The sequence below is a fragment of the Mesorhizobium kamtschaticum genome, from assembly GCF_056174585.1.
The window spans coordinates 57,672-288,357 of the sequence record NZ_JBWBWI020000003.1; the positions used below are offsets into that span (position 1 = coordinate 57,672).

At 58.5% G+C, this 230,686-nt stretch carries 191 protein-coding genes and 32 pseudogenes (2 of these 223 only partly in view); 111 read left to right on the forward strand and 112 right to left on the reverse strand.

The window, feature by feature from the left end; translation table 11 throughout:
- From AC0V7N_RS39355 to AC0V7N_RS39370, 4 genes are all read left to right on the forward strand, one after another.
- Positions 1-344, forward strand: partial view of a hydantoinase B/oxoprolinase family protein gene (locus AC0V7N_RS39355; protein WP_496628622.1) — the 3' end only. 1,276 nt of this gene lie to the left of the window's left edge; only the last 344 of its 1,620 coding nucleotides appear in the window; the start codon falls outside the window, past its left edge; its stop codon occupies positions 342-344.
- Positions 341-1,543 (forward strand): aminotransferase class I/II-fold pyridoxal phosphate-dependent enzyme, encoded by a 1,203-nt coding sequence (locus AC0V7N_RS39360; RefSeq protein WP_496628623.1) that lies wholly within the window; start codon positions 341-343, stop codon positions 1,541-1,543. The genes AC0V7N_RS39355 and AC0V7N_RS39360 overlap by 4 nt, the downstream gene beginning before the upstream one ends.
- Positions 1,544-1,546: 3 nt before the next feature.
- Positions 1,547-2,368 carry an NAD-dependent epimerase/dehydratase family protein gene (locus AC0V7N_RS39365; protein WP_496628624.1) on the forward strand — a complete coding sequence of 274 codons (822 nt, stop codon included), beginning with the start codon at positions 1,547-1,549 and terminating at the stop codon, positions 2,366-2,368.
- Between the two features lie 1,247 nt (positions 2,369-3,615).
- A complete protein-coding gene (locus AC0V7N_RS39370) occupies positions 3,616-4,620 on the forward strand; it encodes a 2-oxoglutarate and iron-dependent oxygenase domain-containing protein (protein WP_496628625.1) in 1,005 nt (334 codons plus the stop codon).
- Positions 4,621-6,048: 1,428 nt separating this feature from the next.
- Here the strand turns inward: AC0V7N_RS39370 and AC0V7N_RS39375 are convergent.
- Together AC0V7N_RS39375 and AC0V7N_RS39380 are read right to left on the reverse strand one after the other, a co-directional pair.
- A complete protein-coding gene (locus tag AC0V7N_RS39375) occupies positions 6,049-6,588 on the reverse strand; it encodes an SET domain-containing protein-lysine N-methyltransferase (RefSeq protein ID WP_496628626.1) in 540 nt (179 codons plus the stop codon).
- Positions 6,589-7,625: 1,037 nt separating this feature from the next.
- On the reverse strand, positions 7,626-8,075 hold the full coding sequence (locus AC0V7N_RS39380; RefSeq protein WP_496628627.1) for a helix-turn-helix domain-containing protein: 450 nt from the start codon (positions 8,073-8,075) through the stop codon (positions 7,626-7,628).
- Positions 8,076-9,387: 1,312 nt separating this feature from the next.
- Here AC0V7N_RS39380 and AC0V7N_RS39385 point away from each other — a divergent pair.
- Positions 9,388-10,164 carry a hypothetical protein gene (locus tag AC0V7N_RS39385; protein ID WP_496628628.1) on the forward strand — a complete coding sequence of 259 codons (777 nt, stop codon included), beginning with the start codon at positions 9,388-9,390 and terminating at the stop codon, positions 10,162-10,164.
- Positions 10,121-10,723 carry a M24 family metallopeptidase gene (locus tag AC0V7N_RS39390; RefSeq protein WP_496628629.1) on the forward strand — a complete coding sequence of 201 codons (603 nt, stop codon included), beginning with the start codon at positions 10,121-10,123 and terminating at the stop codon, positions 10,721-10,723. Before AC0V7N_RS39385 ends, AC0V7N_RS39390 begins: the two co-directional genes overlap by 44 nt.
- A 23-nt stretch (positions 10,724-10,746) precedes the next feature.
- On the opposite strand, the pseudogene AC0V7N_RS39395 reads toward AC0V7N_RS39390, so the two are convergent.
- A pseudogene (locus AC0V7N_RS39395) lies at positions 10,747-12,138 on the reverse strand (ISKra4 family transposase); the annotation flags it as partial.
- A 144-nt stretch (positions 12,139-12,282) separates the two neighbouring features.
- On the opposite strand from AC0V7N_RS39395, the gene AC0V7N_RS39400 reads away from it, so the two are divergent.
- Both AC0V7N_RS39400 and AC0V7N_RS39405 read left to right on the forward strand, forming a co-directional pair.
- Positions 12,283-12,555: a hypothetical protein gene (locus tag AC0V7N_RS39400; RefSeq protein ID WP_496628630.1), complete on the forward strand. Its 273-nt coding sequence runs from the start codon at positions 12,283-12,285 to the stop codon at positions 12,553-12,555.
- Between the two features lie 8 nt (positions 12,556-12,563).
- Entirely contained in the window at positions 12,564-13,268 is a 705-nt protein-coding gene (locus AC0V7N_RS39405; RefSeq protein WP_496628631.1) for a tyrosine-type recombinase/integrase, read from the forward strand.
- Here the strand turns inward: AC0V7N_RS39405 and AC0V7N_RS39410 are convergent.
- Both AC0V7N_RS39410 and AC0V7N_RS39415 read right to left on the reverse strand, forming a co-directional pair.
- Positions 13,224-13,514 (reverse strand): annotated as a pseudogene (locus AC0V7N_RS39410) (plasmid pRiA4b ORF-3 family protein); the annotation flags it as partial. The gene AC0V7N_RS39405 and the pseudogene AC0V7N_RS39410 sit on opposite strands and share 45 nt — an antisense overlap.
- A gap of 462 nt (positions 13,515-13,976) precedes the next feature.
- Positions 13,977-15,146 (reverse strand): IS110 family RNA-guided transposase, encoded by a 1,170-nt coding sequence (locus tag AC0V7N_RS39415; protein ID WP_496628632.1) that lies wholly within the window; start codon positions 15,144-15,146, stop codon positions 13,977-13,979.
- Positions 15,147-15,242: 96 nt separating this feature from the next.
- Here AC0V7N_RS39415 and AC0V7N_RS39420 point away from each other — a divergent pair, with 96 nt between their 5' ends.
- The 8 genes and pseudogenes from AC0V7N_RS39420 to AC0V7N_RS39455 all read left to right on the forward strand — a co-directional run bounded on the left by AC0V7N_RS39420 (position 15,243) and on the right by AC0V7N_RS39455 (position 29,713).
- Entirely contained in the window at positions 15,243-16,952 is a 1,710-nt protein-coding gene (locus AC0V7N_RS39420; RefSeq protein WP_496628633.1) for a tellurite resistance TerB C-terminal domain-containing protein, read from the forward strand.
- The gene (locus AC0V7N_RS39425; protein ID WP_496628580.1) at positions 16,949-18,268 is read left to right on the forward strand and encodes a BREX system ATP-binding domain-containing protein; all 1,320 of its coding nucleotides are present in this window, start codon (positions 16,949-16,951) and stop codon (positions 18,266-18,268) included. Before AC0V7N_RS39420 ends, AC0V7N_RS39425 begins: the two co-directional genes overlap by 4 nt.
- Complete coding sequence (locus AC0V7N_RS39430) at positions 18,249-20,507, forward strand: DEAD/DEAH box helicase (protein ID WP_496628634.1); 2,259 nt, start codon at positions 18,249-18,251, stop codon at positions 20,505-20,507. The genes AC0V7N_RS39425 and AC0V7N_RS39430 overlap by 20 nt, the downstream gene beginning before the upstream one ends.
- Before the next feature lie 108 nt (positions 20,508-20,615).
- Positions 20,616-21,520, forward strand: a pseudogene (locus tag AC0V7N_RS39435) (nucleotidyltransferase and HEPN domain-containing protein).
- 443 nt (positions 21,521-21,963) lie between these two features.
- Positions 21,964-25,701 carry an AAA family ATPase gene (locus tag AC0V7N_RS39440; protein ID WP_496628635.1) on the forward strand — a complete coding sequence of 1,246 codons (3,738 nt, stop codon included), beginning with the start codon at positions 21,964-21,966 and terminating at the stop codon, positions 25,699-25,701.
- A 220-nt stretch (positions 25,702-25,921) separates the two neighbouring features.
- Positions 25,922-26,875, forward strand: a complete 954-nt coding sequence (locus tag AC0V7N_RS39445; RefSeq protein WP_496628636.1) for a hypothetical protein — start codon at positions 25,922-25,924, stop codon at positions 26,873-26,875.
- A 427-nt stretch (positions 26,876-27,302) separates the two neighbouring features.
- A complete protein-coding gene (locus AC0V7N_RS39450; RefSeq protein ID WP_496628637.1) occupies positions 27,303-28,955 on the forward strand; it encodes an AAA family ATPase in 1,653 nt (550 codons plus the stop codon).
- A 26-nt stretch (positions 28,956-28,981) separates the two neighbouring features.
- Entirely contained in the window at positions 28,982-29,713 is a 732-nt protein-coding gene (locus AC0V7N_RS39455; RefSeq protein ID WP_496628638.1) for a hypothetical protein, read from the forward strand.
- Between the two features lie 1,046 nt (positions 29,714-30,759).
- Here the strand turns inward: AC0V7N_RS39455 and AC0V7N_RS39460 are convergent.
- From AC0V7N_RS39460 to AC0V7N_RS39470, 3 genes and pseudogenes are all read right to left on the reverse strand, one after another.
- Positions 30,760-31,071, reverse strand: coding sequence for a hypothetical protein (locus AC0V7N_RS39460; protein WP_496628639.1), 312 nt, complete (start codon positions 31,069-31,071; stop codon positions 30,760-30,762).
- A 164-nt stretch (positions 31,072-31,235) separates the two neighbouring features.
- Positions 31,236-31,394, reverse strand: a pseudogene (locus tag AC0V7N_RS39465) (IS3 family transposase); the annotation flags it as partial.
- Complete coding sequence (locus tag AC0V7N_RS39470; protein WP_496628640.1) at positions 31,394-31,744, reverse strand: transposase; 351 nt, start codon at positions 31,742-31,744, stop codon at positions 31,394-31,396. The pseudogene AC0V7N_RS39465 and the gene AC0V7N_RS39470, both read right to left, overlap by 1 nt.
- Before the next feature lie 579 nt (positions 31,745-32,323).
- Here AC0V7N_RS39470 and AC0V7N_RS39475 point away from each other — a divergent pair.
- The 8 genes from AC0V7N_RS39475 (at position 32,324) to gfa (ending at position 41,484) form a co-directional block, all read left to right on the forward strand.
- Positions 32,324-33,391 (forward strand): extracellular solute-binding protein, encoded by a 1,068-nt coding sequence (locus AC0V7N_RS39475; protein ID WP_496628641.1) that lies wholly within the window; start codon positions 32,324-32,326, stop codon positions 33,389-33,391.
- Between the two features lie 33 nt (positions 33,392-33,424).
- A complete protein-coding gene (locus tag AC0V7N_RS39480) occupies positions 33,425-34,324 on the forward strand; it encodes an ABC transporter permease subunit (protein WP_496628642.1) in 900 nt (299 codons plus the stop codon).
- Between the two features lie 2 nt (positions 34,325-34,326).
- Positions 34,327-35,139: an ABC transporter permease subunit gene (locus AC0V7N_RS39485; RefSeq protein WP_496628643.1), complete on the forward strand. Its 813-nt coding sequence runs from the start codon at positions 34,327-34,329 to the stop codon at positions 35,137-35,139.
- 94 nt (positions 35,140-35,233) lie between these two features.
- Positions 35,234-36,319 carry an ATP-binding cassette domain-containing protein gene (locus AC0V7N_RS39490; RefSeq protein ID WP_496628644.1) on the forward strand — a complete coding sequence of 362 codons (1,086 nt, stop codon included), beginning with the start codon at positions 35,234-35,236 and terminating at the stop codon, positions 36,317-36,319.
- Positions 36,320-36,582: 263 nt separating this feature from the next.
- Entirely contained in the window at positions 36,583-37,371 is a 789-nt protein-coding gene (locus tag AC0V7N_RS39495) for an SDR family oxidoreductase (protein ID WP_496628645.1), read from the forward strand.
- 508 nt (positions 37,372-37,879) lie between these two features.
- A complete protein-coding gene (locus AC0V7N_RS39500) occupies positions 37,880-39,469 on the forward strand; it encodes an FAD-dependent oxidoreductase (RefSeq protein WP_496628646.1) in 1,590 nt (529 codons plus the stop codon).
- A gap of 250 nt (positions 39,470-39,719) precedes the next feature.
- Entirely contained in the window at positions 39,720-40,847 is a 1,128-nt protein-coding gene (locus AC0V7N_RS39505; RefSeq protein ID WP_496628647.1) for an S-(hydroxymethyl)glutathione dehydrogenase/class III alcohol dehydrogenase, read from the forward strand.
- Between the two features lie 67 nt (positions 40,848-40,914).
- Positions 40,915-41,484, forward strand: coding sequence for an S-(hydroxymethyl)glutathione synthase (gene gfa / locus AC0V7N_RS39510; RefSeq protein ID WP_496628648.1), 570 nt, complete (start codon positions 40,915-40,917; stop codon positions 41,482-41,484).
- A 151-nt stretch (positions 41,485-41,635) separates the two neighbouring features.
- On the opposite strand, the gene AC0V7N_RS39515 is transcribed toward gfa, so the two are convergent.
- Positions 41,636-42,396, reverse strand: a protein-coding gene (locus AC0V7N_RS39515) for an IS5 family transposase (protein WP_496628649.1) whose coding sequence is annotated in 2 segments (ribosomal slippage) — positions 41,636-42,063 and positions 42,063-42,396 — 762 coding nt in all. Because the reading frame shifts where the segments join, the coding sequence is not laid out codon by codon here.
- Positions 42,397-42,485: 89 nt separating this feature from the next.
- On the opposite strand from AC0V7N_RS39515, the gene AC0V7N_RS39520 reads away from it, so the two are divergent.
- Positions 42,486-42,857, forward strand: a complete 372-nt coding sequence (locus tag AC0V7N_RS39520) for a Rid family hydrolase (RefSeq protein ID WP_496628650.1) — start codon at positions 42,486-42,488, stop codon at positions 42,855-42,857.
- Positions 42,858-43,139: 282 nt separating this feature from the next.
- On the opposite strand, the gene AC0V7N_RS39525 is transcribed toward AC0V7N_RS39520, so the two are convergent.
- The 6 genes and pseudogenes from AC0V7N_RS39525 to AC0V7N_RS39550 form a co-directional block, all read right to left on the reverse strand.
- Complete coding sequence (locus AC0V7N_RS39525; protein WP_496628651.1) at positions 43,140-43,937, reverse strand: IclR family transcriptional regulator domain-containing protein; 798 nt, start codon at positions 43,935-43,937, stop codon at positions 43,140-43,142.
- Between the two features lie 223 nt (positions 43,938-44,160).
- Positions 44,161-45,506 (reverse strand): annotated as a pseudogene (locus AC0V7N_RS39530) (aspartate aminotransferase family protein).
- 54 nt (positions 45,507-45,560) lie between these two features.
- Complete coding sequence (locus AC0V7N_RS39535) at positions 45,561-46,568, reverse strand: Gfo/Idh/MocA family protein (RefSeq protein ID WP_496628652.1); 1,008 nt, start codon at positions 46,566-46,568, stop codon at positions 45,561-45,563.
- Positions 46,569-46,879: 311 nt separating this feature from the next.
- Positions 46,880-47,566: a LysE family translocator gene (locus AC0V7N_RS39540; protein WP_496628653.1), complete on the reverse strand. Its 687-nt coding sequence runs from the start codon at positions 47,564-47,566 to the stop codon at positions 46,880-46,882.
- 79 nt (positions 47,567-47,645) lie between these two features.
- Positions 47,646-48,530, reverse strand: coding sequence for a PfkB family carbohydrate kinase (locus AC0V7N_RS39545; RefSeq protein ID WP_496628654.1), 885 nt, complete (start codon positions 48,528-48,530; stop codon positions 47,646-47,648).
- Between the two features lie 108 nt (positions 48,531-48,638).
- A complete protein-coding gene (locus tag AC0V7N_RS39550) occupies positions 48,639-49,571 on the reverse strand; it encodes a dihydrodipicolinate synthase family protein (RefSeq protein ID WP_496628655.1) in 933 nt (310 codons plus the stop codon).
- Between the two features lie 80 nt (positions 49,572-49,651).
- Between AC0V7N_RS39550 and AC0V7N_RS39555 the strand changes: the two genes are divergently transcribed.
- Together AC0V7N_RS39555 and AC0V7N_RS39560 are read left to right on the forward strand one after the other, a co-directional pair.
- Entirely contained in the window at positions 49,652-51,625 is a 1,974-nt protein-coding gene (locus AC0V7N_RS39555) for an FG-GAP-like repeat-containing protein (RefSeq protein ID WP_496628656.1), read from the forward strand.
- Positions 51,619-52,281 carry a shikimate dehydrogenase family protein gene (locus AC0V7N_RS39560; protein ID WP_496628657.1) on the forward strand — a complete coding sequence of 221 codons (663 nt, stop codon included), beginning with the start codon at positions 51,619-51,621 and terminating at the stop codon, positions 52,279-52,281. The genes AC0V7N_RS39555 and AC0V7N_RS39560 overlap by 7 nt, the downstream gene beginning before the upstream one ends.
- Positions 52,282-52,674: 393 nt before the next feature.
- Here AC0V7N_RS39560 and AC0V7N_RS39565 read toward each other — a convergent pair whose 3' ends face one another.
- From AC0V7N_RS39565 to AC0V7N_RS39585, 5 genes and pseudogenes are all read right to left on the reverse strand, one after another.
- On the reverse strand, positions 52,675-53,526 hold the full coding sequence (locus tag AC0V7N_RS39565; protein ID WP_496628658.1) for a TIM barrel protein: 852 nt from the start codon (positions 53,524-53,526) through the stop codon (positions 52,675-52,677).
- Positions 53,527-53,593: 67 nt separating this feature from the next.
- The gene (locus AC0V7N_RS39570) at positions 53,594-54,439 is read right to left on the reverse strand and encodes an IclR family transcriptional regulator domain-containing protein (protein ID WP_496628659.1); all 846 of its coding nucleotides are present in this window, start codon (positions 54,437-54,439) and stop codon (positions 53,594-53,596) included.
- Positions 54,440-54,576: 137 nt separating this feature from the next.
- Positions 54,577-54,915 carry a hypothetical protein gene (locus AC0V7N_RS39575; RefSeq protein WP_496628660.1) on the reverse strand — a complete coding sequence of 113 codons (339 nt, stop codon included), beginning with the start codon at positions 54,913-54,915 and terminating at the stop codon, positions 54,577-54,579.
- Between the two features lie 60 nt (positions 54,916-54,975).
- Positions 54,976-55,922, reverse strand: a pseudogene (locus tag AC0V7N_RS39580) (IS630 family transposase).
- 76 nt (positions 55,923-55,998) lie between these two features.
- A complete protein-coding gene (locus AC0V7N_RS39585; protein ID WP_496628661.1) occupies positions 55,999-56,397 on the reverse strand; it encodes a hypothetical protein in 399 nt (132 codons plus the stop codon).
- A 351-nt stretch (positions 56,398-56,748) separates the two neighbouring features.
- Here AC0V7N_RS39585 and AC0V7N_RS39590 point away from each other — a divergent pair, with 351 nt between their 5' ends.
- A complete protein-coding gene (locus tag AC0V7N_RS39590; protein WP_496628662.1) occupies positions 56,749-57,774 on the forward strand; it encodes an IS110 family RNA-guided transposase in 1,026 nt (341 codons plus the stop codon).
- 242 nt (positions 57,775-58,016) lie between these two features.
- On the opposite strand, the gene AC0V7N_RS39595 is transcribed toward AC0V7N_RS39590, so the two are convergent.
- Positions 58,017-58,958, reverse strand: a complete 942-nt coding sequence (locus AC0V7N_RS39595; RefSeq protein WP_496628663.1) for an IS110 family RNA-guided transposase — start codon at positions 58,956-58,958, stop codon at positions 58,017-58,019.
- A gap of 245 nt (positions 58,959-59,203) precedes the next feature.
- Between AC0V7N_RS39595 and AC0V7N_RS39600 the strand changes: the two are divergent.
- Positions 59,204-59,437 (forward strand): annotated as a pseudogene (locus AC0V7N_RS39600) (transposase); the annotation flags it as partial.
- Positions 59,438-59,607: 170 nt separating this feature from the next.
- Here the strand turns inward: AC0V7N_RS39600 and AC0V7N_RS39605 are convergent.
- From AC0V7N_RS39605 to AC0V7N_RS39635, 7 genes and pseudogenes are all read right to left on the reverse strand, one after another.
- A pseudogene (locus tag AC0V7N_RS39605) lies at positions 59,608-61,045 on the reverse strand (IS701 family transposase).
- Between the two features lie 205 nt (positions 61,046-61,250).
- Entirely contained in the window at positions 61,251-62,099 is an 849-nt protein-coding gene (locus tag AC0V7N_RS39610) for a TIM barrel protein (RefSeq protein ID WP_496628664.1), read from the reverse strand.
- A complete protein-coding gene (locus tag AC0V7N_RS39615; protein ID WP_496628665.1) occupies positions 62,099-63,442 on the reverse strand; it encodes an aspartate aminotransferase family protein in 1,344 nt (447 codons plus the stop codon). The genes AC0V7N_RS39610 and AC0V7N_RS39615 overlap by 1 nt, the downstream gene beginning before the upstream one ends.
- A 148-nt stretch (positions 63,443-63,590) precedes the next feature.
- Entirely contained in the window at positions 63,591-64,289 is a 699-nt protein-coding gene (locus AC0V7N_RS39620) for a methyltransferase (protein WP_496628666.1), read from the reverse strand.
- A gap of 300 nt (positions 64,290-64,589) precedes the next feature.
- Positions 64,590-65,341, reverse strand: a pseudogene (locus AC0V7N_RS39625) (ISNCY family transposase); the annotation flags it as partial.
- Positions 65,342-65,530: 189 nt separating this feature from the next.
- On the reverse strand, positions 65,531-66,274 hold the full coding sequence (locus AC0V7N_RS39630; protein ID WP_496628667.1) for a 3-deoxy-manno-octulosonate cytidylyltransferase: 744 nt from the start codon (positions 66,272-66,274) through the stop codon (positions 65,531-65,533).
- Between the two features lie 539 nt (positions 66,275-66,813).
- On the reverse strand, positions 66,814-67,632 hold the full coding sequence (locus tag AC0V7N_RS39635) for an IclR family transcriptional regulator domain-containing protein (RefSeq protein ID WP_496628668.1): 819 nt from the start codon (positions 67,630-67,632) through the stop codon (positions 66,814-66,816).
- A 589-nt stretch (positions 67,633-68,221) separates the two neighbouring features.
- Here AC0V7N_RS39635 and tnpA point away from each other — a divergent pair.
- Positions 68,222-68,611 (forward strand): IS66-like element accessory protein TnpA, encoded by a 390-nt coding sequence (gene tnpA, locus AC0V7N_RS39640; protein WP_496628669.1) that lies wholly within the window; start codon positions 68,222-68,224, stop codon positions 68,609-68,611.
- Between the two features lie 177 nt (positions 68,612-68,788).
- On the opposite strand, the gene AC0V7N_RS39645 is transcribed toward tnpA, so the two are convergent.
- Both AC0V7N_RS39645 and kdsA read right to left on the reverse strand, forming a co-directional pair.
- Complete coding sequence (locus AC0V7N_RS39645) at positions 68,789-69,520, reverse strand: SDR family oxidoreductase (RefSeq protein WP_496628670.1); 732 nt, start codon at positions 69,518-69,520, stop codon at positions 68,789-68,791.
- A 566-nt stretch (positions 69,521-70,086) separates the two neighbouring features.
- Entirely contained in the window at positions 70,087-70,929 is an 843-nt protein-coding gene (gene kdsA, locus AC0V7N_RS39650) for a 3-deoxy-8-phosphooctulonate synthase (protein ID WP_496628719.1), read from the reverse strand.
- Between the two features lie 274 nt (positions 70,930-71,203).
- Here kdsA and AC0V7N_RS39655 point away from each other — a divergent pair, with 274 nt between their 5' ends.
- Positions 71,204-71,848, forward strand: coding sequence for a histidine phosphatase family protein (locus AC0V7N_RS39655; RefSeq protein ID WP_496628671.1), 645 nt, complete (start codon positions 71,204-71,206; stop codon positions 71,846-71,848).
- Between the two features lie 482 nt (positions 71,849-72,330).
- Here the strand turns inward: AC0V7N_RS39655 and AC0V7N_RS39660 are convergent, their stop codons facing one another.
- From AC0V7N_RS39660 to AC0V7N_RS39670, 3 genes and pseudogenes are all read right to left on the reverse strand, one after another.
- Positions 72,331-73,377, reverse strand: a complete 1,047-nt coding sequence (locus AC0V7N_RS39660; protein WP_496628672.1) for a KpsF/GutQ family sugar-phosphate isomerase — start codon at positions 73,375-73,377, stop codon at positions 72,331-72,333.
- Positions 73,378-73,384: 7 nt separating this feature from the next.
- Positions 73,385-74,293: a hypothetical protein gene (locus tag AC0V7N_RS39665; protein ID WP_496628673.1), complete on the reverse strand. Its 909-nt coding sequence runs from the start codon at positions 74,291-74,293 to the stop codon at positions 73,385-73,387.
- A gap of 20 nt (positions 74,294-74,313) precedes the next feature.
- Positions 74,314-74,587, reverse strand: a pseudogene (locus AC0V7N_RS39670) (type IV secretory system conjugative DNA transfer family protein); the annotation flags it as partial.
- A gap of 770 nt (positions 74,588-75,357) precedes the next feature.
- Between AC0V7N_RS39670 and AC0V7N_RS39675 the strand changes: the two are divergent.
- Complete coding sequence (locus AC0V7N_RS39675; protein WP_496628674.1) at positions 75,358-76,182, forward strand: EamA family transporter; 825 nt, start codon at positions 75,358-75,360, stop codon at positions 76,180-76,182.
- 73 nt (positions 76,183-76,255) lie between these two features.
- Here the strand turns inward: AC0V7N_RS39675 and AC0V7N_RS39680 are convergent, their stop codons facing one another.
- Positions 76,256-76,579, reverse strand: coding sequence for a hypothetical protein (locus AC0V7N_RS39680; protein ID WP_496628675.1), 324 nt, complete (start codon positions 76,577-76,579; stop codon positions 76,256-76,258).
- Positions 76,580-76,756: 177 nt separating this feature from the next.
- Here AC0V7N_RS39680 and AC0V7N_RS39685 point away from each other — a divergent pair, with 177 nt between their 5' ends.
- Positions 76,757-76,900, forward strand: coding sequence for a DUF1403 family protein (locus AC0V7N_RS39685; protein WP_496628720.1), 144 nt, complete (start codon positions 76,757-76,759; stop codon positions 76,898-76,900).
- Between the two features lie 5 nt (positions 76,901-76,905).
- A pseudogene (locus tag AC0V7N_RS39690) lies at positions 76,906-77,182 on the forward strand (SMC-Scp complex subunit ScpB); the annotation flags it as partial.
- Between the two features lie 160 nt (positions 77,183-77,342).
- On the opposite strand, the pseudogene AC0V7N_RS39695 reads toward AC0V7N_RS39690, so the two are convergent.
- The 3 genes and pseudogenes from AC0V7N_RS39695 to AC0V7N_RS39705 form a co-directional block, all read right to left on the reverse strand.
- A pseudogene (locus AC0V7N_RS39695) lies at positions 77,343-77,927 on the reverse strand (TCP-1/cpn60 chaperonin family protein); the annotation flags it as partial.
- Between the two features lie 100 nt (positions 77,928-78,027).
- Positions 78,028-78,835: pseudogene (locus tag AC0V7N_RS39700) on the reverse strand (transporter substrate-binding domain-containing protein).
- Between the two features lie 41 nt (positions 78,836-78,876).
- Positions 78,877-79,275 carry an alanine racemase C-terminal domain-containing protein gene (locus tag AC0V7N_RS39705; protein WP_496628676.1) on the reverse strand — a complete coding sequence of 133 codons (399 nt, stop codon included), beginning with the start codon at positions 79,273-79,275 and terminating at the stop codon, positions 78,877-78,879.
- 278 nt (positions 79,276-79,553) lie between these two features.
- Here AC0V7N_RS39705 and AC0V7N_RS39710 point away from each other — a divergent pair, with 278 nt between their 5' ends.
- Positions 79,554-80,723 (forward strand): IS110 family RNA-guided transposase, encoded by a 1,170-nt coding sequence (locus AC0V7N_RS39710; protein ID WP_496628632.1) that lies wholly within the window; start codon positions 79,554-79,556, stop codon positions 80,721-80,723.
- A gap of 304 nt (positions 80,724-81,027) precedes the next feature.
- On the opposite strand, the gene AC0V7N_RS39715 is transcribed toward AC0V7N_RS39710, so the two are convergent.
- Positions 81,028-82,428: an ISKra4 family transposase gene (locus AC0V7N_RS39715; RefSeq protein WP_496628677.1), complete on the reverse strand. Its 1,401-nt coding sequence runs from the start codon at positions 82,426-82,428 to the stop codon at positions 81,028-81,030.
- 363 nt (positions 82,429-82,791) lie between these two features.
- Here AC0V7N_RS39715 and AC0V7N_RS39720 point away from each other — a divergent pair.
- Together AC0V7N_RS39720 and AC0V7N_RS39725 are read left to right on the forward strand one after the other, a co-directional pair.
- Positions 82,792-82,842: pseudogene (locus AC0V7N_RS39720) on the forward strand (hypothetical protein); the annotation flags it as partial.
- 167 nt (positions 82,843-83,009) lie between these two features.
- Entirely contained in the window at positions 83,010-83,312 is a 303-nt protein-coding gene (locus tag AC0V7N_RS39725) for a tyrosine-type recombinase/integrase (RefSeq protein ID WP_496628721.1), read from the forward strand.
- Here AC0V7N_RS39725 and AC0V7N_RS39730 read toward each other — a convergent pair.
- Together AC0V7N_RS39730 and AC0V7N_RS39735 are read right to left on the reverse strand one after the other, a co-directional pair.
- Positions 83,293-83,943 (reverse strand): IS1096 element passenger TnpR family protein, encoded by a 651-nt coding sequence (locus tag AC0V7N_RS39730; protein ID WP_496628678.1) that lies wholly within the window; start codon positions 83,941-83,943, stop codon positions 83,293-83,295. The genes AC0V7N_RS39725 and AC0V7N_RS39730 overlap by 20 nt on opposite strands.
- A 414-nt stretch (positions 83,944-84,357) precedes the next feature.
- The gene (locus AC0V7N_RS39735; RefSeq protein WP_496628632.1) at positions 84,358-85,527 is read right to left on the reverse strand and encodes an IS110 family RNA-guided transposase; all 1,170 of its coding nucleotides are present in this window, start codon (positions 85,525-85,527) and stop codon (positions 84,358-84,360) included.
- A gap of 175 nt (positions 85,528-85,702) precedes the next feature.
- Between AC0V7N_RS39735 and AC0V7N_RS39740 the strand changes: the two genes are divergently transcribed.
- Together AC0V7N_RS39740 and AC0V7N_RS39745 are read left to right on the forward strand one after the other, a co-directional pair.
- Positions 85,703-86,050, forward strand: coding sequence for a hypothetical protein (locus AC0V7N_RS39740; protein WP_496628679.1), 348 nt, complete (start codon positions 85,703-85,705; stop codon positions 86,048-86,050).
- A gap of 733 nt (positions 86,051-86,783) precedes the next feature.
- Positions 86,784-87,155, forward strand: a complete 372-nt coding sequence (locus AC0V7N_RS39745) for an XRE family transcriptional regulator (RefSeq protein ID WP_496628680.1) — start codon at positions 86,784-86,786, stop codon at positions 87,153-87,155.
- 186 nt (positions 87,156-87,341) lie between these two features.
- Here the strand turns inward: AC0V7N_RS39745 and AC0V7N_RS39750 are convergent.
- A pseudogene (locus tag AC0V7N_RS39750) lies at positions 87,342-87,434 on the reverse strand (transcriptional regulator domain-containing protein); the annotation flags it as partial.
- Positions 87,435-87,651: 217 nt separating this feature from the next.
- On the opposite strand from AC0V7N_RS39750, the pseudogene AC0V7N_RS39755 reads away from it, so the two are divergent.
- A pseudogene (locus tag AC0V7N_RS39755) lies at positions 87,652-87,747 on the forward strand (IS6 family transposase); the annotation flags it as partial.
- A 15-nt stretch (positions 87,748-87,762) separates the two neighbouring features.
- A pseudogene (locus AC0V7N_RS39760) lies at positions 87,763-87,920 on the forward strand (integrase core domain-containing protein); the annotation flags it as partial.
- A gap of 98 nt (positions 87,921-88,018) precedes the next feature.
- On the opposite strand, the gene AC0V7N_RS39765 reads toward AC0V7N_RS39760, so the two are convergent.
- The gene (locus AC0V7N_RS39765) at positions 88,019-89,680 is read right to left on the reverse strand and encodes an MFS transporter (RefSeq protein WP_496628681.1); all 1,662 of its coding nucleotides are present in this window, start codon (positions 89,678-89,680) and stop codon (positions 88,019-88,021) included.
- 651 nt (positions 89,681-90,331) lie between these two features.
- On the opposite strand from AC0V7N_RS39765, the gene AC0V7N_RS39770 reads away from it, so the two are divergent.
- Positions 90,332-90,598 (forward strand): hypothetical protein, encoded by a 267-nt coding sequence (locus tag AC0V7N_RS39770; protein ID WP_496628682.1) that lies wholly within the window; start codon positions 90,332-90,334, stop codon positions 90,596-90,598.
- 534 nt (positions 90,599-91,132) lie between these two features.
- Positions 91,133-91,405: a hypothetical protein gene (locus AC0V7N_RS39775; RefSeq protein WP_496628683.1), complete on the forward strand. Its 273-nt coding sequence runs from the start codon at positions 91,133-91,135 to the stop codon at positions 91,403-91,405.
- Between the two features lie 726 nt (positions 91,406-92,131).
- Here AC0V7N_RS39775 and AC0V7N_RS39780 read toward each other — a convergent pair.
- Together AC0V7N_RS39780 and AC0V7N_RS39785 are read right to left on the reverse strand one after the other, a co-directional pair.
- Complete coding sequence (locus AC0V7N_RS39780) at positions 92,132-92,428, reverse strand: hypothetical protein (RefSeq protein ID WP_496628684.1); 297 nt, start codon at positions 92,426-92,428, stop codon at positions 92,132-92,134.
- 202 nt (positions 92,429-92,630) lie between these two features.
- The gene (locus AC0V7N_RS39785) at positions 92,631-92,885 is read right to left on the reverse strand and encodes a WGR domain-containing protein (RefSeq protein ID WP_258598203.1); all 255 of its coding nucleotides are present in this window, start codon (positions 92,883-92,885) and stop codon (positions 92,631-92,633) included.
- Positions 92,886-93,485: 600 nt separating this feature from the next.
- On the opposite strand from AC0V7N_RS39785, the gene pmtA reads away from it, so the two are divergent.
- The 4 genes from pmtA (at position 93,486) to AC0V7N_RS39805 (ending at position 96,292) form a co-directional block, all read left to right on the forward strand.
- Positions 93,486-94,067 (forward strand): phospholipid N-methyltransferase PmtA, encoded by a 582-nt coding sequence (pmtA, locus tag AC0V7N_RS39790; RefSeq protein WP_496628722.1) that lies wholly within the window; start codon positions 93,486-93,488, stop codon positions 94,065-94,067.
- Positions 94,068-94,546: 479 nt separating this feature from the next.
- A complete protein-coding gene (locus AC0V7N_RS39795; protein WP_496628685.1) occupies positions 94,547-94,903 on the forward strand; it encodes a hypothetical protein in 357 nt (118 codons plus the stop codon).
- Positions 94,904-95,077: 174 nt separating this feature from the next.
- On the forward strand, positions 95,078-95,443 hold the full coding sequence (locus AC0V7N_RS39800; protein ID WP_496628686.1) for a hypothetical protein: 366 nt from the start codon (positions 95,078-95,080) through the stop codon (positions 95,441-95,443).
- 636 nt (positions 95,444-96,079) lie between these two features.
- The gene (locus tag AC0V7N_RS39805) at positions 96,080-96,292 is read left to right on the forward strand and encodes a cold-shock protein (RefSeq protein WP_258598170.1); all 213 of its coding nucleotides are present in this window, start codon (positions 96,080-96,082) and stop codon (positions 96,290-96,292) included.
- Positions 96,293-96,541: 249 nt separating this feature from the next.
- Here AC0V7N_RS39805 and AC0V7N_RS39810 read toward each other — a convergent pair whose 3' ends face one another.
- Positions 96,542-97,000, reverse strand: a complete 459-nt coding sequence (locus tag AC0V7N_RS39810) for a MucR family transcriptional regulator (protein ID WP_496628687.1) — start codon at positions 96,998-97,000, stop codon at positions 96,542-96,544.
- 608 nt (positions 97,001-97,608) lie between these two features.
- Positions 97,609-98,724 carry an alanine dehydrogenase gene (gene ald / locus AC0V7N_RS39815; protein WP_496628688.1) on the reverse strand — a complete coding sequence of 372 codons (1,116 nt, stop codon included), beginning with the start codon at positions 98,722-98,724 and terminating at the stop codon, positions 97,609-97,611.
- 731 nt (positions 98,725-99,455) lie between these two features.
- Between ald and AC0V7N_RS39820 the strand changes: the two genes are divergently transcribed.
- Positions 99,456-99,641 carry a hypothetical protein gene (locus AC0V7N_RS39820; protein WP_496628689.1) on the forward strand — a complete coding sequence of 62 codons (186 nt, stop codon included), beginning with the start codon at positions 99,456-99,458 and terminating at the stop codon, positions 99,639-99,641.
- Positions 99,642-100,072: 431 nt separating this feature from the next.
- On the opposite strand, the gene panD is transcribed toward AC0V7N_RS39820, so the two are convergent.
- The 10 genes and pseudogenes from panD to AC0V7N_RS39870 all read right to left on the reverse strand — a co-directional run bounded on the left by panD (position 100,073) and on the right by AC0V7N_RS39870 (position 109,267).
- Entirely contained in the window at positions 100,073-100,525 is a 453-nt protein-coding gene (gene panD / locus AC0V7N_RS39825; RefSeq protein ID WP_258598164.1) for an aspartate 1-decarboxylase, read from the reverse strand.
- Positions 100,526-100,595: 70 nt separating this feature from the next.
- On the reverse strand, positions 100,596-101,579 hold the full coding sequence (gene bioZ, locus AC0V7N_RS39830; RefSeq protein WP_496628690.1) for a 3-oxopimeloyl-[acyl-carrier-protein] synthase BioZ: 984 nt from the start codon (positions 101,577-101,579) through the stop codon (positions 100,596-100,598).
- A pseudogene (locus tag AC0V7N_RS39835) lies at positions 101,576-102,842 on the reverse strand (adenosylmethionine--8-amino-7-oxononanoate transaminase). Before AC0V7N_RS39835 ends, bioZ begins: the two are co-directional and overlap by 4 nt.
- The gene (gene bioD / locus AC0V7N_RS39840) at positions 102,842-103,477 is read right to left on the reverse strand and encodes a dethiobiotin synthase (RefSeq protein WP_496628691.1); all 636 of its coding nucleotides are present in this window, start codon (positions 103,475-103,477) and stop codon (positions 102,842-102,844) included. The pseudogene AC0V7N_RS39835 and the gene bioD overlap by 1 nt, the downstream one beginning before the upstream one ends.
- 74 nt (positions 103,478-103,551) lie before the next feature.
- A pseudogene (locus AC0V7N_RS39845) lies at positions 103,552-103,779 on the reverse strand (8-amino-7-oxononanoate synthase); the annotation flags it as partial.
- Positions 103,776-104,717: a biotin synthase BioB gene (gene bioB / locus AC0V7N_RS39850; RefSeq protein ID WP_496628558.1), complete on the reverse strand. Its 942-nt coding sequence runs from the start codon at positions 104,715-104,717 to the stop codon at positions 103,776-103,778. The pseudogene AC0V7N_RS39845 and the gene bioB, both read right to left, overlap by 4 nt.
- A gap of 157 nt (positions 104,718-104,874) precedes the next feature.
- On the reverse strand, positions 104,875-105,729 hold the full coding sequence (nadC, locus tag AC0V7N_RS39855; protein ID WP_258598158.1) for a carboxylating nicotinate-nucleotide diphosphorylase: 855 nt from the start codon (positions 105,727-105,729) through the stop codon (positions 104,875-104,877).
- Positions 105,726-107,270, reverse strand: a complete 1,545-nt coding sequence (locus AC0V7N_RS39860) for an L-aspartate oxidase (RefSeq protein ID WP_496628692.1) — start codon at positions 107,268-107,270, stop codon at positions 105,726-105,728. Before AC0V7N_RS39860 ends, nadC begins: the two co-directional genes overlap by 4 nt.
- A complete protein-coding gene (nadA, locus tag AC0V7N_RS39865) occupies positions 107,267-108,241 on the reverse strand; it encodes a quinolinate synthase NadA (protein WP_496628693.1) in 975 nt (324 codons plus the stop codon). Before nadA ends, AC0V7N_RS39860 begins: the two co-directional genes overlap by 4 nt.
- Before the next feature lie 66 nt (positions 108,242-108,307).
- Positions 108,308-109,267, reverse strand: a complete 960-nt coding sequence (locus tag AC0V7N_RS39870; protein ID WP_496628694.1) for an NrtR DNA-binding winged helix domain-containing protein — start codon at positions 109,265-109,267, stop codon at positions 108,308-108,310.
- A 226-nt stretch (positions 109,268-109,493) separates the two neighbouring features.
- Here AC0V7N_RS39870 and AC0V7N_RS39875 point away from each other — a divergent pair, with 226 nt between their 5' ends.
- The 3 genes from AC0V7N_RS39875 to AC0V7N_RS39885 all read left to right on the forward strand — a co-directional run bounded on the left by AC0V7N_RS39875 (position 109,494) and on the right by AC0V7N_RS39885 (position 111,096).
- The gene (locus AC0V7N_RS39875) at positions 109,494-109,742 is read left to right on the forward strand and encodes a hypothetical protein (RefSeq protein ID WP_496628695.1); all 249 of its coding nucleotides are present in this window, start codon (positions 109,494-109,496) and stop codon (positions 109,740-109,742) included.
- Positions 109,743-109,814: 72 nt separating this feature from the next.
- Positions 109,815-110,414 carry a cold shock domain-containing protein gene (locus tag AC0V7N_RS39880; RefSeq protein WP_496628696.1) on the forward strand — a complete coding sequence of 200 codons (600 nt, stop codon included), beginning with the start codon at positions 109,815-109,817 and terminating at the stop codon, positions 110,412-110,414.
- A gap of 361 nt (positions 110,415-110,775) precedes the next feature.
- Positions 110,776-111,096: a hypothetical protein gene (locus AC0V7N_RS39885; protein ID WP_258598202.1), complete on the forward strand. Its 321-nt coding sequence runs from the start codon at positions 110,776-110,778 to the stop codon at positions 111,094-111,096.
- Positions 111,097-111,102: 6 nt separating this feature from the next.
- On the opposite strand, the gene AC0V7N_RS39890 is transcribed toward AC0V7N_RS39885, so the two are convergent.
- The 3 genes from AC0V7N_RS39890 to AC0V7N_RS39900 form a co-directional block, all read right to left on the reverse strand.
- Entirely contained in the window at positions 111,103-111,504 is a 402-nt protein-coding gene (locus AC0V7N_RS39890; RefSeq protein ID WP_258598147.1) for a hypothetical protein, read from the reverse strand.
- A 252-nt stretch (positions 111,505-111,756) separates the two neighbouring features.
- Positions 111,757-112,218 carry a hypothetical protein gene (locus AC0V7N_RS39895; RefSeq protein ID WP_496628697.1) on the reverse strand — a complete coding sequence of 154 codons (462 nt, stop codon included), beginning with the start codon at positions 112,216-112,218 and terminating at the stop codon, positions 111,757-111,759.
- A gap of 686 nt (positions 112,219-112,904) precedes the next feature.
- Positions 112,905-113,366 (reverse strand): phasin, encoded by a 462-nt coding sequence (locus tag AC0V7N_RS39900; RefSeq protein WP_496628698.1) that lies wholly within the window; start codon positions 113,364-113,366, stop codon positions 112,905-112,907.
- A gap of 131 nt (positions 113,367-113,497) precedes the next feature.
- On the opposite strand from AC0V7N_RS39900, the pseudogene AC0V7N_RS39905 reads away from it, so the two are divergent.
- From AC0V7N_RS39905 to AC0V7N_RS39915, 3 genes and pseudogenes are all read left to right on the forward strand, one after another.
- Positions 113,498-113,769, forward strand: a pseudogene (locus AC0V7N_RS39905) (IS5/IS1182 family transposase); the annotation flags it as partial.
- A 115-nt stretch (positions 113,770-113,884) separates the two neighbouring features.
- Entirely contained in the window at positions 113,885-114,547 is a 663-nt protein-coding gene (locus AC0V7N_RS39910; protein WP_496628699.1) for a DUF6946 family protein, read from the forward strand.
- 13 nt (positions 114,548-114,560) lie between these two features.
- Entirely contained in the window at positions 114,561-115,010 is a 450-nt protein-coding gene (locus AC0V7N_RS39915; RefSeq protein ID WP_496628700.1) for a hypothetical protein, read from the forward strand.
- Positions 115,011-115,210: 200 nt separating this feature from the next.
- Here AC0V7N_RS39915 and AC0V7N_RS39920 read toward each other — a convergent pair whose 3' ends face one another.
- Both AC0V7N_RS39920 and AC0V7N_RS39925 read right to left on the reverse strand, forming a co-directional pair.
- A complete protein-coding gene (locus AC0V7N_RS39920) occupies positions 115,211-115,450 on the reverse strand; it encodes a hypothetical protein (protein ID WP_496628701.1) in 240 nt (79 codons plus the stop codon).
- Positions 115,426-116,121, reverse strand: coding sequence for an EamA family transporter (locus AC0V7N_RS39925; RefSeq protein ID WP_496628702.1), 696 nt, complete (start codon positions 116,119-116,121; stop codon positions 115,426-115,428). The genes AC0V7N_RS39920 and AC0V7N_RS39925 overlap by 25 nt, the downstream gene beginning before the upstream one ends.
- A 132-nt stretch (positions 116,122-116,253) precedes the next feature.
- Between AC0V7N_RS39925 and AC0V7N_RS39930 the strand changes: the two genes are divergently transcribed.
- Positions 116,254-117,141, forward strand: a complete 888-nt coding sequence (locus tag AC0V7N_RS39930) for a LysR substrate-binding domain-containing protein (RefSeq protein ID WP_496628723.1) — start codon at positions 116,254-116,256, stop codon at positions 117,139-117,141.
- 877 nt (positions 117,142-118,018) lie between these two features.
- Here the strand turns inward: AC0V7N_RS39930 and AC0V7N_RS39935 are convergent.
- Complete coding sequence (locus tag AC0V7N_RS39935) at positions 118,019-118,240, reverse strand: hypothetical protein (protein WP_496628703.1); 222 nt, start codon at positions 118,238-118,240, stop codon at positions 118,019-118,021.
- Between AC0V7N_RS39935 and istA (AC0V7N_RS39940) the strand changes: the two genes are divergently transcribed.
- From istA (AC0V7N_RS39940) to AC0V7N_RS39965, 6 genes are all read left to right on the forward strand, one after another.
- On the forward strand, positions 118,233-119,735 hold the full coding sequence (gene istA / locus AC0V7N_RS39940) for an IS21 family transposase (RefSeq protein ID WP_496628508.1): 1,503 nt from the start codon (positions 118,233-118,235) through the stop codon (positions 119,733-119,735). The two genes, AC0V7N_RS39935 and istA (AC0V7N_RS39940), sit on opposite strands and share 8 nt — an antisense overlap.
- On the forward strand, positions 119,722-120,480 hold the full coding sequence (gene istB, locus AC0V7N_RS39945) for an IS21-like element helper ATPase IstB (protein ID WP_183465349.1): 759 nt from the start codon (positions 119,722-119,724) through the stop codon (positions 120,478-120,480). The genes istA (AC0V7N_RS39940) and istB (AC0V7N_RS39945) overlap by 14 nt, the downstream gene beginning before the upstream one ends.
- Positions 120,477-120,659, forward strand: a complete 183-nt coding sequence (locus AC0V7N_RS39950; RefSeq protein ID WP_183465348.1) for a hypothetical protein — start codon at positions 120,477-120,479, stop codon at positions 120,657-120,659. The genes istB (AC0V7N_RS39945) and AC0V7N_RS39950 overlap by 4 nt, the downstream gene beginning before the upstream one ends.
- Positions 120,660-120,810: 151 nt before the next feature.
- Positions 120,811-121,191 (forward strand): hypothetical protein, encoded by a 381-nt coding sequence (locus AC0V7N_RS39955; protein ID WP_496628704.1) that lies wholly within the window; start codon positions 120,811-120,813, stop codon positions 121,189-121,191.
- Positions 121,192-121,356: 165 nt separating this feature from the next.
- Positions 121,357-121,605, forward strand: a complete 249-nt coding sequence (locus AC0V7N_RS39960; protein ID WP_127421092.1) for a type II toxin-antitoxin system Phd/YefM family antitoxin — start codon at positions 121,357-121,359, stop codon at positions 121,603-121,605.
- 3 nt (positions 121,606-121,608) lie between these two features.
- Positions 121,609-122,043 carry a PIN domain-containing protein gene (locus AC0V7N_RS39965; protein ID WP_496628705.1) on the forward strand — a complete coding sequence of 145 codons (435 nt, stop codon included), beginning with the start codon at positions 121,609-121,611 and terminating at the stop codon, positions 122,041-122,043.
- 98 nt (positions 122,044-122,141) lie between these two features.
- Here the strand turns inward: AC0V7N_RS39965 and AC0V7N_RS39970 are convergent, their stop codons facing one another.
- The 3 genes from AC0V7N_RS39970 to AC0V7N_RS39980 form a co-directional block, all read right to left on the reverse strand.
- Positions 122,142-123,068 (reverse strand): LysR substrate-binding domain-containing protein, encoded by a 927-nt coding sequence (locus AC0V7N_RS39970; RefSeq protein WP_496628706.1) that lies wholly within the window; start codon positions 123,066-123,068, stop codon positions 122,142-122,144.
- Complete coding sequence (locus AC0V7N_RS39975) at positions 122,992-124,239, reverse strand: helix-turn-helix transcriptional regulator (RefSeq protein ID WP_496628707.1); 1,248 nt, start codon at positions 124,237-124,239, stop codon at positions 122,992-122,994. Before AC0V7N_RS39975 ends, AC0V7N_RS39970 begins: the two co-directional genes overlap by 77 nt.
- Positions 124,240-124,326: 87 nt before the next feature.
- Positions 124,327-125,424, reverse strand: coding sequence for a helix-turn-helix transcriptional regulator (locus AC0V7N_RS39980; protein ID WP_496628708.1), 1,098 nt, complete (start codon positions 125,422-125,424; stop codon positions 124,327-124,329).
- Positions 125,425-126,411: 987 nt separating this feature from the next.
- Here AC0V7N_RS39980 and AC0V7N_RS39985 point away from each other — a divergent pair.
- On the forward strand, positions 126,412-127,011 hold the full coding sequence (locus tag AC0V7N_RS39985) for a hypothetical protein (protein WP_496628709.1): 600 nt from the start codon (positions 126,412-126,414) through the stop codon (positions 127,009-127,011).
- A 154-nt stretch (positions 127,012-127,165) separates the two neighbouring features.
- Here the strand turns inward: AC0V7N_RS39985 and AC0V7N_RS39990 are convergent, their stop codons facing one another.
- The 14 genes and pseudogenes from AC0V7N_RS39990 to AC0V7N_RS40055 form a co-directional block, all read right to left on the reverse strand.
- Positions 127,166-127,450 (reverse strand): PAN domain-containing protein, encoded by a 285-nt coding sequence (locus AC0V7N_RS39990; RefSeq protein ID WP_475439512.1) that lies wholly within the window; start codon positions 127,448-127,450, stop codon positions 127,166-127,168.
- A gap of 51 nt (positions 127,451-127,501) precedes the next feature.
- Positions 127,502-128,041: pseudogene (locus AC0V7N_RS39995) on the reverse strand (PAN domain-containing protein); the annotation flags it as partial.
- A gap of 97 nt (positions 128,042-128,138) precedes the next feature.
- The gene (locus AC0V7N_RS40000; protein WP_496628710.1) at positions 128,139-128,789 is read right to left on the reverse strand and encodes a PAN domain-containing protein; all 651 of its coding nucleotides are present in this window, start codon (positions 128,787-128,789) and stop codon (positions 128,139-128,141) included.
- A 174-nt stretch (positions 128,790-128,963) separates the two neighbouring features.
- On the reverse strand, positions 128,964-129,158 hold the full coding sequence (locus tag AC0V7N_RS40005; protein ID WP_496628711.1) for a hypothetical protein: 195 nt from the start codon (positions 129,156-129,158) through the stop codon (positions 128,964-128,966).
- Positions 129,159-129,186: 28 nt separating this feature from the next.
- Positions 129,187-130,254 carry a PAN domain-containing protein gene (locus AC0V7N_RS40010; RefSeq protein ID WP_496628712.1) on the reverse strand — a complete coding sequence of 356 codons (1,068 nt, stop codon included), beginning with the start codon at positions 130,252-130,254 and terminating at the stop codon, positions 129,187-129,189.
- Between the two features lie 44 nt (positions 130,255-130,298).
- Positions 130,299-131,483 carry a glycoside hydrolase family 3 N-terminal domain-containing protein gene (locus tag AC0V7N_RS40015; protein WP_496628713.1) on the reverse strand — a complete coding sequence of 395 codons (1,185 nt, stop codon included), beginning with the start codon at positions 131,481-131,483 and terminating at the stop codon, positions 130,299-130,301.
- Positions 131,484-131,486: 3 nt separating this feature from the next.
- Positions 131,487-132,359, reverse strand: coding sequence for a PAN domain-containing protein (locus AC0V7N_RS40020; RefSeq protein WP_496628714.1), 873 nt, complete (start codon positions 132,357-132,359; stop codon positions 131,487-131,489).
- A gap of 52 nt (positions 132,360-132,411) precedes the next feature.
- A complete protein-coding gene (locus tag AC0V7N_RS40025) occupies positions 132,412-133,164 on the reverse strand; it encodes a PAN domain-containing protein (RefSeq protein ID WP_496628715.1) in 753 nt (250 codons plus the stop codon).
- A 60-nt stretch (positions 133,165-133,224) separates the two neighbouring features.
- Positions 133,225-134,172, reverse strand: coding sequence for a hypothetical protein (locus tag AC0V7N_RS40030; RefSeq protein WP_475439239.1), 948 nt, complete (start codon positions 134,170-134,172; stop codon positions 133,225-133,227).
- Entirely contained in the window at positions 134,169-135,989 is a 1,821-nt protein-coding gene (locus tag AC0V7N_RS40035) for a virulence factor SrfC family protein (protein ID WP_496628716.1), read from the reverse strand. Before AC0V7N_RS40035 ends, AC0V7N_RS40030 begins: the two co-directional genes overlap by 4 nt.
- A complete protein-coding gene (locus AC0V7N_RS40040; RefSeq protein WP_496628717.1) occupies positions 135,983-136,876 on the reverse strand; it encodes a virulence factor SrfC family protein in 894 nt (297 codons plus the stop codon). Before AC0V7N_RS40040 ends, AC0V7N_RS40035 begins: the two co-directional genes overlap by 7 nt.
- A 16-nt stretch (positions 136,877-136,892) precedes the next feature.
- Positions 136,893-140,017 (reverse strand): annotated as a pseudogene (locus tag AC0V7N_RS40045) (virulence factor SrfB).
- Positions 140,018-140,234: 217 nt separating this feature from the next.
- Entirely contained in the window at positions 140,235-141,551 is a 1,317-nt protein-coding gene (locus tag AC0V7N_RS40050; RefSeq protein ID WP_496628459.1) for a hypothetical protein, read from the reverse strand.
- On the reverse strand, positions 141,548-143,206 hold the full coding sequence (locus AC0V7N_RS40055; RefSeq protein WP_496628460.1) for a trypsin-like peptidase domain-containing protein: 1,659 nt from the start codon (positions 143,204-143,206) through the stop codon (positions 141,548-141,550). The genes AC0V7N_RS40050 and AC0V7N_RS40055 overlap by 4 nt, the downstream gene beginning before the upstream one ends.
- A gap of 583 nt (positions 143,207-143,789) precedes the next feature.
- Here AC0V7N_RS40055 and AC0V7N_RS40060 point away from each other — a divergent pair.
- Together AC0V7N_RS40060 and AC0V7N_RS40065 are read left to right on the forward strand one after the other, a co-directional pair.
- Positions 143,790-144,428, forward strand: coding sequence for a PAN domain-containing protein (locus AC0V7N_RS40060; protein ID WP_496628724.1), 639 nt, complete (start codon positions 143,790-143,792; stop codon positions 144,426-144,428).
- An 81-nt stretch (positions 144,429-144,509) separates the two neighbouring features.
- Positions 144,510-145,148 carry a hypothetical protein gene (locus AC0V7N_RS40065; RefSeq protein WP_496628461.1) on the forward strand — a complete coding sequence of 213 codons (639 nt, stop codon included), beginning with the start codon at positions 144,510-144,512 and terminating at the stop codon, positions 145,146-145,148.
- 250 nt (positions 145,149-145,398) lie between these two features.
- On the opposite strand, the gene AC0V7N_RS40070 is transcribed toward AC0V7N_RS40065, so the two are convergent.
- Together AC0V7N_RS40070 and AC0V7N_RS40075 are read right to left on the reverse strand one after the other, a co-directional pair.
- The gene (locus AC0V7N_RS40070; RefSeq protein ID WP_496628462.1) at positions 145,399-145,620 is read right to left on the reverse strand and encodes a hypothetical protein; all 222 of its coding nucleotides are present in this window, start codon (positions 145,618-145,620) and stop codon (positions 145,399-145,401) included.
- Between the two features lie 489 nt (positions 145,621-146,109).
- Positions 146,110-146,370, reverse strand: coding sequence for a hypothetical protein (locus tag AC0V7N_RS40075; protein WP_496628463.1), 261 nt, complete (start codon positions 146,368-146,370; stop codon positions 146,110-146,112).
- Between the two features lie 226 nt (positions 146,371-146,596).
- Here AC0V7N_RS40075 and AC0V7N_RS40080 point away from each other — a divergent pair, with 226 nt between their 5' ends.
- Together AC0V7N_RS40080 and AC0V7N_RS40085 are read left to right on the forward strand one after the other, a co-directional pair.
- Complete coding sequence (locus AC0V7N_RS40080; protein ID WP_496628464.1) at positions 146,597-146,878, forward strand: type II toxin-antitoxin system RelE/ParE family toxin; 282 nt, start codon at positions 146,597-146,599, stop codon at positions 146,876-146,878.
- A 12-nt stretch (positions 146,879-146,890) separates the two neighbouring features.
- The gene (locus AC0V7N_RS40085; protein WP_496628465.1) at positions 146,891-147,196 is read left to right on the forward strand and encodes a HigA family addiction module antitoxin; all 306 of its coding nucleotides are present in this window, start codon (positions 146,891-146,893) and stop codon (positions 147,194-147,196) included.
- A gap of 289 nt (positions 147,197-147,485) precedes the next feature.
- Here AC0V7N_RS40085 and AC0V7N_RS40090 read toward each other — a convergent pair whose 3' ends face one another.
- Both AC0V7N_RS40090 and AC0V7N_RS40095 read right to left on the reverse strand, forming a co-directional pair.
- A complete protein-coding gene (locus tag AC0V7N_RS40090) occupies positions 147,486-148,514 on the reverse strand; it encodes a sulfate ABC transporter substrate-binding protein (protein WP_496628466.1) in 1,029 nt (342 codons plus the stop codon).
- 167 nt (positions 148,515-148,681) lie between these two features.
- Positions 148,682-148,951 (reverse strand): annotated as a pseudogene (locus tag AC0V7N_RS40095) (penicillin-binding transpeptidase domain-containing protein); the annotation flags it as partial.
- 65 nt (positions 148,952-149,016) lie between these two features.
- Here AC0V7N_RS40095 and AC0V7N_RS40100 point away from each other — a divergent pair.
- From AC0V7N_RS40100 to AC0V7N_RS40115, 4 genes and pseudogenes are all read left to right on the forward strand, one after another.
- Positions 149,017-149,262, forward strand: a pseudogene (locus tag AC0V7N_RS40100) (isopenicillin N synthase family oxygenase); the annotation flags it as partial.
- Positions 149,263-149,725: 463 nt separating this feature from the next.
- Positions 149,726-150,760 (forward strand): transporter substrate-binding domain-containing protein, encoded by a 1,035-nt coding sequence (locus tag AC0V7N_RS40105; RefSeq protein WP_496628467.1) that lies wholly within the window; start codon positions 149,726-149,728, stop codon positions 150,758-150,760.
- Positions 150,761-150,988: 228 nt separating this feature from the next.
- Positions 150,989-151,965, forward strand: a pseudogene (locus AC0V7N_RS40110) (amino acid ABC transporter permease).
- A complete protein-coding gene (locus AC0V7N_RS40115) occupies positions 151,962-153,044 on the forward strand; it encodes an ABC transporter permease subunit (RefSeq protein WP_496628468.1) in 1,083 nt (360 codons plus the stop codon). The pseudogene AC0V7N_RS40110 and the gene AC0V7N_RS40115 overlap by 4 nt, the downstream one beginning before the upstream one ends.
- Before the next feature lie 150 nt (positions 153,045-153,194).
- Here AC0V7N_RS40115 and AC0V7N_RS40120 read toward each other — a convergent pair whose 3' ends face one another.
- The 14 genes and pseudogenes from AC0V7N_RS40120 to AC0V7N_RS40185 all read right to left on the reverse strand — a co-directional run bounded on the left by AC0V7N_RS40120 (position 153,195) and on the right by AC0V7N_RS40185 (position 168,114).
- On the reverse strand, positions 153,195-154,241 hold the full coding sequence (locus AC0V7N_RS40120; protein ID WP_496628469.1) for an LLM class flavin-dependent oxidoreductase: 1,047 nt from the start codon (positions 154,239-154,241) through the stop codon (positions 153,195-153,197).
- Between the two features lie 26 nt (positions 154,242-154,267).
- A complete protein-coding gene (locus AC0V7N_RS40125) occupies positions 154,268-155,206 on the reverse strand; it encodes a transporter substrate-binding domain-containing protein (RefSeq protein ID WP_496628470.1) in 939 nt (312 codons plus the stop codon).
- A 124-nt stretch (positions 155,207-155,330) separates the two neighbouring features.
- Positions 155,331-156,272 carry a transporter substrate-binding domain-containing protein gene (locus AC0V7N_RS40130; protein ID WP_496628471.1) on the reverse strand — a complete coding sequence of 314 codons (942 nt, stop codon included), beginning with the start codon at positions 156,270-156,272 and terminating at the stop codon, positions 155,331-155,333.
- A gap of 111 nt (positions 156,273-156,383) precedes the next feature.
- On the reverse strand, positions 156,384-158,189 hold the full coding sequence (locus tag AC0V7N_RS40135; protein WP_496628472.1) for an ATP-binding cassette domain-containing protein: 1,806 nt from the start codon (positions 158,187-158,189) through the stop codon (positions 156,384-156,386).
- 187 nt (positions 158,190-158,376) lie between these two features.
- Positions 158,377-158,901 carry a GNAT family N-acetyltransferase gene (locus tag AC0V7N_RS40140; RefSeq protein ID WP_496628473.1) on the reverse strand — a complete coding sequence of 175 codons (525 nt, stop codon included), beginning with the start codon at positions 158,899-158,901 and terminating at the stop codon, positions 158,377-158,379.
- 39 nt (positions 158,902-158,940) lie between these two features.
- On the reverse strand, positions 158,941-160,128 hold the full coding sequence (locus AC0V7N_RS40145) for an amidohydrolase (protein WP_496628474.1): 1,188 nt from the start codon (positions 160,126-160,128) through the stop codon (positions 158,941-158,943).
- A complete protein-coding gene (locus AC0V7N_RS40150; RefSeq protein ID WP_496628475.1) occupies positions 160,128-161,480 on the reverse strand; it encodes an NtaA/DmoA family FMN-dependent monooxygenase in 1,353 nt (450 codons plus the stop codon). Before AC0V7N_RS40150 ends, AC0V7N_RS40145 begins: the two co-directional genes overlap by 1 nt.
- 26 nt (positions 161,481-161,506) lie before the next feature.
- A pseudogene (locus AC0V7N_RS40155) lies at positions 161,507-162,492 on the reverse strand (MsnO8 family LLM class oxidoreductase).
- A 190-nt stretch (positions 162,493-162,682) separates the two neighbouring features.
- The gene (locus AC0V7N_RS40160; protein WP_496628476.1) at positions 162,683-163,045 is read right to left on the reverse strand and encodes a DUF3088 family protein; all 363 of its coding nucleotides are present in this window, start codon (positions 163,043-163,045) and stop codon (positions 162,683-162,685) included.
- A complete protein-coding gene (locus AC0V7N_RS40165) occupies positions 163,042-163,932 on the reverse strand; it encodes an antitoxin Xre/MbcA/ParS-like domain-containing protein (protein WP_496628477.1) in 891 nt (296 codons plus the stop codon). Before AC0V7N_RS40165 ends, AC0V7N_RS40160 begins: the two co-directional genes overlap by 4 nt.
- Positions 163,933-164,099: 167 nt before the next feature.
- Positions 164,100-165,446 (reverse strand): NtaA/DmoA family FMN-dependent monooxygenase, encoded by a 1,347-nt coding sequence (locus AC0V7N_RS40170; protein ID WP_496628725.1) that lies wholly within the window; start codon positions 165,444-165,446, stop codon positions 164,100-164,102.
- Positions 165,447-165,494: 48 nt separating this feature from the next.
- Entirely contained in the window at positions 165,495-166,244 is a 750-nt protein-coding gene (locus AC0V7N_RS40175; protein ID WP_496628478.1) for an ATP-binding cassette domain-containing protein, read from the reverse strand.
- Positions 166,220-167,099, reverse strand: a pseudogene (locus AC0V7N_RS40180) (ABC transporter permease). Before AC0V7N_RS40180 ends, AC0V7N_RS40175 begins: the two are co-directional and overlap by 25 nt.
- A gap of 31 nt (positions 167,100-167,130) precedes the next feature.
- Complete coding sequence (locus AC0V7N_RS40185) at positions 167,131-168,114, reverse strand: ABC transporter substrate-binding protein (protein ID WP_496628479.1); 984 nt, start codon at positions 168,112-168,114, stop codon at positions 167,131-167,133.
- Between the two features lie 257 nt (positions 168,115-168,371).
- Here AC0V7N_RS40185 and AC0V7N_RS40190 point away from each other — a divergent pair, with 257 nt between their 5' ends.
- On the forward strand, positions 168,372-168,665 hold the full coding sequence (locus AC0V7N_RS40190; protein WP_496628480.1) for a hypothetical protein: 294 nt from the start codon (positions 168,372-168,374) through the stop codon (positions 168,663-168,665).
- Between the two features lie 770 nt (positions 168,666-169,435).
- On the opposite strand, the gene AC0V7N_RS40195 is transcribed toward AC0V7N_RS40190, so the two are convergent.
- Positions 169,436-169,750 carry an exopolysaccharide production repressor protein gene (locus tag AC0V7N_RS40195; RefSeq protein ID WP_496628481.1) on the reverse strand — a complete coding sequence of 105 codons (315 nt, stop codon included), beginning with the start codon at positions 169,748-169,750 and terminating at the stop codon, positions 169,436-169,438.
- Positions 169,751-170,397: 647 nt separating this feature from the next.
- On the opposite strand from AC0V7N_RS40195, the pseudogene AC0V7N_RS40200 reads away from it, so the two are divergent.
- Positions 170,398-170,826 (forward strand): annotated as a pseudogene (locus tag AC0V7N_RS40200) (carbohydrate kinase family protein); the annotation flags it as partial.
- 401 nt (positions 170,827-171,227) lie between these two features.
- On the opposite strand, the pseudogene AC0V7N_RS40205 reads toward AC0V7N_RS40200, so the two are convergent.
- A pseudogene (locus AC0V7N_RS40205) lies at positions 171,228-172,370 on the reverse strand (IS701 family transposase); the annotation flags it as partial.
- Between the two features lie 720 nt (positions 172,371-173,090).
- Between AC0V7N_RS40205 and nusG the strand changes: the two are divergent.
- From nusG to AC0V7N_RS40315, 22 genes and pseudogenes are all read left to right on the forward strand, one after another.
- Positions 173,091-173,660 carry a transcription termination/antitermination NusG family protein gene (gene nusG, locus AC0V7N_RS40210; protein ID WP_496628483.1) on the forward strand — a complete coding sequence of 190 codons (570 nt, stop codon included), beginning with the start codon at positions 173,091-173,093 and terminating at the stop codon, positions 173,658-173,660.
- A gap of 140 nt (positions 173,661-173,800) precedes the next feature.
- A pseudogene (locus AC0V7N_RS40215) lies at positions 173,801-175,075 on the forward strand (nucleotide sugar dehydrogenase).
- Positions 175,075-176,109, forward strand: coding sequence for an SDR family NAD(P)-dependent oxidoreductase (locus AC0V7N_RS40220; RefSeq protein ID WP_496628484.1), 1,035 nt, complete (start codon positions 175,075-175,077; stop codon positions 176,107-176,109). The pseudogene AC0V7N_RS40215 and the gene AC0V7N_RS40220 overlap by 1 nt, the downstream one beginning before the upstream one ends.
- Before the next feature lie 312 nt (positions 176,110-176,421).
- On the forward strand, positions 176,422-177,684 hold the full coding sequence (locus AC0V7N_RS40225) for an ABC transporter permease (RefSeq protein WP_496628485.1): 1,263 nt from the start codon (positions 176,422-176,424) through the stop codon (positions 177,682-177,684).
- Positions 177,685-177,784: 100 nt separating this feature from the next.
- A complete protein-coding gene (locus AC0V7N_RS40230; RefSeq protein ID WP_496628486.1) occupies positions 177,785-178,600 on the forward strand; it encodes a P-loop NTPase family protein in 816 nt (271 codons plus the stop codon).
- A gap of 304 nt (positions 178,601-178,904) precedes the next feature.
- Positions 178,905-179,810 carry a KpsE/RkpR family capsule polysaccharide export protein gene (locus AC0V7N_RS40235; RefSeq protein WP_496628487.1) on the forward strand — a complete coding sequence of 302 codons (906 nt, stop codon included), beginning with the start codon at positions 178,905-178,907 and terminating at the stop codon, positions 179,808-179,810.
- 216 nt (positions 179,811-180,026) lie between these two features.
- A complete protein-coding gene (locus AC0V7N_RS40240) occupies positions 180,027-181,184 on the forward strand; it encodes a polysaccharide biosynthesis/export family protein (protein WP_496628488.1) in 1,158 nt (385 codons plus the stop codon).
- 295 nt (positions 181,185-181,479) lie between these two features.
- Entirely contained in the window at positions 181,480-182,967 is a 1,488-nt protein-coding gene (locus AC0V7N_RS40245) for an AMP-binding protein (RefSeq protein ID WP_496628489.1), read from the forward strand.
- Positions 182,964-183,215 (forward strand): phosphopantetheine-binding protein, encoded by a 252-nt coding sequence (locus tag AC0V7N_RS40250; RefSeq protein WP_496628490.1) that lies wholly within the window; start codon positions 182,964-182,966, stop codon positions 183,213-183,215. Before AC0V7N_RS40245 ends, AC0V7N_RS40250 begins: the two co-directional genes overlap by 4 nt.
- A 58-nt stretch (positions 183,216-183,273) precedes the next feature.
- Complete coding sequence (locus AC0V7N_RS40255; RefSeq protein ID WP_496628491.1) at positions 183,274-183,876, forward strand: GNAT family N-acetyltransferase; 603 nt, start codon at positions 183,274-183,276, stop codon at positions 183,874-183,876.
- Between the two features lie 133 nt (positions 183,877-184,009).
- Positions 184,010-186,361 (forward strand): hypothetical protein, encoded by a 2,352-nt coding sequence (locus tag AC0V7N_RS40260; protein WP_496628492.1) that lies wholly within the window; start codon positions 184,010-184,012, stop codon positions 186,359-186,361.
- Between the two features lie 30 nt (positions 186,362-186,391).
- Positions 186,392-187,762 carry a tetratricopeptide repeat protein gene (locus AC0V7N_RS40265; protein ID WP_496628493.1) on the forward strand — a complete coding sequence of 457 codons (1,371 nt, stop codon included), beginning with the start codon at positions 186,392-186,394 and terminating at the stop codon, positions 187,760-187,762.
- Positions 187,763-187,831: 69 nt separating this feature from the next.
- Positions 187,832-189,985 carry a glycosyltransferase gene (locus AC0V7N_RS40270; RefSeq protein WP_496628494.1) on the forward strand — a complete coding sequence of 718 codons (2,154 nt, stop codon included), beginning with the start codon at positions 187,832-187,834 and terminating at the stop codon, positions 189,983-189,985.
- 208 nt (positions 189,986-190,193) lie between these two features.
- Entirely contained in the window at positions 190,194-192,266 is a 2,073-nt protein-coding gene (locus AC0V7N_RS40275; protein ID WP_496628495.1) for a glycosyltransferase, read from the forward strand.
- Between the two features lie 96 nt (positions 192,267-192,362).
- Positions 192,363-193,210, forward strand: a pseudogene (locus AC0V7N_RS40280) (transposase domain-containing protein).
- A gap of 71 nt (positions 193,211-193,281) precedes the next feature.
- Positions 193,282-195,279, forward strand: coding sequence for a glycosyltransferase (locus tag AC0V7N_RS40285; RefSeq protein WP_496628496.1), 1,998 nt, complete (start codon positions 193,282-193,284; stop codon positions 195,277-195,279).
- Positions 195,276-196,847, forward strand: coding sequence for a tetratricopeptide repeat protein (locus AC0V7N_RS40290; protein WP_496628497.1), 1,572 nt, complete (start codon positions 195,276-195,278; stop codon positions 196,845-196,847). The genes AC0V7N_RS40285 and AC0V7N_RS40290 overlap by 4 nt, the downstream gene beginning before the upstream one ends.
- A gap of 289 nt (positions 196,848-197,136) precedes the next feature.
- The gene (locus tag AC0V7N_RS40295; protein WP_496628498.1) at positions 197,137-198,510 is read left to right on the forward strand and encodes a hypothetical protein; all 1,374 of its coding nucleotides are present in this window, start codon (positions 197,137-197,139) and stop codon (positions 198,508-198,510) included.
- Between the two features lie 486 nt (positions 198,511-198,996).
- Positions 198,997-200,823, forward strand: a complete 1,827-nt coding sequence (glmS, locus tag AC0V7N_RS40300; protein WP_496628499.1) for a glutamine--fructose-6-phosphate transaminase (isomerizing) — start codon at positions 198,997-198,999, stop codon at positions 200,821-200,823.
- Between the two features lie 113 nt (positions 200,824-200,936).
- The gene (locus AC0V7N_RS40305; RefSeq protein ID WP_496628500.1) at positions 200,937-201,353 is read left to right on the forward strand and encodes a hypothetical protein; all 417 of its coding nucleotides are present in this window, start codon (positions 200,937-200,939) and stop codon (positions 201,351-201,353) included.
- Between the two features lie 265 nt (positions 201,354-201,618).
- Positions 201,619-201,984: a hypothetical protein gene (locus AC0V7N_RS40310; RefSeq protein ID WP_496628501.1), complete on the forward strand. Its 366-nt coding sequence runs from the start codon at positions 201,619-201,621 to the stop codon at positions 201,982-201,984.
- Positions 201,985-202,385: 401 nt separating this feature from the next.
- Positions 202,386-202,736: a DUF2958 domain-containing protein gene (locus AC0V7N_RS40315; RefSeq protein WP_258581186.1), complete on the forward strand. Its 351-nt coding sequence runs from the start codon at positions 202,386-202,388 to the stop codon at positions 202,734-202,736.
- 914 nt (positions 202,737-203,650) lie between these two features.
- On the opposite strand, the gene AC0V7N_RS40320 is transcribed toward AC0V7N_RS40315, so the two are convergent.
- From AC0V7N_RS40320 to AC0V7N_RS40345, 6 genes are all read right to left on the reverse strand, one after another.
- A complete protein-coding gene (locus AC0V7N_RS40320) occupies positions 203,651-204,241 on the reverse strand; it encodes a hypothetical protein (protein ID WP_496628502.1) in 591 nt (196 codons plus the stop codon).
- A gap of 512 nt (positions 204,242-204,753) precedes the next feature.
- The gene (locus tag AC0V7N_RS40325) at positions 204,754-205,020 is read right to left on the reverse strand and encodes a helix-turn-helix domain-containing protein (RefSeq protein WP_496628503.1); all 267 of its coding nucleotides are present in this window, start codon (positions 205,018-205,020) and stop codon (positions 204,754-204,756) included.
- A gap of 291 nt (positions 205,021-205,311) precedes the next feature.
- The gene (locus tag AC0V7N_RS40330) at positions 205,312-206,688 is read right to left on the reverse strand and encodes an ISNCY family transposase (protein ID WP_496627316.1); all 1,377 of its coding nucleotides are present in this window, start codon (positions 206,686-206,688) and stop codon (positions 205,312-205,314) included.
- Positions 206,689-206,888: 200 nt separating this feature from the next.
- Entirely contained in the window at positions 206,889-207,746 is an 858-nt protein-coding gene (locus AC0V7N_RS40335; protein WP_258598080.1) for a lysozyme family protein, read from the reverse strand.
- On the reverse strand, positions 207,743-209,071 hold the full coding sequence (locus tag AC0V7N_RS40340) for a trypsin-like serine protease (RefSeq protein ID WP_258598079.1): 1,329 nt from the start codon (positions 209,069-209,071) through the stop codon (positions 207,743-207,745). Before AC0V7N_RS40340 ends, AC0V7N_RS40335 begins: the two co-directional genes overlap by 4 nt.
- A gap of 845 nt (positions 209,072-209,916) precedes the next feature.
- On the reverse strand, positions 209,917-210,420 hold the full coding sequence (locus AC0V7N_RS40345; RefSeq protein ID WP_496628504.1) for a hypothetical protein: 504 nt from the start codon (positions 210,418-210,420) through the stop codon (positions 209,917-209,919).
- 656 nt (positions 210,421-211,076) lie between these two features.
- Here AC0V7N_RS40345 and AC0V7N_RS40350 point away from each other — a divergent pair.
- The 7 genes from AC0V7N_RS40350 to AC0V7N_RS40380 all read left to right on the forward strand — a co-directional run bounded on the left by AC0V7N_RS40350 (position 211,077) and on the right by AC0V7N_RS40380 (position 217,895).
- Positions 211,077-211,517, forward strand: coding sequence for a MucR family transcriptional regulator (locus AC0V7N_RS40350; RefSeq protein ID WP_496628505.1), 441 nt, complete (start codon positions 211,077-211,079; stop codon positions 211,515-211,517).
- A gap of 104 nt (positions 211,518-211,621) precedes the next feature.
- The gene (locus tag AC0V7N_RS40355; RefSeq protein ID WP_496628726.1) at positions 211,622-211,840 is read left to right on the forward strand and encodes a Y4oE-related protein; all 219 of its coding nucleotides are present in this window, start codon (positions 211,622-211,624) and stop codon (positions 211,838-211,840) included.
- 413 nt (positions 211,841-212,253) lie between these two features.
- Entirely contained in the window at positions 212,254-212,895 is a 642-nt protein-coding gene (locus AC0V7N_RS40360; RefSeq protein ID WP_496628506.1) for a hypothetical protein, read from the forward strand.
- Positions 212,896-213,012: 117 nt separating this feature from the next.
- Positions 213,013-214,082, forward strand: a protein-coding gene (locus AC0V7N_RS40365) for an IS630 family transposase (protein WP_496628507.1) whose coding sequence is annotated in 2 segments (ribosomal slippage) — positions 213,013-213,499 and positions 213,499-214,082 — 1,071 coding nt in all. Because the reading frame shifts where the segments join, the coding sequence is not laid out codon by codon here.
- 1,386 nt (positions 214,083-215,468) lie between these two features.
- Positions 215,469-216,971, forward strand: coding sequence for an IS21 family transposase (istA, locus tag AC0V7N_RS40370; RefSeq protein WP_496628508.1), 1,503 nt, complete (start codon positions 215,469-215,471; stop codon positions 216,969-216,971).
- On the forward strand, positions 216,958-217,716 hold the full coding sequence (gene istB, locus AC0V7N_RS40375; RefSeq protein ID WP_183465349.1) for an IS21-like element helper ATPase IstB: 759 nt from the start codon (positions 216,958-216,960) through the stop codon (positions 217,714-217,716). The genes istA (AC0V7N_RS40370) and istB (AC0V7N_RS40375) overlap by 14 nt, the downstream gene beginning before the upstream one ends.
- A complete protein-coding gene (locus tag AC0V7N_RS40380) occupies positions 217,713-217,895 on the forward strand; it encodes a hypothetical protein (protein WP_183465348.1) in 183 nt (60 codons plus the stop codon). The genes istB (AC0V7N_RS40375) and AC0V7N_RS40380 overlap by 4 nt, the downstream gene beginning before the upstream one ends.
- 541 nt (positions 217,896-218,436) lie before the next feature.
- Here AC0V7N_RS40380 and AC0V7N_RS40385 read toward each other — a convergent pair.
- Positions 218,437-219,174, reverse strand: coding sequence for a helix-turn-helix transcriptional regulator (locus AC0V7N_RS40385; protein WP_258598068.1), 738 nt, complete (start codon positions 219,172-219,174; stop codon positions 218,437-218,439).
- Between the two features lie 1,360 nt (positions 219,175-220,534).
- Here AC0V7N_RS40385 and AC0V7N_RS40390 point away from each other — a divergent pair.
- Genes AC0V7N_RS40390 through AC0V7N_RS40400 form a run of 3 tightly spaced genes read left to right on the forward strand, consistent with a single transcriptional unit; the run spans position 220,535 to position 222,077 of the window.
- Positions 220,535-220,870, forward strand: coding sequence for a single-stranded DNA-binding protein (locus tag AC0V7N_RS40390; protein WP_258598062.1), 336 nt, complete (start codon positions 220,535-220,537; stop codon positions 220,868-220,870).
- Entirely contained in the window at positions 220,867-221,454 is a 588-nt protein-coding gene (locus AC0V7N_RS40395; protein ID WP_496628509.1) for a thermonuclease family protein, read from the forward strand. The genes AC0V7N_RS40390 and AC0V7N_RS40395 overlap by 4 nt, the downstream gene beginning before the upstream one ends.
- The gene (locus AC0V7N_RS40400) at positions 221,421-222,077 is read left to right on the forward strand and encodes a hypothetical protein (RefSeq protein WP_258598059.1); all 657 of its coding nucleotides are present in this window, start codon (positions 221,421-221,423) and stop codon (positions 222,075-222,077) included. The genes AC0V7N_RS40395 and AC0V7N_RS40400 overlap by 34 nt, the downstream gene beginning before the upstream one ends.
- 231 nt (positions 222,078-222,308) lie before the next feature.
- Here AC0V7N_RS40400 and AC0V7N_RS40405 read toward each other — a convergent pair whose 3' ends face one another.
- Entirely contained in the window at positions 222,309-222,584 is a 276-nt protein-coding gene (locus tag AC0V7N_RS40405; protein WP_258598058.1) for a hypothetical protein, read from the reverse strand.
- A complete protein-coding gene (locus AC0V7N_RS40410) occupies positions 222,581-223,651 on the reverse strand; it encodes an acyltransferase family protein (RefSeq protein WP_496628510.1) in 1,071 nt (356 codons plus the stop codon). Before AC0V7N_RS40410 ends, AC0V7N_RS40405 begins: the two co-directional genes overlap by 4 nt.
- 67 nt (positions 223,652-223,718) lie before the next feature.
- On the opposite strand from AC0V7N_RS40410, the gene AC0V7N_RS40415 reads away from it, so the two are divergent.
- The 3 genes from AC0V7N_RS40415 (at position 223,719) to AC0V7N_RS40425 (ending at position 225,781) form a co-directional block, all read left to right on the forward strand.
- Positions 223,719-224,309, forward strand: a complete 591-nt coding sequence (locus tag AC0V7N_RS40415) for a hypothetical protein (RefSeq protein WP_258598054.1) — start codon at positions 223,719-223,721, stop codon at positions 224,307-224,309.
- Positions 224,310-224,372: 63 nt separating this feature from the next.
- Positions 224,373-225,059, forward strand: a complete 687-nt coding sequence (locus AC0V7N_RS40420) for a hypothetical protein (protein WP_496628511.1) — start codon at positions 224,373-224,375, stop codon at positions 225,057-225,059.
- An 11-nt stretch (positions 225,060-225,070) separates the two neighbouring features.
- Positions 225,071-225,781, forward strand: a complete 711-nt coding sequence (locus AC0V7N_RS40425; RefSeq protein ID WP_496628512.1) for a hypothetical protein — start codon at positions 225,071-225,073, stop codon at positions 225,779-225,781.
- Positions 225,782-225,823: 42 nt separating this feature from the next.
- On the opposite strand, the gene AC0V7N_RS40430 is transcribed toward AC0V7N_RS40425, so the two are convergent.
- Positions 225,824-226,156, reverse strand: a complete 333-nt coding sequence (locus tag AC0V7N_RS40430; protein WP_496628513.1) for a hypothetical protein — start codon at positions 226,154-226,156, stop codon at positions 225,824-225,826.
- A 145-nt stretch (positions 226,157-226,301) separates the two neighbouring features.
- A complete protein-coding gene (locus tag AC0V7N_RS40435; RefSeq protein ID WP_258598050.1) occupies positions 226,302-226,754 on the reverse strand; it encodes a helix-turn-helix domain-containing protein in 453 nt (150 codons plus the stop codon).
- An 814-nt stretch (positions 226,755-227,568) separates the two neighbouring features.
- Between AC0V7N_RS40435 and AC0V7N_RS40440 the strand changes: the two genes are divergently transcribed.
- The 4 genes and pseudogenes from AC0V7N_RS40440 (at position 227,569) to AC0V7N_RS40455 (ending at position 230,005) form a co-directional block, all read left to right on the forward strand.
- Entirely contained in the window at positions 227,569-227,826 is a 258-nt protein-coding gene (locus tag AC0V7N_RS40440) for a hypothetical protein (RefSeq protein WP_496628514.1), read from the forward strand.
- Positions 227,827-227,944: 118 nt separating this feature from the next.
- A pseudogene (locus tag AC0V7N_RS40445) lies at positions 227,945-228,106 on the forward strand (thiamine phosphate synthase); the annotation flags it as partial.
- Between the two features lie 238 nt (positions 228,107-228,344).
- Entirely contained in the window at positions 228,345-229,571 is a 1,227-nt protein-coding gene (locus AC0V7N_RS40450; RefSeq protein ID WP_496628515.1) for a DUF1173 family protein, read from the forward strand.
- A 149-nt stretch (positions 229,572-229,720) separates the two neighbouring features.
- Positions 229,721-230,005, forward strand: a complete 285-nt coding sequence (locus AC0V7N_RS40455) for a hypothetical protein (RefSeq protein WP_496628516.1) — start codon at positions 229,721-229,723, stop codon at positions 230,003-230,005.
- Here the strand turns inward: AC0V7N_RS40455 and AC0V7N_RS40460 are convergent.
- Both AC0V7N_RS40460 and AC0V7N_RS40465 read right to left on the reverse strand, forming a co-directional pair.
- Positions 229,962-230,561, reverse strand: a complete 600-nt coding sequence (locus AC0V7N_RS40460; protein ID WP_496628517.1) for a thermonuclease family protein — start codon at positions 230,559-230,561, stop codon at positions 229,962-229,964. The two genes, AC0V7N_RS40455 and AC0V7N_RS40460, sit on opposite strands and share 44 nt — an antisense overlap.
- On the reverse strand, positions 230,561-230,686 hold the 3' portion of the coding sequence (locus tag AC0V7N_RS40465; protein ID WP_496628518.1) for a hypothetical protein. Its footprint extends 408 nt past the window's final position; 126 of the gene's 534 nt are visible here — the last part of the coding sequence; its start codon lies beyond the right edge, outside the window — the gene reads right to left on this strand; the stop codon is at positions 230,561-230,563. The genes AC0V7N_RS40460 and AC0V7N_RS40465 overlap by 1 nt, the downstream gene beginning before the upstream one ends.

Sequence of the window (230,686 nt, forward strand, 5' to 3'; positions counted from 1 at the left end):
AGTTGCGCCCTGACTCCGGCGGCGACGGCGAATTCCGCGGCGGCCTCGGACAGGTTATCGAGATCGCGGCGATCGAGGGCCACGAATTCGATTTCTCGGCAATGTTCGACCGCGTCAATCACCCTGCCCACGGACGCAATGGCGGTGGACCTGGCGTGGCCGGCGTGGTGAAGCTGGACGACGGCACGCAGATGCGGCCCAAGGGCTGGCAGCATGTTCCGGCCGGCCGGCGGCTGATCCTGGAATTGCCGGGCGGCGGCGGTTATGGCGATCCGGCCAAACGTTCCCAGTCGGCTGTCGCCGAAGACAAATCCAAGAGTTACGTTTCGGAGAACAAACGATGAGCTATATCGCGTCCCGCCTGTCAGTGGTGAAACCTTCTGCGTCCATGGCTGCATCCATGGCAGCAAAGGCACTCAAGGCGAAGGGAGTCGACGTTATTGATCTCGGGCTGGGTGAGCCGGACTTCCCGACCCCGCCGCACATCATCGAGGCGGCGTACCAGGCAGCGAAGTCCGGGCAGACGCTGTACACGGCGTCGACCGGCACACCTGAGGTGCGGGAAGCCGTTGCCGGCAAGTTCCGGCGCGAGAATGGCCTCGATTGCAAGGCAGAGGACATTATTGTCGCCAACGGCGCCAAGCAGATCATCTTTAATGCATTGATGGCAACCCTCGAGCCCGGTGACGAAGCGATCTTGCCCGCACCTTACTTCGTATCCTATCCGGAGATGGTGAAGCTTTTGGGTGGTGTGCCCGTAGCGGTCGAATGCACGGAAACCACCGGCTTCAAGCTGACGCCCGACCTCTTGAACAAGGCGATTACACCACGCACGAAGTGGCTGTTCCTGAATATGCCGGGCAATCCATCCGGCGCGGTCTATTCGGAAGCAGAATTGAAGGCGCTGGGCGTTGTCCTGGGGAAACACAGCCATGTGCTGGTGCTTTCGGACGAGATCTACGAACATATCCTATTCGACGGACGCGAATTCGTCTCTTTCGGAAAGGCTTGCCCTGAGCTGAAAGAGCGCACATTGATCGTCAACGGTGTTGCCAAAGCCTATGCAATGACCGGATGGCGCGTCGGCTACGCCGCCGGTCCGTCTCCGCTGATCAAGGCAATGGCGACGATACAGAGCCAGTCGGTGACCTCCGTATGCTCGATCGCCCAGGCGGCGACCGTCGCCGCGCTGAACGGTCCGCAAGAAGAGGTTGGCCGTTTCCGTGAGGCTTTTGAAAAACGCCGAAACCTGGTGGTAGACGGCATTCGCAAGATCAATGGGCTGACGCTCTCCCCTCCGGAAGGAGCCTTTTATGCCTATATCGGCTGTTCGAGCCTGATCGGCAGGAAGACGCCGAACGGCGACGTGCTGATGGACGACACGGCAGTGGCGAATTACCTGCTCAACGAGGGGCGTGTCGCCTCCGTTCCAGGCGTCGCCTATGGCCTTTCACCTTATTTTCGCATCTCAACCGCCACCAGTGACGAGGTGCTCACCCAAGCCGTGGCACGCATCAAAGCGGCCGTCGCACAAGTGGAATAGACGATGCCCAGATATGAACGGATTCTGATTACCGGAGCGGCCGGCCGCCTCGGCAGTGTATTGCGCCCCGGACTCGCGCATCTGGCAACAAAAATCCGATTGGCGGCGCGCGAGCCATTCCCGGACCTCATGCCTAATGAAGAACAGGCGATTTTCGACCTTTCGGACATGGAGGCAACGATCGCCGCTACCGAGGGGTGTGATGCGATCGTGCATTTCGGCGGCGCGTCCGTCGAAAGCCCTTGGCAGACGATCCTCAATTCCAGTATCCGCGGCTCCTATCACATCTATGAGGGAGCCCGGAAACATGGCGCGAAACGGGTGATCTACGCTTCATCGGTCCATGCCATTGGGTTTCATGAGGTTGAAGCTCAGATCGGCGTCGACGCTCCCGTCCGGCCCGACAGCCTCTATGGCGTATCGAAGAATTTCGTCGAGAGCCTGAGCTGCATGTATTGGGACAAATTCGGCATAGAATCTGTTTGCCTACGGATTTTCTCGTCGTTTTCTGAGCCGACCGACCGTCGCCATCTATGGTCCTATCTTTCATTCGATGACTGCGTCCGGCTGGTCGCCGCGTCACTGACAGCGCCGCGCGTCGCTCATACGATCTCGTACGGCCTGTCGCACAACAGGGTCAAAACGGTCAACAACAGCGGGGCAAACCATCTGGGTTACATCCCGCAGGATAGTTCGGAGCCATTTCGCGCTGCAGTTGAGGCCAAGACCCCGGCTCCAGATCCGAATGCGCTGGCGACGAAATATCTTGGCGGCTTCTTCTGCGAACTTGGCCACCCGGATGACAAGAATGACCGCGGGCGTTGAGATGCCGCCGGCGGACCGCTTGAATTGTACATGGTGATATTGTGGACGCCAAAGTGGGGTCGGAACAAGGCCAGAGTGGCGTGCCAAGGCTGGTCCGCATCGGGAAGGAGCCGATGCCCCTGACTCTGACGCCGAAGCGTCTGGGCCCAGAGACGGATGATGTGGTCCCGAAAGGCGCCGAGCGACCAAAATTTGGTCGGTACGGCATGATACGCATTATAGCCGGTGAGCACCTGCTTCAGCCATCGTCCTTGCTGGGGGATGGGCCAATGCATACGCCGTCGCAGTTCGTTCTTGATCTCCTTCAGCTTCGCCGCCCTGCGGTCCCTCCGGCTTTTCCGGAGGATCTGGAACCGACCCTGCCGGGTCAATGTGGGTGAAGCCAAGGAAGTTGACGTCTCCGGTTTGCCAAGCCCCTTCCTGCGGCGGGCCTGAGCCGCATAGCGGCCAAACTCGATTAGTCGGGTCTTTTCCGGATTGAGCTGCAACGAAGCCGAATGGCTACTGACCCCGACCCTAGCGTTTATGAAAGTCGACTGATATTTCAATTTTCCTGAATAAATTACGAACATTGGAAATGACATCAACTTGAAAAGCCAATCGCTAAAACGCGCGTCGCATAGCAACGTAAAATTCATGTTTTTCAAGAATGTTTAACTTGCCAGTTTAAATCATACTAGTTAATTCTTGCCACGCCAAATGATCGCTGTCTGAGCTTTGCCGGGCAGCCGGGATTATTGTACCACTTTGCGAACGCGCGGGGTTGGGAATAGCCCAGCAGTCAGCTACTGGGCCACGAATTCTGGTCCTGAAAAAGCCAAATTACTTTGGGAGAGCCTGACGATGTTGTGTCTTCGAAGCAATCAGAACGCGATTCACGGCTTCCTTACTCTCCCGACCCTCTTCAGGCGACGACAACTAGCCAAAGGTGTCCGATGCGGTGAGAAGAGACGCCTACGAGTTGCTCTCATAGAGATTGCAGCGACGCCTCTGCGCTGATTCGCCGTTTATCGCCAATCCGTACGAAGCGCCGCCTCTAAGGACCTCTCGTGTAGCTTCGGCACAAATCAAACCTCGTCATGAACTATTGATGAATGAGGCTGGGGGTCTGGGGCGGTCTTGGCTCCCTTCTGTCGAAGCGCGTGGCCAGCACCTTCGAAGGCACCATCCTCCTGGCCGCGCGCAGCCCAGCGCGCGCGAACCTACCGTGCAATGATACACCGACCAAAGAATAAGGATAAAGTTCAATGACGAAATCGAAACTGGTCCAGCTCGACGATAGGCTTCGCGCCCAGCGCCAGTCTTTCGACAAACTCCCGATCATCGATGTGGGCCCGCTGCTGGATGGAAGTGACGCACGAAGCGTGGCGAAGGAAATTCGATGGGCGCTGACCAATGCCGGTTTCATGTACATCAAGAACCACGGTTTGCCGGGGGAGTTGGTGACGGAGACCTTTGCGCAGGCTCGGGGGTTCTTTGACCTGCCGACCAACGAAAAGATGAAGTTGCACATCAGCAATTCTGGCGTCGCGTTACGCGGTTATATTGAATTCTTCGGCGAGAACACCGATCCGTCGAGAACCAGGGATTTAAAAGAGTGCTTCGACGTCGGCCCCGAGCGGCCGAGTGTCGAAGGGCCGTTCTTTGGGCCCAACCAGTGGCCGGTCACGCTGCCCGGCTTCCGAGAGACCGTGCTGGCCTATTACGAGGCGATGAAGGAGCTTTCGATGAGGATTTTGAGCGGAATAGCGCTCAGCCTTGATCTTCCATCAGATTTCTTCGAGCCGCGAATGAAGGATCCAATCATGATCCAGCGCTTGCAACACTATCCACCGCAGACAGGGGTTGTGGACGAGAAGATCATCGGTATCGGCGCGCATACCGACTTTGGCAGCCTAGCCATTCTCGCGCAGGATAGCGTCGGGGGGCTTCAGGTGATGAATCGGAACGGTGTCTGGGTCGAGGGCACCCCGATCCCTGGCACCTTCGTCATCAACATCGGCGACCTCGTGCAGAAACTGACCAACGACCTCTATCTTGCCAACCTGCATCGGGTGGTGAACACCTCCGGACGGGAACGCTATTCGATACCGTTCTTCATTGATGCAGATTATGACGCTGTTTTCGCGCCCTTGGAGAGCTGCGTCTCCGAGGCGAACCTGGGGCGATACCAGCCGATCACTTGCGGAGCGTATAAGTTCGGAAAATTTGTCAACACATTCCCATATTTGGGAAGAAATCGCCACAACTGACCCGGAACCAGTTGGAGCGCGAAAATGAAGCACTCCGCTGACGGCGCAATCGCACGGCCCGCCGCATCCAGAGCATCTGCCTTGGCCAATACTCGTTTGGACGACGCCCGACGCAGTGCGACGACGACCAGCCGGGGATGCGCTGGCCTGTTGACTGCGAGGTCACCGCAAAGTGAATGTTAAGAACGGTCAGGAGGCTACGACGATCTCGTACGCACTTAGTCTGCAGCCGGTGAGGTGTTGCGCCTCCATAGTCTGAAATATTTGCTGGTTCGACATCCCCAAGACGGTGCTCCGATTGATCCGGCGGGCAGAAGCTTCCACTTCCACCGTTTCCAATGATTTCCGAAGGGTTTTGATTCGCGCCGCACAAACTGCGGGTTTCATTTGGCAAATGCTGGCGTGGCGATCCGCCCAGCGACGATTCTGACCAGCCATAGATAAGCCCTGCTTGGAAAAAATTGACCGCATCCCACACGAAACACGTAGCGCATCCAAGCTTCGGAGCGTCACGCGGCGAACGTGGCGAAAGCATACAGAATAGGAATCCGAATTCCGAACTCAGCACGTCTCTGCAGGCAATGCGGTCCTCTTGCCTCTATTATCTTGTCACCCGCCAAGGCGAAAGCGCCTTCATGAAGGAGTTCGTCTGCTGGTGCCCCCTCTCGTGTTGCCTTCTGTGGTTGCCGTCCGATGGGCGAGGAGCTTCTGACTTTCTAAACGTGTGATCGAGTGCGGTCTTCTGTCAGGCCTTTGAGTGCGGCATTTGTCGAAGCCGCTGGCAGGCATGGTGATCTGCGGCTCGGGTCCAAATCTCAAGTGCGTGCCTGAAAGCACCGAGGCGACGGCTGGTCTATCGACAAGACCTTCGGAACCTGCAGAATCGAACCGGTGGAGCCAGTCGCGTAGTGTCTGATTGGCGCCCACTCGGCTTACGGCAATCTGACAATCCTTGCGCAGGACTGCCGCGCTTCATTGCGGAGAGCTTTATGGCGAACCAGTCCGCAAACGGGCGTGCTTTCGAAACCGCCCGCGGGCGGATTTCAGCTCCGTGGAACTGTGTTGCGGTTCGGCCAGACTTTTAGACCTTTATCCAGACTTCTCGTCCGACGGCCCCACCGTTTCGTGGATGACCTCACGCACGGACCATCTCGGAGGGAAACGGTTGCGGATACAACCCGAGTACCGGGCTTCTTGCTACTCCTCATACAGTGACCGGCTCGTACCTCGTCACCATGACGATGCCGCGCATGTCCATCCACAAACCCTTTGTCCGAGCTGGGCAAGAAATGTCGCAACCCGACGAAAGGGTCGCCGGGCCAGCCTGTCGTGATGGGTGAGTGGTGCAACATGCAAGACGGTAGACATGGTCGGCTCGCGCTTTGGAAAATTCCAAACACTATGAACCGACAAACTTTGAAAACAACCCTATCTTTCTCGGAAGCTGCCCGGGTTTTTGTTAAGGTACGGCGCGTAGAATCCCGACACGAGCATCGGATGATCGTGAGGCAATTTGGAGAAACCTCCCGCTGAACCTCGGCAGTTTTCCGATGAACAAAGACATACTGATATCCCGATGCACTCGAACTCCGAGGTAGCGTAGTCCCAGGTTACTTCGACGCCAGAAGAAATCTGCTTGATAGCGAAAAAATCGTAGGCTCCGAAGCGATTAGGTACAATCGCTAAATTTGGATCACAAGAATGATTCACAATGACAGCCGGTTTTTGAAAAAGAGCATGGACATTCCAGTCCAATTGAAACGAGTTCGTTGTCCGAGTCCTTTCCATGCGGTCGATTAGCCCAATGATAGCAATCTCCCCCGGCAGGAAATCTCGAGCAGCGAATACGCCGTGCCCCCTATCGCCATCCGTGTTGAGCACTCTAACGTTGCGGGCATTGAGTTGCTTTGCGCAGCCGACATCGTCCGTCAAAATAGATAGACTTTTGTTTATGTTCTGAGTCAACATGGTCAGTTACGTCCCTTCGAAGACTATTACTGCGGAGCGATGCTCTACTTAACGTAGAGATATGCTGAGAATTCTTCATCGATTTTTCCGGAGTTTCATTCGCTCAAATCCCAACAGCGCCGAGGCTGTGTACGAGGCGGTGGATTTGTCCTTGGCGATCTGACACAGACCTGACAAGTAGCTTTCCTTCCTTCGTTCCATCCATCGTGGCTGCTCATGACATGATTGCCGGTCGGCAGCTCTCGCCGACCAAACGGCTTCAAAACTCGTGCCAATCTGGCGGATCGAGCCGAAAAAATTTGTGGTCGATTTTTTCAGCCGTTTAGCCTGATGCAAAACAAGAGGTTGGCTAACAAGCGTGGGTACGGAAACCGACAAAGGCGATACGAGATGTCGAATGGCGCTGGTTGAGACCGCTTTGCGTCGACGTCGGAGGCCGGAAGAAGGAAGACATGGGGGCAACTTTGATCGGGAAACCACTGCAAGGACTTCGGTCTACGTTCGTTCCAGCCTGCCATTGATCTGGGCGTTTCGCAGATTAAGCAGGAGATGGCGCCCAACCGTGACCAACGCACCAGCCGTTCTTGCAGATTCATTAATCGACGTTCATGGTCTACGGATATGCGCGGTCGACGCCACTCGCCTTCGCGTCAGTGGGTCGGGTAGTAGGCTGGCCACAAATTCGAACTGCGATCGGTGGAAATCTGTTTCTCCAGGTGCCTAACTTTTTGAAGTCCGAAGATGCAGGCGAGCAGTTCATTCTGCTGCCGGATGGGGGGCCGGTGGCAGTCCCGACCGGGCTCCGCGCGACCAATAGCCGCGCTGGCTCGCCCTAATGAGACCTGTGCGCGGGTGTCTGGACCGGCGGGCCAAATTATGGTTCCCTCAATGCGAACAATTGGATTGATGGAATCGTATGGGACGTCGGCGCATTGGTCAGGAAAAGTTCGGTTTTGCCGTTGATCGCGGTCAGCATTCGTCTTTGGACGCGCTTGCCAGACTGATTGACTGGGTGCCGATCGAGCGCCATCTGGCCGTTATTTCCTGCGCGGCCAGGCCGGCCGCCATCTTTTCGATGACCTTGAAGATCCTGTTTCGCCAGAAGAGTTGCTCCGACGATGATCTCCCTCGAAGGGCCGCAAGGCTTCTCGAAAAAAATCGAGATCGAGTTGCTGTTGCCCGACTTTCTGCTCCAATTCCCTGATCCGGCGCCTGGCCTTGGTCAGTGCCTTTTCCTGAACCGCCGGCACATCAACTGAGCTCTTCAACTGCGCGATCCCGTCAGCTCCTGCTGACGATCTGGCCGGCCGGCCGCGCCGCCGTGACTTCAGACTACCACGGAGTCTGAGTTGATCACGCCACTCGTAAAGTCGTTGGCGACTGATTCCAACCTCATCCGCCAACTTGCTGACAGTTTCGCCCGCCTCAATGCGCTGGAGAAGCTCCAGTTTTTGATCTTCATCAATGACCCTTTGCCGTCTGGCCATGCCCCAGTTTCCTCTCCTTGTCCGCGATTTTCCGTGTCTCAGTCCAGGGGTGCACTCCACTTGGCTAATGTTTCGGAATTTCGGTGTGGTCTCCTCGTCGGCAACACTCGGGAAGGGCTCGGGCAGCTGTCTCCGTCGGGACGAGACGAGACTTACTGCGTGTTTCAGTAATTCCTAAATATTATTTTCTAATCCCAACATCTCAAAAGCTGTGAGGATAGTCTAGGCGAAATGAGGAATACCGGACAATACTGCACAATCTTAGAGACCACGCTAGCCTCTCCCTTTTGACGCGCCGATGCGTCGACTTCAGCAGAAGCCGCATTTCCTTCGGGTTCTTATTGTATCGATATAAGCCATTGCGTCTTCGATCTGGTGCTGGATTGTCGGCACGTGAGCCCCTGCGACAAAAATGAAATTCCTCGACGTCAGTCGTGACTGGGGACGAGTGGGCAATCATCCCAGATTTGTCGTCATATTCGCTCGAACAAACAACGCGATCTGCGAACTTTTTTCGAGGTATCCTGATGCTTGTATGCGGCGTCCTGGCAATCTGCGGTGTCCGCTTCCCTTCCTCGACTCCGTTAGCCTCGCCTTCATCGTTGCGCTCGGCCTTCTAATCGCCGCCGCGTTAGACCTTGCGCTGGCGGGAGCAGCGGTCATCGTTGGGCTCTTCCGCGGCCACTCACACGGCATCAGCGACCGCGGGCGGTCTCGAATATGTCGCCGGCTTCGTCCGCTCGCTGCACCACTAGAATGGCTGCCCCTGGCACGTGCGGAGATTCCCCATGGAACTCCTAAATGGCCGCAGAAATTTTCCATGACGTTGCAGGCCGCTCTGGCCAACTAGGCGTCGCCGTGGGTCGGCACCGGTTGGTGCGACCCCTCATAGGGGAAGGATCGCGAGAATGGGTGAGGCAGATCGCGGCCGAACAGCGGGACACCTCATCCGGACGCCGAGACGAACTGTCGGGTTTGTCGAGTGCGCGACATTGGGCGGTCGGCTTCGAGTCGATGTACTCTGATTTAAGCTTTGAACAATATGCAGAAACACTTTTCTGATGCTCCTTCTGCTCAGTTGGCACGACTTTTGAGCCTTATAGCGAGGCAGCAGGAGCTGCGAGCGGCGGGGCAGAAAGCCCCGCGCCTTGGTAGCACTTATGGAAGAGAGGATGCCTTCAAATGGCGAAACTCAGATGCACGACGCGCCGCTGAGATCACATTTCGGCTTCAGCAGGTCGGAGCCCCCAGCCAAAATCCAGCAATTCGGAGGGTACCCCGACACATCTTCAGCAACAGGGAACCATCAAAAATGTCCTCGTTTTCGATCATGAACAACAAAATTGATCCGACGCGCCGGGCGATGGCGCAGAAGCCGGATGGGACCATAGACGACAATGATCGGATGGAGATCGGACCGACAGATGTCGCCTTCGCCGAGTGGGCAGCGTTAGGCCTCACTCCTCCCAACCTGGAACGGATGAGAAAAACTCGTCTAGAACGCATCGTGCAACAGCTGCGCCAACGAGATTACGCCGGCGTACTGTGCTTTGATCCACTGAACATCCGATATGCAACTGATTCCTCGAACATGCATGTCTGGATCATGCACAATCCGTCGCGGGCCGTATTCGTGTCAGCGGACGGTTATGTCGTTCTCTGGGACTTTCATCGTTGCAGTCATCTGTCGACTTACTTGCCGCTCATCAACGAAATTCGGGACGGTGGGGCGGGCTTCTACTATTTCGTCGCCGGCGACCAGGAAGAGGCAATTGCCAAGGATTTTGCGGAACAAATCGACGAACTCCTGCGCCGTTTTGGTGGTAAAAATCGACGTCTTGCCATCGACAAAATCGAGATTGCTGGCCTGCGAGCTCTCGATGCACTCGGCGTCGAGGTTTGCAACGGCATGCAGCTTATGGAACATGCTAGGGCCATCAAGAGTATCGACGAGATCAATGCGATGCGCTGTTCGCTAGCCACATGCGAAACTGCGGTTGCCAAGATGCGCGAACGTTTGCAGCCGGGCATAGCCGAAAACAGAATTGTGGTCGGTTCTTCATGCCGAAAACATCGCCCGCGGTGGTGAGTGGATCGAAACTCGCATTTTGACTTCCGGCCCGCGCACGAACCCGTGGATGCAGGAAGCCGGCCCACGCCGCATACTGCCAGGAGATCTGGTCGCCTTCGACACCGACATGATCGGACCTTACGGGATGTGCGCAGATTTCTCCCGAACCTGGTACTGTGGCGACGGTCGCCCCACCGACGAACAGCGAAGACTACACGAAATCGCTCACGAACACGTGATGAAGAATATAGCCCTTTTGAAGCCTGGAGTGTCTTTCACCGAGCTTACGGAACGTGGTCACAAGCTTCCCGTAGAATTCGTCGAGCAGCGTTATGGCATGATGATGCACGGCATCGGACTATGCGACGAATATCCAGCAATCCTTTACCCCGAAGACTTCATACCTGGAGCATTCGACTACGTGCTCGAGCCCGGTATGACGTTTTGTGTCGAGGCTTACATCGGCGCGGTTGGTGGCCGCGAAGGCGTGAAGCTGGAAGAGCAGGTGCTGGTCACCGAGAGCGGCGTTGAAAATCTTACGAAATGCCCGTTTGACGCGGCGTTGATGGGAGCATAAGGATTTGTGGGGCGGTCAAGCGGCGCGGACGTTTCGCCGTTCTCGTGATTGTCGTTCGCCATGCCGCGATACCATTGCCGGAAGGTCGAGCGCAGGGAGCCGTCGAGGGTCTGCGTGCGGGTTTGCAGCAAAAGATGTGCGCCGATCCTGCTCCACTGCATCTGCTGTTTCTTGGCGAACCGCTTGGAGATGACGGCGTTAACGGTGGCCTCGACGAAGGCCGAGGAGATGCGTTCTCCGGACCGGTAGCGTTCGCCGTAATTGATCAGGCTGGCCCTGTTGGAGGCGATGTAGGTCTGGAACTCGCCGATAGCGGTCAGGAACTTGCGCATGTTCGGATAGCCTGTTTCGAGACCTTCCGCGTCGAATCGCAGGCCGGCGATTTCGTCACGGGCACGATAGACGTTACCATGCCAGAGATGCCATTTGATCCCGCGCAGGGTTTCAAGCAGGTTCTGTCCGGCCTGCTCGTCGTGGTTTTCGAACCCTTGAGCAAACTGGCGAAGGACCGTGATGCGCATGGTGATATGGAACCAGTCGAGGACATGCTCGCTCGCCGGGGCGATCATCTCGGCGAGCGAGCGGACTTCTTCCCCACCGTCGGTGATGAAGGTGATATCCTGATTGGCTTGGACGCCCTGCTTCTTGAGATGGTCGAGAATGCGCCGTTGCGGCCTGCGATCATAGCCGTGGACGAAACCTATGTAGCGCGGAGCGCCGACTTCAGGCAGCGAGCGGCCGACGATCAGTTCGAAATTCTTCTTCCGGTCGTCACGGTCGCGGATGTAGCCGCCATCCAGGCCGATGACGATGCGGCCATCGGGAACAGGCAGGTTCATCCAGTCGCGCGGGCAGGCATCCTGCATGAAGGATACCTGCTCTTCCGTCAACTCCCGCTCGATGCGGCGAGCGGTGCGCAGCGCATGCTGCCGGACTGTTGTCGCGTTGGCGCCGCAATCGATCGGCAGCACGTCGGCCAGCAACTCGGCCGCGGCGGCATAGGGCACGAGCGAGGCCCACCGGGTTTCCAGATAGAGGCGTTCGGGCGCGATGTGGTCTGGGATCAGTGTCCGCAACGGCGAGACCGTTGCAGGGCTGCTCGCGCCGTCCGTTCGCGGCAGGAAATAGCGCGGGCTTTTCAGGCGCACGTCGCCGAATAGCGTATGAAAGGTGACGGGATAGCTTCCCTTGCTGCGCAGGCGACGCCCATCAAGCTCGCGGTTTTCGCTCAGCCAAAGTTCCACCTGCGTCTCCACCATCGCCTGCTGCAATTTCGCAAGAAGGCTTTTCGCCTCCGACAACGAGAGACCGAGATCCTCGGCCCCTCTCGTCACCTTCACCAGATCGGCGACCGTCTCGGTCGCGATTCTTTCGCCATCGTCATCTATCATCTGCAATACCAGCCGCGCCCGCATGTCGTCTTCCCGCATCGAGTTTTCCAGAATGACCGGAGTGGAAAAACTGATTGCGCCCGTGACGCCCGTTTCTCCTCTGCGGCCTGCCGGAAACGCTGATAAAGACCATCAGTTAGCAATCCGAAAATCGTCCGGTAACCCGACATGACCTCGATAAAGCGGACCGCAAACGCCATCGCAACAATCCTGATCCAGGAAGGGATCGACTACCTGCAAAGCACGGCGGTCATCAAACGCACCTGCACAGGCCTGGCCGGTGATCGCCGCCGGAACGGCGGAGGGTCGAGGAGGAACTTGACCGTCATCAACCATGCTTATGACGCCGGCGGAACGACAGGTCTGTTGCTCCAGACCCTGCTCGAAACCGGGCTGCATACCGATCCGCCGGGAACTGGCGCAGACGCTCCGGCTTCATAGCGTCCGGCATGCCCTACACCTACAGCCGCCAGTGCATCGGCCCGATCGTTCGCCAGATTTCAGGGAAGGCCGGGATCACCAAGCGGGTCTATCCGCACCTTCTGCACTACACCATGGCGACGAAACTGTGGTGGCTCGTCATGGACATCACCGATGTGCAGCGTTTCCTTGGCCACGAGAATATCGAGACGACGCGCCCCTACGCCGAAACCACGGCCGCGACCCTGCGCCGGAAATTCGATCAGATCACGGACCCGGCTGCGCAGGCGTTGTTTCGGGCGTCCGGCACACTCGCGGTGATGATGCCACCCTTCTGGGGGCCAACCTGCTTTCGAAAGATCAGGTCGCCAGGTCCGTCACATCTGCTGGTGCATGAGGATCAGATGTTCGCTCTGCCGCAGGCGATCATTCACTTTCCGCCCCTCGAACGACTGGCCCAGCAGAGTAGCTCGGCCTTTGATCCGAAAGAGCAACTCATGCAATTCCCCAGCGCGGTCCGGATCATCGAGCACCCCAAGGGACCGGGTGTCGCCGATTTCCGTGATGAATTCCAATGCTGTGGCGAGATCCTCATGGAGGTCAGGCCCGAGCGCCTCGTCCCTCTGCCACATCCAGGCTCTCGGTCCACCACAATCCTCAGGCGGACAGTTGCTGTCGCCGCCCGTACACGCCGGATAGTGAGCGCCGTGTTTGACAGGCCGGCGCTCCTCTAGCCGGACCTCGTGCTCCCAGGGGGTGTTGAGGTCGTACTCATACAGGAACCGGCTGCCCTTACGCAGTTGCAGATTGCCAAGTGTGACAACCGGAGAGCGGGCACCCGCCTCCCACGAGCCATACCGCACCGTGTGAATGACGAACTGGTAAAGGTGTATGCCTTCCCATCCCATCGCGACCTGAAGGACGCCATGAAACTCGCGTAGCGTCATCGTCGAGGGAACCTGAACCCTACGCCACACCATCGGGCTCACGTCGTGCAGCCAGATGCGGAATTGCAGGATGGAAATCACATCCTCCGAGGCTGCCGCCTCTCCGGCAGTTTTCGTCGCTGCCCGTTTTGCCCTTCTCAAATCCGCCGGTCCCGTCGAAATTCAATGGTGACGACATACTCCGGTCCAGCCCGCCCCACAAATCCTCACATGGGGAACTTTGTGTCAAATTGAATCCTAGACCTCTATTTCGTCCGGTATCCAGGGTCTGAGCCCGATTGCGTGACGCGGTCCGCCATCCGAACCTGGTCCACCTCACATGCGGTCGCCGCTCGCAACGGCTGCACCAATATCCCGCTTACGGCGGGTGCGGGGCTCAGATGAACGAAACCATTCTCATGCACGGTTGTTGGAAGCCATGGAATTGTTCGGTTCGTTCACCTGGATCCGTCGGGCTGATTAGGCCCCAGGGATAGGAAATCAGGTTCGATGCCGTCAGGCTGACTTCATGGCCGCTCCTTCTATGACGATGCCTGCGGTCGCGTATTTCCAGAGCGCGACGAGCAGCTTGCGGGCGAGCGCCACGATTGCGGACTTCTTGAGACGACCGCCATTGCGTGTCACCCGTTCCCGAAACCAGCGGGCCGGCGCTGAGTCCGGCTGATGGCGCAGCCACAGCCAGGCGAGTTGGACCATCGTCACCCGTAATCGTGAATTACCCGCCTTCGAGACGCCCTGCTCGCGGTCGATCGATCCGCTCTGCCATGGCGATGGCGCGAGCCCGGCATAGGAGGCAACCTGCCTGCGGTTGTCGAAGTGCCGGAACAGCCCTTCGGAATGGAGGACCTCCGCGAACTCTGGTCCTATGCCCTTGAGTTTCAGCAGCATGGCGCCCGGCATAGACGTATCTGCAATCTGCGCACTCAAAAGCGCGTCCCGCTCGGCCTCCACGGCCTTGATCTGTGCAAGCAGGAGTTCAAGACGATCTAGTTCTCGGTTGATCTGGGCCTTGATGCGGACAGGCAGCGCCCGGCCATCCCCAGTGCGAAGCTCATCCAGACGCTTGCGCCGATCGCGGCGTAGTGGTTCATAATCCCTAATTCCCTGGCTGAAGAGCAGGCCCTTGATCCGGTTGGAGTGCTCGATCCGCTCGGCGATCAACGTCTTGCGCTCCCGGCTGATCCGGCGACGGTCCTCGTCCTCGGGCGTTGGTACCCGCACCATCGAGCAGACACGCGGCTCTCCGCGCCTGTAGGCCATCAGTGTGCGGACCAGCGTCTCGCCGTCGATCCGGTCGGTCTTCGCACGGCGACGCCGACGCGACACGGCAATCGAAGCGGCATCGACGACATGGCTTTCGATCCAGTCTTGCTGGCGCAGCACCCGATCGATCCAGAACCCGTCGAGACCAGCTTCCTGAATCACCACGAGCGGATAGCACTTGCCCGTGCGCGCCTGCGCCTTCTTGCGCAGGTCATCAAAGCGCGCAAACAGTCCGGTGATATCGCCGCCGGTAACGGCGTGTCTCGACATTTTCTCTCCACCGCCCGGCGAGAGAGATGTGATTAGCCAAGTCGATTTCCCGAGTTCCATCGAAACAAAAATCGCGCCAAGATTGACGCGGATTGCGACAGACGCCTCTGGATGATCAGCTGCAGAATGCATGGTTCTCCTCCAGTGAGTTTTTGAGCAACCTCACTTTGCCACAACGTAGGTCGCTATCCACTCCCCATAGGATCTCATGCTCCCCATGCTGGTGAGTTGCTTTCCGCTTACCAGCTAAAATCGGCTCAGTTGCCGGAAAAGTTTGATCTGGAGGTCGAGGAAAATAGCTACGAGATCCCGATAATGCTGAAGGTCGCCCTCGGGATGCGGGTGCGCAGCGGAGACGCGATCGAGCCGGACCTTTTGTTGGCCTACGTCCTTGCCGACCCCGAAACGAGGGTGCGAACGCCGGCGCGACGGGCACAGACTCTCTTGCGAGAGCTGTTCGCCGAAGCGGTGGAGAAGCAATATCCAAATGGCGTGCGCGTTGCGCCCGCCGGAGTGCGAAAACTGAAGGTCAACTACCGTGCCTGCAGCGGGACGTTCGATCTTGCAATCCGCCCCTTTGGCGGTGACCTGCCGGACATCACAAACCGCAGCGAACCGATAGGCGGTGCTCGCCGCATCTTCGACGACTGCACGGATCGGCTCGACAACTACAGCCGCATGCTCGGCCGTTCGGAGGGACTGAAGCCTAGCCTTGCGGCTGTGGCTCAGCTGCCCTTGGGTTTGCGTGTGAAGAATTGTGAAACACTCGCTGGCAGCCCGTTGAGGCGGCTCCAGGAACTGGCGAGTAATGACGCCCTAATATCCATTCAGAAACTGGCTGAATTGGCTGGGATGGATCCCGACAAAATTGCCGCGCGAGCGAAGCAGAAAGAACTTTCCGGAATTCTGGCCGCCCTTGGCTATGGCCATACCGCCGATCCTTCCTTTTCCCTGAAGTCGGCAAAACCAAACGAGCCGGCGATGGTCTTTGCCCTGGAGCGCGAAGCTGAAGCCGATCCCGAACTGGGCCAGCACTACCGCCCCATGCAACTGTCAATCATGCTCGGCATGGTGATTGCGTTCGCCGACGGTCTCCTCCACCCCCTGGAGGAACGCAGGCTTTTCGAGAAGATAGACAAGGCGCCCGGTCTGTCTAGGGACGAACGTGTCCGCCTCAAAGCCGAGCTCAAGGTCTGCGCGGCCGATGCCGGCCGGTTTGTGGACTGGACTAAACGCATAGGGGACGTGCCAGCGGACCGCCGCGAAGATCTCGCCGATGAATTGGTGGCTGTAGCAGCCGCAGACGGAACCCTTCACGCGCGAGAAGTGTCGCAGCTCGAGAAGCTGTTCCGGCAGATGGGTCTGGACGAAAACTCGCTGTATTCGCGACTGCATGGCAGTGTCGCGCCGCAGAACAGGCCGCGCGACGGAAATGACGATCTTCCCCTGGTTATCCCTGCCGGGATTCAGCCGCCCGGCATTCCGGTGTCGCCGGCGTCTGCCAGCGCGCCTGCGACGCGCGTCGACATCTCGCGTCTCGAAGCGATCCGACGCGAAACCCGCAGCACCTCCAGCGTCCTTGCCGATATCTTCGTGGACGAAGCAGAGCCGCCGATCGAGCTTCAGCCCGCGATCGAAGAAATCGAGACGTCCAATGGGGATGCGCGCTTCGACGGACTGGAGCGACGCTATGCGTGGCTTCTGTCGCAACTGATCGAGCAGGAAACCTGGACGGCTTCGGATTTTGAGCGTTTGGTGCGCAATGCCGACCTGATGCCGGGCGCGGCGAAGCAAGCACTAAACAATTGGTCGCTCGACCGCTTTGACGAACTCGTCCTGGATGGCGAGGACCCTGTCCTCGTTAACCCCAGCCTGTTTTCCGAAGCTACTCCCCAATCTCCGTCGCTTACCGTATCCGTCGAAGGAATGTCAGCATGACGACAAAACCCCCGCCTATCAAACCGAGAGATCGAGACACCATTATCAGCGCCTTGCGCGCCGGTGTCGTGCCGCGCATCGGTCTCCAGCATATTCAGGTGGGGCGCCAGCGCGAGATCGAAGCGCTGATCCAGGACATCGAGCGGATCAGCAACGGCGGGTCGAGTATCCGTCTCGTCATCGGCGCCTATGGTGCGGGCAAGACCTTTTTCCTGTTTCTCATCAGGCAAATTGCACTTCAGCGCAAGCTTGCCGTCTGCCAGGCCGACCTCTCTCCGGATCGCCGCATCCACGCCACCGGCGGGCAGGCGCGCACGCTCTATGCTGAGCTCGTCACCAGCCTTGCGACCCGCACGGCACCAGACGGAGGCGCGCTCAGAAACATTCTGGAAAGCTACATACAAAAGGCATCCGAACGCGCTTCCTCAAACGGGACGACTATTGAAATCGCCATCAAGGAAGGCCTTGGCGATCTTCGCGAGATGGTCGGTGGCTATGATTTCGCAACTGTCATCGTTGCCTATGCGCGGGGTTACGAGGAAGGAAACAGCAATTTGCAGGACGCCGCGCTGCGTTGGTTGCGCGGCGAATATACGACCAAGACAGAGGCGCGAGGCGATCTGGGCGTGCGTACCATCATCGACGACGCGTCCTTCTACGATGGCCTGAGATTGCTCGCTCGCTTCACAAGACTGGCTGGCTTCGGCGGCCTGTTGGTCTGCCTCGACGAACTCGTCAATCTCTACAAGCTGCAGAGTGCCCAGGCCCGCAAACAGAACTACGAGCAGATCCTGCGCGTCTTCAACGATGTCCTGCAGGGCACGACGCAGGGCATCGGCTTCATTCTGGGCGGCACACCAGAATTTCTGCTCGACACGCGGCGCGGCCTTTACTCCTACGAGGCCTTGCAATCCCGCCTTGCAGGGAACAGTTTTGCCGGCAATGGCCTGGCCGACTATTCCGGTCCGGTGGTCAACCTGCCGAACCTGACGCCGGAGGAACTCTACCATCTCCTGGAGCGACTGCGCGACGTCTTCGCGGCCGGCGATCAGGAAAAATGGCTGGTTCCGGACGAGGCACTCCACGCCTTCATGGACCATTGCGCCAACCGGATCGGCGAGGCTTATTTTCGGACCCCGCGCAACACGGTGAAAGCCTTCGTCGATCTGCTCGCGATCCTCCAGCAAAACCCCGGCACAGATTGGAAAGACATGCTCGGCGCAGTGGACGTCGCGGACGATCGAGGCGGTGCAGGCGACCAGCTTATCGACGACGTAGGGGGAGCGGACGACGAGCTTGCAACCCTCCGCATTTGACACGCTTTCCGAGCCGGTCAGGCGCTGGATATGGCAGCGGAAATGGCCGTCGCTACGGGATGTCCAGGAAAAAGCCATCCCGGCCATCCTCGCGGGCGGCGATGTCGTGATCTCCGCGCGCACTGCCGCCGGCAAGACTGAAGCCGCCTTCCTGCCGTTGTTGACCCGGTATGGCGAGCACGCAGGCAGCGCCGATGGGTTCGCCATCCTCTATGTCAGCCCGTTGAAGGCGCTGATCAACGATCAGCACCGGCGGCTGGAAAGCCTGTGCGAAGGGAGTGGCGTCCTCCTGCACAAATGGCATGGCGACGTGTCGGCGGACGCCAAAACCCGTGCACGAAAGCGACCGTCGGGTGTCGTGCTGATCACTCCGGAATCGCTTGAGGCGTTGCTCGTCCGCAGGGGCGGGGAGGTTGCGCAGATGTTTTCGCGTTTGGATGCGGTGGTCATCGATGAGTTGCATGCCTTCATCGGCACCGAGCGTGGCATGCAGCTGCAGTCGATCCTGAACAGGATCGAGGTGGCGACCGCGCGGGACCGCATCGATCGAATTGGTCTTTCGGCAACGCTGGGCGACATGAGCCTGGCTGCCGAGGCACTGCGGCCCGGCAAGGCCGCCGGCGTTACGATCGTGGAAGGCAAGGACGAGGGAAACGGGGTTCGTTTGCAGATCCGGGGTTATCTGCTGGACGGCACCGCCCCAGGAGATCTCGCGGCTATCACAGACGATAGCGATCCGCCGGGAAAGCGGGCCAAACCTTTTGAACAATCGACGGTCCCAGCGGCGCTTGCGTCCGACTTGTTTCGGCTGCTGCGCGGCCAGAGCAATCTGCTGTTTGCTGGATCTCGCGCCAATGTCGAGGTCTATGCCGACATGCTGCGTTCGATGTGCGACGAAGCGAGCTTACCAAATGAGTTTTTCCCGCATCATGGCAATCTCGCAAGGGCCATGCGCGAGGAGGTCGAAGCGCTTCTTCGAGACGATCCGCGCCCGACTACGGCTGTCGCGACCACCACCCTGGAACTCGGAATCGACATTGGCGAGGTGGAGACAATCGCACAGATCGGGCCGGGTTTTTCGGTCGCGTCACTTCGCCAACGCCTCGGCCGATCCGGCCGCAGGGCCGGAAAGCCCGCAACGCTGCGCATGTTCGTCATCGAGCCTCCCGTCGGCAAGGGACGACACCCAATCGACCGGCTTCGCCTGGATCTCGTTCAGTCGATTGCGATGGTCGAGTGCCTGCGGGCAGGATGGTGTGAGCCGCCCTTGCCAGCTGGGCTGCATCTTTCAACGCTCCTCCATCAAGTAATGGCGCTGATCGTGCAGACCGGGGGCGTAAGCCCGACGGTCGCCTGGAAACTGTTGTGCGAGCGCGGCCCCTTCCGAGCCGTGGACAGGACGCTGTTCGCCGAATTGCTTCGGTGCATGGCCACGCCTGAAAACCGCTTAATAGAGCAGTCCCCGGAAGGCTTGCTCATGATTGGGGAGATTGGGGAAACCATAACGGAATCGCATGAATTCTATGCAGTGTTCGCTACCGAACGAGAATACCGGATCATCAACGATGCACGTACGCTCGGCACCTACCCGCTGAGCTCTCCGATTGCACGTGGCGAAACAATCATCTTTGCCGGGCGCCGCTGGCAAGTCATCGAAATCGACGATCGCGCTCGGGTTATCATGGTCAAGCCGACACGGGCTGGAAAGCCACCGCATTTCAATGGCAAGGGGGCGGCCATCCACGATCACGTGGTGGCAACAATGCGCACGGTTCTCGCATCCGATGAGGCATACCCCTATCTCGATCCTGCCGCCAACCGGCTGCTGGATGAGGCGCGCAGTTCTTTCCTGGACATGCACTTGGATCGCCGTTCCATCATATCGCATGGGGAGGGGGTCCTGATTTTCCCCTGGGTCGGGACCAGGAAGCTGCAGACCCTTACCCTGGCTTTGCTGGCCCGCGAGTTCAAAGCATCGCATTTCGGCCATGCTATCGAACTTCAGGAATGCGAGGCCGAGAAAGCCATCGAAACTCTAGAGGATATAGCTGGTTCGCCGGCGCCAGACGGAGAAGAACTTGCTGCACGACTGGCGCAACCCGCATTGGCAAAGTTCGACACGTTCCTGAGCGATCACCTAATGACATTGGTCACGATGGTGGAGAGAATCAGCGCCAAGGACTTGCCCGTGATCGCCGCCAACGCACTGGAAAATCATACGCCGCATGAAGTCACATAACCGCCGGGATCGGTTGCTCGCACTCTGCTCTCGCAGCCTTTCGCATATGTCCGAGCCTCCTATAACGGGCACGTTGACTCGCGCCTCTGCTCACCAGACTTGACCAGGATGAAAACCAGCATCGATCATTTGCCCGAGCACAAGCAGGAGAAGCTGCCCGTGTGGTCGAAATCCTGCATGCCGAATTCGAGGACGCACTGGCAGAAAGCAGCGCGGACTGGAAGAAGAGCGGCCGCATTCTGAAGATCATCCTGTTCGGGTCCTATGCCCGCGGCGACTGGGTCGACGAGCCACTGACGATGAAGGGCTATCGCAGCGATTTCGATCTGCTGGTGGTCGTCAACAACAACAAGCTCGCCGACTTCGCCTACTGGTACAAGGCGAAGGATCGGCTCGACCGCGATCGCGCCATCAAGACGCCAAGCAGCTTCATCGTCCACAGCCGCCGCTTCGTGAACACGGCGCTGCGGCAGGGGCAATACTTTTTCACCGACATCCGCCGCGATGGCGTTGTCCTCTATGAACTCGACGAAGAGCCGCTGGCCGAGCCCAAGCTACAGAGTCCGGTGGATGCCCTCAAATTCGCTCTGGAGCATTTTGACAGTCGGATGCCCATATCGACAAACTTTCATCGCCTGTCCGCCATGGCGCTGTCAAACGGGCATGGTAAAGGAAAGCGCCTTCCTGCTTCACCAATCCATTGAACACGTCTATTCGACACTTCTGTTGGTGCTTACCAACTACAGCCCTCCGTCCCACAAGCTGACTTTTCTGCGGGGGCTCGCGGAGGATCAGGATTGGCGATTGTTCGAGGCTTGGCCCCGCGAGCAGCAGCGCCATCGCGCTTGGTTCAACACATTGAACGAGGCCTATGTGAAAGCACGGTACTCAAAGCACTACCTGATCAGCGAAGAGGCCCTTGTCTGGGCGCGCGCACCGAAGAACTTCACGCGTACGCCGAACAGATTTGCGTGGAGCATCTGGACCGGATGAGGGAAGCTGCTGGCGCATAGAGGACGCATCGGCGATTCCCAAGCTCTGCGTGGCCATCAGCCGACGCTCAGCGCCACACGAGAGCGTCTCGTTTTGGGTCGGAATTGGACTGAATGGTTTTGCCTTGGATTCGTAGAAGCGGACGTTTGGTGCGCGTAATTGACAGCTCGGCGCCACGATAGCTTCGCCTCTGAAGGATCGAGAACTTTACACCCTTGGGCATTATATATGTTGTCACGCCCGTGATAGTTAGATTACTAATCCATTCGAGCCTATTACTTCGGAGGCATTCATCCCAAGGCCGTTACATCTTCAGACCATTGAGAGCCTCTTCGCCGAGTTGATTCGCGGCGAGCGTATCGATGTAGGCTCAGCTGGTGAAACCTTCGGGCTCGAATCGGCAAGGAGCAAAGCTGTTCTCGATTGGTATCGGCGTAACCGACCGAAGTGGGCCGGTAACGTGATGACCGCGGATGTCGAAGCGATCTGCGATTATATGGGAACAGCGCTGCCCGTCCTCCCAGTGCCTGAAATCATCGCACCAAATTCGGCAAGGCGTCTGAAGCTGGTGAAGATTGTCGCCCACCGGTTCGCTGGGATTCATGCCTATGGCAAACCGGAAAACCCGCCTGAGGATTTTGTCTTCGAGCCACGAGAGCCAGCGACGCTTTTCGAGGGCTGGAACGGTGCGGGCAAGACATCACTGCTCAATGCGATTGTCTGGTGTCTAACAGGCGAAATCTTACGCCCACAGCGCGCGCCGGAAAGCGGGCTTCAAGAGTTCGACGCGATTTTTGGTAGTTCCGTCGACGGCGATGACCGAGCGCCGCATGGTATCCCACCGGTCACGCCTTTGCCTGACGGGAAGCGATACAAGCCGGGGCCAAACGAACATGTGATCATCGACACTTGGGTCGAACTGACCTTTGAGGATGAAACCGGCGCTCGTCTCCCACCGATCCGCCGAGAATATGGCCGTAATCGCCGAGGGAAGCTGGAGGAGACGCCACCTGATGTCTCGCCGCTCAACGTCGATCCCGCCGCGCTGCGGGTCGGCACCGTGATGCCCGCAATATTACAATATTTGCAGGTCGGAGATGCGTCCGATCTCGGGCGGGCCGTCGCGCGCTTGACCGGTCTCGCCGAGCTTTCGGATCTGGCGAAGCACGCTGGCAAGGCGCGTGACAAACTCAAAGGCGACATGCGCAAGGCCCGCGAAGCCGATATCGTTGATGCGGATAAACGCTTTTCCGAAGCGCGATCCGATCTCGGCGATCGCATCGCTGAATTTGCGGATATGGCTCCGGCCGACCCAGTGCCGGAACCTTCTGATTCATCGGAACTCGAGCAACGGCTCGCCGGATTGGAAGAGCATTTCACCGCGAAAAAAATGGCGGGGCTCAAGGCGGCCCAAAGTGTGCTCGGGGAAGCGTTCGACCCCTATGACAAGGCGTCGCGCGATGATTTGGAAAAGAGCATTGGGCCTGCGTTGGGACAGCTCCAGAATTGCGGCGAGCTCCCCAGCGCGCGCCGCCTGAAAGCGCTGGCGACGATCGATGCGACGGAATGGCGAAAGGTAGATGCGCTTATTGCCCAGCTTCGGCAGGAAGCAGCCGTACTCGCTGAGCTGAATCAAGATCCGGACATCGCACGGAGAAAGCAGCTCTATGCGCGGGTGGCCTCTTGGTCTGCAGCGTTCGACGGCCACGACTTTTCGACCTGCGACGTATGCAGCCGATCCCTCGACGGGATCATCGACCCGCTCACCAAGCGTGCTGTGACCGAGCATCTGGACGAGATCGCCCGCGAAGATCACGAGCTCCTTTCGATGACCGAACTCGCTTGGGTGACCAAGTGGGTTGGCGTGATCGCGGAAAAAACCCCTGTCGCCCTACGGTCAGAAATCGCCGAAGACCTTCCGGCTATGCCTATCGATTTGATGCGAGCGACGTTCGTCGACGAGCTTTTCGCGATGCCTGCTTTTAAGAAAACGCTTGCCGCGCTCAAGCCTGGCGTTGCTGCGTTATGCGACAACGAATTGACGCGGCTCCCGCGTTTCGAAGAGCCTGAAGCTTTGTCGCTTCCGCTCAACACTGTTGCAGAGCCGCTGGTGGAGCAACTTCGCCGATTGGCACGCGCCCACGCCTTCGCGGCGTGGCGTACCACCCACGACAACGCGGTTAAGCTAGCTGCGAAGGCCATTCTCGGGCTTGGTGGTGCAACCGGCGCGGAGATTTCTGATGCGTCGCCGATCGGCGCACGGCTAAATTCGCTAAGCGAAACGGTGAAAGGGATCACGCCCATCAATGCCGCTCTGTCGCTATGCGAGCGTATGAAAGAGGCATTGAAAGTTCGGCGCACGAAGGAAGAGCGTATCACGTTGTATTCGGAGGCATCCGCAGCGCTGGAGCCTATCGTTGCCCTTGGAGGACTTGCCGAAGCCCAAGTTGCCACGCTTCAGAGCCGGCTTCACGCTCGCGCACTCTATTGGCGGAAGCAATGTTATCAGAACGCATATAACACTGCCGGGCATGGCATGCGCGAAACGGCCATGACCGTCAAGGGTGTGATCGAAATTCAGGTCGGATCGGAACATGCGACGGCCCCGGCCCAGCATGTGTCGAACGCGTCCGCACTTCGCGCGAGCCTTGTTGGTTTCTATCTTGCGTTCTGGGAACACGTTCTACAAAGCCGGGGTGGCTTGCAGCTCCTCATCTTTGATGATCCGCAGGAATTGCTCGACCAAGATAACCGTCGCCTGCTTGCGGGAATGTTGCACAAACTCATTGCGGCGGGCGCGCAATTGTTTATCGCCACCTACGATCGTGGCTTTGCCGACGATGTGGTGTCCGCGCTCCGCCAACAGGCTACCGTCGAGCACCGGAGCGTTCACCCGGTGAACGTTGATCGCGACCGGATCAACATACCTGTCGCGGTCGATGAGCTAGAGCGGAAGCATCAGGACTTCGAGCGCGACAAAGACAACGCCAGCTTTGCCCAAGAGTATGCGGGCGCAGCTCGCGAGTTTATCGAAGCCCGCTTGAGGGATATGTTCGATGATCCCGTATACCCCGCATATTCCTCAGCTGTTCATAGGCCGACGCTGCTAGATTTGGTGAACCGCCTTCGGGGGCTGGTCGCCACGCCGCCCGTGGCGCTGTTCAAGAACGCCTCCATCAAGGGTTTTTGTAACCATTCCGGCATAGCGCAAGGCGCGGATTGCCTCGGTGTGTTGAACACCGCCCATCACAACAAGGCCTCCCTAAGCGCGGGAGCAGTTGGTCGGGTGTCGCAAGAGATTCAGCAATTGACAAGACTCGCCGAACAAATGCACGGCGCATTTCGTCAATGGCGCTGGCGGGAGCCGCTCCAAGACGCCACGCCCCGAAACGTTGTGGCGCTTGCAAGCGTGCGGCCCCCGGCCATCCGTGCGCTGATTCATCCCGACCTCGCGGCGTTCACGGCTTCGTCTGGCCATGACGCCACGCAAGACATCGCAACCGATGTACTCAGCGGTGAGTGGTTCGCCGACAAGAGCCTGTTCCATATTAAAGCCGAGAATTTCGGCTTTGCCATTCCCTCCGGCCGAATTGCCATCGTTGAAAGTGTTCCCTATGGCGGTGAAGATCATCATCTCGTCGTTGCAAAAGACAAGGGGAACACCCTTGCACGCCGCCTGCTGCGGCCGCCGGGAAGTATTGAGATAGCTCTATCTGCCGAAGCGCCCGATCCGCGTAATGCCAAGCCCACACTGATATTCTCGCAGGGAAGCGTTACACTTTATAAAGTGGTCGGAATGCTCGTCGAACAAGCGCCTCCGCCTTTTGGAAAAGGCGAAGCCGCGGAGCTGGCTTCCGCGCAAAGCCTCGATCGGATCGTCACTGCTTATCGTGTGCGGGAAGACAGCGCGATCCCACTCGCCCTTCCGGGGCAGGTTGTGCTGGGCGGTGAAGATATCCCCGCCGATCGTATCGGCTCGATGGAAGGCCAATTGGTCGCGTTGACGTTGGCCAGCGGTGCCGGTGTCTTCAAGCGTGTTGGTCCTGCGCTTCCGCCGCCGTTTTCACATCTACGCCAGTTCGAGACCATCGGCGGCCTCGGCGATTCGCTCATCGTGTCCATGGTGCTGGATGACGGCAGCCGCAACATCCCGGCGTTCTCCAATGCAAGAGTTGTGTTGGGCGTTCTATACACGGCCTGAAGTTTGGCTCGAATGGCCGGTAGCGTCTGTACTATTTCAGGATCGCAGCCAAGTGCGTATTTCAATGAACTCACTTGGCGATTTCCACTAGAATGAGACTCTCAGGTAATCTTAACTACCTCCATCCCATTGACACGTCTCTTCATGAAGATGACACGTCTTGGCAACTCTCGTGTAGCCGTCGTCTTGTTCGATCTGTCCACCAGCATAAAGGCATACCATGTCGCAAAGCGCGTTTCGATTTCTACTGCAAAAGGACGCGCAGCCGTTTTGTCCGTCGACATGCTTTATCGTCGCAGATCCGAAGATCAACGATCGCAAGGTTTGGACGCTAGAATTGGAGCGCCCCAAAGACGCTGAGTGGGTCTTGCAGATAGATGACATGAAAGATTGGATGCTGCACGGCAAAAAGGCCGTGCGGCAGATGTTCTACGACACGCAGAATCCGCGCACCCCCTTCCGGGAACTGGACCGCGACGAGGTTTTCCGCGAATATCTTCGGAAAATCCTCGAGAAGCTGCCGCCGGAGTATCAACAACGTCGAAAGTACGCGTTGATGCCGTCGATCGCGGAAGACAAGACGCGCATTCGGTATAAAGAAGCAGTCGAAGCAGCAATACCGGGTGTCACAATCATCCCGGAACCCGAGATGGTGGCCGAGTATTTCCGCCTGTTGAAGCGCACTCTGAAGCTCGAGACTGGAGCGAACAACGTCATCCTCGTCATCGATGTGGGCGCCTCGACAGCGAACATGACGTTGGTCCTCAGTCGACGCGACGGAACCATCGTCGATATCGATTTAAAAGGCGATCAGCGTGACCTGCGCATCCGAGCGCTCCGCGGAGACAGCGTCGCAAACGCCGGTAGGTGGGTCGATTCGCATCTCGCCGAGGTGCTGGGTGTTTCTGAGTCGCTAATGGACAAAGACCGCGAAAATCGTGACCGGGTCCTTAGAGCAATAGAGCATGCGAAGGTGAAAGCGAGCCAGACAGGAGGAGACGTCCTTGTCGAGATACCGTCGGCCGGGGCACCTATCTCCATTGGCCAAGCGACGTTGAAGTCAGCGTCAAAGACCTTGGCGGAATCGCTACGACCGCTTTTCGAGAATTTGTGCGAGCGTCTATACGATAATCAGACTTCGAGCGAAGACGCGAAGCGAAAAAGCCTCGTCTAAGCGAACGCCACGTGACCTCTGCCGGCGAAGCATACCGTCTCATCGACGGCGTCTTACTGGCTGGAGGAACGAGTCTCCTCCCAGGGTTCGAGGAAGCAATGCTCGCCTCGTTCTTCCCCGGGGAACACCGGCCGTCGGTGCTTCGTGTAGGCAGTTCCTTCGCGGTCGCGGCCGCCGCCGGAGGCCTTGCACACATTCTCCACAACTACGACCCGCCCCGGCTCCGTGAGCCGGATGGTCAAGGTGGCAGTGTCTTGAGGCCTGCATTGGAATCGACGCTCTCGTACCCCTTGATCTTGGGAATTAAGCAACCGGCGGAGCTTGAGCAGCAGGTAACTGTGCTGGATCCCAACGACCCGTTCTTCGATGATGGAGGTATACGGCCATTGAGAACCTGCCTTCGCTCGCGACAGGGGCGCGTCCGAAGATGCGGTTGGTTCCTGGTGGAGCGGCGGGTGTAGCGGCGCGCCGGGGGCGCAAGTTCAAAGCGATGGAGGTCCGCCAGTCCCCAGGAAAGATGCAAATCGAGTGGGATGCCGTAAAGCAGCGGGCGACCGTTCATTCCGATCAGGTGAACCATACCCGGTCAACGCTGTGGATCGATGCTAACATCCTCCGGAAGCGTCAAGAAGAGGCGCTGAACCCCTTCGATGGTCCCGTGCCTCCCGGTGCGTTGGCGGTCGACGCAGCGGACGACGTCATTCTCGATCTAGGCATGTCCAAAATCGTCGCATTGACAGCGGATCGTGGCTGGGTGTCCGCAGAGGAATTGGAACGCCGTGTGGAAGATGGACTCGATGACGCGCAATTAATTCCGCATTCCGGAAGGCCAGATGAAACAGTAGAAGACAAGGTTGTCAGGGATGGCGCAGGCCCGACGATATTGGACTTGCCCACCGACCAGGCATCTCAAGCAGAAAGTTTGGATCAGACATCCGTACCGGCGGCCACAGTCGGCGTGGAGCACGTTACCTATGAATCCAACGGGAAAGGTGCTGAAAGACTCGGGGACGGCGATAGGTCGGTCGAACCCCTTCCGCAAGCTGCCTTCGAAATCCTTGTGCCGACGGATTTCGCACGAGACGAGGGTTTCACTTGGGGCACGCGGATATCGGACGCGCAATTCTCCAACGCCCTTGAATCTCTCAGAGACGTTTTGAAGGGCACCGCACCGCACCTGAACTTCGATGACATCGTCGTCACGCTACTCGCGCTCGCAGTGCGCCCGGTTGTGCTTCTTGCAGGCCCACCCGGCTGCGGCAAGACCACGTTAGTTCGCACAATGGCTCGCCTCCTCGGCGTGGAGACTGGCAAGACCTTCCATGAAATCGCCGTCCAAGCGCATTGGGATAGCGATAGCGTCCTTTTCGATAAGAACGGCCTGCTGTTTAGTCTGTTAGGAGATGAAGCTCTTTCCCATATCGTCCTGTTCGACGAATTCAACCTCACCCGCCCAGAATACTATCTGTCGCGCTTGTTCCATGCGTTAGACGGCGGCAAAGGTGTGATCGCGCCTAATATGAAGATTGGGCCGTGTCGGGTGCTCGGCACGATGAACATCGATGATTCTTCGCGCCCACCGTCGCCGAAAGTGATCGATCGTTGCTTCCTTGTCGAATTGGCGCAGGTCCCATGGGACGTCGAGCGACCTATCTGCCTACCCGACTTCAGTACGATCCAGTCTCTCCCGGGTCTTCCGCACGTGCCCATCGATGATGCAAGTACTGATGAGCGTGTCGACTCGGTACTGAAGGCTCTTCACGTCGCGGTCGCCGAAAATGACCTTCGGCACGACCTTCTTCCTTCCAGACGAGCGCTTGCGGACATCAAGGCGCTGCTTGGCCTCTACCACAGACTGGATCTGCAGGGCAGGGACCTTCTTAGCCGAGATGATTTGGTGGATCGCATTCTGGCAAGCCGTATACTGATAAAGTTATCCGGAGCCTTCGATCAGATTCAGCCGGCTCTCGACGCCTTGGACAAGGCTGTCGATGGCATGGAAGAACTGCAGCGGACACGCCGACGTCTGAAGTTAGCACGGCAGCAATCCCGCCTCGGATTCGTTTCTCCGTGGCATTAAGGTCCGAGATAGAAGTCGCACGCGTCATGGGTGAAGACGGCGTCGCCGTCGAATATCGATGGGACCCTTCTACCTGGTACATCATACGCGACGACTGCCCGTATCTAGATCTGCTTGTCAGAGGTCTTCCCGCCCACGCCAAAGAGGGTCCAAAGCTCGAAGCCCTTGCCGAGGCGGCACCGGAAGGAAAGTCGTGGCAGCGTTGGAATCTGGGAGCAGAGCTAGCCCGCAATCGCCGCTTTGGTGAAGCCATTTTGCATTTGACAGTCCCCAAGGGCTGCGCACTGCGTTGCTACATCATCCCAACTTTGTTGCTCGGCTACCGCGATGTAATAGCCATGATTGAGGACATTGAGTCGGAGCTGGGCGTCTCTGCTACCTGGGATGTGATCACAGAGCGCCCGGACCGATCCTGGAGTCGGCAACGCAACAGCAGTGGACATACGAGCCCCACTGAACTGGTTCAGTTGGTCAACGACGAGTTGCGATCTGCACGCTCGATACGACGCGATCCGTTTGAAGAATTGGGCCCCCGCTCCAAGCGCGAGGTACCGCTACCCGAGAACGCTATCGTCTCTCACTGGGCCATGCTCAGACACCGTCATCTCCAGCAGTCCGCCGATCTGGTCGCAAAGGAACTTCGATCGTTGAGGGAGAGAGCCGCAAGGAAGAACCCGGGCGGACGGCAAAAAAGATCAATGATGAAATTAGTCGGCTTGAAAATATTAGCTTCAGTATTACAGAACTTCGAAGCATGATTTCCCGTATTGGCAATGATATTGAATTGTTGACCAGCATAGGTTTAAACCCAACATTCCAACGGGATTATCGTCTGCGCCATCTTCTTAGAGCATTCGCCCCCCGCCTTTCCGAGGCCCTTTCCACGGTGGAGTCCTCAAGGTCTTCATATCCCCCGGTCTATATGAACATCCTATGGGAACTCTGGGGAGCAGTGTGGCTTGCCAAAGAATTTCGAAGCTGGGGTTTTACCGGTACGTGCTTCGTTGATCCCGTCGACATGCTGAAGTCTTGTTCATGGCAGTTTCAGAGGGGCGATGTCGTTTTGGAGCTGGACTATGAAGCGGAGGCTGCTTTGATTGACTATCAGCGAATTCCGCCGGTCCATGATCGGGGAATGCCCGCTTTGGAGTGGGCTGCCCTCAACCAGAAAGCCGACGAGGATCGTCCCTACTTCGGTTCTGGCCTTCGATGTTCGCCAGACTATTTGATCAGGATCACCTCGCCCGCGGGGCGATCCCTCATGGTCGGAGACGCTTGCTTAGCGAGCCCGAAGCACCATGGAACGCCGCCGGACAGACGCGACGCCAAACCCTACACAGTGGAGCATTACAGGCGCACCATAGCGTGGGCTACAACGGACCAAGTTGTCAGATGCCATCCACTCGGCGGCTTTGTGCTGTTTCCGCCGCCGGCGGCAAAGTGGGCCTACCTTCAGCAACTCCCGGAAGTCTGCGACTGCAGCCTCCTTTGTCCGCACCCCCAAGAGCAGAATGAGGCAGGCGCACGGCTGGCTAGTCTCATGTCTATGATATCGCCCGGGATCCGCCAATCATGAGGGAGTGTGGCGGGGGCTGGCCGTGCTGACTGGCGGATGGCCATAAATTTCAGCGCGTGCTCGTCCATGTTTCCAGAATGCAGGCGCGCTTCGTTCAGGCCAAGTCCACTTTCGGTGTGAGTGACATCGATCTAAATGGCCGACACGAGGCGCGAACTGGCCTTCGGCCGCGTCGCTAGTTGTGTCTGCTTTTTTGGACGGGCCTGATCGTTGGAATGATTGACATTCCTACGGGTGATCTGGTTCGCAACGTGGGGCCAGAACAAGATTATTGCGAAATCGTACGCTAACCGAAATTGTGCATGTTTTCTGTAATTTGCCGCCTGTGCCGAATATCAAGTATTTAGGGGGAATACTATTCGGAGCCCAGTTTCGGGGACGAATACCGATCTCGATCATCGTTTTCTCAGCTAAACGTACGATTTCGCACTGATCTTGTTCTGACCCCTCGATGGACCGACCAATGGCGTAGCCGACGACGAGACGCGACCAGGCATCAAGAATGATGGCGACATAGACGAAGCGCGTCGGCAGCGCCACATAGGTGATGTCGCCAACCCAGAGCTGGTTCGGACCGTTCGGGAGAACATCTCGGCCAGATTCGGATGGATCGGCCAGCCGTGACTGCTGTCCGTCGTTGCTATGAAGCGGCGCCGCATCTTCGGCCGCAGATCGTGCTCGCGCATCAGGCGCCGGATCTTCTTATGATTGACGACAAGGCCCTGTTGCCGCAACGCGGCGCCGAGACGACGGTAGCCGTAGCTTTCGAATTCGTCGCTGACTTCAAACATGGCTTCGACAATTGCAGTGTTGTCAGCCGGACGCTCAGGGTCATCATAATAGGTCGAACGCGCGATGCCCATCAGCCGGCATCCTTGCGCGACAGAGACGCCACGGGACCGGTTATAGCGGACGTAATCCCGCTTCTCGACGGCGGTGCGCTTTTCAGAGCCCCCTTTAGAAACTCCAGTTCAAGAGCCTGCTTGCCCACGAGCCGTTCGAGTGCTGCGATGCGGGCCTCATATTCCTGGATCAGGTCGGCTGCCTGCGCGTCCTCATCGAGCGCGCCTTCCTCATATTTGCGGACCCAGACACGGATCAGCTGTCGCTGAATGTCCTGACGCTTGGACAGTCCGTGCAGCGTCTCGCCGGCAAGGTATTCCTGCGCGACCTGCCGCTTAAACTCGATGCTGTGGGTACGATATCTTGCCATGGTCTTCCTTCCGAAAACCCGGCTGACTGGGTCAATCCCAAAATCCTAATCTGTCCGCCCCAAGGGGCGCACTCCAATGCCGGGTCACTTCTCAGTGGCAATCAACACACCGTCGTCACGCTGGACAGTTCTGCGGCCTGCTGTGAGGGGCGAATGCCGGGCGGCCGAGCTACTCGACTATCAATAGATTTCGCACTTGACATTATTTGAGATTGAGTTCTAAATTGGAAATCAATTCCATAACGAAAAGGTTGGCAAAAAGCCAACGGGGAACAGGTAGCGCAATGCGGAAGCCAAAACCGGCTGAAGGAAGACCCGTCTTCTATTTCCAGGAGTCTATCGGCTGGATAGTCAACCACGCACGAAAGGCGGCGCTGGAAATCTGCACTCGGACGGTATTCGAAACATCAAGTGCGCGCTTACGGTTTATGAAATCCCGGAGCGAACACATTAGCTTTGCGGTTTCGCGGCCAATCCAACTTGTTCCGTCTACTCCAGCGAGCTGTTCCTAAGCACCTGAAGGCCAAAAGACGGCGGCTGCACCACCCATCATCAGCGCAAACGGCGAAGGAGAGATCAATGAAATCGGCCTTGAAATTATTCGGGATGACCGCCGCGTTCAGTATATTGTGCTCGGTGGCTCATGCCGTCGATCTAAAAGGGAAGGAGGCGGTTATCTGGAGTCCCGGCGGTAAATACACCACTGCTCTAGAAGAGGCTTATATCAAGCCATTCGAAGCGGAAACCGGAGCGAAGATTCGCCTCGTTGAAGCCGGTGAAGACGAGATGATCGCCGCAGTTTCGGCGCAGGTCAAGGCTGGGAACGTCGAGTGGGACGGACTGTCGGGCATCGATGCCCCGTATATGCCGAAGCTCATTAAGGACGGAGTCATTGAAAAAATTGACGTTTCAAAAATTCCTGGTCTCGAAAAGCTGCCGAAGGCGGTGAGGAATGATTACGGTGTGCCTGTGCTCAACTCGGTCGTGACCGTTTCCTATCGCAATGCCGATAACGTCGCGCCGCTCAAGAGCGTCAAGGATTTCTTTGACCCGAACATCAAAGGACCCAGAGCCGTAAGTTCCCTGGCTAGTGAAGCGCAGTTTGTCTGCGCTTTGGCACTTCTGAGCGACGGGGCCAGTGTTAATGAACTGACCAAGGGAATCGATATCAAACGCTGCCTGAAAGTTGTTGACCCCATAAAGGACCAAATCACGGCGTATTGGGCCAATGGCAGCCAGATGGCTCAATTGATGATCGATAACAGTGTGGATTATTGCCTGTGCTGGGACGGCAGAATCATTCAGGCAGCGCAGGCCAACCCGCAATGGAAGATCCAGCATAATGGCGGCATCCAGTTCCCCGGTTATCTCACCTACACGACGGGTACGAAAAACGCGAATGTACTCGATGCCTTCGCCGTGTATATGCTGGATCCGAAGCGGCAGGCGGAGTTCACTAAGTTGGTCGGCTACAGTTCACCTAATCCTGAATCTGTGGCCTATCTGCCAGACAACTTGAAGCCGTTTATCAGCGTCACGCCTGAAGCCCAAGCTGTGTTGACCACCCTGCCTGACGCGCTCTTTGAGACAATGTCGAAGCAGCAGGTAGAGCTGGGAAGGGCTTGGCAGGCCTACGTCAGCAAATAGTGGCCGAAACCATCCACCAAATGATCGAGTGACATGCAATTGAATAATAATACGAAAGCAGGGCGGGGAAGCGCCGTCGCGGAAGTTGACAGGGGGGTCGTCCTCTCTCAAACGGTTGGCTTTGCCAGCGTTTCCCCGCTTTTGATCTTGCTCGGCATATTCTTCTTCGGGCCAATCGTTGCCCTTACGCTGGCCATACTTGACGGCGGCCTCAAGGAGGCCGTCGGGCTTTTCTCGCAGGTCCTCACTGATGAGGTTTTCCAAACGGTCGCGCTCAGAACTATTCGCATTTCACTGATCGTCACGATTATCAGCGTGGTAGTTGGGTACGCGATGGCTTACGCGATCTGGAGGAGTTCTTCGAGCGTGCGGTCTATTGCTCTCGCACTCATTATGTTCCCACTGTTCACGAGCATTGTTGTTAGGACTTATGCCTGGACCGCGCTGTTCAGCCGGAACGGAGTGATAAATACGGCCCTGCTTGAGGCGGGGTTAGTCGATAAACCCTTGACCATGCTCTATACCGAGCCGGTTGTTCTGGTCGGCATGGTTCAAGCCATGCTGCCATTTGCGATATTGCCAATATACACGATACTACTTGGTCTTGATTTAGATTTGTTACGCGCCTCGGCAATCTGCGGTGCGCGAGGACGGCAAACATTTCTGAAGGTCGTTCTGCCGCTGACCAAACAGGGAGCAGGTGTGGCAAGTGTTCTGGTTTTCGTTATCTCGCTGGGCTTCTTCATCACTCCTGCAATTCTTGGTGGGCCGAGGAGCGCCATGATTGCGAACATGATCAGCACCGAAGTCACCACGTTCTATGACCTGAAAGGGGGCGCGGTGATGTCATTTCTTCTTCTAGTTGTCACGCTGTGCTTGCTTTTCATTGCCAGCATGATCGGCAGCGTTGCTGCACACTACCGGAGGTCATGAGCATGGGTGAAGCCGTAGTCGTCAAACGAATTCGGTTGGCGCTGATTGCGCTCGTGGCTCTCTACCTCATAGGGCCGACACTCGTTGTGATCTGGCTATCTTTTAGCAAGGATGAGGTTCTTAGATTTCCACCTCACCTGTTCTCCTGGCGCTGGTACCAGGAGTTCCTTTTTGACGAGCGGTGGAACGCAGCTGTGTTGCGCTCGCTCTTGGTGGGTTCTCTCGCGACCCTGTTCGCGACACTCATTGGCAGTGTGGCTGCATTTGGAATAGCGCGTACCAGATTGCCTGGAAAACAGATCGTTGAGGTCTTTGCCATCGCCCCGTTGGTTGTTCCTCCGATCATTCTAGCGACCGGGGGCTATTCTTTGTACTCGAATTTAAACATGATCGGCTCGAACATTGGGCTCGCCGTTATGCATACTGTATTGGGTGTCCCCTATGTCTACCTCATTGTGTCTTCGGCTCTAACTCGCAACGATCCCAGTATCGAGCTTGCAGCGTTAAGCTTGGGGGCAAGCCGTTGGCGCACCATCCGAGACGTCACCATTCCAGCTAATCTACCGGCTATCATAACAGGGGCGCTGTTCGCATTTTTGATTTCCTTTGACGAAGTGGTGGTGACGGTGTTCTTGTCTGGTTCGATGACACCGACGCTGCCTGTTCGGGTGTTCTCCAGTCTTTCGCTTGCTGTTTCGCCAGTCGTTGCGGCGGTCTCTACGGTGCAAATCATCATTGCGCTGATACTGATGTCCCTACTCGGTCAGCTGCAGCGATGGCAACGACGATGGGCAGAGGTCGCCCCGGCTTTTTAGTAAATCACGGTCTTTGGATACACCTCAGAAGGAGGGTTTCGTGGGCATACATTCAACACTTTCGCAGTCGCACGATCGCTTAGGAGGAGTTCCGGTGTCAGCAAATTTTGGTTCGGTAACCGGGTCTCGGGTGCAGATGAGAAATCTCACCAAGGAGTATGGAACATTTAAAGCCGTTGATAACGTTAGTATCGATATCGAACCAGGAGAATTTCTTTCGTTGCTAGGTCCGTCTGGATCGGGCAAAACAACAGCACTGATGATGCTAGCCGGTTTCGAGAGGACGACATCAGGTACAATTCATATCGGCGACCAAGATGTCACCTCAGTTCCGCCCTTTGCTCGTGGCATCGGGATGGTATTTCAAAGCTACGCCTTGTTCCCACACATGAGCGTATACGACAATATCGCCTATCCGCTCCAACTTCGACGCATGTCAAAATCAGAGGTTGGTGAGCGTGTGCGTCGCGCAATGGACATGGTTAAGCTCCCAGCGGACAAGTTCGCCAATAGATTGCCGCAACAGCTCTCGGGAGGACAACGCCAGCGAGTCGCCCTAGTGCGCGCGTTGGTATACGAGCCGCACGTGCTTCTAATGGATGAGCCGATGGGAGCACTGGACAAGAATCTCCGAGATGAGCTCAAACTCGAGCTCCTCAGCCTTCAGGAGCGGCTTCGCCTGACTATCGTTTATGTGACGCACGATCAGGGAGAGGCTTTGATGCTTTCCGACCGCGCGGCCGTGATGCGGGATGGACGGATCGAGCAAGTTGCACATCCCGAAACGTTGTATCGACGACCGCGAACGGAGTTCGTTGCGAACTTTCTTGGTGAGGCGAACCTGGTCGCCGTCAATCAAACTTCCGAACGGGAATTCACCCTCTTGGATGGTCGGGTGGTGCGGATCAGCCCCGATATAACCGTAGATCCGTCACAACCTTATCTCCTGATGCTGCGGCCCGAGGAAATCGAGGTCTGCTCGGACGGTGAGGCAATGCTGCAAGGTCGAATACAAAGTATCGTCTACCTTGGGAGTTCAGTTCGCCTCGGCGTTGAGACGCCCATGGGTGCCCTTACTGTCCTAGCAAAGCCAAACCAATCGCGCCGTTTCGAGCGCAACCAAATCCTAGGTTTGCGTTTCGCGACTGGGGATGCAGTCCTCGTCCCCCGAAACAGCTAGAGTTAACGATCGGCGCTGTCCCAGGCAGCAGCCAAACGGACGCTTCCCCCTCTTTGTTGTCCGGGTTTCGCATCGAGACTCGGCGGCGGGGCTACATATCGGACTCCGGCTGCTGCTCCGACTAACACTTGCATCGAGAAAGATTTTGGCATGCCCATAGTCGACCGTCTGTCGCAGTCATTGTCTCCAGCCACTTCGCCTTGCCGAGCCTTGCAACGCATGAAGGGCGAATGTGCCTCTCGCGACCTGCGTTGGGTTACGCGGTGACCCCCTTGAAGGTACTTGTGACAGGTGTTAGCGCCGGGATCGGCGGAGCGATCTGCGAGCAACTCGCCGATACGCACGGCACGGCTCTCTCTCTGGTGATGTGTGTGCGGCGGTCGACAGAGCTGGTCGAAGAGTTGGCGAGCGCTTGTCGGCTTCGGGACTCCACAGTCGTGATCGTGACAGCCGATCTTAGCCAACCTCAAGCACCTGCAGAATTGGTGGCCCGGGCAGTGGAAGAATTTGGCGGTCTCGATGCCATTGTTTCCAATGCCGGCATTGCCGACCCGGCTCCGCTGGAGTCACTGGAGTTGGAGGCATGGGACCGCATGTTTGCTACTACATGTCGAGCGAGCTGGTTACTTGCGAAGGCTGCATTCCACCATTTGTGCGACAGCCGCGGGAGCTTCGTGGCGATATCATCGCAGTCCGGCAGCCACCCCCATCGCGGCACCGGCGCTTACAGCTCTGCGAAAGCCGCGCTAACAATGCTTTGTCGCCAGCTTGCGATCGAGTGGGGACAATACGGTATTCGCGTCAATTGCGTGTCGCCCGGTATGATCAGAACCCCGATGACTGAAGCAGTGTATCAGGACGAACGGATGTTGAGGGCGCGCGAGGCCATTGTGCCTTTGGGTACTATCGGACAGCCCTCGGACGTTGCGCGCTTGGTAGAGTTTTTGATTGACCCCACGAACCGCTATGTGACGGGACAGAATATTGGAGTTGATGGTGGCCTCTCTCAAACACTCTTGGATCGTATCCCTGGACTAGCAAGAAGGCAGTAATCCGGAGACGTGCTCACGCTGCCTAAAGAATCCGTCACTACGCTGATCGAGAAGCCAAAAGGAGCCATTTCGCTCTTCCGGTGACATCGGCGGCACATGTGCACACAGGCGAACGAGAGGAGACCGAACACACGCCGACGGCTTTGAAGACGGCCGGCGGGAGCAATGGTCATCTTGCCTAACTATGTCCGCCACAAGGAGAAGCGTGCCTCTACGTTCTCAATTGTAGTAGGCCGTTGGTGACGCGCCGGCAGTCGAAGAGCGCGCATGTACGATCCTTTACGCTTCACTGAAAGAGTTGAGCGAAAAGCGAAACATTGTTCTTCCAATAACGCACCTGAATATTGACAGTCACAGCCTTCGCCCTTAAAACCAGAACGGTGTTTCACCAATCGGCCGAACCGGACGGCGAAGCGTCCGTGTTCCTGGGGGCGTTCTGTGGGAACTGCTGGGGCCGCTCCGGTGCTATGGGCGCGCCAGTCTTATGCGCAAAGGCAGGAGGTGACTCATGACAAACCACTATGACGCAGTCGTATTAGGCGGTGGACACAACGGCCTGGTGTGTGCGGCCTATTTGGCACGAGCAGGAATGCGAACAGCTGTTCTGGAACGGCGGCATGCAGTCGGCGGTGCTGCATTTTCTGACGAGGTGTTTCCCGGGTTCACATTCTCGGTCTTTTCATACGGGTTGCAGCACCTTTACCCGCAAATCATCAAAGATCTGGACCTTCGGAAATTTGGTCTGAAAGCCGTCCCCTATGGCGACCTCTTCAGTCCGACAGAAGACGGACGTTGCTTGATAACAAATGATGACGTCGCAGCAACTGCGAAGAACATCGCGCAGCTCTCTGTGCGAGACGCTGAAGCGTATCCCAAGTTCGTCGACTTTCACAATGGACTAGCGGCCTACATGCGCCATCTCAGCACGGAGGTTCCGCCAGATCCAACTGCTTCAACGTTCCGTGATGTCACCAGAACGCTCGCATTCTCTTGGCGGAATTTTGGGTTGAGAACCAAGATGTTTGATTTTGTTGAACTTATGACCCAAAGCGCCGAGGAATATCTGAGCCATTGGTTTGAGAACGACGCCGTACGTGCGATGTTCGCTTATCAGGCGGGCATTGGGAATTTCGTAGGTCCGCATTCGCGAGGATCCGCGCTTGCGTGCCTCTACAATATGCTGACTGATCATTCCCACGAAATAGTACGCGGGCACGTTATCGGAGGCATGGGAACCGTATCGAAAGCCTTGGCAGCATCCGCTCAGCGCTTAGGCGTAGATATCCACACTAACGCTGAAGTCGAACGCGTTATCGTCGACGGTGGTAAGCTCAAAGGCGTAGCAACCAAAGACGGTCGGGAGTATCGCACTGGACTTGTAGCCAGCAGCATGCATTCGAAAATTCTCTTTGGTAAGGTTGTTGAGCCAAAACATCTTCCAGATGAGCTTGTTCAATCGCTGGAAAAATTCAACACTGTCGGCACGAACTGGAAAATCAACGTCGCTTGCAATCGGCCGCCTCAGCTCAAATGCCTTGGGTCAGACACTGGCAGGCCAGTATCAGCATTCGTGCATATCGGGCCCACTATAGATTACCTAGAAAGGGCATACGATGATGCGAAGTACGGAAAATTCGCCCAGGTCCCGTGGATGACCGTGGCGACACCAACCTACCTAGATAAGAGCATGGCGCCCGAGGGTAAGCATGTCGTAAACCTCTACGGTGGTCATGTTCCATATAAACTACGCGAGGGAGACTGGTCGTCACGCCGATCTGAGTTCGTCCAAACTGTTTGGAAAGTGCTGGATGAATTTGTTCCAGGATTTACGAATGAAATCATCGATTATCAGGTCCTGCTTCCCACCGATATCGAAAACATCCTCAACATACCAGGGGGCAACATCCTGCATGGGCAGATGACTCCCGATCAATTGTTCTCGCGCAGGCCGTACCCGCACTACGCGGACTATAGGACACCCATCCAAGGCCTATATCAATGTGGCTCCTCCTGCCACCCTGGCGGGGGCGTCACCGGATTGCCAGGCTTTAACGCGGTGCGGGAGATCCTGCGAGATCGCGGGAAGAAACGATCTTGAAGCTGACTCTCTCGGTGACCGACATGACGTCACGCCTCAGTTTGAGAGTGCCTGTCACGTGGACGATACATGGGAACGAACTCTTAGCTCCCTGGTGGTAGTCGCCCCGCGAGGTGGATGCACGAAACGAGCATGCGCCTGTCCGGCCCGTGTTGACGAAAAGCTAGAGTGGTCGCGTATCTAGGACACGTCCGGGGAGCCTAAACCCGTAGACGCGGCTCAAAGGCAGAAAGGCAGAGGGAAACAAGTGATGGATGTTCGCGCAGCAGTGGCCACGCAGGCCGGCAGACCGCTTGAGATCATGACCGTTCAGCTCGACGGTCCGCGCGAAGGCGAGGTGCTGGTCGAGATCAAGGCGACCGGCATCTGCCACACCGATGAATTCACCCTGTCGGGCGCCGATCCAGAAGGCCTGTTTCCGGCCATCCTCGGCCATGAAGGCGCCGGGGTCGTCGTCGATGTCGGCAAGGGCGTCACTTCGGTCAAGAAGGGCGACCACGTCATCCCGCTCTACACGCCCGAATGCCGGCAGTGCCCGTCCTGCCTGTCGAGGAAGACCAACCTGTGCACGGCGATCCGCGCGACCCAGGGCCAGGGCTTGATGCCCGACGGGTCGTCGCGCTTCTCGATCGGCAAGGACAAGATCTTTCATTATATGGGCTGCTCGACCTTCTCCAACTTCACCGTGCTGCCCGAGATCGCGGTGGCCAAGGTCAACCCCGACGCGCCCTTCGACAAGATCTGCTACATCGGCTGCGGGGTCACCACCGGCATCGGCGCGGTGATCAACACCGCCAAGGTCGAGCAAGGCGCGACATCAGTCGTCTTCGGCCTCGGCGGTATCGGCCTCAACGTCATCCAGGGCCTGAAGCTGGCCGGAGCCGACATGATCATCGGTGTCGACCTGAATAATGATAAGAAAGCCTGGGGCGAGAAATTCGGCATGACGCATTTCGTCAATCCGAAGGAGATCGACGGCGATGTCGTACCGCACCTCGTCAACATGACCAAGCGTGGCGCCGACCAGATCGGCGGCGCCGACTACACCTTCGACTGCACCGGCAACACCAAGGTGATGCGCCAGGCGCTGGAAGCCTCGCATCGCGGCTGGGGCAAGTCGGTCGTCATCGGCGTTGCCGGCGCCGGCCAGGAAATCTCGACCCGGCCGTTCCAGTTGGTCACCGGACGCACCTGGATGGGCACCGCCTTTGGCGGCGCGCGCGGCCGCACCGATGTGCCAAAAATCGTCGACTGGTACATGGACGGCAAGATCCAGATCGACCCGATGATCACCCACACGCTGAAGCTCGAGGACATCAACAAGGGCTTTGACCTCATGCATGAGGGCAAGTCGATCCGAAGCGTCGTCGTTTACTGAGGAAGACCACAAGCCGCCGACCAACCGGCCTGCGACCTCTGTGGTTCACAAACGGGAGGAGAAAAGAATGCCGGAAAAACTGCATCCAAAAATCGACAATGGACTGCCGAAGGAGAGCGCAAGCTTTGCCGGCGGCACGCTGGTCTGCGCCTGCACGAGCAAGCCGGTCAAGGTGAAGGTCAAGGGCCAGATCGCCCACAACCATGCCTGCGGCTGCACCAAATGCTGGAAGCCGAAAGGTGCTGTGTTCTCGGTGGTGGCCGTGGCCGGCACCGGCGACGTCACCGTCACCGAGAACGGCGACAAGCTCAAGGTGGTCGATCCCTCAGCGCTGATCCAGCGTCATGCCTGCACCGGCTGCGGTGTCCACATGCACGGACCGGTCGAGCGCGACCATCCGTTCAAGGGCCTCTCCTTCATCCATCCCGAGCGCTTCGAGGAGGACGGCTGGTCGCCGCCGGGCTTCACCGCCTTCGTCTCGTCGATCATCGAATCCGGCGTCGACCCCAAGCGGATGGACGGCATCCGCGCGCAACTGAAGTCAATCGGGCTGGAACCGTATGACTGCCTCAATCCCGGCCTGATGGACCATATCGCCACTTGGACGGCGAAGAAGTCCGGCGCCTTGGCTCAATAAGACAGTAAGGCCAATCGGTCTGATCTGACCTCTGGCCAGGCCGGTTTTCTTTGCAGATACAGGTGAAGGACTATCTGTTGCTGCCTCGCTTATATTCAGGCGCTTTGAATTAATTCCCTGCAAAGCTGACAAATTTACTTAGGCTCAGGACTCATTGATTGAGCCAGAAAATGACGGTGGCGGCGATGCAGATGGCAGACATGAAGGTGTGCGCACAGCGGTCATAGCGGGTGTGGATGCGCCGCCAATCCTTGAGCCTGCCGAACATGTTCTCAATCTTATGGCGCTGGCGATAGAGTGCGACGTCGTGCGGGATCGGCACCTTTCGGTTGACCTTTGACGGGATGCAGGCGGTGATCTTGCGCTCTGAGAGAGCGGCGCGGAACCAGTCGGCGTCATAGCCCCTATCTGCGAGCAAGGCTTTGGCCCTGGGCAAAGCGTTGATCATGAGGGCAGCGCCTTTGTAGTCGCTCATCTGCCCCTCGCTCAGCAGCATCACCAGGGGTCTGCCTTTGCCGTCGCAGACGGCATGTAGCTTCGAGTTCAGGCCGCCTTTGGTGCGTCCGATACGTCGGGGAACAGCCCCTTTTTGAGCAGACTTGCTGCCGTCCGGTGGGCTTTCAGGTGGGTCGCATCGATCATCAGATGGTCGGGCTTCCCACCCTTTGCCGCAAGCGCCGCGAAAATCTTGTTGAACACGCCCAGCCTGCTCCAGCGAATGAAGCGATTGTAGATCGTTTTTGGTGGGCCGTACTCCGCAGGCGCGTCGCGCCACCGCAAGCCGTTCCTGATCACGAAGATGATCCCACTGATGATCCGACGATCATCGACACGAGGTACCCCGTGGGACAGCGGAAAATATGGCTCGATGCGGCGCATCTGCGCTTGCGACAGCCAGATCAAATCACCCATGACAGCGTCTCCTTACGCCGCCACTGAATCAACTGATCGATATCCCCGCAAGCAATTTAATAGGTCCTGAGCCTAGTGAAAGGAAGGCCATGAAATCGACCTCAATCGAACCTGCAATTTTGCACAATCCCTCGGCCCCGTTTAGCCAGGCCATGTTCACGCCGTCCGGCGCGGCTTGGCTACATATCTCCGGACAGATTTGCGCGGAGGGCTCGTGTGAGGCCCAGGCGCGCACAATTTGGACCCAAATCGCGCTTCTGCTGAAGGAAGCCGGAATGGAGATCACCAATCTCGTCAAGATCAATCAATACATGGTTTCAGCCGCAGACATTCCGGCGTATGTCAAAGTTCGAAATGAATTTCTCGACGGCCATCGCCCCGCGAATACACTTGTTCTGGTACCGGCGTTGGCGGGGCCGGATTTGCTGGTTGAGGTGGAGGCCATCGGCGCTAAATTCTAGGCCACCGATTCCAGGGCTCGGGAGTCGAGTGGCATGATCAACTGCCGCAGTGCTGGCAGCCGGCTTTGGCGGGGGCAATGTCTTCATCGATAACCTCCTGAGTACGTGTTTCGCTAATTCCCGGACGCCCTTTTCGCTGGCGTGCAGCCATGCGAGCCACCGGATTCTGAAACGATCAGCCAGATGATCGATGATCCGATAATAGGCCTGACGGTCGTAGCGCGCTGATTGATCAGCCCAGGCTAGCGGGAGAGCGCGGCGAACCCAATGCCATTACCTACATCAGGCTGAGGACGGTCGCCAGCTTCGATGCGGTATAGGCCAGGTCTCACTCAATTCCCTTGCCGCAGCGAGCAGATCTGGTGCGACTGCCTCCAAGCGAGATGAAGGCATCCGCACTGACGGCCCGGCGACACTAACACAGCCCAGCGCGGGTCCATCCTCCCGATCAGGAATAGGTGCTGCAAGCGCCGCGATGCCGATCACACTCTCATCCGCAGAGATCGCGTAGCCACATTCTCGGATCCGCTTCAGCTCGTCCGAAAGTTCTTTCTCATTGGCAACCAGGGAACGCGCATAGTGGCGCGGGAGAATAAATCCCCGCCGACGTACGTGCACCAAGGCATCTACATCATCCAAAGTAGACAACCAAGCGCGACCATTAGCTGTTGCGTGGAGCGCGGGTCCCGCCTCCATCGTGGGGTCGTACCGGAGGCCCTCTGAGCTTCCCTGAGCACTGGCGATCCATACAAGCTCACCGTTTTCGGCCGCGCAAACACGAACGAACTCGCCCGTGCGCTGTGCCAATCTGTTGAGGATCGGCTGGCAAATCTCGTTGAGGCCGATATTGCCGAAAAAACGAAGTCCCAAAGCAGCTGTCCGGATCGCCAAGCGATAATGCTGCGTGACGGCCTCCTGAATGGCGAAGTTTCGATCGACAAGAATTGAAAGGAGCCTGTGGGCGATGCTTTTTGGAAGTTTGAGGCGTCTCGCTATATCGCTAATCGCAAGACCTTCTGGATGGTCCGCGAGCAGTTCGATGATATCAAGAGTACGCTCGGTCGGTGAAACGTTTGCCACGATTGCCTTTCAGAGACGGCCAATCTCGATGCCTGGAGCAACCTTAATAGCAGAAGGATGGGGCAGGGCAACCTCGTCCGGAATCTGCGAAGCGCAACTTTTAGGGAGTATTGGCCCGTCCGATGGTCATAAATTGGCCAGACCTTTGCCCCGAATTGGATGTTGCTCGCGTCGCGTGTTACCACGCGACGCTGAGCGGTCGATACTATTTTAGCTTTTGAAGCTACGCTGCTTTTGCGTGCATCTCCACAAGGGCCGCGTCGATGGATTCGCCCAGCAATCCTACGATTGTTTCAATATGCTCACCGTTCGCGATCAAGGGGGGGCAAATGACAACGTGGTCCCCGACATAGCCGTCAATCGTTCCACTCAGCGCGTGTGTAATCAGACCCCTAGCCTGGGCATTTTGGTAGATCCTTGAACTTAAGCCGTGCGAGGCTGCGAAAGGAGCTTTTGTGCTCCTATCTTCGACGAGTTCTACAGTCATCAACATACCGCGACCACGTATGTCGCCAACATGCGGATGTTGAGCAAACCTGGCTTGCAGCCGCTGCGCGAGCACATTCCCCATTGCCTTCACTTGGTCGAGAAAGCCAGGGGCCCGCAGGAACTTCTGCACTGCAATTGCGGCCGCACATGCGGTCGCGTGACCGGAGTACGTGTATCCGCCTTTGAAGGTACCTGAACCGGAGACGATGGCATCGTAGATTTTCTGGTTGACCATCGTCGCACCAATCGGTTGGTAACCAGCAGCGATACCCTTGGCAAATGTCAGGAAGTCAGGAGCAACGCCATCCTGCTCGCAGGCATGCAGGGTGCCGGTTCGGCCTAAGCCACAGAAAACCTCGTCCAAAATAAGCAGAACACCGTACTTGTCACAGATCTCGCGAATCCGCTTGAAATAGCCAGGAACTGGTGGAGTGGCACCGTTGGTTGTGCCAGTAACCGTTTCCGCGACAAAGGCCATTACCGTGTCGGGACCAAGTCCCAGGATTGCCTGTTCCAATTCATTTGCTGCACGCAATCCGTATTGCTCCGGCGTTTCGCTTTCCAATCGCCCCCTGTATTCGTAGCAGGGCGAAATATGAAATACGCTCGAAAGGATCTCTTCGAAGGGTGTGCGGCGCGCTACCTGGTAGCCAATGCCAAGTCCCGTCAGGCCGGCGCCGTGATAGCTAGCCCGGCGGCCGATAACTTCTTTCGCCGCGGCTGACCAATCTCCACGAAATATTGTCGAGCCATCATGACGGCTGTTTCAACCGCCTCGGAACCACTGTTAGTGAAAAATACGCGGGTTAGGCCCTCCGGAGCATCGGTCGTCAGAATGGACGCAAGTTCCTCCATTGGTTCCGACGTGAACATAGCGGAGTGGAAGAAGGCCATTTTCCCGATCTGATCCCGGACGGCCTCAATAACCGATTCCTGGCTGTGACCAAGGCAAGAGACGCAGGCACCGCCAGCGTAGCCGTCGATATATCGCTTCCCGTCTTTGTCAAATATGAACATACCCTCGCCTTTGACAGCGATAGGAAGATGGCGTTTGGGAATTCGATGGAAGACGCTACTCATAAAGCTCTCCTTGACTTGTTGTGATTGGGAAAACGCACCCCGCATTTCGCGAACTTAGTGCGATAGGTGGATTGTCCGACCCCCTTCAGACGCCGACCTGTAAGCAGCTTCGACCAGCTCCAGTACGGCTGCTGCGTCCCGGAAATCTGCAATGGCTGGGCTGTCATCCTGCAGCGCCTTGAGCACGTGTTGAACAAAATCGGCGTAGTACAAGTCGGTTTCGAACTGAGCAGGCACAAATTCGTGCTGAATTCCATTCACTCCGTCCCTGATAACTTCGATGCCCTTGTCAACGGAGCGCAAGAAGCGATCGCCGGCACGAACAGAGAACGTAAACTCACGTTGCCGGCCAGGAGCGCTGGGGAAGGTGTACCCACACTCGATTGTGCCTATCGCCCCGGATGCACATTGAAGTGTGACGGTAATGAAATCTTCGATCGACAATTTGTTCATGTGAGATGTGGCAAAAGCTGACACGGCCACGATTTTGCTGCCACTTAAAGTTCGGAACAGGTCGACCATGTGTACACCAATGTTGATCAATGGCCCCCCGCCTGCGATGTCGCGCTCCAGCATCCAAGGATTGCCTGCTCGCAGATAGCGGCTTGGCGGTCCGGCAACGAACCTGAAGCTGGCGTGGTCGAGCCTGACTGGAGCATATCCATCTTGGATGACCTTCATTGTGTCACTTAGGCGGAAGATAAAAGGTATCGCTACGAATGATTGCTTATGAGCCGCCTTCTCAGCCAACTGTTGAACATCTGCCGCCCTAATCCCGCAGGGCTTTTCCATTGCGAATGGGATGCCGCGGTCGAGCAGCAGATTGGCTGTTCTCGGCATGTCGATGTGCCTGCCGAAGACGAACGCCAATTCAGGGCGCTCGTGCGCAAGAAGCTCTTCGCAGCTTGCAAAGCATGTCGTTTTAAATTTTCGAGCGAGGGCAGGCCCGGTGGTCTCCGTCGGATCGGAGACGCCTACCATTTCGACGCCAGATTTCTCCAACGCATCGAGGTAGAGCGGGACGTGCCAATGCGCTGTGTCGATCAATGCAACTTTTTTCACAGGTACTCCTTCTGTCCCGAATAGTCGCTTGGCTTGAGGTTTTCGCCTCCAAACAGCACGATAGATCTAGCGGTCTCCCAGGGGGCCCGGAGTCGGCCAAGTCCTAATAGGCGAACATTGTTCTATTTATGAGGTATCGGCCGTATTGTCAACGAAGCAGTTCAAAGATGGCTGCAGATAGTCCATTTTGGTTCCCGAGAAAGATCGAGCGTTCACGGACGCCTTCAAAGGGCTTTCGGCACCGATTTTCCGCTGAGAGCTATCTCCAGCTTGAGAGTTCGGCCTCGGGACATTAACCGAACAATATTGGGCTAAAGTACGCCGCAGTGTCGATACAGGTGCCAAACTGGAGAGCGGGCATTTTGGCGGTAGCGCATCCCTGCACAGGACGCCGAATTGACGATCAGACCGGCCTCGTCGCTCAGGTTCCCGAGCAAAGAGGCAAGAAGCGTAAACGAGACCACAGCCAGCCATATCGAAGCAATGCGTTGCGCAATACGCAGGCGAGTTCCTCCCGCATCGCCAATCTGCGTCAGCGCTCCGGCCAAACCCCATATAAGAGCGACGGCGGTTGCGGAAAGACATAATAGTCCTAGTTTGGGCAGGAACTCCGCGTCCACTGGTATGGGCAGAAGGACAAGACCGAAGATCAAGGCCTTGGGATTGAGGAGGGTGGTCATATAGACCCGCAGCGCCGTTACCTCGGTCTTTCCCCTTCCCTCAAGTCGCACTCCCCAGAGTCTCACAGAGAGATACATCACCCAGATTGCGGCCGCCCCTTTTAATGTGACCCCGGCGGCAGGCCAGCGCTCAAACAGCCAAGCGCCTAGCCAGGCGAGCGGCAAGACTGTCGTAAGGTATCCAAGCAACTCTGAAGGGAGGAGACGCAGCACACGGCGGAATCCTTTCTGGGCTGCCGCAAGCGCAATCAATGTGTTCGTCGGACCAGGCGCCAGCAGAAGCACTAGTAGTGCCGAAAGGAACGAAGCATAACTCATGATGGTCTCCACGGTCCACGAGAGACGTGATTTCCGGGATAACAAATAGGGTGCAGGATACCTTTTTGCGACCTTCGCATTAGGCCAGCAGAAGCCATCGATCTGTCTCCGCCGCAAAAGGGATACTCGACTGGCTGCCCCTGCGCGAACATGATAAGCCTGCTGCAGTTACAGCTCGACTGACGGCAGCCTTAAGTGACAAGCCGCGATCTAGTGCTGAGGCAAGGACACCTACGAAACAGTCGCCGGCTGCTGTGGTGTCGTTGACTTCGACCGGTACTGCAGCAACAGAAATCTTTTCCCCGTCGGCAAAAATTTCCGCTCCATCGCCACCAAGTGTCCGCAGCACCCCAGTATTCAAGCACCTGGACAAATCTTCAACCGATGGCTCGCAGCCCAGCCAACCTGCCAGCACTTCTGCCTCGTCCTCATTGACGACTATCAAATCGCAGTTCGACAGCGACCGACGATCCAGCGGAAATGCTGGCGCGAGGTTGAGAATCGACCGGCCGCCCACATGTTTGACGCGTCGAATGAGCCGCTCAATCTGCTCGGTGTCATTCTCCATCTGCATGAGGACGGAGCTTGCTTTACCAATGAGGCCGTCGTCCAGCACGTCGGAGCACGCAACAAGATTGGCGCCAATAGCAACTGCGATCATGGTGCGGCCTTGGCCGTCGATTAAGATGGATGCACAACCAGTCGGCTCGGACACACGAGCTATTCGGCTCACATCAACTGAGTGGATCAAGTTCTGCATAGCGACGTCGGCCATCGCATCCTTGCCGACCGCCCCTACCATGACAACCGTGGCGCCGTCGCGCGAAGCAGCGATGGCCTGATTGGCTCCCTTGCCACCTGCTTCGGTCCGAAACTGCTTTGCGAGAAGCGTCTGGCCCGGTTGAGGCATATCTTCAACGGCGAATATGAGATCGGCATTGATAGAACCGAATGTGACTATCATAAGTTCCCTCCGTCGGCGAAAACCGCTAGTTTGCACATGGTGCCCTCCAGTCCGTGCATCGGCTTCCGCAGATCACGTCGCCAAAGCACAGCCCGATGCGACCTCCCACTACTCGCGTTCAGCTATCTTTTGTCGGAAGCGTTCTGTCCCTGCATGGATGTGATCAAGCAGACTCATTACTGCCCAGTGACGCTCAGCTATGTTGTAATCGGTGACGCGCGAGTGGGCGCTCGAGAAAGTCCCGAGGCGGGTATGATAAACCTTGGCAAGGCCAGGATAGCCCATTGGCTCGGCCATTGCTGACAGCGCCAGAAATATCTCCAACTCGCGGCGCAAATCGGTCCCGTCGGCAGCGTGGCGATACAGCCAGGCATAGAGATCGGGATGGATGTTCGTAAAGACGCCAGCGAAACCCTTGGAGCCCTCGCGCATCGCGGCCGCTGCAATCGCAGCATTGGCATTGACTACCGCAAATCCCGAGTCTCCTGACAGCGCAACACGGCGCCGGATCGTTTCAAGGTCGCAAGAGACATCCTTAAGAGTGACGAAACGCCCCGTATCGCGGCATTCTTTGAATTCCTCGTCAGTCAGCAGCCTGCGATAGGGTGCAGGGCATTCGTAAAGTCCTAGTGCCAAATCACTTGGCATCCAACTCAAAACGGCACCGAGACCGTGCCGGAAGGCCTCTGTTCCATTATTGCCGATGTCTAGTCGATTGGTGACAAGCACCAACGCGTCGATACCGGTGTCCGCCATTGCCATCAGTTCGGTGCGCTGGTCGTCGGGGCGATCGCTGATGTGTCCGGACGCTATCACCGGCACGCGTCCGTCGGCTAGCGATACTACTCTCTTCGATAGCGCAATTCGCTCATCAAGCGACAGTTTTTGCATTTCGCTTGACTGGCAGACGGCGAAGAGAGCGTCGGCACCGCCCTGAACGTACCATTCCACCAGTCGCTCCAACCCTTCCCAGTCAACGCAATTGTCGGCGGTAAAGGGCGTGAGCATGACCGGTACGATCCCATGGGCATTTTTTGTCATTGGGGCTCTTTTAGCTGGATTTGAAATCGCATTTCGTTTTAGAATAGCATTCCAGTAATGATCTGAACAAGGAGAAAAGTGTGAGCGTCAAAAGATGGGAGGACGATGCGATCGTGTGGCACGGCCCAGACTATGGCTCTGAGGCGCTGAGGTATCATCCCCAAGTGACGTCAGCGGCAGTTGCCGGGCGCATCATCAGCTGTGTCGAAGTTGTAGACTGGAGTGGGACAGGCACGCGCGACCTGCTTCTTTCCGCTTGGGACGCTTGTTACGATGGACGCGTATTTCTTCGGCGCCAAATCGGAACGAACCCGGATGGCACGCCAATTCTCGGCGAGGAAGAGCTTATTGAACGCGTCCGAGGATACGTAACTGCCGTGAAGGATGGCGACATTTTTCATCTCATATCTGCCTCTCGTATGCGGAAGCAGATCTTTGTTTTCCCGAATATCGGCGAGAAAGGAGCGCCGCAATTCGGCGAGCCTCTGCGCCTCGATCTTGAGGCGGACTGGGTCAAGGGCAACGAATATTTCCACATGGCCCGCTTCCACGATATCGACGGGGACGGCATCCCTGAGCTGATCGTCGGCAGCGACAATTGGGACGACTACTGGCCCAACGGGCTGGAATGGAATGACGAAGGCTACCGCGGCTATGACGACGCCGGGCGTTGGCTCGGCGGACCGCTACGCGGCTTCCTCTACGCCTTTAAGAACAAGGGCACGTTGGCCCACCCGGTGCTGGAGCGTGGCTGCCCTCTCATCTCGGGTGAAACTCCGCTGGAAGTCTACGGCCAGCTTGCGCCGGCCTTTGGCCGCTTTGGCGGACCGCGCCACAGCCTAATCGCCGGCGAGTTCTGGAACATTCTGCATATTGCGCGCCAGCGCGAAGACGGAGAATTTGAGCCGACCAGCCTGCTTCGCACTCCCGACGATACGGTCCTCGAGCTCGATCAATGCATCCATCTGCCTTGTGTGGTCGACTGGGACGGCGATGGCCGCGAAGACATTCTCCTCGGCGCCGAGGATGGTTACGTCACGTATCTCAAGAACTGTGGCAATAGGGAAGATGGCCTTCCGCGTTTCGAGAAGCGTGGACGCGTGGAAACAACCAAGCCGCTGATCCACGCCGGCGTATTACCGAGCCCGGCAGCGTATGACTTCAGTGGCGACGGCCATTTCGACCTCGTTGTCGGCAACAGCACCGGCGAGCTGCTTTTCTACCAAAGCCGGGAGGAGAACGGCACGATTTACTTGGATAAGGAGATTATGCTGACGGCTGATGGAAGGCCGATTCGGCTTGCCGCCGGACTTACCGGCTCCATTCAGGGGCCATCGGAAAAGATGTTCGGCTATTCCTGCCCGACGATCGCGGATTGGACAGGCTCCGGACACATGGACCTTCTTGTCAGTGACGTCACCGGCCGTCATCGGCTTTTCCGCAATACCGGCGAGAAGGCGTTGCCGCCGCGCTTTGCCGAGGAAGAATTTCTGACCTACAAGGGCAAGCCTCTGAAGACCGTCTGGCGCGTGCGTCCGGCAGTCGTGGATTGGCTCAAGGACGGGGAGCTTCATTATCTTGCTTTGGACGAAGAAGGCATTTTAAGCGACTGGAAGCGCGCTTCCGATACAAAACTCGTGGACAAGCGCAATGTTCGTTGGGCAAATGGCGACCCGATGCGATTCACCGTCGATGTCGGCGGTGGCCGCGGCCGCGTGAAGCTTTGCTTCTGTGACTGGGAAGGCACCGGGCGCACGGACCTGATCTTCGGCACCCATGCCCGCGCCTGTGTTCCGCCGGATCCGAAGACGGGCGCGCCGCGAAATACGACCAAGCAGGCCGGCCTGTTCTATTCACGCAATGTCGGCACGCCTGAAGAGCCGCGCTTTGCCTTGCCGATCCCGTTCAAGTTCCGAGATGAAACCATCGCCATGGCCATGCATGTCGCATCCCCCGAAGCAGTAGACTGGGCTGGTCGTGGTGCCCTCGATCTCATCGTCGGCATCGAAGACGGCAGCATCGTTTGGCTTAAGCGTGAGGAACTCTCATGGTGAACTGCTGCCAGATCAAAGGCACCACGCGATTGATGGGCATAATCGGAGATCCGATCGCGCAGGCGAAAACCCCTGCCACGATCAATGCGATCTTTAGCTCACGTGGCGCCGATATTGCGTGTGTACCACTCCAGGTCCCAGTACGGGAGCTTGGCACGATCTGGGCCGGATTAAAAGTTATACCAAACCTCGTAGGATTCGGCATAACTTTGCCCCATAAGCAGACCGCTCTCGAGCTTTGCGATAGCCTCGATCCCCTAGTAAAACGCGTGGGGGCGGTCAATGTCGTGCGGCGTGAGCGGGACGGCAGCTTTCGTGGCTACCAATTTGACGGGAAAGGTTTCGTTCGCGGACTTCAGGCCAATAGCATCGCGATGGAGAATCGTGATGTGCTGATCCTAGGGGCGGGAGGAGCCGCCGTGGCGATTGCATTCGCACTGGTCGAAGCGGGGGCGAACAGCATCACAGTCTCCAACCGCACTCTCGAGAAAGCGGAGACATTGGCGGAGACAGTGAATGCTGAATTCGGGCACACTGTAGCCAGAGCGGGTCCCGCGAAACCCGCGGCTGGGCAGCTCGTCATCAACGCTACTTCACTTGGCCTCAAGGAAACTGATGCATTGCCGCTGGACCCGACCTCCTGCAACCAGGTATGACGATGGCAGAGGTCATCGCACAGCCAGAGACGACGCGGCTGTTGGCGGAAGCTGAGGTCCGGGGTGTTGAGACCCATTCGGGCATCCACATGATCAGAGGGCAGGTAGGGCTGATCGCCGAACACATCTGCGAGATTTGGGGTTAAATCGGGTCCTGCGTTCAACCGCCGCGCATCTCCTTCGAAGCGCGGCGGATCCCCATTATTGCAAAGCGTGCAACGCTTTGATGGCAGCACCAGATCCGCATTCACCGGGTTCGAAGCGATGGGCCTGCCCGCTCGGTTGTCGGCGGCAGGGTTGAGATGTACAGGCGTGGCTTGACTTCTCCGCAAACTTGATCGACTCTTCAAAGAGCGCATCGAATGAGAGGACCCGTTAAGGTGACCATCAGTCCTAAGGCGACTGGAGCATGACTTGGCGCTGATTAGAGCTTGCTTCCACCACTTTTTCGCCAAAAATATGCCGGCAACGCGCGATGGCGATATCCATTACTTCTGCCGGATCACGGGCCCACCAATCCGTTGAAAAAATCTCAATCTCTATCGCACCGCGAAACCCCGCTCGCCGCATCATGCCTTCTATGGCTGGCAGGTCAACGATGCCATCTCCCATCATTCCGCGATCGGTCAAGAGATGGCGGGTTGGCAGCAGCCAGTCATTGACGTGAAAGCCAAGAAGCCGCCCAGCTTGGCCAGCGCGCATAATCTCTGCTTCCAGTCGCTCGTCCCACCAAAGATGGTAGACATCCACGACCACGCCGATTCCAGGCCCAAAAGCCTCGCACAGATCGTTGGCAGACGTTAGACTTGTGATTACGGTGCGGTCGCCGGCAAGCATTGGATGCAAGGCCTCTATAGCGAGCTTGACCCCTATGCGCCTGGCCATTTCCAGTAGCCGACCGATCTGATCTTCTGCCCGCCGCCGTGCTGCCACTAGCCCGCGCTCCCCTTCTGCGAGCCCCCCGGTGAATAGGAATGCATGGTCGGCGCCGAACCGCGCGGCCCTTTCCAGCTCCGCTTCGGCGCGGCCCAAGTACTCCGGCAGAAAGGGGCCAATACGATTGTATCCCGAAACTTTTATACCGTAGTCACGCAATGCTGCCAGAGCAGGTGCCTCCCCAACCTTCGTTATCTCGTCTCCCCAGATGGAAACGGTATCGATGCCTCGCTCCGCGGTCAGCCGTAGAAAGCTCAGCATGTCGGCGCGTTCGCGGACCGTGGCATGATTGAACATGATAGCCGTCATCTGCCAACCTTCAGTTTCTGTGGTCGCCGAACGGTGGAAACGGTCTCGATCGATGCTGGTTATACTGTCACGCGGACTGCGCTCTCTTGGCTACTCCTGCGCCAGCTGTGATAGTTAGCGGTGTCATCGTCCGCTGACGGCTTCGAAGCGGCCAGATGTGGCTGAGTTCTGTCGCCGCTCGATTTAGCGCGTCCGCTAATTCTGGCCAGCGATCGGGTGTAATGCGGATAAGAGGGCCCGCGACTGATATTGTACCAGCAACTGGTGCATGCGAGTCAGAACTGGCGCGGAATGGTACGGCGACCGCGGCCGTCCCGGTTTCAGCTTCTTCCAAGGAGGTGGCGAACCCCCGTTTCCGCGTTTCCTCGAGCCGGACCCTTAACTCGTCGACCGAGCGCGCAGAGTTCGGCCCGAGTTTGCGCCTTGCTCCAAACCCGCGGGAGTAGACGAGCTCCAAGGCCTCTTCCTCCGGCAATGTGGAAAGCCAAGCCTTACCATTAGCAGTTGCATGCAGCACTATTTCCTGCCCCATATCGGGATCGTACCGTAACCCAGTGACGGCACCTTGTGCCCTGGCGACCCAGACCAAGTCACGACCTTCCAAAATAGCAAGACGGCAATATTCCCGTGTTTCCGCAGCCAACCTGGTCAAGACCGATTGGACTACATCCGGTACGTTGCGGGCATCCAGATTCCGGAAGGCCAGGGTGCTCATTCGCAGCGACAGCGCATATTTCTGGCTGGCGTCGTCTTGGATGACCCACCCGTGGTGCATCAGCGTCGCAATGAGCCTGTGGACCGCGCTGGCAGGCATGTCGAGCCGATCAGCAAGATCTGATAATTCCACAGGCTCACGTTCGCCCGCAAGTAGCTCCAACAGCGTCAGACATCTCGACACAGCTGCGACAGTCACTTGGCCTCTCCGTTTTTTGCAACATAAATGAGTTGTTTCCAAAATGGAATACGTTTCCAGCACGAAAATCCCGTCCCGCCGGACGAGTTTGCGTCAGATCTGCAATCTGCCCCAATCTTCGTCACGTCCCGGTCTATTCAGTAATCGTTTTGTGCAGTGGCGACGTTGAGGGCCGCACTTCCGAAGTCGGCGAAAGTCGCAACTAAGTGTTGCCCGGCTTCGACTTTATGCACGCCCGTATAGGAACCAGTCATGCCAAATTGACCTGGTTCCAAGACTTTTCGGCGATGAGCGAGATGATTGGCGAGTGCCACAACGACATCAAATGGGTCCCCTACGGGATGCCCGCCGTGCCCTTCGAGTACGGTTACATTATCCACGGTCAACTCGATAGCGATCTCGAGGAGATTATGCTCCAGCCACGAAGCGTTAGCCATTCCTAACACGACACCGCCATTGCCAAGGTTGTCTGCCAACAGGTGCGGCGTCGGCGACTGAAACAATTCCACTAGCCGGCAGTCTAGAGCAGATTCGACTTACACCGGGTCATATCCGGCTGCCTCGAAGTAGTTTCGGCATTCGGCCGGTTTGAAGGCGTCGAGGCAGTCGGCGATGACGGACCAGAGTTGATCGATGGAGCGGGCAGCTGCTTTTCTGAGTAGGGCCTTGAGCTTCGAGAACGCCATCTCGATCGGATTGAAGTCGGGCGAATAGGGCGGCAGCAACAGAAGCCGTGCGCCGGTCCTTTGGATGGCCTCGCGAACGCCGGTGATCTTGTGAGCCGGCAGGTTGTCCATGACGACGATGTCGCCGGGAGAAAGTTCAGGTGCGAGCACCTGTTCGGCATAGGCCAGGAAGGCGGCGCCGTTCATCGGCCCGTCGAGCAGCATCGGTGCGGTCAGGCCGTTCAGCCGCAGTCCAGCGGTGAAGGTCGTGGTCTTCCAATGACCATGAGGAACCGGCGCACGGCAGCGTTCGCCACGTTTGGCCCGCCCGCGCAGCCGCGCCATCTTGGTGGAGGCGGCAGTCTCATCAATGAAGATCAGCTTCTCGGGGTCGAGATCGGGCTGGCCGTCGAACCAGGCGCAACGGCGCGCCTTGACGTCGGGGCGCTGTTGTTCGCTGGCATGCGCCGTCTTTTTTTAAACGTGACGCAGCGCCTGTCGAGAAACATCCAGATCGTCGAAGGAACCACGCGCACGCCATGCCCGGCCGCCAGCCTCTCGGCAATCTCCGCCAGAGTGATGTCGGGCGTCTCCTCGATCAGGCCGAGGATGAAGGCTTCGTGAGGATCAAGCTTCGAGCGCGACGGTTGGCCCTGCTTGCGTGCCGCCATCTAACCCGTCTCGCGATAGCGGCGATACCAGTTCCCCGCCGTAGCAATCCCGATCCGGAACCGGCGTGCTGCCTCTCGCATCGAAACACCCTCCGATATCGCCAAAATCACCCGACCGCGAAGGTCCGCACTCAAGCTGCGTGTCATCGTCATCTCCCTGCGAATCACAGGGAAAATGAAACAGACTTCCGCCACCGCGTGAATCCCAAATCTGACTCGGCGTTCACGGAAAATGCTCTAGCAATTCGAAAGCAGCCATGACACCACCAATACAAGGTATAACATCTGCTCTCGTATAGCCACTTACTGGTCGCGGCCCGAGCGCAGTGTCGATCACGAAAGCCAGCTCGCACTCCACGCCATCTTTCATTCGTTGAATTGGCAGTGTCTCGCCCGAGAAGAAAAGATCACAATCAAAAATGGGGGCGGATAGTACGGAGGAATCGGCTAACAGACTCGCCTTCCAGCCCACCACATTTACGCCCAACAAAGACTGGGCATATGCCTGGATATCATACGCGTCTGTGGTTGAATTCAGGCCGCATAGATTTACCGGATCCGCGCTGGGATCGAGCTTTTTGGTGATTAGGCGGTTGGCGGTATCGTGTAGTCGCTCATTCATCGTGGTCTCCTGTATTGGCAAGGCTATCCAGCCTTCGAAACGAACGCTTAGGTCGAGAGCAGCACGTCGCCGTCTCACCTCTTTAAACCAACGAAATGCAAGTGGAGAAAGCGGCACAAGCCCACTCTCCCGAGGACGATCGAGACCACATTGCCTATCACATGAGCGCGCAACGTTGCCGATAGGGCGGATGAGCGGGCCGCGCTCGCGGAACAGCCGGGACTGATGGGGTGGACGCCGGAGCGGCGGCCCTGAGAGCCAAATCATGTTCCTGAAGGGTGGCTGTTCCCCGATAAGATGAAATACGGGCTCACGACTGGACGCCGGGCCCAACATCAACGGAGAACAGCCATGACAGAATATATCGGTCTCGACGTGTCGATGAAAGAGACGGCGGTGTCGATCCGCCGTGGAGGCGAACGGATCTGGCGCGGAAAGTGCGCATCTGATCCCAACATCATTGCCGAGCTTGTCCGCAAGCGGGCGCCGGCCGCAAAGCGCGTCGTGTTCGAAACCGGTCCGCTGTCGGTGTGGTTCTACCACGCGTTGCGCGCAGAGGGATTGCCGGCCATCTGCATCGATGCGCGCCATGCCAAAGCCGCTCTCGATATGGCGGCGAACAAGACGGATGCGAATGATGCCGATGGTTTGGCGCATCTTGCTGAAGCAGGGTTCTTTCGCGAGGTGCGCGTGAAAGGCTTCGACAGTATGTTGACCCGCACGCTCGTGGCAGCACGCACCCGACTGGTCCGGATCACCATCGAGCTTTCCAACCAGATTCGCGGGATCATGAAAACGTTCGGCCTGCTCGTCCCTGCCGGTAAGGGAACTACATTCGAAAAGAATGTCCGGAGCCTTCTTATCGATCAGAACGAGCTTGCTCCTATCGTGTTACCAATGTTGGAGGTCTGGCGCAGCATTCGCATTCGCGCCGCCGAGCTCGGGCGCCAACTGGTTGTGAATGCTCGTCAAAGCCAAGCCTGCCGCACCCTCATGTCGATCCCCGGCATCGGCGTGATCACCGCGACCTCTTTCGTCACCGCCATTGAGGATCCAAACAACTTCAAGAAGTCCCGCTCTGTCGCCGCTTGGATCGGCCTGACAACCCGCCGATACCAATCGGGAGAAGTCGATTATGACGGCCATATATCTCGGCGCGGGGATCGACATCTGCGGGGGCTTCTCTACGAAGCCGCAGCGGTCATCCTGACACGCTGTTCGACCGAAAGCAGCTTACGTACATGGGGTCTCAAGCTCCGGGAGAGGATCGGCTTCAAACGAGCCGCCGTGGCCGTGGCGCGCAAATTGGCGGTGATCATGCACACGATGCTCAAGACTGGCGAGCTCTTCAATCCGAGTGCAGGAGCCACAGCGTAAATCCAGATAGCGTTCAGAATCTGAGCGCCTGAGGCGTCCCTGCCGGGACGTGAGCCGAGCCATTCCGCTGATGGGGTTGCACCGCTGTCGCAGCAGAGTGCGTCGTCCACATTGAAGGCTCGTCCCGTGAAGCTCCATCATGCGGCGGCCGATGTCGACCGCGAAGACAACCATGCACCCGGCAGCGCCGTATCAACGCGATAGACCCTTGACGCCCAAGCCGCGATTAGTTTCCGTTGTGATCAAGCATGTTTTTCGACCCACATGCGATCGGCTTTGACGAGCGCATTGGCGGTGACGAGAAGCTTGCGCATAACCGCGACGATGGCGACTTTGGCGGGCTTTCCCGATGCAATGAGGTGCTGATATTTTTCCCTGAGGTCGGGGTTAAAGCGGGCAGCGACGAGAGCGGGCATGTAGAGTGCGCGTCTAACGTTGGCCCTTCCACCCTGGATGAAGCTTCTGCCTTTCCACTGTCCTGATTGGCGGGCGACGGGAGCGAGTCCTGCCAAGGATGCGGCCTGTTTGTTATCAAGTGATCCGAGCTCTGGCATAGTGGCGACCAACTGGTTGGCAGTGCGTGGGCCGAGGCCAGCTATGCTGGAGATAATTTCATGCCGACGGGCAAGCTGGGGATCAGCCGCAATGCGTGTTGCGAGCTCGGCATCGAGAGCGGTTATATGCTGATCGATCTGATTGAGGCGTTGCTTGTGCTGACGCTTTAGAAGCGGAATCGTCAGGTTCTTCTCCTGGTTTTTAAGCGCGGTTCTGTCGCGCATCAGGCCATCGCGGGCGCTGATCAGTTCGGCCAACCTTGCCTGTTCGGGGTTTATAGCCGGGCGCACGGGTGGCTGCATTGTGCTAGCCATGCGGGCCAGCATCACTGCATCGATCCGGTCGGTCTTGGCCAGGGTTCCAGCTGCTTGGGCAAAGCGACGCGCACGAGCGGGATTGAGCTTGACGCAAGGCAGATCAGCCAGAGCTTGCTCGAGTTCCCGGTGGTAAGCACCAGTCGCCTCATATGCCACGCGCTCGACTGACCATTGTCCCAGCCATGCAATTAAGGCTTTATGGCCACGGGCAGTATTGGCAAATTGCTGGTTGCTGCCTGCAGGATAGGCATGAGCATCGAGTGTTGCTTTTGAGATATCGATGCCGATGGTTTGTGGTAGGGTGTAACTCATCTTTTCCGCTATCCTATTCTTGTCATCCGGGCTCAAAGCCCCGGTTTCCGTTCAGGCCTGATGGAAAAGAAAGGGGTGATCACACTAATCGACGGTCCTCAACGACCTAGACAACTTCGATCCATCCCCTCCCGCCCGATCCGGAGTGGCCACCCCGGATCGGGCATCTCTTACTGGACCAAACGGCTTGGAAAGTCATAAGACAAGACAACCCCATCAGTCCCTTGAGATTCCTCTCCGCTACTCGACTGTTCCTGCATGCCAGCGCCTATTGCCTGATGTGGGGCCTGCGCGCTGCGATGCCGAAACGCTCGAGCTTTGCCGTCGCCCAATTCGACACGCTGCGATTGCGCCTCATCAAGATCGCCGCGCGGGTGGTCGAGATGAAAACCCAGATCCGCCTGCACCTGCCGACATCCTGCCCCGACCAGCGTATTCTGCGCATCGTCCTCGACCGCATCCCGCGGCTCGCGACATAGCCACAGGGCGCAGACGCCCCGAACCGAACCCGCCGACCGCAACCTGCAAACCCCGCCTTCCATCACGACGGATCACCGCCGGCGCATGACCAGGCTTGCCAAAAAGCACGGCAACGGCGGCCAGATCGCCGCTTCAGGCCGCCAAAAGCTCATCGCCGTCATCAAGGCGGCTAGTACCACTGCGTCATAAGTTGCGAGCCTGACGCGGACTGTCCATTGCTCTTATGCAGCACGGACATCGTTGCCGACGGTTGGCCAGGGCCACAGTCAGGCGTCACCTGAGGGTTGGGATCGAGGTCGGGACGTGCCGTTCGGGCCGGATCGGAGGATCCGCGGAGTCGATAGCCGTCGGAAAGGCCAGGTGCTTGGCAACCTTTGGCGCGAGTTGGAGTTGAGGGGGAATCGTCTCCCTCAGGGAGATCAGGAATCCATAGGCGGCGATGCAGAGACTGGCGTGATGATGGAAGCCCCGCCACCCTCGGCCTTCGTAGTGGCCCAGTCCCAGCTCCTGCTTGAGTTCCTGATAGTCTCGCTCGATCCGCCAACGCAGCTTGGCGGCGTCGACCAACTGGGTGATCGTAGCATCGGCCGGCAAGGTGGAGAGCCAATACTTGCTCGGCTCGACCTCGCCTTCAGGCCACTCGATCAGGAGCCACTCTTGGGCGTGAGCCTCGGGCCGATTGTAGTCCCTGGATGCCGGCCGCAAGCGCACGGCGGCGAAACGGGAATTGAGCTCGGTGTTGGTTCCTTCACGCCAGGCGATCGTGCGCCAAGTCTCGGCGTCGAACTCCTCGGCCAGGGCCTTGGCTTGGCCGAGATCGGCTTGTGATTGTCGGTTCGGCCGACTCGAGACGGCGGCCGGCCTCTTCCGCTCCAAGGCTTGGGCGGCAGCGGGCTCTCGCCTGGGCGCCAGACGCTGAGTGTGGGCTGAACGCCGACAACATAGGTCAGACCGAGCTCGCACAGGCCCGCGCGGAAACCGCCGTCGGCGCCATATCTGGCGTCGGCCAGAACCACGCCGGGCGCGACGCCCCCGGCCTTGGCCGTCCTGATCTGCTCGAGCGCGATCTGCGGCTTGGTCCGGAACGTGATCTCCGCCGGAATCTTGGCCTTCTTGCGTTGTTCCGGATCCTCCGCCCAGCTGTGCGGGAGATACAATTCGTAGGCGATCGGAAGCGAGGCTGCGTCATTTGCGATCGATAGGCTAACCGCAATCTGACAGTTGTCCTGCTTGCCCAACTGGCCGCAATACTGGCGCGCTACGCCCACCGAGTGCTTGCCCTTCTTGGGAAAGCCCGTGTCGTCGACGATCCACGCCCGGATCGGTCCACGCTGCTCGATCGGTGGAAGAACCCAGTCGCGAACCCGCGCCAAGAAGGCCGCGTCCGACCACGGCGCCTGTCCCACGAAATGCAGCAGAGACTGATGCTTGGCCGCCACCCGCGACGGTGCCGTGACGGCCGTCAAGCTCTTGCGCTCCTTCGGCATCAGAAGTCCGAGGCAATAATCCTTCAGCGGCTCAGCTCGGTCGGCGTGGCCGATCACCTCGATCAAAGCATCGACATAGGCGTCGAATGCTGCTTCACTCTCGGCTGTCCAGTCGGGCATGGCGGGGCGCTTCCCTGATCACGAAGCAGCACCCTAACAAATCCGCGACCAGCGCGAATCCCCCCTCAGCCGCGACTTTCTGACTCAGTAAGACTAGGGCGTCGCCTGCCTGGGCGAAAAGGTCAATAACGACGATTTTATGCCCTCTGAATGCCGCTGCAAGCGCTTGGCGCCGACCATTCGCAATTAAGTTCACTGATTTGTTCTAAGCGCCATCCGAAGACAAGCGCTCAACGAACGTTTCAAATGACCTCCGCGCGCGCAACGCTCTCTCTTGAGCCGATATTCCTTGAAGTCGTAACCGCTCGGCTGGGATCTCAAGGGCAAGTGGAACTGCAGGCGGACGCCTGCTCATGATCTCAGTTAACGGGAATTCTCCTTCTCCGATAAACATGCGGTCGAACCGTGCTTCCTTTACAAGACATTCAGGGCCAGCATGCCTGGGGCCATCGCTGAGTTGGATTTGCGAAATCATTGCAGCTGGTACACGCAGCAGATCTTCAGGGCCACCACCTGATCGCAACAAATGGAGGACGTCGACGACGATCTTGTCGTTAGGAGAACCTGCCTCGGTAAGGACCTGAACGGCATCTTGCAAGTCCTTGATTCCCGAAAAGACCATGAATTCAATTTCGAGACCGAGGCCAAGCCGACTCGCGCTGATACTCAGAGCACCAAAGTTATCTAGCATTCGTGAATGAACATTATCAAAGGCAACGACAAGAACGCACCGGGCGCCAAGCTTAGCTGCAGCCCCTAGTATAGGCGTGTAGGTGACAATATCGGTGTCGGGCGCAAGGACCAGGGCTTCGATACTTAACACGAGTACACCGCTTTCCCTCGATACGAGTAGCGCTTTCTGGACCGCCTCATCAAGTTCCCGGGCCGATAAATTTGCTGCCCCGGGTCGCGGCGAATGCAACCGTATACTGGCGTATTGGAACCCTGTCTCAGCCGCTATAGCGATCGCGTCTGCCGGTTGCACCTCTTGCACCGTCAAATGCGCAAGAGTGAGGGGAACCTTGTTAGCGATCATCCGGCGACCAGCCCCCATCACCTGCCACCAGCCAATTCTGAGAGCGAAGCGTCAACTGATTCACCCAACAGTCCGACTATTGTCTGGAGGTCATCGTCACCCGCAATGAGCGGGGGACAAACGACGATGTGATCGCCGTTAACCCCGTCGACAGTTCCTCCGAGCGCATGCGTGATCAGCCCCCTTGCCAGGGCCTCTCGATAGATCAGCGGACTTGGGCTACGTTCGGCCGGAAAGGGCGCTTTTGTCTCGCGGTCCTGCACCAGTTCGAGCGTCATCAACATCCCTCGGCCTCTAATATCGCCAACATTCGGATGTTGCTCGAAACGGTCTTTCAGGGCAGATGCAAGCAGCTTGCCCTTCACTTCCACAGTCTCTAGGAACCCGTCCGCGCGCAGGACCTTTTGAACAGCAATTGCAGCGGCGCAGGCGGTAGCATGGCCAGAATAGGTGTACCCGCCTTTGAAGGTACCGGAACCCGACACAATAGCGTCATAGATTTTCTGATGCACTAAAGTCGCACCAATCGGCTGATAGCCGGCAGCGATACCCTTGGCGACGGCGAGAAGGTCAGGTGCTATACCGTCCTGCTGGCAAGCATGCAGTGTGCCTGTCCGCCCCAACCCGCAAAACACTTCGTCCAACACAAGAAGAACGCCGTATTTGTTGCATATCTCTCGGATTCGCCGAAAGTATCCTGTTACCGGCGGAACCGCGCCAGCTGTCGTTCCCGTGACAGTCTCGGCGACGAAGGCCATGACGGTCTCCGGGCCAAGCCCGAGAATAGTCTGCTCCAGCTCGTCAGCTACGCGTAAACCATATTGTTCGGCTGTCTCCGACACCAACCGGCCGCGATACTCGTAGCAAGGCGCGATGTGAAATACGTTTGGAAGAATGTCTTGGAACGGCGCGCGGCGCGCGATCTGATAGCCTACCCCCAGCGTTGTTATGCTTGCGCCGTGATAGCTGCTGCGCCGAGCGATTACCTTTCGCCGTTCGGGTTGATCGCTTTCAACGAAGTATTGACGGGCCATCAACAGTGCTGTTTCGACCGCCTCTGAGCCGCCGTTGACAAAGAAAACCTTGGTTAGGCCCTCAGGCGCGTTGGTCGCGAGAATAGCAGCAAGCTCTTCAAGGGGCTCGGATGTGAACATGGCGGCATGAAAATATGCTAAGCTGCTGATCTGGCTCTGCACGGCCTTTATCACCGCCGGATGACTGTGGCCAAGGCACGAGACGCAGGCGCCCCCAGCATAGCCGTCGAGATATCGATTCCCATCCTTGTCAATTATGTACATCCCATCACCGGCCACTGCCACTGGCATAGTGCGGGCCGGAAGCCTATGGAATACGCTGGTCATAAGTTTTCCTCCGAGTTTGCGAGCGAAGCAAAACTGGAACACCCATTCCATTTTGCGTTGTCTACCGATCTCTCACATTCGCCTGGCGACGCCTGAACGACATTTTATAGTCTGCTTGCCTTCGATTTATCGAACTAGACATGATAAACTATCCGATATGGTTCACCGGAAACGGCCAAACCTCATATAAGTGGAGATTGATCATGCCATCAGATGTAATCTTTTTCTTAGCTATTAGCTTGTGCGGAAGGTCTAAGCTTTCTAACGTATCTGTTATCTTGGATTCGCTTCGAGATACGTTGTACCCAAGTATCATCGTTCCATTGGGCGTCAGATAATCTTGCGACTCGCGAAGGAACCTGTTAAGTACAGAGCCGCCCGGATCGAAGCTGCTGTGCTCGATAATACTGGAGAATTCAAAGTCGTCTGGAACGCGAGTTGCTGGTAAATGGAATATAACATGGTCAAAATGTGACGTTTGATCAACGTTATTATAGAGATCGCTTTGGAGGCCGGTTATATTAGTAATACCGTTTCGGTTTGCATTTGCGATTGTGTTGGCGATAGCGTGTGGATTAATATCAGTCGCAAGTACGTGCGAAGCGCCATTCTTTGCCAAAAACAAAGCAGTAAGACCGCATCCGCATCCGATCTCAAGGATCCTTTTGCCTGCCACAGGCGGTACATTTTCTGTTACCCAGCGACCAGTAACGTTGTCGTTGTCGTCCCAAAATACATCTTTGTGGACCTCCAAATCAAGTCCAAGGCAGTGGGCATATTTAGGAAACGCGGATAACTGACTTTCTTTCAGACGCTTCCTTACGTATGATATCCTATCCGTATTCATATGAGATCCTCCTGTCCGCCATCTAGGATGACTATAATCGATGCGTGCGATTTGCAGTGTGAATTGTTCATGTAATTTCTTTGCAGCGATGTGAAAAAACACCACCGGGTCTTGTCCAGTCTAGTTTCCGTCCACAAGCGCACGTATTCTGGCGTGTTTACAATCACTGGTCCTCGACGGGAACGCTTTTAAGCCTCAAGGACAGGATCGAGGGCCGGTTATCGAGCGGAAAGGCGTTGTGGGCGCGATCACGCGCACGCCGCGAGGCCGGCTTTGGCCGGTGGACTACAATTCCAATAGAAATGCCATGTCGCGAACGCCCCAGGGTCTTCGCAGTGGCCAGATTGTCGCGACTGGCAAAGCCGCCGTCGGCCGCCGCCTGCCGCGGCGCGTGACCATAGATGGCGATGTGGCGTTCCAGCATCGGCAGCAATCGATCGCTGTCGCGCGGATTGCCCGCCTCGCGATGAGCGGAGTGCTTGCCACGGCCAATCGCTCGATCGCCTGCTTCAGATAGGCCAAGGTCGCGCGGGTGATTGCGATCAGCTCGCGGTAGAGTTGGACCCGGTTTGGTCGACCGCGCGTGAATTGGATTTTGCGGGCGCGCTTCTTGGCCACGCGGCAGTGATCGTGCCATTCCAAGCCGGCGGCGCCGGCCAAGGCATCAGCTGCTTCAACAGGCGCACCATGACCCGCGCAGCATCCCACAATAGGCTGCTGTCGCTCGGTTCGTGCATGAGTGCTGAGGTTACAGTGCTGTCCAGCCGCACGACACCGCCATCTTCCAGTTTCGCCTGCCGGGCATTCGACAGCAGCACCCGATTGATCTGCTCCCAGGTCTCGGGCCGGATCGCGCTGATGGTCTTTTGCAGCACCGACTTCTGTGGGCTCCAAGACCACGGCAGCCGCGCAAAGGCTCGAAATGAAGCTGAACCCTCAAGATGGAATGCCAGCTCCTGGTAGGTCAACTGGCGGTATTGCTTGAGAAGCGCGCAACGCAAGACCGCTTCGGCAGGTAGGCCCTGCCGTCCGACGGCCTTCGTCGTTCTTCGTCGTATACGTACAATACATTTGAGGCACCGACGTCCTGAGCACTAACCTGCGGCGACCTTGTGTTAACCGCGAAGAGAACCACAGAACCGGCAGGAACAACAATACGTCGACAGGGAGCTTGCAATTAGCCCGCGATCAGAGAACCCCATCTAAATACTTTAGAAGAGTCAGGCGGCGATTAGCACAGCCTACGCCCTTTCAATAGAGAGGAGCGCTCTCGCTTTTTCCAGATCTGCGGGGGTATCGACGCCGAGGGGTTCGGTTTGGATTACGGCGGCGTCTATCCGCATTCCATTTTCGATTGCCCTCAGTTGTTCCAGATTCTCTCGTTGCTCCAACACGCCGCGCGGCAGGCCAACGTATTTGGCAAGCGCCGGCCGTCGGTAAGTGTACATGCCGACATGGTGATAATGAGGTCCGTTTCCATATGGGATGATCGCGCGGCTAAAATACGTGGCTCGCCCAATCGACTCACCGGAAGCCAGAGCCAATGCGATCTTTACCACCTGTGGTGCATGCAGCTCCACATGATCCTCAATCAAGGTCGCAAGTGTGGCGATTTCACAGGCTGGATGGCGAGCCAATGGTGTCAGCGTGGCCCGTATGGTCGCTGGGTCGATAGTAGGCAAATCACCTTGGAGAACGACAACTATATCGTGCTTCTCGTCAGGATCGACTTCCCTCAAAGCGGCGTACGCTCGGTCTGAGCCTGAGGGAAGAGCAGCGTCGGTCAAGATTGCTTGCCCCCCGACGTCTTTAACAACCTCAGCGATCTCCGGTTCTCCGCAAGCTACGACAACTGGGCCAATGTTTGCTTCAATACCTCTGCACCAAACGTGTGTGATCATTGGCCGCCCATTGATATCGCTTAGAGCCTTACCCGGAAGTCTGGTGGAACCCAGCCGCGCCGGTATTATAATAATGGGATGCACGAGCCTAGCCTCTCTTCACTGGCATGATCTTCGAAAGCACAACTTGCGTCAAAGGCGGATGATAGGAATGGGAAAGCGGATCCGTATCTCTGCTACAGCGCCGCGCTCCGATCTCCGCAGCGACCCAGTTCTCCACCTGTTTATACTTTACAGAACAGGTGAATCAGCAAGAAAACTCCACAGGATTAAGGAAGTTGTTCAAGGGTAATGCTTCTGAGGCCCTGAATTATAACGCAGTTATAATCCAGTCGCTAGGGTTATCAGATAAATTAATGGTGTAGTTTTCTTTGCAGCAATTTGACATTCCTTTTCTGGACCGCAATGTTGCTGGTATTGGCTGAAGTCGACAGCTGCATAGTCGTTCTGTATCCGCTTTCTAAAACGCAGTGAAATGCTACTCGGCAGCGAGCTTCGCGATCGCAAAGCTGCTTCGGACGCAATAAAGGGGTGCGATGCGAGGGTATCTACTTGAAGCGGTAAACGCTATGCGTCCGAGTAGTGGATTTCAGATGTGACTTCTTGCAAGCTCGGACATTCCGTTATGACGAAGTGCTATTCATCATTGATCCGGTCGATCTTGTCCGGAGCCTGACCGGCCAAATCTGAGCGAGTTCCATAGCAGCTCGGTTAAGAGCGTCACCCAGTTCTGGCCAACGATCCGTTGTAATTCGAATGAGCGGGCCTGCGACAGAAATTGTTCCGACAACCGCGGCATCCTCGGCAGAACTCGATCGGAACGGTACGGCGATAGCCGCGGTGCCGGCTTCAACTTCTTCGACAGACGTTGCGAAACCCCGTTGTCGCGCTTCGTCTAACCGAACCCTCAGTTCGTCGACAGACCGAGCCGCGTTCGGCCCCAGCCTACATGTTGCGCCAAAACCACGGGAGTAAACGATTTCCAGCGCCTCCTCCTCCGGCAATGTGGAAAGCCAAGCTTTTCCGTTAGCGGTTGCGTGAAGAGCGATTTCCTGTCCCATGTCTGGATCGTAACGCAAACCAGCGATGGCGCCCTGTGCCTTCGCCACCCAGACCAGATCCCGATTTTCCAGGACAGCAAGACGGCAACATTCTTGCGTTTCTGTGGCCACTCTGTTCAGAACAAGCTGCACAACGTCCAGAAAATTGCGACAGTCGAGATTGCGGAATGCCAATGTGCTCATTCGAAGCGACAGCGCATAGTTCTTGCTTTCGGCGTCTTGAATGACCCATCCGTGATTCAACAGCGTCGCAATGAGCCGATGAACCACGCTGGCCGGCATGTTGAGGCGATGAGCAAGCTCCGACAATCCGATAGGCTCAATTTCGCCCGCTAAGAACTCTAGTAACGCAAGGCAGCGGGAGACAGCAGCAACAGTCAACTTGATTGTCTCCTTTCCGAGCAACTTTTGAGTTTGCCTCCCCGCTCCGCCCCCGTTCCGGTGGCTTCGGTAATTGAAAATGTCCTTGCGGCCGTTGTGAGCACCGGCTTCAGCTTTGAGAATGAATAGCTGGTTGCGCTAGTATGCCCCACCGGTATGCGCTCTGCTACATCCTCTCGGGTCGTGGCAGAATCCTGCCTCAGCCGGGTCGGCAGCGGCTTCACGCTTTTCACGCGAACCTTGCCGAGATGCTCATTCAGAACCGACAAATTGGTCACCTGGGCCAGAGCAAAACTCTTCCTTCATGTTGACGGTTTTGACCAAGCGAGCCCGTACGGGGTGCAGCAAAGTTGGGGTGATCTGCAGTGTAGCGGACCTCTAGTACCTCTTCCAGAAAACGCTATCTGGCGCAAAACTGACATGTTAGTTCCTCCCTCTTCATCATGCGGTCCCCACAACATCCGTACCGCAGGTAGCTTCTGGGGCTGGCGAGGAAGGAGATTCAAAAAGCGTGCCACTTTAATCAAAAGAGCCCAGGAAGAATTTTTCTGTTATTATTCTAGCTGTCCTGGGTGAGGAGGAAGCCGGATTGAACAGCACCTCGTCGCGGATGCGACAAACCGGACAAAGCTCGGCTGGATGGCTTCGCCCTAGACGAAGAAATACCGAGGAGAAGGAGCGGCTGGTCGCCGCGACATTTGAGCCTGGGGCCAGTGTTTCCGAGATCGCGCGATCGGCTGGCATTCATGTGAGCCAGCTTTTCCGGTGGCGCAAGGAACTCTGCCAGATCTCCGCGCCGTCCGTGCCGCATCTTGTTCCCGTGGAGGTCGTCGAGGCGACGCAATCACCGATATCCCGATCGCGCAAGAAGAGCAGCATGGTGACGATCGAGCTTGGCGGCGCCCGCCGCCTGCGGGTCGAGAGTGATATCGATAGCGAGGCGCTCGGCCGGATCCTGGATGTGCTGGAGCGGCGATGATCTCGATCTCGAGCGGTGTGAAGGTGTGGCTCGCCACTGGCTATACGGATATGCGCAAGGGCTTCCCCGGCCTGTCGCTGATGGTGCAGGAGACATTGAAGCGCGATCCGCACAGCGGTCATTTGTTCTGTTTCCGCGGGCGGCAGGGAGGGCTGATCAAGGTGAAGGTCGCAAAACTCAATAGCTCGATCTTCCGCCCGAAAGATCGAAAACACCTCCCGTGGAAAATGTGCACTCGTCACTTGCGAGCCAAGCGACCATGGCCGCAACTTCGTCGACGGAGCAGAAACGCTTCATTGGAATGCGATCGAGAATATAAGTGCGGCGCTGGTCCTCAATCTCATCAATCATGCCGCCGTCAACTGCAGTTGGTGTGATACAGTTCACCAAGACCCCGCTTGTGGCGAGCTCCTTGCCAAGAGTCTTGGTCAGAGCGATGACCCCTGCCTTGGAGGCAGCATATGCTCCCGCAAGCTCCATCCCCTCCTTTCCTTGAACCGAGGCTATGTTAATGATTCGGCCATAGCCAGCTTGAACCATGTCGCTTGCGACAGCCTTACAGCAGACAAATGTGCCTGTCAGGTTCACGTCAGTAACGCGCCGCCATGTCTCGGTCGTGATTTCGAGTACACGCGCTACAGGGCCGAGAAGGCCGGCATTGTTCACCAAGATTTGAACTGGTCCGAGAGCTTCACGAACCGACGCCAGCGCCGTTTCGACGTTAGCTTGCACGGTGACGTCGCAGTGAATCCTAAGCACTGAATCGCGACTCGCTTGTTCGTTCCCCGAAAGATCGAAGACTGCTACGCGCGCGCCATCTCTAAGGAGTCGCGCTACAATTGCGCGGCCGATCCCGCCTTGCCCACCCGTTACAATCGCTACCCGTCCTGCCAGAGTCGCTTCGCTCATATACGTTCTCCTGTTTTATCCAAAGTCTACCTTGGAAAAGCGAGGACGGTCTCAACCAAATTCCGAAATACTTGATAACCAGCGGTAGTTATATCAAGCGACATAAAGCTGATCGAAATTTGGCAAAGACAGTCTCGAAAATATTGCGCATATTGCCACAATCATTCGATGCTACCTGTGAGGGCAGTCGCGAACTCTGTTGGCGTTAAGAGTTGTCCGGATGTGGGGCGGCCCGATCCCCTCACGTGGGAAGGGAGATCCCGCCGCAGAGCGAGGTTGTGAACCACGATTATTTTCGATATTTGGCCTGCCAGAAGCGCTTCGCAGCCTGCAGTGCCGTTTCGTGCTTTCGCCACGATCTTTTGCTCTCCCATCGACGATGACTATCTCTGCGTCAAGACGCTCCCAAGTCTTGTCAATTCAGACCCCCCGAGGGCAAACGTCGCCTGACACGTCCTCCCTCAACCCTGTTCGTCCACTCCACCGCCACTGCGGCCTCCTTGTGCATAGCGACCGTCATGGTCCGTTGTCCGTTCTCAATCTCAAAGGCCTCAAGAACCCGTCCCTTACTGCTTGGCAATGGCGTCAAAAGAGAGCAATCTCTCCAGCAACTGCGGCATATCCCTAAGCGGCACCATGTTCGATCCGTCAGAAGGTGCGTTATCAGGATCCTGATGCGTCTCGATGAAGACGCCGGCAACACCGACTGCAACGGCCGCTCGCGCAAGAGTCTCGACAAATTCCCGCTGGCCCCCAGACGAACTGCCCTGCCCACCCGGCTGCTGCACCGAATGGGTAGCGTCGAATACCACCGGCGCGCCGAGCGCCGCCATGATCGGCAAGGAGCGCATATCCGAGACGAGCGTGTTGTAACCGAAGGATGCGCCGCGCTCACACAGAAGCACGTTCGGGTTGCCGTTCATGGTAAGCTTGGCGAGCACGTTCTTCATATCCCAAGGTGCTAGGAACTGCCCCTTTTTCACGTTGATCGTGCGTCGCGTTTTAGCAGCCGCCACGAGCAGGTCCGTCTGGCGCGACAGGAAGGCGGGAATCTGTAGAATATCGACTGTCGCAGCCACTACGGGACACTGCTCTTCGGTGTGGATGTCCGTCAGCACCGGAAAGCCGTATTCCTTTTTGAGACTGGCAAAAATCTCCATCGCCTTTGGAAGGCCGACGCCGCGCTTGCCGGACAGCGAAGTACGGTTCGCCTTGTCGAAGGACGATTTGTAAACAAGGCCGAGGCCGAACGACCTGCAGAGCTCAGCAAGCTTGCCGGCCATCATAAACGCATGTTCGCGGCTCTCCATCTGGCAAGGGCCGGCGATTAGCGTGAACCGATTCTTCTGCGAAAATACCACCTGGCCGGCACCGTTGCCGACGACGACCACCGAATTGGTCTCCATCAAATATCCTCCAAAGGGCGAACGGTCGAGAACTTCACGTCCCTTCGCCAACATTCTTTTGACGCTCTCCTGCTTCGTAACGTCACATCTGATCGGCAGAAGGGAGCCGCCGCTCACTTTTCGGACCAGAAGCATTAGCGGGGGCACAGTGCTCCCTGTATATAGTCATGCCTCCCCTTCTTCATAAGTTTAAACGAAATGTGAAAGAGAATTTAACGTGCAATAGAAGGAAAAAACGATAAAGATAAATGAGGCCCTCAACGGAATTCTCTGAACTATGAAGATTATTTTCTCTAGACACGGAAATACTTTTTCAGCCGGCGCGGAAGCAATATGGACGGGTGGCCAAGCCGATCCTTCCCTCGTCTTGGAAGGGGAACGTCAGGCCCGACGACTCGGGACGGCACTGCGGGGCGCAAGGCGCATACCATCCACTGCTTTTTGCAGTCCTTTGCGAAGAACAAGCGCTTATGCAGAGATCGCTTTGGCGACCTCTGGTGCAAGGCGGCCTCCCGTCCCCGACTCGAGACTCGCCGAGATAGATTATGGCGACTGGGAAGGCCTCTCCAATATTGAAGTGGTCCGTCGTTTTGGCGCCCGTAATTTCTTCGACTGGTATCGGCGCAGTATATGGCCCATATCGAACTGGAAGACGGAACAGAATGTTTATTTTGATGCGATCGATAGCTTCCTTATGGATCTCAAGGGCTCCTACAGACCCACCGAAACCATCCTCGTGGTCACTGCTCATGGGCCTCTCAAGTGTATAGGACGGCGCCTTATGGGAAGATTCGGAGATTTTTCGGTAGCGCAGTTGGCCCGAGTTGATACTGGCAACATCTGCGAATTGGAAATGGGGGATGGCTTCATCCGACCGGTTACCTGGAATGAGCCTCCGGGGATCCTGCTTCCATCGGCTTAGCCAAAATGAAGTGCCAAGATTATCTCGCGAAATGAGAGCCGACCGGCGGTAGCTGCCTACTCTCGACAGCCGGGCAAGCGACAACTTGTCGACATAAAATCTCACCCTAGTAGCAGATTCTTGGCGCTGTCTTACGAACCCCCTCCGAAGGGTAAGAACTGACGGCTTACGAGAATTGCAGGTAGGGCGCACTCCGAGGGGTGAAAGCGGCCGGTTCTTGCCCCGCATTCCAGCGCACAGCACGAGGAGCTCTCCAGAAGCGGCCCATCGGTCGTTGAACCCCTCAGAGGGAAAGGAGCAGAAAACGAATGCGCCCATTCGAGGGCGCGCGAAAACACCCGGATTTGAGCAGCGGCAATTGCCGGCCAGGGTGGACTTAGCCAAAGTCTGCGGCCTTACCAGCACCCAGGAACGCAAACGGCTATGGCTCAGATTAGGACCAAGGCTTTCAGGCTTTTTCATTTTGTCCTCCTGATAGAGTCTCAGTTTCGGCCATACACTGGGTAGCGTTCAGGCCGAATTTCCCCCCCCGGCTCTTCCCACACCTCGCCCACAGACCCCCCGCAGCGCATTCCGCTATTCGTTTCCACATCTCTTCGGAATAGAAGGCCGATAAAGCGACCAACTGTATCCTCGACAGACAAGACATCGCCACCATCGCGGAGAAATATCTGGACGGCGTCACTTGGGCTGGCGTTGTCCTGAATTGCGTCCGGGGGCCGCTGGATGTACGGATCCACAGTCGCTTCCAACTCCAAATGCTGCGCTCGCATTAAATCGCCCGCGATTATTCGCGGGTTGATCACACCAATGATTTTCTCGTCGCCACCTAGCACAACAGCCACTTCTGCGCCCCGCCCCGCCCCGCATATAGTCACGAGCACCTCCGCGAGCTGTGTACCGGGACGCAAGACTGGGATAGTTCCTAGCGGCCACATGAAGTCACTCACTCGCGCGAGTTTTCTGCCAAGACTTCCGCCTGGATGGAAGCGTGCAAAATCGCGTTCAGTGAATCCGCGGCGCTCCTGTATGATAAGCGCTAGGGCATCGCCGAGCGCCATCATTGCAGTAGTGCTAGTGGTCGGTGTAAGTCCTAGGGCGCAGACCTCCTGCACCGACCCGATATCGAGCACGCGATGCGCTACTCGCGCTAGCGAAGAGTTCGGGCGCCCGGTTATCAATGCGATGAGTACCGGCTGCTCCTTCAAAGCCCACACGACCTGTCTGAGTTCTTCGGTTTCGCCCGAGTTTGACAGGGCAAGAAATACGTCACCTGCACTAACACGCCCGAGGCTGCCATGAAGGGCGTCAAGTGGATCAAGTGAAATCGAGCGCGTACCCGTCGAGGCAAGCGTTGCCGAGATTTTTTTGCCGACAAGACCTGATTTGCCGACTCCCGAAACGACGACCAGAGCGGGTGTTGAGAGTATGTGCTCCGCTAACATACAAATCTGTTCATCGAGGCGGGCCGCCACTAATTCGAGCGCTTTCGCCTCACGGCGGATTACCTCGCGCGCTCTGCCGAGCATTTGTGGCCTATCTGCACAAGTTCTCTTTGAGTAAGGGGTATTCGTCTGATTTCGACCGCTCATGATCCTGGGCACCTGGAATATTTACGTCGATCACGAACACCATAGTCACCTGTGGGTCAGCGGTGTGTGTTATTGTTGTGAATATTTGTTGCTTTTTTATTTTTGGCCCACACGAGAGCCTGCCCCCGGAACTCGGGGCTGAGCCGGAAGCGGGTCGGCTTTGTCCATCGTGATTCGCTGGTCTAGACTTGAGCGAGATTACGGCACGGGTTGGACGAAGGCCGTCCACCGGAAATATTGTCCAAGGCAGTGGGTACCAATACGTTGACGAATAGAGATCCGCAATTCGCGGCTCTTTATTTTTGGGCTTCGGCGGCCTGGGCGATGCTTGGACGAGCTTTTCGACTTTCTGAGAAACTGTTTCCTTGAGACGTTCAGCGCTAGGTTTCAGGCTTTCTTCGGCAACCTTAATCCGCGCGTCGATAGCCGCTACGTCCGGTGTCGCCTCCGCTTCGTTTCCAGATCCGCCACTCGACGCCGCTTTAGCGCGTTTCGGTTTCGGCAGGCTAACTATGCGATTCACGGTGCGAGCTGCGGACTCCTTTGTTGCCGGCGCCGGTATCACGGTCGCAGCGATAGTTGGCATCGCCTCAGCGCCATTAACTGGTGATGTCATTCTCTTTTCGAAATCAGCCATCCCGGCAGTCGGGGCACCGACATCTTCGGCGCGTTGGCCTGCCCGGTTGTAATCGTCGGTCAAAGCCGGAACCGGCTGTACCGGGAGGTATTCGATCGGTGGTATATCCGGGGTGTGCGCCTGCGAAAACGCCCCTGCGGACTTGAACGGCTGTGTCTCGAAAAAGCGCAGCTTGTCGCCGAGGATCGGGCGTTGGCCTTCAACAAGCAGTACCATCTTTCTCTCCGGCATCTGTCGGAGTTGACCTCACCGAGATTGCGTCGGCCGCTATAAAACGGGCTTTCCAGCACATAGCTGATAGCGCCTGCCAATGACCTGTTGAGCGGTCACCTGCCACACCGAGTTTTCGGATTCGGTATTTTCTGGAACGTGAATGCTTGCCGTGTTCTGGATATCGGTCGTGCGATTTCTACGTTCCTTGCGAATGAAGTCGAGAGGATTGTAGCGGTTCGTCCGCTCCGCACCTGGCGCGAAAAGGAAGACCTGACTGCCGTTGCGCCGGCGATATCCCCAAGGGCCTCCCCGGCCTGTCGCTGATGGTGCAGGAGACCTTGGAGCGCGATCCGCACTTACGTGTCGGTCATGGTTATGTGGCGGCGCGGTCCCGAAGCGGTTAATTCCGCGGGGATCGAGAGCTTTGCCGCCACATAATATCTCATCACTTTCTCCTTCGGGCTTAGGATTTCCCTGGCATTCCCGTGACGGAGAGAGTGTAAAGTTGAGGCTTTATCTCAAATATCCGAGTGTTCTCAGACGGCACTTGGTGAAGAGATGGATCGCATTGCGGCGCCTTTCTCCCAGGTCGGTTACAAGCACACCTCCGCCGAGGTCTGTATCAGTCGGCTTGCCAGATTCGGCGATTTCGCGGCCGTCAGCGCCAGAAGGGCGACGATCGAACAGGATATAATCGATCGCGTCGTGCATAGCTTCCGGACAGCAACACCACCTATAGCGGCTCGAGCCCGCCGCATTAACCCACGTTTACAATAAATTCACGCAATCTTCACGACCGCAAGTCGCCGGCGATGATAACGTCATGACAAGTTCTGAGATTAGGCGCGTCAAAAGGAGCTGACGTAGATTTAGGCTTCGGACTTAGGCACAGCATGCAACTCGGGATCAGCAGCCAAATGGCAAAAAGAGTTCTTATTGTGGATGGTAGTCGCGATGTTGCCTAAGTCATGACGGCGCGGGACGGTGTACCCAGATCGATAGTCACAAGGCAGTCGCCAGCCCAAGGCATCGCTATGTATTCCGGCGGTGTGTTGGTCCTCTGCGTCATGGACGCCATGATTAAATGGTTGTCGGCCGACTATTCGATCGCTCAGATTGTATTTTTTCGCGCCGTTGTGGGGCTTGTTCCGACGTTGGCGATGCTACTGAGGCCGCCCGGACTGGTTTCGTTGAAAACCCGCAGGGTCGGCGCGCATCTGCTGCGCGGGCTTGTCAGCCTCGTCGGCATGTTCGGCTCTTACTGGGCCCTCGCGGTGATGCCGTTGAGCACCGCGTACGCCATCGGCTTTGCCGCGCCAATGTTTATTACTGCCATGTCGGTGCCAATTCTGCACGAGAGCGTGGGCTTAAAGCGCTGGCTGGCAGTGCTTGTTGGGTTTGTAGGCGTCCTTATCATGATCCGTCCGGGCGTCGATGGCGCGTTCGGCGGAGGCGCCATAGCCCTTATCGCCACCGCTGCGCACGCCCTCTCAATGGTGATGGTCCGTCTTTACAGTCGCACCGAGAGCAACGTTGCGATGATCTTTTACGGCAACATCGTTATCATAGCCGCAACCGGTGTACAGATGCCCTTCCACTGGCTGACGCCGGGGTGGGGGGACAGCGGCCTTCTTGCCCTCGTCGGCCTCCTCGGTGGCGTCGGTACTCTTATGATGGCGCAGGCGTACCGCCTTGCGACACCATCGATTGTGGTGCCGTTCGAGTATACAGGGATGATATGGGGCGTTGCGCTAAGTTTTTTTATCTGGGGTGTTATACCTGACCAGTGGACTTGGATCGGGTCGCTCGTTGTCATCGGTAGCGGCCTTTACATCCTGCACCGGGAGATGAAAAGCCTGAGCACTGCCTTCGCCACTTGGAAATTTCGCTGACTCGCCCGGCGAAAATGGGGTTCAGCCTCATAAGCGAAAGTGAACAGCTTGTCCCCTCGGGTTGTCACGCTTGTTAGAATCGCAAAGGACTACGGGACTCACGGCGGCGAGCATCGCCAGGGTTTTGGAGGATCTTGGCCATGTCCGAGACGACGAGGCGGTCAGCGACCTGGCAGATGAGCTTCGGCAGCTTGCCGTCAGCGCCGGCACCGTCGGGATGCTGACCGGCGCGTTCATAGCCGCCGTACGACATGGCTTCGGACGCACGGTCGGAGCCTGGCTCGCCGACGCTCTGCTGGCGCAGCGGCTGGGTTGGCCGCAGGCGATGCCATTGATGGGGCGCGGAGGTGGCTTTGGGCTCAAGTCCCGGCCGCTCCCGCCGTTCGTCAACTGCCATTGCGGCGGCGAGCACCGAGGATGAAGCCGACCGTGCGAAGGGTCTGCTCGTGGCTCAGGCGCGCGCAGAACTGCGGGCAATTGATCTTTCAGCCGAGCTCGAACGTCGGGCAGGCCGGCTGCTTGCCGTTGCCCGAAACTCAGGGCCAAGGCAGCGGACACTGTTGTCGAAAAGCTCCTGTCCGACGACGCGATCTTCGCCTCGGAAAAGATCGCAGGCATCAGCGATCGTGGGCTGCGTCGCCTGTTCGACCGGCTGGTCGAACTCGGCGCCGTCCGCGAATTGTCAGGCCGATCGACCTTCCGCAGCTACGGGCTCTGACGACCATGGCGGAGGCTGTGCGCAGGCGAGGGGGAAGCCGGTCAGGTGACCGTCGATCAGCTGACCGGCTGCTTGAACCGGGAGCTGGATCACCTGCCGCCGGGGGTGCGCTGGCGCGAATGGATGCATCGCGTCGAGGCGACGATCTTCGCGGCAAGCGAACCGGCCGGCCGGGCGACGCTGGCACGCATCGTCGGCAAAAGCTGCAACATCGATCTGATCATCGATGACATCCGCGAAGAGCTGCGCGGCCGTCCCTACGACTTGGTCGCCGTCGCCGGCGTCACGGTCTCTTCGGATTTTTCCGAAACTCCTTTGACATCGGCTAACGCCGATGGCGGCCGTCGATCCAAAATTTCGCGAGCGCCGAATGACCGGATCCGCGCCAAAGAAAAGGGCGGCATTGCTGCCACCGTTCGGAGATTGTTGAAATGCGTGGACCTTAGAACCCCATTCCACCCATGCCGCCCATGCCGCCGCCGCCCATGCCGCCAGGCATGCCGCCGCCAGCCGACTCCTTCTTCGGAGCCTCCGCGATCATGGCTTCGGTGGTGACCAGCAGGCCGGCGACCGAGGCCGCATCCTGGAGAGCCGTGCGAACGACCTTGACCGGATCGACGATACCCATGGCGATCATGTCGCCATACTCGCCGGTCTGGGCGTTGTAGCCGAAGGTCGCGCCCTTGTTCTCGAGGATCTTGCCGGCAACGATCGATGCTTCGGCGCCTGCATTCGCGGCGATCTGGCGGGCCGGAGCCTGCAGCGCGCGACGCACGATGGCGATGCCAGCGGCCTGGTCGGCATTGGCGCCGGTGACGGGGATGGCCAGCGAGGCGCGGAGCAAGGCGACGCCGCCACCGGGTACGATGCCTTCTTCGACGGCCGCGCGGGTCGCGTTGAGGGCGTCATCGACGCGGTCCTTCTTTTCCTTGACTTCCACTTCGGTCGCACCGCCGACGCGGATCACCGCAACGCCGCCCACGAGCTTGGCGAGACGTTCCTGCAGCTTCTCCTTGGCGATGTCATTTTTTGCGAGCTTCTTTTCGGAAAGGGCGAGCCTGGGGCGACAGCATGGCGAATCCCGTTGCTTCGCCATGCCGCAATTCGAAGAACTTCCGCCACGTCATTCAGCGCGTCGGGGGTAGAGAGAGGTCGAAGCCGAACCATTGCAGGCTGAGCTTCTTCAATGTGCCGTCACTGACCGCGCCGGCTATCGCCTTGTTGAATGCCTCCACCAGGTCGCCATCATCCTTCCTGATGCCGATTCCAATACCGGGTCCCCACGTCCCCCCAAAGAGTTGCGGACCATAGAAAGCCGCGTTCTGGCCGTCCGGGCTGTCCAGAAACAGCTTCCAGTTGGAGTAATCCGCCAACCCACCGTCGATCCGGTCGGCGGCGAGATCTAACTTCAGGTTCTCCAGGGAGTCGTAGCTCCGGATCGTCGCCACCTTGCCGAACAGGTCGGTCAAGACTGCCTCGGAGTTGGAGGAGCGCAGCACCAAGGGTTTTCCCGGTCAAGGCCTCCTTGAGCTGGTCGAGGATCGCCTGTTTGCCAGCGTCCATTCCCGTGAGATCGAGCTTCCGCGTTATGTCAGTTGGCGGCAGTTTCAGATCCCGACGCATGACGATCTGGTTGGTGCCGACAGCGTAAGGCTCCGAGAAGGCTATGGTCTTCTTCCGTTTTTCGGTGATGGACATCCCGGAAATAATTGCGTCGTATTTTCCAACGGTGAGCGCAGGGATGATCCCGTCCCAATCCTGCGCCACAAATTTGCATTCAATGTTCATGCGGCGGCACAATTCCTTGCCGACGTCGATGTCGTAGCCGACGAGCTGGCCGCTGGCATCGATGGAGTCCCATGGCGGGGACGCGCCCTCGGAGGCAATCGTGATCGCGGTTCGGGTGCCGGCGTGCGCACTTATTGTCCACAGCATGGCTGCGGCGAAGGCGATCGGAAAAAGACGTCCAGGCATGGCTATATTCCCCTTTTCTGGTTGAGTTGTCCGTTGATGTCTCGGGCCGCATAGACCCGCGCCAAGTCCGGCTGTAGTCCGCAATAGATGCCGACAGCATCGGTGCGCCAATGCATGGCCAGTTCGGCGAGATCGATGTGTTCGCCGCCGGCTGATCCGAGCAGGACCGCCTCGTCGCCGAAGGCCGCGTCCGGGACGCGGGACAGATCCACGCGCACATGCTCCAGGTGCGGGGGAGCAAGCAGCGGGACTCGCTTCCCGCGGATGATCGCGCTGGCGCCAAACGGCAAATCCCTCGGCAGGCCGTGTCCCCAGCCGATCCCAAGCACACCAATCCGCATGTCGGGGCTATAACCGGGGAGATCAGGTGCGGGTCCAATGCTGGCGTCGGCCTGCTTCACTGAGACGAGCCGGGCCTTGATCGCGTGAAGGGCCGGCCTGAGGGCGAGTGGGCGTACTTCCGAGGTCACCGCCCAGTTATCGAGCTCGGATATGCTCGAAAAGGTGATTGTAAGATCCTGCTCCGAGACGGCGCTGGCCCATTGGGGATTTATGCCCGGGTAGAGGAGAATTGGGGGCCGGGGAGCCCGTGTGGGGGAGCATGAGATCCTATGGGGAGTGGATAGCGACCTACGTTGTGGCAAAGTGAGGTTGCTCAAAAACTCACTGGAGGAGAACCATGCATTCTGCAGCTGATCATCCAGAGGCGTCTGTCGCAATCCGCGTCAATCTTGGCGCGATTTTTGTTTCGATGGAACTCGGGAAATCGACTTGGCTAATCACATCTCTCTCGCCGGGCGGTGGAGAGAAAATGTCGAGACACGCCGTTACCGGCGGCGATATCACCGGACTGTTTGCGCGCTTTGATGACCTGCGCAAGAAGGCGCAGGCGCGCACGGGCAAGTGCTATCCGCTCGTGGTGATTCAGGAAGCTGGTCTCGACGGGTTCTGGATCGATCGGGTGCTGCGCCAGCAAGACTGGATCGAAAGCCATGTCGTCGATGCCGCTTCGATTGCCGTGTCGCGTCGGCGTCGCCGTGCGAAGACCGACCGGATCGACGGCGAGACGCTGGTCCGCACACTGATGGCCTACAGGCGCGGAGAGCCGCGTGTCTGCTCGATGGTGCGGGTACCAACGCCCGAGGACGAGGACCGTCGCCGGATCAGCCGGGAGCGCAAGACGTTGATCGCCGAGCGGATCGAGCACTCCAACCGGATCAAGGGCCTGCTCTTCAGCCAGGGAATTAGGGATTATGAACCACTACGCCGCGATCGGCGCAAGCGTCTGGATGAGCTTCGCACTGGGGATGGCCGGGCGCTGCCTGTCCGCATCAAGGCCCAGATCAACCGAGAACTAGATCGTCTTGAACTCCTGCTTGCACAGATCAAGGCCGTGGAGGCCGAGCGGGACGCGCTTTTGAGTGCGCAGATTGCAGATACGTCTATGCCGGGCGCCATGCTGCTGAAACTCAAGGGCATAGGACCAGAGTTCGCGGAGGTCCTCCATTCCGAAGGGCTGTTCCGGCACTTCGACAACCGCAGGCAGGTTGCCTCCTATGCCGGGCTCGCGCCATCGCCATGGCAGAGCGGATCGATCGACCGCGAGCAGGGCGTCTCGAAGGCGGGTAATTCACGATTACGGGTGACGATGGTCCAACTCGCCTGGCTGTGGCTGCGCCATCAGCCGGACTCAGCGCCGGCCCGCTGGTTTCGGGAACGGGTGACACGCAATGGCGGTCGTCTCAAGAAGTCCGCAATCGTGGCGCTCGCCCGCAAGCTGCTCGTCGCGCTCTGGAAATACGCGACCGCAGGCATCGTCATAGAAGGAGCGGCCATGAAGTCAGCCTGACGGCATCGAACCTGATTTCCTATCCCTGGGGCCTAATCAGCCCGACGGATCCAGGTGAACGAACCGAACAATTCCATGGCTTCCAACAACCGTGCATGAGAATGGTTTCGTTCATCTGAGCCCCGCACCCGCCGTAAGCGGGATATTGGTGCAGCCGTTGCGAGCGGCGACCGCATGTGAGGTGGACCAGGTTCGGATGGCGGACCGCGTCACGCAATCGGGCTCAGACCCTGGATACCGGACGAAATAGAGGTCTAGGATTCAATTTGACACAAAGTTCCCCATGTGAGGAACTGTGGGGCGGTTATGCGGCGAGAGCTGTTTCGTCTGGTTCGTGATTGTCGTTCGCCATACCGGGATACCATTGCTGGAAGGTCGAGCGCAGGGAGCCGTCGAGGGTCTGCGTGCGGGTTTGCAGCAGAAGATGCGCGCCGATCCTGCTCCACTGCATCTGCTGCTTTTTCGCGAACCGCTTGCTGATGACGGCATTGACGGTTGCCTCGACGAAGGCCGAGGATATCCGCTCACCGGACCGGTAGCGTTCGCCGTAGTTGATCAGGCTTGCGCTGTTGGAAGCGATGTAAGATCGGAACTCGCCGATGGCCGTCAGGAATTTGCGCATGATCGGGTAGTCCGTTTCGAGCGCTTCCGCATCGAATTGCAGGTCGCCGATTTCCTCACTGGCACGGTACGCATTGCCATGCCAGAGATGCCATTTGATCCTGCGGAGGGTTTCAAGGATGTCCTGCCCGGCCTGCTCATTATGGTTTTCGACACCCTGGCCGAATTGACGCAGGACCGTGATGCGCATGGTGATGTGGAACCAGTCGAGGACATGTTCGCTTGCCGGCGCAATCATCTCGGCAAGCGAGCGGACCTCTTCTCCTCCGTCGGTGATGAAGGTGATGTCCTGATTGGCCTGAACGCCCTGCTTTTTAAGATGGTCAAGGATACGCCGCTGCGGCTTGCGATCGTAGCCATGGACAAAACCGATGTAACGGGCATCTCCGTCCTCGGGTAAGGAGCGGCCGACGATCAGTTCGAAGTTCTTCTTTCGATCGTTGCGGTCCCGGATATACCCACCATCCAGACCGATGACGATGCGGCCATCGGGAACGGGCAGGTTCATCCAGTCGCGCGGACAGGCATCCTGCATGAAGGAAACCCGCTCTTCGGTCAGTTCCCGCTCGATGCGCCTGGCGGCCTGCAAGGCGTGCTGCCGAACCGTCGTGGCGTTGGCGCCGCTCTCGACCGGCAGCACATCGGCTAGCAGCTCGGCCGCGGCGGCATAGGGCACGAGCGATGCCCACCGCGTTTCCAGATAGAGGCGCTCGGGCGCAATGTGGTCGGGGATCAGTTTCCGGAGTGGAGAGATCGTTGCTGGACCGTTTCCGCCGACCGAGTGCGGCAGGTAGTATCGGGGGCTTTTCAGGCGGACGTCGCCAAAGAGCGTATGGAAGGTTATTGGATAACTGCCCTTGCTGCGCAGGCGACGCCCATCCAGCTCGCGGTTTTCGCTCAGCCAAAGTTCCACCTGCGTCTCCACCATCGCCTGCTGTAATTTCGTAAGAAGGCCTTTCGCCTCCAACAACGACAGACCGAGATCCTCGGCGCCCTTCGTCACCTTCACCAGATCGGCGACGGTTTCGGTTGCAATCGTCTCACCATCGTCACCCATAATCTCCAGAACCAGCCGCGCCCGCATCTCATGTCCTCGTAATGAGTTTTCCAGAATGACCGGTGTGGAAAACTGATTGCGCCCGCGACGCCCGTTTCTCCTCTTCGGCCTTGCCGGAAACACTCATAAGGACCATCAGTTAGCAATCCGAAAAACGTCTGGTAAACCGACATGGCCTCGATCCAGCGGGCCGCAAACGCCATCGCAACAGTCCTGATCCGAGCCGGAACGGCGGATATCAATCAACCGGCTGAGGGTCGAGGAGGAACTGACCTTCATCGACCATGCCTATGATGCCGGCGGAACGAAAGGTCTGTTGCTCCAGACCCTGCTCTCGACACCGGGCTGCGGGTTTCCGAGTTCACCCGCCTGCGTGTCGAGGATGTCAGCCTGACGAAGCGCGTGATTGTCGTCGTGCGCGGCAAGGGTTCGAAACGCCGCGAAATACCGATCCGGCGGGAACTGGCGCAGATGCTCCGGCTTCATATAGGCACCCGCCGCGCCGGTCCCCTTTCCAGAGCCGTGAACGTGGTGCCGGCCCCACGCCCTATACCTACAGCCGCCAGCGCATCGGCCAGATCATCCGCCAGATTTCACGGAAGGCCGGGATCACCAAGCGGGTCTATCCGCACCTGCTGCGCCACACAACGGCGACGAAACTATTGTGGCTCGGCATGGACATTACCGATGTGCAGCGCTTTCTCAGCCACGAGAACATCGAAACACCCGCTATTACGCCGAAACCACGGCCGCGACCTTGCGCCGGAAATTCGATCAGGTCACGGATCCGACCGAGCGGGCACTGCGTTCGGGAATCCGGCACAATCGTGGTGATGATGCCGCACCTCATGGCGACCGACCTGCTTTCGAAAGATCGAAGTGTAAGGCCTGTCACATCTGCTGATGCATAAGGTTGAGATGTTCGCCTTGCCGCAAACGCTCATTCGCTTTCCGGCGCTCGAAGTGCTCTCCCAACCAGCTTGCGCGCTCCTTCAGTCTATCCAGCGAGGCGCGCAGTTCGTCCGCACGATCAGGATCGTCCAGCGCTGCGAGGGATTTCGTTTCGGCCACTTCCTGCAGAAACTCCGCCGCACTCTCCAGATCGTCCATCATCTCATAGCCGAAGGCGTTGTCCTGCCGCCACATCCAGCCTTCCGGCCCGCCGCAATCCTCCTGCGGGCAGATGCCGTCTCCTCCCGTGCAGGCCGGATAGCGAGTGCCCGGTTTGACAGGCCGCCGTTCCTCAAGCCGGATCTCGTGTTCCCACGGAACGTTCAGATCGTACTCGTACAGGAACCGGCTGCCCTTGCGCAGCTTCAGATCGGCAAGAGCAATGGCAGGGGAGCGGGCACCCGTCTCCCACGAACCGTACCGCACCGTGTGAATGATGAATTGATAAAGGTGTATGCCTTCCCATCCCATCGCGACCTGAAGGACGCCATGAAACTCGCGTAGCGTCATCGTCGAGGGAACCTGAACCCTACGCCACACCATCGGGCTCACGTCGTGCAGCCAGATGCGGAATTGCAGGATGGAAATCACATCCTCCGAGGCTGCCGCCTCTCCGGCAGTTTTCGTCGCTGCCCGTTTTGCCCTTCTCAAATCCGCCGGTCCCGTCGAAATTCAATGGTGACGACATACTCCGGTCCAGCCCGCCCCACAAATCCTCACATGGGGAACTTTGTGTCAAATTGAATCCTAGACCTCTATTTCGTCCGGTATCCAGGGTCTGAGCCCGATTGCGTGACGCGGTCCGCCATCCGAACCTGGTCCACCTCACATGCGGTCGCCGCTCGCAACGGCTGCACCAATATCCCGCTTACGGCGGGTGCGGGGCTCAGATGAACGAAACCATTCTCATGCACGGTTGTTGGAAGCCATGGAATTGTTCGGTTCGTTCACCTGGATCCGTCGGGCTGATTAGGCCCCAGGGATAGGAAATCAGGTTCGATGCCGTCAGGCTGACTTCATGGCCGCTCCTTCTATGACGATGCCTGCGGTCGCGTATTTCCAGAGCGCGACGAGCAGCTTGCGGGCGAGCGCCACGATTGCGGACTTCTTGAGACGACCGCCATTGCGTGTCACCCGTTCCCGAAACCAGCGGGCCGGCGCTGAGTCCGGCTGATGGCGCAGCCACAGCCAGGCGAGTTGGACCATCGTCACCCGTAATCGTGAATTACCCGCCTTCGAGACGCCCTGCTCGCGGTCGATCGATCCGCTCTGCCATGGCGATGGCGCGAGCCCGGCATAGGAGGCAACCTGCCTGCGGTTGTCGAAGTGCCGGAACAGCCCTTCGGAATGGAGGACCTCCGCGAACTCTGGTCCTATGCCCTTGAGTTTCAGCAGCATGGCGCCCGGCATAGACGTATCTGCAATCTGCGCACTCAAAAGCGCGTCCCGCTCGGCCTCCACGGCCTTGATCTGTGCAAGCAGGAGTTCAAGACGATCTAGTTCTCGGTTGATCTGGGCCTTGATGCGGACAGGCAGCGCCCGGCCATCCCCAGTGCGAAGCTCATCCAGACGCTTGCGCCGATCGCGGCGTAGTGGTTCATAATCCCTAATTCCCTGGCTGAAGAGCAGGCCCTTGATCCGGTTGGAGTGCTCGATCCGCTCGGCGATCAACGTCTTGCGCTCCCGGCTGATCCGGCGACGGTCCTCGTCCTCGGGCGTTGGTACCCGCACCATCGAGCAGACACGCGGCTCTCCGCGCCTGTAGGCCATCAGTGTGCGGACCAGCGTCTCGCCGTCGATCCGGTCGGTCTTCGCACGGCGACGCCGACGCGACACGGCAATCGAAGCGGCATCGACGACATGGCTTTCGATCCAGTCTTGCTGGCGCAGCACCCGATCGATCCAGAACCCGTCGAGACCAGCTTCCTGAATCACCACGAGCGGATAGCACTTGCCCGTGCGCGCCTGCGCCTTCTTGCGCAGGTCATCAAAGCGCGCAAACAGTCCGGTGATATCGCCGCCGGTAACGGCGTGTCTCGACATTTTCTCTCCACCGCCCGGCGAGAGAGATGTGATTAGCCAAGTCGATTTCCCGAGTTCCATCGAAACAAAAATCGCGCCAAGATTGACGCGGATTGCGACAGACGCCTCTGGATGATCAGCTGCAGAATGCATGGTTCTCCTCCAGTGAGTTTTTGAGCAACCTCACTTTGCCACAACGTAGGTCGCTATCCACTCCCCATAGGATCTCATGCTCCCCTCAAAGCGATCAGCGCCACTTAACTCTATCGATTCGATAGAATTAAAAGAGAGAGCGTATTTCAAAAAACAGTCCCCAATCGGATGGAGTTTGCGGAACATCGACTGCAATTGGTTCATTCGATGCAAACTGAGACGGGTCAGGCCAATTGCGATCGCGTATCTGACGGCCAGCTTCCATCAAGCGGTGACGGACCTAGTCGAGATTACTTTTGTCAATCGTCACGGGGCCGGTGACGATGTCTGCGTCGGGCATCATGTGACTTTGTATCCGCGGGCGGTGGCGATCATGAGCCGCGTTCTGCAAAAAGCCCTGTTTGCCGGACTTTCTGACGAAGTCGTCTTCTGGCTCTGGTGCATGCCCACTATCGCGGCGGCGACCTCGCGCACCGGTGGAAGAGCAGCTTGCAGCGTTCTCGAAATTCATCCTGCGCGATGAATCCGAGGCGAACTGACGAAATTACGTCGACTCATTGGTCAGACATCGGTCGGCGCGACGACGATCGACGCGCTGGCGGGGGGTCGGCGCATTGGCCGCGATCCCCGTCGAGGTCGGGAAGTAGCCAGGACCGATCTGTGGTTGAGCGCACACCTTCGATTGTTGACCGGTAAACAGGACACATCGTAACCCGAGCCTCGGACCAGGTGGTAGGAACAGACGCTGACGCCGCGCGGTCCGGCTGCGGGCTTGCTCCAAAGAAGAGCTCGCTATGCGAAGCCTGGAGAGGAGCAGGAAGGCCCATCCTATCGTCAGCAGGCTTATCGGTTTTCCGTCGTGTCGAAAGGTAGCGTTGGTCCATGCATAGGCTACAGGCGTGCCTGCTTTGCATCGTGCGGGCCTTCCTTTTTTCGTCGGCATGCGGTGTCGCGCGGGAACTAATGCATCAGTACCAGACAGAACTCGCACCTGAGTCGAAACTGAGTCCGCTCACTATCTTGTATGTTGTCGCTGCTCCGACAGGTGAGGCCGTGTCAGTCCACAGCACCCCCTAAACACGGCGGTGGCCGTCTCGAGGCGGTGCAAATTGAAAAAGTTTGCGCATGACGAAGCTTAGGAGGTTTGACCCCAACGCGCCGTGCCGCATTCTGAGAACATTCACTATACAATATAATCGCATTGCGGCATTGATTGTCTCCGCAGGCGCAGGTGCCTTTCCGGAGTTCGTCCATTCATGTCGCCCGTCCGCAAGCCCCAGCCGCTCGATCATTCGATCCTCAATGAAATGCTGGCGCTGCACCTCCAGCAGCTTGAGATCGAGAATGGCGGAATGGAAGCCTTCCTCCCCAGGACGGGTTTGGCGCGAGGGACCTACTACACGATGCTGCGCGGTATCGGAAATCCGACCCTCAAGACAATCGAGCGCATCGCTTCCAGGCTCAATATGACCGTATTCGAGTTGCTGGGCTTCGAGATCGACGATGCGCGCAGGGCGCTGAAGAAGCGCGGCGTCGACTATGATGAGCTGACCTCTGCCATCCGGAAAAAAGATGAAGCTACCCGGCGTGTAGCGCGGCAGACCCGGTCGCAGAAGCTGTCGGGCTGAGAGAAACAGAAGGGTGCGCAACCGCAGGACACCGTCAACCACGCCGGCGAGCGCCTGGAAGGCCATACAGAAGAGCGTGGCACGGTCGGCGGGCTGGTCCGAGGTCGACCGGGAAATCGCAATCCCCCGCCGCATGAATGCGACCACGGCGGCGTCGGGCGTCAGCGCCCGCGTCCGGGGGGAATCGCGGCGATAGTCGTCCTCGCGGCGGAGATATTCCCAAGCGACGCCAGCGGCTGACGGTGGATATAACGCTGTCTTCGATGGCTTCGACGACAAGAACTCATCAAAATCGCCCGATGGTGGCAGCTATCTCGGACCTGATGGCCCGAAGGTCCAGGAGTCGTCCTCGCCTGATAACAGCAGCGCTGCGGGCGAAGGTCCCGAATGGGGCGGCAATGGAGGTTTCGTCGACACTGGAAACAATCCGGGGAACGACGCCGCGCCAGGGTACCAGGGTGATTTCGGTGGCGGTTAGCCGAGTGATCCTCCTATGGCGGCAAGGCGGCAGGTGATGCCGCAAGTTGAGCATCGCTCGCACAAAGGAATGAACGATCGCGCCGAGAAATCGCATGTGCCGCTGCGAAAACGGTAACGGGCCACGCAGGGCAGCGAATTCACCTCGAACGCCATCCAGGCATGGGCCGGGTCCGTGTCGAATGGCACTACATCGTGCCTGGCAAGCCGATGCAGAATGCCTCCATCGAGGGCTTCGACGGCCGCCGCGACGAACTGTTGAACGAGACGCTGTTCAACTCACTTTCACTGGTCCCTGGCCCCGATGGCGCGGCGACTACAACAGCGCGCGGCTCAAGTCTTCGGAATGTCGAAGCCCCCAGCCTCCTTATCCAGATATTGAAAGGTCAGGCTCGATGACGGGGAAGGTGAAGGATTGACTGGTCTGGTTTGCGGGCCGAGCTTGTCGGCCGCTCAATCGAAAGCGTCATTTGAGGCACTTGCTCCCCCGCATGCAACTGGAAGACACGCTCGTCCAGTTCCTTGTCTACTTCCGTCAGACGGTGATTGAGGCGAAGGTAGTCCGTCCAGGTCGGCGTGCGGAATGTTTCTGTCCATTGCATGGGCTTCTGAAGGTTGCGCTGGAGCGTCCAATTCCGAGCGCCGACGCGGCTGTGGACATGACGCCGCTGCCGCATGAGGTCGAGGAAGGCCTCGAGATTTCTCTCGGCTATCAGATATTCGACCTTGACCACGATCGGGCCGCTTCTCGGCTTCAAATTGAGAGCGACAGCTGGGGCGTCGAATTCCTCCAAAGGATCGGGCTCGGACTCGCGGCGCTCGCGAAGAGGAAACAGGACGCCTGCTGCGGCGACGAGCAACAGGGCTCCAGCGGAACCCTCCAGCGCCCAGGTCAGGGAATAGTTCTGGGAAACCGTGCCCCATACCCAACTGCCGGCGGCGATGCCGCCATCTATCAATGCATAGTAGATCGAGATGGTCCGCCCCACGACCCAGCGCGGGCTCGCCAGCTGCACACTCACGCCAACCCCGGACCAGGCGGTGACCCAGCCCGCGCCGCCCAAGGCGAGCGCAATTGCCGCCACCGCAATCGAAGAGGTCAGTGCCAGGGAAAGGGAGCATGCCGCACAGGCGACGCAGGAGAGCTTCATCAGCCGTTCCTGCGATAAGTTCCGTCTGAATGTGCTGTTGGAGAGGCCGGCGAAGACGGCGCCTGTGCCGAAGCCGGCCATCAGCGTGCCATAGGCGAGCGGTCCTCCCCCCAAATGATCGCGGACAACCAGCGGCAGCAGCGCGAGGATGGAGATGCTCGCAAGGCCAAAGAGGGTTCCGCGGGCGATCGCCGCCTTGATCTCCGATGACGTCGCCGTGAAGCGCAGCCCGTCATAGATCGCCGTTTTCATCGACTCACGCGGGAGAGGTGAAGAGCGAACCTTCCACTTGCAGCGCCATATGGTGCCTAGCGGGACCAGATAGGTGAGGGTGGTTACGGTAAAAGCTGCCAAAAGCCCAAACGAGGCAACCACGATGCCGCCGAGAGCCGGGCCCACGGTCCGCACAGTATTGAAGCCGACGGAGAGCAAGGTGACGGCAGCGGGAACATCGCGTCGGTGCACCATATCGCCAACCGAGGCCTGCCAGGCAGGATCGTTGAGAGCGCCGCCGCTTGCGATCAAGAAGCTGAAGCCGAGGATCATCCACGGACTGACGAAGCCCAGCGCCACGGACGCAGTGAGCATTGCAGAGGCTATCACCATAAGGCAGCGGCCGGCGAACATGACCCGGCGCCGACTGTAATTGTCGGCGAGAACCCCAGCGAAGACGGACAAGATGAAAGCGGGCAGGTTCGATGAAGCCTGCACCAGCGCAACCATCAGATCGGAAGTCGAGATCGTCGCCATCAGCCAGCTGATGGCAACAGTCTGCATCAGCCAGCCGAGACTGGAAACCTGGGTCGCGAGCCAGATCGACCGAAAGGTCGGATTCCCGAGCGGCGCAAATGTCGTTGGTGCAGCCAAATCTTCATGTGATCCAGCCACCCTACTCATTTTGCGAGCCTTTGCTTTCCGAATATTGGCAGGTGTCTCGCATGCAATCTCGACTGGATCGTGGCGGCTGGTAACTGAGAGATCATGCCAATCGCGAATTTCTTACGCGTCGACGCTCCCTGGAGCGGGACATCGAGCTCTTGCCGCCGACCAATGCCTGCACGGCGCCAGCAGGAGAGCCGGCCGATCGCAGCGGCATTGAGGAACGGAGCGGGATCCAGCGGACCAGATTGTCCCGGGGTTCTCGGCGCAATGTTTCTTCGACGACCTCGTTTGTTTCTAGGCCTTTGGCCAAAAAGGAAGTAGGACCCTTTACATCGGCGATAAGGAGCAAAGGGCATCGTCGGTTGAGCGATCGTCGCGCTTCGCGTTACAACAGGGAGAGAGCGATGACCAATTCGGAAAAATCCCCCAAGCGGCATAGCCTACCCTGACGACCTCGCGTTGCTGAAGCGGGTCTATGATCGGATCTGCGAAGAAGAGGAATCCGCGCAGGCTCTGCTGAAGCGGAGCAGCTGTCCACGCGAGCCATGAACCTATTTGGTATGGGCATTTTCGAAGAAGATGCTCTTTACAAGAGCCTGGCATAGCCAGCTAATCATTTTTTGGGCCCAAAGAGGGGATAGTCGCGAACACGGGAGGAAATGATCGATGGACTACCAACTTGGTATTGGCAATCAAGATGACGATCAGCCTTATGAGCTTACCTGTTTCGCTAAAAAGCATGGCCTGACGCTCCCGATTGCGGATGCCGTACTGTTCGCAAAAGGGCACTCTCGAACGGCGTGTGACACCGCTGCTTTGGCTTTCCTCTGCGCTGTCGCCATATACCAGGAAAGAATCGGCGCGTTAGTTTTCGTCGAGAAAATCCAAGTGGCGAAGCGCGGCGCAAGTCCGGTTTCCCTGACAGGTGTCTGATACGGCCGGTCAGGCTGCCTTCACCCATTGTGTGGCCGGCGCCTCATGCCTTTCCGTACTGGCCGGGGCTGTCCTATACGTGCTTCCAAAGCCAATCCGGCATCTCCCGTTCAAATTGATTAGGCGCTGCCGACATGACGGTCGGATTTGGCGCTCCGACATAAGCGCAAAAGCCGGCTGAACTCGCGTTTGGACGCCAAGCAGATCGTATCAACGATCGGGGGGCTCATCTCGCCAGCCGGCGGGAAGCATTAGGTTCCGCCAAAGAAGCAAAGATGGAACCTAACCAGAGTTTTGCGGCCGAGAGCCGCGTTAAGCAGACCCGCGCGGGTTCATCTTGCCTTCAACCACATCATCCAAGGTGCATAGTTTTGGGAGCCCGCATTCTCGCTTGTCGTTTCACTCATTATGCTTCATCAAAGGGCACTTTGCTGAGCGATGCCTTTCGCGAGACGCGGCCATGTTCTTTCGTTGGAAACTCACTCACCAGCGGCGTTGGATGCGCTGAGTATGTCTTGGGGAGAGTGAGGACGCTTGCAGATCTTCGACAGGATTGACTCGCTGATTGACGCAGAAGATTTCGGGGCCGCGATCGAAGAGACGCGCGCCCTGCTGCTTCAGCTTGAACAAAGGTCTGACGCGCTCACATATGCGATCGACGACTTTCTGCTCGATCTGATGACGCTGGCTTTCATTGTTGAATGTTACGGACGCGGCTTTGAACTTTTGGCGCGAACGCTTGCCCGTAGAAGACTGGCAAAGGTCAGGCTTCTGTCGGGAGGGGTCGACTCCGTCAGGCAGAAATGACCCCAAAAGCCTGATGGCTGAAGCGGCGGTCGCCCGGCGTTGCGCACAGTGACGAAGGTAATCGTACCGCCAAAAAAACAGGGCCATCGGAAAACCGAGGCCCTTTAGGTGTGAAGGTTAAAACCTCCAGAGGAACAGCTGATACGATGGAATGGGAGGAGACCATCGCGTGCATCAGCTGCAGGCTTAATGGCTAAAAGTTGTGCGATGCGCAAACACATTTTGTGCAGTGCAGCTATGCAAGAACGGTGAGGCTCCCCGCCGGCCCCAAATTTGCGCCTGGAATGTTCGTGCTGTCCGCTCTGTGCGTACCCGGCGCAATTGGCGGTCACCTGAAAAGCGTGATCTCGGCAGGGAGGCTTTGCCTCGTGCGGCTCGCAAGATTTGGCTACATAGGCGCTCGTCCAACTCCAACAAGAAGGTGAACCATCATCGCTCGATCGGCGGCTTCGATCTCGAATATGACGGTCAGCGCTTGGGTATCGCTATAGCACCATCAAGATGTGGACCGGCGCGGATTACGACATCGAGCTCCGCATGACGGTGACGCCGCTTGGAGCCGTCTCCCTGCCTCGATCATGCTCTCGACGATTTCGAGCGCTTGCGCGGTTGTCAGCGCCAAGGTGGAGGCAGCGCTAGCGACCGACATCGATCTCGGCATCGAAGGCAAGGTCACTTGAACGAAGGGCGACTCCGATCGGGCAGATGAGGGGATCGCGTTGCCCATCAATGCACTGCCGGCTTGGACAAGGGCAGCTCCCTGAGGATCTTGTCAATGATCTTGCGGAGCTGCCGCCAGGTGGAGAGGTTTCGTTCGTCCACCCGCTCCTCAATGGCCGTCATCGTCCAACCGACGCAGGCAATATCGTCCACCGCCCTATAGGTATCAGACCGCTTGATGTAGGCCGCGATGCGCGGGCGAGCATCGCCAATGTCCCTCGGGATGCTGGCAACCAGGGTTTGCGCTTCCTGATAGGCGAGCGCGATACGCTGCCGATCCTCGGTACCGCTTTCCAGGATCATGCGGCAAGTCCACATGAGGGTGTTCGATATTTCCTCGGATTCATCCCTCATTTCGGATCGGATTCCCATGAAAAGTTCCAACAGTAGCGGAGCTTGCTGCGCGTCTGGTGGTATCGCGTTCTTCCGACACGATCTCGTCATCTCCTCTGAGAGGGACCGAAAACGGAGCTCCGCACAGTTCATGCGCAAGCAAGCTGCGCCCTCAGGCGGCGCCGTTATCGCGATATCCACGTCGGCGCTTCGAGCGTTCGAGTCGCTTCGACGCGGAATCGGCATCGTCGCTGCTGTCGAATGTCTCCATCATCGATTGGCCATTCGTGCCGATCCGGCCCCAGTTGCGGATCACGGAGGCGCCGCCAAACAGGGTAGGCTGGATCGCGAGCGTATAGAAGCGCCGCATGTTCTGCGCCGGATCGATGCGGCGAAGATGAACCGAGCCTGTCTCCTCTCTCTCCATGGCCGGAGTCTCGCTTCCTTTGGAAGCGGCGTCCAACGACTTTCATGAATCGGTCCGTCGCCATGGATTCTTCATCTTGATGGATCAGTGGCACCAGCGTCAGCGCTCACGCCCTTTCGCCATTCGCGGATGATGCGTTTCATGATCGCTTTGAGCATCTCGCGGTCTTCGTTGCGACAGCGAACACCGACGCGCCCCATTTCGAGTGTCCAATCGAAAACCGAGGCTTAAACTCTTGCATTGATATCGGCGTCAGGCTCTCTCCAGACTATAAGCAAGGGTTGCTCAAGTCGCATGTGCTGCCGTTAACGCCGAAGCTCGCCGACAAGAGTGGGCTTTGTAGGAGCTGCGCTGGTCAGGAAGTTCGCCGGCGCAACAAGGCGTGGACTTCGCCTCGAACCATATCTGGGGCTTGCCGATGCTACGCGGCTGAAGGCAGCCATGTCGCTTCGATCGACCGGGCGTGCCAGCCGGCGAGGGCGGTTCGCGGCTCCCGCGCGGCAATCAGCCCTCACAGTCAGGCTTGTTTATGCAGCAAAACTTCGACAAAAAGTCGCTCCGATCCAGGATCGAGAAAAGGGAGCAGATATGGTCTTTTGACTGAAAGAGCGACTTGGCAAGAAATTTGAGGAAGAAGTGCAATTCTTCAAATGTTGGCAGAAGGATAAGAAAGGTGTGGGCGCGCTCATGCCCACCTCGATCCATACGGCGTGCCGCATGGCTAGTGTGGTCAACCCGCATTCTGGATTGCCGGTTTTGGAGCTGGGTGCCGGGACTGGCGTCATCACCAAGGCGATCCCGGAAAGAGGCATCAAACCGCATCAGTTGACTTCGGTCGAATATTCCAAGGATTTTTATGATGGCCTGGTGCGACGCTTTCCGAGGGTGGATTTCCGCTTGGGCAATGCGTTTGCCCTGGAAGAAATTCTGGGGGAGCGCCGGGAGCAATTCGATTGCGTCATAAGCGCGGTGCCTATGTTGAGCTTTCCGATGCAACAGCGCATCACGCTGCTGGAGGACTTGCTTGCGCGAATTCCCGCCTGGCGGCCCGTGATTCAAATCACCTACGGACTTCTGTCACCGGTGCTCAAAATGCCCGACCGCTACATCGTTTCTCACCATGATTTCGTCGTCCGCAACGTTCCCCCCGCACAACTCTGGATCTATCGACGAGCAGTGTGACCACAGGGGGACACGAGCAACAGGTGGGCTTTTGGAATCCTCGTACAGGACCGCAGGCCGAACTGAACTTGGTGCTGGGCGTGCCTAGGTGGCCCGCCTTTCCATTGCGCATCTTGCCGGGGATCGATTGACCGCAATGGAGAAGTGAGGTTCGCCATGCAAGCATGCTTGGCGTCCAACTCGTCAAGGGCAAAACGTTCCAGGCAGACGGCGCGGCGGCTCTGAGGCAGCAGCCTGCGGGCGATAGTATCGGGCACATCCTCGACCAACTTCTTGGTACAGCGGTAGACGACATAGGCCAGAGTGCCGATGACGAGCAGACAGAACATGGTTGCAGGCTGCATTGGGCTTCCCCTCCGACCAGGTCGCACCAGGGCAGATTGAGAGCGGCGAAGCTTCCGCTAACGCGCACCTCTCTCCGATATTCCGGCGATGCATTCCTCCAGGCATTCGAGGCGGAACTTCGCATTGCGGAGTTCATGTCCGACTTCGAAACGTCGATGGCGCCCTTGTGGTGTGGTCGCCATGAGGTCGCGCTCCAGTTCCGCAATGCGCGCACGCACCTGCCGAGCGTCGTCCTGACGCAATGCCTTGATCCATCCACGCCCGCGCATCGGTCTTCCTGCCAGTACCCCAAAAGCCATGCGGATTTATCCACCGAGACCCTAATTTCCGCCAAGCCGAAACGCTCGAAATTTAACTTTGGCTATTTTAGCGAAGACAAAGAGGTTCTTGGGAAAAGGGCGGCGGCGCTTGGGAGGACGAACGAAGTGATATCAGAAGGTCGTCCGTCCTATCGGCCATCTTCGGCTCTGATGCCTGCGCAATCTGTTTGAGGAGCGCTGCAACGGCTTTGGGCATGCCGCGGACAAGCGAAGTAGCGCCGGTCAAGCGCAGTTGCGATGTAGGCATCGGGAGCGCGGTTGGTGTGTGGATAGTCAGCCCTGGCCTATTGTCCATTGAGCCAGCCGGCGCTCATTTTCGCAGCCATGGTGGCGGAGCATGTTTAATTGGCATTGTTTGAGCAGTCACTCGGCAATATCGAAGGCCTGCAGCGGCCGTTCTGTGATCGTGTGGCTGACGCTGCGGAGAAAACCGCTGGATCGGTTCTTTTCGATGTCCGTGTCGACGGCGATATCTGCGTTCAGCGCATGGCTGCGATTGGATATGGCGTGACCGGCACGGCAATAATCGTGATGGAGAAGAATGGACAACTTAGATGCGCATCGGTAAACGGCGACACCGCCCGTTTGGTGGCAGAGTTGGCTGCCAGGGATGCGTCTCCGTTACGTGAGCAAGCGAAGATTGACCCCTGCGGAACGGCCATCACCCTGCTAGCGAAGCTTCGGAGCTCAGGTCACTTCGCCCTTTTCTAACCGGCTGAGCGCCGCTTCCTGCCTTGCGGGCAAAGCAGCGGAGACATCATGTTCGGGTGCAAGTGTGCCTGGCGTCCAACTCGTCAATTTCACCGGCTATCGAAAACGTTCCAGGCAGATGGCGCGGAGGTGATAAGGAAGCAGGCGCGCGAACGGCGGCCAGCAGCAGCCTCTCGGCAGTGAGACCCGGCTTCGTCCCCGTCCTCAAACTGCTCACGTTGAACGCGGGACGCGACGGGCTCCGGCGGGATCAATCCGAACCACCCTGGCATCACCTTCGGACCAAGAAACCTGCCGTGACCCGAGACCCTGGCGCATCCTAATTGCAAAGGTTTACGGTCACCCGCAGGACTATGTGTTGCGGCCAATGCGCCGGACGGCTGTCCTCGGAGGAGATCATAGCCATAGACATGGCTCTGCCAGGCTTCAGATCCCGCGGTTGTTTTGGGCTATGTGAGCGGCGGAAACGCAGGATGATGATAGGGTCATGATGAAGCGCGCGAGTTGCTGCCGGCCGATCGAACCGGGCCTTGCAAATTTTTCGTTTTTGCTGCGCCTAACGCAGAAGTTTCGGTTATGAATCGGGACTGGCCTAGCGGCCTGCCCACGTTGCAATTGTTACAAAGGAACACACATATGGCGACCGGAACCGTGAAGTGGTTCAACAGCACCAAGGGATTTGGATTTATCCAACCCGACAATGGCAGTCAGGATGTTTTCGTCCACATTTCCGCCGTTGAAAGAGCGGGCCTTTCGACCCTCGCTGATGGTCAGAAGATCAACTATGAAGTCGAACAGGACCGCCGCACCGGCAAGTCCTCAGCTGGCAGCCTCAGCAAAGCTGGCTAATTTTCTCCTGCCTGCTGGCAACCGCCGGATGAACGCGGTACGGCGAGGACTGACTGATGGCCGCCCAATAAGAAGCGGGCGAGAACAAGGCTCGACCGGAACGCTGGAGCAGGAGATTGCTGCGCGCCGGCGCGAATCCTGGGGAAACCAAGCTGTTTGAAAGGGAAGGCGGGGTTGGTTCCCCGCCTTTTCATCTTCCGCGCAGACTTTGTCTGTTGCGCGCGCCACAACGAACCTCGAGAGATAAAGTCAGGCGGCGGCTTTGTTGCGGGTCTTCGCTGGCTCCGTTTCCGGCTCTTTCGGTTTGCGGCCGAGCCCCATCGTCTTAGCCAACGCCGAGCGCGCAGCGGCGTAATTCGGCGCGACCATCGGATAATCTCCCGATAGACCCCATTTGGCGCGATATTCGTCCGGCGTCAGCCCATAGTCGGTCGACAGATGGCGCTTTAGCGATTTGAATTTCTTTCCGTCCTCAAGGCAGATGATGTAGTCCGGGGTCACCGACTTCTTGACCGGGACTGCAGGCTCGAGAGCCTCCGGCTCTTTTGCGGAAACGCTGCCGGCCGTGCCTTTCAGCGCTGTGTGCACCTGGCCGATCAGCGCAGGGAGTTCACCTACCGGGACCGGATTGTTGGAGACATAGGCTGAGACGACATCGGCGGTGAGCTCGATGAGGACGTCGATGTTGTTGTCCGCTTCTTCTGTCATGGAACTCTCCGGTCGCTTGAAAGACAGCTGGCGAAGTGTCGCTACATAGTGGCGGTTTCTGTTGAAAGCAATAAAGCCCCGGCAAGACTTTTGCCATGCTCGTCCTGCACCGTGGTCAATAGCGACGCATCCCGCCGTCTTGCTCGTGCTGATCCGACCGCGGTTGGAGCGTCCATGCTCGATGTGATGAGGAGGCGATCCTGAAACGCCGCCAAGCCCGTTCTAGATCTCTTCTATGCTGAAGATCGGAATAGATCATTCGGGAGAATTCATGTCCGGCGCGCTCGACAATGGCTACCCCGAGAGCAGAGCTGGCCGCCTGCAAAGCAGCAGGATCGAACTCACAACGATCTGGGATCTGGTCGCAACGATTGAACAAGCACCTCGGGCGCCAAGGCGCGTGCTCACGGGGAGGGGCCCGGTGCCCAGCATCTGGAAGAGCCGGCGGCTGGGGCGTTCAGCTTCATCCTCGACCAGGCTTCGCCCCGACGAGCTGCACCGCGACATTGATGGAAAGGAGAGGGGAAGACGCCTCTGGCCAATCGTCGCCAAAAAAAGCCCGCCGGAACGAACCGGCGGGCGACGGGAGGAAACTCTTTTTGTTGAAATCAGGCGGCGAGCACCGCCTTCGGCTCGACCAGTTCATAGCCGAGTGCTTCGGCGACCGCACGGTTGGTGATCTTGCCCTTGTGGACGTTGAGGCCGTTGCGCAGGTGGTGGTCGTCGACCAGCGCCTTCAGGCCCTTGTCGGCGAGTTGCAGCCCATAATGAAGCGTCGCGTTGTTGAGCGCGTGGGCCGACGTGACCGGCACCGCGCCCGGCATGTTGGCGACGCAGTAATGGATGACGCCATCGACCTCGTAGGTCGGTTCGGCATGGGTGGTCGCATGCGAGGTCTCAAAACAGCCCCCCTGGTCGATGGCGACGTCGACCAGCACCGAACCCTTCTTCATGCCCGAGAGCATTTCGCGCGAAACCAGCTTTGGTGCCGCGGCGCCCGGAATGAGCACTGCGCCGACGACGATGTCGGCCGAAAAGCACTCTTCCTCGAGCGCCTCGACGGTTGAGTACCGGGTGTGGACGCGGCCAGTGAAGAGGTCGTCGAGCTGGCGCAGGCGCGGGATCGAGCGGTCGATGATGGTGACATCGGCGCCAAGCCCAACAGCCATGCGGGCCGCATGGAGGCCGACGACGCCGCCGCCGAGCACGGTGACCTTGCCAGGCAGCACGCCGGGCACGCCGCCAAGCAGCACGCCGCGGCCGCCATTGGCCTTCTGCAGCGCCGTGGCGCCGGCCTGGATCGACAAGCGTCCGGCGACTTCCGACATCGGCGCCAGCAGCGGCAGGCCGCCCCGGTCGTCGGTCACGGTTTCATAGGCGATTGCGGTCACGCCGGAAGCGAGTAGGCCCTTCGTCTGCTCCGGGTCCGGAGCCAGGTGAAGATAGGTATAGAGTATCTGGCCGTCGCGAAGCTGCGCCCATTCATTGGGCTGCGGCTCCTTCACCTTGACGATCATGTCCGACTTGGCGAACACGTCGGCAGCCGTCTTGGCAATCACAGCACCCGCGGCGCGGTAGGCGTTGTCATCAGCGCCGATGCCGGCGCCGGCGCCGGTCTCGACCAGCACTTCATGGCCGTGGGCGACATATTCGCGGACCGAGCCGGGTGTGAGCCCGACGCGATATTCGTGGTTCTTGATTTCCTTGGGGCAGCCGACGCGCATTGTCTTCTCCTGATCCGGCCCATTTGGGCTCGTTCCCTGTATGGCTGGAGTGAACCACGAATCGCTGTGCAGGTGTTTGCGAATGCGCTTGCACGAACAGCCCGGTTTCGATAATCGTTGCGCGAAATAGCGAGATATTCGCGGGATTCACGAAAACTGCCGCTCGACACGATTGATATCGCCATTCTCGACAGGATCGATATCGCCATTCTTTTGGGACTTTGCAGAAAGATGCGCGCCGGATTCAGTCCGGCGTGAACGCCATGGCTGCACATGACGGCTCGGCAAAACTAGGGCGATCGTGACGCGCTGCTGTGAAAACCACGTCTGCCGACGATGTCCTGCTGCCCGCCGGTCGCGACCTGTTTGCGGCGCAGCGATTAGATTGCACCGCCTTCTCCGCGCCAGCGTTTCACAGCCGAAAAACCCGCCGCTCTTGGGCACGAGCGGCGGGTTTTGCGGCGCTACTCGGACTGAATACGCGTCCTCAATCACATTGGCTGCGGGTAGTTAAGCCTGCATTAACATTCAAGATCTGGGCATCTAAATCGATACGAGCGCAAGATGCCGCGCGGTCGGACGTTCCGGGAACAAATCCTCTTCGCCGTCAAATCGGCAAGGCGTCAGCTATCACAAAATCTGCGCTTGACGTCGCGTAAGCTCTCGTGTTTTTCGCTGCGCGGGGAACGCCTTCCAGTCTCGGTCCAGGGCGACGAAAATGAGGGGCAGCGATGGTGGTTGGCGAGCCAAATGACGTGCGCGTCAAACGCGCCGGTGGGGGATGGGTCGTTCATATTGTCGAGGACGGCAAACTGACAGTTCTTCGGTTCAAGACACAGTCTCCCGCCGAAAATGTCGCCGATGACCAGCGCGCCAGGCTCGGCCTTGCTGGCAAGCCACCGATTGACGGACGCTGACGTCTGCACCGGATTTGGGGAGACGTTGATGGCTGGTGAGCCTTTGCGCCGGCGGGCGGAACACATCGCCGAAGGGCCATTTCAATGCTGCTTGCGGCCGTCTTGGCCATGCGACCTGCTTGATCGACAGCGGCTAGATCATGAAAAGCCAGGTCGTCAAGGAACCGGCCCGTAAAAGCAGCAAGAATTTGCACCGCCACCGCCACCGACCTCAGACAGCGGTGAAACACGCAAAATCATACTGGAGCCGCGTTGCTGTTGGCTCAGCGTGGAGATGCGGACATTGCGCCATCTCTCGAAGCCCTCTGTTGCGAAAGGCGCGGCGCGCCTCTCCTCAAAGCTGGAGTGACGCAGATCCGTGAGGCTTAGGTCCTCTTCAGCGCTGGGCAAGTTGCAACGGGACGGAGACTTTCTCACATGTACGGCGGGTGTCACGCCCCGGAGACCAGGGCAGGAATGGCCAAAGCCTCATCCGCCTCGTCAAGAATGGAGAAGGTGTAGCGGCCATCGGCGTCGAGATCGACGGAGTAGCTCAGGCGGTCGAGTATGTTGTTGTCCTGGTCGAACGTGACAATCCGCGGCTTCAGCGAAGTGATATGCGCTTCGTCCAGATAGATGGAGTTGCAGACAATGATCTGGTCGTCGGGCTGGCAGGTACGGGCAGCCGCTCCGTTGAGGATACAGCATCGTGAGCCGCGCTCGCCAAGAATGACATAGGTCGAAATCCGCGCACCGGAATTCTTGTTCCATATCTCCACAAATTCCATGGGCAGGATCCCTGCTTCCTCGCAGTGATCAGGGTCGAGCGTTATCGAACCATGGTAGTTGAGGTTCGCCTCGGTGACGTAGATGCCGTGCAGCTTGCCGGCGACTAGTTTTCGCATTGGTTCTTTTGTCCCTATCGATCATACACGGTCAGGTTCTTGCCGTGCTCTTGGCGGCTCGGTCGCCCCGCTAAACTCCGAACACGAGCGCGCCGCCGCTGAGACCCGCCCCTGCGGCTGCCAGCAGGATGTTCTCGCCCGGCCGAAACGGCTCCGTCTGATTGGCCAGCGACAGCGACAGCGGGATTGTCGCGGCGGAAGAGTTGCCGTATTCGGCGATCGTCTTGACGATTGCTTGATCGGCTATTCCAAGGTTTCTCCCGACCGCATCGAAGATACGAGCATTGGCCTGATGCGGCACGAACCGGCCGACATCATGTGATCGCACTCCGGCAGCGGCAAGCGCGCCTATCGAGCAATTGGTCATCATCTCGACAGCCTTGGCGAACACTTCGCGTCCGTCGGTCATCGTCATGCGGGTTTGCCCAAGGTCGAGGCCGTCATGGAACGGGATGTTGCTTCCGCCTGCCGGGATCTGGATCAGTCCGTAGCGCGAGCCGTCGGAATCCATCGAGGCGCCGAGAATGCCCCGATCTGGGTTATCGCAAGGACGGATAACCACGGCGCCGGCGGCATCGGCGAAAAGGACCGAGCTTGCGCGCTCGGCTGGATTGATGCGGCGGCTGAGGATGTTGGCGGCAATAACAAGGCTCGCTTTTCCATGCAGGCGGGTGAACCCGTCCGCGAACATCAGCGCATAGATGAAGCCGGCGCAGGCGCCGGTGAGATCGATCGCACCGGCTCGTCCGAGCCCCAGCTGATGTGCGACCAGCGGCGCGCTGGGCGGCAGGAGATGGTCGGGTGTCGAGGTGGCAAGCAACAAAAGACCGATGTCGCTGCGGTTAATGCCGGCGTTCGCCAGCGCCATGTCGCCGGCATGCATGGCAAGGCCAGACAGCGTGTCTTCGTCCGTTGCCCAGAAGCGCGAACGAATTCCGGTGCGCCGCTCGATCCAGCCCGGCTCGAGGCCGAGATTGCTCTCGATCTCGGCATTCGCCACTTTGCGGCCGGGTGCATGATGGCCGAACCCGAGAATGCGTGACGATCTGTTCATAGCCTCGAGCCGAAGCGTTCGCCGGCCTCTTCGATGGCGTCATAAAGTCCGTCCAACTCGTCGCTGGTGACGCAATAGGGCGGGAGAAGGTAGAGGACATTGCCAAGTGGGCGCACGAGCAGGCCGCGCTCGAGGAAAAAAGCGCGCAGTTTCGGCCCGATCTCGGCCAGATAGCCGGCCGAACCGGTGCGCAGATCGAGGGCCGCGATCGTGCCGGTCGTCCTGCTGTCGGTGAAGTTTGCATTGTCACGAAAGCGCCGAAGCCCGGTGACCTGCATTCGCACTCAACGCCGCGACCCGCTCGGCCACCGGCTCGTCGCGCCAGATCTCGACATTGGCGAGTGCTGCCGCGCAGGCAATCGGATTGGCGGTGTAGGAACTCGAGTGGAAAAACGTCTTCTTCCGGTCCTCGGAATAGTGGGCCTGGAAGATGGCATCGGTGGCAAGCGTGGCGGCCAACGGGATCGCGCCGCCGGTCAGGCCTTTCGAGGTGCACAGGATGTCGGGAGAGATAGACGCCTGCTCGCAGGCGAACATGGTCCCGGTGCGCCCCCAGCCGGTCATCACTTCGTCGGCGATCAGCAGCGTGCCGGAGGCCTCAGTGATCTTCTTCAATTCGGCCAGAACCCAGGCCGGATACATCAGCATGCCGCCGGCGCCAAGCACGAGTGGTTCGACGATCAGCGCGGCGGCGCGCCGGTCGCGGCTTACGGCCTCGAAACGATCCAGCGTTTCCTGTTCGTGCCCGGCGACCGGGAAGGGGATGGTGTCGACCTCGAACAGCAAGGGCTCGTAGGCGGCGTTGAACACGCCGCGGGCGCCAACGCTCATCGTGCCGATGGTGTCGCCATGATAGCTGTGCTCCATGACGACGATGCGCGAGCGCGGTGCGCCGATGTTGCGGAAATAGCCGAGCGCCATCTTCAGTGCCACTTCGACTGAGGTCGAGCCGCTGTCGGAATAGAACACCCAGTCGAGACCGGAGGGGGCGAGGCCGACAAGTGCCTTGGCCAGGCGGTCTGCCGGCTCGTGCGTGAAGCCGGCAAAGATGATCTGGTCGAGGCTCGACGCGGTTGTCTCGATAGCCTTCATGATGTGCGGATGGCGGTGGCCGTGCGTGACGACCCACCAGGAGGAGATGGCGTCCAGGATGCGCGCGCCGTCGGCCTTGTGGAGATAGGCGCCTTCGGTCATGACGATTTCAGGGATCGCCGGCTCGAGCGCATGCTGGGTGAAGGGGTGCCAGACATGGGACTGCGACATCAGTCACCTCCCGCAATCGAGGCGAAGGCGAAGCCGGCAATCATTGCATCCCTCAGCGTTTCTCTCGTCAGCGGATCGAGCAGGGGCAGTCTCCCGAGCTGTGGCACGCCGCTGAATTCCACGATTGTCCGTTGTGTATCGGCCATCTCATCGCCGATGAAAGCGATGCCGGCCAGCGGGATGGAGCGGGCGCGCAGGGCCTCGATCGACAGCAGGGTATGATTGATTGTACCGAGCGTGGTGCGGGCACAAAAAATGACTGGCAGCCGCCACTCAGCGAAGATGTCGATGAACCTTGTGCGCCGGTTGAGCGGCACCATCAGCCCACCCGCGCCCTCGATGACGAGCGGTGTCGGCAGGACGGGAAAAGTCAGATCGGCAGCCTTGATCGCGACGCCGTCGATCTCGGCCGAACGATGCGGCGACAGCGGGCTCTTCAAGCGGTAGGCTTCCGGCAGCACGCGCTCCGAGGGCAAGCCGGCAAGCCGCGCAACCACCTCGCTGTCGGTCTCGCCGTCGAGGCCCGATTGCACCGGCTTCCAGTAGAAACCGTCGAGCAGGCCGGCGAGGCCAGCCGCAAACACGGTCTTGCCAATTCCGGTGTCGGTTCCGGTGATGACGATGCGTTGGGTCATGCCGCTCCGGTCATGTTTTGGGCCAGCACCTCAACGAGCGCCTCGACCATGGCGGAAATGTCGGGTTCGTGGACATGCTCTGGTGCATTGCCTCTCAACAGCCGCGACCCGGTGGCGCCAACCGGCGTGCCCCGCGCGATCGCCGCCGCAACCGCGCCGCCAAGCCTCCTCGATGCGGCAAGCCCGAGATAGTCGTTCGACGAGAAGTCGAGCCCGGCGCGCGGCGCAAGCGTGCGCAGCCGGTCCCTGCGCGCCAGCCCTTGCAAGGTCGCGTCATAGCGGGCAAGCGGCGCCCCGTTCATTGCGCCTCGAGTTCCATCGGCTCGATGCCGAGGCGTCGGAAGAGTAAAAGATCCTTGTCCTCGCCGGGATTGTCCGCCGTCAGCAGTGTGTCCCCGACGAAGATTGAATTGGCGCCGGCAAAGAAGCACAGCGCCTGCATCTCGTCGGTCATGGCGGTGCGGCCGGCCGAAAGTCGCACATGCGATTTCGGCATCATGATGCGCGCCAGCGCGATCACGCGCACGAATTCGATCGGCTCGATCGGCCTGGCTTCGGCAAGCGGGGTCCCGGCGATCGGGATAAGCATGTTGATCGGAACGCTTTGCGGATGCTCCGGCAGATTGGCCAGCGTCAACAGCATGTCGATGCGGTCCACCGGCTCTTCGCCCATGCCGACAATGCCGCCACAGCAGACCTTGATGCCGGCTTGGCGCACCTGCTCGAGCGTCTCCAGCCGATCGGCAAAGCTGCGCGTGCTGATGATCTCGCTGTAGTAGCGTTCCGACGTATCGATGTTGTGGTTGTAATAGTCGAGACCCGCTTGTTTCAGACGAGCGGTCTGCTCAAGATCGAGCATGCCGAGCGTCATGCAGGTCTCCATGCCCAGCGCCTTGACGCCTTCGACCATCGCCACCACCGCATCCATGTCGCGCGCCTTGGGATTTCGCCAGGCCGCGCCCATGCAATAGCGGGTGGCGCCGGCATCGCGCGCCTTGGTCGCCTCGGCGATGACGCGGTCGACCTCCATCAGCTTCGACGCCTTCAACCCGGTTTCGTGATGCGCCGACTGGCTGCAATAGCCGCAATCCTCCGGGCATCCGCCGGTCTTGATGCTGAGAAGCCGGCTGAGCTGGACCTTGTTGGGATCGAAATTCTCGCGGTGGACGGTTTGCGCGAGGAAGAGGAGATTGTTGAAGGGAGCGTCGTGAACAGCCCGAGCCTTCTCCAGGGTCCACATCCCGCCATCGTTGCATTGCGCCTGTGGCATTGTCTTCGTCGAATTCGATGCGTGCATCCCTGTCCTGTTCCCTGGGTTCCGGCGTTACGGCTTCTTTGCTGGCGGATTGACGGCGACTGGAAGGCTTATCGGCCCGCTGCCGTCCGTTTGTAGTCGATCATGAGTCCCGATAATCAAGGCCGATATCCAGGATCGGCGCGCTGTGGGTTAGCCAGCCGATGGAGATCATATCGACGCCGGTCGCGGCGACTGCTGGCGCCGCGGCGGCGGTGATACTGCCCGATGCTTCGGTGATGCATCGACCGGCGACCATCGATACCGCATGGCGCAATTCCTCGACCGACATGTTGTCGAGGAGCACAGCGTCGGGGGCGAGAGCCAGGACATCTTCCAGCTGGGCCAGCGTATCGACTTCGACCTCGATCTTGACGAGATGGCCGACACTCGCACGCGCTCGTTCAATGGCCGGGCGGATTCCTCCGGCCATGGCGATATGGTTGTCCTTGATCAGGATGGCGTCGTCGAGGCCGAAACGGTGATTGGCGCCGCCACCAGCGCGCACCGCGTATTTTTCGACTGCCCGCAAACCGGGCGTCGTCTTGCGGGTGCAGACGATTTTCGCCTTGTGGTCGTGGATGGCATTGACGATCGATGCCGTCGCCGTGGCGATGCCGCTCAGATGGCTGAGGAAATTAAGCGCGGTGCGTTCGGCGGTGAGAATGGCTCCAGCCGGCCCGCTCACCGACGCTATGGTCTGTCCTTGCGCCACCTCGCCGCCGTCCGGGCACTCAAGCGTACTCTCGATCCTCTCATCGATCAGCCTGAAAGCGAGCATCGCCAGATCGAGCCCCGCGACAACTCCACTCTGTCGTGCCGAAAGCACGGTCGTTGCCCGAAGGTCCTTCGGAACGATGGCGTCGGTCGTCAGATCACCGGCCCGGCCGAGATCTTCCAGAAGCGCTGCCCGCACCAGGGGCTCGAGCATGATTGCGGGAAGCGGCGAGAGGTTCATGGCTCGACCTCTTCAAGCGTTGACGAACATGCGAGTTCGTCGGCTGTCGCTAAGGCTTCGTCAAGCCTGAGCCTGGAGCGGCGGGCGGTGGCAGCACGATCGGGAAAGTCCGTGCGGTGGTGAGCGCCGCGGCTTTCCTGGCGCAGCAAGGCGGCAACCGCGATCATCAGTCCCACTGCGGCGGGATCGGACGCCGCATTGTGGCGTCTGGCCAGCGGAAGCAATGTCCGAACGGCCTCGCGCAACATCTCGCCATCACGCTTCACGCCAAGGGTGCGTGAGAGGAGGGGGCGCAAGGAGACTGAATCGGGCGCCGGAATTTCGCGTGCCGTCGATCGTGTTCTGACGCCGATCGCAGATCCCGCCACGCTTTCGGCGACCCAGCGCGCGCACACCACAGCTTCGGTCAGCGAGTTGCTGGCAAGCCTGTTGGCGCCGTGCAGTCCAGTCGAGGCGACTTCGCCGCAAGCCCACAGTCCGGCAACGGAGGAGCGTCCCTCCCGATCCACCGCTATGCCGCCCATGTGATAGTGCTGGGCCGGCCGTATCGGAATGAGGTCGCGCTCCGGGTCGATGCCGGCGCGCCGGCAGGTTGATGCAATCGTCGGAAACTGCCGCGCAAATGTCGGGCCGGGCTTTTGTCGTCCATCGAGAAAGGCCCGGTGGCCGTTCGAAAGATGGGTCCAGATGGCGCGCGCCACCACGTCGCGTGGCGCGAGTTCCGCGTCATGCAAGTCTTTAAGGAAACGTCGGCCCGTTTCGTCGACAATCGCAGCGCCTTCACCGCGAACCGCTTCACTGATCAGCGGCATCGGGCGATCCGGCCGGTCAAGCGCGGTCGGATGGAACTGGATGAATTCCAGGTCGGCAAGGACAGCACCCGCGCGCGCCGCGAGCGCCAGCCCCTGTCCGCAGCTGCCGAGCGGGTTTGTCGAGTCGTGGAACAGGCCGCCAATCCCGCCGGTCGCGAGGACGACCCGTCCCGTACCCAGGAACACGGGGCTCATCGAACAGCTTGCCCAAACGCCCCGGACCGTATTGTCCTCCACCGCCAGCCGCCGCGCCTCCACACCCTCGACCACCACAATCGACGGAGCGTTTCGTACGGCGGCGACCAGCGCGCGCATGATTTCCTGTCCGCTGCCGTCGCCGCCGGCATGAACGATGCGCCGGCGGCGGTGCGCGGCCTCCAAGCCAAGGCGCAGTGCTCCTTCAGGCGTCCGATCGAAGCGGACCCCAAGGTTTTCCAGGGCCTCAATCGCGTTAGGAGCCGCATGGAGAATGCGGCTTGCGATGTCTGCGTCGCACAGCCCATCCCCGGCGGCGAGCGTATCGGCGAGGTGCAGCGCCGGATCGTCGTCAACGCCAAGACTGGCAGCCAGCCCGCCCTGTGCCCACGCGCTCGATGCTTCAGATCCGAGCGGCGTCCTGGACAAAACAAGCACGGGTTCTGGCGCCAGATGAAGCGCGGTCAATAATCCAGCAATGCCGCCGCCAATGATGATGGGCCGGCCAAAGAAGCTGCGCACATCCGCACTCATACGGCGAGCATCCGCTCGACGGCAAGTCGCGCGCGCCCGGCGATTCCAGGCTCGATGGTCACGATATGGCGGTTCTCTTCGAGTGCGGCGCGGATGTTGGCGAGCGTTATCCGCTTCATGTGCGGGCACAAATTACAGGGCCGGATGAACTCGAGCTCCGGATGCTGGAGCGCGACATTGTCGCTCATCGAGCATTCCGTCAGCAGCACGACGCGGGGCGGCTTTCGCTTTTCGACGTAGTCAGACATCGCTGCGGTCGACCCGGAAAAATCGGCTGCGGCCACCACTTCCGGCGGGCACTCGGGATGCGCCAGCACCGTCACGCCGGGATGGTCCTCGCGCAGCTGGCGGATGTCGGCCGGCGTAAAGCGCTCATGTACCTCGCAATGCCCTTTCCAGGCGATGATTTCGACGTCGGTCTGGGCGGCGATGTTCTGGGCCAGATACTCATCCGGCAGCATGATCACCCTGGGAACACCAAGCGATTCCACGACGGCTTTCGCATTGCCTGACGTGCAGCAGATGTCGGACTCGGCTTTGACCTCGGCCGACGTGTTGACGTAGGTCACGACCGGCACGCCCGGATAGCGTTGCCGCAGCAGCCGGATGTCCTCGGCGGTAATCGAGTCCGCCAGCGAACAGCCTGCGCGCAAATCAGGAATGAGCACCGTCTTTTGCGGATTGAGCAGCTTTGCCGTCTCGGCCATGAAATGCACCCCGGCCAGCACAATGACATCCGCTTCGGTCGACATCGCCTTGCGGGCAAGCGCCAGGCTGTCGCCGACGATATCTGCGACGCAATGGAATATCTCCGGCGTCTGGTAGTTGTGCGCCAGGATGACGGCATTTCGCTGCCGCTTCAGCGCAAGGATAGCATCGATATCGCTGGCAAATACCGGCCATTCGATCGCGGGGATGACGCGCCGGACGCGGTCGTACAGGGACGCGCCCGAAGGCAGGACGGCGCTCATCGAGCCTCCAGTTATAGTCTACATGAATATAAGTGATCTATATATTCGTTGTGACTATAAGCGATGTCAAGCCCGCGCAAGCGGCAATTTTGTCCCAGCCACGGGCCTCTCGTCGAGAATGTTGTGGCGGAAGCGGTAGAGGCGCGCGGGCCGGCCGCCGGTTTCCGCCGTCGTCTCACCGGTCTTCTCAACGAGGTCCTGCTGCTCGATGAGCCGGCGGAAGTTTGGCTTGTTGATGAGCCTGCCGGAGAGCGCCTCCACGGTTCGCTGCAGCTGCAGAAGTGTGAAGAGCGGCGGCATCAGCTCGAACACGACCGGCCGGTATTTGATCTTGGAGCGCAGCCGCGCCATAGCCGTTGCCAGGATGCGGCGGTGATCGGCGATCATCGATTTGCCAGATACCGAGGTGGGCGCCGCCGAATATCCGCCGCGCATCGCTTCCTCCACCAGGGCGGCCTCGTAGAGCAGCTCATAGCGTTGAAGCGTAAGTTCCTCGTTCCAATGGCGGTCGTCGAAGCCGAAGGCGATCGCTGCCCGCCGTCGCCGGTCGAGGCGCGTCGCGCCGTCGTCAGCGCCGTCTGCCCATTCGATGAGGCGCAGCCGCAATTCGTCCACGACCGCGGGTGTGCCGGAGCGGTGATCCTCCCACGGGAAATAGTCGTACCAGCTTCTCCAGTGGCGCCCGGCCGAGCCGCCAGCCTTGTCTGGATGGGTGAGCGCGAGGTAGCTGATCGAAATCACGCGCTGTTCACCGCCGATCCGGTCGCGATCGGCGAAGGTGTAGAGCTGTTCGATATAACCGAGCGGCTGGCCTGTCTGTTGTTCCACCCATCCCCTGAGGCCCGACTGCGGCGAACGATGAGCAAGCTCGAATGGCCCCGAGGGCAGCGCGGCTTCCTGTCCAACGGTGAGAACACAAGGTCCCCCACCGTTCATTGCCACAACGACGGCGATCAGGTCGGCTTTGACGTCGTTGGCCTTAACTGAGGCCTTGCCTTTCCTGATGCCTTTTGCGCGATCGTCCATGGTCCCCGAAGTGGTTGGGCAGAGCATTGCCGCGTAGGCGGCTGAACCGATTTAATTCGGTATTTGTACGATAATTGTCGGCCCGTCAACACCACGCGTCGTGGCGATTTTCGGCTTTTGGCGGCTACACAAAAATGTGCCAAATGCGACAGCCGTGGTTGGTAACGTTGGGGAAGGAAGCGTCCATCGAGTGCGGTTGCTAACTCCAACGCGATCACGCCGCCAGATGTTCGTTCGAAAAAGGCGGGACGACGCTCGTCTGCTGACCGCCTATACCACGCCGATTGCAAAGCTCGTCGATCGACATTGCGACATTCTTCTCCAGTTCGCCCGCGCCGCCATCAATGCATTCGAGCACAACCTGTACGAGTCAACAAATCGACTCGCCGGCCCTATTGTTTCAGATGAAATGAATCTAGTTTCAAAGGGTTCGACCGATAGGCCGAGCGCAGCTGCGGGCCATCACGGCCATTGACATAAACGCGTCGCCCGATTGAGATTATCTTGATGGTAGCGTAGTTCGCCATCCATGCCAGTCGAGATGATCATGGGCAAATATCGAGACCATCGCGAGCCACGCGGTCATCGCCATGACGATGACCCCGTTTCCTTTTCGGAACGGACCTCCGAGCCAAGCTACTTTCAGCGCCCGGCGACGGTGACCGCACACCCTATCGACGCCGAAGTAATGTGGTTCACAGGCAGCAAGGGATTTGGCTTCGTCAAACTGTCGGACGGCAGGGAGGCCTATCTGCACGTCCGAGTGCTAGAGGCGGCCGGATGCCGGGAGGTTGCCAAGGGAACGCCTCTCAAGGTCACGGTCGAAAAAAGTCCGAAAGGTCATCAAGTCGCCCAGGTGCTGGAGATCGGCGATCAGATCGCGAAAACTCCCTCGCATACGCGCGTCCCTGGAGAGACGAGCGTCGAGACGGGCGCGCAGCCAGAGAGCGGAGGCACGGTCAAGTGGTACAAACCCGAAAGGGGCTTCGGCTTCATAGCTCCTGACAACGGTGAGAAGGACGTCTTCGTTCATGCCAGCACGCTGACCCGTTCAGGGCTCAGTGCGCTGGTGGAGGGACAGAAGGTGGTTGTCGCATGCGGGCAAGGCAAGAAAGGCTTGGAAGTCCAGAGCATTCGCCTCGCCTAGTAAAAATTGAGCCCGATTAAGATGCCGATATCGGCCAAGTCTCACCGAGACTTTGGCTGGGCTGTGGCGCAACGGCCGCTATGCTCTCACACTGAAAGGCGAAGGCGGTACGAGCGACAAACAGAGCAGCAAGAATGGTCCAGCAGCTTCGCATTTGGATCTTCCCCAGTACTGTGAACTATGCCGTTGGCTTGGCATTTGAGTGTCACGCACCCGGTCCCTTGCCGGTCTTAGCATAGACGCTTCCGGCACTACATTAGTGCCGCCTTATGATGTATAAAGGCTGTGACGACCTTAGCCGCCGCTTAGGGGACCATTGGTGAATGCGGTCGGAACACGACGCATAGCGGGCTTGGCAGGCGTGATCGTCGCGGCTGCCGCGCTCAAGGATGTCTCTGCGTTTGCGCATAGCGCTGATAGCTGGACCTATCCACCGGCCTGCTGTCACGGCGACCCGGTGACCGGAGAGTGCGGTAAGATTCCCAGCAAAACAGTAACACCGCGACCCGATGGCTATGAGATCATCTTGCGACCAGGCGACCATCGGAAAGTCACTCATCAGAATCGCTACTTCGTGCCATACGACGTGGTCATTCCGTCCGGCGACGACAATTTCCACATCTGCCTGCATCCGACCGAGGAGCACGAAAACTGCTTCTTCGCACCTGCAAACGCGATGTAGGCTCGGTTACATCCCGTCGATCGAACCTGTGCCCATTGGTGCGAAGAAGCACGTCCATCTGAACCTGTGAAAGGTCTCGTAGTTCATATGTGGAGTGACCGTCCGATAGAACGTCATCAAACGCTCGCAGATATGGTATCGATCATCCGGCGCCGCCTGGACGCGCTCTCTGGGGATAAACCACTCCCCTCCTTGTGGCTCATTCATGTAGGTGGGACGAGTTAGCCTGACGTAATAGCCGTCTTTGGTCGCCCTGACGTCGCTGGAATCGATTGGGTGACAGTCTTTGTTGCCGCAGCAGTTATAATGAAGAATGGGATCAGTCTTGCCGGTGTACCAATCGTGGGCCTCCGCATCGCCAGCCAGGATGAGCCACACCAGTGCAATATGCCTTTGCGACTGCCCCATGGAATTAACCCCTCACATTTTTGCATATAGCATATTAGTAATCGCTAAAGGAACTGGCAGAATGCTGGCAGGTACCAGATCATGACCGGTCGCGATGCCATTTGATGTTGCTCTTGATGTTGCAGCCGGCGGATCAGCCGATTGCGCTTACCGCGATCACCAGATCGGATGAGTTTCTGCCATAAGCAATTTCCAATCCCCGTGTCCTCCAAGGCACCGACAAAGATCCAAGCATAGGGCCGGCGAACGTTGCTAATTCTTCGAGGTCGAGCCATCGCCGCGTTTTGACCTAACAAGGGACGAAATCCTCTTGTCCAGTTCATCCAAAGTCGCCATCAGACGATTCACTTGGGACAACGTGTTCGTCATCTCCGGACCGTACCGGGTGACTACATACTCCCGTGCGGATGTCATCTGCTCGAGATGCTGCTGCGTGCGCTTGCGCAGAACCAGACCGGACTTCTTCGCACGTTCCACCCGCTTGGAAAGGTCGTGCTGGAAGCCACGTATTTCGGCAGCATGAACGCCGGCTTCCCGAAGAAAAACGTTTAAATAGAGTTCAATGGCATGAACAGCGACAAGCCGGCACGGCGCCAAGGATAGCCCATTCAGTTTACGGGCGAGGAGACTGTGCGCTGCGTCACGATATTCACTTGCCAGCCGAATGATCTGCGCTGTGTCGGCGCCTTCGCCTGGGTAAGCCCCTTCGGCCATCTACTGCCCCCACGGTATGCTCTAGTGGCGAGCATTGCCCAACTGCTGCTGTTCCGCAAGGTGAATGGTTCCGTTCGTACCCGCACAAGCTGTGCTTGACGCCGAGGCCGACGAGCGATCATCATCTCGCGAATCTATAGGGCGCGCGGCAATGCTTGTGTTGGTTGCTGACAGGTGGCCAATCTAAGAAAGTCGATGGATTCTACGTCAATCGACGAGGTACTCCACAAGCGCAATTCCTCCTACTGTTGCTTAGAGTGCGATCCGACGAGGTGCTATTTCCCGATGCAGAGCTCGTCGTCACCGCTATCGACTACGCCTTCTGGCAGAAGGTCAGAACGCCGTTGATATGGTCGGGATGCATGAGTGATCAGCAAAGTGTCGACCTGGTCCGGAGGACGGCCCGCAGCGCGATTGTCGAGACGGCGACAGGCGGTGCATTCCCCGACTTGCACGCGCACCACCGCATTGCAGGAACAAATCGCTCGGGTTGTCCGCTACAGCGGGGAAAACCGCGACTAATTGTCGACCGGACCTAAAGGCCAAGAAGCGCCGAAAACCGAGAGGACGACGTCACTGCGATGAGGTCGGGCAGACAAAGCCGTCCGACCAAAATTGAAGAAGGCCCGCGCGAGGTGCCCCAGTGGACGAGGTACTGACTTTCGGTCTCGGGTTGACTGAAAGAATTACGCGGCTTTGCGTTCCTTCAAAGCCTTCTCAAAGGCATCCTTGATCGGCTTGGATACGTCCTCCGTGGCTCTCAACATCAATGCCTGGAGGGCCTTGGACTGCTCGGCGGATTTCTCGATCTGTTTGCGCAGGAATGCGGTTTGCAGTTCGAAAAACTCGGACGGCGACTTCACGGCAACCAGAGTTTCGAGGTGCATGAAGCCGGCTTCGGCATTGGCTTGCAGAGCGGCAATCGTCTTCAGGAGCATCTCGTTGCTGGTGGTCTTGGCCATTGCAAAGGTCGACTCGAAAGCCTTTTGAGCCGTTTCGGCATCCGAACTGAATTTGGAAAATGCCTCCTTCGACCGCTCAATGCCCTGTTCGGCGACAGCGCGGACTTGCTCGACAGACTTGGAGGGGTCCAAGGCAGGGGAGCCGGCGTTTTCGATCGTTTCGGTATTTCCGATGATCTTGGACATTGTTCCATCCTTTTCCAGGGGCGGCCTCAAAACAAAGCCGTCTCCTCCATGTACGAAATCGCCGCAACGGATTTATGAAGCTGCCATGAATTTGCGCGAGCGGCTGTGCCTGGCGCCACACGAATACCCCCAAGAACATTCTCGAACGCTGGCCGTGGCTGCGACACGTCTTCGCCGACGGCGGCTATGTCGGACCGAAGCTCAAGGGCGCGATGCAAAAGATCGGCACGTTACCCTGCAGATCGTCACGCGGACGGATTAAGCCAAAGGCTTCGACATCCTGCCGCGCCGCTCGGGCGTGCCGCAGGCTCGCCAGGCACTGGGAGAAATCCCTCGCTTCCGCAGAAGCCTGGATGTAAGTCGCTCGCATTCTCTGCTCACCCGCAGGCTCGCAAGAGCTTGATTGTTCTAGCCCTGGTTTTCGTGAAGCTAAACCTTCCAATTCTAACAATCACATCAACTGAGTTATGATCTGATTATGATAGCCATGCCTCGCATAGTTCGAGAGGCTTGTCGGCATGTCGCAAATTTATGTTCCCAGCTCGGGGCCGGATAGCTGGCAGGCGTTCTTGGCTGATCCCGTCAAGCATTGGCGAATGGGCTATTCGGCTCGAACGCTCGCGCACAGCTGGGAAAAGGCGAGGGGTCTGCCGTCCGAAATCGCCGCAATGTTCGACAAACCAGCTGAGCTATTGGCTGCGTTTCCTGAGCACAAGGTGCCGTTGGCCGGTGGGGGCCGTGATAGCCAAAGCGATGTCTTCGCTTTGATCCGATTTGGCGAAGAGACGTGCGCGGCTACCATTGAAGGCAAGGTCAAGGAACCATTCGGGCCAACAGTCGGCGAGTGGTTTGCAGAACCCTCAGTTGGCAAGCAACTTCGCATGCTTCAAATCCGCGATCTGCTGGGTTTAGACGCCGTACCTCCATCGGACGTGCGCTACCAACTGCTGCATCGAACCTCAGCAGCATTGTTGGAGGCGAAGCGGTTCAAGACGGACGAAGCGGCGATGATCGTACATTCCTTCTCCGTCTCCCGGATGTGGTTCGCTGACTTCGAGCGGTTTGCCAGCCTTTTCGGCATGTCGGCTCGACCAGACCAACCAATCATCATCGTTTTGAAAAGTGGCCGACGCCTTCGGTTGGGTTGGTCGACCGGAAATCCAGAACATCTCTCACATTGAAGGCTCCATCATCTTGCAAACGAGACTGTACACGTCAAAGCAGATGGGTGACGCCTGCGAGATGGTGGTCGCCGCTGAATTGACCCTCGCCGGAGTGCCGGCTCTCAAAGTTCCTGACAACTGGCCTGGCTACGATGTCATCGCTCAGCCACTCGGGTATTCCCCGCAAAGGGTGTCTGTAAAATCTCGAACGTTCAAACAAGGGCCGTCCTACGTCACTTACTACGACTTCGATCAGTTCGATTGGCTTGCAATCGTTATCCTTCTGCCAGACCTAACAAATGGCAGGGCAATTTACCTGATCCCGAGAGACGTTTCCGACGCCCTCGCGCGCAGGGATAAACCAACCAGCAAGACGGCTGCCGAGCGCTATTTCCGGGTCGATCAGGTTGAGAGTTTGTTTGAAAAATATCGCAACAACTTCGTTCTCAACCCTGTCGGGCGAGACCTTGTGGCAGCGTAGTGCCGTAAGATGAGAAACCTTGGACTAACCCGCTCGCGATTGCGGAGCGGCAAAGAGGGAGTGTGCCGCCGGCGCGGCGGTGGTGGCAGCCTTGAGCCTGTTGGGGCATTGAGACCTGTCGTTGGGGACCGGCTCCACGGCCGCGCTGGTCGCGGCCTTCCGGTAAGCCGTTATCCGCCCTCGGTGCTCAAATATCACCGCTAACGCCGGATGACGATAATCCCGGCCAGCGCGATAAGAGCGATACCGAGCATGGAAGCCGCATCCAGACGTTCCGAAAACAGCACGACGCCCCATAGCACTGCGAAGGCCAGATAGGAAAAGTCCCAGGTCGAGATGATCGAGGAGGGTCCCAACTGGTAGGCGATGGCCGTGCCGACGCTGCCGATCAGCATCGTCACGCTCAAAAGCCCGATCAGTGACCATTGGGTCCAGCCCATTGGAATCCACTCGCCCATGAACAGGCTTTGCAGCCCTCGCTCCCTGCCATCACGGTCGCCAGGCTCGCACCACCCCCGAGAACGATCGCTATCAGGTTGAAGATCAGCGCCAGAACGAAGGGGTGTTCGCCACGGCTCTTGGTGCGCGTCAGCACCATCGCCAGAGCGTAGAGAATGGCGGAAACCAGCGGCATCACGGCTTGGATGCTAAGATCGCCGGCCTGCGGCTTCAGCATGAGCAGCACACCGACGAAGCCGAGGGCGACACCGACCCAACCTTGCACGCCCACGGGTTCCCTGATCCAGAAGGCCGCAAAAAGGGTGATGAACAGCGGGATCGTGTAATAGACGGCCGCCGCCATCGAGAAGTCAAGGCGCGGTAGCGATGCGTAATAGATCAGCAGGCTCGACAGAAGCAGGCTGCTTCGCACTATGGCCCAACCAGGATAAGTTGGGCGCAACGATACCCGCGGAAAGCGCCATTTCAGGATCGAGATCAACAAGGGCAGCGTGACGCAGGACCGCAGGAAAATGAACTGCGACAGCGGCATGTCCGAGAGCGTGACCTTGATGATCGCATCCGCGATGGAAAGCGTCAGGTCAGTGAAAACCATCGCCGCAACGGCGATGCCCACCCTGTCCGCCTTGGGGGCCGTCTCACTGATCGACATGTTGCGTTCCCCGCTTCCTGCGCCGAAGCTACCGAGCCGAGAACGTTCCAACAATTCTGATTATCCGGAAAGTTTGTCCGTGTTGTTGTACAATGAGCGACGACACAAAGAGGATGCGGGGCTTTGGACAGCGTGAACGACATGATCCTTTTGGCCGAAGTCGCCGAAACGGGTAGCTTTACCCGTGCCGGGGAACGGATCGGGATGCCCAAATCCACGGTCAGCCAACGCATCGCCCAGCTTGAGGCACGTCTGGGGCTGCGGCTCCTCAACCGTTCCACCCGGCACGTAAGCCTCACCGGCAGCGGCCAGGTCTATCTCGAATACTGCCGCCGCGTTCGCGCAGAGGTCTCGGCCGCGAACATGGCGATGACCAACCTGAAGGAGCAACCGGTCGGGACGCTGAAGATCACCTGCCCAGAGGTAACCGCCACCTATTTCATGCCGACCTTCCTACACGGATTTACCACGCAGTTTCCCCGGATTGCGGTCGAGCTGATCGCCACAAACCGGCATCTCGACATCATCCGCGAGCGGGTTGATTTCGCTTTTCGCGTTGGCACGACCACAGGTCAGGACCTGATCGTGCGGCGTGTCTCCTCGATCAAACGGGTTCTCGTCGCCGCCCCAGCCTATCTGGCGGCTGGCAGTCCCCTTCGGGAACCGACCGATCTTCTACATAGCCGCTGCCTGGTGCATGATGCGCAGCCCGAATGGGTGTTCTCGTCGGACGACGACACACCGATCGTCATGCGGCCGCCTGCGGCCGCGACTTCCGATTCTATGGGGTTCCTACTCCAATCCTGCATCGCGGGCGGCGGGGTCGCACTCCTTCCCGCTTATGTGTGCCAGCCGTCCGTCACGGTCGGCCGCCTCGTGGAATTGCTCCCGGGTTGGGAAATTCCACCTTATGAAATGATGCTGATCTTTCCCAACCTGAAGAACCAGTCAAAGGCGCAGGCCGCATTCCGCGATTATGTGAATACCTTCGACTTTTCAGCGTTTGCCGTCGGGCGATAGCCGGCACTTGCCGAGTCTGACGGCCGCTTTGGGCTTCGACAGGCAGCGCGCTGATCTTGGCACGGCCGATTGCCACCGTATCTTCGAGGAAAAGCTGTCGGTGGCGCGACGCGATCGGCCCTGAGCTTGTGCGGATTTGCGCCCGGCTGGAACGCTCGGGAGAAAACCACCACCGTTGGGTGTCCGGCAGGAACTGATGGCCGCGGAATGCGTAGACCAATTTTCGCGTGTGCAATCGATATGTAAATCGAGCGGTGTAAACGGTCGTCAGGAAGTGCGCGTATTCGGTGCCAGCAGGGAGATACAGTGTTCCGCGGGATCGCATAGGAGGACCTCGCCCCCGCAGCGCAGCGTAGCGCGGTCCGCGCGTAGCGAAGCTGCGGGGGCGAGGTCCGGAGAATATTTTTCGCCGATGCTTTTTCGGTGAAGCGCGTGGGCGCTGGCGGAGCCGCAGCGCGTGCTTTAATCTTTTCCCAGATCGTTAAAGCAGGCGCGGCGCCGACCCAACCTTGCAAGTTTACCCGGCGCCGCACCCTACACCGTGCGGAACACGAATGCCGGGCTATTATGGCGCAGATGACACCTCGCGTCCACGTCATGGACACCGCCACAGGGCGGCAGAAGAGGATACCGGGCGCTTCTTCCTTTGCGAGTGTTGCCGGGCTCAGACACTGATCTGCAGATGTTGCGACCGTGGACAGATCTATTGTGCCGGTGGTTGCGCGTGTGTTGCGCGTGCCGAGCGGCGACGGGATGTTGCCAGGCGCTACCAGGCCAGCAGAAACGGCCGCTTCGCTCACGCCGAGCGCAGCCGCCGGTACCGGGCCCGACGCAATAAAGTGACGCACCATGGTTCACCCGCTGACGACGCCAATGTTTATGTCATGACGGCAACGGCGACGACGCAGATCCAGGCGCCTGACACCGCTGATACGCCGTCCTTAACCGAGCCTGCGATCTCGACGGGGTCGTTCGGGGGGTGTTTTAGGGCGCCACTGTCACTGGTGTAATCGCTGCTGCTCGCCGTTTGTCCGCCGCGAGCCTCTGCGTCGCCGCCAAGCCATTCGAACGTCTCCGTCTTGAGGATAACGATGGCCATATCTCCTGAACTGCAGGCCCAGATCCTGCGCTATCACCATGTCGAGAAGTGGCGCGCTGGCACCATTGCCCGGCAGCTCGGCATCCACCACCACACCGTTCATGGAGTGCTTGCCCGATCCGGGCTGGTGCCCCATGGCCCGCAGACCCGACCCAGCAAGATCGACTCCTATCTCCCGTTCATCCTTGAGACCCTGAAGACCTTTCCCAGCCTGACTGCTGCCCGTCTTTACGGCATGGTCGTTGAGCGGGGATACCGCGGTGACAGCGGCCACTTCCGTCACGTGATCGCCCGCCACCGGCCTCGCCCCAAGGCCGAGGCTTATCTGCGCTTGAGGACACTCCCTGGCGAACAGGCCCAGGCCGACTGGGGTCATTTCGGACATCTGCAGATTGGCCGGGCGCGGCGCCCACTCATGGCCTTCGTCATCGTCCTGAGCCACTCACGCCGGATCTTCCTGCGTTTCTTTCTGGATGCAAGGATGGAAGCGTTTCTGGCCGGTCACCTCGAAGCCTTCGAAAGATGGGGCGGGATTCCAAAGGTCGTGCTCTACGATAATCTGAAGAGCGCAGTGCTCGAGCGTCGCGGCGACACAATCCGCTTCAATCCTACCCTGATCGCCTTTTCCGCCCACTATCGATACGACCCCCGTCCGGTCGCCGTCGCCAGGGGCAATGAGAAGGGGCGCGTGGAGCGCGCCATCCGGTATATCCGCGACAATTTCTTTGCCGCCCGCGGCTTCACCAGCCTGGAAGACCTCAACGCCCAGGCCGATGCCTGGTGCGACGGCGTCGCCGCAGACAGGCTTTGCCCAGGTGAGGACATCACCGTACGACAGGCCTCCGCCCTGGAGGCGCCTTACCTCTTGCCATTACCAGGCAATCCGTTCCCATGGCCGGCGCAGATCGCCGTCTCCATCGGCAAGACCCCGTACGCCCGCTTCGATCTGAACGACTATTCCGTGCCCCACGCCTACGTGCTTCGCACCTTGAGCGTGACGGCAACGCAAAAGGAGGTCCGCATCCTGGACGGTGCGCAGATCATTGCCTGTCACGTCCGCAGCTACGACAAGGGCGCCCAGACAGAAGATACCGCCCATATCAAGGCACTGGTCGATGAGAAGCGTGGGGCCCGGCGTCACAGCGCGACTGATCGCCTGGCCATGGCCGTCCCGGCCAGTACCGCGCTTCTTGAGCGCGCCGCTCAGAACGGTCACTCCTTGCACTCTGCCGTCATCGGACTGAACCGACTGCTCGAGCACTACGGAGCCAATGAGCTTCAGGCCGGGATCCTGGAGGTCCTGGCACTCGAAGGGCCAGCGCCCCATCCCAACGCTGTGCAGTTGATCCTTGAGCGCCGACGTGAACGGCGCCGCCAACCCCCACTGCTGCATGTCGCGCTGCCTCAGCATGTGCAGGACAAGGACAGCCCCGTCAGGCCCGCCCGTCTAGACATCTACGACCGTCTCAAGGAAACCCCCAATGACCACTCCTGATCCGGAAGACGGGCGTGACCGCGCCGCGCGCCTGCATCTGCACGGGCTTGTGGCCCACTGGCAGGACGCCACTCAAGCCGGATGGGCGCTTACACTCCTCGACTGGGAAGAGGACGAGCGCGCCAGGCGCAGTCAAGACCGCCGGCTGAAGGACGCCAAGATCGGCCGATTCAAGCCGCTCTGCGACTTCGACTGGTCCTTTCCGACCCGATGCGACCGACAGGCCATCGAGGCTCTGATGAGGCTCGATTTTATCCGCGACGCCGGCAACGCCGTCCTTATCGGACCCAACGGCGTCGGCAAGTCAACATTCGCCCGGAACATCGCCTACCATGCTGTCCTGAATGGCCACACCGCCCTGTTTACAAGCGCCGGACAGCTTCTCGGTGATCTGGCCGCCATCGACAGTGCCTCCGCCCTGCGCCGGCGTCTGGCACATTACGCCGCCCCCACGCTTCTCGTAATCGACGAGGTCGGATACCTATCCTATACCAACCGCCACGCCGACCTGCTGTTCGAGCTCATCAGCCGACGCTATGAGACCAAGAGCACTCTCGTCACCACAAATCGAAACTTCGCCGACTGGCACGAGGTCTTTCCCAACGCAGCCTGCGTCGTGTCCATGGTCGATCGTCTCGTCCACAATGCCGAGGTGATCGCCATCGAAGGCCAATCCTACCGTCTCAAAGAGGCGACCGAACGCTCCGAACAGCGCGCCGTCCAAAGAAGGCCGGCAAAGCCATGACAGCACCTGCAAAACCAGGCTTGCCGCTCTTCTTCCCGCTAGACATCCCAACAACATGGACACCCGACCAGGCGCTCGCCGTCTTCGAGCTCCTCACCGAGCTGCGCGACAAGATCTGGTCATGCTACGCCATCGACATCCAGCAGGAGATCCAGAGCCAACAGGCCCCAACTGACTAAACCCAATCAGCAGCCCCTTCCTCTCTCACAGGAAAACCCCAAACTGCACATGGCACCGTTTATGCGCACTTCCTGACGACCGCTAACAAGCGGTCAGTGAAACCGTTGGCGAAAAATCGCGCCTATCGTAGCACCCAAACCTAAGCAGCACATGACGTTCCCGCTTTTGAAGTCGGGAAGTGATCGCGAAGTGAAAGCGATAGCGACCGAAGCGTTGGCGCGGCTCGACGAGCGGCTGGCCCAGTCCCCGATCCGCCCCCACGAGCTCACCCGGGCGCACACGGTGCTGCGAACCGGCCGGCGAATTTCGCAAATGCCGGACTGCGCGCTCGGCCAAGAAGGTTTATTGGCCCTGACCGGCCGGGGTGGCGCCATGCCGGCGGCGGGACAAAAAAAAGCCGGGAAGGGGAGGGGGCTGGAGCCAGCTCCTTTGAAGCCGATGTCCGGGATGATGCTGAGGGCGATCCTCCGGGATGACGGGGCCGGCGGCGCAGCGCGCTCTGGCTTCGACACGGGCCACGCCTACGACTGAGCTCGCCGAGCAGAATCGGCGGCAAATTCCATCGTCCGGGGTTGCGGCGATTTCCGCCCACGGCAGCACTCCAGACGTCAATTGAAGGATAGGACAACGATCCTATCTCTTGCACCTGTCAACAAAACAGACTATGACCATCGGTAGTCATATGGAGACGTCGACATGAGAGAGATTCAGCTGAAGGACGCGAAGGCCACCTTGTCGGCGGTGGTCGACCAGGCCGTTGCCGGGGAGCCTTCCGTGATCACCCGCCACGGCAAGCCGGAGGCCGTGCTCGTGTCTTTCAAAGAATGGGAGAGGGTTTCCAAGGTGCCCAGCTTTGCAGACCTCCTGCTAGCCTTTCCGGGCGACCCAGACGACATTCCGGAACGGAGGCGGAAGCCCGCCCGCGCTTTGCGTGAGGGCTTTTAGCCCGTGTATCTGCTGGACACGAATATCGTGTCGGCCGACGCGCCGACGAAAAAGGAAGTCGGCTTGCAGCCGTTCGCCGACTGGCTGCGCAAGAACAATAACCATCTGTACATGTCGACGGTCACGGTCGCGGAAATCGAGGCGGGCATTACCCGCGCCGTCAGGATCGGCGCGACGACGAAGGCGGCACGGCTGCGCCGCTGGCTCGCCGCGGTCGAGCAGCTCTATGCTGGCCGCATCCTGCCGTTCGGCATCGAGGAGGCCCGCCACGCCGGCGCGATCATTGACCGGGCGCGGGCGCATGATCCCGGCTTCGAAGACATCGCGATAGCCGCCACGGCGGCAGCGCGAGGCTACACGGTCCTGACGGCAAACGAGCGGCATTTTCAGCCGCTCGGGGTGCCGTGGGCGAACCCGCTCAAGGAACTCCCGGCTTAGTCCACGCGCTCGAAACGAGCGACCGCGAAGCGGTTGGTCTCGAACGTTGTTCCAGATTGATGCGGCTCAGACAGCCGCGAAAAACTGGTTTGGGATGCCTAAGGCCGGTCCGGAGCCCTGGCCGACCAGTGCCCGCTCTCGATCAAAGTCCTGACGACCCTGGGGATCAGCTTGCGGACCGCAGAGACGGCTGGAGAGCGGTCGTCTTTCGGGTTGACGGCAAGCACAACGGAACGGGTGATTACCGGATCAATGATCTTAACCGTTCGGACTTGGCCTTGAGACGCCTCTTTCTGAATGGCCGACGGGGTAAGGATGGAATACGCCTTTCCTTCCATGACCATATTGATGATCGTAGAAAGGGAGTCGACTTCGAATCTCACGTCCAGCACACAACCGTGTTGCGCAACGACATCAGCCACCGAACGCCTGGCATTGTTGTTGCGCATGGGAACCGCCAGGGGAAATGCGTGCAGGTCGGCGAGCGCTATTGAATCTTCGAAGGGCGGTTGACCAGGCGGCACCACAAGGCAAAATTCTTCGCGGGCCAGCACCGCCATTTGCCCAACGCTCTCGGCAGTGCGGTAGAGAACAGCCAGATTGAAACGGCCAGCAGCCATCCACTCCTCCAGCGGTCCCGTCATGCCCTCGATCATCTTGAGCGAGATCCTCGGCAATTCGCTTCTTACCGTTTCAAGCAAGGGACCGCTGAGGACGCGAGCGGCGCCGGACGGAATGCCAATGGTCACCTCTCCGGAGGGAGCAGCCACCGAGTTGGTCAGTTCGGCCTCCGTGAGCTGAATTTCCTTCAGGATGATCCGCGCGCGCTCAAGCAGCTTGTCTCCGGACGCCGTGACGCTGACGCCGGTCCTGTCGCGAACCAGCAGCTGGGTGCCGAATCCTTCCTCCAGCTGACGCACATGCAGGCTAAGGGCGCTTTGAGCAATATTAAGAGACGCAGCTGCCTTCGTGAAACTGCCGGCTTCGACGACGCCGACAAAGTATCTTAACTGCCTGATGTCCACGATGAGCAAATCCAAACGGGGCATGATCCCCAGTGCTTTTGATCCCAAAACAGGGTTCTGTTCTCCTGCCAAACGACGGCAGATTTTCCAGGCGCACCTGAAGGGCTGAGCCAGCTTTCATCCCCGAAAGTAACCGAACAAGATCCACCTGCCGATGCATACCCGTCTTCTCGAATATCACCTTAAGTTGCCCACGAACGGTATCCATTGCCACCCCCCGAATGCTGGCGATGTCGCGGAGTGTCTTGCCCTTTGAAAGCTCGCGTGCGACGGCTGCCTCAGCGGCCGTCAAATCAAACAGTCCCTCCAGGATTTTTGGGTCTATTGCAGCATCTTCTTCTGCGGAAGTGATGATCAAGAGCATGTCAGCAATCGCGAAAATATCGCGGCTCGCACCGACGATCGGCAAGGCATGTACGATCATGGCGCCGCGCTCGGGGCCGGCCGCGATTGGAAAGGTGCCTCCGCGACAGAGCGATGCTTCAAGCAAATTATGCCAACTCACATCGGCCGCGGATTGCGTGAATGTCAGCCGCGCCCTTCGATCCTGCACGACGTAAGGCAGCAGCCTTTCGAAACCTTGGTTGGAGGCGACAAGGCGTCCGCAATTCAGGGCGGCGGTGGGCAGGCCGATCATGTTAAAGGCTTCGACAGCCCCTCGGACCTGTTCGAAACGCAGGCGAGCCGTAAGCAATGAAGAGCGAGCCAGATGTGGCCGCAATGCCGTCAAACGGCTGGTTACGTCTGCACCTAGCGGGCCCTCATCGTATTTCCGATGGACGGACAATTTGATCACGTCGCCGGTTGGCGATGTAATAGACGTGCCGGCATGCCAATAGACTCCTTGAGGTCGCATGAACTCCCGGTAGTATCGGCTCTGCTGCATTTCCTCGATGGACATGACCTCAGTATCCAGAAGGAATCTCGGTTCATCAAAGCGCGCTTGCCGCTCAGATGTGAGATATGGGTTCCTCGCAACCCAATTCTCGCGAACGTAAACTTCCATCTTTTGAAGACAGGGCTCGTTCGCCGTCCAGCCGCTAATCCCCTTCTTGTTCACCGCGAAGAAGGCGGTATCCGTGCAATCACCGACTTTGGCGAGCAGATCCAGGACACCGCGACCCGTCCAAAGGCTTGGCACGACTGCTGCCTCGTAGATACGATCGATCAAGTCGCCATCCATGACAACAATTCCCCAAAAAATGTGTCCCAAGCAGACCGAGTTGTTTTCTTCACTGTGCGCTCACGCTTGAAGCGATCAACGCCGGCCGATCGTCAGCCCCCCTAGCAGAGCTACAAGCTCCGCCTGCCTATGCGTCTCGGTCTTGGCGAAAACGGCCTTGAGTTGGGTGCGGGCAGTCTCATATGAAATTCCCAACTGGTCAGCGGCATTCGTAATTGGTGTTCCTGAGCAAATCTTGCCAGCCAACTTCGCCTCGGCCAAGGTTAACCCGAAACAGTCTTGCAAAACGGATGCGGGTGGCGCGCGACGGCTGGCCTGATCCACAAGCACAATCATCGCCTGACAAGGCGCTAGGGGATTATACGAAACGGTCGCAAGGCGCAGAAAATAAGCAAGTAGCGGGCGCTTGCCGATCCGAGGCAGCAGGACGGGCGTCGTGGAATCCGCCGGAGCCGCCATCCAAAGTATTTCTCGCAGACTCCGTCTCAAGGCGTCCGTCGCGTTCCTGTCAAACGATACCAGTTGGCGATGGGTAATCTGAATATCGTGTCCAAGTAACTGGTCCGCCGGACGATTTGTCCGCAGCACGCCACCCTCCCGGTCTAGCATTACTGCTGCTGTTCCGCTCACATCGAAGGCTTCGAGCGCGGCTTCCGCCCGAGCAAAACCTAGCGCTCTTGCCACCGCTACCATTGAGCCTAGTCGCGTGGAAAAACCTGCCAGTTGTCGAAGTTCATCGTCGGAAAAAGGACCCTGTCCTCTAGAGCGCTGGATCGACATGCACCATAGATCGCCATCGGCGGCGGCCTTGACGCCAGCGAACCACCTGAGATCGAAAGGCGCCAGAAATTCTTGATAGTATGGATGCTTGTTCATCTCCTCGACTGTCAGCAGGTCAAGGTCTGTCGCAACCCCCCGACGCTCTATCAGGGGTACGATGCGATACCGCTCGTCGTGGTGGATCCAGCCGTCGCGGACATAGGCCTCGAACGAGGGCTGCATCGAAGCGCTGCGCGGGATGCCGGGCAAGCGTCCCTTGGTGTCGAAGAGGACCGCGCCGGCACTGCCTGTCAGCTCGGTAACCGCCTCCATTGCAGCATTCCATTGGGTAGGGTCAACTGCTGCTTTTGCGAAGGAAGCACCAATTGCGTCAAAATCAAACGCTGCGCCCACACTGGTTCCCTCTCAGATAACCCAAATGGGTCATGCACGGCCCATTACCAGCTGCTTATAGTCCTCATTAGCACTTCTGCCCACGATTGTGCGCAATCAAGCCGCGATGAACATAGGAAAAATGAAATGCGAGTTCTGCTCTCATGTACAGGCTTTTCTCTGTTGCTTTTGGTGGCAGGGAGCACTCTGGCTACGGCTGTCTCTCCCGCTCGCGCCTGCTCATGCGAACAAGGGAATGGTTGTCAAAAGGACGACGAAGGAGGCACCTGCGCGGCGCGCTGAGAATGGGCATCTCAACTCGCTTTGTTTCTCAATGAATCCCTGGGGTGTGCTTTGCAACAATTGATTCGACAGATTTTAGCGATCACGGCAGCAACAGCGCTAGCTCTGGCACTTCTGGCTGAGACAGGCTGCGTGTCACTCCCAGAAGATCAGGCTGCCTACAACGCCTGTACACCAAGCCACAATAATATCTTTCTGAGAAAGCCTGGACACAAGGCAATCGTTTCCGGAGTGTCAGGTAGCTCATCAAGATGTTACTGGAACTGGTCCCAGCCCAGTACTGACACGGCCATTGCCAGGGCAATGGCGGATTGTCACAAGTCGTATGGCCGATGCTTTCTCTACGCATCAGACCGAGGCTGGAACAACTGGGTTGCGCGGATATCAAACAATGGTGGCGTCACCAACGAGGCGCGCAACATCCAAGCGGACAACGACGCCGCCGCCAATGCAATTCTAGGCGGCTTGGCTGCAGGTCTTGCAGCCGGGAATGGCGGATATACACCACCGGCTCAAAGGCGATCCACGGGGGGCAGCAGCGGCGGCAACTGCGGGGGCAATGTCGCCGCTGATCCCGTAACGTGCAAACCGCTTCACTAACCTCATGCAAGCACGGCTAGTGGAAGTGGATGATTGCGGCGAGGACGGAGCGGAGGCAGCAACTCTCCGCAAGCGCCCCTAGCCCAAACGAGGAGATGAGGGAACGTGAAGAAGCGTGATTCAGTCAGCATCGCCCCGAGGTTCGGTTTTCTCTACCGGATCGGCCGGTGTCCCAGATGCATGCGGGAGTCCCTCCTGTTTGCGGCTGGCAGCCTGTCGCTATGGGCGGCTAGCCTCGCGATCGCGGCCGTCTATGGCGATGCATTCCGCAATCTGAGCGTGGCCCGCCACCTGCTGGCGGCGCTGTCGGCGGTGGCGGTTCTCCTTTGGCTGTTGCATGTCGGCGTCTACGCCATCCGTAGCGCCTACGGCCACGCGTCCACCACACCATCCCCGGTCGAGCCTGCAGAGGGGGCCAACTCCAATCAGTTCGTCCGCTCCGCACGGCGGCACGCGTTGCGGGCGCTGGTCAAGGCCTTCATCGGTGCGGCCGCCGCCACCGTTCTGCCGTCGATTGCGCTGGCGTCCGGTGAATGCCCCGGGCGGCTGAATTGCGGCTGGTCCTCCTGCACGCCGCCCGATTCCACAGCCTACTGCTGTCCGAAGGGCTATCCGATCCTCAGCCTCTGCGACTGCCGCTGCTACTCCAGCGTCCAGGGCATGCGGTGCAACCAAACCGGATCATGCTTCGACGAGAATTTCTGAGTTCGAATCTTGTCACGTCACAAATCTAAACGTCGAGAAACATCAACCGCCAGGTAGCATTGTCGGCAACGTCAGGCGGACAAACTCAGACGCTGCCGTCCACTGTGTCGTGGGTCGCGGTGTTCGGCGGCCGACGACGGCAAGCGCTAAGACCTCAGTTCTGGCGTTTTGCGCCACTGTCGGTGCCCCGGCTGCTGAAATATTCCCCGGGCTGCTCAAAGAGAACGCAGCGTCTTTGCGCAGGGGTGAACCCGAACGCCACGCATTGTTCCAGCTTCCAGCATTCATTTCCGCAGGCGTCCCGGTTCGGAGATGCCAAGACACGGAAACCGTTTCCGGAAAAGGCCTTGTTGTTGAAGTATTCCATCTGCATTGGCGCGCCCGACGAGCTTGGTGTGCCGAGGTTTGAAATGGTTCCGCTTGTGGCGCGGGCGTTCATCAGGAGCTGGCCAGTTTCCCCCTTCAGGAAGCACTTTCTGTTCCAAGCGTCGTAAGTGTAGGCTCGGCACGAGGGTCCCGCGTTTCGGCAAAACGCCTCGCACTGGTCGACATCCTGTGCCGCCATGGAGGCGGTCGAACTGCCAGTGAGGTCCCTGTTGCGGAATCGCGTGAAACCGGCCGACGGTGGGGGTACGGCAACCACCTGCTCCGGCGCGGGCGCCGCAGGCGGATTGGTCGGCGGCCGGTATCCAGCGATTAGGCCGCGGGTGCCGGCGGTGTGCGCCTGGCTGTCTCCTGCGCCCACGACGGCCGAGAAGAGCCTGCAAATGTCGCCGGATGACGAATGGTCGAAGCCGACGCAGCCTGATCGCGTGGAGCAGAGCTTCCTGCAGGACTCCGACGGGACTTTGACCGTCGCGCTGACGGGTCCGTTCAAGACAGTCTGAGGATAGTCGAAGAGGACCTCGACCGATTGAGCATTCGCCGGACGACTTCCAGAGCACTGGAGGGCAGTGGCCACAGAAGCAACGGCAAAAAGAAGTCGGGCTCGCCGAGCTTTCATTGGCAAAGGCCCATTTATGGTGAGCATAAGAACCTCATTCTAAGAATCGGAAGTCCCCTCGTGACGAGAATGATTGCCTTTGGCATGCAATCCGAGGCGTGACCGGCTTCCCACTGATCGGGGGTCAGGGGTTTTCATTGACTCTGGACCTACCCTGCGGACATTTCTGGGATGCCGGGATCTGAAAGAAACCTTGGCTACCGCCGCATGAATGGAACTTGATTTTCGGAGTGAGCGTGTCGGGGGCGACCGAATCTGCCGTTGACTGTGCGCCAGGTGGCCGCCGCTTCGCCTCTTTCTTCGGCTTCTCACCGACGAGTGGCGTGCCGGAGCGCGGGCGTTGCCGCTTCTTCGGCTCAATGTGCGCCTTCTTGACCTGAGCCTCCAAAGCTCGCTTGGCATGATCGTGTATCTTCGCCGCTGGTGGCGCAGGTGGACTGATCGGCGGGCGATACCCTTCGACAGGGCTTCGGGTACCAGCCGTGCGCAACGAACTTTCCTCAGCACCATCCACGGCCGAGAAAAGCCTGCAAATGTGGTCGGAGGAGGAGTAATCAAATCCCGCGCAGCCTGAGCGAGCGGAGCAGACCTTCCTGCAGGGCTCCAGTTGAATGTTGATCTTCGCGCTGGCGGTACCTTTCAAGCTGGTGTGCGGATATTTGAAGAGCACCTCGGTTGATTGAGCGCGACCTGGCCGGACTCCGGTCCAAAAGGTAGCGGCAGCAAATGCGATGCCGAAAAGAAGCCAGATTTGCGGAGTGTTGATTTGTAGCATTCAAGTTGCCTTTAATGGCGACTGGCCAGGAGAATCCCGACCAGAGCTGTTAGTTAGTACTGCGCAAAACAGGGCTTTCCATCGCCATTCGTATGGTTAGTCGAGCTATGCGGAAACGCGATTTTTCATCGTTGGTGCCAATGTCGCGAGCTCGCATCCCCAGGTAGACTGCGATCAGAAACAGGCTAATTGCGGCCCACCAGTGGGCGAAACTTGCATCTTCCATGTGGAGCTGTACCCAATTAACAAGGTCTTGGTCACGGATGACAGGAAGAGGCCCGGAATGTAGATTGGAGCGCTATGTTGAAGCGGGAAAAGAGCCACCGTAACGACGAGAACGCCGAAAAGCCTTTCGAATTTCCATTTCATGGCGGCCTCTCCTTTAAGCTTAAGCACCTCATTCGTACGGGTCGGGTGCCTGGCACGTCATGTACTTCGCGCTCGACCAGCCGCCCGGAACGGCTGCCCATGGATGCCCTCGCGGATCCCACGAGAACTGGGTCACCTTGATGGACCGGGAATTCTGGAGGACTTCTCCCGTCAGCTCTCCAAAGGGTCGGTTTCTGATGTTGAGCGGCGTGCCGCTTGGGTCCGTGATCCAGCACACCAGGGATGGATCGCGAAGTTCCTGTGGCTGAGTCGTGGAGACCGTCACTCTGGGATTGAGCCGGCGTAGCGCGACCGTTGCGTTCAATGCAGCGTCGGCGTCGCAGAACCGAAGCCTCTGTCGGCTCTTGCTGGCTTCGGCGGTCCAGGGTTGCCCGCCGCAAAAGCCGCGACAGTCGGTCGACAGGCTGGTCGACGTGAGGGACCGGATGCAACTGTCACCGTTGGCGCATTGAAGAGTGACTAGGTTTCGGTCAATCTCGACCGTCCCGAGCTTCGACAAATCTACCTGAAACGTTGTCTCCAGCGACAGCGTAGTGATGACGTTCGCATCGGTGTTTCGGACAGTCTGAATCCGACGATCGATGAAAACGGCGTCGCCGTCGGTCTTGCTCCAGCCGCGGTCGAAAAACACACTCCACGACAGATGCAGCTTGTTGGAATTTTCGCTTGCAGGCGGGCATGCCCAGGAACGGCTGAGCATCTCGGCTGCGGCGTCGTTCACGGGCGGATTAATTGGCGGGCGATACCCCGTAAGGAGACTGCGAGTGCCTGCCGTATGCGATTGGCTCTCCGTAGCGCCGACGATGGTCGCGAAAATCCTGCACATGCCATCATCTGGCGAATGGTCGAAACCAACGCACCCCGAACGTGACGAGCAGAGTTCCTTGCATTGGCCGAGCGGTACGCTGATCTTGGCGCTGATGACCCCGTCGAGTGCAGTCTGGGGATAGTCGAAGAACTGCCCCTCCGACTGCGCTTTCGCCGGCGGAGCTCCGGACGCAAGGGCGATGGCTATAGCGACCGCCACGCCTGGAAGGCGTCCCGCGACCGCGTGAAGAGATGCAAATGCCGGCATGAATCTTGCTTTCCCCACCGGTTGGCTCACAGCCTGAAACAGCGCTACCGTTGCCGCACGAACGTCGCGTCCTCGGAAACGACCGACCCCAGTTTCCTTTTCAGGCGCATGACGTGTTCATAGGATTTCGTGATGCGTTCGAGCATTTCGGGATTCCGCCGCGCCTCTTCGGAAAGGAGCGTGGCGACCTTTTCCGGGATCGCAGGATCAGGGTGTTTGTCGTTGGCGAATATGAGGATGTCGTTCCCCGCGAAAACCGCTCTGAGCACTGAGTCCTCGAAGCTGACGTTGTCGGTGATGGCCTGCATCTGCATGTCATCGCTGATGATCACGCCCTTGAAATGCATGTTGTCCCGCAGAAGCCCCGTCAGCGTCGCCCGGGACAGCGACGAGGGGATATCGTACGAAAAGGACAGCTTCTCGTTTATGACGTGCGCGGCCATCACCATGTCGACGTCCCCCGACGCGATCAGACCCTTGTAGGGAAGAAGCTCCTTCTCGCTCCATGTCTTGGTGACGTCAGCCATTCCTTTGTGGCTGTCCTTGGTGCTGGAGCCGTGTCCAGGGAAGTGTTTCAGGGCTGTCAGCACTCCCTTTGCCCGATGCGCTTCGATAAAGGCCCTGGCGTACGCTTCAACCTTCTGCGGATCGGCGGAAAAGCTCCTGCCAAGCTTGCCGATGATGGGATTGGCCGGGTTGACGTTGAGGTCGACGACGGGAGCCAGATTGAGGTTGAACCCTAGGTCGGAGAGATCCGATGCGAGGTTCTGGTAGACCACGACGGCCGCGTCGGGAGACATGGTCTTTGCGACTGTCGCCTCGCTGGGCACCTCCTTGAACCCTACCTCGCCCGTAAGCCTCTGGATGCGGCCACCCTCCTGGTCGATGGCGACAAGCAGGCGGGTCGTGGCGTATTGCTGAAGGCCTTTGTTCAGTTGCCGCACGGCCTCAAGGCTGGTGATGTTGCGCCCCAGATAGATAACGCCAGTTATTTCACCTGCCTCTGCCTGTTTGACGACCCGCTTGTATCCATCATCGTCCGGACTGTCGCCGACGAAGCCGACCAGCACCATCTGCCCGATCATCTGCCGCAGCCTGCCATCTTCGACGGCGCGGTACAGGTTGGCCTTCCGCAGGTGGGCTTCCGGCGCCGGGTCAGCGCGCAGCGGTGCGGAAATGCCAAGGAGCGTGCAAGCGACAGCAATGAAGGTTGCGATCCATCGCGACATGGTTCAATTCCTTGGGCTTACAGGACGGACGAAGTCGGGCATGACTGTCCGGCTGTTTTTCCGCGCCGAGGTCATGCCCTTTCTGCGCACTGGATAGAGGTTCGAGCCGTAAACCAGATAGCATCGGTTCGGCCGCGCGATGGTCCATGTGAAGCCGCCGCAGCGGCCGTCCGAGTCACATTGCTGCATGCATTCCTGGTACGAGACTGCGGATGACTGCGTGCCATCTCCGATGAAACCGCTTGTCGTGAAAAGTTCCCATCCAACGGTCAGGCTTGGGGGAGGGGCCGCGGGCGTGGCCTTGAAGTAAAGGCCGGATCTTCCCAGCGAGTAGGACTGCACGAACTCGAAGCCCGATTTCAGGAAGCAACGGTTGGCTTCGAGGTTGTAGGTGAATGCCCGGCAGGAGTTCTGGCTGTCACATATCGCCCTACAATTTTCCGCATCGGGCGCTGCCATGCCTTTCGGAACGAGGTCGCCACCCCAGAGGTCGACGCCGCTGTAGGACGCGTAGTACCAGGACTCGGCGTTGGCGGGATCGTGATAACCCGGAATGCGTTGGCGAGTGCCAGCGGTCGAGAGCGTATCTGCCTGCGCCGAATTTATTCCGGCGAACAAGTGGCAGATATTGGTTGCCGAGGAATGGTCGAAGCCTGCGCAGCCTGAACGCGCCTGACAGATTTTCCGGCAGTCATCCAGGGGCCGGCGGAACTCTGCGCTGGGAGAGCCGCTCAACGCGGTACCGGGATAGTCCAAAAAATCTGACTGCCCTTGGGCCGCCGCCCTTGGCGCAATTCCAGAACCAGTCAGCGACAGGAAGAGCAGCGCGACAGCGATCCCTGCTACGCCCGCGCGGCCCCGACGACTTTGTTGCATCCCCTCAGCTTCCCCAATTGCCCAAACCACTACCGATATGCATCGCGCTGGGTCAGGGATTGATCGACCCCTCGCAGTAGGTGGTGCGAAGGAAGCTTTCGTACGCCGCGGCATGGCTCGAACTGCTGTCGGTTGCATCCTGGCAAAGCGAGGCGAGGAGCTTGTTGGCTTCCGAATTGCCCTCCAGGGCAAGTTCGAAATAAGACCTGCCTGCCTTGTTGGCATCGGCGGCGTCTACGCGGTCCTGCGCGAACGTCCTCGGGTCGTACCAGCGCGCGATTTCGAGCTTGGCGTCCTGGTTGCCTCTCTGCATCGCAAGGTTGATTGCTTGCATGCCGACATCGCGGTTGCCGCGATCGAAGGCCACTTTGCTCAAGGCGAAGAGCTCATGGCCATCCGTGTCTGTCGTCTTGAGCTTTTCCAACCTGGCCGCGAGCGGAGGGTTGGTTGGATCGCGGTAGTTCAAAAGCAAGCTTCGTGTTTCCGCGGTCGATCCCGTATCGGAACGACCTCCACCTACGCTGGCGAACAGGCGGCATTCGTTTTTCGGAGAATGGTCGAAGGCCATGCAGCCTGTGCGTCCCTCGCAGAGTTTTCGGCATTGTTCCAGTGACAGGGAAACCTGTGCGCTGGTGATGCCGTTCAGGAGCGTGTCAGGGTAGTTGAACAGTTCTTCCGCTGGAGCGTTCTGCGCAGTCGTTGGCGCGGACGCTCCCAGTAGCAATATCGCAGCCATGGTCGCGACGGGCATGCCGAAGGACATCGTTCGCAAGACAAGGCACTTCGCCAATCCGTTCTTCCACATGCCTCTATCCTCCGATGGCTTCGTAGGCGGCGGGTTGCCGCGCCATGCCGTTTCTGGTTGTCATTCCAAAGTTCCCTCGCAATAGGTGTTCGTCAGGAACCCGTTGAAGGTTGGGTCTTGAGGGGAGCTCGCGCTCTTCGCGCAAAGGGAGCGAAGCAGGTTCGCTGCCTCCGCCTTACCCTCGATCACCAGCTCGAAGTAGAACCTTGCGGCCTTGTTTGCGTCCGGACGGTCTGCCTTGGCCGGATCGAACGAGTTCGGATCGTACCAGCGCGCGATTTCGAGCTTGGCGTCCTGGTCGCCCCGTTCCATCGCAAGATTGATGGACTGCAAGCCAATCCCTCCGTCGCCTTCGCGGTATGCGTCGCCGCTTAGCGTGAACAGTTGAGCTCCGGTGGTATCCGTCCGTTTCAACCTCTCGAAACGCGCCTGTAGGCTCTCTGGCTTGGGCATCAGCTTATACGCTTCGTAGCCTCCCGCGGCCGCCACGAGCAGTGCCAGGGGGATCAGAAGGTATAGGTATCGCCACCTGCTCTTCGACGGCAGGACAGGTGCCGGGTCAGGCACCTTGATTATCGGAGGAGGCAATGGCGGGTCCGGCACCAGATCGATGATGCGTTCAGGCAAAGCAGGGAGGGCCGTCGGAGGAGCGGTCAGCTCCTGTGACCACCCACCAGGTTGTGGCGTAACCGGGGGCCAGAACGCATTGCCCCAAACGTTCTGGCCGTCGACTTCGATCTTCACCTGTTGGTCGACCGGAATTCGATCGCAGACTTCAGGCCCCACGGACAACGTGGTCGAACCCGCGGTTCGGTTTGCGACCTCCGCCGCCACGGTAGCCGGGCGCGCCTGCCATCCGCCATCGCCGAGGTACGGTGTGTCCGCGGACTTGCGCGTGATCGAAAGGCGCAAGCGCTGGGTACTCCCCAGTTCTTGCGGAAACACGATCAGGGCATGCCCGAACAGGCGTGACTCATCCTCTGTTACTTTCAGCGGAACCTGCGTCATCGAGCCGTCTCTGTGGACTCGGCAGAAGACAGCGACGACGAATTGAGAGTCTCCAGGATCGCTCTCAGCCGTTCGTTCTCGTCGACGTTCACCGTGATGCCCTCGCCCGAGAGGACATTGTCGGTCACGAGCTGGTTAAAGGCGTACATCCATTCCGAGAGCGCCAGGTAGGAGAAGTTCCGCCGTTCCTTGCCAAGTCCGTCGCAGTTCGAGACGTTTGGTCGGCGGGCGAATACCCTGATCTCGCCGTCTTCGGTGCCGTCCGGGGCCATTGGCCGCTTCTCCTCGGGCAAGGCCTCGAAGCCAAGCGTGCTGACGAAACGGTTGATGCGGCTCGTCGCGAGGAAACCTGCCCTCTCGAGCAGGATGTCAGGCCTCTCGACCGAACTTCCAGAGAGCTTGGCGAGATCGTCGGCTATCTGCTCCTCGACCCCGGTGCGGCGGGCCGCCGCGACAAGCTCGGCGATCAGCTCTCCTGCCAGTTTGTGGGTAAGGCCAACGGCCTGAAGCGCGCCGTCATTCCTTGATAGCGCCAGAAGCCCATCCAGCCAGTGGCGCATCGCCGAGCGGGCGAGGTAGGCTTCGCGGGGCAGCGCCTTTTGCGAGACCGACGGCCCGGAAGGCGCCGCGGCGGCGACCGTCTTCTTCTTGTTCCCTGGCAGGGGAGGGGCGCCCGGCCGCAGTGGCGGAGTGACGCGCTTCTTCACGACGGTATCGGCTCGGCCATCCGAGCCGTCGTCGGGGGCGTTCTGGCGCTTGATGCGGTTGCCGTACTCGATGTGGAGGTGCTCGGAAATCCCGTTCTGAGAAATCTGGAGCGTCTTCATCGCCACGCCGAACTGCTCCCGCTCCCATGTCTCGGTGAGACACGCAAGAATCTGGTCCGATACTTCCCGGCGCTCGGCGATACGCTTGTTGATGTCGCTCTCGACGAAATAGGGAGCGAGCACGCGACGTATTTCGTGGGCGATGTTCCCGAGGCGGCCCCGTATCTGCCCATACTTAATCTCGGGACGGCAGATCGCCGCGAGGTTTTCCGCCAGATAGCCCACGCCACCGTCGTTCAGCCTGAGGGCTTCGTCGAACGCCTTGGCCGGATCCCGGAAATGCTGCTGGACCTCGCTGACCTCGAGATATGCCTTGCGAATGGCGGCGACCTTCTTGACCTTGTCGGGCAGAATCTCCACCTCTTCGCCGCCGCGGTACTTGATCAGGAACTCGGCCTTGAAGTTGGGATTGCGCAGCCAGTAGGTGTTGTTGAACGGCTTGCCCGGCGTCCATTCGAACGGCCACTTGTGAGCTTTCCCGAAATACCGCGTCAGCGAGGAGCCCATTCGCGCGCTGAAACGGTCCGAAAGGCTCTGCCCCTCCTCGCCCGCCTTTTCGCTGAAGTGCTTGTCGAACATCGTTAGCACCAGGAACAGCGCGGTATCGGTCCGGGCCCGGTCCGCCGGCGTTTCGCCATGCGAGATCCTGATCCAGTCGTCAATCATGTCCGGAAGCGTCGCGACGTCCTGGGTCGAGTCCTTGATGCAGAGGAGCATGCTCGAGAGCTCTTGCTCGGCAACGTAGCGGTCGAACAGATAGGCCACCTTGCCCCTGACGAAGAGGTCCTTCAACGCCATGGGGTTGTCGTCGAAATAGGCCTGCAGGTCCACTTTCTGACGGCTGCGCGCGCCGGGAAAGTCGAGCAGGTCCGTGTGATCGAAGAAGGGCCATGGCCGCTCCGAGATGGCAATGCGAAGCTCGGCGGCCAGGGCGGTGATGACGGGCCGCGGGAGTGAAACGACTGGACCCTTCATCGGCCGTATCAGCAACTCCTCCTGGTCAGGCTTGCCGAGTCCGACCAGCGTCTCGACGTCGATGATGCTCCGGTCCCGGGGGACAAGCGCATCGATGGAGCAGTAGGCGTCCTTGGCGAAGCCGAGTTCTCGAGGGCGTTGGCGAGTTCGAGATAGACCTCGGTGAATTTCCGGAAGCCGCCCCAAAGCACGGAAAAGAGTTCCGCCCTGTCCGCGATCGAGAGCCGCGGCGCGAGGATCGCGGCCTCCTCCCAATAGGCGCCGAGCGTTTCGATGTTCGGCAGTCCGGCGAACTGCTTCTCGAAATACTCCTGGATGTCCCAGATGTCCTCCTCGATGAGTCCGCCCGAGCCAGCCTGTGGCGCGACGCGCCTCCGAGCCGCCTCGAGGGCGGACACGACGGCCTCAGGCACGAGCGGTGTCCGTTTCTTCGCGTCACCGTCCAGGAAGTAGCTGTTGCCCAGAATCTTGGCGATATCGGTTTCGCTGAGCAGTCGCAGGATGACCGGAGCGCCCACGGGGCTGGGTTCCTCCTTGACCGAGAAACGGGTCACGAGACCTGTCGACTCGCGGTCGCCGCCCGGATTGATCTCGCGGATGAAGTCGACCTCCCGGCCGAGATCGCCGAAGCGGGCCATCAAGGGCGCGCTCCCATGGCGAGCCAGGACCGAAACCAGATAGGACTTGCCAGCCTGACTGGGGCCAAATATCCCGACGCACATCGGGCGGTCTATTGCTTCCATCGCCTTGCGGGCCGCGACGACCGACTTCCTGAGATGCTGCTCGGCGCTGGCGCGCGTGTCGCCGACCCGCTCGGCGTTGGCGGCGGTCCCGATCCATGCAAGGCCGTCCTGCGCCGACTTCAGCGCGGCGCCGCAGCTACTTTTCAACTCTTCACGCATTCGTTCAGCCGCCATTTCACTGGATGGAGATAATTCCGGTGTCGAGCCAGTAGCCGTCGCCCGTCTCGATCGCGAGCGTGTCCAGCTTCAGTTCCATCATGCGCTTCACCGGAGCGCCGTCCGCGTCCTCGGCGTCCTCGATCACGAATTCCTCGCGGGTCGCCTCGCTCGACAGAAGCTCGACTTCGCTCGCCTCGTCCTCGCCCAGCGCCTCGACGTTTCGGGCAATGGTCACGCGGACTGGCTTTCGCATGCCCCTAGCCGAGCGCGAGGCTCCTGCCATCAGCTTGTACAGCGGAGTCGCCACCCATCGTTCGAGCGGCAACTGCCTGAAGCCGATGCGGACCGGGCTGTGATAGTCGAACTGCGCCTCGGCCGCTGCCTCCGCTCTATCGAGATCGATGTCTGAGAAAAGCAGGGTTTCATCAGGCAGCGTCGCGTTGCCTTGGAGCCGCCCGATGTACCGGGCCGTTGACTTCATCCGCAGGTATTTGGAGTAGAGGGTGAAGTTGGTGATCTGCGCCTCGGACAGCGCGCACAGCATCGCTCCGACCACCGCCGTTGTCTTCGGGTCGTCGATGTGCGTGTTGCTGGCGCCCCGGAAGGGATACCAGGTGCCGACGCGATAGTCCTTGATGGGGATGACACAGTCGGGGCGCACCGACATCTTGTTCATGAACAGGTTTATCATGGGCGGCAGGCGCATCGGCCGCCCGGTCAGCAGCACCACGTCGGCGTCCAGGTGGTTGATAGCCTCGGCGATGTTGTCGAACACGCCGTCGAATACCGACAGCACACACTCCTCCACCGCCTGGGGGTCTATCGCGATGTCGCAGTCGGCGATGCTGAATTGCCCGGCTTCCTGCGCTCCCATGTTTTCCTTGAGGTACCCGAGTATGCGCGCGGCGACCGGGATCTCGCCGTCGGACCCCGTCCTGCCATCCGCATCAAAGAAGCTGCCTGCCTTCCGGATTTCCGTCTTGTGGCTTGTCGGCGGCAGGGTCTCGCATTCGGACAGGACGCCGATGGCGATCGGCTGCAGAACCTGAAGCACGAACTGGCGGCGCAGGTGCTTATCCTGCTCGGACATGTTCGGGTTGTCTCCGGCGAAGCGGTCCTTGAGGTAGTTCCGCGCGTTCGGCAGCCCCGCCTGGGCGAGGCCTTCCTCGAGCCTTGGGATAACGAGCCTCTCGATCACCGTCTTCAGCAGGTCGTCGCCGGCGATCCGGAACCCCTCCCTGAAGTTCTGGTCGGGATACAACGCCACGTTGTCCGTCTGGTAGTAGGTCGTCACCATGAGGTCGGCCGTGCCGCCGCCCACGTCGACACTGGCGATGCGCAGGGACCGTTCGGCCTTCAGCTTGGGCTTGGAAGATGGAAGCGTCGACGGCCTTTCCCGGTCCTTGCCGAGCAGGTCGAACAGCGTCCTGATCGAGCCGCCCAGCTTTTGCACGGCTTCTCCGTAGAGATAGACCAGATGGACCGAACTCGCCTCGTCCCACTCGCAGTGGATTTCTGGCCGCTGGCTGTTGATTCCCGTACTGCTGTCGCTCCACCCAGACAGGGACCACAGGAGCTTGACCGCGGCTTCCGCGCGAGAACGCAGGATGCGCTGCTCCTGGACCGGAGTGGCGGTAGGGATTGTCATGATGATCTTGCGAAGTCGGCGCGGAGCGTCCTTGAGCCTTCGTTCGCGACGGGTGCCGGGATTGTTCATCATGGACATCGCCTGCGCGATGATCTCCACGAGCATGAACGTGAAGAAGGACGACCTTGAGAAGCAGAAGCGGCTCGCCGTCTCCAGGTCGCCCTCTTTGACCTTCACTTTGAACTTGCGCCTGTCGGCCTCGATCTGCTGGAGAACGTCGCCGCGGTTGTTCACGAAACGGTACATGGAGCGCTCGATCAGCGGTTCCGTTCCCGAATTGCCATGCGATGTTGAGCGGAACCGCCACTCCTGCAGGACCGGATCGGAACTCCACAGATATCGTTTCGGCGAGGAAAGCCCGGTCGCAGCCTCGGTGCCTTCCGATTCACCGCGCAGGCGCGATGCCTCCGGGCCGATGCGGAGCAGGCTTGGCCAGAAGAACGCCCGGGGACGGCCAGATCGCCTGGCGATGTCCTCCGCTCCGAATTCCGCAGCCACCAGCTCGCACTGGCTTTCGAACGGATCGCGGTAGACAAGCTCGGGCTTCGAGAGATCCCGGAGTTCCAAGACGACGGAGTTGTTGAGGTCAACGTTCACGTCGTCAGGGAACGACTGGATCAGCAACCCGCACGACCGCGAGTTTCCCAGATCAAGCACGAGATCCACGTCCACAGGCTGGACGTTCCTGTTTTCGCTGACGGTGTCGATGAGCGTGACGCGAACCGGACTGATCACACTGGCGAGGAACTGGACGAAGGTGATGTATCGAGCGAGATGTTCGAACTGGTAGGGGAAGTCTTCCGGGCGAAGCTCCTTGCCCTTTCTCTGCTGCTTCTTGAATGAATGCAGAATGTCTTTCAGCCATTCGTCCAGCCACTTCTGCGCGTCAACAGGGCCTTGTCCCGGAACCTCGATCTTGTGGGACAGGAACGAGATGACGTCGGGAAGCCGGCTGACGAACCGGAATGATTCCGTCCGCATTGCGTCTTCCGGACAGGGCGCGAGGTAGGGACGGTTGGGCTTCCGGGCGCAAGCGAGCTGTCGAAGGCGAAAATCGCCCGATGCGTTCCTTTCCGGTCGCCGTGGGCGTTCCTGGTCTCCGTCACCCTTACCCGGACCCAGTCGGTAGGTCCCTGCGCGTATATTTCGTTGCCCAGTTCGTCCTTGCCGGGCTCGATCTTGAAGAACGGCATCGGCACCCAGCGGTCGAGAAAGGTATTGAGCGCCAGCGACTTGTTGATGTCGTATGCCTCATCGTTGCCTTTCGCAGGATAGGGCGGCTGCTCAGAGTCGGGATCGTCATCGCTCCAGTTCGGCAGCAGGCGGACCACGGCCTTTCCGTCCGAACCTGTTTCGGCAGGCGACGTCCGCTCGACGAACGACCTCGACAACCGGGGCGAAGTGTCGAGGTCGAAGCCGAACTCCACGAACTGGATGCCGCTGTCTGGCACCAGTGTGAAGCCGTCGCTGAAATCGGCGAGGTTGGTCAGCATGCGGTCGCCTCTTCGGGCTTGCGTGCGGCAGACGCGGCCGTGATGTGTCGAAACCCATCGCTACCATGAACGCATTTCAGGCCTGGCGTATCAACGTAGCCATGCTTGCTCAAGTCGACAATATTCGCCAGCATCTGTGTTTCCTGCATCCTATCGGATTGCCTCTTCAGGCGATCTCCATATATTCGTATCAAGGTTGGCGCTAACATAGCAGGAGCTACTGCTTGCAATCTGAAGTGCAAACGCCGATTTGAACCGTCGTAAAATTGCAATCCGGTATCGGATCACCCAAATTCCAAACTATAGATTTGCCTATTCCGCCCCCCTTGGGATAATGCGTTACATCGCTTGGACAAACTTTTTCTTCTCCATCAAGCCGAAACCGGAGATCGAACGGGATGCTAATGGTCTTATTTCTAATCTTCGTTGTGTAAGGAATTACAGTAAACTTGTATGTCCCCTGTGGGATATCGTCTCTCCAGACAATGTTCTCGACGGGTTGGGAGCTTACGTGTTCCTCGAGATTCTTGTTTGAATCGACGTCCCTAACACCATCTCCACAAATCCCGGGACCGTTGATGCTCTGGTTGCCGCCGAGCATTCCTCCTGGGCAAGTGGCGCTAAGGTCAAGGTCGTCCAGGGTCTGCCATGATAATGTCACCTGCAGCTTCCCGGTGTGCCCATCCCCTAGTTGTTTGTCCATATCCTTCGACTCCGTCGTCTGAGGCTTCTTGGGCACGCACGAGTTCAGGTGCCGCCGGAGTTGCTCCTCGAGCACCGCCGCCTCCGCCATGAGTTCCTGCGTGCGGAGGCTTGCCTGGTCTACCGTCGGCTGTGGTGCCACCAAGGCGCAGTAGGCGCCGCCGCCCTTTCCGAAAGCCTCGAGGCCGAACGGAAGGCTCACGCCGCAGGCGGGCAGCAGAAGCCAGGCGATGGCTCCGGCCAGCGCAATTGGGATCAGCCACAGGAGGCTTGCTGCCAGCCTGCCCCAGGAGCGGGCGCTTGGCGGGGCCGGAGGGGGCTTGATGTCGTCGATTGTCGGTATTCTATCAGTTTTCCCGGATATCTCTCCCCTGCCGCTCGTCTCCGCGTCGTGCCTTTCGTACCCCCATGCCGTCAGGACGGGCATCCCGTCGCCCCTGCCCGAACCTCCTGAGATCCAGACGTTCTCGTCTCCAGGGAACGTCACCGCGTTGCGCAGCGCCATGGCCGTGGACCTTGCGGTCGTGTCACCGCGGCTGTCGTGAGCGGCGGCGGCGCGAAGGACCGCTTGCACGGAATGTTGGAGACGCGCTTTGTAGACGTCGGCCGTTTCGGCGGGGAGGTCTGTCAATCGGACAAGCGGGTCTTCGCGCTCCGTATACCAGTCGATCCCCGATCCGTCCTTGCGAGGCACTGGCTCTGCCAGTTCCAGTCCGATCCCGTCGGGGAACTCCCGACCGAGGAGCGCCTGCATTCTATGGACCGAACGCTCTGCAGTAGAACCCAACGAGCGCATGAGACTGAGCGTGGTGGTTGCGACGAACTGGCTCATTGGGCGGGCACCGGCTGCCCTGGGGTTATGCCTGCTGTCGGGATGCATGGCTTGTCAGCCGTGGTTGCCGTCACTCCGTTCGACGACAGGAAGCGGATTGCGTCACGAGCACTGAGAGAGAAGTTCAGTTTCTGGGCGTTCTCCCCGTCAAGGATTATGAAGGTGTTCACCCCGACCGCCCGGCCGCAAGCGTCCGAAAGCGGGCCTCCGCTGTTGCCGCGCGAAATGTTTGCGGAATGGGTAATGACCTTCGTCGCACCGTCCTGGGGCATGGCCATCACGTTGCCTTGCGTGACCACCATCTCGAGATTGCTTATTCCGCTTGTGTCCCCATTGAGGATGTCCCGGTAGGTTTTGTCCATGGACATCACGAAGCCAGGAAATCCGCCCGCAACGACGCTGTCCAGCCTCCCAATTCCGGTCGAAAGCTGTAGTGCCGTCACGCCGCTGGGCGCGTCGTCGACACGCAGGAGGGCGAAGTCCGGGTCTCCAGTCGCGCTTGCGGCGGCTTTCGCGATGACATGCGCGGGAACCGCGCGCCCAAGCGCCTTGCTGGCGACGAACACTGTTTCGCCAGCCCCTTCGACGACATGGTTGTTGGTGAGAATGTCCCTTTTGCCTACGAAAAATCCGCTTCCGGTGCTGAGCGAGTTCCCGGTGAGAGGCGCGAGCACCAGGACCGTCGCAGAGTCAAGGGAGGCTAGAAGGGCTTGTGGTGAACCGGGCGGGGGAGGCGGCCCGACTGCCGCCCCGGGCTGTTGGGGGTCCAGTAACTGGGGACCCAGAACTGAAGCGTCCGCATTGCATGCCTCCTTTGCGAGTTCCGCTTTGATTTTGCCGATCCGTGCCTCGAGGCTTCGGTTGACCTCCGCGTTGTCCACCAGAGAAGGCGGCTGCGGCGGCTGGAACGCCTTCGGATAAAGGAGGGTTCCCGGCCATGCCGCGTAGATCAGGCAAGCCGCGAATACGAGCGATATCGCCATGACAGGCCAAAGCGAGATTCGCCTGGGTTTTGTCGGGACCATTGGCTGAGGCCCCTGCTGGGACGAGCTTGCAGGTTTGGGCGACTCGGCGCGCGGCGGGGGAGACAGTTTTGCCGAGCCTGGACCACCTCCGCCTACAGTCCATGCCTGGCCAGGCACTCGTGGCGATATTCCGGACGGAAGGTAGGAGCCTATAGTCCTTTCGCCGTGCCGGACGAATGCAGCAGGGGAGGCGCGGGCTTCCTCCGACAGCATTCCCCAGTTCGTGAGGACAGCGTTTTCCCCGACCGCCACGATCGAGCTTTCGTCGGTGAGGTTGAGCATCGCGGCGACGGTCTCGCCGATCTCACGGTCGGCCAGCGCTGGACGAAGGGCCTCAATCCGTGCCGTCAACGCCGACACGACCCGCGCCCGCATCCCACGGTCCAGCGCGTCCAGCTGCTTCGCATCGTCGTCGAATGCGCCGAACCACGCAACGACCAGGCGGCCACCGTCCTGCTCCTTGACGTTCGGCTCGGCGAACAGACGCGAGGCGCCGTCCCCGCACAGTTCGTCTATGCGGCCGAATGTCGTTTCACAGTCATGCCACAACGACCTCCCAGCAACGGCCAATACGTCAACGGCACGTGCCTGCGTGGTGCGAACGAAGTGGACGTTGCCCCGTCCAGCCATCAGGTCTTCCCCTACCGCACGTGTTGCCTTTTAACGATGCGCGGCATCCCCGGCGGCATCCTTCGACCGAAACAAACTTTGTGTCAACAAGCGCTTAATGGATTTGGCCGCCATGCTTAACCCGATGAGGCTGAAGTCATATTTGCTTTGCGATTAACTCGCTTGGCGAGGGTCTTACAAGCCTCACGTTGCTGCATACCCCATTTGGGTTATCGCGCGGCGAAAGTTGATGAAATATGGTGGCCGTGTGGCTGTCGCTGCCTCAGGCCAGACAGTTGCCGTGGCCTCGCAATGATGGGTTCAGTCAGATAAGTCTCGTGGCGGGATTGCCATGACTCTTCCAGCCTGCTCATTTCCGTCAGTTCCGGCTGGGACTGTTTGAAATTTGATAGAGCCGACGGCCGTTTTGGTTTTCAGGATGGCTCGCTACCGAGGGGGACATATGTTTGCTCATCCGGCTCGCCGTAGAGTCGTTTTCCTCGCGGCCGCAGCGTCCAGTGCATTCCTGGCGTGCGGAGTTTTACCTACGACCGGTCAGGTTACCGCAGAACTTTTTGATTACCCGGAGACAGCTTTGAAGGGGGTGACCTCCGCGCAGATGGTCGTTCCATTGCAAGAGTGCCGTTCGATCTGTTCTTCGCGTTCGGGATGCGTCGCTTTTGAATATCGGTCTGACGCGAGCGCCTGTAAGCTTTTCGCGAAGGTGGAATCCGCCTTCGAAAGTCCAATGACCACAGCAGGAACGAAAGACCTGGTTCCTGGTTACCGCTCTCCATCAAATCCGGCCACGCAACCTGCCGTGTTAACCCCCCAGGCTGAGCCGGCCTTGGAGGCGCCGGATGCCAGCGGTCGCAAGGTGACCTATCACGGGATCCCCGGAGACCCTCGACCGATCGGTTGGGTCTATATCAACGTCTGCAGCGGAGCGCCGGTGAACGCGACCTCCTTGCGCAAATCGGTCAACGATTTCGTTTTCGAGTCATTGCGGCTCATCCCTGGGAGGATCGAGCAGTTTGACAGGATCACGACACCGCAATGCGCGCGGGTACCCAAGGCCATCGGCTATGCGGCCGAAGACACTGAAGAATGGAGAGTCGGGGCGGCCCTGCAGGAAATGGGTCCGATCCTGCGTCCTTTGGGGATTGGGATCCGCGCGGAAGGCAAGTTACGGTCAGGAGATGCCGACCGTTACCGCATCGATATATGGCTCAGCCATCAGTAGGAGTTCGCGGCTTGGGCAGCCTTGACGAAGGACGTCAGCTTTCCCGTCTGATTCCATAGAGCCCGCCTGTCGAGCTCCCGCTTGGGTCAGCCGATCAGCCAAGATAGCGAGGAAGGCAATCGAAAGACCTGCCACGATACGCAGTCCTACGTCGACTTTGCCAAGCGCGATATAGATTTGCTAGCCAAGCTCGCGTGTATCAACAAGGGCTGTAATCGCCAGCATCGACCGGAAATCCAGAACATCTCTCACATTGAAGGCTCCATCATTTTGCAAAGGAAACTGTACACGTCAAAGCAGATGGGTGACGCCTGCGAGATGGTGGTCGCCGCTGAATTGACCCTCGCCGGAGTGCCGGCTCTCAAAGTTCCTGACAACTGGCCTGGCTACGATGTCATCGCTCAGCCACTCGGGTATTCCCCGCAAAGGGTGTCTGTAAAGTCTCGAACGTTCAAACAAGGGCCGTCCTACGTCACTTACTACGACTTCGATCAGTTCGATTGGCTTGCAATCGTTATCCTTCTGCCAGACCTAACAAATGGCAGGGCAATTTACCTGATCCCAAGAGACGTTTCCGACGCCCTCGCGCGCAGGGATAAACCAACCAGCAAGACGGCTGCCGAGCGCTATTTCCGGGTCGATCAAGTTGAGAGTTTGTTTGAAAAATATCGCAACAACTTCGTTCTCAACCCTGTCGGGCGAGACCTTGTGGCAGCGTAGTGCCGTAAGATGAGAAACCTTGGACCAACCCCTCCGATTGCGGAGCGGCAAAGAGGGAGTGTGCCGCCGGCGTGGTGGTGGCACACTTCCGCCTGTTCGGGCATTGAGACCTGTCGCCGAGGACCGGCCCCACGACCGCGCTGGTCGCGTCCTTACAGGTAAGCCCTCATCCGGCTTGGTGCTCCAATATTATCGCCGCTAACGCCGGACAGCCCCGTAGCGCATAGCGCTTGGTCATGCTCGACTATCTCTATCGTTCTCGGCGCGTTTGAGATTGCCACGCCCGTCCGTTATTTTTCGTGCGCCTGAACTCGATCACCCTTGCCGGTTGCTTGCAATGCTCGGCGGTAATCACGGCCTCTATAAGCAGGTCAATGGCCAAGCGAGAATCGCGGCTGACTTGATCATGTCCGCATAAATGGTTGAGGGCCTCGTTGAGGTGGACGTGCGCTGCGGCGAAATCGCTGTTCAATTAATTCTCCGATCAAGTAACCCAACCTACGTCGGATATGGCCGCCCGCCTCTCAATGGCTTGGAAATATCCACAACCGCTTTTGATTCAAATCGGAAGGATCCAAGTCGGCGGCGCCAGAACAGCCGCAAGCAAGAGACCATTTGGGCGAGCGCGAAGGCCGGCGCCACATCATAGGCGACATTACTGGCATTGCCGCGAAGCCGTTGGGTCAGGAGTTACGCAGTTAAGTCGCAGGACAGGCACTTTGGAGGCGATGGTCTGGTTTTTTCTCGGATGCCAACGGTGACGAGGTGAGGCAACGGACTCCACCGGTAACATTTTTCTTGAGGCAATGCGGTCTGCTTTCATCTTGATAGCAGACGATGCCACTCCGCGAACTCATCGGAATTTCCGACAGGGCCATGGCAGGCGGCGGTTCCGGGGCAGCATCGTCGGATCTGTCCTTCAGGAAGTCCCAAGGCGGAGAACTGTTTTCGATCTCCTCGATTACAGATCCAGTGATCCAGTGGCGAATGATGCAGCAAGATCGACAGCTTTGCGGCGGCGTGCGATCCGGATTGCCGACGAAAGAGCTTGGGCAGTTGTCCCGCAGCGGAGGTGCTTGGCCTTGCGGTTGGCGTACCAACGATACCCGGCGCCGCCGATCAGCAGCACGGCGCTGATGACGGCCAGGACCAAGACGACCTTCATGATGAACTCGCTGCCGCAAGACATCGGGGAAAGCTGGTTTTGCAGATCCTGCAGCATGCCCGAGACGCCGAGGCCGCCAGCGCCGGCACCGATAGCGCCGTCGGCTAGCGCGGTAGACCGTGCCGCATTCGCGTCCTCAACGAAGGCCTTTGCCTACTGAGGGGACAGCATCCGCCATCCCAGCGGAGAACCGCCTTCGCGATCAGAATTGTCTCACGTCGTGATACATTTCCCTTGCGCCTCATGTTGTATCATGGCATGATGCACTTATTGGGGGACGACGATGATCCGCTCTTACAAAAATGGCCTGACGGAGATCGTCGCTTCCGGGAAATGCCCGAAGGGATTTCCGGCCGATATCCACAAGCGTGCGCTCAACAAGCTGACGCTGCTCGAATATGCGACCAGTCTGGAAGATTTGATGTCCCCTCCGGGGAACAAGTTGGAGCAGCTTTCTGGCGACCGCGAAGGTCAGCACTCGATCCGCATCAACGACAAATGGCGCATCTGCTTCGTATGGACGGACGGCGGTCCCGAGATGGTTGAAATTGTCGACTACCACTGAGAGGATAGACCAATGACCAGCATTCTGCCTCCGATTCACCCCGGCGAGATCCTTCATGAGGAGTATCTCATCCCCCTCAAGATGAGCGCTGGTGCCTTGGCGAAAGCTTTGAACGTGCCTCGCACCCGCATCGAGCGCCTGGTAACCGGGGCAACGCCAGTGACCACAGATACGGCTCTTCGGCTGGCCAAGTTCTTCAAGACTTCTCCGGAACTCTGGATGAACATGCAGGCCGGATACGACCTGAAGATCGAAGCCGAGGAAAAGAAGGAAATCCTTGCCCAGATCCCGGTCTTGGAATATGAGCACGCCGCCTGATAGAACGCCGCCCATCTTTCGTTACGAAAACCCTCGTTGACGAGGATGGAGCCAGCGTTGTGGCTTTCTCCCCGGGCGAGATGCCCGCCTCATCGATTACGTGTATCCGATTGGCGGCGCATGGCTCTTCCGTCAATTGGCGGATGTGCGATCTCCCGCCAGCAGTGCGTCAAAGACTTCCTCCGCAAGAGAGCCGAGCGTCAATCCGAAACCCGGAATGACACTCGGCTGCCTGAATCGCCACCCCGCCTGCGCGGGTGCTGTGGTCATATCGTCCTGATCTTCTAGCTCACTGGGCCGGCTTGTAGATCTGGTCGAATATACCACCGTCGCCGAAATGATAAGGCTGTGCCTTCTTCCAGCCGCCGAAAAGCGGATCGTCGATGGAGATCAGCTTGATATCAGGTGTCTTGGGAAGATCCGCCGGCGCCACCAGTTCGGGCTTGGCTGGACGATAGTGGTTCTTGGCGATGATCGTCTGCCCTTCCTTGGAATAGAGCCAGCCCAGATAGGCTTCGGCGACCTTGCGCGTGCCCTTGGCGTCGACATTGGCGTCGACAATCGCCACCGGCGGCTCCGCCAGGATCGATGTCGGCGGGTAGACGATCTCGAAATTGTCGGCGCCGAATTCGTTGAGTGCCAGATAGGCATCGTTTTCCCAGCCGATCAGCACGTCGCCGATGCCCTTTTGCGCGAAGGTCACAGTCGAGCCGCGCGCACCGGTGTCGAGCACGGGGGCATTGGCGTAGAGCTTGCCGACGAACTCCTTGGTCTTGGCCTCGTCGCCGCCATCATTGGCATTGGCGTAGGCCCAGGCCGCGAGATAGTTCCAGCGCGCGCCGCCGGAGGTCTTCGGATTCGGCGTGATCATCTGGACGCCATCCTTGATCAGGTCGTTCCAGTCGTGAATGCCCTTCGGGTTGCCCTTGCGAACCAGGAAGATGATGGTCGAGGTGTAGGGGGCCGAATTGTTTTCGAATTTGGTGCGCCAGTCGGGATTGATCTTCTTCGATTTCGAGACGATGGCGTTGATGTCGCCTTCGAGCGCCAGCGTCACCACATCGGCGTCGAGACCGTCGATCACGGCGCGGGCCTGGGCGCCCGATCCGCCATGCGACTGTTGGATGGTCACCGTCTCGCCGGTCTCGGCCTTCCAGTGAGCGGCGAAGGCTCCGTCATAGGCCTTGTAGAGCTCGCGTGTCGGATCGTAGGACACGTTGAGGATGGTGCTGTCGGCCAACGCGAAACCGAGCGTACCGAACTGGACAGATGTGGCGACCAGTGCGCCGAGCAGTTTCTTGAAATAAGGTTTGGTCATTCCCGCCTCCGTTGATAACGGCCGAACTCTAGCGAATTTATAGAATTAAGATGCATTCAATGTTGCCTTTTTTGCCCTTCGGAAGCAAATGTTCGCCGATCTTTGTCCTCATGAGGAAATATTTTCCTCGCGCCGCGTAGCGCGGATTCCGCGCCCGGGAAGCGCGCCGCCGTCAGCCTTGCCGGCCCGACCGCGTCGAGCACGCGGATCGCCGGGACGTTCAGAGACAGTTGCGGCGGCGCCCTGATGCTGACGTCGCCCTGATATCCCATGTCGAAATTCTTCGGCCAGTAGCCGGAAAAATCAGCCGGGCTGTCTTCGACAATGGTTTCATGTGCGACCAATCCCTGTTCGAATGCCGGTCCATAAATAAACGGCTTCAGCGTCGAGCCGGGCGAGCGGATCATCTTGGTCATGTCGATCCAGCCTGAGCGGCTGTGGATGCCGTCGCGGATGCGGTGACGAAATATGAGTTGGCCGGAGGAGGTAGTTCCGCTTAGAGGGCTATCTGCGCGCCACCGTTCATCGTGTGGTGACGCCGCCTGCCGACGTCGAGCGGATTTCGGTTCCCTTCTTCTTCAGCGCACGGTCGATGCGACCGTACCGCTGCTGAGCCTGCCGGAAGGACTGGCGGCTGAGGCACGCGGACCGGACAACCCGTTGTTTCGATGTCTGCACCAATGTCCTGAAAAGCCGACTGCGTTCACACCCCGACGTGGCATGCCGCTACTATGCCGATCTTTCTCGAGTCCGGAGCAGCGCGCCAGGCGAGGCTTACGGCAATACGGAGCACGAATTTTGCCGTTTCGCGCTTTCTTTGGAATGTCATTCGTCGCCAAGGAGTCGAAATAAGATCAAACAGACAAAATCGTCCGGCGGTTTCCTCCCATTGCGCCGGACGGTGTTCCCCTCTGAAGGTTTTGACCCTTCTTTTGGCCGGGCCGTATTCGAGCCCGGCCTTTTTTGTTGAGGGGCTTCTTGTTCAGCGCTGTCTGGAACGCGTTTTCCCTGAGGTCAATCATTCGGAAACAAGACGGTTCGCATTCGCCGCCGATGGGTGTTTTCGCAGCAATCTGCTTTCCGGATGGGCAAAAAATTGGATTGCCGTTCCTTAGTCTACAAAAATTATGGAGTTAACTTCGAGACGGTCGAACAGGGCGGGGGACCTGCTGCTAATCGGCTGACAACAACCAATCTCAGGAGTGACTGACATGACGACAACAACGCGGCCCGCGGCCCGCTGGAAGGCGGCGCTGGCAACAACGTTGGTGGTGGCGGCAGGATTGTTTGCGACCGCGACCCAGGCCGGGCCGACGCTCGACAAGATCAAGCAGCGCGGCTCCATCAAGGTCGGCGTCGGCACCACCCCAGGCTTCTTCTCGCCGGACAGCAACGGTCGCTGGCAAGGTTTCTTCGTCGACTACGGTCGCGCCCTGTCGATCACCGTTTTCGGCGATCCGGACAAGGTGGAGTTCACCAATTCCTCGCCGCAGCAGCGCCTGCCTGCGCCCCAGGCCGGTGAATTCGACGTGCTCTTGTCGGGCGTGACGGTGACGATCACGCGTGCCTTCCAGCTCGGTTTCCATTTCGGCCCGACGGTTTTCTATGACGGGCAGGGCATCCTGGTCCGCAAGGATCTCGGCGTGACCAAGGCGGCCGACCTCGACGGCGCTACGATTGGCGTTCAGAGCGGCACCACCGGCGAATTGAACATCGCCGACTTCTTCCGCAAGACTGGCAAGAAATTCACGCCCGTAACGATCGAGGACACCGGCGAATTCACCAATGCGCTGGAAACGTCACGCGTCGATGCCATCACGCAGGATTCGTCCGACCTTGTCGGCAAGCGCACGCAGCTGAAGAAGCCCGACGACTACATCATCCTGCCCGAGCGGCTGTCGAAGGAACCGCTCGCACCGGCGATCGCCGGCGGCGACGACCGCTGGCTGGAAATCGTCAACTGGACGGTCAACGCAACCATCCAGGCCGAGGAATGGGGCATCACCAGCAAAAATGTCGACGAGTTCCTGAAGTCGCCAGACCCGGCCGTCCAGCGTTTCCTCGGCGTCGACCCGTCGCTCGCGCAGGCGATCGGCCTCGATCCGAAATGGGCCTACAACATCATCAAGACCGTCGGCAATTACGGCGAGATTTATGACCGCAACCTGAAGCCGCTCGGCTGGGAGCGCGGCTATAACAATCTGTGGACCAATGGCGGTCTGCTCTATTCGCCGCCGTTCCGCTAAGCCCTTCAACCCATGTCATTGACTGACGAAACCGTGCCGGGTCCAAATGGACCCGGCATTTTGCGCAAAGTGTCCCTGTGGTGGGGCAACTGGCCGCTGACGCAGGTCGCCGTGATCGCGGCGGTTATCGCCCTGTTTTGGCTGCTCGGCTACAACACGGCAGAGACGATGGCGCACATCGGCATCACACCGGGCTTCGACTTCCTCAGCCGGCCAGCGAATTTCGAGATCGGCGAGGCGCCGATCGCCTTCAAGGCGGGCGATCCCTATGCCCGCGCGATCCTGGCCGGCTTGCTGAACACGCTGAGGGCGGCGGCACTTGGTTGCGTGCTGGCGACCATCCTTGGCGTCGTTGTCGGCGTTGCCGGCCTCTCCGGCAATCTTTTGCTGGGGGGCTGGTGCGCTGGTATGTCGAGATCGTCCGCAACACGCCGCTTCTGCTGCAGCTGTTCTTCTGGATTTCGCTGGCAAAATCGTTTCCGTCGCCACGCCAGGCGCTTTCGGCCTTCGGCAGCTTCTTCCTCACCAACCGGGGCGTGTTCGTGCCGGGGCTCGGCTTTCACAATGTGTCTGCATTGACGCTCTGGCTGCTTGGCGGCCTCGTCATGGCCTATCTGGTTTTCCTTGGATGGTCCCGACGCAAGGACAACCTGTCTGCTAGGAGGCTGGGGCTGGCAACCGCCGTGCTGCTGGGTGGTATCGTGCTTGCCTTTCCGTTGACCGGTGCCGGCGCCACCTGGGAGATACCGGCATTGGCCGGCTTCAACATCCGCGGCGGCTACAATTTGACACCGGAATTCGCGGCACTGCTGACCGGACTGGTGGTAAAATTCTCGGCCGCCATCGCCGAGATCGTGCGGGCCGGCATCCAGTCTGTCGACCGTGGTCAGTGGGAGGCGTCAAGAGCGCTCGGCCTGCACAACGGTCAGATCATGCGCCTGGTCGTGCTGCCACAGGCGTTGCGTGTCATCACGCCGCTGACGACGTCCAGCTATCTGGACCTGACCAAGGATTCCAGCCTTGCGGTTGCCATCGGCTACCCCGACCTTGTCAGCATCATCAACACCACGGCCAACACGACCGGGCAGTCGCTGGAAGCGCTGACGCTGCTGATAGCCATCTATCTGGCGATCAACCTGTCCGTCTCGGCGGCCATGAACGTCTACAACAGGCGTGTCGCTCTCAGGGGAACTGCAAGGACATGACCATTTCCGAGGCTCTTGATGCACGAACATGGCGATCGTCGGCAACGCTGGAAACGTTGAAGATCGGGCTTTTTGGCACGCCGCTGAATTCGGTAATCACCGTGGCCACAGTGGCGTTGCTGGGCTGGATCATACCGCCACTGCTGCGCTGGGGCATCCTCGACGCGACATGGACGGGAACGTCGGCCGATTGCGCTGCGGCTTCCGGCGCATGCTGGGCGTTCGTGGGGGCAAAATTCCGCTTCATCCTGTTCGCCTTCTATCCGCCGGCACTGCAGTGGCGCCCACTGGTGGTCATGGCGCTGTTGTTGGGCCTCCTCGTGATCACCGCGCAGCCGCGATTCTGGCGCAGGAGACTGCTCTTCGCCTGGCTTGTCGTCATCGCCGCCAGCTGGATGCTGATGTCCGGCACGCTGACGCCTCCCGCCGTCCCGTCGAACCAGTGGGGCGGACTGGCGGTGACGCTGTTTGTGTGGTCGGTGTGCTTTGGCCTTGCGACGCCGCTGGCGATCCTGCTGGCATTGGCGCGGCGCTCCAGCATGGGTGGCCTGCGCACGCTGGCGATCGTCTTCATCGAACTGATGCGCGGCACGCCAATGGTCGCCATCCTCTATGTGGCGATGCTCATCCTGCCGATGGCCATTCCCAATGGCCAGTTGATCGACAAGAACGTACGCGCCATGATCATGATCACGCTGTTCTGGTCGGCCTATGTCGCCGAAGTCGTTCGCGCCGGCCTCCAGGCAATTCCCGCGGGCCAGAGCGAAGCCGCGACAGCGCTTGGCCTCGGCTACTGGCGGACAATGCAGCTCGTTGTCCTGCCGCAGGCGCTGCGCCTCGTCATTCCCGGCATGGTCAATCTGGCGATCGGCTTCCTGCTGGCGACATCGCTGCTCGCCGTCATCGGCATTTTCGACCTGCTCAATGCGGCCCGCTCCTCGGCGACCGATCCGCAGTGGCTCGGTTACTACGACGAGGCCTATCTGTTCGCCGCGCTGATCTATTTCGTGCTTTGCTTCGGTGGATCGCGTTACAGCCTGTGGCTGGAGAAATATCTGCACCGGTCGGAGCGTCACTGAGCCCGCAAATCCTGAACCGAGTTTCCGGCTGAGGAGCGAGGGGGATCATGGGAACGAGCAAGGTGGCCGCTCTCTCTTCTCGCAGTGCGTCGGGACGGTGCCGTCGGAGCTCATCTGGGAGGTCTCTCGACCGCCCCAAGCAGAGTGCTTCTACTCCGCTGCCGACGCGGTGAGGCCGGGACGCGGCCGCCAGCCGAGCGCCGGCGCGACATGCGCGATGACGTCACTGATGATCTGTTCGTATTCGTGCTGTTCGAATTCATAGGGGAGTTCGAGCCGCAATTCGTGCACCCTGGCCAGGACCGGATCGCTGGCAAGTTGCTCCAATATCTGTTGTGACGTGCCGACGATGTCCTGGGCAAACAGCGTCCGCCGCTCGCCATGCGCTTTCAGCGTGCGATCGTAGCGTCCGGCTGCATAGTCGGCATAGCGTTTCCGTGTCCGCGCATCGGCGCTGTCAAAGGGGACGATCACCCGTCCCAGCGCCACGCGCCTTGACCGATCGCTTTGCTGGGCGAAGAAAGTCTCCAGCTGGTGCAGCTGCGCTTCGAAGAAGTCGTCTGTGCCCTCGCCGGATGTGACATTGCCGAGCAGAAGATTGAGGCCGTTGCGACCCGTCCATTCAACCGATCTCAGCGACCCGCCGCCATACCAGATTCTGTCGAGGAGACCGGGCGCGTGCGGCTGCAGGCGTGGGCGCACGCGGCCGCCGGGAAATTCGATGATGGCTCCGGGTTCGCCGATAGGATCGCCGCGCAGATTGTTGACGAAGCGCAAGACGCGCTCATGCGAGAAATCGAAATTCCGCCAGTCGCCGTCGAAGACAAGCGGCCCGAGAAAATCAGCATGTGGCGGGAAGCCGGCGCTCAGGCCGACATTCAGCCGGCCCCGCGACAGCACGTCGACCGTCGACAGGTCCTCGGCCAAGCGGTAGGGGCTTTCATAGCCGATCGGGATCACCGCCGTGCCGAGTTCGATGTCGTTTGTGCGCTGCGTGGCGGCGGCCAGAAACGCGGCGGCAGAGGAGATACCCGGCTCGAGATGGCGCTGCCGCACCCAGGCGCCGTCATAACCCAGCCGCTCGCCGAGCTCGAACAGCTGCAGCGTTTTCTCGAGCCCTGAATGCGGGTCGCTGTCGGGATAGTTGCCGGGCGTGAGGAAGGCGAGCCTGCGGATGTTGCGCGAGATTGAGGTCAAGGTTTCTGCCTCCCTTTCATGCCGACTTAGTACTTCTTCAGCCCGGGTGGATTGGTCCGCGACTGCGCGATCTGCTCGGCGGAAAGACTCCATCTTGCGAGTGCCTTTGCGTAGCTTCCGTCCTTGATGGTCTCGTTGAGCGCTGCGGTGATGACCTCGGCGATGCCACTATCCTTCTTCGTGGTGACGCCGACATCGGTTGTCAGCGGCCATCCAGCGTTGACGGTTCCGACTGACCGAGTTTCACCGGTAAGCGCCGCCTGATAGGCCTGAACCGAATTCATGGAGAAGATCGTATCGGCGCGGCCGGAGCGGATCGCCAGGCTCGATGCAGCGGTATCGTCGAGATAGATGATTTCGACAGGCTTCAGGCCTGCTTCGACATTGAGCCTGTTCCACTCGAGAATGATCTTTTCCTGGATCGCGCCGGCATCGGTGATGACGCGCAGCCCGGCAATGTCCTTCGGCTCCCTGGTAGAGGTGATTGGACTGTCGTTCCTCACATAGAAGCCGTGCAGGCCCTGCCGGTAGCTCGAAAAATCGAACTTCAGCTTGCGCTCTTCGGTGACGCCTACATTGCTGATGACGGCATCATATTTCCCGGACACCAGCCCAAGCGGCCAGTCCTCCCAGGCCACCGCGACGAGATTGAGTTTTCGGCCGAGCTTGTCGGCAATCAGTTGGGCGATATCAGGATCAGCCCCGATGACGGTTGCCGCGTCGGTGGCGTAGGTGGCAATCGGCGGCGTCCCGCCAGGAGCGATGCCAACCGTGAAGGCGCCGTCCTCGACGAATTTGAAACGCGTCGGGATTGACGCGACGAGGGCCGGGTCTTTCTCGGTGCGCGGGCGCGCGGACTGCTCCGGGCTAAGATCGAAAGGCTCGGATGCAAGCGACACAAAAGGGGTTGCCAGCAGCGCCGAAACACCAATGACAGCAGCAATCGCCTTGGTTCTCAAAAGCATCGTATCTCCAATTCTCCGTGATCGTTGTCACGACACGCCGCCTCGGTGCTCCTTGCCGGATGTCGTGCGTCTCGGCCGGACGAAGAGGCGGACGCTGATGATCCGCCTCTTCAACGCAAACGGCTCAGCTGTTGGGCTTCGGCAGGCCCGGCGGGTTGGTGTGCGACTGGTCGATGGCCTCGGTGGTCAGGCTCCACTTCTTCAGCACCTCGCCATATTTGCCGCTGGCGATCAGCTCGTTGATGGCGAGCGTGATGGCGTCGGCCAGGCCGCTGCCCTTGCGCGTTGCCACCGCGATCTCGGCGGTCAGGGGCCAGCCGCCGTTGACGATGCCGACCAACTTGGTCTTGCCCTTCACGGCGGCGGCATAGGCCAGCGTAGCGTTCGGATTGAACTCGGCATCCGCGCGGCCCGACTGCAGGGCAAGCTGGCTCGCGGCGGAGTCGTCATAGTACTGAACCTCGATCGGCTTCAGCCCGGCGGTGACGTTCTCGCGGTCCCATTCGAGCAGGATCTTCTCCTGGTTGGTGCCGGCGCTGGTGATGATCCTCAGGCCGGCGATGTCCTTCGGTTCCTTGATCGAGGTGGTCTTGCTGTCGGCCTTCACGTAGAAGCCGAGCACGTCCTGCCGGTAGGTCGAGAAGTCGAACTTCTCCTTGCGCTCTTCTGTCACCGTCACATTGCTGATGACGGCGTCATATTTTCCTGAGGCAAGGCCGAGGGGCCAGTCGGCCCAGGCGACTGGAACCAGATCGAGCTTGAGCCCCAGCGTTTCGGCGATCAGCAAGGCGATGTCGGCATCGGTGCCGACCACCGTCTTGGCGTCGGTCGCATAGGTGGCGAGTGGCGGGTCCCCCGGGCTGGTGGCAACGGTCAGGTAACCTTCCCTGGCGAGTTTGGAATTCGGCGCGATCGCCGCGGCAGCCTTGTCGCTCTTTTCGGTGTGGACGCGGCCCGGCTGCTCGGGGCTGAGGTCGAATTCCGCCGCCTGGGCGACGGAGGTGAAGGCTATGGCCGATAGGACCGCGCCGAAGGCGAGGGATAACGGCTTCCTGTACAAAGTCATGGGTCTCTCCTTGCATGATGGACGTGCGGGGCTGACGCTCCCGGCAGGGAGCCGCGAGAGCCGGCGGTTCGCACATGTCGCCGGCGTGTTTTCGTTGAAAGGTTCCGGACGCTAAAGAACCTTGGCGAGGAATTCGCGCGTGCGTTGATGGGCGGGCGTGGTGAAGACCCGGGACGGCGTTCCGACCTCGAGGATCTTGCCGCCTTCCATGAAGACGATGGTGTCGGCGACCTCGCGGGCAAAGCCGATCTCATGGGTGACGATCACCATCGTCGTGCCGGAGGTCGCCAGTTCCTTGATGACGTCCAGCACCTCGCCAACGAGCTCGGGATCGAGCGCCGAGGTCGGCTCGTCGAAGAGCAGCACCTTCGGTTTCAGCGCCAGCGCCCTGGCGATGGCGACACGCTGCTGCTGGCCTCCGGACAAGTGGCGCGGATAGGCGTCGGCTTTCTCCGGCAGGCCGATGCGGGCGAGCAGATCCTTTGCCAGTTCTACCGCCTCGGCGCGTGGAACACCTTGCACCGAGACAGGCGCTTCGATGATGTTTTCGAGCACCGTCAGATGCGGGAATAAGTTGAAGTTCTGGAACACCATGCCGATCGCGGCGCGGCGACGGCGGATCGCCGCCTCCTTGAGTTCGTAGAGCGTCTGCCCATCGCGATGATAGCCGATCAGCTCGTCATCGATGGTCACGAACCCGGTATCGGTCCGCTCCAGATGGTTGATGGTGCGCAACAGCGTCGACTTGCCGGCACCCGACGGGCCGATGATCGCCGTGACCGATCCCGGCGCGAGATCGAGGTCGACGCCGTCGAGCACGGTCAGCGCACCAAAACGTTTGGAAACGTCGCGGATTTCGATGCGCCCGACGCCGCGGCGTCCACGTTTTTCGACAGCGGTGACCAGTGGCTTGCGAACCGCAGTGGGCGATGCGGGGGGCGGAGAGGGGGATTTCGCTGCCGAGGCCGCGCCGCGCCCGGACAGGAAGGCAAGGACGCTGGGCAAGAGAGGGCCGGACGGCGTGCGCACGGCGCCACGCGAAAAACGCCGTTCGATGCCAAGCTGGATGACCGAGAGCACGCTCATGATGATGAGGTACCAGATGGTCGCCACCATCAGCAGCGGGATCACTTCCAGGTTGCGCTTGTAGATGACCTGGACGGTGTAGAAGAGCTCGGGCAGAGCGAGCACGTAGACGATCGAGGTGGATTTGGCCAAGCCGATGATCTCATTGAAGCCGCTGGGCAGGATCGCGCGCATGGCCTGCGGAAGCACGATGCTCAGCGCTTGCCGCCGCCGCGAAAGGCCAAGCGCGGCGGCGGCCTCATGCTGACCCTGGTCGACCGAAAGAATGCCGCCCCGGATGATCTCGGCCGAGAAGGCAGCCTGGTTGAGGCTCAGTCCGATCACCGCCACCCAGAACGGGCTGAACACCTCGACGGTGTTGTATTGCGCGAAGAGCTGGCTGGTGAAAGGCACGCCGACATCGATCGTCGGATAGAGATAGCCGAGATTGTTAAGGACGAGCAGAAGCACGATCAGCGGGATGGAGCGCAGCAGCCAGATATAGGCCCACGACACGCACGACAGCAGCGGTGAGGCAGAAACGCGGGCGAAAGCCAGCAGCGTCCCCAGTAGAAAGCCGAGTCCCGAGGCGAGCACGGTCAAAAGCAGCGTTCGGGCAAGGCCGACCAGGACGGGTTCCGACAAGAAGAAGCGGGCAAAGACATCCCAACCCCATCTGGGATTGGTCAGGATGGACCGCAGCGTGAAGAAGATGATCAGGACAGCGACGACAGTGCCGACCACCCGCCAGGGATGCCTGGCCGGCACCACTCTATATCCTTGATGATCGCCAGGGACGGCAACGTTCTTGAGGTTTGAAGCCTCGCCTATATCAGCCGCCGCTATTGTCATGGTATTCGCCGCTCCAATGGAGTGTTTTTTACAGTAAATACGTTGTGTTTATTAATTTACCCTCTATACGTTATCCGATGTTTTTAGTTAATCACGACAATTGTTTTTATTTTTACGGCCGCTTGGAGTTTAATTGCCTGTATTTCGCTGAGTTAATGGGCGCATTGCTGTGACTTACGCACTTCGATCAGCTTGCCCTGCGGTCAAACGCGTTCGGCCAGAACTGCAACGCCAGAGCGCCGATGTCCTTTTCGAAGGGCAGGGTGCCGTGGATTTCCGGATCGACGCCTGTGTCGAACAGCGCGGTGTAGCCATTGTTGAGATAGAGGATCTCGGCCTCCGGTTGCCGGAAACCTGTCGTCAGATAGAGCCTGGTGTAACCCTGGCGCGCCGCCTGCAGTTCGAGTTCGGCCAGGACCTTGCGTGCCAGTCCCTGGCGGCGAAGATCGATATGTGTCCAGACGCGCTTCAATTCGGCGGTGCGTTCGTCATAGCGCTTGAAGGCGCCGCCGGCGATCGCTGCGCCGTCGCGCAGCAACAGCAGGAAATTTCCGTTCGGTGGCGCAAAGAGCTCGGCGGGGTAGCGACGCATCTCTTCGCCGGGTTCGCCAAAGTGGTCGCCGTAGCGGGTCGTGTATTCCCAGGTCAGCGCTTCGATGAGTGGCGCGGCGCGCGGATCGATCGGGGTCGTATAGAGAAAGCTGTCTGTCATGGCGTGAGCCCTGTTGCCGGCTCGCTTGTCCGCGGAGCCTCATTCGCGGCGAGATAAATCCTGGACCAGCGCCACCCAGTAGCGCGCGGCGTCAGGCAGGATGTCGTCGTTGAAGTCGTAGTTGGGGCTGTGCAGGTCGGCGCTGTCGCCATTGCCGACGAAGAGATAGCTGCCCGGCCGCGCCTCGAGCATGAAGGCGAAATCCTCGCTGGCGGTGATGAGCGGGAAATTCGTCTCGATCCGAGCGGTGCCGAAATGCCGGAGCGCCACTTGGCGGGCGAATTCGGTCTCTTGCGGGTGATTGACAAGGGCAGGATAGCCGCGCGGATAGTTGACTTCGGCGGTCGCGCCATAGCTTTGCGCCTGGGCTTCGGCGAGCGCGATGATACGCGTCCGGATCTGGTCGCGCACTGTCTTGCTAAACGTCCGGATGGTGACTTTGAGCTCGACGCTGTCGGGGATGACGTTGGCGGCGATGCCGCCATTGATTGTACCGACAGTGACCACCGCCGTCTCCAGCGGGTCGACATTGCGCGACACGATCGTCTGCAGCGCCATCACCAGCGAGGCGGCGGCGACTATGGGGTCGACGGTATGGCTGGGCCTGGCGCCATGGCCGCCCTTGCCGACAATGCGGATGATGGCGAGATCGACGGAAGCCATGGCCGGGCCGCTGAGGAAGGCGAATTGTCCGGCCGGCACGCCCGGCCAATTGTGCAGGCCGAAGACGGCGTCGACCGGGAAGCGCTCGAACAGCCCGTCTGCAATCATCGCCTTGGCGCCGGCGCCGCCTTCCTCGGCGGGCTGGAAGATCAGGCGCAGCGTGCCCGAAAACTCCCGCGTCGCGGCAAGATGGCGGGCGGCTGCGAGCAGGATCGACGTGTGCCCATCATGCCCGCAGGCATGCATGACGCCTGGATTGGTGCTGGCATAGGGCAGGCTGGTCGCCTCGACGATCGGCAAGGCGTCCATGTCGGCGCGGATGCCGATGCTCTTTTCGCTGAGCCCGTTGCGCAGCGTGCCGACCACGCCCGTGCCGCCAATGTTCTCAGCGACCTCATAGCCCCAGGATTGCAAGCGCGCCGCGACCAGCGCGCTGGTCTTTTTCTCCTGGTAGGCCAGCTCCGGCTCACTGTGCAGCTTGCGGCGCAATGCGACGAATTCGTCCGCATGGTCGAGCATCGCCCGCGCGACTGCGGCCGAAGGCGGAGGGGCCTGAAAAGTCATCAGGCGGCTTCCTCGGTGGCCGGTGCCGAGGGAGAGGCGGCCTGCGCGTAGCGGCTTTCCTTGAATGGCAAGCCGAGATGGTCGCGCAGCGTCGTGCCGATCTGTGTGCGGGCGTGACGGCCGCGCTTCTCCAGAATGGGCAGCACATGCGTTTCGAAATCGTCGAGACCGGAGGGGATGACCTGGAAGCCCAGCACGAAACCGTCGGCCGCTCCGCCATCGACCCACCGGATCAGTTGGTCGGCGATCTTTTCGGGCGTGCCGATGAATTCGTTTCGCGACGTTGCCGCATCCAGCGCGACTTCGCGCAGCGTGAGCTTCTTCTCCTTGGCGACGCGCTTGATGCGGTCGGTGGTGGAACGGAAATTGTTCTTGCCGATGTCGCCGAGCTCCGGGAACGGATCGTCCACCGGATAAGCGGTAAAATCATGATGGTCGAAGAACCGGCCGAGATAGAGCAGCGCCTCGTGAACGCTGACGAGGTCGCGTATCTCGCGATATTTGCGCTCGGCTTCCTCCTCAGTCGAACCGATGATCGGGGCGATGCCGGGGAAGATCTTGATATGGTCGGCCAGGCGGCCATGCGCGACCGCGCTTTCCTTGAGCCGGCGCGACAGTTCCCGGTTCTCCTCGAAGGCGGCGGCGTTGGCAAAGACGGCATCGGCATGCTGGCCGCCGAGCGAGATGCCGTCATCCGAACCGCCAGCCTGGAACAGCACGGGCTGTCCCTGCGCGGAGCGGCCGAGATTGAGCGGCCCTTCGGCCGAATGGAAGCGGCCTTTGAAATTCAGCCGGTGCATCCTGGAGAAATCGGCATAGCGGCCGGCCTGCCGGTCGCGCACGAAAGCGTCGTCGTCCCAGGAATCCCACAGGCCCTTGACGATCTCGATATGCTCGGCGGCGATCTCGTAGCGCAGCGCGTGTTCAGGGTGCTTGTCTCGGCCGTAGTTTTTGGCCGAGCCTTCGAGCGGCGAGGTCACGGCGTTCCAGCCGGCACGGCCGCCGCTGACGGTGTCGATCGATCCGAACTGCCGCGCGACGGTGAACGGATCGCTGTAGGAGGTGGACAGCGTGCCGACGAGACCGATGCTCTTTGTCGCCACCGCCAGCGCCGACAAAAGCACGATCGGCTCGAAGCGATTGAGGAAATGCGGGATCGACTGCTCGTTGATGTAGAGCCCGTCGGCGACGAAGGCGAAGGCAATGCCTGCCGCTTCGGCCTGGCGCGCAATGCGCACGTAATAGTCGAAATTGGTGCTGGCATCGGCGGGCACGCTCGGATGCTTCCAGGCATTCATGTGCCCGCCCGGGCCTTGCAGCATGATGCCGAAGGGAATTCGCTGATTGCTCATGACGGCAAGCTCCTTGATCCGTTTGCTCAGGCCGCGGCCGCCGGCCGCTCGCGCACCAGCATCTCGGCCGTGGCGAGGCGCCACAGCCCGCCGACGGCCGGCTCGACGATGAATTCGCCGGTGCCCGAGCGCGCATGCAGGCGGTCGAATTCCGAGCGGACCTGGTCCGGTGTTCCGGCGATCACACTCGGCTGCTTGGGCTCGATGCGGTATTCGGAGGAGCCCAGCTGACGCGCATAGTCCTTCGCCTGCTCCTCGCTGCCGACGGTAACGCTCTGGGCGCCGGGGACATGAACCTTGAACAGCTTGATTTTGTCAGCCTGCGCCTGAGCCTCACCGGCATATTCGGAGACGATGACCGAGACCGCGACGATCGGCGCGCGGCCGGTCTGAGCCCGATAGGCCGCGACGGCGTCGTCGAGCAGGGCGTCGTCGCCGTTGAGATGGCGGGCGAACACGAACTCCCAATGATGCGCCGCTGCGAGCAGAGCGCTTTCGACGCTCGCGCCGAGCAGGAAACGCTGCGGCGCGACTAGCGGACGCGGTGTGGCGCTCAGTCCTTCGAAAGGGCCGGCCCCGTCGAGATAGGCGCCAAGCTCGGCGATCTGCTCACCGAAATCTCGGCTGCGCGACGGGTCGTTCTGCCTTGCAGCGCACGCGTCGACAGCGGCAGGCCGCCGGGTGCCTTGCCGATACCAAGATCGACGCGTCCGGGCGCCAGGGCGCTCAGCAGATGAAAATTCTCGGCCACCTTGTAGGGGCTGTAGTGCTGCAGCATGACGCCGCCGGAGCCGATGCGGATCCGGCTGGTGTAGGCCAGCAGATGAGCAATCAGCACTTCCGGTGAGGAACTGGCGAGTTCCGGCGCGTTGTGGTGCTCGGCCACCCAGAACCGCCGGTAACCGAGCCGTTCGGCAAGTTGTGCCAGCGCCACGGTTCGTTTCAGCGCATCGGTCGCGCTTTCGCCGGTGGCAAGCGGGCTCTTGTCGAGGAGGCTGAGCGCATAGGTCATGGGATCTCCACCTTCGGCGGCCGCGTGGGCCAAGGACTTCCTAGGTTCGGATCATAATTCATATAGTCTATAGATTTTATAGACTATATGGCAAATTTGGCCCTTCAGGAGAAAAACCCTTTCTCGTCTGATGCCGGCTTTGGAACATCCGGCCTATGCCGTGCAAGCGGATGTCGCGCACCGACCTGGCTCATGGGTGTGGCGGAGGGATCAGGCTGCGCTCAACCAATGCGTCGATGATCCGCTCCGCGCCGGAAACGAATCGGCGGCCATTGGCTTCGCCCGATGCATGCTTCGAAACCTCGCCGGCCGGCAGCACCAGCACCGGGAGGGCCTGATTGGTTTCACCGATCAGATCGACAACTTGCCCTCGCGGCCGTGGGAAAGCGATTCGGTGAACATCGATCGCTTCTGCAAGCGTCGGAAAGGAGACCAGCACCCCTTCCACCAGCGCTGAATGGCGGCAGAAGAAACGCTGCCCTGGAAATTTGGCGTCTTCGAAATCCGGGGAGAGCAGGAACAGGACGGGTTTGTCTGGGTTGGCGGAGGTCAAAGGAATTCTCCATTTCGGTCACTATCTTCCGGTGGTCGATACCTACTGCTGCCGGCGGGAATTCTGGAACATGCCAAGTCGGAAGGCATCTGGAAAATGGCGCCAACGTCGGCCAGTGAGGGATCGGCGACGGGGCTTCTTGCCCCCGTTGAAAACGTGGAGGCGGGTGCCGGAACGTGTGATTGGAAAAGGGTGCGTGCGATTCGCGCCACGTCCTCGATCGATTCCTCGCGGAGCATTTCGATGGGAATGCGGCCGTCGAGTTCTGGACAGGGCCGGGTCAACCAGAACCAGGCCAGTCTCGGATTGCTAATCGCCGCCAACACCTCGCTTATGCCCATGGCTGGCCTACCGTCGACGAACTGGGCGAGCGGGAAGACATGTTTGCGACCGCCCTTGCGCAGCCCCACGACTTCGCCCCGCCGCTGCCAGCGATGCAATGTCGAGCGAGGGATGCGGAATTTCTCCTCCAGATAGGTCGACCCGGCAACCTCACCGGCCCAGTCTTCGATGAGCACCGCCTGGAGGTCGGAGGCGCGATCGGCAATGTGTCTGGACACGGGCATCCCATCCGTCGGCGCAGTGCTTTCACAGGCGCAGTCAGACGCAGCCGAATCGCGGCGGGAGATCCTTTTCGCCATCATGCCGAAGAACTCTGAGGCGAGCGCGGGCAAGTCGCCTCCGAAAGAACCGATCGCGAGCCGCTGTGCGTGTGTCAGGAAGGGAAGGGCGGCAGCAACGCTCCCGGCGATCATGCTGGTGGAAACAAGCGCTTCTGCGTCCAGCAGGAAGCCGTGCTGCATCAATGCCTGTTGTACCGCCTGGGCCACCAATCCGGCCAAGATTTCCTGCGAAATTCCATCCAGTGGGTCTTGAAATCTGGTCATTCATCCGCCTTGCCGGCCGCGAGCCGGTTGCTGAATGGCTACGAAGGGCTGTTGGAATCGCAGTGGCAAAGCATGCGACCCGATAGGTTGCTGAGTTGCATTTGGACCCTCCCTGGCTGAATTGTCAGTCGCGGGACGCGAGCTTGCCTGTGCCCGCTGCGAGTAGCTCAGGCGCTCGCCTTTTGCGGCCGGCTGAATATACTTTCCGGGCGTGGCAGTCCGAAATGGTCCCTCAGCGTTGCCCCCTCATAGTCGTGCCGGAAAAGTCCGCGCCTGCGCAAGATCGGCACCACCTCGTCGGCGAATACGTCGAACCCGCCCTGCAGATAGGGCGGCATGACATTGAAGCCATCCGCTGCACCGTTGTCGAACCATTCCTGGATGTTGTCGGCTATCTGTTCAGGCGTCCCGGCCTGGACCCAATGCCCGCGCGCCCCGGCGAGGCGGTGGAGCAACTGGCGGATGGTTGGATTCTCGCGCTCGATGATGTCGAGTACAACGTGGAAGCGGCTGCTCGCACCGCGCTCACCCTCGACACGGATGAGCTCGCGGGGAAATGGCCCGTCCAGATCGTAGCTGGAAAGGTCGGCGTCGACGATACGGCGCAACTGATCGAGAGAATATTCCGGCTGCGTCAGCTCGTTGAACTCGTCATGCAGTGCTCTGGCTTCAGCCTCGGTTGAACCGATGAAGGGACTGATGCCGGGCAACACCTTGACGTGGTCAGGGTTGCGGCCAACCGACTTCACGCGCGCTTTGATGTCAGCATAAAATTCCTGCGCGTTGCCGAGTGTCTGATGGGCTGTGAATATCGCCTCGGCATAGCGGCTTGCGAATGACCGTCCGTCTTGCGACGAACCCGCCTGGACGTAGACTGGACGCCCCTGCGGCGATCGCGGGAGCGTCAGCGGGCCCTTCACCCGATGATATTTGCCGATGTGATTGATTGGGTGGATCTTGTCGGTGTCGGCAAAAATGCCGGACTCCCGGTCCGCGACGAGCGCGTCGTCCTCCCAACTGTCCCAGAGCTTCGTTATCACATCAACGAACTCGCCGGCGCGCTCGTAACGGTCGGCGTGGGTTGGGTGTCGGTCAAAGCCGAAATTCAACGCTGCCGACGCGTCGCCCGTCGTGACGATGTTCCAGCCGGCGCGCCCGCCGCTCAGATGATCGACAGAAGCAAACAGCCGGGCCAGGTTGTAGGGTTCGTTGTAGGTGGTCGAGGCGGTCGCGATGAACCCTATTTTCTCCGTCACGGCCGCGAGCGCCGAAATCCATGTCAGCGGCTCCAGCCTGAAGCGACTTGCGTAGCGGATGTTGTCGGCGAGCGCGGGGCCGTCGGCAAAGAAGAGCGCGTCGAACTTGCTCGCCTCGGCCTTTTTCGCCAGTTCCTGATAATAGGCGATGTCGAGCACCCTCTCAGGCGCGGAATCCTTGTAGCGCCAGCCGGCTTCATGATGACCGCCAGGATAGATGAAAAGGTTGAGGTTCAACTGTCGTGATGCGGCGGACATATGTTGGTTCTCCTGGGGGGTGACGCTGAGCGACAAGTCTTCGGGCGCTCAGACGGGCAGCACGGGCTTTGTCGTCTCGACGCCGAGATGACGCAGAAGTTCGGAGCGGATCTCGCTGAACCGGCGATGGCTGTAATCGCGAGGCCTGGGGACATCGATTGCGATGTCGGCGACGATCGCGCCCTTGTCGAGCACCAAAACCCGGTCCGCCAGCGTCACGGCTTCGTCCACATCATGGGTAACCAGCAGCACGGCCGGCTGGTGACGGGCGCAGAGCTGGCGCAGCAGATCGTGCATGCGCAGGCGAGTCAGCGCGTCGAGTGCGCCGAACGGCTCGTCCGCCAGCAGCAGGTCAGGATCACGAACCAGTGATCGCGCCAAGGCCACGCGCTGCTGCTCGCCACCAGAGAGTTCGACCGGCCATGCGGTCTCGCGGCCGCTCAAGCCAACCTCTTCGAGAGCTACCCGTCCGCGTTCTGCGGCGTCCGGAAGGTCGAGACCAAGAACCACATTTTCCAGCACGCGTTTCCATGGCAACAGTCGAGCGTCCTGGAACACCACTGATTTCTTATCGGGTGTTTCGAGGCGGCCGGAGCCGGAGACTTTGTCATCGAGATCGGCGAGCGCGCGCAACAATGTACTCTTGCCCGAGCCGCTACGGCCGAGAAGCGCGACGAACTCCCCTTTCTCGATGTCGAGACTGAGGCCGTCAAGAATGGTTCGCGGCCCGAAGCTTCTCACAAGGCGCTCGACCCGCACCACTGGCGCGCCGCTCAATCCGCCAAGGTGCGACGCCATGCCAGCGACCTTTCCTGGAAGAAGCGCACGATGCCGTCGCAGCCGAGACCGAGCAACGCATAGACGACGAGGCCGACGATGACGATGTCGGTCTGGCCGTAGTTGCGTGCGAGGTCGATCATGTAGCCGATGCCGCTGGTGGCATTGACCTGTTCGACCACCACCAGAGACAGCCAGGCATAGGTCACCGCCAAACGCAGGCCCAGGAAGAAGCCTGGAAGGGCGCCCGGCAGGATGACTTGGCGGATGAATTCGCCGTAGCCCATCCGCAAGGTCTGGGCCAGTTCGACATAGGCTATCTATCCCGCGCAAGCTGCTGTGGGTCTGGATATAGATCGGGATCAGGACAGCCAGCGCGATGGCCGTCACCTTCATGCCCTCGCCGATGCCGAACCACAGCATCAGCAGCGGGATCAGAGCGAGCGTCGGTATCGCCCGCTTGATCTGAACCGGGCCGTCGATGATCGCTTCGCCAAGCCGGGATAACCCTGAGATGAGAGCAAGCACGGTCCCGATCAGGATACCGAACACCAGACCCTGTGCTGCCCGCCAGGCAGACGTCATCAAGTGAGCCTGAAGCTTGCCTTCGGCGATGAGATCGATGGCGGTGCTTACAACCGACCAAGGCGCCGGTAGCGTTCTTGGATCGATCAGGCCGGCGACACTGCCGATGCACCAGATCACGAGAAGAAGTGCAGGTCCAATCAGCGCGCCAAATGGGATCGCTCGCCCAAGGGCCAGGCGACGCCTCGTCCCGGCCTTGCGAGGCTTAGCAGCAGGCGGAAGCAACCCCCTTTCATCCGATGCGTAGGGAATAGGGAGTGCAACTGAGGCGGTATGTGAGATTGCGTTCATCTGCGTCGTCTCCAGTCCTGGGAAGCAGCCGTCAGGACGCGTTCAGCGCATTTGTGGCGATCTTCTCAAAGCGCCTGTCGAAAAGATCCTCGGCCTTGATCGGGGGCTTGTTCAGTTCCCTGGCCAGCAGATCAATCGTCGCCTGCTGGCGCGCGATCACATCATTCCAGTCGGACGGGATGTCGAACTGGCCGTCGGCGTCGACGAGATACTTGCCATCTTCTGCGTTGAGGCCCTGCGTGGCGACGTAGTAGCCCGCGATCCACTCTTTCGGATGCTGCTCCACCCAGCGGGCCGCAAGTGCCCAGTAGCGCACATATTCGCCGAGAGCGGCAGCTTTGGCCGGGTCGTCAAGCACAGCCTGTGGCGCATAGAGATGGGCCGGATCATCGCGCAAACCATGCGGTATGGTGGTAGCGCCGTCGGCACCATATTGGTGCAGATAGTGCTTGACGAGGACGCCCCAGATCGGCGCGACGTCGACTTGCTTGCTGGCGAGCGCCACCGGATAGGCGTCGCCCTTGCTGGGCAGTTCGATAAGATTGACATCCTCCTTTTTCAGGCCGGCCGCCTGCAGCACCCTCAGCACCAGCGCGCCTTGCGCCTGACCGGGGCTGAAAGCGATCCGTTTGCCGCGCAAATCCGCGAGCGACTTGACCTCGACGCCCGGCGCAATGCCGAGTTGATAAATCGGGTGCGCAACCGGATCCTTGCGGAACTTCGCGGCAATGATCTTAACCTTGAGGCCCGTCCACGTCGCGTGGATGGGCGGAATGTCGGCGACCGATCCGACGTCCAGCGCATTGGCGCGAAAAGCTTCGATTGTCTGTGGACCGCCGCTGATGTTGGCCCATTCGACCTTGAAGGGCAGTTGATCGATCAGACCCGAGAGTTCCAGTGCCCTTTGCGTCTCGGGATCGCCGATACGAAGGACAGTGCCATCCGGGATGTTGGTCGGCAGTTTCCCTGCGTCTGGACTGCCCGCCTGGCCCCCCCAAAGCGGAGGAAGAAGCAACCAAGGTTACCGCCAAAGCGGTGACCAATGCACCAAACCTCCTTCTCGAAAATCTCTCCACAGCCAACATCATCGTCTTGCTCCAATTTTGGAAATGGCTCCTACTTTCGCTGTTCAGTATGTCTATAAATGATGTAGACGATAAAGTATCGGATGCTGTTCTTTGCCACCCGAGGGAAACGCTGTTCGTCTCCAATGCTCATTTGGGGCACGTGTCCCTCAATGCGCTGAGTGTGGCTTGGGGAGAGTGAGGACGCTTGCAGATCTTTGACAGGGTCGATTCACTGATAGACGCAGACGATTGCCGGGCCGCGATCGAAGAGGCGCGCGCCTTGCAGCTTCAGCTTGAACAAAGGTCTGACGCGCTCACACATGCGATCGACGACTTTCTGCTCGATCTCATGACGCTGGCTTTCATTGTTGAATGTTACGGACGCGGCTTTGAACTTTTGGCGCGAACGCTTGCCCGTAGAAGACTGGCAAAGGTCAGGCTTTTGTCGAGAGGGGCCGATTCCGCCAGGGGTAAATCACATCCAAAGGCTGCTGGCTGAAGCGGCGATCGCGCCGCGTTGCAGACAGTGACGAAGGCGGAAAACCGAGGCCCTTTTAGGTGTAAAGGTTAAAACCTCCAAAGGGAACAGCTGATGCGATGGAACTGTGGCTGCATTCTGCAGCACGCCGTACTTCTTAGACGGTCCGGTAGAGTAGCAGATCGAGCGCAAATGGTATGATTTAGGTCGTGGTACGTCTGCCCAAGAACCAATGATTGCGGGACGGAGCGCAGCCGACACTCCGTCCCGCAGGCAGCGCCCCTTGCCGCGCGAGCAGGGGGGTTAGCTGGCAGCCTTGGGCGGTAGCGGGATCATGTTCACGCTGTAGGAGCAGACCGCCCAGCCCCAGTCGGAAGCGTGGCCACTCGGCGAATGGGCATGCATCTGCAATTCGATACTCCGCGGCTGCGGCAGGCCGGGGATCACCTCGATATTGTTCGGTGAACCGGACGCAACATTCCTATTCCGAGTCGTTGCCAGAGCTCAGGCCGCCCTTTGCCGTCTCCTTGGCAAGTACATAGCCGTGCGGGGCCGTGACCTCTGCACCTGGCTGTCGCACGCGGCTCGAGGGCCATTGAGACCGGTGGCGTCGGTGGTGCATTGGGCCGTGACATTGATGGCCTGTGGCGCTGCGGCCTGTACCGCCGCAAGACCGGCCAAGGCGGCCAGCCCAAGCAGGCTCACTCCGAGCACGTAGTTGCGCATGATCGTAACTCCTGGATCGAGTGGGTGGATTCCCGGAAGATCAGGTGTGACATCGGATTTTCAATTTAATGGAACATTGATCCCGTCCCGTCAAATAGGTTGACGCGTTCTTCGTCTCTTGCAGGTAATTGTTCCAGTTTTGCCGCGCCGCTGCGAAAAATGAGGAAACCAACAGCCAGAAAGTATCCGAGTTGCAGCACCAATGCGCCGAGTGCAGTCCAAATCAATGAGCACCAACACGATCCGGTCACATAATATGTCCAAATCAGAAGAATTGCCAATACAACTGTCGCGCTAACTAAAAACCTTGGAAAATACATTTTCCCCTCCACACTCCCGCCAAAAGATGGTCTGCCTGCTCCAATCTCATTGCCCATCATCTCATCTTTTCCATTCGGCGACAAGAGGGTCAGAGAATATTGCTCCAATTGTATGGTATATCATTCGAAAAAGTAAAATGACTGCTACGTTCTGAGGATACTAGACTCTCCATCATGTGGCGACTCCTATTGCGAAGACTGTTATGACGATCCAGAACACACACGTCCCATCTCCGCTTCGGCCCGATTTCCCATCGTCGAACAAATCGTAACCGCGCATTCCTCCAAGCGTCAGCATTCCACAGGACAATAGCAACAATATCGATAAGCTCATGAGCGAGGGGAGCGACATGGCTCGGTCTAGTCTCCGCTGGAAAACTCTCTGGACATACGATCAGAGTCGGTAACGCGTATCCACTTCCTACCGGGTACTCGACCAGGCTTGAGCGGTCGCGGGATCGCTTTCACCACTGCGTGAACATGGCTCTGTGCCTCGACAGACACGCTACGGATGATCTTCGTGCCGTCCATCTCTTCGACCTTGAAACTTTCCATCGCCCTGCCTTCCTCGCTAGGACCAAATACCAAAATTCCGAAACGAAAGAACTCCATGGACCGCATCTTTCGTGAGCGAGAACCCAACGAATCGCTAGACCCACTCCTGGCCGGCGGGGTAAGAAGCCCGCTGGTTTTTGGCGGAGACATTGATGCCGGATTATGACGTGCCTTGCATCAGCAATGCCATTGTCGACGTCATCGCCCAGTCCGACGAGGAATTCATCGAGACCAACGGCATCATCAAGAACCTGATCGACACGGAGCGCGCCGAACTGCTCTACAGCCGCTTGGGCCCTGCGATCAAAGCCTCCCGCGGCAGCGCGGGTAACACGGCGGCAGACGTCGCCAGCTTCGGCAAGGTCTCCAACGATCTGCTCGGCGAAATCTGTGCACACGAAATCCATGCCCAGGGCGTCGCTTTCGACACCAAACCACTCAAGGGCGAGCCTCCGACGGCGCGCTCGATGAACACATATCTGGGCGCTTGCCTCGAGCCCGGACCGTGGGATGGCGAGGCCGACAAGGCTTCGGGCGCCAAGATCACCCATTTCGTGGGTTATCTGTGGGACCCGCCGCGCGACAGCTACCGCCGCCCCGACTCTGCGAGCGTTTAGTAGCTTGGCCCTGGGCCAGGTCGTTCTCGTGAACTGGGGCACACCGATTACGGCATTTTGTCGCATGACCATCTCTTCTTTTCTGTCGATCCAGGCGAATCCGGTCCTTTCGGACTCGATCCCAAATACGGCGGAGGAGGTCTTTTTCATGGATAATGTCACGGTTGATACCTCCTTTTTTATTGCTTTTCGGACGGCAAGTTCCTCTGGAAGGGCTTGCGGCGACATTCGCCGGATTGATCTTGGCGTGCGATGGTGGCCGCGGCGCCGAGCGATCCCGCTTTCGGCTTCGCGGAGCTCCTCGGTAGGCGTTCGAACCGGCGACTGGTCAACGTGAGCCTTCCGACGGCTTCGTGGCGCTCGTGGCTTGCCTTGTGACGAACCGTTGACATCATCGCGAACGCCAGCATGACCAGCGAAACGTGGCGATGCCATCCGTGCCAAGAACGGGTTATGTTATGGTCGAGGCCCAGTTCTCTCTTTGCAGTGCGGAGTCCTTCCTCGATAATCCCGCAACATTGCTGCACTGCGATCAGTGTTTCGATCTCGGTTCCCGCCGGAGACCATGTTGAAAAGTAGGAGAGGGCCTGGTTCGCATTGCGTCGGATCAAGAGCCCCGGAGTCCAGAGCCCAGAACGGGTTCTGTCGTATTCCGCGACATCCAAGTCAGAGAACCGACAGTAAGCCCATTGCTGGGATCCAGAGTCCTCCGGGCCCTCTCCTGGGTCGAAATTCCGCCACAAGGAGGGATCGAGGTTCCCTGCGATATCTTCGGCCGCTCCCTCTGCAGGGAGCACGCCATTTTGGGAAGCAAGATGGTGGTTAGCGCTAACGCCGAGCACATAGCCCTTGCACCAGCGTCGCAGGGCCATTTCGATGTCGACGCTAGCATAGATGCGGTCAGCAGCCACCCAGCTTAACGGTACATCGGCAGCGACGTTGCGCGCGATCATGCTCAATGCCAGGCGGGACTTTGTTGCGAAAGTTGTGCCGGCAGGCACGTAGGCCCGCGCCAAGCGGGTAGGGTCATCCGTCCAGGCCCTTGGAAGATACAGGGCGCGATCGAGAAAAGCATGCCCGTGCCGGGATGCATAGCCCGCGAACATGCCGATCTGGCAGTTGGCCATCCTGCCCGTCGAGCCGTCGACCTGTCGCGCTACTCCGCACGAAGTGTTGCCTTGCTTGATGAAACCCGTCTCATCGATCACCAGGACCGCTTCGTTGTCGGCCAGCGTTTCAAGCGCGTATTTGCGCACGATGTCGCGTAAGGCGTCGGCGTCCCATTTTGCCCTTCCGAGAATGGCCTGCAGACGCCACGGCCCGGGGTCTCCCGCAGCCTCGACGCTCATCACGCCAGTCTTGCGGTGCTCGTCTAGTAGTAGGCCTTCAAGGAACAGTCCGGCCGAAATCGCCAAGCGTTCCTGATGGAAAAGACTCCTAATCCGCGACTTCACCTCGCGCAGCGAGGCCGCCCACATTTCCAATGTCGTTTCAATCGATTCAATCATCACCAATAACCCCTTTTGCCCACCTGTCCAGGAATCGAAAAAATCAGTAATTCAACTCCGAAACGCAATCGGAATACTCTCCTCTTTCTCGATTGCTTTTTACCGACAGCAGTAAGGTCATGGCGGCAATTTAGGTGGCGAACAAATCACATATTCTCTTGTTAGAAACAAGCTTGACTTAGCAAATTCCGATTGCCATAACCCCGGCGCGATCAAGAATGATAGCATAGCGGCGGCTGTTGGAAGGATAAGCGTGAGGATGGCTATGGGACTCACGATACAATATTAGCTATCACTAATAAAAATTAGGTATGCTCCCAATCTGGAACTCATGTACGTTTACATGAATCCCGAGCGGTGAAGTATTACCATTTATTAAGTGCGGACGGTACCTAGGCGTCTTAGATACAGACCTCCAAGGCCAGGACGTTCTCTTATGCATGCGAACGGACTCTTCGATGAGACAGGAATCCGATCGAAGATCATCAAATTATGCTTGTCTTCGTAGATTGGATTTCAGTCTGACTCTACCAAGCGGCCAACGGATGACTACTTTCGAGAGCAGGAGAGAACTTGGTGACCAGTTGTTGGATATTGTGCCGCTTGCGAAGATTTATGATCAACGCAAGCGAGACCCTTTCGAGAGGCTCACGCTTGCGACGGCGTATATTGGTCAACGGGTGAGCATGGCCTACCAACATGAATAGAACAGCTGAGACCATGGCCGTGTCTGAAGTGCCGATGACGGCAGCCGGCGTCAACGGTGAGCACGAGAAGGCACGCGCCGATCTTGGTGTCCGTTGGTATGTGGCCGGCGTACTTCAGGGTAGGGAGTCCATAGCTGAACAACATCTTCGCCGGCAGGGTTTTGCTTCATTCGTGCCACGCGGGGAAAGAACAGTTCGTCACGCCCGGCGGCTCTCAAAACGAATAGCAGCATATTTTCCCGGGTACATGTTTGTTGCCTTCGATGTCACTCAGCAGCGCTGGCGCTCTGTCAACGGGACTATCGGTATCCGCTCTTTGATCACGCAAGGGGATAGGCCGCTTCCGGTCCCTTTTGGCTTAGTCGAACGGTTCATTGCATTGACCGGCGAAGATGGCCTGCTCGATTTCAGCGGCGGCCTTTTGCCGGGATCTTCGGTTCGAATTGTATCGGGTCCTTTTGCCGAGTTGATAGGTCGCCTTGATCGGCTTGATCCTACAGGGCGGGCCCGGGTTTTGATCTCTTTCATGAATGGCGAAATCCCTGTCGATCTGGAGTCCAGGGGTCTTGTCGGAATTGCGTAATCAGAGGGCGTTCGCTCTCGTCGCGCAATCTCACGACTGCATGTGAAAGCTTCCGGTTTCACCCGGAAGTGCGGTAGCTGTGGTTTGGCTCCGTCCGATAATTCTGAGCATGAACAGGTAAAGATACGGAGCCGGGACAGGTGAATCTGGATGATAAGAAGATAGCGATTATCGGGCTCGGCTACGTCGGGCTTCCACTCGCCGTCGCCTTTGGCGTGAGGCGGCCCGTTATAGGCTTCGACATAAGCGAGGCGCGCATTGCCGCCCTAAGGCGCGGCGAGGATTCCACGCTCGAGACCGACGGAGCCGAGATATCTGCCGCTACAGGCTTGGTTTTCACTACCGACAGGACGGAACTCAAATCCTGCGGGATCTTCATCGTCACCGTGCCGACCCCCATAGACAAGGCCAATCGCCCCGATCTGGCACCGCTTGTTGCCGCCTCGAAGACAGTGGGCGAAGCGATCTCGCCGGGCGCTGTCATTGTCTTTGAGTCCACAGTCTATCCCGGCTGTACCGAGGAAGTCTGCGCGCCGTTGATAGAGAAAGCCTCAGGCCTGCGTTTCAACGAGGATTTCTTTTGGGATACAGCCCCGAACGCGTCAATCCAGGCGATCGCGAACACCGCCTGCAAACGATCGTGAAGGTGACCAGCGGTTCTACCCCGGAAGCAGCCAACGCCATAGATGCGCTCTATGCATCGATAGTGTCTGCGGGGACACATCTGGTCGGCAGAATCGCCGTGGCGGAAGCCGCCAAGGTCATCGAGAACACCCAGCGCGATCTCAACATCGCGCTAATGAATGAGCTTTCGCTGATCTTCGGCAGGCTGGGAATTGACACATCCGAGGTGTTGGCGGCCGCCGGTACCAAATGGAATTTCCTGCGCTTCACGCCCGGCCTGGTTGGCGGCCATTGCATAGGCGTCGACCCCTACTATCTCACGCACAAGGCGCAGGAGCTTGGCTACCACCCCGAGGTGATCCTGGCCGGCCGCCGCATCAATGACGGCATGGGGCAGCATGCGGCGGACCAAGCGGTGCGCCTGATGATGCGCAAGGGTATACCGGTCGTCGGCAGCAGGATCTTGGTTATGGGCGCGGCCTTCAAGGAAAACTGCCCCGGATCTGCGCAATTCCAAAGTCGCCGACATCGTCAGGGGGCTTCAAGAATACAATGCCCTAATAGATATCTGGGACCCTTGGGTTTCGCCAGCAGAATGCGCCTATGAACTCGGCCTTCCCAGCACGAGGAGCAAGCCTGAAGGCCGCTATGACGGAATCGTCGTGGCGGTCGGGCACAGGGAGTTCCAGACGCTTGGCATTGTCGGCCTGAAGGAGCTGCGCAAGACCCCCGGAGTTATCTACGATATCAAAGGCATCTTCCCTAAGGAACATACGGATGGGCGTTTCTGATGAAGGTTCTGATCACCGGCGCGGCCGGCTTCATTGGCTATCATGTCGCCAGGCGATTGCTGGAGCGCGGCGACGAGGTCGTTGGCATTGATAGCGTCAACGCCTATTACGACCCAGGCATCAAGGAAGGGCGCCTGAAACTCCTTCAGGAATTCAACAAGACGAACAATTCCGGCTTCCATTTCATCCGCGCCAACCTGGCCGATCGCGCCGCCGTCGAATCCTGCTTTGCCGAACACAAATTCGACCGCGTCATCCATCTTGCCGCGCAGGCAGGCGTGCGCTTTAGTTTAGTGAATCCGCATGCCTATGTTGAGAGCAACATCATTGCTTTCACCAACATCATCGAGGCATGCCGCCATGCTAGCGTTGCGCATTTGACCTATGCCAGCACGTCCAGCGTTTATGGTGCCAACACAAACATGCCGTTTTCCGAGCACAGGCCAGCTGATCACCCCTTGCAGTTCTACGCTGCCACCAAGCGTGCCAACGAGCTCATGGCGCACAGCTACAGCCATCTGTTCCGGCTGCCCACCACAGGCCTGCGCTTCTTCACGGTCTATGGTCCTTGGGGTCGACCCGATATGGCGCTGTTCCTGTTCACCAGGAACATCCTGGCCGGACTCCCGATTAAACTGTTCAACAATGGCAACCACACGCGCGACTTCACCTTTGTCGAGGATATTGCTGAAGGCGTGGTGCGCGCGAGCGACCAGCCAGCCACACCCAATGATGCGTGGGACCCCTCCAATCCGGACTCGGCCACCAGCAATGCACCTTGGCGCGTTTTCAACATCGGCAACAACAATCCGGTTAAGCTGACCGACTATGTCATGGCGCTGGAAGCTGCGCTGGGCAGAAGGGCGATTGTCGAACTGTTGCCCCTGCAGGCTGGCGACGTGCCCGATACCTTCGCCGACACCTCGGCGCTAGAGCAGGCCGTCGGCTACCGCCCGGGCACGTCCGTGCCCGAGGGCGTCGGCCGGTTTGTGGACTGGTATCAGGCGTATTTCGGCGGCACCGCATTCCGATGATGAACGCTCCATGTTATCAGAACTTTTGAGAGACTTCATCTCGCTCGGCCGTCGCCGCCAACTGGGGCCCTCCGGCATTGATGCCCGCTGACGCGTTGGCCGAATTTGCTTCGGTCGGATCGATCATGCCGTTCCGGACCCTCGTCGCCGGCCCGCAAAGGGTCATTGCCACCGATCCGCTTCAGTCGGCGTTCCACATAGGGACGGCGTCGAGGGTCCGACACGAGATCGTACTAGCTGCGGCGCTCGTGAAACGCCGGCTCCGACGAATAAGGCTCAGTTGGTGACCACCTGGCTGCTTGAGGATGAGGAATGGAATCTACGGTCGGCGGCACATCATCAAGACGAGTCCCATATTTGAGGATAATACTCCGAATTCTGGCACGTAACCCGAATATAAAGATGGGCGGGCGGCGCGAAATCTATGATAAAGCTCAAGAGCAACTTAAGATCGCCATGGGAAATATGCGCGCTCCGCTCGACAGTGAGCTGCAGGATATCGAACTTAGGATACTAAGACAGACCATCCGTCTCTTGGAGCAAGACATTCGAGCCGGCGTAGATGTTTGGCGCGCGGGATACCAACCCGCGGAATTGGACGCGCTCATTCAAAAGAACGAACAGGCTAAAATTAATATCCAGGCACGTCGCGATTTAATGGTGATACGTGCAGAGCGAGAGACACTGAGAGCAAAGAAGGACGGCGACTACGCCGCGCTAATACAACGTCAAGAAGACACATTAGAATACATGGAAGCCATTACACTCTTCAATACGAGCCTAGCAGGTAATGTAAACGAAGATCACACACATCACTTGAGGTCGATAAAAATAATATGGGCTCTATTTATCCATAATTTCCACGCTATAAACGGAGACGGCCCATTTGCTTTTATATGGCTATTGATTCAACCGATGATTATGTTGGGAATTATCAGCTCGGTCTATTTATTAGTCGGAACTCACTACATTCTCAACATGGACGTTCCTACATTTGCCCTGCTTGGATCAGGAACGTGGGTAGCCTGCCGCATGACGATTTTTCGCGTGAGTGGGCAAATAGCTCACAACCGCGTAATGTTAAACCTGCCAATGGTTTCCCCTTTCCACCAGGGCATAACCACAGCAATACTGTACTTGATCGTTTACATGGTTTCTATGGCGCTTCTCTTCGGTATCGGCCGCTATCTTGGCGTGATATCATTGCCGGACGATATTCTTACCGCATTTTTTTACTTCGTTGGTATGTGGCTGTGTGGCGTAAGTATAGGTTTCATATTTGGTGTTATTATCGGGGTGTGGCCGTTTTTTGCGCGATTGACCGGCGCCGTCGAACGTTCGTTGCAGATTTTTTCTTCGGTGTTTTACGTTACGGAGCAATTCCCAGAAGTATATAGAAAGTATGTTCTTTGGAATCCCTTGAGTCATGGCATGCAACTTTTACGTGGCGCGTATTTCCATTCATATCCATGCACTGACGCAAAGCCTTCATATTTTTGGCTTGCGGTTATTTCCTTGGCTTGCTCTGCCCTTATTTTGGAGGGATGGTTCCGGCGACACGTGCAGCCGGTCTAACTGGTTTCTAGAAACGCTCGGCGGCCTTCGACAACATGGGTGAGACTGACATGAATTGCTGGAGCTCCCAACTCCTAATGCCTGCAGTTTTGGCGCAAACATGGATGAGATGGCCGCCGGCTTCCGCGGCGCGTGGCAGCACGGACATAACAAGACTGGTAGCAGAAATAAATCGCTGGAAAGCAACTGCATTGCCAGCGATGTGCTAAGTTTGATGATTTCCTTTCAACGAACATCAGACGAGCCTGAGATCGCTGGCATTCGTCGACAAATCGCTTCGTCTGTAGACCTCGATATCCCAACGGGACGATATGCACTGCTTACAAGTGATCCGCTTGCGAAAAAGCCCGCGGTTGATCTTCTGGCCGGGCTCAGGCCTCCGCAGGTGGGGAGGATAAGTTTCATTGGCTTGACGTCGTGGCCGATTGGCCGGCCGGCTTTTTTGCGTGGCAATGTGACTGGCCGACACGTGATTGCTTTGATATGCAGGCTTTACGGCTTGGATATGCATGTATCAAATGCGATACTAGAGACGATGGTTACGGACCCTAGGCATATAAATGGGAAAGTAGAACATTGGCCGGCGGAATTTCGGTATGAATTCGGCCTTGCCGCCGCGCTTCTGCCGCCTTTCGATATTTATATAGTTGAAGGGGTATTCCCGTTCCTTAAAGACCGCTTCAGCTACCTGTGGAATACACTCTTCGAAAAGCGATCGGCTGGCAAGATGCTCATAGCAGGGAGCAATCGGGTCGCCGATCTCAGCAAATACTGCGACAGGGCTATTGTCGTTAATAGGGGACGAGTGACAATTGCGAATGATCTCAAAAAGGCCCTTGATCGGTATCCGCCTCGTGTTGCCTCTTACGATGCTCAGAAAGAGTTCGAAGACGACCTTGCCGACGACCCTCTCTGATGCAGAAACCCCAAACTTCCCGGTCTCACCTGCTGAGGCTCCAACCTTCCCAGTCTCACCTGGAGGGGCGGACGACCAACGCCGATTTATCCAACTACGTCGCGTAACGCGCAGGCGATCAAAATGGGGTACCTGGGCGGCGGTTCTCTGTGTAACGCTGCCGATTTTGACGACGTCGCTGTTCGTTTTCTTCATCGCTACCCCGATGTATACGACGGAGGTGAGGTTCGCGATCCGCGGAGGATCCGACACCATGCAAGCGACGTCACCTGTCAGCTCGTTATTCTCGTCAGGTAGTGGACCGATGGATGGCTATGTTGATGGATATGCGGCCCGGGACTTTCTGGTTTCGCGGGAGGCTTTGGCGAGGCTAGGACACCGGATCGATATCCGGAATCTATTTATCAGAACGAATTCCGATCCCTTGGTGAGGTTACCGCAGAATGCTGATGACGATCAGCTCTTCGACGCTTATAGGGCGCGCGTGACAGCGCGCTTCAATATGCTGGAACAGATCGTCGTGATGGACGTCAGCTCTTTTAAGCCAGAGGACTCGGTGCTCATCGCGTCCTCTCTCGTTCGGATGACCGAGGAATTCGCAGATCAAATGAACCAACGCGCTCGTGAAGATGCTTTGCGATTCAGCGAGCAAGAATTGGCCCGCGCAGAGAAGCGTGCCACAGAAGCCAGGCAGCAAATGGCTAATTGGCGGAGCGAGACCGGCATCGTCGATCCGACGGCCGACGTGACCATGCTAAACGGATTGATCAATCAATTGGAAACACAGCGGACAGCTGATCAAAACGAGCTCGCCACGATCGACGCGTCCGGTGCGAGCGATCATCCTCGGCGTCGACCGCTCCTCCTAGACATCAAGACATTGACGGATCGGATCGCGGAGACGCGCAAGCGATTAGGCGGCCCCAGTGGATCAGCAACTGACCAGATCTCCCGCTATGAGGCTCTGAACGCTGCCCTGGAATATTCCGAGACCAATTTGACATCGGCCCGGCAGGCGCTCGATTACGCTCGGCAAGCCGCCATCCGACAGCAAAAATATGTGATTGTGATCGCCGAGCCCAGGGCGGATGGAAGACCGTCTTATCCGGACCCGATCACAAGCCTACTGGCGGCATCGATTATCGGTGTCGGTCTCGCCTTTTTCGGCTCTCTGATAGTAAGCATCGTTCGATCACAATTCGCCGCGTGACGTCCGGCAGGCTTTGGCCAGCGCAACAGGGTCGATGACGACGGCGCCGCGCCTGCGCGCCTCAAGGTCAACATAGCTATGCAGTTCGCCATTACGATCGTCGCCGCCGCGGCGGATGGCGAGTGTCGGTCCGAAGTCCAGTGCAGGTCTCCTTCCGCTTGCTCTACGACGATTCCGTACCAATAGCTGCTACCGCTAGGGGACATTATCAAGCTAATGAAAAAAACAAGTCACTTATTATTACTTTTGCCCGCGCTGTTGATGGGCTGCGTTAACTTGCCGGCCTCGGGGCCCACGGCCAGTGCAGTGGTTAATGCGCAGGGTAAAGGTGCCGATTCCGCACTCTATGAGGTAGTCGATATCACTGATGCTACCCTGGCTGTGCTTCGTAACCGCCCATCCGGTGATCTTGCCAGTCAATTCTCACGCCATCCGCCAGCGCCTTCGCAGGCACTCACGATCGGAGACCAGATTGTCGTGACGATTTTCGAAGCGGCTTCCGGCGGACTTTTCTCCGGATCATCGACGCCAGGTGCGCCCATGGGAAGCTCGCACAGCATTTCACTTCCACAGCAAACCGTCGACCGTGATGGATCAATCAGCGTGCCCTACGCAGGCCGTATCACTGCAGCCGGCCGCACGCCAGGCTCCCTGGCAAAGGCGATAGAGGCGCGATTGGCAAATAAAGCCGTTGAGCCACAGGTCATCGTTTCGACGCAGGGCAGCGCGGCTACCGCGACGGTTTCAGGCGACGCGACCGGCTCGGCGCGCGTGGCGCTTTCTTTGAAAGGTGATCGTCTACTGGAGGTTATTGCTCAATCTGGAGGCATAAGGACAATGCCGCAGGAGACCAAGGTTCGCTTAACACGCGGTGCCCTGAGCGAGGTGACCCTTCTCGACACGATCCTAAAAGATCCCAGTCAAAATGTCTTCGTATATCCGGGGGACAATATCTATGTGTATCGCGACCCTCCGATTTTTGTGGCGCTTGGTGCCGTTACCGCCCAAAAAGACTACCCCATAGACAAGGAACCCATGTCTCTCCTTCAAGCCATCGCCAAAGCGGGCGGGCTTCAAGATGCGCAAGCCGATAGTAGTGCGATATTTCTTTTTCGGCGCGAAGAGGCACGCTTAGTACGCGCATTGAAGCCCAATTCAACTCATCTTATGGGGTCTGACCCAGTTCCAGTTATCTATCGTCTGCGACTCAATAAGGCGGATAACTACTTCTATGCACAGCAGCTCGCCATTCGTGATAGGGACATCATATACGTCGCCAACTCGCCTGTGGTTCAGTTCAACAAATTTGTAACGATGGTCAGAGGGATTACCTCAACAGCAGGCTCGTTGCGAGGTGTCGCGTTCGCCAATTGAATTTGGCCCCGCCAGCCGTCGTGCTCGTGTGAGGATCAATATTCCGAAACTATCAGTCGGAACAACTTGCCTGCGACAAGCACGAAATACTCACAACAAGGCCCTACGGTTTCTCACACGCCTATGGTCGTCTACACACTTAAGGATCCTGTATGACGTTGCCGATCATTCGGTTCGGATATGTCATGCATCGCGTCACCATTTGCAGTTGACAGGCGCGGGTGCAAGGTCAAGTGGGTACTCCGTTGCGGAAGCCACCGGCTAATCTTCTTATCGTTACGCGGAGATAGATGAAATGATGGTGGATGTAGTTGACAGGTTTCTCTCGGTAGCTTCTCGTCATCCTGGGCGCTTGGCCATAGACGTTGGCGCGCGTCAATATTCTTATGCTTGGCTTGAGGAGCGAGTCCGAATCTACGCACAGATTTTTTCGTCATTCGAGCAGCCGCGAATTGCGATCGCGCTCCCTCAAGAGGCCGATGCTTATGCGTGCATCCTGGCGTCCGGATTAGCCGGGGGCTTTCATACGCCCCTGAACACGGTTGCGCCGATACAAAAGCTTCGGCGAATCCTGCATCGGTTGCAACCTGATCTTCTCGTGGCCAAGCCAAAGTTGGCGGCTGAAATTGCCACTGCAGTTCCTAACTTGAAGGTCTTGGATCCAGATATGATCAACACAGATCGCTGTTTCTTGGGTAATGGAACGCGCCACGAACTGGCTTATGTCATGTTCACGTCAGGATCGACTGGCGAGCCAAAGGGCGTAATGGTTTCACGCAAAGCATTGGCAAACTACGTTTCCTGGCTGGAGAGCCTTCATATCACCCCGGATGATCGTCTCTCGCAACAGCCAAATCTAGCATTCGATATCAGCATGACAGATATATTTGGGGCACTATGCCATGGCGCTTCGCTTCACCCCTTGCTGGATGAGGGCGACAGAATGTTGCCCGCCGAATTTATCGCGAGGCAAGCTATTACGATCTGGAATTCCACGCCTAGCGCCGTTAGCTTGATGATGCGGGCGCGGCAAGTAACAAGGAAAAACCTAGGGAGTGTTCGGCTGTTTAATTTCTGCGGGGAACCGCTCGTCAGACAGCAACTGGACGCCATTTTTTCCGCATTGCCAGACACGCTCGCCCAAAATACCTACGGCCCAACCGAAGCTACGATCTCTGTAACTGAGCAAGTTCTGACCTCCGACAACTACGGATCTTACTGCCATACGTCTGCCGCCCTGGGTCAGACCATACCAGGCATGAAGATCTCGCTTATTGGCGGGCGTTCTCCCACCGAGGGTCAGATTGTGATTAGCGGTTCCCAACTTGCCGAGGGCTATTGGAACGATCCGGAAAAGACCGAGCAGCAGTTCCGCGTATTGGATGAGTTGTCGGGGGAGCGTGGGTATCTGACCGGTGACTGGGCGGAAATCCGTGACGATCGCTTGTTCTTCAAGGAGCGGATTGATTTTCAGGTCAAGGTAAAGGGATACCGGATCGAGCTCGATGAGATCGTTTCCGCCATTCGGCAGTGCGGGTGGCCTGTGGCTGTCGTCTTTAAACGAGGCGATGGACTCGCGGCTGTCGTGGAATCTAACGGACTGGGACCGCTCAATGAGCGCGAGCTGAAAGCAGCGTTGTCAGAAATCGTCGAAGCCCATGCCATACCGACATGGATCCTTGAGATTCAGAGAGCACCGCGCAGCGAGAATGACAAACTGGATCGCACAGCAGCAGCAGTCTGGTTCGAGGACAATCTTATTATGAAGAAGGAGCGCACATGATAGAGGACAGCAAATTGTTCCAGAAAGTCGTCGAAATCATAAACGGCGAGTTTCCTGAGAATGACACCGAAATTGCACGGGCGACCGTTGCGGAAGATGTCATTGGTTGGGACAGCATGGCGCATGTTAGTCTCATCGCAATGATTGAAGAGGCATTCAGCGTTCGTTTCAGCGGTGCGGAGATCGTCACTTTCAAGAATGTCGGCGGCCTTTTCGATGTTCTTAAAGAGAAGATATCGAAAAAGTAAGAAATAAGCTTCTTTATATTCAGCGTGCATTATTCTTCTATTACAAAAGGTGGATACCTTGGACCAGAATATCAGGCGATTGGTGAAGGGAGAGATTGAGAACGACTTTTCAGAAGAGGGAAAGGCGTTTTTGGGTGACCTCGTATATCAAGCGTTGCCGGAGTTGTATGACAAGGTTCCGATCGACCGTCCGAAGCTCAACCTCATTTTAGCCGATCAAATTGATTCACCGTCGACCGAGCTCTCAGAAACTTGGACCCTGTGGGAAGAGGGTGCAATTTTGGGACTTCTATCAGTTGTCGACGCAGGCGAACTGGATGCATCCCAGCGGATGGGAATGTTGGACATCGTGCGGCACCTGGATCGGGACGCTAGGATGAATTTCAAGAGAGCCCTCGAAGGCCATGGCTCGAATGTTGAAACCCTTGCATCAGGCGAGGGAAAATATCTCCCGCGTATGGCCGTGGCCGAGGCGGCTCGGGGAAAAGGAGTTGCGCGGCGGTTGATGCATCATGTGCTTGATCGCTATCCTAATACTCCAATATACCTACACGTTGCGACCACAAACGCGATCGTCATAAAGCTGCACAAGTCGCTAGGATTTCAGTTTCAAACTGAATCAGACTTTCCGATTCGCGTTCTGGTCCGTAGTCCACAATAGTTCGGATCGAGAACTAGTCATTCACCTTGAGGAATGGCGAAGATCCATGGCGCACCGCTGTGCGAGCCAAATCGCGTCCCTTATTGGTGATGGATTGGCGTTAAAAAAGCTGTGAGCAGAGCCGTTGAGGCCGATGAAAGGAGTTATTGCATTGGATAATATTCGCCCGCTATCATTCGGCGGTTGCTTGCTCAATAATTTAATTTCGGCTCTGCATCAGAATAATAAGCTGGGCGGAATATACAAGGAGATGGGCTTCCTCAGGACGCCGTTCTCCATTTCTGCAGCGAGTGCTGTCCAGCTCTTGGATTTTATAACCGGCAGCAAAACAATCCCGCCGCACGTGCGGCGGTTCTGTTATCTCGATAGCAGCCGAGAGCCTAGCAAAGAGCAAATGGCCATCCCATATACTGCCGACATAATAATTGTCGAAATGAGCACCTCTATCGATATCTTGTACGATGGCTTCGTTGTTAACACGAATCGGTTTCAAGAAATCATCCTGCCAGAGCTTGAGCATCTAAATGTGCCGCCACGAATAGTGGCCAAATGGAGGTCGTCTCTTGTCAAACAGAACGAATCCGAACGCGCCAAGTATGCAAAACAGCTCCTCGAATTGGTTCCTCTTACGGAGGAGTTCGAGTGGCTTCACGATCTAGTCGGAGGAACGACTACGCGTCAATTGAACGTTGACGATATGACCAATTACATCGGGCGCATCAAAGAAACGCTAGATATGCCGCTAGCGTTGGTTCATCACAATTTTAGATACATGCCCGACGGGAGGCCTATCTCCTGGCCCACTGAACTTAAGGACCAATCGATCGAGGTCGCACATCGGCTCAAAGCCTACGAGATGGACTTTGCTCCTTTCGTAGCACGCCACGGCGTGAAACGTGTCCTCGCCGATGATTGCCGCCATTGGAACCCCGGGTTTTTTCCCGAGATCGCCAACCATCTATATAAATTCATAAGCAGAGTCGCCGGGCGAGGGACGCCGGAGGATCTCATTGAGAGGACGTTCGTTCCAACCGAGCTCGAAAACGACGAACCACCACAGATCCCAAATAAGCGCCAGAGTCCAGACAAGCGTCTGAGCGAAACCACCAGCGTCGACGGGAGCGAGAAGGACAACTCAACGGTTGGGGGTGAGATTCCCCCGAGAGATGCTGGAGAGTTACAAACGGGCACAGACAGTGGGATGGTGAGCGCAGACGATCTCGTTTATCACCCGGAAACAGCGTCTCATTTCGATTTCGACGTGAATGTGCTCAACATGATTCTTGTCGTCGGCCAGTCTTGGGCACTTGGTGGCAATAACGATGAGGCAGGGGACGCGCCTCTTACCTCCGTGCCAGAACATCCTGGGCGCGCGCTGATGTTCGATGCCGGATCTGCTCCTCGAGGCAGGCGCGTGTCAAAACTCGTTGACCTGTTTGAGCGGGCCACCGGCTCGACCAAGGAAACACCCTGCGGAGGTTTGGCCGATTACTTGATGCGTACCTGCGAAAGTCGATTCGGAAAGAAGCCCACCGTGGTGTTTGCGTCTGTTGGACGCGGGGGCACAACCCTGAGCGGGCTTAATCAGGGGAGCGCTGACGGGTTACTTCGAGGATCGGCACAGCATCTGGAGGCCATGCGTTTGGTGGCGAAGGCAGCGGAATTTGCCCGTGCCGAAGGCAAACGTGTCCGAGTCCTGGCGATTTGTCTCGCACACGGCGAGTCCGACGCCGGACGGGGAACGCCCGCCAATTCTTATCAGCGAGGCCTGATCCTGCTCCGGCAGCAATATGACACGGATATCCGGCACCTAACTGGCCAAGTGGCTTCTGTACCTATGCTCACATATCAAGCCAATCGCGGAGCATCGCGACCAGGAATAATAGCAGAAAGCGTCTGGTCACAGCTTCGGGTGGCAAAAGCTGACCCGCATATACGATGTGTTGGGCCTGTTTACCATCACGAGCCCGAAATGCGTTCCGATGGTCGGTCGGCTCATCTGAAAGCAATCGGCTACCGCCGCATTGGCTTCCAATTCGGCCGTTTCTTACTTGATGACCTTTTCGGGCCTGGATTGGAACCGCTACGCGTCAGTCAAGTGCGGTTGCTGCGACCAAATGTGATCGGTCTTGAATATTCCAGAACAATCACGCTCGAGCAAAACGATGACCGCATAAATGTATCAAATCTGGGGGCTGGGCTAGGAATTGATGCAGCAGGAATGGGAGCGGCTGGCCCGACAATAACTTCCCTCGCCATATCCGCTCGCGACGACAAACTACTCGAAATACATTTTTCGAGCCCAATAAGCCGATCTGGCGCCAAGCTTTTCATAGCTGCACGCATCACTGGGACCAATTGCGGGCGACATGAAGGAGCGCGAAGCGGCATTCGTGCGAAAGTTCCGTACTATGTAGATCCGCACGACAATACTGAAATGTATGATTGGGCCTGCTCAGAGACCGTCGATTTGCCCTACCAATAGACAGTATACTCGAAAGTAGGATTAGGTAGCATGAAAGCCAAGTCTCGAAAGTACCAACCTAAAACGCAAATGAGGAACCCCGAAAACATGTCCGCCACCGCCAGTATATCACCTGATCTCGGATTTTTTGAAAGCGTCGTCAGCGCACACACGGAGTTGAAAGTCTCCTGGAAGCAGCGAGACTATGTCCGCGTCGGAGACGCCGCGGCAACGCTGTTGGCACTCATCCCCGACAACCAGAATGCGCTGAAACTCCAACTGAAAGCCGCCATTCGCAGAGGGGACGACACAGACCTCGTCGCAACTGCTCGCGCCGCAGCGGCCATTGCCGCGCCCGACGTGCAAAGTGCGGCTCACCAGCTCGCCGCGAAACGAAGGTGGGAGGATGCAGCCACGTTACTGCTAGCTCTACCGGAAAATGCAGAGAAAACGGAACAGCGCGAAACCTTATCACGGCGCATCGCCGCCCAATTGGCGGCCGCCGGCCTCCAGGCGAAAAACGAAGGCGACGAAGAGAAGGCTGCCAGGCTTTGGCAATTGGGACTGAGCCTCAGTCCCGGAGACGCCAAGATGAAGCGCAGGTTGCGCCAACTCATTCATGCCGCCGCCGTAAAGGCGATCGAGGCCAATTTTGAAACGGACGCAAATACCTATATTCGAACCTGGCACGGTGTCCTGGCGCTCAGTCCCGATCACAGTACCGCTTTGAAAAGATTGGCGACCGCGTATGAAAAAGGCGGACATAACGAAGCCTCTCTGGAGTTATGGGCGCGTCTGGTGCGCCTGACACCTGAAAATCCATCGGTGGTGCGTCGCGTTTTGCGGCTGGCGCTTTTGACTAATCAGGAACTGGACGCTCTTGTCCTTTTGGCGAGCGTAGGTGCTGCCGTGCCCGATGATAAGATCGGCGAAGCAACCCGACGCGCTGTCTTCCTTCAGCTTAGGGAATTCCTGCGCACTCACAACTATCTCTTGGCCGCCCATCGTTTCTCCGTCCTTAAGAAATCCTCCTTGGACTTGTCCAAATACGACAACATTGAGGAGCGCGTCTTCCGCGGCACCGTCCGTGAGTACAAACGCTTAATGAAGGAAGGGAGCGTTAAGGAAGCTACCCAGTTAGCAGAATTGGTGCTGGATATCGACAGCAACAATCGATTTGCGTTGGCGAACCTCGCCCAATACTCCTTCAAGGTCACCAATTTCGAACAGGCAGTATCCTACTATGAGCGGTTGGCATCCGTAGACGGTTCGAATGTGAAGGCTTGGATCGGACTGGCCCGCAGCCGCAAAAAGCTTGGCGATCTTCCCGCAGCTGTTGAAGCCGCAAGGAGATGCCTTTCCATTGAGCCTGGAAATCAAATTGCAGAGCAAATTGTCACCGCTTTTGCGCCAGTAGCTTAAGGGCGCGATGCCCAGCGCTCATCTTCTTGCGCATGGCGTCGCGGAAAATCGGATCATAAGGATTTCGACATGGCAGGGGCTAAAGATCATCAAAGCGGTCGTATGCTCAATAGTCTATTTGGGGAAGGTCTCGGGACGAAGTCGGTGTCGCGATTGATCGACGAAAATCTTCCGCCGCTCCCCAATGGTGCCAAGAATGAGGGACCTCTCAAGACAGCGCAGGTAGATGCGCTGTCAGTTGCGGAGCGAAAAGCTTATGAAGTGCAGATCGACCTGGCCAGCCAAAAGGAGGCCCGGGACCGGGAGCGTATCCGTGAGCTCGAAGCCAATATTCATGCGCTCACCATCGAAATGTCGAGAGGCGATATTTCGTTACGAGTGAACCAGATCGAGAAGGAGCTGGACTCTTATAAGCAAGCGAAGAAGAATGTTGATGTTCTCAACCTCGACCTCCTGGCACAGGTCAAAACTATAAATATTAAGATCGAGACGCTGCGTAGTAGCCCGATCTTGAGTTTGGGTGAAGATATCTTGGCAATCAAAGGAGACTGGAAACGCGCTTTTTCGCTTCCAGCCAAATTCCGTGCCGCTCAAGAACAAGCGATGAAGGACAAGGCCGCTTTGCCGGTCGAGCTGGGCCTCGATCTGGCAACGGCCGAAGCCCTACAGCATGCCGATCGCGCTCTGGCCATCGCCGAGCAGGATGGCTGGCATTCTGCCGAGCAATGGGTTCGCGATCAGAGGCTGCCTGCGGGCATCTTATCGCGGGTGCTTTTAGAACTATCGCGTCGCGCGCGCTTTAGCGATATTCCCGTCGCCGTCTCGTTGGCCAAGGCCGCCCTGGCAGCCGATCCGCAACAGTGGAGAGTTAAGCATCTCGCATTCGTTCTCGCGGATGTTGGGGTGGTCAAAGAGGCTTTGGAGGTGATGCGATCGGCGATCGCCACCGGTGTCAACTTCAACCCGAGCGAACTCAAACGCTTCGACGAATTATCCGCGCTTGCCAGGCTCGAAGTGACTGGGCTTTCCTTGCCGAAGCGTAGCGTCAGCCAAAACGGCCGTCCCAACTCGGTCATCTTCTACTGGCCGAAATCTTTCCCTGGCCACTGGTCCGCTTCCAGCTTGCGCGGTCTCTCATTAGCTAGTGCCTTCCAGAAGGCCGGCAACGAAGTCAAGATAGTGACCGTCCCTGGCTACCCAGCAATCGACAAATCCGGCCGCGTCGAACTTACCAAGGATATAGTTGCGGGCATTGCCCACTTCCGACTGCCGGCTATCGAAGTCGACGGTAGCATACTCGACACCCACTCCTGGGATGCCAGCGAACTGCTCGCGGAGAGGATCGCTGCCGCGAATGCCGGGGCTGTTGTCGCACCAAGCTCGATTGAACTTGCCTATCCGGCGGCGATAGCGGCGCGCCTTAACGGATCTCGCTTCATTCTCGATTGTACGACTATGACTCGAGCGAAGAGCAGTCCAGCTAGCGAGCGCGAAGAAATCCTTATTGCGCTGGAAAACGCTCTCTTGGCCGAGGCCGATACGGTCCTGGTGCGTGACGACTTTTTCACTGACCGCTTAGCCGAAGCTGGCGTGTCGCCACATAAGGTTCTATCTATCGGAGAATCGGTTTTCCAATTCAACGCAGACAAGAATTCCGCCGACTGGTCCTCATCGCCAATTCTCAAAGGCGGCTTCGTCATCGGATATGTCGGCGACGCTTACGACGAAGTGGATCTCGAATCTTTCCCGGCGATCCTGGATGAACTGGTCAAGCGCGGGCTTCCAGTTAGGCTGCTCATTTTTGGCGTCGGCACGCGCTTCCACCGGATTCGCGATAAACTGGAAGCCCTAGGCCACGGGGACCGATGCCTATTTCCTGGACGCCCGCGCAACGGACATATCGCAGCCGCCTTCGCCGCGATTGATCTGGTCGTCATCCCAGCGATGCCAGTGACCCAGCGCTGCGGGCGATCACGCTTCGAAATCGCAGAAGCCCTTGCGTATGGGCGCCCTGTACTCGCGGCAGGGCCGATCGCAAGCGCCGTGAAACCCAGCCTGAAAACCATCGAGGCTTTTGGAGAGGAGATGGTCGCGGCAATGGTTGACGCAGTCTCGACCTTCATCCTTCAGCCGGGCAGCCTGGAACAACTTTCGCAAGCAGCAACCAACGCAGCCCACGACATGACCGTTGCGGCCGCCGCCGAACGGCTAGTGCAGGCATAGCATAATTAAGCAAAAATGCCGCACACGCCGTATAGGCAACCGCCAAGTCGTCCCCACATTATTTGCGCGATACTAGATAGTATCGCTATGGTGTAGATAAAGCCTACGCAACGCGCTTTTAACCGGATCTTCTCTTACTATTTATTTTTGACGGCTCTTTGAACCACAATATGTGTTATCGATCGTCATACGAACTGGATCGGCTAATATGTTATTCACCGCCAAGAAGTGGTTGCAGGGTCCAAATCGGATCGACAAGGTACAATCAATTGAGCGACATGATGTCGATCCCGTAACAGTTGCAGTTCTTCAGGGGCTACAAGAAAGCAAGATCGCAGCACGTCCTGACACGAAAGCGGTTGGCAGGGCGCAAAAGCGAGTTAGTTCATTGCGAGAAATGGCAGAATTGCCTGACACTCTCTCTTATCTTCTAGGAGAAATCGCGCGGTTCCCCAACGAAGAGAGGCTTCAACAGATGGCCGCGCAGGCACTCGAAAGGTTCCAAGACCCGCGTGCATTAGCCGTTTGGCGCGGCATCGACTCTCGATTTCCAAATTCGCGCCATGCATATGTACGCCTCTTGCGCTGGACCATACGGTTAGGCGGGACAGATGCCGGGCGAAATATCCACGCTGAGCGATACCCTGAAGAGCCCAAACACTCTGAAGGCATGTTCGTATTTGCGCGTGCGCTTATAGAACTAAAAGACTTCGAAGAGGCAGAGCAAGCTCTATCGAAAATAACCCAAATGGCTGATATTTCAGAGGCCATACTTCTTGACGTCGTGAAGCTATACTTATCCATAAACCAACCGCTTAGAGCGCGAGAAATCGTTAATACGAGCCAGGATAGATTTGGCCCTACCGTAAAAAATCTAAGTGTCGCTTCACAGGTCGACGCGAATATATCTGCGCTAGAAAGGGCTGTCGAAAGCAGTAGCGGGGCAGACATTGATCCACAAGAATTTCTTATCGAACACGTCTTCAATGAAGCCAAGCGCCTCCGGCCGAGCGCCCCAACGGACAATAAAGGATTTTTGGGGCACCTAATTCTTGTCAATGGCGGTTTTGGCTCCGGTGGCGCCGAGCGCCAGTTAACCAATACCGCTCTAGCAATCAAATCGGCTATGGAAGCGGGGCGCTCAATTGACGGGAATGACGTGATTGGCCCGGTTCAAATTCTATGTCGATCGCTCAATTCCCGCTCCGGGTCCGATTTCTTTGCTCCGCTGATGTCGGACGCGGGGTTCAATGTTCACCAGTATGTGGAATTCGACAAGTTTGCCGGGCGACCAGGATGGTCATGCCTACGGGAGGTAATCCATTGTCTCCCCTACCTTCCATTTCCGATGCGTGAGGGCCTGGTTCAGGCGGCCGACGTTCTGCGTCAGGCATCGCCGGATGTCATACACATCTGGCAGGACGGGTCTGTATTGGCCTTGGGACTAGCCGCGCTATTCGCCAACGTACCGCGTATAGTGCTGGGTGTACGAACTTTGCCGCCGGTCGACCGAGCCGAACGAAATAAACCTGAATATAAAATCGTCTATCGGTTACTATTGTCCGCTCCGGGTGTGGTGATCGTCTCTAACTCCCTCGCAGCGGCTAAGCGTTACGAGGAGTGGCTCGATCTACCGCGCGGAACCGTCCGGATCATTCCGAACGGTTTGGAGCCGTTGCCTTTGGCCACCGACGAGGCAACTTTGGCAATGGCGCGAGCCTTCAGTAAAAATAACCCCCGCGACTGCTTTACTGTTGGCTCAGCAATGCGATTCGACAGCAACAAGAGGCCATTGGAGTGGCTTGATATCGCGGCAACCCTCGCCTCATCTCGTCCCGACGTGCGGTTCATAATGGTCGGCGACGGACCGCTTCGTAGCGCAGCGATGAACCATGCTCGAAAGCTAGGCATTGAAGATCGGGTTCTTTTCACCGGACGATCGCAACATGTGGGCTTTTGGCTTTCGCAGATGGATGTTTTCTTGCTGCTGTCGCGGCATGAGGGTTTGCCCAATGTCCTCATTGAGGCTCAATACTCCGGGCTGCCTGTGGTAGCCACGCCCGCTGGAGGTTCCGGTGAAACTTTTGAAAACGGAAGAACGGGAACACTGCTACCCGGCATAGATAAGGTAGACCCGGAGCAGGTTGCTAAGGTGTTGACTTCTTGGTGTCGTCCTGTTCCTGAGCAGAAGCTTTTGGCGGAGCAAATTCGGGACTATGCTACCGAACGTTTTTCAATTGACAACATGCTTGCGCTAACTCTCGAGGCCTACCTTAACTGACTAGGAACCGGCCATACCAGAGGCGGAAGTCCAACTCGCCAAGCTGTTCAGACGAAAGCGGCCATGTCTCCAAAACTCAAGAGGGTGTTACCGTTGATGTTAATCGGTTCGGAGTCACGCTCGGGTGATTTTGTGATTCGTGAGCGCGTTGGCGTGGCGGTTGGCACCGGCTGGACATGCCGGGACGGGAGCAGTGTTCAGGGCGAGCGTCGCGATGTTGTGAGGTGGTCGCAACGCCAGCGCTTGAGCGGAAGCGCGTCAGCGCTACGCATGGTGCGCCAATCCGGACGGGATTTGGAACGACATCGCGGGGTTGCTGGAGCGGGTAGCCTCACAGTCGCGTTGGCAGAGCTCGCCGAGCGCCGGATCCTGCCAGCCCGATATCGGTGTGGCTGGTCCTGAAAGAATTCAGCTTCAAAAAACACTGCTCGCCAGCGAGTAGGACAGGCCGGTTGACTGCGCGCGCAGGGCGCAACGGAGGAAATACCGGGCGGGCTTGATCCACGGCGCACGCTGACCTTCCTGGCCGTGCTGCGCGGAGAACGCATCGACGCGCCCTGCATCATCGACGATCCCATCAATCGCAAGCTTTGGGCCTGGGTCGAGCAGTTCCTAGTGCCGACAATCTCGCCCGGTGACAAATCTCGCCCGGTGACATCGTCGTCACGGACAATCTTGGCAGCCCCAAGGGGCAAGCCACTCGTCGCGCCCATTCGCGCCGCGGTCGCCATGCTCTTCTACCTGCCGCTCCATCTACAGCCGAGCCCTCAACCCTATCGAGCAGGTCTTCGCCAAGCTCAAGCACCTCACACGAAAGGCTGCAAAACGGACAGTCGAGGCCGCATGGCGACGTTTTCGGAACGCTCTTCGAAACCTTTCAAAGCACCGAATGCACAAATATCCTGCTTTTAGCAAGTCGCAGCGCAGGTTTTTACCATTGTTGACCTCCCCCTCGCGAGGGTTGTGATTATCGTTGTTATAAACTGGACTCCCGAATACTTTAAAGGGGCAAGCAATGTTGGACGTGAGCGCGGCACTCAAGGGAACCTCTCCACAGAGCGCCGATTACCTTATCGAAATTCGGCAATTGATGCATGAGACCGGAACCGCCACGGGCGCGCGGCGCGTGGAGCCTCGCCTACGGGAACTGGTATCCGTTTATCCGTTGGAATTCGATGCCAACTACAACCATGTCCTCGCCTTGGAGTTGTGTCGCACCAGGGATGATATGCTCTCGCTGTGGCTCCAGTTGCACGAACGGTTCCCTCAAGAACTCAAACCTTTGCGCTACATCGTCCGGTGGTTCTACCGGGAAAAGCGCGTGGACGAGGCGTGCGATTTCATCGAAGCCGTGCTGCCGTCCGTGCCGAAAGCCGCAGACGACCTCTTAGAAAAGGGAGAACTGTACTGCGAACTGCGTAAAACCGAGCGCGCTCAGACTTACTTCACGCAGTTTATCGAACGATTTCCAGAGGATATGCGCGGAAGGATATCTTATGCGCGCCGCCTTAAGGACTGGGGCAACAGTTTCGTGGCGCTGTCCGTTTTGGACGGCATTGATCCCGCAACTGTCGGCTCCCATGCCTCCGGGCAGTTCATTAAGGAGCTGCGCGATGGCATGGCGGTCCTTGCAAAACGTTATGACGATGATTCGCTCAAGTCGCGAGACACTTCAGGATTGGCCCTAGCTTTAGTGATCGAGAAGTACGCATCCAAACGCGAGGAGCCGACGGCAACGAACCGACTTGGGAAAGTCTCGCTTATTACCGGAAGCTTAGCAGCGGGAGGGGCGGAACGTCAGATAGCGCGCGTCGGCATTCGCTTGACGGATGCTTTCCGGATGAAAAGACCCCTCGCGGGCATCGTATTAACCGAGCCGTGCCATGTCGTGCTTAAATCGCTCAAGAGTGCGGAAGGATACGATTTTTTCCTCCCAGCCGTGCGTCGAAACGACGTGGAAACACGTGAGATCGATGATTTTCCTACCGTACGCATTCAAGACCTTGCCTTGGGCGACGACGAGATATCAACTCTTCTGCCAATGCTTCCCAAGTCTGCGCTCTATGGCGTCCAGAGGATGGTGAACTATTTTCGGGAGGAGAAGATCGAAGTCGCATTTATCTGGCAGGATGGGGCAGTCTTATTTGCCGCCTTGGCCGCGCTAATAGCGGGTGTTCCTCGCATCGTAGTCTCCGTTCGCGGCTTACCACCTTCACTGCGTGTACATTTGTTTCATCCTGCTTATCACGATATGTATCGCGCACTCGCAGTGACTCCTGGTGTGCGCTTTTCCTCCAACAGTGAGGCGGCAGTGAGGGCGTATACGGATTGGCTTAAAGTCGACAACCTGCGTTTTAGCATTGTGCATAACGGCGTTCTTGTTCCGCTGCTTCCTGCCGCCGATGGCGATGTCGATTTGTGGCAAAAATTTCAGTTGTCCAACGCTGATGCGACGACCACCATCGGCAGCGTTTTTCGCTTCGATACCGATAAGCGGCCCTCTCTCTGGATAGATTTCGCTCATGCCTATCTTCAGCGCCATCCGCAGACGAAGATTGTGCTAGTCGGCGGTGGGCGCATGCTCAAGGAGGCAAAAGAGAAGGCCGCTCGCCTCGGCATTATCGATCGCGTACTATTCACTGGTTTATCCGACAATGTCGGTTTCTGGTTGAAGAAAATGGATGCTTTCGTACTGCTTTCCCGGTTCGAAGGCTTGCCCAATGCTCTTATTGAAGCGCAGTTGTGTGGTGTTCCGGTTGTCACCACGCCGGCGGGCGGCGCGGCCGACACAGCGGTGGAGGGTATCACTGGCTGCGTACTGTCGGCAGTGGAGGAAGTCGATCTGGAGGAATGCTGTGACAAGGTCAACGAGGTGCTTGCATTCGCCCAGGCAGATGCTGAGGCACCGACCAGAATTCGTCTGATTGCCGAGGAGCGGTTTTCAACCGAAGCGATGGTTCTTCGTACCGTCCGATTGCTCGCAGGACACTACGAAGGTGGTTCGCTAACATGAGTGTGGAAATCGCTGCCCAAAAACCTGACGTGAGAGCCGTCGCTGCGGCATCGGTCGCCATTTTGCGCGCCGGTCAGGCCGGCAATATCGAAGAAGCGATCCACCTTGCTCTCGCCCATATCTCTTATGCTGCGGACTTTCCCCGGCTTGCGCAAGTGTCTCTGCAGGCGTTTTTGAGGGGTAATCGCAACGACGCGGCTTCACGATTGGTCGATAACGTCGTCGCAAAAGGCAACACATTGCCTGAAGTCGCCGTATTGGCCATTCGCCATTTGCTCGGCTCTGATCGAGCCGGCGAAGCCTACGCCTTTGCCCGCACTCTACTTGAGGGCAACGGAAAGGTCGAACCTCGTCTCGCCGAAGCGGCGGCGCGCGCCGCTCTCGCCAGCGATAAACCGGTCTCAGAAGCATTGGAGATCCTTGAAAATGCTAAAAGTTGCGCCGGCAACGACGGTATTTTCCTGCGCGCCTACGGCGAACTTCTACTGTCTGCCGGGCGTTACGCAGAGGCTGTCGATGTCCTCGCCCCTATTGTATCGTTGAGGCCTAACACGACTAATACCCGGCTTCTTTTGGCCCGTGCTCTCAAGCATGCTCACCGGCTTGAGGAAGCGTGTGCCGAGATGTTGGCCGTTGTGAAGCTCGATCCCTCCGTAACGAACAGGCGCGGCGCAGTTGCCTTGCTGTTGCAGGTCGGGCGCGAAGCCGAGGCGAAGCAGCTTTATGGCGACATGGTGAGCGAACGGAAGAACAAGTTAACAAGGACTTTCTCCGCAGGATTGGCTGCACTCGATACACGTCTGGATGAGGTCAAGCTGCCGCAGAGGCGACTCGACTGGGCTTGGGAAATCGTGAGCCGGAAGCTTGGACACCCACCTTCACCTAATCGCGAGGACTGGGATCGGCGCGCGAAATGGGGACATCTTCTAGACAAACTTATCCAAGATTGGCTGGAGTGTTCTATTGATCAAGCTGGAGAGATTGCCAGCTTTTTCAATGTCAGCGATGCCAATAGAAACACGGTCATCGAGGCCAGTGACGAAGGCAAAGGCGTGTTGCTAGTCAGCGCGCATATCGGCCCGATGTTTGCAGGCCCTGTAGCCATCCACTCGTTTGGAAAGCCCTACAGGTGGCTATCGTCAACGCCAAGAATTTCGACCACCAGCTTTGCGAATACCTTGATCTCCACGGCCGACTTAAACGAAGTTCAAGTGGCGCGATGTGTCATCGATTCGCTGCGTGCCGACTGCCTCGTCACGCTCGCCGCCGACGGCGCGATGTCCCCCAATGCGCCACGCATCACCTGGGAGGGAAAGTCCATAACATACTCCCCGTTTTGCGCGATGCTCTCTTACAAGACCAAAGTGCCTACGATCTTTACCTCTCCCCTCTGGGCAGAAAACCAAATTCGGTTTGTTGTAAAGAGGCTGCCGACCGCCGAAACAGGTGAGGGGTTGAGACAGTTTTCCAGTCGCTGGCAGCAAGCATTCTTCGAGGAGGTTAAGAATGTATTGGTAACGGGTCCAGAAAATCTACGCCTCAACGGCGGACTCTGGCGCAATATTTGAGCGTCCAACTTGGGTCTGCAAAGGTGTTACTGCTGGGCTGCGTCAAGTGTTGAAAGCGACGCCATGATGCCGCCAAGTGTTGAGCTAAACAAGCCAGTTAGGCTAAATCAATCGCTGAAGACGTATCGGCAAACTCGACGGCCATGGCTGTACAAAACACCAGCTAGCGGACGGACATTTCTTTAGAATAAGATTTAGATAGAGTTGTTGCCGACTTTTTGTTTGTTATGCAAGCTCTCCAGTTTGCCTCATGATCTGCCCTGAACAGGTCCAAAGACGAGATTAATTCGTGGCAACATATTTCACAATGTTGGTGGTCTCCTTCCGTTTATTTGCGCTGTCAGCGCTTTTGACGCCCCAGATCGCAATTTCAGCCTCCTCGGCAATTTTGGACGAATCTGCTCGAGCTCAAGCTATAGCACTTGTAAACTCAGCGAGAGCACGGGCTGAAGAAATTGGCCTTCACGATGCTTGCCAGCAAAAAAAGCAAGATTTTGACCAAATACCAGGATTTGCCGGAGACTGGCAAACGAGCGGTGGGCAGGGGGGGGTAGTCCTGCAGGTCCATTCAGACGAGGACAATCAACCGAGAACTCGGCCACTGCCGGGGACACTGCGAGAGGCTGTGGAATTCGGATATAAGCATCGCACGGCTACACGTATCGAGTTTTCTCCGGAACTGAAAGGGCACGTGATTAAACTATACTCGGCGTTGCGGCCTAGCGACAATACAACTATCGACGGCAAATGCACGGGCGTGACACTTATTGCAGACGCCGATATAGCCCTGATAATTCTTGCTGGCAGGCAGAATGTGATTATTTCCGGGCTGAAAATGAGGAAGTATCCTTATACGGGCGAGAACAAGGGACGAGCAGATGGGAAGGATTTTCGAGACTGTATAACCGTTTCCGGGTCGGTCGATCGGCTGGCCTTCCTTTATAATGATTTCGAGACCTGCGGCGATGGCGAACTCGATATCACATCCGGCGTGGGCAAACTTATGCCAAACGCTGGCGGACATATGACGATCGCATTCAATCGATTCGGGCATCATGATAAAGCTATGCTTTTGGGAACGGACGGATGCGGCGATGCAACCGTTGGTCCAGTTGACTGCCCTGACTATGCGAAAGCCAACTCTGAACCCCTATCGCCGCTGTACAAGGTGACGCTTTTTGCCAATTTCTTCGAATGGGCGGGGCAAAGACAACCGCGAGCCTTCGGCCGAGTATTGCTGGACGCCACCAACAATGTATTTGCATTCACCCCATTCGATCGAGGGAATGGCACGTCAGGGTCGACCTATGGTATTTTTGCAAGCAACGGAGCTTTAGTTTCCGCTCAGGACAATCTTTTCATAGGTGTACCCTTTTCTGGCCGCCCAGCCTACGGCCTCACAACAACAACGTCGCCAGGGATATCGCTTTTGGAGTCGCAGGCCGCTATCCGCTCAGAAAATAATTTAGCCTATGGCAATGAAATTATTTCGCAAAACCGGCCTGAGCTGGTTCCGCAAATCGCATATGCTGGTGGCGCGGAACTTGAAAGGATCGATTTCAAGCCACTAGGCGCTCGCGATGCGCTTGCCTGCGTCATCACGCAAGTAGGACCGTATGGAAAACTCGAGTGGCCTTCGTCGTGCCAGCGAAGTGGCAGATGACCATCTGGAGTATCCGGATTAGTCAAGCCTCACTTGGGACTTCCCCGGCCGACCTTGATGAGAGTGTTCGGGAGCCAAATTTGGTTTTTCATCACGGCCGTTTTGGCAGATCAACGACCTTTGAGGGTTTCCCGGGCCTTGAGCTGATCATAGTTTGCTTTTGAGGTCCGACATGAGGCGGCAGGCGACCGGCCAGTGCTGGACACCTCGATTTACCTGAACGAGCAGCGATAGCCGGTGGAGTTTGATGGATGCGACGTTCAAGGGGCAATTTTCCGCTGTGCGGGCCGGTCAATTCGCCGGCGGCTGCCGATTTCACCGATTTGTCGTGATGCGGACGCAGTTCGCCCGTTGTGCCGGACGTAGCGCGTGAGGGTAGGCCAGATTGCTATGTTCTGGCTCGCTCGGGAACCGGAAAAGCAGTCGTGCTAAGCCCGCGATCGCTACAGGCTTTACCACAAATGACATTTTTTGGAGGATCATAGTATGTGCGGCATTGTTGGAATTCTGGGTAAGCAAGCAGTTGCGGCGAAGGTGCTGGAAGCGTTGCGGCGGCTTGAATATCGCGGCTATGATTCAGCTGGCATTGCTACGCTGGAAGGCGGGCTGCTCACGCGCCGACGCGCCGAAGGCAAGCTAAGAAATCTCGAAGTTCGGCTCTCGATGGAACCGCTCGACGGGTTAATAGGTATCGGCCATACTCGATGGGCGACGCACGGTAAGCCCAACGAGACCAATGCCCATCCGCACGCGACTGCAAAGCTTGCAGTCGTTCACAACGGCATCATCGAGAATTTTCGGGAATTGCGCGCTGAATTGCAGGCGGACGGCTGTGTATTTGACACTGAGACCGACACCGAGATCGTCGCACATCTCGTCACACGCGAACTCGATCGCGGCAAAACCCCGTTCGAAGCGGTCGGAGCATCCCTGCCGCTGCTGCGTGGGGCTTTCGCGCTCGCCTTCCTATTCCAGGGCGAGGAAGATCTGCTCATTGGGGCACGCAGGGGCTCGCCACTGGCCGTCGGCATCGGCGACGGCGAGATGTATCTCGGGTCTGACGCGCTCGCGCTTGCGCCCTTCACCAGTCTCATCGCTTACCTGCAAGAGGGCGATTGGGTCGTTCTCAACCGTGAGGGCGCCACCTTCTATGACAAGGCGAATGCGCCGGTCGAACGTCGCGCACAGCGTGTCGCCGCTGGCGCATTCCTGGTCGACAAAGGCAATCATCGGCATTTCATGGGAAAGGAAATCTACGAGCAGCCCGAAGTGGTCAGTCACACGCTGACGCAATATATCGACATGGCCACAGGCAGCGTCCGATTGCCCGTCGACATCGATATCGACTGGAAGGCCTTGATCCGCGTGTCGATTTCAGCCTGCGGCACCGCCTATTATGCCGGCTTGACCGCCAAATACTGGTTCGAGCACCTCGCGCGTCTGCCGGTCGAAATCGATGTTGCCTCCGAGTTCCGCTATCGCGAGGCACCTTTACCGGAAAACGGTCTTGCGCTTTTCATCTCGCAATCAGGCGAAACCGCTGACACCTTGGCGTGCCTGCGCTATGCGCAACGAGAGAAACAAACTGTCCTCTCGGTGGTCAACGTAGCAACCTCGACGATAGCGCGGGAGAGCCACTCGGTTGCACCCACGCTTGCAGGCCCCGAGATCGGAGTCGCCTCGACCAAGAGCTTTACCTGTCAGCTGACGGTGTTGGCTTGCCTCGCCATCGCGGCAGCGCAAAGCCGCGGGAAGCTTTCCAAAGAGGACGCAACACGTCATGTCCAAAGCCTGATCGCGCTGCCTGGCCTTCTGGCAAAGGCGCTAGAACTGGAGCCGCAGATCGAGAAGCTGAGTCACACGCTCGCCAAGGCCCGCCACGCGCTTTATCTTGGTCGTGGGACAAGCTTCCCACTGGCCATGGAAGGCGCATTGAAGCTGAAGGAAATCAGCTACATTCATGCCGAAGGCTATCCGGCCGGCGAGCTCAAGCATGGTCCCATCGCGCTGATCGTTGAGGACATGCCGGTCATCGTCATTGCCCCACATGACGCGCTCTTCGAGAAGACAGCCTCGAACATGCAAGAGGTTGCCGCGCGCGGCGGCCGCATCATTCTGATTACGGATTCGAGGGGCGCGGCTGAATGTGGCATTACGCCCGAGACGACCATCATCATGCCTGACATGGATTCGCTGTTTGCTTCGATTGTCTATGCGCTGCCGATCCAAATGATCGCCTACCATACGGCCGCATGCATGGGTTTAGACGTCGATCAGCCACGCAATCTTGCGAAGTCCGTTACCGTCGAGTAGCAGGCCCCCTGCTAGAAGAACAATGAATTGCCTTGCTTCGACCCTGGCCGTGGCGTCAGATGCAGTTCACTCGGACTTGTCGCGCATGCCAGAAAGCGGCCGAGGGTGAAGGGATGCGTTTTGGTCTGCTCGAGAAGCGTGGCGAGCGAATAGACCGCATAGTCCTGGTACAGCGACTGATGGATACGGCCGAACGATCGGCGGGTTTCGTCCTTGCTCTAGGCAGCATGTGCGGTGGCGCGGTCGATGCACCTGCTCTCCCAAACCGGCCGTCCTTCCCCATAGGTCGCCATATCGGCCGAAGACAGATTCGCAAGGGCGTAGAGGCCTCAGACCATGTTGTCGACCTCTGCCATCTGCTTGACCGGTTTCGTGCCACGGCTGCGCATCTGCCCGAACGCCGGCTCGCCTCGATTGGACCTGCGAACTGCTATCACGGGCTAAAGCATAGCGTGGATAATCCGATCGACACGATCGTCGAGTGCTGGGACGAGATCATCCGTACGGCTCCCTCGATCATGCAACTGTAGCGCCGTCTATCACCCACAAGAGACTTGCCGTCTAGGCTCGGCCAGGGCCGCAGTGGCTACGTTTTCGGGCGACGGCTTTTTGAGAGCTGGGTTTCGGCGGTCCGTGACGAGCAGCCCTGCGCTCGTCGACTATAACCGAGGGTTGTCGATGTCGTTTTCGGTCTAAAGGCCGATACCGCGGCTTGGGACGTCCACTGTCATTCCTCCCTCCTGATTGCTGAAACGGATGGCGAATATGGTTGCCGGAGAACCGAACGACGTGAGATTGAACAATCTCAACGGCCAATGGATTGTTCAGGTCGTCGAAAATGGCAAAGTAACTCGGCATTCATTCAACGCTAAAGCCGTTGCCGAGAGTTACGCCGAATTCCAGAGAGTTAGGCTTGGCCTGCCTGGAAAGCCACCAATCTGGGAGGATACCCCAGTGAATGGGCACCCTGAGAGGCTTCGCGAAATACCAGACTTCATCATCAACGATGTTCTCGACCTCGCCGAGTATTCTGATCGCGGTATTGTCACTACCATAGTTGATGCACGCGGACTTCGCCTCCGTCTCCACCTCACAGTCGTGACATCAGAATTGCTTTGCGAGCGAATTGCAACCGCGCTGGAGCGCCGGTACGCCGAATAGCGACCTAAGGCCAAGCTGCTTTGTTTTGATATATGCCAATATCCGTGATCACGCTATGCGGCGTCTGCCCAACTCTTCTTGGCCTATTCGCCTAGCTGTGACTTCTCAGGCTGTCCACCCGGTCGGGCCGAGGAAGCTGAGGTTGCGAACCTTCAGTGCCGCTCGGTCGAGAGCAACTTGTTCAAGCGGTGCTGGGCGCATAGCTGCCAAAGGCCGCCGCACACGTCTGCCTGGCGACTGTCCGCGTAGGTTACGCAGCATCGGACAGAGGGTGCGACCGCCTTCAGGACCGCTCGTCGCGACCGCACCGCCACGAAGGGGGTGGGTGACATGGCCGATCAACCTACCGCGTGCCTCTGGATGGCAAGCAGGCTGAACGACAGGCTCTCTGGAGAGGCAAAATGATTCCGATCGCACAAATGGAAAAATTGCTCGAAAATGGCCGAGCCTCAGCAGAGCGCGGACGCTCTCTCGATCATTTCCCGGTCGTTCGAATTATTTCGCTGGACACGGGATCGGAGTGGCTGCTCTCCGAAAGATCGCCACACAACGACATGCTCGCCTTCGGTGCTTTCTTCCCCGGCGACGGCAGTGTACCGCTGATGGGTTGGGTATCAATCCCCGGGCTCATCTACAACCGCTCCAGGGCGGGCAGGCTGCTCGACTTCGATCCGGACTACCGCCCGTCCAGGCCGATCGGAGCGATAGCCCCCGAGGTCCGTTTCGTCGGCGAAATACCGTCGAAACCATAAGGAGAAGGGGCGGCTATGCCGGCACTTTCGCCGTGGCTCCGACGGTCGACCGCTTCCTCCGGAGGCGTTCCCGTCCTTCGGACCCTTGGCCTTTCGGAATCGCTGTCGGCAGACGACCGTTAGATGAGATTCCGCCTGCGTATCCAGCAATGACTGTATTCCGTGTCGGTTTCGCCCTGCCTTTGGACATGATGGCCCATTCTCGCGGCAACGTGCGGCGGCAGTTCCAGCATCATCAGCCCGAACAGCCGAAGCATGAAGAATGACGTGCTATTGGTTGTAAATCATCATGCCGAAGCCGACGAGAGAGCCGACGGATGCCGATCGACGACGCGACACGAACGCAGAAAGCGTTTGGTCAATCCGCTACGGGCTCGCCCACGGGCTCGGGCAATCTCTCGGCGAGATCGTTGCCGGGATTGGTTTCAATCGGGCCTTCACAACCCATGCCTCGACAGGGCCCGTCAAAAACTTCTTGTCTCGACCCGGTCGCATTCTCGAACCGCGGGTACTCCGGTAGCTGTTGGGTTTGGTTGGCCTCGTCAATCGTGCAGGGGGCGTCACCGCGCATACCCGCTCCGTGCGTTCCCGCCGATCCGATAGCAACGTTCACCTTGACTTTGCCGAGTTCCTGGACCGCCTTCTCCACAGTGTGACCTGCGCCCCGGGCTATGGTTCCCGCGTCTTTGCGAACTTGATGCCAGCTGGGCCCGTGTCCCCAACCTCCGGCATGAGCGGCGCCTATAGGGCTCGCGATGCCGAAGGCGACGAGCATGATGATAAAGGCACGCGTGGAAGCATCCTCCAGGATTGCCTCGGTTCCGCTTGGAACCTCACCTTTGCAACCCATGCCGCCTTGTAGCGTCCGCGCTTTGCTATTGCGGGGCGATTCAAGAAGTCTCGATTTTTTCTTCCTAGGGCTCCTTCGCCAGGCGAAGAGCGAATTCCGAATGAAGCTTTTTCAGACCCTGCTCGATCCTGCTTGCTTGGTTGCGCTGGGTGTCATTCAGACGCACGATATCCTTGCTGCTGTCATCGGATTGTTGGCGGCAGACGATGCCATGCCAAACAGCGCCTTGCAGCGCCTCAGTGGCGGACTGGAAGGTCTGGTCGAGAAAACAGGCCAGACTCTTGTGCACCATGTCCGTGGTCGGGTGCTTTCGGTGCGCTTCTTCAAGCTCAGCGACGACGAAGGCAGGGGCGTAATATCGGAACGGCAGCTTCTTTTCGTAGACCTTAAAGAACAGCTTTGCGCGCTCCCTTTCGAAATCATGGAGCGCGATATGGGCAATGCTGCCGATTTTCCGGGTCAAAACGCCCGGATTGTCGCTAGGGAGCGACCCACCGCCCGATCCAGAGCCAAAATCCGCTCTGAACGATGCCCGGGGGAAAAACGAACCAACCATGTTGCACCTCTGTAACGATGCGCCACCTACGCGGATGATGTGGGCATTGACGACGTAGGTTTCAATTCCGGCGAAATGATGCTTCGCGGGTTCGGTCAACCCGCCCCCTGCGGCCGCCTTGGAGGGCGGCACTGGCATAGTTCAAACCAGGCGCCGCCGCGGATCTTCGCCCGATCCGTTCGGGACGTTGGCCGTCCTAACAATCCGGGCTAGGACGCCGTTGAGAATAAAGGCACGCAACTTTGTCTCGCCTTGCAGGAGCGGCAATTTGAGTTTGCGAGAGGTCTAAAGCCACAAGGTGGAGATAGAACGTCAGTTCAAAGCAAGTGCTTGAATTATAACGAGAAACTCCATCAGGAATGTGTAACAGTAGCCCCCAGACCAGCCATGCACCTGAGTCAGGCGCCACCAACGTCGCAATGGTTTTTAAATTCTGCTCTGTTCACTTCCGCTATGGAATTCAGACTTTGCGGGTCAACGGTGTCAGATGGCGTCCTAAGCAGGCCAATTCAGCTTGTGTTGTGGCATGAGATGATCCGGCTAAAGTGGAAGCTAGAACAATCAACGTCGACACAATTAGAGCGCACGGCCTTTTCATGTGGTCCCTCTTCTCAAGCCGAAGCGACCATAGACCTTATTCTACGACAAACTTGAAGCTCCAGGACAAAGTCGCGAACGTTATCGACGATGCGATTGTTCGAACATCTGCCGCGCGCCTTGTGCCGGAGAGCCGCGGCACCGTCGTCTTGGAATGTCCTCAATAATCGTTGGGTCTGGCGAACCGTGAGCCCCAGGATCTTCGCGCCCGACGCAGTGGAGATGCGTCGTTCAATGACCTTCGACAAAACCTCGATACGCTTCAGCTCGCGTTCGCTCATCAGAACAAGTCCCAAGTTGCAATCTCCCGCACCGTCGAAGGCGGAGAGATTGGCAGCGCACAAGCAGGAGCGACATTCCTACTTTGCCAAACCCGGACATTTTAACTTAGCTCCTACACGCCATGTTGCAACCAAGTTCGAATGTCGCCGGGCCAGCAAAGTAGAAATGTCGCATCACGGTTCTGCTGGCCGCGACGAGAGCACCCGATCGGGCGTCAGCTGGTCAGGATCGCGCAGCCCGATCGGGTGCGATCCAGCAAGGCTCCCCGGGTTTAGCTTTGAGAGCTGACTTCACTCGGCAGCATCCAGCCTTGCCAGCGCTTGTTGTCGACGCGCGATGACAGCAGGATCATTCATGAAATCCTTCCTACGCCCCGGCTTCCTGTCGCGCTTCTGATAGCCAGTCTGTTCGCTGTTCGTCTTAATCTTCGGCGCGGGCCGAGCCTCATCTTGCTGGCTCTTGATCCAGGACAGAACCTCGCCAAGCCGCTTGTTCTCGGTGACCGCGGCGTGGGTGACGCGCTGCTCTTTGTCGAAGACAGTGTAGGGCAGGGAGCATGCCTTCCACCGAACATCCAGGCGACCGTCGGCGAACTCGTAAATATCGACATATCTGCCGACCAGGCCGCATGAGATATCGTTCTTCTCCAGCATGATCTGCTTGCGTTCGTAGGAGAAAGACAATTGCTGGCCGACATAGCGCTGCTCGCGTTTGCAGAGCAGGTCGCGGAGTCGATCGGCCGGCATGTTCAAGACACGATGAAGATTGTCCGGCCGGGTAGGGATCTTCGCAAACTTGTCGTTGAAGCTGGTCGTGAATGCCGGCAGAAAAGCGTTGGCTACTTCGATATCTGAGATGCCAGCAAGACGCAGTTCCTTCACAAGCCGGTCCTGCAGCGTGCGATTGACACGTTCGACCCGGCCCTTGGCCTGGCTCGAATTGGCGCACAGGATCTCGATGTTGAGCTCGGACAAGGCTCGGCCGAATTGGGTCATGCCGCGGCCGGCACGAGCCTCGGCCTTCGCCACCCGAAACACCGTGTGCTTGTCGGAATAGAATGCCACTGGGCAGCCGTGCGCCTTCAGATAAAGATCCAAGGCCTCGAAGTAACTGAACGTGCTCTCCGACTTCACGAAGCGCAGCTGCTGAAGCTTGCCGGTCGCGTCATCGATGAAGACGAGCAGGGTGCATGGACCGCCCCGCTCCTCGAACCATCGATGCTCGCTGCCGTCGATCTGCACCAACTCGCCATAGGCTTCGCGGCGCAAGCGCGGCTGATGGAATGTCCGGCGCTGCTTGCGCGACAGCCAGATTCCGGCCTCAGCCATCCATTTGCGAAGCGTCTCACGCGATACGGTGACACCATGATCCTCAGCCAGCTTCTCAGCCGCAAGAGTCGGGCCGAAGTCCAGATAGTGTTCGCGGATGAGCGATAGAGTGAAGTCCCGAACGCCGTCGACAATCTGACGGTTCGAGCGTCGGCCGCGCGCCTTGTGGCGCAGTCCGGAAGCACCATCGGCCTGAAACGACTTCAAAAGCCTCTGCACCTGGCGCCTGGTTAATCCAAGCACATGTGCTGCCGCGACAGTCGTCATCCTTCGCTCGATGGCCTTCGATAGAACCTCTATGCGTTGGAGCTCGCGTTCGCTCATCAAAACAAATCCCACTTGCTGTCTCCCTCACAAACGGCGCCGGGGAGAATGGCATTCAGCAAAGGGGAAGCGACATTCCTACTTTGCAGAAGTGGGACATTTTAACTTTGCTCGTACACGCCAAAGTTGCATAAGTTTAATTATGGAACTTAGACTAACCAATTGATTTTATTCGCATAATCTATCTTATGTTAAATCGAATATGTGCAAACCCGCTACAGCCCCTCCTCGAAGAGCTTTGCCTCCAGATTGCGGCGCGTAACAAGACCCGACGCCTCGGGATCGTTTTCCCAAAGGCGGACCATATTGCGAATTTCGTCCGGGATCTTATTGAACTCTTTGCTCTTCATGTGGGCATAGATGTTGCGCATCTCGGTGTAGCGATCGATTTTCCTGTCTTTAGCGGGCTTCGCCTTGAAGCTGGAGCCGCGATTGTAGTCCAAGGACACCAGAGCACCTAAGGACTTAGGGCTCAGCAGCTTCGTGTTGAACAGGACGTTCTCTACCTCACCGGTGTAGCGCGGTGCGTCCTTCTCAATGAATTGACGATAGGCGGTGTCGAACTCGATACTTTCGTGAGCCATTCGCGGAAGCAGCCTTTTGGCCGCCTTGGCCTTGATGCCGCAGGCCTTTGCGATATTCTTTATGTCCTGGTCGGAAATGTACCCCGCCCAATCCGCCTGCAGCCGTTCCTCAGTCACATATCCGACATCGTAACCGATTCCACAGGTCACACCGGACCTGCCACCGGGCCAAATCAACCCCTTGTATTTCTTCGTATAGGCTTTTTTGCTGGTAACCTCGCAGAACACAATTAGGTCGATTGCTTCCGGCGCGATCGGTGTGTTCGATATTGGGCCGTTGGACACGCCGGCCGAAGTCGCGACGCCGGCGTGCAACGCGTCCTTGGCCTCCAAACTGCCTCCAGCACCCAGCAAGGTTACGCCGCTGTCCCGGAGAGCCGCCAGCGTCTGATCGAAGTTGAGATTGTCGGCGAGCGCCATTGCGGGCAGACCCATGACTGTCCACGCAGCAGATACCGCACCACCGACGAGCACTTCACGCCTATTCATTTGCTTTTCCCCGCTGTTGGTTGTGAGCCGCATCCGTTAATCTCGTTGTTCGATGTTCGGCAGATCCAGTCGTGGATTTCCGTGAGCGTGACGCTCTGGCTTGCCATTTTGCTCGCTGCCATGCAGGTCGCCGCCATGGACTTCTCCACGCCTTCGATGTTGAAGGAAATGACGCCCTGGACCGCTCTGGGCCGCTTCTCCGCGAAAGTATCTCCAGGCTTGCAGCCTCTGTTCAGACCAACAAAGACCGGACCGCCCGAGTCACCTTGGCAGAACGCTCCCTTTTTCTCTCCGGGCACAAACGTGAAATGTTCGCCCTCTTCTGCCAGTGAAGGAGGAAACGTGACAAAGAACTCCCCCAGGGGCGCCGCAGTGTTCGATACGCCATAACCAGCGAGCGTCGCTAAACTGGTGAAAGCGTCGGCCAAGGACGCCTCTGGAAAATCCCCGGGATTGAATGGCTGAGCGACATGCACCAGCGCTACATCGTGAGAATTTGAAGAGGGTTCGGCATCATAAAGTTTATTGACGATGGCCTTATCGCCATATCGGACCTTGTCGACATCTACGAGTGCTGAATTCATGGCGTTGATCTGAAGCGCCTGATCGTTCGTCGGTGGCGAGAACACAAAATCCTGCTCCTCCGGTTGGTTAGCGTCGTTGTTGGCAAGCGCGGCCGAGCTTTTTCCCGTGATGCAGTGCGCAGCGGTCAGTACCCAGTTGGCGGCGACGATTGTCCCCGTGCATCCCTCGACGCCCAAAGTCCCGGGCCGGGTGATCGAAAGCTTCACCACTTCCGGGAACTGGCGCCAGGAGAATTCCGGGCGCTTGTGGCTGAGCGTCTTCAGGAACGAACTGGTGGCTATATTGCACCCCAACACCTCGCTGTCGTCTCCGCCCCACGCAGCGGCTTCGCGGAAGACGCTCTGTGCATTCACACCTGGTTGAAGGTGAGCAAGTGTGTCGGGAGGAAGCTTGATCGGAGCGTCTTTGGGAAGAGGATCGAGAGGGAAGATGATGCACGTTGGGCAATGATCTGGAGTGTCGAAACCCAGGTGGAATTTCGTGACTTTGGGTTTAAGGTCAAACGTGTCGAAGCCGAAACTGAGCCCCTCACCCGGTTGGTTATGAACAGCATCTGACCATGAAGGATTAGACCATGTCGCAATTGAGTGTGGGGCGACATTGAGTTTTGTAAGTGCACCACCGTCGAAGGCGCCTTTGAGGCCTGCCCCAAATTCTATCTGGCGGTCAATTCCGACGTCTCCGGCAAAGCTTGGTCCGGCCACGACGAAAAACACCAAAGCCGCCAATAGTTGCTTCATTGGAAGCCATCCCAACAACCCCAATCATCAGATCGCATTTCAAAGACAACGACAAGTATGGATGGATAAAATATTTTAATTGACCGGGGCCCGGTCTCTTCGTCTCGACGACGCCTGCCACGACCGTCTACCTCGTGAAAAAGAAAAGCGCACCGTCCTGGACGGTGCGCTGTGGCACAATGGCAGAGCAGCCGGCTCCTAGGGCGATGCCTAGCAACCCAGATCTGCGCCATCGGCTACACATTGATGCGGCCGAGCCTACGGGCGTCGTCGGCCCTAAGCGGATAGCTTCTTGGTAGCCGTCCAGTGGATGTAGCGCTCGATGCCAAGCCCGAAAGGGCCGCGCACCGACTCCGGCTCTTGTTAAATTGCAGCGCAAAGCTTGGTATGGCCGGGAAATTGCCCCAGAGCCATCCATTGATAGCATTGCCTCAAACTGGTCTCCTCGACCACCTTTTATGATCGAGGAGATGAGGCCGTTGGAGGGGCAATTTCCGCCCAGGCATCGACGAGGCCGACGCCTACTTCTGTGGTGGAGGCGGGGGTGGCGCAACGGTGGACGGGACGCCGGGGTAGCCGCCCGGCACCGGGTTCGGCCCCGGCTTACCGCCAAGCGAGCCAACATTCATCGTGGTGCAGCTATTGCCATCCTGGCAGGGCGAAATGTACTGCCCATGAGCCGGGGATTGTCGCTGTGGTTCTGAGCCTCGGCCGAGATAACGGGGAGCCCAACGATGAAGCCGACGGTGAGAATGAAATAGCGCATTGTGTTCTCCTGATAGTTTCGAGGGAAAGGACAGTCTTCGCCCGGCTCGCGATGTGCGCGAGCCAGGCGCCATGGCTGGTCAGAGGATGCGCCCGCGCATCATCCAGAATTTCGTTCCGTTGGCGAAAACGGTCTCCGTCCAGCCCGTCGGAGCAATGGTGAGCTTGTTATCAGGCAGGACGGGACCAGAGATCGTGCGCTCTTCGCATTGCCGTAGATTGGTAACCGTTACGGTGCCGTTCTGCTGATACTGCGCGGGCCGGAAGGGGTAGAACCAGGCAATTGCGCCGCCCTGCCCGTCGGGCTGCACGCAGATCGAGGTCGCGCTGTCCGAGTCCGCAACTGGCGAGGTCTTAGCGTCTCCAGGCATGTTCTCGCTGCGGCACTTCTGCGGCGAGCCCCAGCAGACGGGGAGAATCTCCCCCGGGTTCTTCACAATGGAGTTGAACGTTTTGTTGATCCCCCTGCCGACGGGAGCGACATTCCTGCTCCACCAGTCCGCCGCGTGCGCAGCGGGCAGAAAGCTGGTCATGCTCAGCACGAACATCCCAGCGGCGGTGTACTTCTTAAGATGACGATTCATTTCGATTCTCCTCTCTCTGCTGCGTTGGCGTCATTGCCCATGAGCGAAGGAAGCCAAAGCCGTCTGATAAGCGGTAAGCATGATGGAAAGGGTACGCTTCGAAGCTCCTCCAGGATTGCCCCGGTCCCGTTCGGAACCTCGCCTAAGCAATCCATGCTTCTTTTCTAGGCGCGGCATTGCGCCGACGCAGGGCGTTTCAAGAGTCTTGAACTTTTCTCCTAAGACGATGCCAGGCCCCTGCCCGGCATCGCGATGTCATTTGGACAACCACAGAAAGGCCGGAGTGTTGCGCTCCGGGCTTCTCGGCGTCAGCTAGGCGATCCGACCAGGGGATTTCTGTAGCAACAGCGACGGCTTTATTAGCATTTTGCGTTCTACACTCCATGATATCCCGCTTCGCATAATCTCGAGCCGAATTTTGACGCCCCCTAGACCATCTTCAATTGAGGACATTTCAACATCCTTTGGCCCAGCACCAATCGGGAGGCTGGTTTGGCGTGGATACGCTTTGTCACCAAACGAAAGTTCGTTGTAACCCTGCGTCATACAGAAATGCCAAATATCCGGCTTGATCGGGGAAAGTGCGAGTGGCATAGGTTGGTGGCATATCGTCTCTTTGACGGATATGAGGATGTGATAATTGAAGGAGCACGTCGATGCCCGGGGAACCAAGCAATAGTATGATTGAACTTACTGCAGATATCGTTGCCGCCTATGTCCAGAAAAACGCGGTGCCAGTCTCTGGATTGCCCGACTTGATTGCGAGCGTGAATTCGGCACTGTCTAATATTGGTGCGTCAACTCCCATCGCAGAACCCGCCCCGACGCCGGCAGTCAACCCTAAAAAGTCAGTGTTTCCGGATTATATCATCAGCCTTGAGGACGGTAGGAAATACAAGTCGCTTAAGCGCCATCTTGCGACCAGTCATGGGCTGACGCCTGATGAATACCGGGCGAGATGGGGTTTGCCGAAAGACTATCCCATGGTTGCGCCAAGTTATTCGGCGACCCGATCGGCTTTGGCAAAGTCGCTGGGCTTGGGAAGGAAGGCAACTCCAGTCAAGAAACCTGCGGCGAAACGCAAGGCGAAGGCCTGAGCTGTGCCCGTCTAGGCCAAAGGGAGCTTGTGGCATCGCAGCGATTTTACGCTTTTTGGATTTGGATGGCTTAGCCGGAAGAGGCGGTCAAGGCCGCACTCGACCTGTATGGGCCGAATGCGGCCACCGCTGCAGCTCACTGCGCCTTGACGGCACACTTCGACCATCGCGAGCACGACCTCTGCTTTTGGTTTGCGGTCTTCTGGAAGCGGAATGACGATAAATATCCAGGCACTCAGCTCGCAAGTTCGTTGGCGGTATCAAGAAGCCACGGAACAGCTACCGCCCTCGACACTCAACGCCATCCCGAAGGATGGCGTTGAGCACCGTGACGGAGGTCACGCCCGGAGGCGGCCGAGGCGGCGAGCCTCGCTGGCATAGGTCGACAGCGGCTTACAACATCGATCCTGATGGATCGAGCCTCGGACACGAAAGTCAACAATCTTCAGACGGGATTGTTCAACATTTCCCGAGAGCTACCGGGTGTCTTGTTGAAGCCGACACTCGCCAGATCTGCGGTCAACAACGATCATGGTGATCGCCCGGATCTTTCGTGTTCACAAGGTCACCGTCGGCCGCATTGGCCAGAACAAGAGTTCGCTGATTGTTCTGTCAGTTGGCCGTTTTGGCGGCGACGTAAGCACCGGAGCCATGACGTGAACCTGAGGGCTTCCAAGCGCCGATTTGGCCGGTTAGGTTTGCAGGGGCGCGAACAACCGGATGAACGAACGGGATGATGCTGGAAAAACTGCGGGCCTGTTGGGGTTTTAGCTCGAACGTCGATAGGAACGTCGCCTTGGTCGAAGGCTTTCTGAAGGGTAAGCGCTTCGCCGACCTGGCGCAGGAACATGACTTGTCGACACCGAGGGTGCGCCAAATCATCGAGAGGGCCGATCGGCTCGTGGGCGGCGGCATCCTGACCGAGGCTCAACCGTCCAAGGTCTCGCCTCGAACCGATTTCATGGTCGACTATCCGTATGTGTGGAACCTGGCCCAGATGCACGGGCTCAGTAGCGCCACGCCGCGTCATTTCTTTAGGGAGTTGGAACGCGAGGGATCGCTGGAGCGGCTAGTTGAGAAGATGAAGCGGTTGCCGAGCCGCGCACGAACAACACGTGAGCTGGTGCGCCTCGTTTGGCAAAAGGAGAGGGGCGAGAGCCCATGGCCTGCAACGAAGCGATCAAGCATTGCGATCGCGCACCCAAGCTGGGTAGACCATCCGGTCCGCGCCCTTCAGTGCCAACTCGCCTTGGAACCGGCCCTCGATCAATTGGTTCAGCGCGCTGCGGAATCCGGCTGGACCGAGGACGAGATAGCCTGCGCGCTCTTTGAGCTCGCCGGCACGCGCGTCAAGGAGAGACTCCCGAGCGGGGCGTGATTTGATCGGGATGGTCCTTCCTAGAACAGGTAATACCAAAGGTCCTGGTTGCTGACTCTTTCGTGATTTTGAGGCGTTTGGAGGCCGTGATTCCATATTGCCGAAGGAGATTCGGCGATGGGATCAGCATTGAAGTTGCGGGGTGACTATTCGGCTGGCGAGCTTCGGCGGTTCGCGCGAATGACGAAGGATGTGCGCCAGAGCAGCCGGCTGTTGTCGATCGCGGCGGTTTTGGACGGGATGAGCCGGGCCGATGCGGCGCGGATCGGCGGGATGGATCGTCAGACGCTGCGCGACTGGGTGCATCGGTTCAATGCGGCAGGTCCCGAAGGTCTTGTCGATCAGTGGTCGCCTGGTCCGCCGTCGCGTCTGTCGCCCGAGCAGCAAGCCGACCTGGCCGCAATCGTCGAAAAGGGTCCGGACCGTACTTTTGACGGCGTCGTGCGCTGGCGGCGCGTCGATCTGAAGCGCGTCATCAGGGATCGCTTCGGCGTGGACTACGACACGCGCTATGTCGGCAAACTGCTGCACAGGCTCGGTTTCTCGCACGTCAGCGCACGTCCGCAGCATCCGGCACAGGACGCCCACATCGTCGAGGCATTCAAAAAAACTGGCCGCGCACGCTGAAGGCGCATCTTTGCGACTTGCCACCGCGAACAAAAGTGGAGCTGTGGTTCCAGGACGAAGCCAGAATTGGCCAGAAGAACGGTATCGTGCGGCAATGGGCAAGGCGTGGAACGCGGCCCCGCCGACCGGCTGACCAGCGCTACAAGAGCGCCTACCTGTTCGGCGCAATTTGCCCGGCGCGCGGCATCGGCGCTGCTCTCGCGCTTCCCTTTGCCGACACCGAGGCCATGCAACTCCATATCGACGAGATCAGCCGGCACGTCGAAAAGGGCGCACATGCCGTGCTCGTCATGGATCGCGCCGGATGGCACACCACCGCAAACCTCAGGGTACCTGACAACATCACGCCGACCTTCCTGCCGTCGCGGGCGCCGGAGTTGAACCCGGTCGAGAACGTCTGGCAATACCTGCGCCAGAACTGGCTCTCCAACCGTGTCTTCGACAGCTATGAGGCTATCATCAACGCCGCATGCGAGGCTTGGCACAAACTCCTCGCCGTCCCGGATGCCATCACTTCAATCGGAATGCGGGAGTGGGCCCATATCGGTCAAATCCCATGACTCTTGGTATAAATCAGCCATACTGAAAGAAACTGTTTCACCTATTTTTTGGGTAAAGATGGAGACCCAGGATCACCAGCTTTACGCGTCGCCGGGCCGCTCAGCCTAACTACCTTCAAATTGCGCGTGGCAACCCGACCGAGACATTTAGCCAATAGGCGTCGATTGTGACATCTGTTCCCGCCACTGCTGCCCCATTGAATTCGTCCACCCACGGTGATCCAGGCCGGCGTATAGAGCTTCGCCCTTCGCCTCGGTCTCCGGGATCTCGACGCAACGACGGTCAGGTCGCGGAGCCTTGCTGGTGATGGGAAAAAGCAGAGGCCGTGTGCGACCACCTTGCCTGCGACGATTACCATCACACAAGTCGGCTGAGCCTTTCGGCCAAGGTGACGCCTTCCGAAACATTCGGCATCACTGCCCGCCACTGGTGCAAGCGGCCGGTCCGCCTAGGGTTCATTGTGGCCACGGTTCTTGCCTCAACGTGCCTGCGCCATTCCGCCGGTTGTCGGCGACCCGCAAGCCGGGGTATATGCCCGGCAGGGGTGTACTGTAAACGGTCGTCAGGAAGTGCGCGTATTCGGTGCCAGCAGGGAGATACAGTGTTCCGCGGGATCGCATAGGAGGACCTCGCCCCCGCAGCGCAGCGTAGCGCGGTCCGCGCGTAGCGAAGCTGCGGGGGCGAGGTCCGGAGAATATTTTTCGCCGATGCTTTTTCGGTGAAGCGCGTGGGCGCTGGCGGAGCCGCAGCGCGTGCTTTAATCTTTTCCCAGATCGTTAAAGCAGGCGCGGCGCCGACCCAACCTTGCAAGTTTACCCGGCGCCGCACCCTACACCGTGCGGAACACGAATGCCGGGCTATTATGGCGCAGATGACACCTCGCGTCCACGTCATGGACACCGCCACAGGGCGGCAGAAGAGGATACCGGGCGCTTCTTCCTTTGCGAGTGTTGCCGGGCTCAGACACTGATCTGCAGATGTTGCGACCGTGGACAGATCTATTGTGCCGGTGGTTGCGCGTGTGTTGCGCGTGCCGAGCGGCGACGGGATGTTGCCAGGCGCTACCAGGCCAGCAGAAACGGCCGCTTCGCTCACGCCGAGCGCAGCCGCCGGTACCGGGCCCGACGCAATAAAGTGACGCACCATGGTTCACCCGCTGACGACGCCAATGTTTATGTCATGACGGCAACGGCGACGACGCAGATCCAGGCGCCTGACACCGCTGATACGCCGTCCTTAACCGAGCCTGCGATCTCGACGGGGTCGTTCGGGGGGTTTTTAGGGCGCCACTGTCACTGGTGTAATCGCTGCTGCTCGCCGTTTGTCCGCCGCGAGCCTCTGCGTCGCCGCCAAGCCATTCGAACGTCTCCGTCTTGAGGATAACGATGGCCATATCTCCTGAACTGCAGGCCCAGATCCTGCGCTATCACCATGTCGAGAAGTGGCGCGCTGGCACCATTGCCCGGCAGCTCGGCATCCACCACCACACCGTTCATGGAGTGCTTGCCCGATCCGGGCTGGTGCCCCATGGCCCGCAGACCCGACCCAGCAAGATCGACTCCTATCTCCCGTTCATCCTTGAGACCCTGAAGACCTTTCCCAGCCTGACTGCTGCCCGTCTTTACGGCATGGTCGTTGAGCGGGGATACCGCGGTGACAGCGGCCACTTCCGTCACGTGATCGCCCGCCACCGGCCTCGCCCCAAGGCCGAGGCTTATCTGCGCTTGAGGACACTCCCTGGCGAACAGGCCCAGGCCGACTGGGGTCATTTCGGACATCTGCAGATTGGCCGGGCGCGGCGCCCACTCATGGCCTTCGTCATCGTCCTGAGCCACTCACGCCGGATCTTCCTGCGTTTCTTTCTGGATGCAAGGATGGAAGCGTTTCTGGCCGGTCACCTCGAAGCCTTCGAAAGATGGGGCGGGATTCCAAAGGTCGTGCTCTACGATAATCTGAAGAGCGCAGTGCTCGAGCGTCGCGGCGACACAATCCGCTTCAATCCTACCCTGATCGCCTTTTCCGCCCACTATCGATACGACCCCCGTCCGGTCGCCGTCGCCAGGGGCAATGAGAAGGGGCGCGTGGAGCGCGCCATCCGGTATATCCGCGACAATTTCTTTGCCGCCCGCGGCTTCACCAGCCTGGAAGACCTCAACGCCCAGGCCGATGCCTGGTGCGACGGCGTCGCCGCAGACAGGCTTTGCCCAGGTGAGGACATCACCGTACGACAGGCCTCCGCCCTGGAGGCGCCTTACCTCTTGCCATTACCAGGCAATCCGTTCCCATGGCCGGCGCAGATCGCCGTCTCCATCGGCAAGACCCCGTACGCCCGCTTCGATCTGAACGACTATTCCGTGCCCCACGCCTACGTGCTTCGCACCTTGAGCGTGACGGCAACGCAAAAGGAGGTCCGCATCCTGGACGGTGCGCAGATCATTGCCTGTCACGTCCGCAGCTACGACAAGGGCGCCCAGACAGAAGATACCGCCCATATCAAGGCACTGGTCGATGAGAAGCGTGGGGCCCGGCGTCACAGCGCGACTGATCGCCTGGCCATGGCCGTCCCGGCCAGTACCGCGCTTCTTGAGCGCGCCGCTCAGAACGGTCACTCCTTGCACTCTGCCGTCATCGGACTGAACCGACTGCTCGAGCACTACGGAGCCAATGAGCTTCAGGCCGGGATCCTGGAGGTCCTGGCACTCGAAGGGCCAGCGCCCCATCCCAACGCTGTGCAGTTGATCCTTGAGCGCCGACGTGAACGGCGCCGCCAACCCCCACTGCTGCATGTCGCGCTGCCTCAGCATGTGCAGGACAAGGACAGCCCCGTCAGGCCCGCCCGTCTAGACATCTACGACCGTCTCAAGGAAACCCCCAATGACCACTCCTGATCCGGAAGACGGGCGTGACCGCGCCGCGCGCCTGCATCTGCACGGGCTTGTGGCCCACTGGCAGGACGCCACTCAAGCCGGATGGGCGCTTACACTCCTCGACTGGGAAGAGGACGAGCGCGCCAGGCGCAGTCAAGACCGCCGGCTGAAGGACGCCAAGATCGGCCGATTCAAGCCGCTCTGCGACTTCGACTGGTCCTTTCCGACCCGATGCGACCGACAGGCCATCGAGGCTCTGATGAGGCTCGATTTTATCCGCGACGCCGGCAACGCCGTCCTTATCGGACCCAACGGCGTCGGCAAGTCAACATTCGCCCGGAACATCGCCTACCATGCTGTCCTGAATGGCCACACCGCCCTGTTTACAAGCGCCGGACAGCTTCTCGGTGATCTGGCCGCCATCGACAGTGCCTCCGCCCTGCGCCGGCGTCTGGCACATTACGCCGCCCCCACGCTTCTCGTAATCGACGAGGTCGGATACCTATCCTATACCAACCGCCACGCCGACCTGCTGTTCGAGCTCATCAGCCGACGCTATGAGACCAAGAGCACTCTCGTCACCACAAATCGAAACTTCGCCGACTGGCACGAGGTCTTTCCCAACGCAGCCTGCGTCGTGTCCATGGTCGATCGTCTCGTCCACAATGCCGAGGTGATCGCCATCGAAGGCCAATCCTACCGTCTCAAAGAGGCGACCGAACGCTCCGAACAGCGCGCCGTCCAAAGAAGGCCGGCAAAGCCATGACAGCACCTGCAAAACCAGGCTTGCCGCTCTTCTTCCCGCTAGACATCCCAACAACATGGACACCCGACCAGGCGCTCGCCGTCTTCGAGCTCCTCACCGAGCTGCGCGACAAGATCTGGTCATGCTACGCCATCGACATCCAGCAGGAGATCCAGAGCCAACAGGCCCCAACTGACTAAACCCAATCAGCAGCCCCTTCCTCTCTCACAGGAAAACCCCAAACTGCACATGGCACCGTTTATGCGCACTTCCTGACGACCGCTAACATGTACTTATGTTTGAACGGATACTGCCTTTTTTCCTCGGGCTGGCTTTGCTGTTGGGCAGCGGCTGCGCACGCAGCGATGATGGTACGGTGATTATTCCAAGACCGCTGGATGCTAGGCGATTCTTTGACAAAGAGCCGCCTCGCCTGCAACAGCCACAAATCGAAGCCAGCGTGTTTCCGGTAGCGCCACAGGAGCCGGAAAGGTTCGAACCGCGCCGTACGGCAACTCACAGGACATCAAGGAGACGCATGCCGCGGGTCGCTAGTCCTCCGCTCTCCTCTTCCGGGCCGCACAAGCCGCTGTCTGCAAGAGCGTCAGCGCGTCCGGCAAGCGGTACCGTATGGTTTGCGAATAGCCATTTGGTTGACCACCGTTCTACCCTCGGAGCGTCGCGTCGCCTTTCCGGAGCTTATTGCCGGCGAGCCCTTCTCGCGAAACGCTTGGCTACCGATCAAAACAGTTTTTGGAAGAAGAGCCCGCGCTCTGTCGCGATCGCAACTGCATGCGTCAAGCTTTTGGCGCCCAGCTTGGCCCGTGCCAGATCAAGATGAAATCGAACTGTGCGAGGGGACAGAGACAATATCTCCCCGGTCCTCTTGACCTTCTCTCCCCTCGCGTACCACCTCAGACATTCGATCTCTCTATCAGAGCAGGCCGTCTGATGGAGGGGCGTTCCTTGGATTCGGCTGATAGCATTGTGAAATTCGCCTGCGAGAGGCTGGAAGTCACGAACCTGGGATTTGAGAAACGCCTGCCACCCTGCTGCGTCCTCGTTGCTCGTTACGCTCAGAATGCCGCGTTCGCCGTCAGCACCCCTAACCGGGATCGTGACGCCATGCTTTCCGACCCCGTGTTCCCTCGCTTCACCGAAGAACGTGCGTACGGACTTGTCTGATAGGTCGATCTCCTTCCAATCGACCAATGTCACAGCACGCAGCCCATGGAGAAGCACAGGATCGATGTCGAAAAACCTCTTGTCGATGTAGCGTTTCACCCAGTCAGGCGAATATGTGGTCACATAGAATGGCTGACTCGGCTCCTCGTAAACCGGCCTGACGGTAAGGAAGGCGGCCGTCTCTAGGCCGTAGGCTTTGACAATTGTGTTCAAAAGCTCCGTTGCGTCCGTAGGAGAGGCAACTGCCCTAATTCGCTCAGTTATGCCATGAAAATCAGTCACAGATTGCGCCATCTCCAGCCATACCTCCTTGTCATCGACGTGCAGCTATCCAAGCCATTCCGGCGGTCATCTAATTAAGGTTGCTCCACGCGAAATTCCAGCGCCTCACGAGGTGTCAAAAGTGACAGGCGAAACCGCCAGTATACATAGACTGCAACCCGCATTATTCTAGATTGGATGACCACAACCCGGCGTGGAGGAAGCGCCTTGGATACGATTGTACTTTCGTCAAACGATGTGGCTCGGCAGACTAACTCCACACGTGCCAACCGCCGTGCATCAAATCAGCGTTCCGCGACGGATGACCACGAGATTTGCCGCCTCTGCTCGGAGCTGGAACAATTAGACGCGGATCGGGACGCTCTTTTGCTTTCTTTCCTCCGCCTGCGCCGGGCAACCCTGCGCAGAGCAGGCAGTTTTTCACAAAGCTGAACTCGATTACGGCTCGCTATTTCGCGCTCGAACAGCAGATTCAGAAGGCTCGCAGCGACATCAGGCAAGGCCGCCCACGAAGCCGCTGAATTCGTCCAGTCGGATGCCGCTGCAACAGCTGCGGCATGGCGCGAATTCAGCGTATCGATTGCCTGACAGGCATTTCCCAGTGCCGGCGATCACGGATCGCGACAGGACCGCATGAGCCGTGGTGTCGGATCGCGCCAACCAGGCGCTTGTCGCTCATTTCCGCGTGTGAGGTTGCGCCATGAAAATTCAGCTCCGCAGCGTCGAAGTGTTCGACAATCCGTCAACCTTGGCGGTAGGTCGATCGTGGTCGAGTTACCCGGCGATCGTCTGCGCGTATGCGAAAACCGAATGCGCCGCCCTCAACAACACACGCATTTGCAGCTCTTTCGCTCAGGTCCTCCTGGACCGCTGAAGCCGGACGGCGATCGGGACCGACCTAGTGGCCGGAGGCGACAAGCCGAGTGAGGCGACAAGGGTTCGAACGTTTTCGGCAATCGAAAGTGGCGTTCGCAATCCTGATGCTGCGCAAATACGGCACGCCGCGCGTGGCAGTTCCAGCCGTGCTCGAGCTCCGCGATTGCCCATTCACCTATGAAAACGCTCGTCGCCTTTTCCAGCGTACCGGCCGCAACATTGCCAGCTATATCAATCCGCTTGTCGCCCAACTGACGACGGGGCTGCGCCCTGCCGAGCAGGGCAGCGCAGCATGCGGTCGTGGCCTCAGCCCTGGCCGAAATCATAAAAATCAGACCGCCCGCGCCCAGCTCGACACCGGGAACCGACCCCGGCGCATCCGGCGCCGGACCAGGGCACGAGCGCCCCCCCACCGTCCGGATTTTGAGCCCGAGACACTTGCACAGCGATTTGTGAGATAGTTTACTGATCCAATGAATCTTGAGAGAAGTTAGTCATGGGAACCAGCGGCCAACTTTTGCTTCCTGGAAAGGTCGGTCGGGAACCGCGCCAGGTCGGCAAGACAGTCAAGCTCAGTGTCGCCACCCACCGGTCATGGCTCGACGACGAGGGCCAAAGAAAATCAGTCAGCGATTGGATGACGGTCACCTTCTTCGAGGGAAAGATGGCGGATTTCGTGCCGCGCCAGATTCACAAAGGCGACAAGGGGCTCGTCCAGGCGCGCGTGTCGGAAAGCATGCATCAGAAGGACGGCGTCATCCACTCCACCACGGAGGTGATCGCCGAAGGCATCGATCTGTGCGCTCACGCCAGCCCGAGACCCGATCAGTGAAGCCGGCGCGTAAAACCATTGGCGCTGCTCTTGCGATCGCCGCGACATCTTGCGGCCTCGCCCTGACAATGCCGCCAGTCGCCCCAGCGCAGGTCCCCACGTTGGATACCGCCACGGCGCCCGACGTCTATACCCCGGGCGACCACGCAGCGAGCAATCCGATGCGCGTCGTGGTCCTCTCGCCCACGACGTTCCAGGATGTCGAAACCAAACAAAAGTACCGGCTCTACGGCGTTGACGCCTGCGATCTGGGCCAGACCGCGAGGCTTGGAAAGCAGACATGGCCATGTGGCGTTGTCGCCGTGGCATGGCTCGTGAAGGCCACCTTGGATAAATGGGTTGCCTGCTTGCCGGTCCGGAAAGACGAGGCTGTCATCGTCGCGCGTTGCGCAACCGGCGAAATGGCCGACGTCGCAGGCGAAATGCTGAAAGCCGGTATAGCCATCACCCTCCCCGACGATCCCGATCGTCGCATCCCCATCTACGTCCAGCTCCAGCGTGAGGCTCGCAAATCCTATCGCGGTATTTGGGCCAATGCATTCCAGATGCCTTGGCTGTACCGGAAATCCTCGCCAAATCCATGACCCCGGAGCACGACATGCGTCCCTTTCGCCATATCCTTCCCGTCGTCGCATCCGCGGCGTTGCTCGCCGGCTGCGCCGGGCGTTCGCTGGATGCTTCACATTCTGCCTTGGCCAGCCCCGTTGCGGTCACAGACCCCTATTGGAAGCCGGGTTGGGTCAGCCGCAGCCGGCAGGAATATGCCCCCGACTGGGGCCGCTTCCCGCCGATCGTGACCCGGCGCACCGGCTACCCAACAGAAGCCCAGGCGAACAACGCTTTGCGCCGCTCGCGTTGGAGCACCGTGCCTGTGCGCTCGCTCACGAAGGAAGGTATAAAGACGGTCTCCGTCCCTGCAGAAGCCCCGGACATGATTGCTGCAGGCGTCCGCGTCTTTGCCTGCCGGCCAGGAGCGCTCAACGGCTATTCCGGCCGCGTGCAATATTACAACGGCCCCGTCGTCGCCTGCGCTTGCGACCTCCTGTCGGACGATGGCCGCGTGCTGGCCCGAGTACCCCTCAATTTCTACTACTGGCGGAAGGCTTGGCACGTCCAAGACCCAAGACCGTCCTACAAGTCCGTGCCGTGGACTTATCAGGAACCTTCGCCCCCAAAGAGCAAGGGTTTGTTCGGCGACCGCTATTAAGCGGCGCCGTCACACTCCAATGGTCGAGACGAACATACGGCGGAACGATCCCTGTCGCAAAACCAAAGCTTTCGCGACTGGCTTCTGCGACGCTACGGATGTGTCGTCACGCAGCTTGCCGATTTACTACCACGTCTCCCTCGCTGTCGACCGATGACCGCTCGGCAATGCTCTCGCCGAGCCTATTTTTTCCCAGGCGATCGCGGACAAATTCAAGCAGCTACACGCAATTCACAATTTCCGGTCCTGCTCTTCTGGCTGGTGCTCGCTTCGGACGAACACATCCAGCACTTGCGCTATATCGACCCCTGACGAGGATGCATCGCGTACCATCCCCCTCGATATCGCCGGGCGCATGGCTCCAATGACGCAGCATGCCCCGACGAGCGCTGCCACGGCATCGCCGTCGTTCTCCGTCAATAGTTGCTCCGCCAGCGCTCTCACCCCTCGCGGAATCTGATCCACATCTACACCACCAAGCGACCATTGACGATTTTCTTCCGTCACGGCGACACCTCCCGTACTGTTCGATTTGACCATTGGCGACCGAGCTGGTGGAGCGGAGCTCCCATGACCGCCGTTAGCACATGAGACATCCCGATCGCCGTCGCGATCGAGAGCGTTGCGGTCGCCGGGGTACCCAGGAAATGGCCAAGCGACCAGTTGCACAGCGCCAGCACCGGCAGGTGGATCAGGTAGAGGGCATAGGAGATGCCTCCTAGTCGGCGCAGCATCCGCCCAGGCCAAGTCACGGAACCGCCCCGCAGGGTCGCCCTTGCCACGATCCATCCGCACATCAACGCCAGCAAGGCAGTCGCCACGCCATGCGTCGCCGGCGGCAAGATCGCCAACAGGAAGGCCGCGACCGACATCCAGAACGCCGCTTCCATGTTGCCGATCACCCGCAGGTGTTTCGCCAGACGCGGCCATGCACTTGTCCCCATGATTGCTCCGATCGCCAGCCCGACCGCGACTGCATCGATACGAAACGTCCAAAGCGTCCCGCCCCATGGCCGCAGCGTGAACACCCCGACCACGAGGACGAGCCCGGCCAGCGCGACAAGCGCACGCCGGGGTGGCAGGAACACCAGGAGCGGAGCCAGCAGATAGAATTGCACCTCGGCGGCGACCGACCAGAATGGCGCGAACGCAAAGGCGTTCCCGCATCCTGCGGCGCCCCCAAAACAGGGCGCCCAATGCGCATTCGAGATGAAGGCGAATGCCGCCTTCGCGTCTGCAGGCTCAACGCCGCTTCCCGGGATGATCAACCCGATCGAGAGGATGGCGCCGACGCACCAGGCCAGCGGCACGATCCGCATGGCACGCCTGACATAGAAGGCGGAGGCCGCCTCGAGCGCACCGCGCTCGAGGCGCAGGCTTCGCAATGAGCGTTCCACCACCAGGCCGGAAATCACAAAGAACAGGTCAACCCCCACGCTCCACGCCGGCGCAAACAGCAGAGCGGCGGCCGTCCCGCCTTCTCCGAAGACCGGCCCGACATGCGACAGCACCACCAGCCCGATCGCCAGGCCTCGCAATTCATCCAGCCCCGATAAGCGAGCTTCTTGTTCCATTCAAATATCACGCTCGACAATCACTAAGACATTGATTTAATCATAGGGCATAACAGCGAGGCAAGAAATGCACGAACGCCTGACATTTGTCGCAGTCGCGGCTGCCCTTACATTGTCGCCTCACGCTTCGGCTCAGTCGCTCACGCATGATCCGAACGCCTGGCGGGCCGTCGCCTATGCCGATCTCGAGCTCCCGAACTCGGAAGCTGTGCCCTACGCCTCCCTATGGGCCGACCGACTGAAGAAGAACAACGACGCCTACGTGGCCAAGGGCGATGCGCGCTTTGCGGTCGCCAACGCGCCGGCTTCCGAGAGTCACATCGTCGTTCGCAGCCCGACCAAAACCGTCGTCCTCTCGGTCCTGCACACGCTCACCGGCTGCTCGCCGATCCGCACCGATCCTGTCGGCAATGCCACACTGAAACGATGCCCCATGCGCTTGGCGATCTATCAGAATGGCCGATCCACGGTCGCTGACGCCGGCTCCGGCTGTTTCATCGAATATGGCGCGCAACCGAACAACGTCCGCCCCGACCTCGCTCGGAATGGTGCGATGGGTGCATATGATGTTCAGGCCAAAACCATTCGCTCCGGCATCGTATTCCAAGGTGAAATCGCCCAGGAATGCCAATTCCGGGTCCCTGTCCCGCAACCCTAGAGGAAGCAGCCCATGCCGTTGTGTTTTCGGCAACCAACCTCGATATCCCGAAGGAGCGCAACCATGATCGACATGGAAAACCTGACCTTGTTCAGGACACCAGCCTGCCACCGGCCATCGCCAGCGGATCAAGGCTTCCCTGACGGCGCGCGATGCGCGGTCTTGACCGCGGCTCCTGGCGGCGGCCACGGCGGTGTGAAGCTCAGGAGGTTTACCATGTCCACGCTTGCCGCCCTCGCGATTATCCCCATGTCTGCCATCTCCGCACACGCATGGGAGCCTCTTGGCTACCAGTCGCTTAGGACCGCAGACGCGCAGCCGGCCATGCAGACCGCTTGGTCCGATATCATCGCCTCGAATACCGCCTATTGGCGTGACGAGTTGCACAGAACCATTCCGGCCGGGCAGATACCGCCACTCGATATCCTGTCGAAGCCCATCAAAGTCGGATCGCATACCTTCATCGTCTCAATCGCCTCGACCCGCAAATGCGAGACCGGCGCAAACAACGTCGGCTCTTCCATCGAGCCTGACCTATGCGAGGCGCGCATCATCGATCCAGACAGCGGCAAAGTCTTTGCACGCGCGGAAGCCTGCTACGTCGACCTGTCCGATGACGATCGACCCCAGGCCAATCGTGACGATCGAACCGAAATCGACGTCAAAGCAAACGCCAAAGAGATCCGTTTTCGTTCCTTCGTCGGCGGCACGAATTGGTCTCGATGCACAACCAGCGTCAAGCTTCCGTGAGGCACGATCCTATGCATCGTCTCTATTCCAAACTCAGCCGCGTCCTTGCCGCCGGCCTTCTAGTCTGCAATTCGGTGGCGGCAGCATATGCAGCCGGCGCACAATATTGCGAGCGCACCGACTACTCCGCACAGGACATCACCGATGCCGTGAAGAATTCGTCCCTGCACGACGAGCTGAAAACCACATCGTGCAGCCTTGGCGGCCTCGGTCGCTTCGAATCCGGCGGCAACAAAGGCGTCTACAATGGCTCTTGCTGCACCGGCATTTTCCAGCTGAACAACACCAACATCAAAAACTACGCAGGCATGTCGCGTTCCGAGTTTGGCTGCCAATCCCTCCAGTTTCAGGTCGACACCTGGGCCAAGCTTACAAACGACGGCTATAACTCCGCGCCCGTCAAGCAGCTCATCCAGATGGGGACCTTCGACGGTCAGAAGGTCGATGCCTCATTTATTGCGGCCTGTATTCAATTGGGGACTGGCAATTGCCAGCAGATGGTTCGCTCAGGCCGCTGTAGCGGATTCTCCGATATCAACGGGACAACGATCTGCGATATGGCGAAGAACGCACGCTCTATGGCCGACGCCAGCTGCCAAGAAGGTGACACCGCCGCGTGCCTGGGGCCAGGGGATTTCAATACAGCAGGTGACACAAAACTCGCTTCATCCGCTCCCGGTCCCGCCGGCAGCGACATCAACGTTGCCCCTGGTCAGGTGTGACGCCGTCTCCCCATTGAGGGCCATGCCGTCGGCCCGCCGCCTTCAATGGGAGAGATTGCGCGACCAGAGCTTTACAAATCCCCGTTTCAGATGGCTTGCCAGCTCCTGGCGCACATCATCAGGCCATTGCTCCATCACAACGCAGTTCACTTCGGCCGCAACCAGCGACCAGTACAGCAGATCCGCGTATCGTCCTTCGAATAGAGCCGCCACGATGAACTGTCCGATCACCAACGTGATCGCCTCGGGCCTGCCTTTCTTCCGCAAAAATTCCGAAACCTCTTCCACCCATGGTTTCGGCTGGCAATCGACAAACGCCGCCGTTTCCTTATAGAGCGCATTGTCTCCTGCGACTTGCCAGATATTCGCTTGCATGGTGACCCCTCCAGCAAAATGATGCCTTTGCATCGACGCTGGCGGATTTTCTGACGCGAGTCAAAGAAATATAAAATATATTTTCGGCCTATCGTAGCAAATGAATCTACGCTGGTAGTTTAGTAGTTTCTACTTTTCTTGTATGCTACTGGCTCGTCCTGCGTCCCTTTTTGGCCGGAGGCAGCCGCTTCTTCTCGGAGGTTGCCCCAGCGGGGCTGGCTGCCTCTTTCAAAGAAGGTACACCACTGAACTCCGTCATCGAGCGCTTCACAGCACGCGTGGCCTCAATATGCCGCGCAATCTCGTTGAAGTTGAAGCCGAACGTCTCGATGTCCCGCTTCACGCTGTCGTCGTCACCAGTCCGACCAATGAGCGTCCACACCGGAACCTTCAGGTGCCGTGCCAGCCGCTCCAGGGTGACGAATGTCGGGTTCCCCTTCCCCGTCCGCAACTGGTAGAGCGTGCCGCGCGATAGCCCCGTAGCGTCGGCAAAACTCGCATAGTCCGGGTACTCGTTCTCGATTTGGCGAAGTCGCAGCGCGAGCAGGATCGAAAGCCAACCATCGCTGTCTTCTGTCTTGTTTTTAAATATCGGCACGGTTGCACTCCTGCTTATCTGTCGGAATATGACGGCCATTTTTTGTAAAATGTCTAGTGCTCAGGTTGTTAGCCGAAACGATGACTCATTGCCCCATTAAAGTGTCGCGGCATCCTCCCCATACCTCCCTCAAAGTGAGGCGTATAGCCTTTTTGGCCGTCGCAAATCATTCCAGAGCACGATAGCATTTCGATCTGCATGCCCTGTTGAAAATGAATAATTAAATGATCCAGTTTGGATGGCCTAGTCATCCGACTTATGAATTTGTCGTGCAACACCTCATCCGGAGGGACAACCCTGATCTCTGCCCCTGCGGCGGGCAGGCCCTGCAATTGTTGCCCCATACCATCTCGAATGACCTGGTTCAGATCGACCAGAAGCGAAACCTCGACGCCGCTGTTTCAAGAGCGTGGATGATTTCCCGGCTATGTAACCATATTAGGCGGCTGCGCAGTTCACGATTCTTACTGCCGATTACGCTCAAAACGGACCGCAAGGCTTGGCCCCGCGGAGTCGGCGAGGATCCAATCTCTATGCCTGTTCGAGCTGGAAAAGGCCCCGGGTAATACGCCGCAGTCTGAAGCCGGTGCCGCCAAAAGCGGCACCATGCCGCCCGCCGTCGAAAAACGCTTGATCCATGAGGGGCCATCCTATCTCCATTGATCATTATAATGACGATCGATCTGTGGTATTATAATGATCAACATCGAAATAGGAGGCTCTCTCTCTCATGTTCATGAGGTTCGCGTTCGCAATTTTCGCCGGCGGCGTGCTCGCTTTCTTCGCTCTGCCCGATCAGGAAGCCGGCCTTCGCATGCTCAGCTTTTCCACTGCTTTCTTGATCCTGTCCCTCGCCGCCGTCTGTGTCATCGCGTTTCTGACGCGCAAACTCGGACGTTATCGTCTTCGCTCGTCGTTACAGCCGTCGCGCTGTGATGACGATCCTCCTTTGCATGACGCTGGAAAGTTCGAGCGGTCCGCATGGTCGACATCCGGCGTCAACCCCAAGGATCCGAACCTCATCTGGCAATACCGCCTCAACGATCGGCGCCTTGGCCGCTTCAAACTCTAACAGTCCCAACACGCCAGCAACCGCTCAATCACGCACACAGACCGTCCGCCTGTTTCATCAGGTCTGCGATCTGCCTGATACGGTAACGCAAATGATTAGACGCCTTTGCGCAAGGCGACGTCCCGAGTTCCAAAAGGCTTCGTGCGCCGAGTACCACTGCCAGCTCATCGTCAACGACCACTGGCGCCTGGCAATCGAGGAAGGCCGCTACTTCGTGCATCTTGGCCAAGAGGATTTGCAGACCGTCAACCTGTTGGCGATACGGGCCGACGGGTTGAGGGAGACCGGTAATTTCTCTGGGTCGAATACAGGTTGTTAGGCCCGCGTAGTCCATGAGCGTCGCTTTGTTCGAAGGGAAAGCGATGGCGGTGGAATGGACGACCCCTCTGACGCGGCGACGACCCAGGCCTAACCACGTCAATCCATGGGAAGCATCGTTGATGCCCAATGGGTTGAATGAGATATCGGTTCAATGATTTAATCATAGGGCACACGATCTAAAGTCGGATGGCATCCTTATGAGTGACTTTGCTATTCTGGGTCGCACGGTTGGCCCACAGCATCCGGAAATTCAGACGCTCTTGCGTCAGGCGCGGGACAAGCAGGCCCGTGTCTTGTGTTTGTGTCGCCATCCCGGAGTGCCGATGTACATTGCCGCTGTCGGCGAGGAATTGATCGTCAAGCGCATGCCGAACACCGGCAAGGACCATGCGGTAGACTGTGATCGCTATGAACTGCCCCTTGCCCTGTCGGGAAAGGCGGAGGTCCTGGGTCAAGCGATCATTGAGGATCCTGCATCGGAGGCCGCGCGGCTGAAGCTGGCCTTTGCACTGACACAAGGCAAGGCGCGGCAGGGGTCATCCGGCGAGGGGACTTCGCACCACACCGTGAAAGCCGATCCGAAGAAGCTCACGCTGCGAGGCTTGCTTGACTATCTCTGGGAAGAGGCGGAACTGACATTAATGGCGCCCGGCTTTGCGGGAAAAAGAAATTGGGGGTTGGTCCGGAAATTTCTTTGGGGCGCGGCCGATGCAAAGTCGAGCCAGAAGTTCCAGTTGCGCGAGCTGCTGTTTATGCCGGCAATGTACTCGCCTGAACACAAGGATCGCCTGGCAGCGGATCGGGAGCGGGCTTTCGCGGCGGCAGCTAAGGCGAAGCACAAGAAGATCGTGATCGGAATTGTGAAATCGCTGGATCCCGCCCGGTTTGGTGGCAAGCTGTCGATCAAGCATATGCCCGACGCGCCGCTCTTCCTGGATGAGAAAATGTTCAATGCAGTGCCGAAGCGCTTTGCAGCTGAATTAGACCTGTGGCGACTGCACGAAAATTCGCACCTGATCACCATCGCAACGGTCATGCAGACGCCGTCCGGCATTCTGTCGATCGACGAAATCGGCTTGATGAACGTGACGGAGAATTGGATTCCGTTTCAGCACAACGACGAAAAGGAATTGATCGAGGTCCTGACCGGGGAGCATCGGCGGTTTGTGAAAACGTTGCGCTACAACGTGCTGCCGGCGGTGCCGATGGCGTTCGGTCTTCTGACCGACGTTGACCAACAGGGAACCGCGCTTTTTGTCGTACCGCACGATGCCAAGGAGGCGGTACGGGCGGAATTCGACCATCTGATTTCAAGCTGCGAGCTCGAGACCTGGCGCTGGGACGCAAGCGGCCCCCGACCGGCGCTACCGGGCAAACAGCAGCGGCTTTCGGCTCCGCCCGGCAGGCAGGCTTTGGAATATTGACCGAACAATTGAAAAGCCGAAGCGCGGGCGACGGCTGGCGCACCCAGAGGGCAGGCTGAGCCTAGGGGCTTGCGCCTGGCGCCGGTGTTTACGCTAAAAGCGACCGTTGATCGGGGCCGTGACCAGGGGGTGCGAAAAGGAGAAAAGCGATGCTGAAGAAATTCGACATGGATCCGGGAACGGGCATTGTCATCGCAACAGTCCTCATTTTGGTGCTGTCCGGCGCCCGGCTTTTGAACCAGTGGGACAGTCTATCGTTTTGGCGAGAGCCGGGGCTGATCGCGGCTATTGTTCTCGGATTGATTTCGGCGATTGCGCTTGCCGTCGCGTTCTTGGTCCGGCGATGGCCTCAGCAGAATGTACGGTATGATCCAACGCGCCGGGGACCGGTTATCGATTTGCAGGCGGATTCGAAGACTGACCAGCCTGGTTAGATGCGTTTCGGATATCGCGGAGGATGATGGCATTCGGATCGGGCACGTCGGCAAACTGCCACAGGCCAAGGTCCTGCCTTTTAGCGACCTCCTGCGCGACGATATAGGGAGCATGGACCGGAGCGCCGGTCGGAGTGACGGCCGCGAACGCCCAGCCGGTCGAGATCAGCGCCGTGCCGAGATCGATGCGAGAACCGGCCGCGGAACCTGAAGTAGGCTGCGCGACGCAAACGACGAAGCGCGTTTTGGTCGCGGCCTGCCAAGCGGCCGTGTAGCATTGAGGTTTGAGATCCCGGATGAGAGAGACGAGCATTGCAAGGCTTGCCTCCCCGCAATCGACATGCCCCCCTGCGCTATTTGTGAAATATGTGCCTCGCAGGCAGGCTTGAACGCCGTAGAGACGGTGGGTCTCACCGGCATAGGTCCAGGTGTCGCCGGTGCTGAACGATGCCGTGGCGGGGATCGGAAACCAGGGATTGGATTTGTCCTCGGCCAGTGCCGGAACACTGGCGAGGACGGCCGCGAGAATTCCGGCGGCGGCGAAGCCACGTTTCATTATTGATACCTGCTCAGATTGAACCAGAACCGTTGTTTGCCGTCGGTCGTTGTGAGATCGAGATAGTTTGGCTCCGTCCTCTGCTCGCGCCGCGTCACGGCCGATGTTGGACGCGCACCGTAACC

Bases quoted from the DNA above. Each gene is read 5' to 3' on its own strand.
- AC0V7N_RS39920 (WP_496628701.1), bottom strand. From the start codon at position 115,450: ATGGGCTGGACCCAATGGTCACTGATCGGGCTTTTGAGCGTGACGATG.
- AC0V7N_RS39415 (WP_496628632.1), bottom strand. From the start codon at position 15,146: ATGCATTCTGCAGCTGATCATCCAGAGGCGTCTGTCGCAATCCGCGTC.
- AC0V7N_RS39400 (WP_496628630.1), top strand. From the start codon at position 12,283: ATGACCTCGATAAAGCGGACCGCAAACGCCATCGCAACAATCCTGATC.
- istA (WP_496628508.1), top strand. From the start codon at position 215,469: ATGGCCATATCTCCTGAACTGCAGGCCCAGATCCTGCGCTATCACCAT.
- AC0V7N_RS39810 (WP_496628687.1), bottom strand. From the start codon at position 97,000: ATGACAGAAGAAGCGGACAACAACATCGACGTCCTCATCGAGCTCACC.
- AC0V7N_RS40175 (WP_496628478.1), bottom strand. From the start codon at position 166,244: ATGGCGTCGCACCTTGGCGGATTGAGCGGCGCGCCAGTGGTGCGGGTC.
- AC0V7N_RS39765 (WP_496628681.1), bottom strand. From the start codon at position 89,680: ATGAGTAGGGTGGCTGGATCACATGAAGATTTGGCTGCACCAACGACA.
- AC0V7N_RS40430 (WP_496628513.1), bottom strand. From the start codon at position 226,156: ATGCAAGCGAATATCTGGCAAGTCGCAGGAGACAATGCGCTCTATAAG.
- AC0V7N_RS40240 (WP_496628488.1), top strand. From the start codon at position 180,027: ATGAAAAAAACAAGTCACTTATTATTACTTTTGCCCGCGCTGTTGATG.
- AC0V7N_RS40235 (WP_496628487.1), top strand. From the start codon at position 178,905: ATGGATGGCTATGTTGATGGATATGCGGCCCGGGACTTTCTGGTTTCG.
- AC0V7N_RS39380 (WP_496628627.1), bottom strand. From the start codon at position 8,075: ATGGCCAGACGGCAAAGGGTCATTGATGAAGATCAAAAACTGGAGCTT.
- AC0V7N_RS40225 (WP_496628485.1), top strand. From the start codon at position 176,422: ATGGAATCTACGGTCGGCGGCACATCATCAAGACGAGTCCCATATTTG.
- AC0V7N_RS40040 (WP_496628717.1), bottom strand. From the start codon at position 136,876: ATGCGTGAAGAGTTGAAAAGTAGCTGCGGCGCCGCGCTGAAGTCGGCG.
- AC0V7N_RS39560 (WP_496628657.1), top strand. From the start codon at position 51,619: ATGGTGAACTGCTGCCAGATCAAAGGCACCACGCGATTGATGGGCATA.
- AC0V7N_RS40125 (WP_496628470.1), bottom strand. From the start codon at position 155,206: ATGCTTTTGAGAACCAAGGCGATTGCTGCTGTCATTGGTGTTTCGGCG.
- AC0V7N_RS40315 (WP_258581186.1), top strand. From the start codon at position 202,386: ATGATTCCGATCGCACAAATGGAAAAATTGCTCGAAAATGGCCGAGCC.
- AC0V7N_RS39710 (WP_496628632.1), top strand. From the start codon at position 79,554: ATGCATTCTGCAGCTGATCATCCAGAGGCGTCTGTCGCAATCCGCGTC.
- AC0V7N_RS40220 (WP_496628484.1), top strand. From the start codon at position 175,075: ATGAAGGTTCTGATCACCGGCGCGGCCGGCTTCATTGGCTATCATGTC.
- AC0V7N_RS40055 (WP_496628460.1), bottom strand. From the start codon at position 143,206: ATGGCTGGACGGGGCAACGTCCACTTCGTTCGCACCACGCAGGCACGT.
- AC0V7N_RS39780 (WP_496628684.1), bottom strand. From the start codon at position 92,428: ATGATCCTGGAAAGCGGTACCGAGGATCGGCAGCGTATCGCGCTCGCC.
- AC0V7N_RS40270 (WP_496628494.1), top strand. From the start codon at position 187,832: ATGGCAGGGGCTAAAGATCATCAAAGCGGTCGTATGCTCAATAGTCTA.
- AC0V7N_RS40150 (WP_496628475.1), bottom strand. From the start codon at position 161,480: ATGAGCAATCAGCGAATTCCCTTCGGCATCATGCTGCAAGGCCCGGGC.
- AC0V7N_RS39480 (WP_496628642.1), top strand. From the start codon at position 33,425: ATGCAATTGAATAATAATACGAAAGCAGGGCGGGGAAGCGCCGTCGCG.
- AC0V7N_RS39665 (WP_496628673.1), bottom strand. From the start codon at position 74,293: ATGGTACTGCTTGTTGAAGGCCAACGCCCGATCCTCGGCGACAAGCTG.
- AC0V7N_RS40030 (WP_475439239.1), bottom strand. From the start codon at position 134,172: ATGACGCAGGTTCCGCTGAAAGTAACAGAGGATGAGTCACGCCTGTTC.
- AC0V7N_RS39655 (WP_496628671.1), top strand. From the start codon at position 71,204: ATGAAGATTATTTTCTCTAGACACGGAAATACTTTTTCAGCCGGCGCG.
- AC0V7N_RS39925 (WP_496628702.1), bottom strand. From the start codon at position 116,121: ATGTCGATCAGTGAGACGGCCCCCAAGGCGGACAGGGTGGGCATCGCC.
- AC0V7N_RS40260 (WP_496628492.1), top strand. From the start codon at position 184,010: ATGAAAGGAGTTATTGCATTGGATAATATTCGCCCGCTATCATTCGGC.
- AC0V7N_RS39950 (WP_183465348.1), top strand. From the start codon at position 120,477: ATGACAGCACCTGCAAAACCAGGCTTGCCGCTCTTCTTCCCGCTAGAC.
- AC0V7N_RS40050 (WP_496628459.1), bottom strand. From the start codon at position 141,551: ATGAGCCAGTTCGTCGCAACCACCACGCTCAGTCTCATGCGCTCGTTG.
- AC0V7N_RS40285 (WP_496628496.1), top strand. From the start codon at position 193,282: ATGTTGGACGTGAGCGCGGCACTCAAGGGAACCTCTCCACAGAGCGCC.
- AC0V7N_RS40140 (WP_496628473.1), bottom strand. From the start codon at position 158,901: ATGACAGACAGCTTTCTCTATACGACCCCGATCGATCCGCGCGCCGCG.
- AC0V7N_RS40325 (WP_496628503.1), bottom strand. From the start codon at position 205,020: ATGAGCGAACGCGAGCTGAAGCGTATCGAGGTTTTGTCGAAGGTCATT.
- AC0V7N_RS39365 (WP_496628624.1), top strand. From the start codon at position 1,547: ATGCCCAGATATGAACGGATTCTGATTACCGGAGCGGCCGGCCGCCTC.
- nusG (WP_496628483.1), top strand. From the start codon at position 173,091: ATGGCCGTGTCTGAAGTGCCGATGACGGCAGCCGGCGTCAACGGTGAG.
- AC0V7N_RS39545 (WP_496628654.1), bottom strand. From the start codon at position 48,530: ATGATAGTCACATTCGGTTCTATCAATGCCGATCTCATATTCGCCGTT.
- AC0V7N_RS39470 (WP_496628640.1), bottom strand. From the start codon at position 31,744: ATGGCAAGATATCGTACCCACAGCATCGAGTTTAAGCGGCAGGTCGCG.
- nadC (WP_258598158.1), bottom strand. From the start codon at position 105,729: ATGAACCTCTCGCCGCTTCCCGCAATCATGCTCGAGCCCCTGGTGCGG.
- AC0V7N_RS39615 (WP_496628665.1), bottom strand. From the start codon at position 63,442: ATGACCAGCGTATTCCATAGGCTTCCGGCCCGCACTATGCCAGTGGCA.
- AC0V7N_RS39450 (WP_496628637.1), top strand. From the start codon at position 27,303: ATGCGGTTGGTTCCTGGTGGAGCGGCGGGTGTAGCGGCGCGCCGGGGG.
- AC0V7N_RS39955 (WP_496628704.1), top strand. From the start codon at position 120,811: ATGACGTTCCCGCTTTTGAAGTCGGGAAGTGATCGCGAAGTGAAAGCG.
- AC0V7N_RS40245 (WP_496628489.1), top strand. From the start codon at position 181,480: ATGATGGTGGATGTAGTTGACAGGTTTCTCTCGGTAGCTTCTCGTCAT.
- AC0V7N_RS39660 (WP_496628672.1), bottom strand. From the start codon at position 73,377: ATGCTCGGCAGAGCGCGCGAGGTAATCCGCCGTGAGGCGAAAGCGCTC.
- AC0V7N_RS39805 (WP_258598170.1), top strand. From the start codon at position 96,080: ATGGCGACCGGAACCGTGAAGTGGTTCAACAGCACCAAGGGATTTGGA.
- AC0V7N_RS39505 (WP_496628647.1), top strand. From the start codon at position 39,720: ATGGATGTTCGCGCAGCAGTGGCCACGCAGGCCGGCAGACCGCTTGAG.
- AC0V7N_RS40455 (WP_496628516.1), top strand. From the start codon at position 229,721: ATGCTGAAGAAATTCGACATGGATCCGGGAACGGGCATTGTCATCGCA.
- istA (WP_496628508.1), top strand. From the start codon at position 118,233: ATGGCCATATCTCCTGAACTGCAGGCCCAGATCCTGCGCTATCACCAT.
- AC0V7N_RS39860 (WP_496628692.1), bottom strand. From the start codon at position 107,270: ATGAGTGCGGATGTGCGCAGCTTCTTTGGCCGGCCCATCATCATTGGC.
- AC0V7N_RS40450 (WP_496628515.1), top strand. From the start codon at position 228,345: ATGAGTGACTTTGCTATTCTGGGTCGCACGGTTGGCCCACAGCATCCG.
- AC0V7N_RS40005 (WP_496628711.1), bottom strand. From the start codon at position 129,158: ATGAAATGGAAATTCGAAAGGCTTTTCGGCGTTCTCGTCGTTACGGTG.
- AC0V7N_RS39900 (WP_496628698.1), bottom strand. From the start codon at position 113,366: ATGTCCAAGATCATCGGAAATACCGAAACGATCGAAAACGCCGGCTCC.
- AC0V7N_RS39645 (WP_496628670.1), bottom strand. From the start codon at position 69,520: ATGAGCGAAGCGACTCTGGCAGGACGGGTAGCGATTGTAACGGGTGGG.
- AC0V7N_RS39960 (WP_127421092.1), top strand. From the start codon at position 121,357: ATGAGAGAGATTCAGCTGAAGGACGCGAAGGCCACCTTGTCGGCGGTG.
- AC0V7N_RS39550 (WP_496628655.1), bottom strand. From the start codon at position 49,571: ATGACAAAAAATGCCCATGGGATCGTACCGGTCATGCTCACGCCCTTT.
- AC0V7N_RS40075 (WP_496628463.1), bottom strand. From the start codon at position 146,370: ATGCTGCAGGATCTGCAAAACCAGCTTTCCCCGATGTCTTGCGGCAGC.
- AC0V7N_RS39440 (WP_496628635.1), top strand. From the start codon at position 21,964: ATGACCGCGGATGTCGAAGCGATCTGCGATTATATGGGAACAGCGCTG.
- AC0V7N_RS39520 (WP_496628650.1), top strand. From the start codon at position 42,486: ATGAAATCGACCTCAATCGAACCTGCAATTTTGCACAATCCCTCGGCC.
- AC0V7N_RS39610 (WP_496628664.1), bottom strand. From the start codon at position 62,099: ATGGGGGCTGGTCGCCGGATGATCGCTAACAAGGTTCCCCTCACTCTT.
- AC0V7N_RS39375 (WP_496628626.1), bottom strand. From the start codon at position 6,588: ATGTTGACTCAGAACATAAACAAAAGTCTATCTATTTTGACGGACGAT.
- glmS (WP_496628499.1), top strand. From the start codon at position 198,997: ATGTGCGGCATTGTTGGAATTCTGGGTAAGCAAGCAGTTGCGGCGAAG.
- istB (WP_183465349.1), top strand. From the start codon at position 216,958: ATGACCACTCCTGATCCGGAAGACGGGCGTGACCGCGCCGCGCGCCTG.
- AC0V7N_RS40385 (WP_258598068.1), bottom strand. From the start codon at position 219,174: ATGGCGCAATCTGTGACTGATTTTCATGGCATAACTGAGCGAATTAGG.
- AC0V7N_RS40420 (WP_496628511.1), top strand. From the start codon at position 224,373: ATGATCGACATGGAAAACCTGACCTTGTTCAGGACACCAGCCTGCCAC.
- AC0V7N_RS40170 (WP_496628725.1), bottom strand. From the start codon at position 165,446: ATGTCCGCCGCATCACGACAGTTGAACCTCAACCTTTTCATCTATCCT.
- AC0V7N_RS39385 (WP_496628628.1), top strand. From the start codon at position 9,388: ATGTCCTCGTTTTCGATCATGAACAACAAAATTGATCCGACGCGCCGG.
- AC0V7N_RS39895 (WP_496628697.1), bottom strand. From the start codon at position 112,218: ATGGCCGAAGGGGCTTACCCAGGCGAAGGCGCCGACACAGCGCAGATC.
- AC0V7N_RS40115 (WP_496628468.1), top strand. From the start codon at position 151,962: ATGACCATTTCCGAGGCTCTTGATGCACGAACATGGCGATCGTCGGCA.
- AC0V7N_RS40025 (WP_496628715.1), bottom strand. From the start codon at position 133,164: ATGTGGAAGAACGGATTGGCGAAGTGCCTTGTCTTGCGAACGATGTCC.
- AC0V7N_RS40195 (WP_496628481.1), bottom strand. From the start codon at position 169,750: ATGATGGGCAATGAGATTGGAGCAGGCAGACCATCTTTTGGCGGGAGT.
- AC0V7N_RS40425 (WP_496628512.1), top strand. From the start codon at position 225,071: ATGCATCGTCTCTATTCCAAACTCAGCCGCGTCCTTGCCGCCGGCCTT.
- nadA (WP_496628693.1), bottom strand. From the start codon at position 108,241: ATGAGCGCCGTCCTGCCTTCGGGCGCGTCCCTGTACGACCGCGTCCGG.
- AC0V7N_RS39540 (WP_496628653.1), bottom strand. From the start codon at position 47,566: ATGAGTTATGCTTCGTTCCTTTCGGCACTACTAGTGCTTCTGCTGGCG.
- AC0V7N_RS40010 (WP_496628712.1), bottom strand. From the start codon at position 130,254: ATGCCGGCATTTGCATCTCTTCACGCGGTCGCGGGACGCCTTCCAGGC.
- AC0V7N_RS39890 (WP_258598147.1), bottom strand. From the start codon at position 111,504: ATGGGGCAGTCGCAAAGGCATATTGCACTGGTGTGGCTCATCCTGGCT.
- AC0V7N_RS39910 (WP_496628699.1), top strand. From the start codon at position 113,885: ATGTCGCAAATTTATGTTCCCAGCTCGGGGCCGGATAGCTGGCAGGCG.
- AC0V7N_RS39590 (WP_496628662.1), top strand. From the start codon at position 56,749: ATGACAGAATATATCGGTCTCGACGTGTCGATGAAAGAGACGGCGGTG.
- AC0V7N_RS39875 (WP_496628695.1), top strand. From the start codon at position 109,494: ATGTTCGTTCGAAAAAGGCGGGACGACGCTCGTCTGCTGACCGCCTAT.
- gfa (WP_496628648.1), top strand. From the start codon at position 40,915: ATGCCGGAAAAACTGCATCCAAAAATCGACAATGGACTGCCGAAGGAG.
- AC0V7N_RS39820 (WP_496628689.1), top strand. From the start codon at position 99,456: ATGGTGGTTGGCGAGCCAAATGACGTGCGCGTCAAACGCGCCGGTGGG.
- AC0V7N_RS39735 (WP_496628632.1), bottom strand. From the start codon at position 85,527: ATGCATTCTGCAGCTGATCATCCAGAGGCGTCTGTCGCAATCCGCGTC.
- AC0V7N_RS39620 (WP_496628666.1), bottom strand. From the start codon at position 64,289: ATGAATACGGATAGGATATCATACGTAAGGAAGCGTCTGAAAGAAAGT.
- AC0V7N_RS39370 (WP_496628625.1), top strand. From the start codon at position 3,616: ATGACGAAATCGAAACTGGTCCAGCTCGACGATAGGCTTCGCGCCCAG.
- AC0V7N_RS39405 (WP_496628631.1), top strand. From the start codon at position 12,564: ATGCCCTACACCTACAGCCGCCAGTGCATCGGCCCGATCGTTCGCCAG.
- AC0V7N_RS40000 (WP_496628710.1), bottom strand. From the start codon at position 128,789: ATGCTACAAATCAACACTCCGCAAATCTGGCTTCTTTTCGGCATCGCA.
- AC0V7N_RS40290 (WP_496628497.1), top strand. From the start codon at position 195,276: ATGAGTGTGGAAATCGCTGCCCAAAAACCTGACGTGAGAGCCGTCGCT.
- ald (WP_496628688.1), bottom strand. From the start codon at position 98,724: ATGCGCGTCGGCTGCCCCAAGGAAATCAAGAACCACGAATATCGCGTC.
- AC0V7N_RS40020 (WP_496628714.1), bottom strand. From the start codon at position 132,359: ATGCAACAAAGTCGTCGGGGCCGCGCGGGCGTAGCAGGGATCGCTGTC.
- AC0V7N_RS40230 (WP_496628486.1), top strand. From the start codon at position 177,785: ATGGATGAGATGGCCGCCGGCTTCCGCGGCGCGTGGCAGCACGGACAT.
- AC0V7N_RS40090 (WP_496628466.1), bottom strand. From the start codon at position 148,514: ATGACCAAACCTTATTTCAAGAAACTGCTCGGCGCACTGGTCGCCACA.
- AC0V7N_RS40135 (WP_496628472.1), bottom strand. From the start codon at position 158,189: ATGACAATAGCGGCGGCTGATATAGGCGAGGCTTCAAACCTCAAGAAC.
- AC0V7N_RS40250 (WP_496628490.1), top strand. From the start codon at position 182,964: ATGATAGAGGACAGCAAATTGTTCCAGAAAGTCGTCGAAATCATAAAC.
- AC0V7N_RS39585 (WP_496628661.1), bottom strand. From the start codon at position 56,397: ATGAATGAGCGACTACACGATACCGCCAACCGCCTAATCACCAAAAAG.
- AC0V7N_RS39445 (WP_496628636.1), top strand. From the start codon at position 25,922: ATGTCGCAAAGCGCGTTTCGATTTCTACTGCAAAAGGACGCGCAGCCG.
- AC0V7N_RS39425 (WP_496628580.1), top strand. From the start codon at position 16,949: ATGACGACAAAACCCCCGCCTATCAAACCGAGAGATCGAGACACCATT.
- AC0V7N_RS39880 (WP_496628696.1), top strand. From the start codon at position 109,815: ATGGGCAAATATCGAGACCATCGCGAGCCACGCGGTCATCGCCATGAC.
- AC0V7N_RS40080 (WP_496628464.1), top strand. From the start codon at position 146,597: ATGATCCGCTCTTACAAAAATGGCCTGACGGAGATCGTCGCTTCCGGG.
- AC0V7N_RS40360 (WP_496628506.1), top strand. From the start codon at position 212,254: ATGCTGGAAAAACTGCGGGCCTGTTGGGGTTTTAGCTCGAACGTCGAT.
- AC0V7N_RS39990 (WP_475439512.1), bottom strand. From the start codon at position 127,450: ATGAACGCCCGCGCCACAAGCGGAACCATTTCAAACCTCGGCACACCA.
- AC0V7N_RS39870 (WP_496628694.1), bottom strand. From the start codon at position 109,267: ATGGACGATCGCGCAAAAGGCATCAGGAAAGGCAAGGCCTCAGTTAAG.
- AC0V7N_RS39675 (WP_496628674.1), top strand. From the start codon at position 75,358: ATGGACGCCATGATTAAATGGTTGTCGGCCGACTATTCGATCGCTCAG.
- AC0V7N_RS40085 (WP_496628465.1), top strand. From the start codon at position 146,891: ATGACCAGCATTCTGCCTCCGATTCACCCCGGCGAGATCCTTCATGAG.
- bioD (WP_496628691.1), bottom strand. From the start codon at position 103,477: ATGACCCAACGCATCGTCATCACCGGAACCGACACCGGAATTGGCAAG.
- AC0V7N_RS39785 (WP_258598203.1), bottom strand. From the start codon at position 92,885: ATGGAGAGAGAGGAGACAGGCTCGGTTCATCTTCGCCGCATCGATCCG.
- AC0V7N_RS40015 (WP_496628713.1), bottom strand. From the start codon at position 131,483: ATGTCGCGATGGATCGCAACCTTCATTGCTGTCGCTTGCACGCTCCTT.
- AC0V7N_RS40105 (WP_496628467.1), top strand. From the start codon at position 149,726: ATGACGACAACAACGCGGCCCGCGGCCCGCTGGAAGGCGGCGCTGGCA.
- AC0V7N_RS39595 (WP_496628663.1), bottom strand. From the start codon at position 58,958: ATGAGTTACACCCTACCACAAACCATCGGCATCGATATCTCAAAAGCA.
- AC0V7N_RS39475 (WP_496628641.1), top strand. From the start codon at position 32,324: ATGAAATCGGCCTTGAAATTATTCGGGATGACCGCCGCGTTCAGTATA.
- AC0V7N_RS39680 (WP_496628675.1), bottom strand. From the start codon at position 76,579: ATGGCAGTTGACGAACGGCGGGAGCGGCCGGGACTTGAGCCCAAAGCC.
- AC0V7N_RS39500 (WP_496628646.1), top strand. From the start codon at position 37,880: ATGACAAACCACTATGACGCAGTCGTATTAGGCGGTGGACACAACGGC.
- AC0V7N_RS40340 (WP_258598079.1), bottom strand. From the start codon at position 209,071: ATGAAGCAACTATTGGCGGCTTTGGTGTTTTTCGTCGTGGCCGGACCA.
- istB (WP_183465349.1), top strand. From the start codon at position 119,722: ATGACCACTCCTGATCCGGAAGACGGGCGTGACCGCGCCGCGCGCCTG.
- AC0V7N_RS39565 (WP_496628658.1), bottom strand. From the start codon at position 53,526: ATGACGGCTATCATGTTCAATCATGCCACGGTCCGCGAACGCGCCGAC.
- AC0V7N_RS40130 (WP_496628471.1), bottom strand. From the start codon at position 156,272: ATGACTTTGTACAGGAAGCCGTTATCCCTCGCCTTCGGCGCGGTCCTA.
- AC0V7N_RS40440 (WP_496628514.1), top strand. From the start codon at position 227,569: ATGCTCAGCTTTTCCACTGCTTTCTTGATCCTGTCCCTCGCCGCCGTC.
- AC0V7N_RS40380 (WP_183465348.1), top strand. From the start codon at position 217,713: ATGACAGCACCTGCAAAACCAGGCTTGCCGCTCTTCTTCCCGCTAGAC.
- AC0V7N_RS39715 (WP_496628677.1), bottom strand. From the start codon at position 82,428: ATGCGGGCGCGGCTGGTTCTGGAGATTATGGGTGACGATGGTGAGACG.
- AC0V7N_RS39360 (WP_496628623.1), top strand. From the start codon at position 341: ATGAGCTATATCGCGTCCCGCCTGTCAGTGGTGAAACCTTCTGCGTCC.
- AC0V7N_RS39485 (WP_496628643.1), top strand. From the start codon at position 34,327: ATGGGTGAAGCCGTAGTCGTCAAACGAATTCGGTTGGCGCTGATTGCG.
- AC0V7N_RS40415 (WP_258598054.1), top strand. From the start codon at position 223,719: ATGCACGAACGCCTGACATTTGTCGCAGTCGCGGCTGCCCTTACATTG.
- AC0V7N_RS40305 (WP_496628500.1), top strand. From the start codon at position 200,937: ATGCGTTTTGGTCTGCTCGAGAAGCGTGGCGAGCGAATAGACCGCATA.
- AC0V7N_RS40410 (WP_496628510.1), bottom strand. From the start codon at position 223,651: ATGGAACAAGAAGCTCGCTTATCGGGGCTGGATGAATTGCGAGGCCTG.
- panD (WP_258598164.1), bottom strand. From the start codon at position 100,525: ATGCGAAAACTAGTCGCCGGCAAGCTGCACGGCATCTACGTCACCGAG.
- AC0V7N_RS40345 (WP_496628504.1), bottom strand. From the start codon at position 210,420: ATGAATCGTCATCTTAAGAAGTACACCGCCGCTGGGATGTTCGTGCTG.
- AC0V7N_RS40335 (WP_258598080.1), bottom strand. From the start codon at position 207,746: ATGAATAGGCGTGAAGTGCTCGTCGGTGGTGCGGTATCTGCTGCGTGG.
- AC0V7N_RS40390 (WP_258598062.1), top strand. From the start codon at position 220,535: ATGGGAACCAGCGGCCAACTTTTGCTTCCTGGAAAGGTCGGTCGGGAA.
- bioB (WP_496628558.1), bottom strand. From the start codon at position 104,717: ATGTGGACCCTGGAGAAGGCTCGGGCTGTTCACGACGCTCCCTTCAAC.
- AC0V7N_RS40460 (WP_496628517.1), bottom strand. From the start codon at position 230,561: ATGAAACGTGGCTTCGCCGCCGCCGGAATTCTCGCGGCCGTCCTCGCC.
- AC0V7N_RS40265 (WP_496628493.1), top strand. From the start codon at position 186,392: ATGAAAGCCAAGTCTCGAAAGTACCAACCTAAAACGCAAATGAGGAAC.
- AC0V7N_RS39795 (WP_496628685.1), top strand. From the start codon at position 94,547: ATGTCCGACTTCGAAACGTCGATGGCGCCCTTGTGGTGTGGTCGCCAT.
- bioZ (WP_496628690.1), bottom strand. From the start codon at position 101,579: ATGAACAGATCGTCACGCATTCTCGGGTTCGGCCATCATGCACCCGGC.
- AC0V7N_RS39935 (WP_496628703.1), bottom strand. From the start codon at position 118,240: ATGGCCATCGTTATCCTCAAGACGGAGACGTTCGAATGGCTTGGCGGC.
- AC0V7N_RS40350 (WP_496628505.1), top strand. From the start codon at position 211,077: ATGCCCGGGGAACCAAGCAATAGTATGATTGAACTTACTGCAGATATC.
- AC0V7N_RS40275 (WP_496628495.1), top strand. From the start codon at position 190,194: ATGTTATTCACCGCCAAGAAGTGGTTGCAGGGTCCAAATCGGATCGAC.
- AC0V7N_RS40145 (WP_496628474.1), bottom strand. From the start codon at position 160,128: ATGACTTTTCAGGCCCCTCCGCCTTCGGCCGCAGTCGCGCGGGCGATG.
- AC0V7N_RS39455 (WP_496628638.1), top strand. From the start codon at position 28,982: ATGGGTGAAGACGGCGTCGCCGTCGAATATCGATGGGACCCTTCTACC.
- AC0V7N_RS39770 (WP_496628682.1), top strand. From the start codon at position 90,332: ATGGACTACCAACTTGGTATTGGCAATCAAGATGACGATCAGCCTTAT.
- AC0V7N_RS40165 (WP_496628477.1), bottom strand. From the start codon at position 163,932: ATGACCAGATTTCAAGACCCACTGGATGGAATTTCGCAGGAAATCTTG.
- AC0V7N_RS39745 (WP_496628680.1), top strand. From the start codon at position 86,784: ATGTCGCCCGTCCGCAAGCCCCAGCCGCTCGATCATTCGATCCTCAAT.